The 187490-nt window shown below is 61.0% G+C and carries 187 protein-coding genes, 2 tRNA genes, 1 pseudogene and 1 riboswitch (1 of these 191 cut by a window edge); of the genes and pseudogenes, 87 read left to right on the forward strand and 103 right to left on the reverse strand.

Annotated elements, in window-relative coordinates:
• Window positions 1-456, forward strand: the 3' end of a protein-coding gene (locus M5G18_RS18320; protein WP_273896606.1) for an HlyD family type I secretion periplasmic adaptor subunit. It extends 906 nt beyond the left edge of the window; only the last 456 of its 1362 coding nucleotides appear in the window; its start codon lies beyond the left edge, outside the window; it ends in the stop codon at window positions 454-456.
• Window positions 457-600: 144 nt separating this feature from the next.
• Here the strand turns inward: M5G18_RS18320 and M5G18_RS18325 are convergent, their stop codons facing one another.
• Both M5G18_RS18325 and M5G18_RS18330 read right to left on the reverse strand, forming a co-directional pair.
• Window positions 601-1197 (reverse strand): tRNA-uridine aminocarboxypropyltransferase, encoded by a 597-nt coding sequence (locus M5G18_RS18325; RefSeq protein ID WP_273896605.1) that lies wholly within the window; start codon window positions 1195-1197, stop codon window positions 601-603.
• 3 nt (window positions 1198-1200) lie between these two features.
• A complete protein-coding gene (locus tag M5G18_RS18330) occupies window positions 1201-2094 on the reverse strand; it encodes a LysR family transcriptional regulator (RefSeq protein WP_007956593.1) in 894 nt (297 codons plus the stop codon).
• A gap of 429 nt (window positions 2095-2523) precedes the next feature.
• Between M5G18_RS18330 and speB the strand changes: the two genes are divergently transcribed.
• From speB to M5G18_RS18360, 6 genes are all read left to right on the forward strand, one after another.
• Window positions 2524-3474 (forward strand): agmatinase, encoded by a 951-nt coding sequence (gene speB, locus M5G18_RS18335; protein WP_003222717.1) that lies wholly within the window; start codon window positions 2524-2526, stop codon window positions 3472-3474.
• A 10-nt stretch (window positions 3475-3484) separates the two neighbouring features.
• The gene (locus M5G18_RS18340; protein ID WP_007956584.1) at window positions 3485-3907 is read left to right on the forward strand and encodes a YybH family protein; all 423 of its coding nucleotides are present in this window, start codon (window positions 3485-3487) and stop codon (window positions 3905-3907) included.
• A gap of 55 nt (window positions 3908-3962) precedes the next feature.
• Complete coding sequence (locus M5G18_RS18345) at window positions 3963-5474, forward strand: purine-cytosine permease family protein (RefSeq protein WP_007956582.1); 1512 nt, start codon at window positions 3963-3965, stop codon at window positions 5472-5474.
• A gap of 79 nt (window positions 5475-5553) precedes the next feature.
• Window positions 5554-6933, forward strand: coding sequence for a sodium:solute symporter family protein (locus M5G18_RS18350; RefSeq protein WP_273896604.1), 1380 nt, complete (start codon window positions 5554-5556; stop codon window positions 6931-6933).
• A gap of 83 nt (window positions 6934-7016) precedes the next feature.
• Window positions 7017-7742, forward strand: coding sequence for an MBL fold metallo-hydrolase (locus tag M5G18_RS18355; protein ID WP_273896603.1), 726 nt, complete (start codon window positions 7017-7019; stop codon window positions 7740-7742).
• Window positions 7743-7786: 44 nt separating this feature from the next.
• On the forward strand, window positions 7787-8035 hold the full coding sequence (locus M5G18_RS18360) for a hypothetical protein (RefSeq protein ID WP_007956577.1): 249 nt from the start codon (window positions 7787-7789) through the stop codon (window positions 8033-8035).
• Between the two features lie 94 nt (window positions 8036-8129).
• On the opposite strand, the gene M5G18_RS18365 is transcribed toward M5G18_RS18360, so the two are convergent.
• The gene (locus M5G18_RS18365) at window positions 8130-8258 is read right to left on the reverse strand and encodes a PA1414 family protein (protein WP_003184145.1); all 129 of its coding nucleotides are present in this window, start codon (window positions 8256-8258) and stop codon (window positions 8130-8132) included.
• Between the two features lie 142 nt (window positions 8259-8400).
• Window positions 8401-9294, reverse strand: a complete 894-nt coding sequence (gene ptrR, locus M5G18_RS18370) for a putrescine utilization regulator PtrR (RefSeq protein WP_007956575.1) — start codon at window positions 9292-9294, stop codon at window positions 8401-8403.
• A 104-nt stretch (window positions 9295-9398) separates the two neighbouring features.
• Here ptrR and M5G18_RS18375 point away from each other — a divergent pair, with 104 nt between their 5' ends.
• Entirely contained in the window at window positions 9399-10580 is a 1182-nt protein-coding gene (locus tag M5G18_RS18375; protein ID WP_273896602.1) for an MFS transporter, read from the forward strand.
• On the opposite strand, the gene M5G18_RS18380 is transcribed toward M5G18_RS18375, so the two are convergent.
• From M5G18_RS18380 to M5G18_RS18390, 3 genes are all read right to left on the reverse strand, one after another.
• Window positions 10525-11457, reverse strand: a complete 933-nt coding sequence (locus tag M5G18_RS18380; protein ID WP_273896601.1) for a DMT family transporter — start codon at window positions 11455-11457, stop codon at window positions 10525-10527. The genes M5G18_RS18375 and M5G18_RS18380 overlap by 56 nt on opposite strands.
• 163 nt (window positions 11458-11620) lie before the next feature.
• Entirely contained in the window at window positions 11621-12010 is a 390-nt protein-coding gene (locus tag M5G18_RS18385) for a DUF2177 family protein (RefSeq protein ID WP_273896600.1), read from the reverse strand.
• Window positions 12011-12055: 45 nt separating this feature from the next.
• On the reverse strand, window positions 12056-12892 hold the full coding sequence (locus M5G18_RS18390) for a CvfB family protein (protein WP_273896599.1): 837 nt from the start codon (window positions 12890-12892) through the stop codon (window positions 12056-12058).
• A gap of 351 nt (window positions 12893-13243) precedes the next feature.
• Here M5G18_RS18390 and M5G18_RS18395 point away from each other — a divergent pair, with 351 nt between their 5' ends.
• From M5G18_RS18395 to M5G18_RS18405, 3 genes are all read left to right on the forward strand, one after another.
• A complete protein-coding gene (locus M5G18_RS18395) occupies window positions 13244-13432 on the forward strand; it encodes a hypothetical protein (RefSeq protein WP_016985943.1) in 189 nt (62 codons plus the stop codon).
• A 216-nt stretch (window positions 13433-13648) separates the two neighbouring features.
• On the forward strand, window positions 13649-14365 hold the full coding sequence (locus M5G18_RS18400) for a TorF family putative porin (RefSeq protein WP_273896598.1): 717 nt from the start codon (window positions 13649-13651) through the stop codon (window positions 14363-14365).
• Between the two features lie 77 nt (window positions 14366-14442).
• The gene (locus tag M5G18_RS18405) at window positions 14443-15312 is read left to right on the forward strand and encodes a DUF6279 family lipoprotein (protein WP_273896597.1); all 870 of its coding nucleotides are present in this window, start codon (window positions 14443-14445) and stop codon (window positions 15310-15312) included.
• Between the two features lie 62 nt (window positions 15313-15374).
• Here the strand turns inward: M5G18_RS18405 and M5G18_RS18410 are convergent, their stop codons facing one another.
• Entirely contained in the window at window positions 15375-15767 is a 393-nt protein-coding gene (locus tag M5G18_RS18410) for a transcriptional regulator (protein ID WP_127797239.1), read from the reverse strand.
• A 177-nt stretch (window positions 15768-15944) separates the two neighbouring features.
• On the opposite strand from M5G18_RS18410, the gene M5G18_RS18415 reads away from it, so the two are divergent.
• The 4 genes from M5G18_RS18415 to M5G18_RS18430 all read left to right on the forward strand — a co-directional run bounded on the left by M5G18_RS18415 (window position 15945) and on the right by M5G18_RS18430 (window position 18481).
• Window positions 15945-16679: a DUF899 domain-containing protein gene (locus M5G18_RS18415; RefSeq protein WP_273896596.1), complete on the forward strand. Its 735-nt coding sequence runs from the start codon at window positions 15945-15947 to the stop codon at window positions 16677-16679.
• Between the two features lie 80 nt (window positions 16680-16759).
• Complete coding sequence (locus M5G18_RS18420) at window positions 16760-17035, forward strand: hypothetical protein (protein ID WP_007956561.1); 276 nt, start codon at window positions 16760-16762, stop codon at window positions 17033-17035.
• 249 nt (window positions 17036-17284) lie between these two features.
• Window positions 17285-17869, forward strand: coding sequence for a papain-like cysteine protease family protein (locus M5G18_RS18425; RefSeq protein ID WP_273896595.1), 585 nt, complete (start codon window positions 17285-17287; stop codon window positions 17867-17869).
• A 12-nt stretch (window positions 17870-17881) separates the two neighbouring features.
• Window positions 17882-18481 (forward strand): hypothetical protein, encoded by a 600-nt coding sequence (locus M5G18_RS18430; RefSeq protein ID WP_273896594.1) that lies wholly within the window; start codon window positions 17882-17884, stop codon window positions 18479-18481.
• Between the two features lie 65 nt (window positions 18482-18546).
• Here the strand turns inward: M5G18_RS18430 and M5G18_RS18435 are convergent, their stop codons facing one another.
• Window positions 18547-19887, reverse strand: coding sequence for a DEAD/DEAH box helicase (locus tag M5G18_RS18435; RefSeq protein WP_273896593.1), 1341 nt, complete (start codon window positions 19885-19887; stop codon window positions 18547-18549).
• Window positions 19888-20078: 191 nt separating this feature from the next.
• Here M5G18_RS18435 and M5G18_RS18440 point away from each other — a divergent pair, with 191 nt between their 5' ends.
• Window positions 20079-21380: a mechanosensitive ion channel family protein gene (locus tag M5G18_RS18440; RefSeq protein ID WP_273896592.1), complete on the forward strand. Its 1302-nt coding sequence runs from the start codon at window positions 20079-20081 to the stop codon at window positions 21378-21380.
• Window positions 21381-21444: 64 nt separating this feature from the next.
• On the opposite strand, the gene M5G18_RS18445 is transcribed toward M5G18_RS18440, so the two are convergent.
• Together M5G18_RS18445 and M5G18_RS18450 are read right to left on the reverse strand one after the other, a co-directional pair.
• Complete coding sequence (locus tag M5G18_RS18445) at window positions 21445-22923, reverse strand: S41 family peptidase (protein ID WP_273896591.1); 1479 nt, start codon at window positions 22921-22923, stop codon at window positions 21445-21447.
• Window positions 22924-23119: 196 nt separating this feature from the next.
• A complete protein-coding gene (locus tag M5G18_RS18450) occupies window positions 23120-23764 on the reverse strand; it encodes a hydrolase (protein WP_273896590.1) in 645 nt (214 codons plus the stop codon).
• 169 nt (window positions 23765-23933) lie between these two features.
• On the opposite strand from M5G18_RS18450, the gene M5G18_RS18455 reads away from it, so the two are divergent.
• Window positions 23934-24824 (forward strand): LysR family transcriptional regulator, encoded by an 891-nt coding sequence (locus M5G18_RS18455; RefSeq protein ID WP_273896589.1) that lies wholly within the window; start codon window positions 23934-23936, stop codon window positions 24822-24824.
• Here M5G18_RS18455 and M5G18_RS18460 read toward each other — a convergent pair.
• From M5G18_RS18460 to M5G18_RS18490, 7 genes are all read right to left on the reverse strand, one after another.
• Entirely contained in the window at window positions 24784-26358 is a 1575-nt protein-coding gene (locus M5G18_RS18460; protein WP_273896588.1) for a bacteriocin immunity protein, read from the reverse strand. The two genes, M5G18_RS18455 and M5G18_RS18460, sit on opposite strands and share 41 nt — an antisense overlap.
• A gap of 83 nt (window positions 26359-26441) precedes the next feature.
• Entirely contained in the window at window positions 26442-26717 is a 276-nt protein-coding gene (locus M5G18_RS18465; RefSeq protein ID WP_273896587.1) for a bacteriocin immunity protein, read from the reverse strand.
• Entirely contained in the window at window positions 26714-26989 is a 276-nt protein-coding gene (locus M5G18_RS18470; protein ID WP_273896586.1) for a bacteriocin immunity protein, read from the reverse strand. Before M5G18_RS18470 ends, M5G18_RS18465 begins: the two co-directional genes overlap by 4 nt.
• Entirely contained in the window at window positions 26986-29568 is a 2583-nt protein-coding gene (locus M5G18_RS18475) for an S-type pyocin domain-containing protein (RefSeq protein ID WP_273896585.1), read from the reverse strand. Before M5G18_RS18475 ends, M5G18_RS18470 begins: the two co-directional genes overlap by 4 nt.
• Before the next feature lie 98 nt (window positions 29569-29666).
• Entirely contained in the window at window positions 29667-30533 is an 867-nt protein-coding gene (locus tag M5G18_RS18480; RefSeq protein ID WP_273896584.1) for a carboxylate/amino acid/amine transporter, read from the reverse strand.
• A gap of 212 nt (window positions 30534-30745) precedes the next feature.
• Complete coding sequence (locus M5G18_RS18485) at window positions 30746-31345, reverse strand: FMN-dependent NADH-azoreductase (protein ID WP_007956545.1); 600 nt, start codon at window positions 31343-31345, stop codon at window positions 30746-30748.
• A 159-nt stretch (window positions 31346-31504) separates the two neighbouring features.
• On the reverse strand, window positions 31505-31819 hold the full coding sequence (locus M5G18_RS18490) for a hypothetical protein (protein WP_011332961.1): 315 nt from the start codon (window positions 31817-31819) through the stop codon (window positions 31505-31507).
• Window positions 31820-31868: 49 nt separating this feature from the next.
• Here M5G18_RS18490 and M5G18_RS18495 point away from each other — a divergent pair, with 49 nt between their 5' ends.
• From M5G18_RS18495 to aqpZ, 5 genes are all read left to right on the forward strand, one after another.
• Complete coding sequence (locus M5G18_RS18495; protein WP_007956543.1) at window positions 31869-32792, forward strand: PA3225 family LysR-type transcriptional regulator; 924 nt, start codon at window positions 31869-31871, stop codon at window positions 32790-32792.
• 14 nt (window positions 32793-32806) lie between these two features.
• On the forward strand, window positions 32807-33610 hold the full coding sequence (locus M5G18_RS18500) for an alpha/beta fold hydrolase (RefSeq protein ID WP_262161366.1): 804 nt from the start codon (window positions 32807-32809) through the stop codon (window positions 33608-33610).
• A 3-nt stretch (window positions 33611-33613) separates the two neighbouring features.
• Window positions 33614-34177: a peptidylprolyl isomerase gene (locus M5G18_RS18505; RefSeq protein ID WP_093103676.1), complete on the forward strand. Its 564-nt coding sequence runs from the start codon at window positions 33614-33616 to the stop codon at window positions 34175-34177.
• Between the two features lie 88 nt (window positions 34178-34265).
• Window positions 34266-36098, forward strand: coding sequence for an ABC transporter ATP-binding protein (locus M5G18_RS18510; RefSeq protein WP_115076924.1), 1833 nt, complete (start codon window positions 34266-34268; stop codon window positions 36096-36098).
• A gap of 188 nt (window positions 36099-36286) precedes the next feature.
• Window positions 36287-36982, forward strand: coding sequence for an aquaporin Z (gene aqpZ, locus M5G18_RS18515; protein ID WP_273896583.1), 696 nt, complete (start codon window positions 36287-36289; stop codon window positions 36980-36982).
• Between the two features lie 15 nt (window positions 36983-36997).
• Here the strand turns inward: aqpZ and M5G18_RS18520 are convergent, their stop codons facing one another.
• On the reverse strand, window positions 36998-38122 hold the full coding sequence (locus tag M5G18_RS18520) for a GNAT family N-acetyltransferase (protein ID WP_273896582.1): 1125 nt from the start codon (window positions 38120-38122) through the stop codon (window positions 36998-37000).
• 281 nt (window positions 38123-38403) lie between these two features.
• Between M5G18_RS18520 and M5G18_RS18525 the strand changes: the two genes are divergently transcribed.
• On the forward strand, window positions 38404-39726 hold the full coding sequence (locus M5G18_RS18525) for a putative porin (RefSeq protein ID WP_273896580.1): 1323 nt from the start codon (window positions 38404-38406) through the stop codon (window positions 39724-39726).
• A gap of 129 nt (window positions 39727-39855) precedes the next feature.
• Here the strand turns inward: M5G18_RS18525 and M5G18_RS18530 are convergent, their stop codons facing one another.
• The 5 genes from M5G18_RS18530 to aceK all read right to left on the reverse strand — a co-directional run bounded on the left by M5G18_RS18530 (window position 39856) and on the right by aceK (window position 48073).
• Entirely contained in the window at window positions 39856-40092 is a 237-nt protein-coding gene (locus M5G18_RS18530; protein ID WP_085747188.1) for an anti-sigma factor family protein, read from the reverse strand.
• Window positions 40086-40697 carry an RNA polymerase sigma factor gene (locus M5G18_RS18535; protein ID WP_085747189.1) on the reverse strand — a complete coding sequence of 204 codons (612 nt, stop codon included), beginning with the start codon at window positions 40695-40697 and terminating at the stop codon, window positions 40086-40088. Before M5G18_RS18535 ends, M5G18_RS18530 begins: the two co-directional genes overlap by 7 nt.
• A 135-nt stretch (window positions 40698-40832) precedes the next feature.
• Complete coding sequence (locus M5G18_RS18540) at window positions 40833-41954, reverse strand: beta-ketoacyl-ACP synthase III (protein ID WP_127797227.1); 1122 nt, start codon at window positions 41952-41954, stop codon at window positions 40833-40835.
• A 212-nt stretch (window positions 41955-42166) separates the two neighbouring features.
• Window positions 42167-46078: an ATP-dependent RNA helicase HrpA gene (gene hrpA, locus M5G18_RS18545; RefSeq protein ID WP_273896577.1), complete on the reverse strand. Its 3912-nt coding sequence runs from the start codon at window positions 46076-46078 to the stop codon at window positions 42167-42169.
• A gap of 273 nt (window positions 46079-46351) precedes the next feature.
• Window positions 46352-48073: a bifunctional isocitrate dehydrogenase kinase/phosphatase gene (gene aceK / locus M5G18_RS18550; RefSeq protein ID WP_273896575.1), complete on the reverse strand. Its 1722-nt coding sequence runs from the start codon at window positions 48071-48073 to the stop codon at window positions 46352-46354.
• A 407-nt stretch (window positions 48074-48480) separates the two neighbouring features.
• Between aceK and M5G18_RS18555 the strand changes: the two genes are divergently transcribed.
• Entirely contained in the window at window positions 48481-50106 is a 1626-nt protein-coding gene (locus tag M5G18_RS18555; protein ID WP_273896573.1) for a methyl-accepting chemotaxis protein, read from the forward strand.
• Window positions 50107-50190: 84 nt separating this feature from the next.
• Complete coding sequence (locus M5G18_RS18560; RefSeq protein WP_273896571.1) at window positions 50191-51099, forward strand: DMT family transporter; 909 nt, start codon at window positions 50191-50193, stop codon at window positions 51097-51099.
• Between the two features lie 57 nt (window positions 51100-51156).
• On the opposite strand, the gene M5G18_RS18565 is transcribed toward M5G18_RS18560, so the two are convergent.
• The gene (locus M5G18_RS18565) at window positions 51157-52020 is read right to left on the reverse strand and encodes a DMT family transporter (protein WP_273896569.1); all 864 of its coding nucleotides are present in this window, start codon (window positions 52018-52020) and stop codon (window positions 51157-51159) included.
• 452 nt (window positions 52021-52472) lie between these two features.
• On the opposite strand from M5G18_RS18565, the gene M5G18_RS18570 reads away from it, so the two are divergent.
• Window positions 52473-53018: a hypothetical protein gene (locus M5G18_RS18570; RefSeq protein WP_273896567.1), complete on the forward strand. Its 546-nt coding sequence runs from the start codon at window positions 52473-52475 to the stop codon at window positions 53016-53018.
• Window positions 53015-53215 (forward strand): hypothetical protein, encoded by a 201-nt coding sequence (locus M5G18_RS18575; protein ID WP_085605617.1) that lies wholly within the window; start codon window positions 53015-53017, stop codon window positions 53213-53215. Before M5G18_RS18570 ends, M5G18_RS18575 begins: the two co-directional genes overlap by 4 nt.
• 54 nt (window positions 53216-53269) lie before the next feature.
• On the opposite strand, the gene M5G18_RS18580 is transcribed toward M5G18_RS18575, so the two are convergent.
• Together M5G18_RS18580 and cysK are read right to left on the reverse strand one after the other, a co-directional pair.
• Complete coding sequence (locus M5G18_RS18580; protein WP_273896566.1) at window positions 53270-54208, reverse strand: aspartyl/asparaginyl beta-hydroxylase domain-containing protein; 939 nt, start codon at window positions 54206-54208, stop codon at window positions 53270-53272.
• A gap of 187 nt (window positions 54209-54395) precedes the next feature.
• A complete protein-coding gene (gene cysK, locus M5G18_RS18585; RefSeq protein WP_007956517.1) occupies window positions 54396-55370 on the reverse strand; it encodes a cysteine synthase A in 975 nt (324 codons plus the stop codon).
• A gap of 128 nt (window positions 55371-55498) precedes the next feature.
• Between cysK and M5G18_RS18590 the strand changes: the two genes are divergently transcribed.
• Complete coding sequence (locus M5G18_RS18590; protein WP_273896565.1) at window positions 55499-56575, forward strand: DUF748 domain-containing protein; 1077 nt, start codon at window positions 55499-55501, stop codon at window positions 56573-56575.
• Here M5G18_RS18590 and M5G18_RS18595 read toward each other — a convergent pair.
• A pseudogene (locus tag M5G18_RS18595) lies at window positions 56571-56837 on the reverse strand (DUF2442 domain-containing protein); the annotation flags it as partial. The gene M5G18_RS18590 and the pseudogene M5G18_RS18595 sit on opposite strands and share 5 nt — an antisense overlap.
• Before the next feature lie 226 nt (window positions 56838-57063).
• Between M5G18_RS18595 and M5G18_RS18600 the strand changes: the two are divergent.
• Window positions 57064-57909, forward strand: coding sequence for an AAA family ATPase (locus M5G18_RS18600; protein WP_007911294.1), 846 nt, complete (start codon window positions 57064-57066; stop codon window positions 57907-57909).
• 12 nt (window positions 57910-57921) lie between these two features.
• On the forward strand, window positions 57922-59100 hold the full coding sequence (locus tag M5G18_RS18605; RefSeq protein ID WP_016771218.1) for a vWA domain-containing protein: 1179 nt from the start codon (window positions 57922-57924) through the stop codon (window positions 59098-59100).
• A gap of 38 nt (window positions 59101-59138) precedes the next feature.
• Here M5G18_RS18605 and M5G18_RS18610 read toward each other — a convergent pair whose 3' ends face one another.
• The 4 genes from M5G18_RS18610 to M5G18_RS18625 all read right to left on the reverse strand — a co-directional run bounded on the left by M5G18_RS18610 (window position 59139) and on the right by M5G18_RS18625 (window position 62851).
• Window positions 59139-60053: a 5-oxoprolinase subunit C family protein gene (locus tag M5G18_RS18610; RefSeq protein WP_273896564.1), complete on the reverse strand. Its 915-nt coding sequence runs from the start codon at window positions 60051-60053 to the stop codon at window positions 59139-59141.
• The gene (locus tag M5G18_RS18615; protein ID WP_273896563.1) at window positions 60050-60754 is read right to left on the reverse strand and encodes a 5-oxoprolinase subunit B family protein; all 705 of its coding nucleotides are present in this window, start codon (window positions 60752-60754) and stop codon (window positions 60050-60052) included. The genes M5G18_RS18610 and M5G18_RS18615 overlap by 4 nt, the downstream gene beginning before the upstream one ends.
• Window positions 60751-61503, reverse strand: a complete 753-nt coding sequence (locus M5G18_RS18620) for a 5-oxoprolinase subunit PxpA (RefSeq protein WP_273896562.1) — start codon at window positions 61501-61503, stop codon at window positions 60751-60753. Before M5G18_RS18620 ends, M5G18_RS18615 begins: the two co-directional genes overlap by 4 nt.
• A 61-nt stretch (window positions 61504-61564) precedes the next feature.
• Entirely contained in the window at window positions 61565-62851 is a 1287-nt protein-coding gene (locus M5G18_RS18625) for an MFS transporter (protein WP_085605604.1), read from the reverse strand.
• A gap of 146 nt (window positions 62852-62997) precedes the next feature.
• Here M5G18_RS18625 and M5G18_RS18630 point away from each other — a divergent pair, with 146 nt between their 5' ends.
• On the forward strand, window positions 62998-63909 hold the full coding sequence (locus M5G18_RS18630; RefSeq protein WP_179692341.1) for a LysR family transcriptional regulator: 912 nt from the start codon (window positions 62998-63000) through the stop codon (window positions 63907-63909).
• Between the two features lie 34 nt (window positions 63910-63943).
• Here the strand turns inward: M5G18_RS18630 and M5G18_RS18635 are convergent, their stop codons facing one another.
• From M5G18_RS18635 to M5G18_RS18645, 3 genes are read right to left on the reverse strand one after another with little or no spacing between them, the layout of a single operon-like run.
• A complete protein-coding gene (locus M5G18_RS18635) occupies window positions 63944-64486 on the reverse strand; it encodes a DUF2937 family protein (RefSeq protein WP_007956487.1) in 543 nt (180 codons plus the stop codon).
• A gap of 13 nt (window positions 64487-64499) precedes the next feature.
• On the reverse strand, window positions 64500-65276 hold the full coding sequence (locus tag M5G18_RS18640) for a class II glutamine amidotransferase (RefSeq protein WP_007956486.1): 777 nt from the start codon (window positions 65274-65276) through the stop codon (window positions 64500-64502).
• 16 nt (window positions 65277-65292) lie between these two features.
• Window positions 65293-65793 carry a hypothetical protein gene (locus tag M5G18_RS18645; protein WP_039772625.1) on the reverse strand — a complete coding sequence of 167 codons (501 nt, stop codon included), beginning with the start codon at window positions 65791-65793 and terminating at the stop codon, window positions 65293-65295.
• 99 nt (window positions 65794-65892) lie between these two features.
• On the opposite strand from M5G18_RS18645, the gene M5G18_RS18650 reads away from it, so the two are divergent.
• Window positions 65893-67947, forward strand: a complete 2055-nt coding sequence (locus tag M5G18_RS18650) for a S9 family peptidase (protein ID WP_273896561.1) — start codon at window positions 65893-65895, stop codon at window positions 67945-67947.
• A gap of 108 nt (window positions 67948-68055) precedes the next feature.
• Window positions 68056-68529 (forward strand): cyclic nucleotide-binding domain-containing protein, encoded by a 474-nt coding sequence (locus tag M5G18_RS18655; RefSeq protein WP_007956482.1) that lies wholly within the window; start codon window positions 68056-68058, stop codon window positions 68527-68529.
• Here M5G18_RS18655 and M5G18_RS18660 read toward each other — a convergent pair.
• Window positions 68526-68810 (reverse strand): hypothetical protein, encoded by a 285-nt coding sequence (locus M5G18_RS18660; RefSeq protein ID WP_273896560.1) that lies wholly within the window; start codon window positions 68808-68810, stop codon window positions 68526-68528. The genes M5G18_RS18655 and M5G18_RS18660 overlap by 4 nt on opposite strands.
• A gap of 79 nt (window positions 68811-68889) precedes the next feature.
• On the opposite strand from M5G18_RS18660, the gene M5G18_RS18665 reads away from it, so the two are divergent.
• The 4 genes from M5G18_RS18665 to M5G18_RS18680 all read left to right on the forward strand — a co-directional run bounded on the left by M5G18_RS18665 (window position 68890) and on the right by M5G18_RS18680 (window position 71135).
• Window positions 68890-69576 (forward strand): spermine/spermidine synthase domain-containing protein, encoded by a 687-nt coding sequence (locus M5G18_RS18665; protein ID WP_273896559.1) that lies wholly within the window; start codon window positions 68890-68892, stop codon window positions 69574-69576.
• A gap of 49 nt (window positions 69577-69625) precedes the next feature.
• Window positions 69626-69997, forward strand: coding sequence for a YajD family HNH nuclease (locus M5G18_RS18670; protein WP_007944009.1), 372 nt, complete (start codon window positions 69626-69628; stop codon window positions 69995-69997).
• 208 nt (window positions 69998-70205) lie between these two features.
• Entirely contained in the window at window positions 70206-70676 is a 471-nt protein-coding gene (locus tag M5G18_RS18675; protein ID WP_007958066.1) for an RNA methyltransferase, read from the forward strand.
• Window positions 70677-70757: 81 nt separating this feature from the next.
• The gene (locus M5G18_RS18680; RefSeq protein ID WP_007958064.1) at window positions 70758-71135 is read left to right on the forward strand and encodes a YgaP family membrane protein; all 378 of its coding nucleotides are present in this window, start codon (window positions 70758-70760) and stop codon (window positions 71133-71135) included.
• A 3-nt stretch (window positions 71136-71138) separates the two neighbouring features.
• Here M5G18_RS18680 and M5G18_RS18685 read toward each other — a convergent pair whose 3' ends face one another.
• Both M5G18_RS18685 and M5G18_RS18690 read right to left on the reverse strand, forming a co-directional pair.
• Window positions 71139-72368, reverse strand: a complete 1230-nt coding sequence (locus tag M5G18_RS18685; RefSeq protein WP_273896552.1) for a hypothetical protein — start codon at window positions 72366-72368, stop codon at window positions 71139-71141.
• Window positions 72369-72388: 20 nt separating this feature from the next.
• Window positions 72389-72838 (reverse strand): YcgN family cysteine cluster protein, encoded by a 450-nt coding sequence (locus M5G18_RS18690; protein WP_007958058.1) that lies wholly within the window; start codon window positions 72836-72838, stop codon window positions 72389-72391.
• A gap of 279 nt (window positions 72839-73117) precedes the next feature.
• On the opposite strand from M5G18_RS18690, the gene M5G18_RS18695 reads away from it, so the two are divergent.
• On the forward strand, window positions 73118-73711 hold the full coding sequence (locus tag M5G18_RS18695; protein WP_007958056.1) for a nitroreductase family protein: 594 nt from the start codon (window positions 73118-73120) through the stop codon (window positions 73709-73711).
• Window positions 73712-73772: 61 nt separating this feature from the next.
• Here M5G18_RS18695 and M5G18_RS18700 read toward each other — a convergent pair whose 3' ends face one another.
• The 4 genes from M5G18_RS18700 to M5G18_RS18715 all read right to left on the reverse strand — a co-directional run bounded on the left by M5G18_RS18700 (window position 73773) and on the right by M5G18_RS18715 (window position 78015).
• On the reverse strand, window positions 73773-74705 hold the full coding sequence (locus M5G18_RS18700; protein ID WP_085605590.1) for a D-2-hydroxyacid dehydrogenase: 933 nt from the start codon (window positions 74703-74705) through the stop codon (window positions 73773-73775).
• A gap of 106 nt (window positions 74706-74811) precedes the next feature.
• Entirely contained in the window at window positions 74812-75105 is a 294-nt protein-coding gene (locus M5G18_RS18705) for a YcgL domain-containing protein (RefSeq protein ID WP_007958052.1), read from the reverse strand.
• Window positions 75102-76235 carry a ribonuclease D gene (rnd, locus tag M5G18_RS18710; protein WP_273896551.1) on the reverse strand — a complete coding sequence of 378 codons (1134 nt, stop codon included), beginning with the start codon at window positions 76233-76235 and terminating at the stop codon, window positions 75102-75104. Before rnd ends, M5G18_RS18705 begins: the two co-directional genes overlap by 4 nt.
• A 130-nt stretch (window positions 76236-76365) precedes the next feature.
• Window positions 76366-78015 carry a phosphoethanolamine transferase gene (locus M5G18_RS18715; protein WP_273896550.1) on the reverse strand — a complete coding sequence of 550 codons (1650 nt, stop codon included), beginning with the start codon at window positions 78013-78015 and terminating at the stop codon, window positions 76366-76368.
• 451 nt (window positions 78016-78466) lie between these two features.
• Between M5G18_RS18715 and M5G18_RS18720 the strand changes: the two genes are divergently transcribed.
• The gene (locus M5G18_RS18720; RefSeq protein ID WP_085605584.1) at window positions 78467-79402 is read left to right on the forward strand and encodes a LysR family transcriptional regulator; all 936 of its coding nucleotides are present in this window, start codon (window positions 78467-78469) and stop codon (window positions 79400-79402) included.
• Window positions 79403-79405: 3 nt separating this feature from the next.
• Here M5G18_RS18720 and M5G18_RS18725 read toward each other — a convergent pair whose 3' ends face one another.
• From M5G18_RS18725 to M5G18_RS18750, 6 genes are all read right to left on the reverse strand, one after another.
• Window positions 79406-79771: a 5-carboxymethyl-2-hydroxymuconate Delta-isomerase gene (locus M5G18_RS18725; protein WP_273896549.1), complete on the reverse strand. Its 366-nt coding sequence runs from the start codon at window positions 79769-79771 to the stop codon at window positions 79406-79408.
• A gap of 57 nt (window positions 79772-79828) precedes the next feature.
• On the reverse strand, window positions 79829-80755 hold the full coding sequence (locus M5G18_RS18730; RefSeq protein WP_045121852.1) for a LysR substrate-binding domain-containing protein: 927 nt from the start codon (window positions 80753-80755) through the stop codon (window positions 79829-79831).
• Window positions 80756-80826: 71 nt separating this feature from the next.
• Window positions 80827-82935: a DUF6311 domain-containing protein gene (locus M5G18_RS18735; RefSeq protein ID WP_273896548.1), complete on the reverse strand. Its 2109-nt coding sequence runs from the start codon at window positions 82933-82935 to the stop codon at window positions 80827-80829.
• Window positions 82932-83318, reverse strand: coding sequence for a GtrA family protein (locus M5G18_RS18740; protein WP_273896547.1), 387 nt, complete (start codon window positions 83316-83318; stop codon window positions 82932-82934). The genes M5G18_RS18735 and M5G18_RS18740 overlap by 4 nt, the downstream gene beginning before the upstream one ends.
• On the reverse strand, window positions 83315-84025 hold the full coding sequence (locus tag M5G18_RS18745; RefSeq protein WP_273896546.1) for a class I SAM-dependent methyltransferase: 711 nt from the start codon (window positions 84023-84025) through the stop codon (window positions 83315-83317). Before M5G18_RS18745 ends, M5G18_RS18740 begins: the two co-directional genes overlap by 4 nt.
• Window positions 84026-84028: 3 nt before the next feature.
• Window positions 84029-84997 carry a glycosyltransferase family 2 protein gene (locus M5G18_RS18750; protein ID WP_273896545.1) on the reverse strand — a complete coding sequence of 323 codons (969 nt, stop codon included), beginning with the start codon at window positions 84995-84997 and terminating at the stop codon, window positions 84029-84031.
• Window positions 84998-85273: 276 nt separating this feature from the next.
• Here M5G18_RS18750 and M5G18_RS18755 point away from each other — a divergent pair, with 276 nt between their 5' ends.
• A complete protein-coding gene (locus tag M5G18_RS18755) occupies window positions 85274-85465 on the forward strand; it encodes a YegP family protein (RefSeq protein WP_007958030.1) in 192 nt (63 codons plus the stop codon).
• A 59-nt stretch (window positions 85466-85524) separates the two neighbouring features.
• Here the strand turns inward: M5G18_RS18755 and ppk2 are convergent, their stop codons facing one another.
• On the reverse strand, window positions 85525-86349 hold the full coding sequence (gene ppk2, locus M5G18_RS18760; protein WP_007958028.1) for a polyphosphate kinase 2: 825 nt from the start codon (window positions 86347-86349) through the stop codon (window positions 85525-85527).
• A gap of 257 nt (window positions 86350-86606) precedes the next feature.
• Here ppk2 and M5G18_RS18765 point away from each other — a divergent pair, with 257 nt between their 5' ends.
• Window positions 86607-88007 carry a DUF3300 domain-containing protein gene (locus tag M5G18_RS18765; protein WP_273896544.1) on the forward strand — a complete coding sequence of 467 codons (1401 nt, stop codon included), beginning with the start codon at window positions 86607-86609 and terminating at the stop codon, window positions 88005-88007.
• On the forward strand, window positions 88004-88900 hold the full coding sequence (locus M5G18_RS18770) for a DUF2950 domain-containing protein (RefSeq protein ID WP_273896543.1): 897 nt from the start codon (window positions 88004-88006) through the stop codon (window positions 88898-88900). Before M5G18_RS18765 ends, M5G18_RS18770 begins: the two co-directional genes overlap by 4 nt.
• Before the next feature lie 75 nt (window positions 88901-88975).
• Here M5G18_RS18770 and M5G18_RS18775 read toward each other — a convergent pair.
• The 5 genes from M5G18_RS18775 to dapA all read right to left on the reverse strand — a co-directional run bounded on the left by M5G18_RS18775 (window position 88976) and on the right by dapA (window position 92665).
• Window positions 88976-89065, reverse strand: a tRNA-Ser gene (locus tag M5G18_RS18775).
• Window positions 89066-89148: 83 nt separating this feature from the next.
• Complete coding sequence (gene purC / locus M5G18_RS18780) at window positions 89149-89862, reverse strand: phosphoribosylaminoimidazolesuccinocarboxamide synthase (RefSeq protein WP_007958019.1); 714 nt, start codon at window positions 89860-89862, stop codon at window positions 89149-89151.
• Between the two features lie 28 nt (window positions 89863-89890).
• Window positions 89891-90649 carry an MBL fold metallo-hydrolase gene (locus M5G18_RS18785; protein ID WP_007958017.1) on the reverse strand — a complete coding sequence of 253 codons (759 nt, stop codon included), beginning with the start codon at window positions 90647-90649 and terminating at the stop codon, window positions 89891-89893.
• A 4-nt stretch (window positions 90650-90653) separates the two neighbouring features.
• Window positions 90654-91769 (reverse strand): outer membrane protein assembly factor BamC, encoded by a 1116-nt coding sequence (bamC, locus tag M5G18_RS18790; RefSeq protein WP_273896542.1) that lies wholly within the window; start codon window positions 91767-91769, stop codon window positions 90654-90656.
• A gap of 17 nt (window positions 91770-91786) precedes the next feature.
• Window positions 91787-92665 (reverse strand): 4-hydroxy-tetrahydrodipicolinate synthase, encoded by an 879-nt coding sequence (gene dapA / locus M5G18_RS18795; protein WP_007958015.1) that lies wholly within the window; start codon window positions 92663-92665, stop codon window positions 91787-91789.
• A 313-nt stretch (window positions 92666-92978) separates the two neighbouring features.
• On the opposite strand from dapA, the gene M5G18_RS18800 reads away from it, so the two are divergent.
• Window positions 92979-93539 carry a glycine cleavage system transcriptional repressor gene (locus M5G18_RS18800; protein ID WP_007958014.1) on the forward strand — a complete coding sequence of 187 codons (561 nt, stop codon included), beginning with the start codon at window positions 92979-92981 and terminating at the stop codon, window positions 93537-93539.
• A gap of 10 nt (window positions 93540-93549) precedes the next feature.
• Window positions 93550-94023: a peroxiredoxin gene (locus M5G18_RS18805; RefSeq protein ID WP_273896541.1), complete on the forward strand. Its 474-nt coding sequence runs from the start codon at window positions 93550-93552 to the stop codon at window positions 94021-94023.
• A 34-nt stretch (window positions 94024-94057) separates the two neighbouring features.
• Here M5G18_RS18805 and M5G18_RS18810 read toward each other — a convergent pair whose 3' ends face one another.
• Together M5G18_RS18810 and M5G18_RS18815 are read right to left on the reverse strand one after the other, a co-directional pair.
• Entirely contained in the window at window positions 94058-95128 is a 1071-nt protein-coding gene (locus M5G18_RS18810) for an AI-2E family transporter (protein WP_007958012.1), read from the reverse strand.
• A 32-nt stretch (window positions 95129-95160) separates the two neighbouring features.
• Window positions 95161-95400 carry a sulfurtransferase TusA family protein gene (locus M5G18_RS18815; RefSeq protein ID WP_007958011.1) on the reverse strand — a complete coding sequence of 80 codons (240 nt, stop codon included), beginning with the start codon at window positions 95398-95400 and terminating at the stop codon, window positions 95161-95163.
• Between the two features lie 97 nt (window positions 95401-95497).
• On the opposite strand from M5G18_RS18815, the gene M5G18_RS18820 reads away from it, so the two are divergent.
• Entirely contained in the window at window positions 95498-96931 is a 1434-nt protein-coding gene (locus M5G18_RS18820) for a M48 family metalloprotease (RefSeq protein WP_273896540.1), read from the forward strand.
• Window positions 96932-97009: 78 nt separating this feature from the next.
• On the opposite strand, the gene M5G18_RS18825 is transcribed toward M5G18_RS18820, so the two are convergent.
• The 4 genes from M5G18_RS18825 to rpoE form a co-directional block, all read right to left on the reverse strand.
• Window positions 97010-98458 carry a DegQ family serine endoprotease gene (locus M5G18_RS18825; protein WP_273896539.1) on the reverse strand — a complete coding sequence of 483 codons (1449 nt, stop codon included), beginning with the start codon at window positions 98456-98458 and terminating at the stop codon, window positions 97010-97012.
• 206 nt (window positions 98459-98664) lie between these two features.
• On the reverse strand, window positions 98665-99627 hold the full coding sequence (locus tag M5G18_RS18830; RefSeq protein WP_007958001.1) for a MucB/RseB C-terminal domain-containing protein: 963 nt from the start codon (window positions 99625-99627) through the stop codon (window positions 98665-98667).
• 8 nt (window positions 99628-99635) lie between these two features.
• Window positions 99636-100223, reverse strand: a complete 588-nt coding sequence (locus tag M5G18_RS18835; protein WP_011332903.1) for a sigma-E factor negative regulatory protein — start codon at window positions 100221-100223, stop codon at window positions 99636-99638.
• A gap of 31 nt (window positions 100224-100254) precedes the next feature.
• Window positions 100255-100836, reverse strand: a complete 582-nt coding sequence (rpoE, locus tag M5G18_RS18840; RefSeq protein WP_003172477.1) for an RNA polymerase sigma factor RpoE/AlgU — start codon at window positions 100834-100836, stop codon at window positions 100255-100257.
• Between the two features lie 558 nt (window positions 100837-101394).
• Here rpoE and nadB point away from each other — a divergent pair.
• Complete coding sequence (gene nadB, locus M5G18_RS18845; protein ID WP_007957994.1) at window positions 101395-103011, forward strand: L-aspartate oxidase; 1617 nt, start codon at window positions 101395-101397, stop codon at window positions 103009-103011.
• On the opposite strand, the gene M5G18_RS18850 is transcribed toward nadB, so the two are convergent.
• Together M5G18_RS18850 and M5G18_RS18855 are read right to left on the reverse strand one after the other, a co-directional pair.
• Window positions 102980-103432, reverse strand: a complete 453-nt coding sequence (locus tag M5G18_RS18850) for a protein YgfX (RefSeq protein ID WP_273896538.1) — start codon at window positions 103430-103432, stop codon at window positions 102980-102982. The two genes, nadB and M5G18_RS18850, sit on opposite strands and share 32 nt — an antisense overlap.
• A complete protein-coding gene (locus M5G18_RS18855; protein ID WP_007957989.1) occupies window positions 103416-103670 on the reverse strand; it encodes an FAD assembly factor SdhE in 255 nt (84 codons plus the stop codon). The genes M5G18_RS18850 and M5G18_RS18855 overlap by 17 nt, the downstream gene beginning before the upstream one ends.
• Window positions 103671-103819: 149 nt before the next feature.
• On the opposite strand from M5G18_RS18855, the gene ygfZ reads away from it, so the two are divergent.
• Both ygfZ and M5G18_RS18865 read left to right on the forward strand, forming a co-directional pair.
• Entirely contained in the window at window positions 103820-104761 is a 942-nt protein-coding gene (gene ygfZ / locus M5G18_RS18860; protein WP_273896537.1) for a CAF17-like 4Fe-4S cluster assembly/insertion protein YgfZ, read from the forward strand.
• 35 nt (window positions 104762-104796) lie between these two features.
• Window positions 104797-105618 (forward strand): HDOD domain-containing protein, encoded by an 822-nt coding sequence (locus M5G18_RS18865; RefSeq protein WP_085605533.1) that lies wholly within the window; start codon window positions 104797-104799, stop codon window positions 105616-105618.
• On the opposite strand, the gene M5G18_RS18870 is transcribed toward M5G18_RS18865, so the two are convergent.
• Window positions 105619-107004: a sensor histidine kinase gene (locus M5G18_RS18870; RefSeq protein WP_273896536.1), complete on the reverse strand. Its 1386-nt coding sequence runs from the start codon at window positions 107002-107004 to the stop codon at window positions 105619-105621. It lies immediately after the preceding gene.
• On the reverse strand, window positions 106997-107668 hold the full coding sequence (locus M5G18_RS18875; RefSeq protein WP_007957980.1) for a response regulator: 672 nt from the start codon (window positions 107666-107668) through the stop codon (window positions 106997-106999). Before M5G18_RS18875 ends, M5G18_RS18870 begins: the two co-directional genes overlap by 8 nt.
• Before the next feature lie 238 nt (window positions 107669-107906).
• Between M5G18_RS18875 and M5G18_RS18880 the strand changes: the two genes are divergently transcribed.
• From M5G18_RS18880 to M5G18_RS18900, 5 genes are read left to right on the forward strand one after another with little or no spacing between them, the layout of a single operon-like run.
• A complete protein-coding gene (locus M5G18_RS18880) occupies window positions 107907-109199 on the forward strand; it encodes an OprD family porin (RefSeq protein ID WP_179692370.1) in 1293 nt (430 codons plus the stop codon).
• A gap of 39 nt (window positions 109200-109238) precedes the next feature.
• Window positions 109239-110216 (forward strand): Bug family tripartite tricarboxylate transporter substrate binding protein, encoded by a 978-nt coding sequence (locus M5G18_RS18885; protein ID WP_273896535.1) that lies wholly within the window; start codon window positions 109239-109241, stop codon window positions 110214-110216.
• 58 nt (window positions 110217-110274) lie between these two features.
• Window positions 110275-110733 (forward strand): tripartite tricarboxylate transporter TctB family protein, encoded by a 459-nt coding sequence (locus tag M5G18_RS18890; protein WP_273896534.1) that lies wholly within the window; start codon window positions 110275-110277, stop codon window positions 110731-110733.
• Between the two features lies 1 nt (window position 110734).
• Window positions 110735-112249 carry a tripartite tricarboxylate transporter permease gene (locus tag M5G18_RS18895; protein WP_007957974.1) on the forward strand — a complete coding sequence of 505 codons (1515 nt, stop codon included), beginning with the start codon at window positions 110735-110737 and terminating at the stop codon, window positions 112247-112249.
• Window positions 112242-113279 (forward strand): AbrB family transcriptional regulator, encoded by a 1038-nt coding sequence (locus tag M5G18_RS18900; RefSeq protein WP_273896532.1) that lies wholly within the window; start codon window positions 112242-112244, stop codon window positions 113277-113279. Before M5G18_RS18895 ends, M5G18_RS18900 begins: the two co-directional genes overlap by 8 nt.
• A gap of 76 nt (window positions 113280-113355) precedes the next feature.
• On the opposite strand, the gene ung is transcribed toward M5G18_RS18900, so the two are convergent.
• The gene (gene ung, locus M5G18_RS18905) at window positions 113356-114051 is read right to left on the reverse strand and encodes a uracil-DNA glycosylase (protein WP_273896530.1); all 696 of its coding nucleotides are present in this window, start codon (window positions 114049-114051) and stop codon (window positions 113356-113358) included.
• Between the two features lie 132 nt (window positions 114052-114183).
• Here ung and M5G18_RS18910 point away from each other — a divergent pair, with 132 nt between their 5' ends.
• Window positions 114184-115296: an enoyl-CoA hydratase/isomerase family protein gene (locus M5G18_RS18910; protein WP_129972865.1), complete on the forward strand. Its 1113-nt coding sequence runs from the start codon at window positions 114184-114186 to the stop codon at window positions 115294-115296.
• A gap of 51 nt (window positions 115297-115347) precedes the next feature.
• Here M5G18_RS18910 and M5G18_RS18915 read toward each other — a convergent pair whose 3' ends face one another.
• Together M5G18_RS18915 and M5G18_RS18920 are read right to left on the reverse strand one after the other, a co-directional pair.
• Window positions 115348-115752 carry a hypothetical protein gene (locus M5G18_RS18915; RefSeq protein ID WP_273896526.1) on the reverse strand — a complete coding sequence of 135 codons (405 nt, stop codon included), beginning with the start codon at window positions 115750-115752 and terminating at the stop codon, window positions 115348-115350.
• Window positions 115753-115930: 178 nt separating this feature from the next.
• A complete protein-coding gene (locus M5G18_RS18920) occupies window positions 115931-116194 on the reverse strand; it encodes a hypothetical protein (protein WP_007957968.1) in 264 nt (87 codons plus the stop codon).
• Between the two features lie 283 nt (window positions 116195-116477).
• Window positions 116478-116578: riboswitch (guanidine-I (ykkC/yxkD leader) on the forward strand.
• A gap of 63 nt (window positions 116579-116641) precedes the next feature.
• Here M5G18_RS18920 and M5G18_RS18925 point away from each other — a divergent pair.
• The 13 genes from M5G18_RS18925 (at window position 116642) to M5G18_RS18985 (ending at window position 131067) form a co-directional block, all read left to right on the forward strand.
• Window positions 116642-117709 carry a putative urea ABC transporter substrate-binding protein gene (locus M5G18_RS18925; RefSeq protein ID WP_273896525.1) on the forward strand — a complete coding sequence of 356 codons (1068 nt, stop codon included), beginning with the start codon at window positions 116642-116644 and terminating at the stop codon, window positions 117707-117709.
• An 18-nt stretch (window positions 117710-117727) separates the two neighbouring features.
• Complete coding sequence (locus M5G18_RS18930; RefSeq protein ID WP_273896524.1) at window positions 117728-118543, forward strand: ABC transporter permease; 816 nt, start codon at window positions 117728-117730, stop codon at window positions 118541-118543.
• A complete protein-coding gene (locus tag M5G18_RS18935; RefSeq protein WP_273896523.1) occupies window positions 118540-119328 on the forward strand; it encodes an ABC transporter ATP-binding protein in 789 nt (262 codons plus the stop codon). Before M5G18_RS18930 ends, M5G18_RS18935 begins: the two co-directional genes overlap by 4 nt.
• 12 nt (window positions 119329-119340) lie before the next feature.
• Window positions 119341-120066 (forward strand): urea amidolyase associated protein UAAP1, encoded by a 726-nt coding sequence (locus M5G18_RS18940; protein WP_273896522.1) that lies wholly within the window; start codon window positions 119341-119343, stop codon window positions 120064-120066.
• An 11-nt stretch (window positions 120067-120077) separates the two neighbouring features.
• Window positions 120078-120719, forward strand: a complete 642-nt coding sequence (locus M5G18_RS18945) for an urea amidolyase associated protein UAAP2 (protein WP_007957962.1) — start codon at window positions 120078-120080, stop codon at window positions 120717-120719.
• A gap of 175 nt (window positions 120720-120894) precedes the next feature.
• Window positions 120895-124527, forward strand: coding sequence for an urea carboxylase (gene uca, locus M5G18_RS18950; RefSeq protein WP_273896521.1), 3633 nt, complete (start codon window positions 120895-120897; stop codon window positions 124525-124527).
• Between the two features lie 25 nt (window positions 124528-124552).
• Window positions 124553-126325 (forward strand): allophanate hydrolase, encoded by a 1773-nt coding sequence (gene atzF / locus M5G18_RS18955; RefSeq protein ID WP_273896519.1) that lies wholly within the window; start codon window positions 124553-124555, stop codon window positions 126323-126325.
• Between the two features lie 157 nt (window positions 126326-126482).
• Window positions 126483-127970 (forward strand): sensor domain-containing diguanylate cyclase, encoded by a 1488-nt coding sequence (locus tag M5G18_RS18960; protein WP_273896518.1) that lies wholly within the window; start codon window positions 126483-126485, stop codon window positions 127968-127970.
• Between the two features lie 5 nt (window positions 127971-127975).
• Window positions 127976-128194: a cysteine-rich CWC family protein gene (locus M5G18_RS18965; RefSeq protein ID WP_192560013.1), complete on the forward strand. Its 219-nt coding sequence runs from the start codon at window positions 127976-127978 to the stop codon at window positions 128192-128194.
• A gap of 33 nt (window positions 128195-128227) precedes the next feature.
• Window positions 128228-128920, forward strand: a complete 693-nt coding sequence (locus M5G18_RS18970) for a pseudouridine synthase (RefSeq protein ID WP_273896514.1) — start codon at window positions 128228-128230, stop codon at window positions 128918-128920.
• Between the two features lie 317 nt (window positions 128921-129237).
• A complete protein-coding gene (locus tag M5G18_RS18975) occupies window positions 129238-130122 on the forward strand; it encodes an alpha/beta fold hydrolase (protein WP_273896513.1) in 885 nt (294 codons plus the stop codon).
• 171 nt (window positions 130123-130293) lie between these two features.
• Window positions 130294-130367 (forward strand) — tRNA-Gly (locus M5G18_RS18980).
• Window positions 130368-130656: 289 nt separating this feature from the next.
• On the forward strand, window positions 130657-131067 hold the full coding sequence (locus M5G18_RS18985; RefSeq protein WP_039772722.1) for a PaaI family thioesterase: 411 nt from the start codon (window positions 130657-130659) through the stop codon (window positions 131065-131067).
• 255 nt (window positions 131068-131322) lie between these two features.
• On the opposite strand, the gene M5G18_RS18990 is transcribed toward M5G18_RS18985, so the two are convergent.
• Both M5G18_RS18990 and M5G18_RS18995 read right to left on the reverse strand, forming a co-directional pair.
• Complete coding sequence (locus M5G18_RS18990; protein ID WP_273896512.1) at window positions 131323-132486, reverse strand: ATP-binding protein; 1164 nt, start codon at window positions 132484-132486, stop codon at window positions 131323-131325.
• A gap of 260 nt (window positions 132487-132746) precedes the next feature.
• Window positions 132747-133115, reverse strand: a complete 369-nt coding sequence (locus tag M5G18_RS18995) for a DUF6124 family protein (protein WP_273896510.1) — start codon at window positions 133113-133115, stop codon at window positions 132747-132749.
• Between the two features lie 530 nt (window positions 133116-133645).
• Here M5G18_RS18995 and M5G18_RS19000 point away from each other — a divergent pair.
• On the forward strand, window positions 133646-134374 hold the full coding sequence (locus M5G18_RS19000; RefSeq protein WP_273896509.1) for a class I SAM-dependent methyltransferase: 729 nt from the start codon (window positions 133646-133648) through the stop codon (window positions 134372-134374).
• A gap of 39 nt (window positions 134375-134413) precedes the next feature.
• Here M5G18_RS19000 and tam read toward each other — a convergent pair whose 3' ends face one another.
• Complete coding sequence (tam, locus tag M5G18_RS19005) at window positions 134414-135184, reverse strand: trans-aconitate 2-methyltransferase (RefSeq protein ID WP_273896508.1); 771 nt, start codon at window positions 135182-135184, stop codon at window positions 134414-134416.
• A gap of 217 nt (window positions 135185-135401) precedes the next feature.
• Here tam and M5G18_RS19010 point away from each other — a divergent pair, with 217 nt between their 5' ends.
• Window positions 135402-135812, forward strand: a complete 411-nt coding sequence (locus M5G18_RS19010; RefSeq protein ID WP_273896507.1) for a low affinity iron permease family protein — start codon at window positions 135402-135404, stop codon at window positions 135810-135812.
• Between the two features lie 50 nt (window positions 135813-135862).
• On the opposite strand, the gene M5G18_RS19015 is transcribed toward M5G18_RS19010, so the two are convergent.
• From M5G18_RS19015 to M5G18_RS19045, 7 genes are all read right to left on the reverse strand, one after another.
• Window positions 135863-136366, reverse strand: coding sequence for a DUF4142 domain-containing protein (locus M5G18_RS19015; RefSeq protein WP_039772728.1), 504 nt, complete (start codon window positions 136364-136366; stop codon window positions 135863-135865).
• Between the two features lie 75 nt (window positions 136367-136441).
• Window positions 136442-136597 (reverse strand): KGG domain-containing protein, encoded by a 156-nt coding sequence (locus tag M5G18_RS19020; RefSeq protein ID WP_077045875.1) that lies wholly within the window; start codon window positions 136595-136597, stop codon window positions 136442-136444.
• 118 nt (window positions 136598-136715) lie between these two features.
• The gene (locus tag M5G18_RS19025; RefSeq protein WP_273896502.1) at window positions 136716-138065 is read right to left on the reverse strand and encodes a sensor domain-containing protein; all 1350 of its coding nucleotides are present in this window, start codon (window positions 138063-138065) and stop codon (window positions 136716-136718) included.
• A gap of 77 nt (window positions 138066-138142) precedes the next feature.
• Window positions 138143-138781: a LysE family translocator gene (locus M5G18_RS19030; RefSeq protein WP_039772730.1), complete on the reverse strand. Its 639-nt coding sequence runs from the start codon at window positions 138779-138781 to the stop codon at window positions 138143-138145.
• 60 nt (window positions 138782-138841) lie between these two features.
• Entirely contained in the window at window positions 138842-139258 is a 417-nt protein-coding gene (gene fos, locus M5G18_RS19035) for a fosfomycin resistance glutathione transferase (RefSeq protein WP_273896500.1), read from the reverse strand.
• Window positions 139259-139262: 4 nt separating this feature from the next.
• Window positions 139263-139979 carry a PA3715 family protein gene (locus M5G18_RS19040; RefSeq protein ID WP_273896499.1) on the reverse strand — a complete coding sequence of 239 codons (717 nt, stop codon included), beginning with the start codon at window positions 139977-139979 and terminating at the stop codon, window positions 139263-139265.
• Window positions 139980-140132: 153 nt separating this feature from the next.
• Window positions 140133-141044 (reverse strand): LysR family transcriptional regulator, encoded by a 912-nt coding sequence (locus tag M5G18_RS19045; protein WP_273896498.1) that lies wholly within the window; start codon window positions 141042-141044, stop codon window positions 140133-140135.
• Between the two features lie 78 nt (window positions 141045-141122).
• Here M5G18_RS19045 and M5G18_RS19050 point away from each other — a divergent pair, with 78 nt between their 5' ends.
• Entirely contained in the window at window positions 141123-141611 is a 489-nt protein-coding gene (locus tag M5G18_RS19050) for a DMT family transporter (RefSeq protein WP_273896497.1), read from the forward strand.
• A 57-nt stretch (window positions 141612-141668) separates the two neighbouring features.
• On the opposite strand, the gene yiaY is transcribed toward M5G18_RS19050, so the two are convergent.
• Window positions 141669-142817 (reverse strand): L-threonine dehydrogenase, encoded by a 1149-nt coding sequence (gene yiaY, locus M5G18_RS19055; protein ID WP_273896496.1) that lies wholly within the window; start codon window positions 142815-142817, stop codon window positions 141669-141671.
• Between the two features lie 154 nt (window positions 142818-142971).
• On the opposite strand from yiaY, the gene M5G18_RS19060 reads away from it, so the two are divergent.
• A complete protein-coding gene (locus M5G18_RS19060; protein ID WP_273896495.1) occupies window positions 142972-143991 on the forward strand; it encodes a DUF4917 family protein in 1020 nt (339 codons plus the stop codon).
• Here the strand turns inward: M5G18_RS19060 and M5G18_RS19065 are convergent, their stop codons facing one another.
• The gene (locus M5G18_RS19065) at window positions 143992-144534 is read right to left on the reverse strand and encodes a helix-turn-helix domain-containing protein (protein WP_007957913.1); all 543 of its coding nucleotides are present in this window, start codon (window positions 144532-144534) and stop codon (window positions 143992-143994) included.
• A gap of 108 nt (window positions 144535-144642) precedes the next feature.
• Here M5G18_RS19065 and M5G18_RS19070 point away from each other — a divergent pair, with 108 nt between their 5' ends.
• A complete protein-coding gene (locus M5G18_RS19070) occupies window positions 144643-145425 on the forward strand; it encodes an aldolase (protein WP_007957912.1) in 783 nt (260 codons plus the stop codon).
• Window positions 145426-145451: 26 nt separating this feature from the next.
• Window positions 145452-146333, forward strand: coding sequence for a dihydrodipicolinate synthase family protein (locus tag M5G18_RS19075; RefSeq protein ID WP_273896494.1), 882 nt, complete (start codon window positions 145452-145454; stop codon window positions 146331-146333).
• A gap of 73 nt (window positions 146334-146406) precedes the next feature.
• Here M5G18_RS19075 and M5G18_RS19080 read toward each other — a convergent pair whose 3' ends face one another.
• A complete protein-coding gene (locus M5G18_RS19080) occupies window positions 146407-146751 on the reverse strand; it encodes a YegP family protein (protein ID WP_273896493.1) in 345 nt (114 codons plus the stop codon).
• 22 nt (window positions 146752-146773) lie between these two features.
• On the reverse strand, window positions 146774-147355 hold the full coding sequence (locus M5G18_RS19085) for a DJ-1/PfpI family protein (RefSeq protein ID WP_273896492.1): 582 nt from the start codon (window positions 147353-147355) through the stop codon (window positions 146774-146776).
• A 168-nt stretch (window positions 147356-147523) separates the two neighbouring features.
• On the opposite strand from M5G18_RS19085, the gene M5G18_RS19090 reads away from it, so the two are divergent.
• A complete protein-coding gene (locus M5G18_RS19090; RefSeq protein WP_273926166.1) occupies window positions 147524-148438 on the forward strand; it encodes a DMT family transporter in 915 nt (304 codons plus the stop codon).
• Here M5G18_RS19090 and M5G18_RS19095 read toward each other — a convergent pair.
• From M5G18_RS19095 to M5G18_RS19110, 4 genes are all read right to left on the reverse strand, one after another.
• Window positions 148428-149660 carry a class I SAM-dependent methyltransferase gene (locus tag M5G18_RS19095; RefSeq protein ID WP_273896491.1) on the reverse strand — a complete coding sequence of 411 codons (1233 nt, stop codon included), beginning with the start codon at window positions 149658-149660 and terminating at the stop codon, window positions 148428-148430. The genes M5G18_RS19090 and M5G18_RS19095 overlap by 11 nt on opposite strands.
• 310 nt (window positions 149661-149970) lie before the next feature.
• On the reverse strand, window positions 149971-150588 hold the full coding sequence (locus M5G18_RS19100) for a TPM domain-containing protein (protein ID WP_085605448.1): 618 nt from the start codon (window positions 150586-150588) through the stop codon (window positions 149971-149973).
• 28 nt (window positions 150589-150616) lie between these two features.
• Window positions 150617-151369, reverse strand: a complete 753-nt coding sequence (locus M5G18_RS19105) for a TPM domain-containing protein (protein ID WP_007957900.1) — start codon at window positions 151367-151369, stop codon at window positions 150617-150619.
• A gap of 13 nt (window positions 151370-151382) precedes the next feature.
• Window positions 151383-151991, reverse strand: coding sequence for a LemA family protein (locus M5G18_RS19110; RefSeq protein WP_007957897.1), 609 nt, complete (start codon window positions 151989-151991; stop codon window positions 151383-151385).
• Between the two features lie 259 nt (window positions 151992-152250).
• Here M5G18_RS19110 and bglX point away from each other — a divergent pair, with 259 nt between their 5' ends.
• Window positions 152251-154542 (forward strand): beta-glucosidase BglX, encoded by a 2292-nt coding sequence (gene bglX, locus M5G18_RS19115; RefSeq protein ID WP_273896490.1) that lies wholly within the window; start codon window positions 152251-152253, stop codon window positions 154540-154542.
• Window positions 154543-154681: 139 nt separating this feature from the next.
• On the opposite strand, the gene M5G18_RS19120 is transcribed toward bglX, so the two are convergent.
• From M5G18_RS19120 to M5G18_RS19140, 5 genes are all read right to left on the reverse strand, one after another.
• Window positions 154682-155839, reverse strand: coding sequence for a phospholipase D-like domain-containing protein (locus M5G18_RS19120; protein WP_007957893.1), 1158 nt, complete (start codon window positions 155837-155839; stop codon window positions 154682-154684).
• Between the two features lies 1 nt (window position 155840).
• Window positions 155841-156431 (reverse strand): YceI family protein, encoded by a 591-nt coding sequence (locus M5G18_RS19125; RefSeq protein WP_085605441.1) that lies wholly within the window; start codon window positions 156429-156431, stop codon window positions 155841-155843.
• Window positions 156432-156550: 119 nt separating this feature from the next.
• The gene (locus M5G18_RS19130; protein ID WP_273896489.1) at window positions 156551-156856 is read right to left on the reverse strand and encodes an amidase; all 306 of its coding nucleotides are present in this window, start codon (window positions 156854-156856) and stop codon (window positions 156551-156553) included.
• Entirely contained in the window at window positions 156853-157932 is a 1080-nt protein-coding gene (locus tag M5G18_RS19135) for a serine hydrolase domain-containing protein (protein WP_273896488.1), read from the reverse strand. Before M5G18_RS19135 ends, M5G18_RS19130 begins: the two co-directional genes overlap by 4 nt.
• Before the next feature lie 180 nt (window positions 157933-158112).
• Window positions 158113-158991, reverse strand: coding sequence for an acyl-CoA dehydrogenase middle domain-containing protein (locus tag M5G18_RS19140; protein WP_273896487.1), 879 nt, complete (start codon window positions 158989-158991; stop codon window positions 158113-158115).
• Window positions 158992-159144: 153 nt separating this feature from the next.
• Here M5G18_RS19140 and olsB point away from each other — a divergent pair, with 153 nt between their 5' ends.
• Both olsB and M5G18_RS19150 read left to right on the forward strand, forming a co-directional pair.
• Window positions 159145-159900: an L-ornithine N(alpha)-acyltransferase gene (gene olsB / locus M5G18_RS19145; protein ID WP_007957877.1), complete on the forward strand. Its 756-nt coding sequence runs from the start codon at window positions 159145-159147 to the stop codon at window positions 159898-159900.
• A complete protein-coding gene (locus M5G18_RS19150) occupies window positions 159900-160694 on the forward strand; it encodes a lysophospholipid acyltransferase family protein (protein WP_179692410.1) in 795 nt (264 codons plus the stop codon). The genes olsB and M5G18_RS19150 overlap by 1 nt, the downstream gene beginning before the upstream one ends.
• A gap of 14 nt (window positions 160695-160708) precedes the next feature.
• On the opposite strand, the gene M5G18_RS19155 is transcribed toward M5G18_RS19150, so the two are convergent.
• Window positions 160709-161281 carry an acyl carrier protein phosphodiesterase gene (locus M5G18_RS19155; RefSeq protein ID WP_273896486.1) on the reverse strand — a complete coding sequence of 191 codons (573 nt, stop codon included), beginning with the start codon at window positions 161279-161281 and terminating at the stop codon, window positions 160709-160711.
• 171 nt (window positions 161282-161452) lie between these two features.
• On the opposite strand from M5G18_RS19155, the gene M5G18_RS19160 reads away from it, so the two are divergent.
• From M5G18_RS19160 to M5G18_RS19170, 3 genes are read left to right on the forward strand one after another with little or no spacing between them, the layout of a single operon-like run.
• Window positions 161453-161755, forward strand: coding sequence for an ArsR/SmtB family transcription factor (locus tag M5G18_RS19160; RefSeq protein ID WP_007957866.1), 303 nt, complete (start codon window positions 161453-161455; stop codon window positions 161753-161755).
• Between the two features lie 33 nt (window positions 161756-161788).
• Window positions 161789-162952 carry an MFS transporter gene (locus M5G18_RS19165; protein WP_011332833.1) on the forward strand — a complete coding sequence of 388 codons (1164 nt, stop codon included), beginning with the start codon at window positions 161789-161791 and terminating at the stop codon, window positions 162950-162952.
• 32 nt (window positions 162953-162984) lie between these two features.
• Window positions 162985-164034: an alkene reductase gene (locus M5G18_RS19170; protein ID WP_273896485.1), complete on the forward strand. Its 1050-nt coding sequence runs from the start codon at window positions 162985-162987 to the stop codon at window positions 164032-164034.
• Between the two features lie 249 nt (window positions 164035-164283).
• Here the strand turns inward: M5G18_RS19170 and emhR are convergent, their stop codons facing one another.
• Entirely contained in the window at window positions 164284-164916 is a 633-nt protein-coding gene (gene emhR, locus M5G18_RS19175; RefSeq protein WP_007957850.1) for an efflux system transcriptional repressor EmhR, read from the reverse strand.
• A 266-nt stretch (window positions 164917-165182) separates the two neighbouring features.
• Here emhR and emhA point away from each other — a divergent pair, with 266 nt between their 5' ends.
• The 5 genes from emhA to M5G18_RS19200 all read left to right on the forward strand — a co-directional run bounded on the left by emhA (window position 165183) and on the right by M5G18_RS19200 (window position 173497).
• Window positions 165183-166340 carry an efflux RND transporter periplasmic adaptor subunit EmhA gene (gene emhA / locus M5G18_RS19180; RefSeq protein WP_085748207.1) on the forward strand — a complete coding sequence of 386 codons (1158 nt, stop codon included), beginning with the start codon at window positions 165183-165185 and terminating at the stop codon, window positions 166338-166340.
• Window positions 166341-166343: 3 nt separating this feature from the next.
• Window positions 166344-169508 (forward strand): efflux RND transporter permease subunit EmhB, encoded by a 3165-nt coding sequence (gene emhB / locus M5G18_RS19185; protein ID WP_273896484.1) that lies wholly within the window; start codon window positions 166344-166346, stop codon window positions 169506-169508.
• Window positions 169505-170965 carry an efflux RND transporter outer membrane subunit EmhC gene (gene emhC, locus M5G18_RS19190; protein WP_221532849.1) on the forward strand — a complete coding sequence of 487 codons (1461 nt, stop codon included), beginning with the start codon at window positions 169505-169507 and terminating at the stop codon, window positions 170963-170965. Before emhB ends, emhC begins: the two co-directional genes overlap by 4 nt.
• Before the next feature lie 288 nt (window positions 170966-171253).
• Window positions 171254-172513, forward strand: coding sequence for an OprD family porin (locus tag M5G18_RS19195; protein ID WP_273896483.1), 1260 nt, complete (start codon window positions 171254-171256; stop codon window positions 172511-172513).
• A 168-nt stretch (window positions 172514-172681) separates the two neighbouring features.
• The gene (locus tag M5G18_RS19200; RefSeq protein ID WP_273896482.1) at window positions 172682-173497 is read left to right on the forward strand and encodes a methyltransferase domain-containing protein; all 816 of its coding nucleotides are present in this window, start codon (window positions 172682-172684) and stop codon (window positions 173495-173497) included.
• A gap of 50 nt (window positions 173498-173547) precedes the next feature.
• Here the strand turns inward: M5G18_RS19200 and pcaC are convergent, their stop codons facing one another.
• The 11 genes from pcaC to pcaR form a co-directional block, all read right to left on the reverse strand.
• Window positions 173548-173940: a 4-carboxymuconolactone decarboxylase gene (gene pcaC / locus M5G18_RS19205; RefSeq protein WP_011332825.1), complete on the reverse strand. Its 393-nt coding sequence runs from the start codon at window positions 173938-173940 to the stop codon at window positions 173548-173550.
• 10 nt (window positions 173941-173950) lie between these two features.
• Entirely contained in the window at window positions 173951-174742 is a 792-nt protein-coding gene (gene pcaD / locus M5G18_RS19210) for a 3-oxoadipate enol-lactonase (protein WP_273896481.1), read from the reverse strand.
• Between the two features lie 12 nt (window positions 174743-174754).
• Entirely contained in the window at window positions 174755-176119 is a 1365-nt protein-coding gene (locus M5G18_RS19215) for a 3-carboxy-cis,cis-muconate cycloisomerase (RefSeq protein WP_273896480.1), read from the reverse strand.
• A 46-nt stretch (window positions 176120-176165) separates the two neighbouring features.
• The gene (locus tag M5G18_RS19220) at window positions 176166-177461 is read right to left on the reverse strand and encodes an MFS family transporter (protein WP_273896479.1); all 1296 of its coding nucleotides are present in this window, start codon (window positions 177459-177461) and stop codon (window positions 176166-176168) included.
• A gap of 192 nt (window positions 177462-177653) precedes the next feature.
• Window positions 177654-178220, reverse strand: coding sequence for a protocatechuate 3,4-dioxygenase subunit alpha (gene pcaG, locus M5G18_RS19225; protein ID WP_064593979.1), 567 nt, complete (start codon window positions 178218-178220; stop codon window positions 177654-177656).
• Window position 178221: 1 nt separating this feature from the next.
• Entirely contained in the window at window positions 178222-178926 is a 705-nt protein-coding gene (gene pcaH, locus M5G18_RS19230) for a protocatechuate 3,4-dioxygenase subunit beta (protein ID WP_007957831.1), read from the reverse strand.
• A gap of 36 nt (window positions 178927-178962) precedes the next feature.
• Window positions 178963-180168: a 3-oxoadipyl-CoA thiolase gene (gene pcaF / locus M5G18_RS19235; protein ID WP_273896478.1), complete on the reverse strand. Its 1206-nt coding sequence runs from the start codon at window positions 180166-180168 to the stop codon at window positions 178963-178965.
• Complete coding sequence (locus M5G18_RS19240; protein ID WP_248742786.1) at window positions 180165-180944, reverse strand: CoA-transferase subunit beta; 780 nt, start codon at window positions 180942-180944, stop codon at window positions 180165-180167. The genes pcaF and M5G18_RS19240 overlap by 4 nt, the downstream gene beginning before the upstream one ends.
• On the reverse strand, window positions 180944-181801 hold the full coding sequence (locus M5G18_RS19245) for a CoA transferase subunit A (RefSeq protein WP_273896477.1): 858 nt from the start codon (window positions 181799-181801) through the stop codon (window positions 180944-180946). Before M5G18_RS19245 ends, M5G18_RS19240 begins: the two co-directional genes overlap by 1 nt.
• A 194-nt stretch (window positions 181802-181995) precedes the next feature.
• Window positions 181996-183342, reverse strand: a complete 1347-nt coding sequence (gene pcaK / locus M5G18_RS19250; protein WP_007957828.1) for a 4-hydroxybenzoate transporter PcaK — start codon at window positions 183340-183342, stop codon at window positions 181996-181998.
• 295 nt (window positions 183343-183637) lie between these two features.
• Window positions 183638-184480 (reverse strand): pca regulon transcriptional regulator PcaR, encoded by an 843-nt coding sequence (gene pcaR / locus M5G18_RS19255; RefSeq protein WP_007917109.1) that lies wholly within the window; start codon window positions 184478-184480, stop codon window positions 183638-183640.
• Window positions 184481-185122: 642 nt separating this feature from the next.
• On the opposite strand from pcaR, the gene M5G18_RS19260 reads away from it, so the two are divergent.
• Window positions 185123-185323 carry a hypothetical protein gene (locus M5G18_RS19260; RefSeq protein WP_007957826.1) on the forward strand — a complete coding sequence of 67 codons (201 nt, stop codon included), beginning with the start codon at window positions 185123-185125 and terminating at the stop codon, window positions 185321-185323.
• 375 nt (window positions 185324-185698) lie between these two features.
• Window positions 185699-187174, forward strand: a complete 1476-nt coding sequence (locus M5G18_RS19265) for an inorganic phosphate transporter (protein ID WP_007957824.1) — start codon at window positions 185699-185701, stop codon at window positions 187172-187174.
• The last annotated feature ends 316 nt before the right edge of the window (window positions 187175-187490 follow it).

The raw sequence follows: 187490 nt of genomic DNA on the forward strand, positions 1-187490 counted from the left end.
ACCACCGTGACTTCGCCGGTGCGCGGGGTGATCAAGCAGATGAAGGTCAACACCATCGGCGGCGTGGTGCAGCCGGGCAGCGACATGGTGGAAATCGTGCCGCTGGAAGACAACCTGCTGATCGAAGCCAAGGTGCGGCCGCAGGACGTGGCGTTCCTGCATCCGGGCCAGAAAGCCATGGTCAAGTTCAGCGCCTACGACTACACGATCTACGGCGGGCTGAGCGCCAAACTTGAGCTGATCGGCGCCGACACCATCACCGACGACAAGGGCAACAGCTTCTACCTGATCCAGGTGCGTACCGACAAAAACCATTTGGGCGGGGATGTGAAACCGCTGCTGATCATTCCGGGGATGGTGGCGACGGTGGACATCATCACCGGGGAGAAAAGCGTGCTGGATTACCTGCTCAAACCGGTGCTGAAGGCCCGGACCGAAGCGATGCGCGAACGCTAGTGATGATCCGGACTTTGCGGTGAATGATCTGGCCTCTTCGCGGGCAAGCCCGCTCCCACAGTGTCCGTGTCGTACACAAAGTTTGTGACCACTACAAAATCTGTGGGAGCGGGCTTGCCCGCGAAGAGGCCAGTGAGAGCACCCTTATTTTCCAGCATGATTACGCAGGAAAGTCTCCTCCCCCATCGCCGCAATCTGTCCTTCGATCAGCGCCTCGAACGGCTTGAGCAACGGCTCGAACGACGCCGGCGCCTCCAGCGTCTGCAACGCCTGAACAATCGCCTCGATCGTCGACAACGCCCCCGGCCCCGGTGCCTTGCGCAGCCGATACCGGGAAACCCCACCCTCCGCCAATGTCACCCGAGGCAACGCCGCCAGCAGCGGATTGAGGTGCAACATCTTGCGCGCCTTGCGCCACGTGCCGTCCGGCACCACCAGTAACAGCGGCTCATCGGACGTGCCGTAAGCCTGCATCGGCTGCGCATCCTCCGCCGGGAACAGCAATCGCGCCCGATACCCTGGCCGGTTCAGCAGCGCGGGTAAATCCTCGAACACTTCACCGACAATCAGCTCGGCATTGTTCAAACCGAGCGCCGCCAGCCGTGCAGTGTTGAGTGCGTGATTGACCTCGCTCGGGTGCTGCAACAGCAACACCCGGGTGCGGCTGTCGAGGCTGGGGATCAGCGGGCAAAGGCAGTGGGTTTGTGGGCGCAGGCAGCGCGGGCATTGGGGTCTGGACATTGTCTATGCCTGATTGAGCTGCGCTTTGAGCAGATCGCGGAAGGTCTGGATCAGCGGCTCGCGGCTGCGGCCCCGGCGCATGATCATGGAAAACGGTGCCTGATAACCGAAGGTCGCCGGCAGCAGCACCCGCAAATCGCCCTTGTCGGCCCAGGCCTGGGCGTAGTGCTCCGGCAGGTAACCGATGTAGGCGCCGGACAGCACCAGAATCAGCTGCGCTTCCATACTTTCCACGGTCGCGGCGCTGTGCTTGAAACCGTGGCGCGCCAGTTCCGCCTGGCTCCAATAGCCCCGACCGACCATGCGCTGCTGGGTAATGACCTGCTCGGGAATCCGCCGCTCGTTGAACAACGGGTGACGGCTGCTGCAATACAGCCAGTGCTGCTCGCGGTACAGCGGCATGTACACCAGACCGCTCATGCGCGTGGAGAATGCACCGATGGCCAGATCGAGGCGGTTGTCCTGCACGCCGAGTTGCAGCTCATACGGGCTCATCACCGACAGGTGCAAATGCACCGCCGGGTGTTCCTGGCTGTAGGCGCCGATGGCTTCGGCAAATGGCAGGGCCTTGTCGCTGACCGTGGAGTCGATCACCCCCAGATTGAGCGTGCCGCGCAGTTCACCCTTGAGTGCTGCGGCGTATTGCTCGAAGCCTTCGAGCTCGGCCAGCAGGCGCAGGGTTTCCTGATGGAACAGCTCACCCTTGCTGGTCAGGCTGAAACCGCCACGCCCGCGATGGCACAGCACCAGACCGAGCGCGGCTTCGAGCTGGCTCATGTAGGTGCTGATCGCCGAGGTCGACAGGTTGAGTTCCTGCTGCGCGTTGGCAAACCCCTGATGGCGCACGACGCTGACGAAGATGCGCAAAAGTTTCAGGTCGGGTAAAGCGTTGGCCATGTCTACTCCGGGGTTGAGAACTGTGTCGTCTGGTCAATCCACCCCTCACCCCAGCCCTCTCCCCAGGGGGGAGAGGGGGAAAGGGAGCCGATCTCCATGGCCTTCAAATCCTGCGTCTGTCTCACGACTCTCCTGAGTTCGGCTCGATATTTCAGGTCGATGAAGCTCCTGAGAACAACTCCGTCGGCTCCCTCTCCCTCCGGGAGAGGGCTGGGGTGAGGGCTACGATCCCGAGCCGAACGAACATCCAGAGAAGCGCAAAGTCTATCCCGCCCCTCTCCATTAGTTTAGAAATTTCTGAACTAAGTATTTGCCCGTAGCGATTCTTCCGCCGCACTACATTTCGCAGAATCGGCCCACAGCGGTGCCCGTGACCTTGCGAATGCGGTGCGCCGACATAAATAAAACAAAGACGATGAGGCCCTACCCGTGGACAAGATTCTTCACCAACCACTGGGCGGCAACGAAATGCCGCGCTTCGGCGGCATCGCCACCATGCTCCGACTCCCCCATGTACCGACCGCTGCCGGCCTGGACGCTGCCTTCGTTGGCGTGCCACTGGACATCGGTACTTCGCTGCGCCCCGGCACCCGCTTCGGGCCGCGCGACATCCGCACCGAATCGGTGATGATCCGCCCGTACAACATGGCCACCGGCGCTGCGCCGTTCGACTCGCTGTCGGTTGCCGACATCGGTGACGTGGCGATCAACACCTTCAACCTGCTCGACGCCGTGCGCATCATCGAAGAAGCCTACGACAACATCCTCGAGCACAACGTGATCCCGATGACCCTGGGTGGCGACCACACCATCACCCTGCCGATTCTGCGTGCGATCCACAAAAAGCACGGCAAGGTCGGTCTGGTACACATCGATGCTCACGCTGACGTCAACGATCACATGTTCGGCGAGAAGATCGCCCACGGTACGACCTTCCGTCGCGCCGTCGAAGAAGGTCTTCTGGACTGCGACCGCGTGGTGCAGATTGGTCTGCGTGCGCAGGGTTACACCGCTGACGACTTCAACTGGAGCCGCGATCAGGGCTTCCGCGTGGTGCAGGCCGAAGAGTGCTGGCACAAGTCGCTGGCACCGCTGATGGCCGAAGTGCGCGAGAAAGTCGGTGGCGGCCCGGTATACCTGAGCTTCGACATCGACGGCATCGACCCGGCCTGGGCGCCGGGCACCGGCACCCCGGAAATCGGTGGTCTGACGACCATTCAGGCGATTGAAATCGTTCGCGGCTGCCAGGGCCTCGACCTGATCGGCTGCGATCTGGTAGAAGTCTCGCCCGCTTATGACACCACCGGCAACACCTCGCTGCTGGCCGCCAACCTGCTGTACGAAATGCTCTGCGTACTGCCGGGCGTCGTCCACCGCTGAGGGTCGGGTCATGAACGAACGTGATCAGGTTCTGAAAGCGGCCGCCGATCTGGTGTCCGCCTTCGCCCGCAACGATCGCGAAGCCTACTTCGGCGCGTTCAGCGCCGATGCCAGCTTCGTGTTCTACACCCTCGAACAGCCCCTGCTGTCGCGCGATGCCTATCAGGCGTTGTGGGACAGCTGGCGCGCCGAGGATGGCTTCGAGGTGCTGTCCTGCACCTCGAGCAACGCCTTCGTCAGCCTGCAGGGTGACGTGGCGATTTTCATCCATGACGTGGCCACCGAGCTGCGCATGCAAGGGGAGCAACACTTCAGCCAGGAGCGCGAGACGATTGTTTTCAGAAAACAAGCGTCGAGCCTAGAACAACAAGGCCATTGGCTGGCCTGCCACGAACATTTGTCCGCAATGCCGGAAGGGCTGCCATCCCCTTAGCCAAGACAGGTGACGCTCACGCACGATGAGCGCGCCTTTATGATCGGAGCAGATCATGAATAACAACAACAAAGACCAAAGCCTTACGCAGATTGAAACCCACGGGGTCGAACAGATCCCGGACAACGAACGCACCGCCGGTCCCGTGGACTTGTTCCGCATGATCTTCGGCGGCGCGAATACTTTTGCCACCGCCGTGCTCGGCAGTTTCCCGGTGCTGTTCGGCCTGTCCTTTCAGGCGGGCGTCTGGGCGATTGTCTCGGGCGTGCTGCTTGGCTCGCTGATCCTCGCACCGATGGGCCTGTTCGGCCCGCTCAACGGCACCAACAATGCAGTGTCGTCCGGTGCGCATTTCGGCGTGCACGGGCGGATCGTCGGTTCGTTCCTGTCACTGCTGACCGCCATCGCCTTCTTCTCGCTCTCGGTGTGGAGTTCGGGAGATGCGCTGATCGGTGGTGCGAAACGCCTGATCGGCCTGCCGGAAACCGACCTGACCCTGGGCCTGGCCTACGGTCTGTTCGCGATTCTGGTGTTGACCGTGTGCATCTACGGCTTCCGCTTCCTGTTGTGGGTGAACAAGGTTGCCGTGTGGAGCGCGAGCCTGTTGTTCCTGCTGGGCATCTTTGCCTTCGCCGGTCCGTTCGATTCGCACTACGCCGGCACCGTCAGCCTCGGCCAGCCAGGCTTCTGGGCCGCGTTCATCGGCGCCGCGCTGGTAGCGATGAGCAACCCGATTTCCTTCGGTGCGTTCCTCGGCGACTGGGCTCGCTACATCCCGCGTGAAACCTCGCGTCAGCGGATCATGGCGGCGGTGGTGCTCTCGCAGATCGCCACCTTCATCCCGTTCCTGTTCGGCCTGACCACCGCGACCATCGTGGCGATCCAGGCGCCGGACTACATCGCGGCCAACAACTACGTCGGCGGTCTGCTGGCGGTGTCGCCGAGCTGGTTCTTCCTGCCGGTGTGCCTGATTGCGGTGATCGGCGGCATGTCCACCGGCACCACGTCGCTTTATGGCACCGGGCTGGACATGTCCAGCGTGTTCCCGCGCCTGCTGTCGCGAGTCAAGGCGACGCTTCTGATTGGCGTGCTGTCGATTGCCTTCATCTTCATCGGGCGCTTCGCGGCGAACCTGGTGCAGAGCGTGTCGACCTTCGCCGTGCTGATCATCACCTGCACCACCCCGTGGATGGTGATCATGATCATCGGCCTGGTGGTGCGTCGCGGCTTCTACTGCCCGGACGATCTGCAGGTGTTCACGCGCGGCGAGCAAGGTGGACGCTACTGGTTCAGCCACGGCTGGAACTGGCGCGGCCTGGGCGCGTGGATCCCGAGCGCGGCGGTCGGCCTGTGCTTCGTCAACCTGCCGGGGCAGTTCGTTGGCCCGCTCGGTGAGTTGGCCGGCGGCATCGACATCAGCCTGCTCGTGACCCTCGGTCTGGCCTCGGTGATGTACCTGATGTTGCTGAGCCTGTTCCCGGAACCGGCGCTGGTCTACGGCCCGAAGGATCCCCGGAGCAAAGGCGCGCATGCGCCGGCTGAAGCGGCGCTGCGTCAGGCTGCCTGAATAAACGAATCGCCTGTGGGGGTCAGCCTTCTCCCACAGTGTTCCACCCCATAAAAAAGACAATCGGAGACACGCCATCATGGCTTTGGATTTATTCGTCGTCCTCATCTACGCCGCCGGCATGCTCTTGCTCGGCTACTTCGGCATGCGCAAGGCCAAGACCAACGAGGACTTCCTGGTCGCCGGGCGTAACCTCGGCCCGAGCCTGTACATGGGCACCATGGCCGCGACCGTTCTCGGTGGTGCGTCCACCGTCGGCACCGTCCGCCTGGGCTACGTGCACGGCATCTCCGGTTTCTGGCTGTGCGCGGCACTGGGTTGCGGCATCGTGGCGCTGAACCTGTTCCTGGCCAAGCCGCTGCTGAAACTGAAGATCTACACCGTTACCCAGGTGCTGGAAAAACGCTACAACCCGATGGCCCGCTCGGCGAGCGCGGCGATCATGCTGGCCTATGCGCTGATGATCGGCGTGACCTCGATCCTCGCCATCGGCACCGTGCTGCAAGTGCTGTTCGGCCTGCCGTTCTGGATCTCGGTACTGCTCGGCGGTGGCGTGGTCGTGGTGTATTCGGCCATCGGCGGCATGTGGTCGCTGACCCTGACCGACATCGTCCAGTTCATCATCAAGACCGTCGGTCTGATGTTCATCCTGTTGCCAATCTGCCTGTACCGCGTCGGCGGCTGGGACGAGCTGGTGCTGAAACTGCCGGCCACCGCCTTCAGCTTCACCACTATCGGCTGGGACACGATCATCACCTACTTCATGATCTACTTCTTCGGCATCCTGATCGGTCAGGACATCTGGCAACGGGTGTTCACCGTCAAGACCGCCAAAGTCGCTCAGTACGCCGGTAGCATCGCGGGCATCTACTGCATCCTTTACGGTCTGGCCTGTGCCCTGATCGGTATGGCGGCGCACGTTCTGATCCCGGATCTGGACAACGTCAACAACGCCTTCGCCGCGATCGTCAAACTGTCGCTGCCGGACGGCATCCGTGGTCTGGTGATCGCCGCCGCCCTGGCCGCGATGATGTCCACCGCCAGCGCCGGCCTGCTCGCCGCTGCCACCACCCTGACCGAAGACCTGCTGCCGAAACTGCGTGGCGGCAAACAGTCGAGCCTGGCGATCAACCGCCTGTTCACTCTGCTGACCGGCGTCGTGGTGCTGGGTATTGCTCTGGTAGTGAACGACGTGATCAGCGCCCTGACCCTCGCTTACAACCTGTTGGTGGGCGGCATGCTGATCCCGCTGATCGGTGCGATCTTCTGGAAACGCGCGACCACCGCCGGCGCCATCGCCAGCATGGGCCTGGGTTTCGCCACTGCCCTGCTGTTCATGTTCAAGGACGGTCTGGATGCCAACACGCCGATCTACTACAGCCTGGCTGTGGGTCTGGTGAGTTTTGTGGTGGTCAGCCTGTTTTCCCGTCGCCCGGCGACCGTGGCGAGCGCGATCTAAGCTTAAGCAGTAGCAACAACTTTCTTCGACGGGTGTGGCGTCGGTTGCCACACCCGTTTTTTTTCGTCTGGAGAAAATGCTTGATGAAGATTGTTTCTCGCGATCAGTGGTTCGAAGTGCAGCACCTGAGCGACGGCATTCGGCTGATTCACGAGCCGTTCATCCGCCCGTTCTATCGCTGCAACCTGTGGCACGTTCAGGGGCGGGACAAGGATCTGCTGCTCGACAGCGGTTCAGGGCTCGTGAGCCTGCGCGAGCAACTGCCGTGGCTGACCGAACGGCCACTGGTGGCGGTGGCCAGTCATTGCCATTTCGACCATATCGCCGGGCATCACGAATTTGCCGAACGGCTGGTGCATCCCGCCGAGGCGGACATTCTGGCAGCGCCGGATGGCGAGAACGATCTGAGCCGGGCCTTCGTCGGCGACGACATGTTCGAAGCGCACCCGGACTGCCCGTTGTGCTACGCCGAATACCGGGTCAAGGCAGCGCCGGCCACCGGGTTTGTCGAGGATGGCGATGTGCTGGACCTGGGCAATCGCACGTTGCAGGTGCTGCACACGCCGGGGCATTCACCGGGGGGGATCAGCCTCTACGAAGCGGCCAGCGAAACCCTGTTCAGCGGCGACATCATCTACGACGGGCCGTTGATCGAAGACGCCTACCATTCCAACCTTGATGACTACGCCACCAGCCTGCGTCGTTTGCAGGGGTTGAAGATCCGCACGGTGCATGGCGGGCACTTCGGCAGTTTTTCCGGGGCGCATCTGCGCGGGATGATTGACGAATGGTTGCGCCGGCACGCCTGAGGCCTGCTGTACTCCAGTCAGACCAACAACCATAAAGATCTGCCATGAGAAGAGCTGCCGTGCGTGCTGCCGTGCACCGGTTCATCCTGCGCCTGCTGGAAAATCGTGAATTCGACGACAACACCAGCCTCGCGCAACTGGGGCTGGAAAAAGCGGATATCGAGGATCTGATCTTCCATCTGGAAGATGAATTCGGACTGACGGCCTTCACCGCCGAAGAGGACCGGATGCTCAAGACCGCGAAAACCGCGAATGACCTGAGCCGGTTTCTGATGGAAATCGGGCGTCACTGAAAACAAAAGACCGCCCCCGCCCGCCACTCCAATGGAGCGACGGCCGGGTGCGATCTTTTGTCGTTTAAATCCTTTGATCCTTCAAAGCGGGGCATTACCGCCGACGTGGCTGACGCCGACGCTGTTCGTCATCGGTGCGAATCGGGACCGGTTGCAGAGGCGGTTCGATCAAGCCGAGGGCAACACCCAAATCGTGCAGCCAGTTTTGAATTTTCTCTTTCATCGTCATGCCCCCTTCAGGGTGGTGCTGAGCGTCCGGAATTCTGAGGCCGCTTCGCACTGATAATAGTCCGAAGTCCTACGCAATGCTCGGCCAAATCCGCAATGATCTGTTACTGAATTGATCCAAATCCCTGACCGTTCGTTCAAGCCGTTTCCCGCACGTCTTCGCCAGCCACGGGATAGAGCGCCTGCTGCTGTTCGATCCACGCATTGAGGTTGGCACCGACCATGCCCCGCCGCCACATGAGCCATGTTGTCGCACTGGCAAAAGGCTCGGCCAGCGGATGCACCGCGACACTTTCGCGGCCCGGCAGGCTGGCGAGCATCGACTCCGACATCAGCGCCACACCGCTGCCGGCAATCACGCAGGCGAGCATGCCCTGATAGGACTCGATCTCCATCGCCCGGCCCATCGCCGCCTGATAATGCGCGAACCACGCTTCCAGCCGCGCGCGATAGGCGCAGCCATGACGGAAGGTGAATACCGCCCGACCTTCGACATCCCTGGCGCTGCGTATCGGCGGGTGATCGGCCTCGCTGATCAGCACCAGCCGCTCGTTGCACAACGGCACCCCGTCGATCCCGGCCAGTTGCGGCGGGCCGTCCACCAGCGCGGCGTCGAGGCGCCCGGTGAGCAGGCCTTCGAGCAGTTCACCGCTGGGCCCGGACTGCACCTGAAGATTCACCGCCGGATATTGCTTGTGATACCGCGCCAGCAGCGCCGGCAAATGGATCGCCGCCGTGCTGTACAGCGTGCCGAGCACGAAATCCCCCGCCGGTTGCCCGCCCATCACCGCTGCACTGGCCTGATCGCGCAGGGCGAACAGTTTGCCGGTGTAGTCCAGCAGGACTTTTCCCGCAGGCGACAACTGCAAACGCTGACGCTCGCGGACGAAAAGTTCGACGCCCAGTTGCTCCTCCAGCTGTTTGAGCCGGGTCGACAGGTTTGAAGGCACGCGGTGCAAACGTTCGGCGGCGCGGGTGATCGAGCCCTCCTCCGCCACGGCCTGGAAGATCCGCAATTGGCTGAACTCCACAACCTTTCTCCTGAACAGAACAAGTTACTCACTATTATTCAATTTTAAAGAAAGTCAATCAGTCCTAGCCTGACGGTCATTGAACCTCCAACGGAATTCAGACCATGTCACCGCTGATTCGCTTATCCGCCAGTTTCATTGCCCTGATGATGGCCATGGGCATCGGGCGTTTCGCCCTCACGCCACAACTTCCACATTTGATCAGCGAAGGGCAGATCGACCTGACCGCCGCCGGTCTGATTGCGGCGGCCAACTACCTCGGTTACCTGCTTGGCGCGGTGGATGCGATGTTTTCCCGCCGGCCGGATCAGGTGCAGCGGCGCCTGCACGGCGGCCTGTGGTTGTGTGTATTGCTGACGCTGGCGTCGTTCTGGGCCAATGGTTTCTGGTCGCACCTGTTGCTGCGTTTCGGCACCGGTGTGGCGAGCGCCTGGGTGCTGGTGATGATTACTGCGCTGAGTCAGCCACTGGCTGCGGCGGCGGGTCGGCCACGGCTGGGGGCGCTGGCGTTTGCCGGGCCGGGGCTGGGGATTTTTCTGACGGGGCTGCTGGCGCTGTTCTCACATCTGGCGCAGCAGACTTCCGCGACTCTGTGGCTGATCTATGCCGCCGTGGCGCTGGTGATGTTGCTGGGGATCGTGCGGATCCTGCCGCAACCGGGCGTCGGCGCAACCGTCGCGCCTGCTGCCGTCAATCATTCGAACCGAGGCATTGGGCGTTTAGCGATTGTTTATGCGTTATACGGCGTGGGCTACATCATCCCGGCCACGTTTCTGTCGCAGATGGCCAACGCGCAATTTCACGGGCAATGGCAGGCCGATCTATTCTGGCCGTGCTTCGGCCTCGGCGCCGCAATTGGCGTGTTGCTGGTGAGTTTGCGTCGGCACGATCCGGACACCACCCGGCACTGGTTGATGGCGACGTTATGGCTGCAGGCTGCCGGAGTGTTCGCTTGCCTGTTGGGCAGCGGCCTCGGCCTGGCATTGGGCGTGATCCTCTGCGGCACGCCGTTCCTGGCCTGCATGCAACTGGTGATGCAACGCTCCCGGGAACTGGCGCCCCACGCCACCCAGCGCAACGCCGGCCTGCTCACCGCGTGCTTCGCCGTCGGTCAACTCAGCGGGCCGTTGCTGGCGGCGGTCAGCAGCCATTTCAGCGGCGGCCTGCAACCGGCGCTGGTGATCGCCGGCAGCGGCCTGCTGATTGCCGGCGGTCTGGCGTGCAAATCGGTTACGGCTGACCGAGGGCTTTGCGCAAACGCCGACGCACCCACTGTTCCGCGCTGACGAAAGTGATGCCGAGCAACACCAGCACGGCACCGATGATGAAGTTCAGGCTCAGTTCTTCGCCGAGCAGCACCACGCCAAAGGTCACGCCGAACAACGGCGTCATGAAGGAAAACACGGCGAGGTTGGCCGCCAGATAACGGCGCAGCAGCCAGAACCAGGTCAGGTAACTGAAGAACGACACCACCAGCCCTTGGAACAGTACGCTGCCCACGGCAACGACGGTCAGGCTGACGTGGGTGATCTGGCCGCTGAGCAGCGCGATCAACAGCAGTCCAACGAAGCCGACGATCAGTTGATAGAACAGGGTCAGGGTCACCGGCGCTTCCGACAGGCGCGAGGCGCGCACCACCACGGTGGTCGCGCCCCAACTGGCGCCGGCCAGCACGCCGAGGGCATCGCCCATCAATATCCGGCGGTCGAGGTTGTCCCAGGACACGCCGCCGGCAAACGCCACGGCAATGCCGACGAACGCGAGGAAAATCCCCAGCCATTGCACCGGCCGCAGACGCTCGCTCGGCAACAGGAAATGCACGCCCAGCGCGGTGAAGATCGGCGCAGTGTAGAGAAACACCGACATGTGCGCCGCCGTGGTCAACTGCAAGCCTTCGGAGATGAACAGGAATTCCAGACCGAACAAGGCGCCGGCCAGCAAACCGCCGCGCCAGGTAGCGCCAACCTGATCCCAGCCGCCCTTCCAGCAGATCAGCAGTCCGACCAGCAGCGCGGAAATCCCCGACCGCCCCGCCGCCTGCATCACCGGCGCAATGTCGGTCGCCGCCCACTTGATCATCACCTGCTGCACGCCCCAGATCAGGCACAGGCCGACCATCACTTGCAGGGCAAAACCGTCGGCAGTACGCCGACTGACGCTCACCGCAACACCTCGAACACACACAACATGGCAGTTTTTCCAATGGTCAAACAAAGCCCCGGCTCTTTGTCCGGGCCGAAAAAGGATGGCAGGGATTATCAACCAGTCGGACAGAAATTGCCGCCCGGCAAAGACATGGAGTTGCTCTGCTGCGTCATGCACACCCTCAACTTCGGCGAGCGGCCCAAAACCCGACCGTACAGGCCAGCGCCGTGGCAAATGTGCCCCAGGCCCAATCCATCAGCGACACCTGCGCCGACCAGCCACGCAGCGTCGCCCAATTGGTCAGGTCATAAGTGCCATAAGCCACCAGCCCGAGCAGCGCGCCCATGCGGGCGGCTCGTTGCCAGGTCAGCGACGGCAAGACCACAAACACCACACAGCCGAAAACGTACAGGCAATAAAAAACCGCTGCTGGCACCAGCAACGGATTTTCGAGCATCAACGAACCGAGCAGTTCGCGATAGGTCGGTGCCATCAACACACCGAGCCAGAGCCCGTCGAGCAGAAGAAACGTCAGCAACGTGGCGACGTAGGCAATCAGTGCTTTTTTCATCTGCCCGACCTCGAGTGAGCCCATGCAACATGGGCCACGCGAGACTCAGGTTAGTTCAATGCGATCAGCATGAATGACGATCTTGCCTTCCTTGTACAACGAACCGATGGCCTTCTTGAAGTTGCCCTTGCTGACACCGAACAGGCTGCTGATCAGCGCCGGATCGCTCTTGTCGCTGACGGCCAGGGTGCCATCGTTTTCGCGCAACCTGGCAAGGATCTTCGAGTTCAGGCTGCTGGCTGCTTCCTGCCCTACCGGTTGCAGGCTCAGGCTGATTTTGCCGTCGGCGCGCACTTCCTTGATGAAGCCTTTCTCGCGCATGCCGGAACGCATGAACTTGAAGATTTCATTCTTGTGGATCAGACCCCAGTGCTTGTTGTTGATGACGGCCTTGAAACCCATGTCGGTGGATTCGGCCACCAGCAGATCAACTTCCTGGCCCACGCTGTAGTTGGCCGGGGTCTTGTCCAGATAACGATCCAGGCGCGCGGTCGCGGTGATGCGGCGGGTGTGTTTGTCGAGGTAGACGTGCACCACGCAGTACTCGCCGGCGGTCATCTGGCGTTTTTCTTCGGAGTAAGGCAGCAGCAGGTCCTTCGGCAGGCCCCAATCGAGGAACACGCCGATGCTGTTGACTTCAACAACTTTCAAACTGGCAAATTCACCGACCTGAACTTTTGGTTTTTCAGTGGTGGCAATAAGTTTGTCATCGCTGTCCAGATAAATGAAAACATTGAGCCAGTCTTCATCTTCGCTGGGAATATCTTTAGGGATATAACGGTTGGGCAAAAGAATTTCGCCGTCGGCACCGCCGTCCAGATATAAACCGAAGTTAGTGTGTTTAACCACTTGCAAACTGTTGTAACGCCCGACTAAAGCCATTTCCAATACCCTCATTGCGTGGGCGGCATTCTACCCGGTTTTGCCGGGTTCGTCGGTCGCCAGATCGGACGGCCAAGTAAAAAGCTGTGGGAGGCCTTGATTTTCCTGGATTTCGCGCCGAACGCGCGCCACTCGTCAGGCCAGCGTGACGGCTTTCGTCTGATCCCGACGCAGCCCTCCATCCTCAAATCCAATAAATGTTGTTATTTAAAACAGCAGGTTAGCGGGATATTTCGAATAATTAATCGAGAATAATCCACCTGCACGCTGGGTTATTCCGGGGGATATTTACCAAGCAATTGTCAAGTTATTCCTGTACGATGCCTGGCCGAGTTACTTTTCTACAGGTTAATGGCCGCCATGCGTGTAAAAGCATCCACCAGCAAAGCAAAGCCAGCTCCAGCCGTTGAAACCAGCGAATCGATCAACGATCAGATCGCGGCATTCCTCAAGTCCGGCGGCGAGATCCAGCAAATTGCCAAGGGCGTCAGCGGCCAGACGTTCGGCCCGTCCAAGCAGATCAGCCTGGGCAAGAAGTAACACCCCGCAGCACACCTGTCCAAAGGCGCTTTGAGCTTCGAAGCGTCTGGACCGGATCCCTCGCAAGACCTCTCTTACGTTTAATCAAACATTCAAAACAGCAGAAATCGACGAACGGCCCTCAATGCCGATCATTCGCCGGTATCCTTGCACGCGTCTGGATCAAGCGTTTCAGCAGGTTTGTCGCACCTGCGCTCGCTGCTCAAGGAGTGACGCATGCTCAAATTGTCCTGTTTATTGCTTGTAGGCCTGCTGGCGAGCCCGGCGGCGCACGCGCAGATTTTCCAGCGTGAACTCGGCGATTTCGACCTCAAGCTCGGCACCACGCCTAGCCGCAGCATGGCCCAGGGGCTGGTCAAACCTTCGGCGGTCGGCTCGTTCCACGGCGGCCTGGACCTGAGCCACGACAGCGGCCTCTATGTCGGCCAATACGCACCGAGCATGGGCCTCACGCCGGGGAAGAATCTCGAAATCGATTCCTACGTCGGCTTTAAACAACCTTTCGATCAGACCCTCGGCTACGAAGTCGGGATGATCCATTACAGCTATCCCAAGGTCGATACCCTCGACAGCCAGGAACTGTTCGGTGGCCTGACCCTGCTGGGCAGCCGGATCGGCATCGCCCTGAGCAACGATCCGGATAAACAGAACAACACCCTGTTTGCCGACCTGGGTGGCAATCAGCCGTTCGGCATCGGGATCAGCATGAAATACACCACCCATCAGCTCAACACGCCGGTCTCGGTGGACGGGGGTTATGTCAGCAGTTTTACCGATTGGTCGGTGAAATTTTCCCGGCCGTTCATGGGCATCGACCTCGACCTGATCTACAGCAATTCGAGCCTCAGCGGCAGCGATTGCTCAGCCTATTCCGGGCATAACAGTCAGTGCGACGGGCTGGTCACGCTCAAGGCCGAACGCGCGTTCTATTGATTGGCTGAACTGCCGGGTCCATCCTGCGTTCACATAAGAATCAGACCCTCAAGGCTGGCTTTCGCAAGGACTCGCCCATGTCTAGCTGGTTCAAACGCCTCGCCGTTCTACTGATCCTGACCCTCGCCATCGGCGCCTGCAGCCGTGTCGGCCTGGCCTATCGCAATCTCGACGTGATCATTCCGTGGACGCTCAGCGACTACCTGGACATGAACGGCGAGCAGAAAGGCTGGTTCAACGAGCGCCTCAAGGAACACCTGAGCTGGCACTGCACCACGCAGTTGCCGGGTTATCTCGACTGGCTCGATCGCCTGCAAACCATGGTCGAGACCAATCAGGTCACTGACGCCGCGCTCCAGGCCCGCACCGCAGAAGCCAAGCAGGCGATCGCCGAAACCGCTCGGGAAATCACCCCGTCGGCGATTGAATTGCTGCAAGGGCTGGATGACAAACAGGTCGCCGAAATGAACGACGCCTTTGCCAAAGACCTGCAAAAGCGCCAGCAGGAATACCTCAAGCCGCCGCTGTCACAGCAGATTGCCGAACGCGGTGCGCGTATGGACAAGCGTCTCAACGACTGGCTCGGCCCGTTGAGCGCCAAGCAGGAACAGCGGGTGATGGCCTGGTCGACTGCCCTGGGCGATCAGAACACCCAATGGATCGCCAACCGCGCCCACTGGCAGAAGCAGTTCAGCGCGGCGGTGGCGCAACGCAAAAGTCCCGAATTCCCACAACGGATCGAGACGCTTCTGGTCAATCGCGAGCGGTTATGGACAGCGGATTACCAAAAGGCCTACGCCAATACCGAGGCGCAGGCCCGTTCGCTGTTCGTCGATCTGATGGCCGACAGCACGCCGCAGCAGCGCCAGCGCCTGTTGAAAAAGATCGAGGGGGTGCGCAAGGACTTCAATGATTTGAAGTGCCTGAAGGCTGCACAAAAAAGCTGAGATCACTATAAAACCCATGTGGGAGCGAGCACGTTCGCTCCCACATTTTTTTGTGCAAAGCCTCAGGCGATCTGGGCCTTGGAGGCCACCTCATCGAACGTCAGTTCATCCAGCGCATCTTCCTGATCATCCAGCACTTCGCGCGGATGATCATTGCCGGGAATGCTGCTGTCGATCAGGCTCAACAGGCTGGAACCGCGCGGGGTCAGGCTGAAGTTGTTGCCGGTGCTGCCCTCGTCTTCACCACGGGGCTGGATGTAACCGCGCAACAGCAGCAATTGCTCATAGTCGCAAGCGAGCGTTTTCAGGTGATCCAGATTCTCGATCGGCTCGCCCGCCGCCGCTTTCTCCGCCGCATAAACTTCAGCAACAGACCGTGGCGCAAAGCTTTGTCCCGCGCCGTTCTGCACTTCATGCAGCAGGCGCTCAATCAAATCCCAGTTATAAGTCGTCATCCTGATTCAACCTCCGGTGCGCGTGATTTTTTGGCGCGTTCACAGGTTGTGACCGGAGCGTTGCGCCACCGTTCAGGATTATTCGGCGCCCCGACCGACCGGCGGTCTGTCGATTTCCCGGCTTGTTGAACGACTAGTCTGAGACAGACGGTTTCAACCCCCGCAGGAGAAATCATCATGAACGTTGAGAATCATCCGGTGGTGTCGCGCGAAGAATGGCTCGACGCCCGCAAGCAGCATCTGGCCGATGAAAAAGTCTTCACCAAGGAACGCGACCGCCTCAGCGCCAAACGCCGCGCCCTGCCCTGGGTAAAGGTCGACAAGGATTACCGCTTCATGGGGCCGAACGGCGAATTGAAACTTGCCGACCTGTTCGGCAGCCACAGCCAGCTCGTTGTTTACCACTTCATGTTCGCCAAGGGCTGGGAGGAAGGCTGCCCGGGCTGTTCATTCCTGAGCGACCACATCGACGGCGCCAACCTGCACCTGGCCCATCACGACATTGCGCTGGTGGCGGTGTCCCACGCACCGTTCGCCGAATTCCAGGCCTTCAAGCGGCGGATGGGCTGGACGTTCGACTGGGTATCGTCGGACGGCTGCGATTTCAACTACGACTTTGGCGTGTGTGCCCGCGCTGACGATGTAGAGGCAGGCAAGGCTACGTACAACTACGAAAAGACCGACAGTGCCGAGGAAGAAATGCCAGGGCTCAGCGTGTTTTATCGCGCCGACAACGGCGACATTTTCCACACCTACTCAACCTATGCCCGCGGCCTCGACCTGCTGGTCGGCGCCTACAACTACCTCGACCTCACGCCCAAGGGCCGGAACGAGGACGAGATCATGGAATGGGTGCGGCACCATGACCGCTACGACGGCGCCGCAAAATCCAGTTGCTGCCATGGAGACTGAGCCCCAAACACACTGAACTTTTCACGGTTGAAAGCCCTCAACCGGTTAACCCGCCTTAACCGGAACTGAGGCCTGCCCCCATGAAAACCCTGCTCAAGCTCACCCTCGCCGCCACGCTCGCCTGCGCCCTGCCCGTCTGGGCCTGTACGCCGGAAGAAGCCACCGCCAAACGCGAGCAACTGGCCAAGGAAGTCGCGAAGCTCACCGAGCAAAACCCGACCAAGGCCAAGGAGATCAACGCCGAGTTGCAGAAAATGGACCTGGGCACCGCCTCCGCCGATCTGCCGGACAAATGCCAGTTGATCGATCAGCGCTTGAAAGAGCTGGGTTCGGCCGAGAAGAAAACCGAGGGATAACACTCGCTCAGACAACGGCAGGCTTTGGCATCGATCAGGCTGGATCGATACCAAAGCCTGCTTCCTTTTGTCCGGAAATTTGCATTGGTGCATTATTTTATTTGCACAAATGCATATTCACACCTAGGGTTACCCCGAGCCTGATCGGAACCGGCCATCGGAGATGGCAACCCTTGAACACCGATCGCTCGGCAATACCGTTATCCCGCAAACGCGGAACGTTTGTTTTCATTCATGGAGGATTGAAAAATGTTAACCACTGAAACCACGGCATTCACCGGCAACCCCCTGCCCGAATGTCTGATCGGCCATCTGCTCGACCCGCAATTGGTCGAGGTCGAGGCGGCTGTACAACAAAGTGCCCTGGCGGCCGCCAGCCTGAACTTCACGATGCAGCAACAGACCCAGACCAACTGGTGCTGGGCCGCCGCTTCCGCCTCGGTCGGCAATTATTACGGCACCGGGTCCTGGACCCAATGCGCCGTTGCCAGCGCCGCGCTGGACCGCAACTGCTGCAATCAACCGGGGCCGTGCAACGTCTACGGCTATCTGGACGTTGCGCTGAAGATCACCCGCAGTTTCAACGGCATGAATTCGGGCTCGCTACAGATGTCGGCCATCCAGAACCAGATCAACATGAGCCGCCCGATCGGCCTGCGTTGCGCCTGGTACGGCGGCGGTGCGCACTTTCTGGCGATCTACGGCACCAACGGCAATTACGTGCTGGTCGCGGATTCAATCTACGGCTATTCGACCCGCGCGCTGAGTTCCTTCCCCGGTTCCTACAATGGCGGCGGCAACTGGACCCACACTTACTTCACGGCAAAAAACTAGGAGGGCGACATCATGCAACTGATTTATCCAAAGGCGCCTTCCAACGGCGTACAGACCTTGCGCCCGGCCCTGCAGGCCGCGTTGCAAACCCAGGGTTTCGGCGTGAATCGCCAGTTCGCCAGTGCTGCGCCCGCCGGGATCAGCCTCAGCGAGGCCTATCGCGGTTACTCACTCAGTCTGGACGACCTGAGCCAGGGCAAAGGCCTGAAGAATGCCCGAGTGGGCGACTGGCATTACCTGGTGTTCTCCGGCGGTGTGTCGATTGCCGACGCGCAATTGGCCGAAGTACGCGGTCACGTCGAGTTTGCCTCGTTGAACCACGGCAACCTGGCGGCCGCCACGGTCGATGCGCTGAAACTGGCGGAGCAATCGCCGCAACTGAAGGGCAAAACCGTTGAGCTGCGGATGCTGTTTGTGTCGGCGCTGCACCTTGTGGCGATCTGGCTGCACGCGGCGGGCGAAGACGTGCTGATCCCGATCGAGCCAACGCCAAAAGAGCTGGCGCTGACCGGGCTGTACAGCGAGGCCGCCCTGCTCGCACAGCTCAAACCGGCAGCCGATCAGGCCAAGCGGCGTTTTGACGCCGACACCACTGGCCTGCTGGGCAGTTGATAAACACTGGCAATAAAAAAAAACCCGGACCATGTCCGGGTTTTTCTTTGCCTGCCTGAAACGACTTACTCAGCCGCCGGCGCTTCCGGCTTGCGGCGCTTGAGCGGAGCCATGCCGTCGCTGCTCACCAGAGAGTCTGGTTTCGGACGGTTGGCGCTCTTGCGTTTGGTCGGGGTCTTGGCGCCGGTTTTCTTCTTGTCGCCCTTGGCGTCGGTCTTTTTCTTCTTCACGCCGACGGCCTTGCCCGAGGCCTTGACCTTTTTCGGTCCGCCGTAGGTGCCTTTGACTTCCTTGATCGTGCGGCGCTCGAAGCTCTGCTTCAGATAACGCTCGATGCTCGACATCAGGTTCCAGTCGCCGTGGCAGATCAGCGAGATCGCCAGACCGTCGTTGCCGGCACGGCCGGTACGACCGATGCGGTGTACGTATTCGTCGCCGCTGCGAGGCATGTCGAAGTTGATCACCAGATCCAGGCCATCAACGTCCAGACCACGGGCCGCTACGTCGGTAGCTACCAGGATCTTCACGCCACCCTGCTTCAGACGGTCGATCGCCAGTTTGCGATCCTTCTGGTCTTTCTCGCCGTGCAGCACGAATGCCTTGTATTCCTGAGCGACGAGGCGACCGTAGATGCGGTCGGCCATGGCCCGGGTGTTGGTGAAGACGATGGCCTTCTGATAGGTCTCGTTGGCCAGCAGCCAGTTCACGATCTGTTCTTTGTGCTGGTTGTGGTCGGCGGTGATGATCTGCTGACGGGTGGTCGAATTCAGCTGGCTGACCGCGTTGAGCTGCAGGTGCTCAGGGTTGTTCAGCACCTTGGCGATCATCTCGCGCAGGCCGGAACCGCCGGTGGTGGCGGAGAACAGCATGGTCTGCTGACGGTTCGGGCATTCGTCGACCAGACGCTGCACGTCTTCGGCGAAACCCATGTCGAGCATGCGGTCGGCTTCGTCGAGCACCAGCACTTCGACTTCTTTCAGGTCGAGGTTGCCGGCGTTCAGTTGCTCGATCATCCGGCCCGGGGTGCCGATCAGGATGTCCGGCACTTTGCGCAGCATGGCGGCCTGAACCTTGAAGTCTTCACCGCCGGTGATCAGGCCGGACTTGATGAAAGTGAACTGCGAAAAGCGCTCGACTTCCTTCAGGGTCTGCTGGGCCAGCTCGCGGGTCGGCAGCAGGATCAGGGTCTTGATGCTGACGCGGATCTTGGCCGGGCCGATCAGGCGGTTGAGGATCGGCAGGACGAAAGCGGCGGTCTTGCCGCTACCGGTTTGCGCCGTCACCCGCAGGTCACGCCCCTGAAGCGCCAGCGGAATGGCCGCGGCTTGCACAGGCGTTGGCTCGACAAATTTCAGCTCGGCCACGGCTTTGAGCAGGCGTTCGTGCAGGGCGAATTGGGAAAACACGGGTGCTACCTCGAAGATATGCAAAAAATCAGCTGCATAGGTTACCGGTTTCGAGCGCTCAGGCCGAGTTTCTTTGTGAAATCCGCCGTAATCAGTGGCTTTTTTGTTGCTCGATTTGTCTCCAACGGTAATACACAGCGTCTTAAATGCTCTAATCGCCCGTCGCGTCTTACAGAAGAATCGTCTCTCTCATGGATTTCAAACAGCTCTGGCTCAACGCCCAAGACCTCTGGGGTGCCCTCGAACAGCACCCGCTCCTGCACGCCGGCCTGGCTTTGGTCCTGCTGCTGGTGATCGCGCTGGTCCTCGGACGAGTGGCGCGTTACCTGATCCTGCATGCCAGCCGCATGCTCGGTCGCCAACCGGCGCTGCACTGGATCAATGACTTTCGGCATAACAAGGTGTTTCAGCGTCTGGCGCAGATGACGCCGTCGCTGGTGATCCAGTTCGGCCTGCACCTGGTGCCGGAGCTGAGCAAGACCGCCACGGTGTTCCTCGGCAACGTGGCGCTGGCGTTCACCATTCTGTTCCTGCTGCTGTCGGTCAGCGCCCTGCTCAACGCGCTGCTGGACATCTACGCCCGCACCGAACACGCCCGCACCCGCTCGATCAAGGGTTACGTGCAACTGGCGAAAATGGTTCTGTACGTGTTCGGCGCGATCATCATCGTCGCCACCCTGATCGACCGATCGCCGCTGTTGCTGCTGTCCGGTCTGGGTGCGATGTCGGCGGTGATCCTGTTGGTCTACAAGGACACCCTGCTGTCGTTCGTCGCCAGCGTGCAACTGACCAGCAACGACATGCTGCGGGTCGGCGACTGGATCGAAATGCCGCAGGTCGGCGCCGATGGCGACGTGGTCGACATCACCCTGCACACGGTCAAGGTACAGAATTTCGACAAGACCATCGTCTCGATCCCTACCTGGCGCCTGATGTCCGAGTCGTTCAGAAACTGGCGCGGCATGCAGCAGTCCGGCGGACGGCGGATCAAGCGCAGCCTGTTCATCGACGCCAGCGGTGTGCGCTTCATCCGCGACGATGAAGAAGAGAAACTCTCCCAGGTGCACCTGCTGACCGCCTACATGGGCCGCAAGAAAGCCGAGCTCAAGGCCTGGAACGAAGCGCAGGGCAATGTCGCGGCGATGTCGGCCAACCGCCGGCGCATGACCAACATCGGCACCTTCCGCGCTTACGCCTTGGCTTACTTGAAGAGCCATCCGGAAATCCAGCCGAACATGACCTGTATGGTCCGCCAGATGCAGACCACGGCTCAGGGCATTCCGCTGGAAATCTACTGCTTTACCACCACCACGGTGTGGGCCGATTACGAGCGGATCCAGGGGGATATTTTCGATTACCTGCTGGCGGTGCTGCCGGAGTTCGGGTTGAGTCTGTATCAGCAGCCGAGTGGTGGGGATTTGCGTTCCGGGATATTGCCGGCAGTCCTTGGCGCGAGCCACATCCCCGACGCCGGGAAACACGTCCTGCAGTGACACAACACCACAGGTAACGCTCGGCAAAATGCTTCGAGTGACCGGAGGTTTGGAGCAGGCCTGTTCAAAAGTGACCAAGCACCCACTTTTGAACAGCGGGCGTGTCATTTATGTCACCATCGAAAACATACCGCGGTTCATAACTCTGATTGTTTCCCCGCACCCGGCCCCTCCAGACTTTCAATGGCAACCAGAACCGGGCCCCGCTCGGTAATACCTGAGCGCCAATATCGATATATACGGTGTCAGCACTCGTCGGTAACCCGAACTGGATCGCTCCTGGAACGGCCAGAACGGCGTCTGCAAAATCCAGACAGGCACTCGCACAGAACGAATCGGTCACCAGCACGAGTTGACCCTTGAAAACTTTCTGCTTCAGGTCTTTCGAGTGATCTTGATCGAGCGAAGATGTATCGGGCTGTCGCAACCAGTCGGTCTTCTCCTTCAGTGCAGCGTTCATTGACTCGCGCAAGACTGAAACAAAGGTATACGCATCGCTGCCTTTTCCGTAATTACGTTCAGTACTGGTCATAGCGTTATCAAGCGTTGAAAGCGCAAGAGGAGACACTCGCCACATGGCATACGAGCGAGAGGACCGATCCAGACTTTCTACAAACTTTTCACCCAACAACGCAGACAGAATTCTCGCTCCGACCAGGCTGTTACCACCACGATTGCCGCGTGTATCGAGTACAACCAGACTCGCATCATCGATACTTTCGAGAACATCGAGCATCTTCTCGAGGGACGCATTTTCGGATGCCGAAGGTGCGAAATTCGACGCATGAACCCAATACCTTCCGTGGCCGAGATTCAGGACTGTCTGAGGTGGTTGAGGTTGATGCAGAAAACCCGTTAATTGCTCGCCACCCTCCTGCCACAACAGATCGTAGTTTTGCGTCACTCCATTCGACAGAACAACCTGGCACTTGCCCGCCCGTTTTCGGGCCAGCACGGGATAGTCCGCATCATCAACAGTCAAATGCTTCGCAAGGTGATTCCAGGTGGATTGCAAATCCAGTCGGCGATCTATGTAGGGTGATATCTCATTGCTCACTATCTCGCGAACTGTTTTACCGTCACATGAAATGACGCTGGAACCGATTGGCGGCAAGGGTACCGGCCAGTCCTTCGCAACACGACTGACAACAAAATCCTCCCCTCTCTTATCCAGAATGAAACCGACCCACGAAGACCTGTCCTTTTCGGATTGGTAAGTACCTACATGGCCATCCTTGAAGCCTGAAATATAGAAACCCAGAACAGCCTGGGCATCTCTCCTGGAACCGACCAACAGAGACAGTTGCCTTGCTTCCAGATAGCCCCGTTCGACCCAGTCAGTGAAGTCTTTATTCTCTTTGTCTATGGCCCCCGGATGAGAGCTGACTATCAGTTGATGAGCCGCAGCCAGATCTTTGACAGCCAGGTCTACAAACCCGGTCTGGCGAGAATCCTCGGCCAATACGGAACCGACAACACTGATACCCGGCAGACAACCCAAAAGGGACGCAGCCAAAATCACTTTGCAGCGCGCAGATTTCACACAAATAATCCTTCAGTTCCAGCAATCCCACCGGCACGTGCAAGTTGTTCAAACAAGTAGATAGCCCTGGTCGCCTCGATTTCGACTGGCGGCGACGATAGCGGCTTTTACTTCAGACTACGAATCCTCAGACGACAGCAGACCCTGTGGGAGTGGCTCCCACAGGGTCTGCTGTCTTCAGTTTCGAAATGTCGGGCTACTTGGCCTGCCGCTGCGGTGCCTTGTGCACCATGGTGTAGGCGTAATCGACGCCCATGCCGTAAGCGCCGCTGTGTTCCAGCACCAGGTCCATCACTGCCTGATACGTGTCTTTGTGCGCCCAGTCACGCTGGTATTCGAGCAGCACTTGCTGCCAGGTCACCGGTACTGCGCCCGCCTGAATCATCCGCTGTATCGACATGTCGTGGGCTTCTTTGGTGGTGCCGCCGGATGCGTCGGTGACGATGTACACCTCGTAGCCTTCGGCCAGGGCTTCCAGGGCCGGGAAGGTCAGGCAGACCTCGGTCCACAGCGCGGCGATGATCAGTTTCTTGCGCCCGGTGGCCTTCACGGCGTCAACCAGCGCCTTGTCTTCCCAGGAGTTCATCGAAGTGCGTTCGATCGGCTTCTGCTCCGGGTGTACCGCCAGCAGTTCCGGCCAGATGTAGCCGCTGAAGCTTTCGGTTTCCACCGAGGTGTAGATGGTCGGCACGTTGAAGATCTTGGCAGCCTTGGCCAGGCCGACGGTGTTGTTCTTCAGGGTCTGACGGTCGATCGACTGCACGCCGAAAGCCATTTGCGGCTGGTGGTCGATCAGGATCAGGGCGGAGTTGGTTGGGTTCAGCAGTTCACGGATAGACATGGCGCGTTCCTTTTGATGTCGATTCAGCGTTTCGATTGGGTAATGGGTGAGTCGAGTGGCTGGCCGTCTTCGGCGTTGTTGTCTCGGCTTGGATGTCACTTTAGGGGCTAGCCGATAAAGGGACAATTCCCTAAAATCGAGAATCATTGATTCTAAAAAAGGGACAATCATGGATCGCATCGAATGCATGCGCGCCTTCGTGGTGACGGTCGGCGAGAACGGCTTCGCAGCCGCCGCCCGGGCCATGGACGTGCCCCGCTCGAAAGTCAGCAAACAGATTCAGGCGCTGGAAGAAGCCATCGGTGTGCAACTGCTGCAACGCACCACCCGCAGCCTGCACCTGACCGAGGCCGGTGCCGAGTATTTCGAAGCAGCTCGGGAAGTGATTGCGGCACTGGACGAGGCCGAGCAGCGAGCGCGGGACGGGGTGGGCGAATTGCGCGGGGTGTTGCGGGTCAACGCGCCGATGTCATTCGGCTTGCGGCGCTTGGGCAAGTTGATTCCGCTGTTCCACGAGCAGCACCCGAACATCGAGCTGCAACTGGTACTCAGCGACCAGCAGGTCGATCCGGTGCGCGGCGGGTTCGACGTGACCATCCGCATCGCCAGCCTGCCCGACTCGACCATGATCGCCCGACAACTGGCGCCAGCGCCGCGCATCATGGTCGCCTCCCCCGCTTACCTCGAACGCGCGGGCACGCCGCAGACCCCGCAGGATCTGCGCTCACATCAATGCTTGAACTACGGCTATCTACAGAGCGGGGTCAGCCTGCAACTGTGCAACGGCAAGGAGACGCAGCGGGTCAACGTCACTGGCCCGCTGCACGCCAACAACGGCGACTTGCTGGCGCAAGCGGCCGAGGCCGGCATGGGCATTGCGCTGCTGCCGGACTTCATCGTCGAAGAGGCATTGGCGGCCGGGCGACTGGTGCCGGTGCTGTGCGAATGGCAAGCCCCGGCGATCACCATCAACGCGGTCTATTCGTCAGCGCGGCGCGTGCCGCAGAAGACCCGGGCGTTTATCGAGTTTCTGGTGGGGCAACTGGCGCCTCAGGTATGAGCGACTGCCCGGCTGCATCACGCGGATCCCTGAACATCAAGTACAGCGGTGCGAGCCCGGATCCCTCGGGAAAAACCACGACATAGTCGTCGAAGCTAACCGTTGAGAGATCCTCGAAGTTTTCGAGCGAAGGCACGGCGCTGGATTGAACGAATTCCAACTGGTTTTCAACATCAGGAGCAAACGACATTGTGGTGTCCAAAGGGGTGGGAGTACTCCAGCTCACCGAAACCGCTGAAACACCATCTGCGGTGAAATCGTAAGTCTGTGAGTGCTCATTCCAGGCAACAGATCGCACCCTGACACCCGGCGATATCGCGGAGCCATTTGTCGGTGTAATGAGCGCCTGCTGCAGCGTTTTGATTTCTCGCAGACTTCGCGACAGTCTTCCTGTTGGCACCGAACAGGTTCCGCTGCTCATTCGAAATGGCAAGTCTTTCTCTGCCCGAGTCGCAGACAGGTATTGCCAATCCACGCCTTCAACCGGAATAAATTCGGACACTGGAAGACAAATCCCATAGAGCCCCGATTCGGCACGGCTGAAAAAGTCGAACTCCAGTATCGCGGCATATTGACCTTGATGGACTGCGTCGCCCGAGGTGACTTGCCAGGTGAACTCAGCCACCGCCGAACGAATGGCTTTTTGCAGATCGACACGATGGTTTTCCAATGACGGCGAAAGTGCATCCTCGACAAGGATCGCCGGGCGCGCGTCGACAAAAGCAAGCGGCGCATAGAGTCGCGCAGGGGCACCACCCGTGTGACGACGCAAATCGACAAGTCGATTGTGAGCCGTTGCCAGCAATGATTCGCTCTGCACGTTTGCAAGACGCTGATTGAAGAGGTTCACCTTCGCGATGGAACTGTCGTAGATCGTCGAGAGTTGCTGGGCGATACCTTGCCATTGCGCATGCAGGGTTTGAGCGTGCACCACATCACTGCGGGCGCCATCCCTTGCAAACCTGATGCGTAGTTGCAGGGTAACAAAGCGGCGAACGGCAGACCTCGCACCGAATTCGGCCGCCTCCAGCGCTCGGATAGACGCTGCACTTTCATCTACGCCAGATTGAGAACCTTGTTGTTCAAGCAAATGCTTGATGCGTTGCTCCAGCACCGCAAGGGCTGTTTGTACTTGTTGTTCCGCGATGGATATATCAGTAGAAAACGTCTTGATGTCCGCAAGGTTTTGCGCGATGCGCTGCTGTGTGATCTGTGTCCAATCGAACGGGGCATTCGAGCGGGCGTGAGACAGGTTGGCAGCAGGCATCGCTTGTCCCTTGAACGCGGCGCGGCCCTGTTGCAGGTGCCAGTCCTTGACGAAATACACCACCGTGTCGGTCTGATAAACGTTGTTGAACTCATCCCGTGACGGATAAAACAGCAGGTCGGCACCTTGGGGATGACCCGCTATCTGGTCGAAATGATTGATCAATCGGTCGTGATCCGCTTTGGGCACATCGACGGCCCAGATCCGCTCGACCAGCGCCTGGAACTCCGGTTCGGTGTAATCGCCGAGGGTTGATTTGAGTTTCATGGTTTTTAACTTCCTTGTTTGTCCGCACGACGCCAGAGGGCACTCAAGTGAATGCCCTCCATCCTTGGTCACTTGCTTCAAAGTTACTCAGGTTTAAAACCCGGTTTGTTATTGAGTGCGCGCCACTCTTTCACTTCTTTCAGGATGCCTTCGGGGCTGTCTTCACGTCCCTCCTTGGGGTAGAAGATGACGTCCGAGCGGTCGGGGTGTTCGGTGATTAGCTCGAAATGATCGACTAGTCTGTCCAGATGGACCTCTAACGCCGCCCCCTCTAACTCACTGGGAAAGTGCACGAATCCTTGTAGAAAAGATAAAAACTCAGCTTCGGTGTAGTGCTCGAACTTCTCTTTAAAAATCATTTCGACTTAAATCCCCGTTTACCGCTGAGCGCGATCCACTCTTTCACGACACGCAGAACACCTTCAGGCGAACTCTCCTGCCCCTCTTTCGGGTAAAAAATCACATCCGAGCGATCAGGATGCTGCGTCACCCGCTCGAAATGCTCTACTCCCTTGAGTATGAAGGCGTCGTAATTGTCAGCAGACATATCATCTCTTTCTTCATAAAGAGCGCGTAAAAACTCTAAAAACTCCACCTCGGTGTAGTCTTCAAGGCTGTCTTTAAGAATCACAACACATCCCCTCTTTTATGCAGATCAATATGCTGCCTTGGCGGCATCACTACTAAATTATCCATATCGTAAACTGCCCCTCCTTTAGCAACTTCTTCGACGTGATGAATTTCTAGCTTCACTCGACCTCCATTTCTATCACCGGCTAATGCGAAAGGCGCTTTGCCTTTTCTCATCAATTGCACGTCAATTGGAGTGAACTGTTTACTTAATTCAAAATCAGCAGCGACAGACCTCCAGAATGCGCGTCGAAAGCCATGAAAACTACTGAACTCTTGTCCTCTCAATTGATTGGCGATATGTATTGGGATGGGGGCAGCGTCGCGTTGTGAAAAATCTAGCCACACATCAGACGCAGAGCTCCCCCTTCCCGTCGCACCCCCCGGATCATCCCTTCGATCCAGAAACAGAACATCCGGTGAAGGCAGCTCCATATCCCCCGGGAACCCCGGAATACTCGCACCCGCCTGCCCTTCATCAACAGCCGGAAACGTCTCGTTTGCCGGTAGGATCGGGATGAGCGGGTTGCCGGGATAAGCCGTGGGTGTCGAGGGGGAAATCGGTGTGGTGGTCGGTCCGAGGTGTTCGCTGCCTGGTGGCACCAGAGGGGTCCAGGTTCCAATCCCCACCGGGGGAATCGGCCATGGCTGGACGGCGGGTAGAACGCCACGTCGTCCGTGAGTACTTTGCGGCGCGACGATGCTGACCCGGTCGAGATTGAACGGGTTCTCGCCGACTGATGCATCGTCCTGAAAGCGCAGTTCGAACTCGCGGCGTTCGCCCACCCAGGTGCTTTTCGGCGCATAGGGGGCGAAGCCTTGCTCGACGCGTTTTTTGTTGACCTCGTCGAACTGGCTGGTGAGTGCAGATTGCTCACCCAATGTCCGCCACAGCGCGTCGCCAAATGCGCCGAAAGACTGAATTTCGCGTCCACGCAACTGGTCGCCGATCTGACTCGGAATCGCCGCCCCGACGCTCCGGCTAGCCGTGTTCCACCAGTCAGCCTTGGCGGGTTGACCCTTGCCGGTGACGACGCCCGCGCCCAACGGTGGCAGGTTGAAGGACAGGTACATCGGCGCCGAGCCCGGCACGCAGATGATGCAGTCCTGAATGCGCAGGTCGACGCCCTTCGGCAAATCCTGAACAACCGGTGGCAGCAGCGCTATCCGGCCCTGGCTCGGAACCTCTTTGGTGATGCTCGCATCGGGCGTGAACTGCAGATGTCGGGGTGGTGAACCGGGGACTTCTGCGGTGTAGTTGCCCGTCAGCGGATCAAGTACCGCGTTGATGACCCGCACACTGGCGCTGATCTCATTGCCGGTGGTGACGGCAATGACGGCGGTGCCTTGCGCAACGGCCTCAGGCTTGAGCCGATAAGGCATGTCCACCGAGCCGCCGGAATCGGCGATTGAGAGCAGCGCCTGGTCATCGGAAAGTCCCAGCGCCTGGGCAGGCACGGCGACAGACTGAAACAATCGTCGTCGCTGCTCCGGCGTCAGCTCTCCATCGCCCAGCGTTGGCGAATACACCAACCCGCCGATCAACACCGTGGACGGATGGGGAACCAGCATGGCGAGGGGAAGGTGTTTGACCGCTTGCCGTACACCTGCCTCGATGAGTGCACCCGCTTGTTGGGCGACGAGTGCCCCGGTACGCGTCAACACCATCGCGCCGTGCGTCATCGACGACATCGGAACAGTCAGCGTATTGGCCTGCCGGGTTCGACTGACCCGCGCATCTTCATCGGCCTGTTGCTTGAATCGAATCCGTGCCTCGCGCTGCGCAGCGTATTGGCGCTGAGCCTCCCAAACCGCTTCCCTTGCACGCCAGACCACTGTCTGCTCGGCATGATGCCTGGCCACTGCTGCGGATTTTCCCCGCAGAGCCTGGATTTGCGAGGTGAGTAATCGCGCTTCATGGGCGGCGGTGTAAGCGCTCTCCCAGATCCGATGCCCATCGTCGTGCGCTTCGCCGAACTGGCCGAGTCGCGCCACATAATCTTGGGAGGTGCGCCTCAGCGGATCATGGCCATCGAAGGATGAAGCCAGCGCCGTGTTCGCATTGAGGTCTGCAGATTTGCGGGCGATCAGCCCGTCGATTTCGCTTTTCTGCTTGCTGATCTGGTAGAGCTGCCAGCGCTCGCTGTGATTGGGGTCGGATAAGGTGCTCGCCGCCCGAATTTCCTGCTCCAGTGCAGGTGCGAACTGCTCGGCCTTTTCGGCAAAACGACGATCGACCTCGGCCCTGATGGCGTCATATCGCTGAACCAGCCCCGCCACAAACTGCCTGTGCGCCAGTTGGCGGGCCTGTTCCTGAGCCTGTGCGGCGGCGGCCTGTGCCTGGTTTGCAGCTTCCTGTGCCTGAGCCGCCGCTTGGGCTTGCTCTTGCTGTTGTTTTTGCCGGTGCGCCGCCTTGGCCCGCGCCCGAGCCTTTTGTTTGCTCTTGCTGACCTTGCCGAAGCCGCCCGAAACCCCGCCACCGCCACCAAAACCACCACCCGAGCCGCCACCCGAAGCGGGCGGCCCGGCTCGGATGACGACGCTTCCCGACGTTCCATCGTTGAAATTGTTCTGTGCCATACAGTCACTCCTTGTCTGTAGGGCACAGCGTGTCGATCAAGCGGTAGTCAGGTGCGGTACATAGTTATCGCGATGGAAATCAGGGGTTGATTGACGTTTCAGCCAATGGTCTGCGGCCTGCGAATCCCCAACCGGCTGATCCATACCGCCGCCAGAATCACGCTGCCACCGAGGAACAACCGCCCGAGCTCTTCGTGCTGATTCCAGATCAGCAGGTTCAGCAGCAGTCCCACCGGCACGTGCAGGTTGTTCATCACCGCCAGGGTGCCGCCGTTGACCAGGCACGCGCCCTTGTTCCACCAGTACAGACCGAGTGCGGTCGAGACCAGGCCAAGGAACACCAGCACGCCCCATTGCAGCGGTGCTTCGGGCAGGAAGTTGGATTTTCCGAACAGCAGGAACGCCGGCAACGCCACCGCCAGTGCGCCGAAGTAGAAGAAGCCGAAGCGCCGGTAGTGCGGCAGATCGCTCGGGTGTTTCGCCACCAGATGTTTGTACAGCACCTGCCCGGCGGCGTAGGTGAAGTTGGCCAGTTGCAGCAGCAAAAAGCCCATGAAGAAGTCCGGGTTGATCCGGTCGTAGCGAATCACCGCCGCGCCTGCGACCGCCACCAGTGCCGCGATCAGCGCCCACGGGTTGAAGCGTCGGTTGAGCGCGTCTTCGATCAGCGTCACATGCAACGGCGTGAGGATGGTGAACAGCAACACTTCCGGCACCGTCAGCACGCGGAAGCTCAGATACAGGCAGACGTAGGTCACGCCGAACTGCAACGCGCCGATCAACAGCATGCCGCGCATGAACGTCGGCTCCACCGAGCGCCAGCGGGTCAGCGGGATGAACACCAGCCCGGCCAGCACCACCCGCACCAGCACCGCGAAGTAGCTGTCGACATGACCGGCCAGGTATTCGCCGATCAGACTGAAGGAAAACGCCTGGATCAGCGTGACAAAAAGTAGATAGCCCATGCTCGCCTCGATTTCGAATGGCGGCGACGATAGCGGTTTTTGCCGGCCATCGCTAAATCCCGGGCAAAAAAAAGCCCGATCTCGCTAAAGCGTTCAATCGGGCTACAGCACTCAGGAGCAACAAGTGCAAAGGGAGGTTCGATGCGCGTAGAGCCTTGAAGGGGTTGCGCCAGGTCACTAGAACAATCGGCGATTATCTGGCGATTAACATATCAAGCGACCTGGGACAGTTTGGCGTTGGCCTGGTTGAGGCCCTTCTCCTGGAAGTCGCCGCCCAGGTTCATGCCCTCGGCGTGGATGAAGGTCACGTCGTGGATGCCGATGAAACCCATCACCTGACGCAGGTACGGTTCCTGATGATCCGCCGGGCCACCGGCGTAGATCCCGCCGCGAGCGGTCAGCACGTAGGCACGCTTGCCGCTGAGCAGACCTTGCGGGCCGGTTTCGGTGTATTTGAAGGTCACGCCGGCACGCAGTACGTGGTCGAGCCAGGCTTTCAGGGTGCTCGGGATGGCGAAGTTGTACATCGGCGCAGCCATCACCAGCACGTCGGCGGCGAGCAATTCATCGGTCAATTCGTTGGAGCGGTCCAGCGAGGATTGCTCGCTGTCGTTGCGCTGCTCGGCGGATTTCATCCAGCCGCCCAGCAGGTTGATGTCCAGGTGCGGCACCGGGTTCACGGCGAGGTCACGTACGGTGATCTGATCGGCCGGATGCGCCGCTTTCCACTGGCTGATGAAGGTCTGGGTCAGTTGACGGGAAACCGAGTCTTGCTGGCGGGCGCTGCTTTCGATGATCAGAACGCGGGACATGTTGTGTAGCCTCCATCCGAGAATGTTGTAAGTCGATGGAGTGAAGGTTAAACAGAGTCTTATCGATGAAAAAGCGCAAATAATTGCTGCAAAGCATCGAAAAATTCGTTTAGATGCAAGCCATACCCTGTGGGAGCCCGCCCCCACAGGGCCGTGACGCTATTTCGGGGTGCAGCTCAGCTTGATGCGCAGCTTGATGATGGTCCGGGTGAACTTGGCCGTAGCGTTCTTATGCTTGCCCGCAGCCACTTCGATGTTGCGGGTACGCGGCGCTTCCGGGCCGTTGGTGAACACCACCTTGCAGGTCGCGTCGACGTCGCCGTAGTTGTTGACCTGGATGGAGCCGATGTCGTTATCGGTGTCGAACGCGTTGTAGTCGATCTTCAGGCCGTTGAGGTCCTTTTCCACATCGATCGGGTACGCGAACGCAGTCAGCGGAAGCAGCGCCAGCAACACACAACAGAATTTTTTCATTCGGCAGTCTCCATGAGGGACCGCCAGCTTAGGACAAGAGGAGCTATTGATGAAAGCGCCCCGCGTGACCCTTGATCAATGGCGAACGTTGCAGGCCGTGGTCGACCACGGCGGATTCGCCCAGGCCGCCGAGGCCCTGCACCGCTCGCAATCGTCGGTGAGCTACACCGTCGCCCGCATGCAGGATCAGCTCGGCGTGCCGCTGTTGCGCATCGATGGCCGCAAGGCTGTGCTGACCGAAGCCGGCGGCGTGTTGCTGCGCCGCTCGCGACAACTGGTTAAACAGGCCAGCCAACTGGAAGACCTCGCCCATCATATGGAGCAGGGTTGGGAAGCCGAAGTGCGGCTGGTGGTCGACGCCGCCTACCCGAGCGCCCGCCTCGTCCGCGCCCTGACCGCGTTCATGCCGCAAAGCCGTGGCTGCCGCGTGCGTCTGCGGGAGGAAGTTTTGTCGGGCGTCGAAGAAGTGCTGCTCGAAGGCGTGGCCGACCTGGCCATTACCGGCCTGAGCATTCCCGGTTACCTCGGCGCGGAGTTGAGCGACGTGGAGTTCGTCGCCGTCGCCCACCCCGAACACGCGCTGCACCGGTTGAACCGCGAGCTGAATTTCCAGGACCTGGAAACCCAGATGCAAGTGGTGATCCGCGACTCCGGCCGCCAGCAACCCCGGGATGTCGGCTGGCTCGGCGCCGAGCAGCGCTGGACCGTGGGCAGCCTCGCCACCGCCGCCAATTTTGTCTCCAGCGGTCTGGGCTTCGCCTGGCTGCCACGGCACATGATCGAACGGGAATTGAAGGAAGGCCTGCTCAAGCTGCTACCGTTGGATCAGGGCGGCAGCCGCAATCCGAGCTTCTATCTGTACTCGAACAAGGACAAACCATTGGGCCCGGCCTCGCAGATCCTCGTCGAACTGCTGCGCACCTTCGACACCCTGCCGCTGGACGCACCGTTTGCCGCCCCCGAACAAGCCTGACACGGAGTTCACCGATGGCGTATTTCGAGCATGAAGGTTGCAACCTGCACTACGAGGAATATGGCCACGGCGATCCATTGCTGCTGGTTCACGGTCTCGGCTCCAGCACCCTGGACTGGGAAATGCAGATTCCGGCGCTGGCCGCGCATTACCGGGTGATCGTCCCGGACGTGCGCGGTCACGGCCGCTCCGACAAGCCCCGCGAGCGCTACAGCATCGCCGGGTTCAGCGCCGACATCGTTGCCCTGATCGAGCATTTGAAACTCGGCCCGGTGCACTATGCCGGGCTGTCCATGGGCGGCATGATCGGTTTCCAGTTCGCCGTCGATCAGCCGCGGATGCTCAAGAGCCTGACCATCGTCAACAGCGCGCCCGAGGTCAAGGTGCGCAGCCGCGACGATTACTGGCAGTGGTTCAAGCGCTGGAGCCTGATGCGCCTGCTCAGCCTCGCCACCATCGGCAAGGCCCTTGGCGCCAAGCTGTTCCCCAAACCGGAGCAGGCGGATTTGCGTCAGAAAATGGCGGAGCGCTGGGCAAAAAACGACAAACGTGCTTATCTCGCCAGCTTCGATGCGATTGTTGGCTGGGGGGTTCAGGAACGACTTTCCCGGGTCACCTGTCCAACCCTCGTCGTCAGCGCCGACCGGGACTACACCCCGGTTTCGCTGAAAGAAACCTATGTCAGACTGCTGCCCGATGCGCGGCTGGTGGTGATCGCCGATTCGCGCCACGCCACCCCGCTCGATCAGCCCGAACGCTTCAATCAAACGCTGCTGGAGTTCCTCGCCACAGCCGATAATCACCCTCAGGATCACTGACCCATGCTGAAAAAACTCGCCCTCGCCGCCGGCACCGTGCTGTTCGCTGCCAACCTGATGGCTGCCACGCCGGCAAAAGCGCCGCACGTGCTGCTGGACACCACCAACGGCCAGATCGAAATCGAACTGGACCCGGTCAAGGCGCCGATCAGTACCAAGAACTTCCTCGAGTACGTCGACAGCGGTTTCTACACCAACACCATTTTCCACCGCGTGATTCCGGGCTTCATGGCCCAGGGCGGCGGCTTCACCCAGCAGATGCAGCAGAAAGACACCAAGGCCCCGATCAAGAACGAAGCCAGCAACGGCCTGCATAACGTTCGTGGCACCCTGTCGATGGCCCGTACTTCCAACCCGGATTCGGCCACCAGCCAGTTCTTCATCAACGTCGCCGACAACGCCTTCCTCGATCCGGGCCGCGACGCCGGTTACGCGGTGTTCGCCAAAGTGGTCAAGGGCATGGACGTGGTCGACATCATCGTCAACTCCCAGACCACCACCAAACAGGGCATGCAAAACGTGCCGGTCGACCCTGTGATCATCAAGTCGGCCAAGCGCATCGACTAAGCTTTACAGGGCATATCGAGCGGCGCCGATTACCCATCGCGCCGCTCACACTGATAAAAGGAGAGCCCGTGCTCCGGGCGGTTATCTGATGCTCTATCGCCGTTTCGAACAACTGATCGACATATTCCGCGATGCCCCGACGGCATCCCCGCCGGACCGCGTTCTGCCCTTCTATACCTATTACCTGAAGCAGGTCTGGCCGAGTTTCGCCGCCCTGCTGATCGTCGGCCTGTTCGGTGCACTGATCGAAGTGGCGCTGTTCAGTTACCTCAGCCGCATCATCGACCTCGCCCAGGGCACGCCGAACGTCGACTTCTTCAAAGTGCATGGTGCCGAACTGGCGTGGATGGCGGTGGTGGCATTGCTGCTGCGTCCCCTGTTCCTGGCGCTGCACGACATGCTGGTGCACCAGACCCTGAGCCCGAGCATGACCAGCATGATTCGCTGGCAGAACCACAGTTACGTGCTCAAGCAGAGCCTGAATTTCTTCCAGAACGACTTCGCCGGGCGCATTGCCCAGCGCATCATGCAGACCGGCAACTCGCTGCGCGATTCCGCCGTGCAAGCGGTGGATGCGTTGTGGCATGTGCTGATCTACGCGATCAGTTCGCTGGTGCTGTTCGCCGAGGCCGACTGGCGCCTGATGATCCCGCTGCTGACGTGGATCGCCGCCTACATCGGCGCGCTCTATTACTTCGTACCACGGGTCAAGGACCGCTCGGTGGAAGCCTCCGATGCGCGCTCGAAACTCATGGGCCGGATCGTCGATGGCTACACCAACATCGCCACCCTGAAGCTGTTCGCCCACACCAACTTCGAACAGCACTACGCCCGCGAGGCGATCCAGGAACAGACCGAAAAAGCCCAGCTGGCGGGCCGCGTGGTCACCAGCATGGACGTGGCGATCACCACCATGAACGGCCTGCTGATCGTCGGCACCACGGCGCTGGCCCTGTGGCTGTGGACGCAGTCGCTGATCAGCGTCGGCGCGATCGCCCTGGCCACCGGCCTGGTGATCCGCATCGTCAACATGTCCGGCTGGATCATGTGGGTGGTCACCGGCATCTTCGAAAACATCGGCATGGTCCAGGACGGTCTGCAGACCATCTCGCAACCGGTCAGCGTCACCGACCGGGAGCAGGCCAAACCGCTGGCCGTGGCCCGTGGCGAAGTGCGTTTCGAGCACGTGGATTTTCACTACGGCAAGAAGAAAGGCATCATCGGCGACCTCAACCTGACCATCAAACCGGGCGAGAAAATCGGCCTGATCGGCCCGTCCGGCGCCGGCAAGTCGACTCTGGTGAACCTGCTGCTGCGCCTGTACGACGTCGAGGGTGGGCGGATCCTCATCGACGGCCAGAACATCGCCGAAGTCGGCCAGGAAAGCCTGCGCGCACGGATCGGCATGATCACTCAGGACACCTCGCTGCTGCACCGCTCGATCCGCGACAACTTGCTGTACGGCAAGCCCGACGCCACCGACGCCGAACTCTGGGAAGCGGTGCGCAAGGCCCGTGCCGATGAGTTCATCCCGCTGCTGTCGGACGCCGAGGGGCGCACCGGATTTGATGCGCATGTCGGCGAACGCGGGGTGAAACTGTCCGGTGGTCAGCGTCAGCGGATCGCCATTGCGCGGGTGCTGCTCAAGGACGCACCGATCCTGATCATGGACGAAGCGACCTCGGCGCTGGACTCGGAAGTCGAAGCGGCGATTCAGGAAAGCCTGGAAACCCTGATGCAGGGCAAGACCGTGATCGCCATTGCCCACCGCCTCTCGACCATTGCCCGCATGGACCGGCTGGTGGTGCTTGAGAACGGCAAGATCGCCGAAAGCGGCAACCATGCCGAACTGCTGGCCCATGGCGGATTGTATGCGCGGTTGTGGGCGCACCAGACCGGAGGGTTTGTCGGCATCGACTGATCCTGCGTCAAAACACAAAAACCGCCAAAGCCCTTTACCCACGGGCTCTGGCGGTTTTTTATCGCCTGCTGGAAATCCACAAAATCCCTGCTGTACTGATCCAAGGCTCCGGAACGGAACCTGTCGTAAATCTGCAGGGACGCACCACTCGATGCAGTCTCGATAGCACGCCTATCAAGGACTCTCTCATGTCTCTGTTCAAACGTTCAGTCACTGAGTTGCTGGGTACGTTCTGGTTGGTTTTGGGCGGTTGCGGCAGTGCGGTCATCGCCGCGTCTTCACCTTTGGGAATCGGCGTGCTGGGGGTGGCGCTGGCGTTTGGTCTGACGGTGCTGACCATGGCGTTTGCCATCGGCCACATCAGCGGCTGTCACCTCAACCCGGCCGTGTCGGTCGGTCTGGTCGTCGGCGGTCGGTTCCCGGCCAAGGAGCTGCCTGCCTACGTCATCGCCCAGGTGATCGGCGGGATTCTGGCAGCGGCACTGCTTTACCACATCGCCAGCGGCAAGGAAGGCTTCGACATCGCTGCCGGCCTGGCCTCAAACGGTTATGGCGAGCACTCGCCGGGCAAATACTCGATGGCATCCGACTTCGTCACCGAGCTGGTGATGACCGCCATGTTCGTGGTGATCATCCTCGGCGCCACCGACAAGCGCGCCCCGGCAGGACTGGCACCGATCGCCATCGGCCTGGCCCTGACGCTGATCCACCTGATCTCGATCCCGGTCACCAACACCTCGGTCAACCCGGCCCGCAGCACGGGCCCGGCGCTGATGGTCGGCGGCTGGGCCATCGCCCAGTTGTGGATGTTCTGGGTCGCGCCACTGCTCGGTGCGGTAGTTGGCGGCGTGCTCTATCGCTGGCTGGGCAAGGAAGACAGCTGAGGGTGCCGGCGAGGATCAGGCTTGCCGATACGGCAAGGCGCTCCTCGCCTCTTCGGCATAGGCCAGTACACCGGCGCGCTCCTGGTGCAGGAAGTCTTTGACCGCGGCTTTTAGACCGGGATGGCGCAGGTAATGCCAGGAATGGGTGATCACCGGTTCGAAGCCGCGAATCAGTTTGTGCTCGCCCTGGGCACCGGCATCGAAACGCTGAAATCCATTGGCAATCGCATAGTCCACGCCCTGATAGAAACAGGTCTCGAAGTGCAGCCGGTCAAACTCGGCCAGGCATCCCCAATAGCGTCCGTAAAAACTGTCGCCGCCCACCAGACTGAACGCCATCGCCACCGGCCTTGAGCCCTGCCGAGCCAGTACCACGCGGATCGATTCCGGCATGCGCTCGGCCAGCAGGCTGAAGAATTCCCGGGTCAGATATGGCGCCTGCCGGCGTACCGCGTAGGTGTTGGCGTAACAGGCATAGACGAAATCCCACTGCGCTTCGTCCAGCTCCCGGCCTTCCAGCCATTCGAACTCGAAGCCCTGCCCTGCCACCTGCTCGCGCTCCTTGCGCATCTGCTTGCGCTTGCGCGAGGCGAGGACGTCGAGGAAGTCCTGAAAGTCGCGGTAACCGCGATTCTGCCAGTGGTACTGACAGCCGATGCGTTGCAGCCAGCCCGGCTGCTCGGCCATGGCGGCATCGGTGAACGCGTCGGTGAAGTTGATGTGGGCGCTGGAAAGGTCTTCGATTTCCAGATACCCCGGCAGGCTCTTGAGTAGTTCGAATCCGTCCTCGACATTCGCTGCCAGCAACCGTGGGCCGCTGACCGGGCTGAACGGCACGGCGCTGAGGAATTTGGGGTAGTAATCGATGCCGGCCCGGGCGCAGGCATCGGCCCAGCCGTGGTCGAACACGTATTCGCCGTAGGAATGCCACTTGCGATAACCGGGCAACGCGGCGATCACGCGCCCCGCTTCGACATGCAGCAAATGCTCCGCTTGCCAGCCCGTGTGCGGGCCGACGCTGCCGCTGTCCTCCAGCGAAGCCAGGAAGGCGTGGCGCAGAAACGGCTGGTTTTGCGGGACCAGAACATCCCAGTCGGACGCTGGAATTTCCGACAGTTTATGCAGACGTTGCAGCGGCATTTTCCTCTCCACTTTCGGGCGTGAACGCCCGGCGAGTATCGCTGATCGGCCGGGCGTTGCCCACGCCCGAATGCGCGACAGCGCTCTAGATCAATAGTTCACGGCAGTTTTGTATCGTCATCAACCTGCCATCATCGTGCCACTGCTCTGTCATAAACCATCGCGATACTGGCGCCTGTTTTTAGAGCGCCGGGTTCTACCCCGGACACTGTTTTCCGACCGTCAAACCGTCGGTTGTGCCCAGGATGGTTCAGCCATCCCCTTCATCTTCGGAGATTGCTATGCGTCTTGCTTCCACGAAAACTGCGGCGGCCCTGTGCGGTGGCCTGTTGCTGGCCATGAGTGTACCGGCCAGTGCCGCAGTCGACGCCAAACTGCTCGACATGCTCAAGGCTAACGGTTCGATTTCCCAGGCGCAGTACGTAGAACTGCAAACTGAACTGGCCAAGGATCAGAAGGCCCAGCAAATCGCGCAGCAGGCGCAGCAAGAGACCAACGAGCAAATCGCGGCGACCGCGAAGAAAACCAACGAGCTCAGCAGTTTCGACCAGAAACTGGCCTGGGCCGCCAAGACCCAGTTCAAGGGCGACGTACGTATCCGTCAGGAAACCATCAAGATCGACGGCGAACCGAACAACGGCGGCCGCGACAAGGATCGCCAGCGTATCCGTGCCCGTCTGGGTGCGTACACCGAGATCAACCCGCAAGTCGACACCGGCATCCGTATCGCCACCGGCGGCGGCGACGACGCCCGTTCGACCAACCAGGATCAGGACAACTACTTCGACAAGAAGCAGATCTGGCTCGACCTGGGCTACATCGACTACCACCCGGACCAGATCAAGAACCTGCACATCATCGGCGGCAAGATGCTGCAACCGTGGGTGAGCATGGGCGATGTGATCTGGGACAGCGACATCAACCCGGAAGGTCTGGCCGTTACCTACAAATATCCATTGGGCAGCAGCGTCGAACTGTTCGGCAGCCTGGGTAACTACAACCTCAAGGACAACGTCGACGGCGACGGCGTGCAGTTCCGTCACGACCTGCGCCTGACGTCCGGTCAGCTGGGCAGCCGCTTCGCCATCACCGACAACCTGAAACTGACCGTGGGCGGCAGCGTCTACGCCTACCAGAACGACGAAGACAGCCGTTGCACCGGCACCTCCACGCCGTGCGCCCTGGCCGTCAACGGCAACTCGGCGAACAACGAATTCCGTCTGTACGAAGGCTTCAGCCAGGTCGACATCGGCGGCCTGCCAATGCCGCTGTCGTTCTACGGTCAGTACGTGAAGAACAACGATGCAGTGACCGATCAGGACACCGCCTGGCTGGTGGGTGCCAAGTCGAAAGTCTTCGGCCTGAACCTCGACTACAACTATCGTGACGTGCAGCGCAACGCTGTGGTCGGCGCCTTCACCGACTCGGACTTCGCCAACGGCACCACCGGTTCCCGTGGTCACAAGTTCAAGGTCGGTTACGACATCGACAAGAACTTCGCCCTCGGTGCGACTTACTTCCTGACCAAGGCCGACTTCTCCAGCCGTACCCAGCGCGATGCAGACACCAACACCCTGCAGCTGGATGCGGAAGCGAAGTTCTAAGCAACCCGGCAACAGACTTCAAACGATGGGTTGTACATCCGGTTCCATCGTTTGAAGAGGCTTCAACAGACTGGCGCGGCCGCAGCGATCCCCATCATCCGTTCGCTGCGACCGCGCCAGTCTGTATTTTCAGGGACTATCCTCGCGACGCAGCTGTGCCAACTGTTCGGCCAACGCGTCCACGCCCTCTTCAGGCTTTTGCGGCATCGCCCGCAACGTCGCCTGCATCAAACGCATCTGGCGAATGAAACGCCGGCAATTGCGGCAGAACATCAGGTGATGACGCACCATCAGTTTCTCGCGAAAGCTCAACTGGCCATCGAGATAATCGCTGGATCGCGCCACTTGCTCCTTGCAGGTCAACATTCTCCCGTCTCCTCAAAATGCTCCACGGTCGCAAAGACCTTCAAACGTGCCCGATGCAGCAGCACGCGGACATTGGAGAGCGAGATCTCCAGAAGATTACAGATCTCCTCCAGCTCCAGACCCTGGCGTTCGCGCAGCAACAGCACGCTGCTTTGCAGCTCCGACAGGCTCAACAACGTGTGCTCGAGGCATTCACGCAGCTCGCCTTCTGTCAGCAACGCTTCGGGCGTGTCCTGGTGCCAGGCGAACGGTGCGACCAGCCAGTGGCCGTCGCCGGGAGAAAAACGATCGTCGTCGATGGTCCCGTGGGGGGACGGCAGATCATCCAGCAACACTTCGCGACGATTGAGTTTGTAGCGGCTCTTGGCCGAATTGGCGGTGATGGTCAGCAACCAGGTCTTGAGACTGGAGCGCCCCTCGAAACGGCCGATATTGCGCACCACCGACAGCCAGGCATCCTGCACCACTTCTTCGACATGGCGCTGGCCGACAATCGCGTAGGCCACCGCGCGCATGGGGCTTTGATAGGTACTGACCAGCTCCTTGAAAGCCTTCTGCTCACCGGCGAGCAGCCGCTCAAGCAATCGGGTGTCGTCAACTGCCATCCATCAATCCCCTGTTCCTGACTTCGAAAATGATAGCGGCAGGACTTCGCCTGCCGCCACTTTCGAAAATTACAGCGTTCGCGCCGATTCGGATGTAGGAAACGTCAGCGCGATTAAGAGGAAATGAACCCGATTTTAGCGTTTACGCAGAATCACACTACCAATCGAGTAACCAGCACCAAACGAACTCAGCACCGCCAGCGAACCGGCCGCCAGATCGTCCTGATATTTGTGGAACGCGATCACCGAACCTGCGGAGCTGGTGTTGGCGTAGGTGTCGAGAATCACCGGGGCTTCTTCTTCGGTGGCTTCGCGGCCCAGCAACTTGCGCACGATCAGGTGGTTCATGCTCAGGTTGGCCTGGTGCAGCCAGAAGCGCTTCACGTCACCGACGTTGAGCTTGTTCTCTTCCAGGTGTTCGCCGATCAGCTCGGCCACCATCGGGCAGACGTCCTTGAACACCTTGCGGCCTTCCTGCACGAACAGTTTGTCGCGGGCGCCGATGCCCTCTTCCGCTGCGCGGTTGAGGAAGCCGAAGTTGTTGCGGATGTTGTTGGAGAACTTGGTCAGCAGTTTGGTGCTGACCACGTCGAACTGGTGTTTCGACGTCGCCGTATCGGCACGCTCGATGATCACCGCAGTAGCCGCGTCACCGAAAATGAAGTGGCTGTCGCGGTCACGGAAGTTCAGGTGACCGGTGCAGACTTCCGGGTTGACCATCAGGATCGCCCGGGCCTGGCCCAGTTGCACGGTGTTGGCGGCTTGCTGGATGCCGAAGGTCGCCGACGAGCAGGCAACGTTCATGTCGAAACCGAAACCCTGGATGCCCAGTGCTTCCTGGACTTCGATGGCGATGGCCGGATAGGCGCGCTGCAGGTTGGAGCAGGCGACGATTACACCGTCGATGTCGGCGGCGGTCTTGCCGGCACGCTGCAGGGCTTGCTCGGCAGCGCCTATGGCCATCTGGCAGAGCACCGACCATTCGTCGTTGGAACGCTCCGGCAGGCGTGGCGCCATGCGCGCAGGGTCGAGGATGCCGTCCTTGTCCATGACAAAGCGGCTCTTGATGCCGGAAGCTTTTTCGATGAACGCGGCGCTGGACTCGGTCAGGGCCTGGACTTCGCCGCTGGCGATGGCTTCGGCATTGTCCGCATTGAACTGGGCGACGTAGGTATTGAAAGACTGCACCAGCTCTTCGTTGGAGATGCTGTTGGCCGGGGTGTACAGGCCGGTGCCGCTGATGACGACGTTATGCATGGTCGTTTCTCTAATCTGTTCAGGCAGAAAGTGCTGGCACCGACGTGCCAACACGCAAAGGGTCCATTCCCGTATAAGGGACGCAAAAACCTGGCATCGCTTTATTCCGACCTCGCCCGCGGTTGAGAAGGCTCAAAACCGCGGGGCCGGCGTTTATAGGCGCGAAGTTTGCCATAAACCTTGGCTTTTGGCGCCTTTTGCAGGATCGGAGGTCAGGCCTCGACCTGCGTCCACTGTTTGTTCAGGCGCTTGTCGGAGATCGGCACTTTCGTCCCCAACTGCTGGGCGAACAGCGAAACCCGATACTCCTCCAGCCACCAGCGATACAGCTCGAGCTGCGGATCGCGTTTGCCTTCCTGGGCATGTTTGGCGGCGCGGGTCTGGTATTGCGTCCAGAGGCCGGCGAGTTCGCCGCTCCACACCCGATCCTTCTGCACCTGCGCGCCCAGTTTCTCGAAACGCTGCTCGACCGCTTTCAGGTAACGCGGCAACTCCTTGAGCCAGAGCATCGGCGTTTCGCGGACGAAGCCCGGATACACCAGATGACTGAGCTGCTGCTTGATGTCGTTGAGCGCCACCGCCTGAGCCAGGTCGATCTTGCCCTTGAAGCGTTTTTGCAGGCCGTGCCAGAGCTTGAGGATTTCCAGGGTCAGACGCGCTACCCGCTCGGCGTGCTCGGTCCAGCTGCCGCGCTTGCGCTCGGCCAGTGCCGCCAGACCTGCGCCGTCACGCGGCAACGGGTCTTCGCCCTCGAGTATGCAGCTGTCGAGGCTGGCCAGCAGAATGTCTTCGACCAGTGCATCGACCCGACCCAGTTCGCGGTACAGCAACCCCATTTCGGTCAGGCCCGGCAACTTGCCGCGCAGGAACTTGGCCGGTTCCGCCAGTTGCTGCATCAGCAGGCGTTGCAAGGCGCGGCGGTGCTGGAACTCGGCTTCGGCGGGGGTCGAGAAGCGACCTTCCTTGACCGTGCCGCCCTCTTCCACCAGCGCCGGATAGACCGTCATCGACAGCCCGGCGATCTTCTGCTGAGTCTTTTCCGCCACCGGCGCGAAGACCTTGGCCTCCACCGGTTGCTGGCTTTTCGCACTCTGCGGTACGGCCAACGCAGCCTGGCTGGCTTCGGCGAAACGTGCGGTCAGTTCCGCCAGATCCCGCCCTTCGCCAAGGAACTTGCCCTGGCCGTCGACGATTTCCAGGTTCATCCGCAGGTGGCTTTCAACCTGCTGCGTCGCTTCGGCCCAGGCTTCATCGCTGACCCGCGCACCGGTCATGCGCAGCAGTTCCCGGCCCAGCGCTTGCGGCAACGAGCCTTCGGCAAAGGTCATGCGCTGCAGCGCGGCCTTGATGAAGTCCGGCACCGGCACGAAGTTCTTGCGCAGGGCCTTGGGCAGGTTGCGCACCAGCGCAATGCACTTGGCCTCGATCAGCCCCGGCACCAGCCACTCCAGACGCTCCGGCGGCAGCATCGGCAACAGCGGCGCCGGCACACGCAGGGTCACGCCGTCGCGCGGGTGATTCGGTTCGAAGTGGTAACTCAGGGCCAGTTCCAGATCGCCGATGTGCAGCGTGTCCGGGTAATGCTGGGCGGTGACTTCGCTGGCCTCGCGGGCCAGTACATCTTCCTCGCGCATGATCAGCAGTTGCGGGTCTTTCTGGCTGTTGACGCGATACCAGCTGTCGAACGTCGCGGTCTGATGAATTTCCGCCGGCAGCCGCGCATCGTAGAACGCGTAGAGGGTTTCCTCGTCGGCCAGAATGTCTCGGCGACGGGCCTTGGCCTCCAGTTCGTCGAGCTGTTCGAGCAATTGCTTGTTGGCGGTCAGGCATTTGGCCCGGGACTGAATCTCGCCCCGCACCAGGCCTTCGCGGATAAACAACTCCCGCGAAACCACCGGGTCCACCGGGCCGTAATGCACCGGTCGACGACCGACCACGATCAGACCGAACAGGGTGATCTGTTCGAACGCGACGACCTGGCCGCGCTTCTTCTCCCAGTGCGGTTCGAAGTGGTTCTTCTTGATCAGGTGCCCGGCCAGTGGTTCGATCCAGTCGGCGTCGATCTTCGCCACCATCCGCGCATAGAGCTTGGTGGTTTCCACCAGTTCGGCGGTCATCACCCACTGCGGGCGCTTCTTGCCGATGCCCGACGACGGGTGAATCCAGAACCGCCGCTGGCGGGCGCCCAGGTAATCGCCGTCCTCGGTTTTCTGACCGATCTGGCTGAGCAAGCCGACCAGCACCGCTTTGTGCAGCTTCGGATAATCCGCCGGCTCTTTGTTCAGGCTCAGCTGCAAGTCGCGGCAGATCAGGCTCAACTGCCGATGGGAATCGCGCCACTCGCGCAACCGCAGGTAGTTGAGGAAGTTCTTGCGGCACCAGTTACGCAGCGGGCTCGCGGTCAGCGCCTGGCGCTGCTCTTCAAAACCGCGCCACAGATTGACCAGCCCGGCGAAGTCGGAGTCGGCGTCCTTCCATTGCGCGTGAGCCTGGTCAGCGGCTTGCTGACGCTCCGGCGGACGCTCGCGCGGGTCCTGAATCGACATGGCGCTGGCGACGATCAGCACTTCCTGCAGGCTGCCGAGTTTTGCCGCTTCGAGCAGCATACGGCCCATGCGCGGGTCCACCGGCAGGCGCGCCAACTGGCGGCCGAGCGGCGTGAGCTGACTGTTGCGATCCACCGCCGAGAGTTCTTGCAGCAGGTTGAAACCGTCGCTGATCGCCTTGCCGTCCGGCGGCTCGATAAACGGGAAATCGGTGATTTCGCCCAGGCGCAGATGGAGCATCTGCAGGATTACCGCCGCAAGGTTGGTGCGCAGGATTTCCGGATCGGTGAATTCCGGGCGACCGAGGAAATCCTCTTCGCTGTACAAACGCACGCAGATACCCGGCTCGACCCGGCCGCAGCGACCTTTACGCTGGTTGGCGCTGGCCTGGGAAATCGCTTCGATCGGCAGCCGCTGGACCTTGGCGCGGTAGCTGTAGCGGCTGATGCGTGCGGTGCCGCTGTCGATCACGTAACGGATGCCCGGCACGGTCAGCGAAGTTTCGGCAACGTTGGTCGCCAGCACCACACGACGGCCCGGATGCGACTGGAAAATCCGCTGCTGCTCGGCCGGCGACAGGCGCGCATACAACGGCAGGATTTCGGTGTGTTTGAGCTGGGCCTTGCGCAGCATGTCGGCGGCGTCGCGAATCTCGCGTTCGCCGGGCAGGAACACCAGCACATCGCCGGGACTGCGGCGTTCGCTGCGCTCGTAAGCGGCGATTTCGTCGAGGGTGGCGAGGATCGCCTGATCGACGGTCAGGTCGTCTTCGACGCGGTTGCCCTCTTCGTCCTGCTCAAGGGTCAGCGGGCGATACCAGGTTTCCACCGGGAAGGTGCGGCCGGACACTTCGACAATCGGCGCATCGTCGAAATGCTTGGAGAAACGCTCCAGATCGATGGTCGCCGACGTGATGATGACTTTCAGGTCCGGACGACGCGGCAGCAGGGTTTTCAGGTAACCGAGCAGGAAGTCGATGTTGAGGCTGCGTTCGTGGGCTTCGTCGACGATGATCGTGTCGTAGCGTTCGAGGTAGCGATCATTCTGGGTTTCCGCCAGCAGAATGCCGTCGGTCATCAGTTTGATCAGGGTGTTGGAATCGCTCTGATCCTCAAACCGTACCTGATAGCCGACCAGTGCGCCCAGCGGCGTGCCGAGTTCTTCGGCAACCCGACTGGCCACGCTGCGCGCCGCAATTCGCCGAGGCTGGGTGTGGCCGATCAGACCATGTTGGCCGCGACCGATTTCCAGACAGATTTTCGGCAACTGGGTGGTTTTACCCGATCCGGTTTCGCCGGCGATGATCAGCACCTGGTGCTTTTCCAGGGCCTTCTTGATTTCGTCACGCTTGGCCGCAATCGGCAGGCTGTCGTCGTAACGGATCACCGGCAGGCTGGCCTTGCGCGCCAGCACCTGATCGCAGGACGCCTGCATCCGCGCCACCCACTGGGCCAGCTTGGCCTCGTCGGGTTTCTTGCGCAGCTCAAGCAACTGCCGCCGCAGCCGGTGGCGGTCGGCGAGCATGGCGTGATCGAGGTTTTTCAGCAGTTTGTCGATGGAGGGCGATTCGTCGGTCATCGGGTACGCAATTCGGTCGTCTAGTGGCGCAAGGACGCGATTGTCGCAGATTTGCGGGATTTGTGGCGTGTCTGGGGGATTGCATGCCCTCACCCTAGCCCTCTCCCGGAGGGAGAGGGGACCGATTGGGGGTTGCTTTAGAGCCTCATCGACCTGAACGAGCTATACCGAATCCATAATCGCCAAGATCTTTCAGGTCGATGTATAACGCAAAACACTTCGGTCGGCTCCCTCTCCCTCCGGGAGAGGGCTGGGGTGAGGGGGCTTTTGGGACTATTCGTTATCAAGGCCCTTGCGCCGATACGGAAAGACGTCGATCACCTTTCCCGCCCGAATCGCCTCCTGTAACCCCTTCCAGTAATCCGCGTTGTACAACTCGCCATGCAACTGATCGAACAATTTGCGCTGCGCCGAATCGGCAAACAAAAACGGCGGAAATTCTTCGGGGAACACATCCAGCGGCCCGATCGAATACCAAGGCTCAGAGGCCATTTCATCCTCCGGAGTGCGCGGTGCCGGGATGTGGCGGAAGTTGGCTTCGGTGAGGAAACAGATCTCGTCATAGTCGTAGAACACCACCCGGCCATGGCGGGTGACGCCGAAGTTCTTCAGCAGCATGTCGCCGGGGAAGATGTTGGCTGCCGCCAGTTGCTTGATCGCCAGCCCGTAATCCTCCAACGCTTCGCGCACCTGGGCCTCGTTGGCGTTATCCAGATAGAGGTTGAGCGGCGTCATCCGGCGTTCGGTCCAGCAGTGGCGGATCAGTACGGTTTCGCCTTCCAGCGACACCGTGGACGGCGCAACTTCCAGCAATTCCGCCAGGCACGCCGGCTCGAATTTGCTCAGGGGAAAACGGAAATCGGCGAACTCCTGGGTATCGGCCATGCGCCCGACGCGGTCGACGCTTTTCACCAACCGGTACTTCTCGATCACCGTGGCGCGGTCGACGTTTTTCGACGGGGAGAACCGGTCCTTGATGATCTTGAATACGGTGTTGAAGCCCGGCAGCGTGAACACGCTCATGACCATGCCGCGCACGCCCGGCGCCATGATGAACTGGTCGTCGGTGTTGGCCAGGTGATTGATCAGCGCGCGGTAGAACTCGGATTTACCGTGCTTGTAGAAACCGATCGAGGTGTACAGCTCGGCGATGTGCTTGCCGGGCAGGATGCGTTTGAGGAAGCCGATAAACTCGGCCGGCACCGGCACATCCACCATGAAATACGAACGGGTGAACGAGAAGATGATCGACACGTCGGCTTCGTCGGTGATCAGCGCGTCGATCTGAATCCCCCGCCCCTCGCGGTGCAGCAGCGGAATCACCAGCGGCCATTGATCGTCGTTGGTGTAGATGCGCCCGACCAGGTACGCGCCCTTGTTGCGGTACAGCACCGAGGAAAACAGCTCGACGCTAAGCTCCGGGTCTTTGCACACCCAGTCCGGCAGGTTTTCGCGCAGTTGCGCTTCCAGGCGATGCAAGTCGCCGGGCAGATCGGCGTAGGCCTCGTTGAACCGGTAATCGGCAAAGATGCTCGCGAGCATGGCCGATATCTGCCCTTGCGGTTTATAGGTGCGGGTCTGCGCGGCGCGGGCCCGACGCAGGCTCGGGCGGGTGGTGTGGATGAACATGCAGCCGTCGCTGATCAGGTCGTGGCTGAACAGGCCGCAGAAAATCGAGTTGTACCAGGTCTCGGACAGTTCATCGTCGAAGCGCAGGTCGATGATGCTGATGTAGGCACTTTTCACCAGTGGCCAGCAGGTGACGTCCATCAAGGTGTCCGACTCGAAATACTCGCGCAGGCGGGCGACGGTTTCACCGACCTTTTCTTCATAGAGGTTGATCCGCGCCGCCGACGCGGTTTGCGTGTCCTGCCAGCGGGCCTGCTCGAAACGCTCCCGGGCGCCGTCGGTGATCCGCCGGAAATGCTCGCGGTAATCGTCAAAGCCATCGAGGATCAGGCGGGCGATGTCGGTGGCTGGCCATTGCTGCGGCATAGATGAGACCTCTGCGGGAATTGGAGAATCTGTGCTCGAAGGCCTGAGCTTAGCCACGGAAGCGGGCGCAGGAGAAGCGCAATTTCTGCCAAATCCTCTTGCGGCTTGTACAGCGACACAGTTTTTATCAAAGTTTTTTTAATCGACCGTTCGGTCAATAAACGTCCACTTCGGTTCTCCCCACCACTGGGCGCCAGCCCGCGTCTTCTGTGGGTTTCGGATCCAATTCAGCGGCGACATCTCTAGCCTGCGCTTTTGCCCGAGTTGTTCATGCCTGTCCATTCTCGTCAGCGACTGGTCTTACCAAGATAGTGGCACTTTGATATACAGCCCGCCATCACCCGCCTCACAACAAGATCCTCGGACCACGAGGACGACCTCTCCCCAAACGCCCAAGGAGCACATTGATGTCTATCCGGAATCTGCGCATCGGTTTGCGCGCCAGTTTGTGTTTTGCCGTTCTGGCCAGTCTGCTGGTGGTGGTCGGCCTGTTCGGTCTGGGCCAGATGAAAACCCTGCGCGAGAGCGCGGCGGTGATCGAGGAATCGTGGATGCCCAGCATCGAAAGCATCCATGACGCAGCGGCCAACATCGCCAGCATCCGCCTCGAATCCCTGCGCCTGATCACCAGCACCCAGGCTGCCATTCGCGAGCGGAGCAAAGGCCTTCTCACCGCGCAACGCCAGGAGTTGCTCAAGCGCCTCGACGACCACAAAGCCCTGATCGCCAATGACCAGGAGCGGGCAATGCTGGAAGGCCTGAGCGCCGACACCGCCAAGTACCTGAGCATCCTCGACCAGATCATCAAACAGATCGACGCCGGACAAAACGATCAGGCCTACGCGCGCCTGACCACCGAACTGGCGCCCCAAGGCACGGTGCTCGACAAGACCCTGGAGCAAATGATCAGCCTCAACCAGCAAGGCGCGGATGTCGCGGCCAGGTCCGCAGCGGCGATGTACCAGCAGGCGCTGTGGATCGTCGCCACAATCATCGTCATCGCCCTGATTGCCACGTTGCTGCTGGCCTGGTTGCTGACCCGCAGCATCACTGCGCCGATCAATCAAGCACTGAACGTGGCGCGGCGGATTGCTTCGGGAGACCTCAGCGGTCGCATCGACAGTGAGGGTCGCGATGAAGCGGCGCAGTTGCTCACGGCGCTGGCCGAGATGCAGGGCAACCTTCGCTCGACCATTCGCGGCATCAGCGAGTCGGCCCAGCAACTGGCCTCCGCTGCCGAGGAAATGAGTTCGGTGATGGAACAGAGCACCCGTGGCCTGCAACAGCAGAATGACCAGATCGAACAGGCTGCCACGGCGGTTACCGAGATGAGCACAGCAGTCGACGAAGTGGCCGCCAATGCGGTGTCCAGCGCCGAGGCGTCCGAAGCCTCGAACGAGGACAGCAAGCACGGGCATGTGCAGGTCAGCGAAACCATCAGTTCGATTCAGGAACTGGTCAGCGCGGTGCTCGGTGCGTCCGAACAGGCCGAGGGCCTTGCGACTCAGGCCCAGGACATCAGCAAGGTGCTGGAAGTGATTCGCGGCATCGCCGGGCAGACCAACCTGCTGGCCCTGAACGCTGCGATTGAAGCCGCGCGGGCCGGCGAGGCCGGACGTGGGTTTGCGGTGGTCGCCGATGAAGTCCGCTCGCTGGCCCAGCGCACACAGAACTCCACCGAAGAAATCGAGCTGATGATCAGCAGCATCCAGCAAGGCACCGGAGCCACCGTCGACGCGTTGCAAAGCAGCGCCGAACAGGCCAGCCATACCCTGCGTCGGGCCAACAGCGCCGGCCATGCGCTGGAGAAAATCACCGCATCGATTTCGCAGATCAACCAGCGCAACCTGGTGATCGCCAGCGCCGCCGAGCAACAGGCGCTGGTGGCCCGGGAAGTCGACGAAAACCTGGTGACCATTCGCGATCTGTCGACCCAGACCGCTGCCGGCGCCACCCAGACGTCTGCCGCCAGTCAGGAACTGTCGCGACTGGCGGTCGACCTGAACGGGCTGGTGACGCGCTTCGTGATCTGATCAGAAAATTAAATGCCCGATTAGCGGTTGCCATCGCCGGGGCCCTCGGCAACACTCTCGTCCCGATCAAGGAAGGAGTGGCCCGTGAGCCCTGTCGATATTTTCCGCATGTTGTCGCTGGCTGCCATCTGGGGCGCGAGCTTCCTGTTCATGCGCATCATCGCCCCCGCGATCGGTACGGTTCCGACCGGATTCTTCCGCGTTTCGATTGCCGCCGTCGGCCTGCTGGTAATTCTCGGGCTGATGCGCATCAGCTGGGATTTCAAAGGCAAGCTCAAGACCGTGATGATGCTCGGCGTGATCAACTCCGGCGTGCCGGCGACGCTGTATTCGGTCGCCGCCCAGGTGTTGCCGGCCGGTTATTCGGCAATCTTCAATGCCACCACGCCGTTGATGGGCGTGTTGATCGGCGGGTTGTTCTTCAGTGAAAAACTGACGCTGGCCAAACTCGCCGGGGTGTTCCTCGGCCTGCTCGGAGTGGGTGTGCTGACCCGCGCCGGCCCGGTCGCGTTCGATCTGCAGCTGCTGATGGGCGCCGTTGCCTGCCTGCTCGCAACCACTTGCTATGGCTTCGCCGGGTTCCTCGCCCGACGCTGGCTGGATCAGGCCGGTGGGCTCGACAGTCGTCTGTCGGCGCTGGGCAGCATGCTCGGTGCGACCCTGTTTCTGTTGCCGCTGTTCGGTTACAGCGTCATCACTCAGCCGCCCGTGAGCTGGGGTGGCTGGAATGTCTGGCTGTCGCTGCTGGGCCTGGGTCTGGGCTGCACCGCGTTTGCCTACATCATTTACTTCCGCCTGCTGAGCTCCATCGGGCCGGTGAAGTCGATGACCGTGACCTTCATGATTCCGCCGTTCGGCGTGTTGTGGGGGGCGCTGTTTCTCGATGAGCCGCTATCGATGGCGCACGTGTATGGCGGGGTGTTGATCGCGATTGCGCTGTGGCTGGTGTTGAAACCCGCGGCAGTGAAGCCGGCAGAAATCACCGCCCGCTGATTCGCAGATGCACAAAGGCCCGGGAGTTTCCTCCCGGGCCTTTTTCATGCGCGGCTGTTATGCCGATTTACGGAACACGAACACCAGACCGACGATGATCAACAGCATTCCCAGCACGCTTAACGCGGCCAGGCGATTGCCGAAGATCAGATAGTCCATCACCGCCGTCACGGCCGGCACCAGATAGAACAGACTGGTGACATTCACCAGATTGCCCCGGGCGATCAGTCGATACAGCAACAACGTCGCCAGCACGGAAACCACCAGCCCCATCCACAACACCGGCACGATGAAACCGGCGCCGTGCTCGAAATGGAACGGCTGGAACGGCACGAAAATCCCGCACAGCAACAGACCGGCCAGATATTGCACCGGCAGCGTGCCGAGGGGATTGTCGGTGATGCGCTTCTGCATGATCGAGCCGAAGGTCATGCTCGCCAGCGCCAGCAGCCCGAACAACATTCCCGCCAGCGACATTCCGGCCAGACCGATGCCCTGGTAAACCACCATGATCAGACCGGCCAATCCCAACGCCAGCCCAAAGATTCGGCTCGCCGAGCGCTGCCGCTCCATGATCACCACCGTGAGGATCGGCTGCACGCCCATGATGGTCGCCATCACCCCGGGCGTGACCTTCAGGTCCAGCGCCAGCAGATAAAAGATCTGATAGGCCCCCAGCAGCACCACGCCGGTGGCCATCGCGTACAGCATCGGCTTGCCGCCCTTGGGCAGTTTCAACTTGAGCAACGGCACCAGCAGCACCAGCCCGCACAGGGCAATCACAAAACGGATCAGCAGAAAGGCAAAGGGCGAAGCGTGGGCCAGCCCCCACTTGGAGAAGATCGCCCCGCTGCTCCACAGCAGAACGAACAGGCTCGTGGACGCCGCCGCGAGCGCGGACTTTTTCGAAAGGACAAACATGAATACCACCTGTAGTCAGGCAAATAGCCAACTCAGCCGAAGCTGAAATTCAGTAGGTTTTTTCAGGCGGGCACAGGGGTCAGCAGAAAACGCTGATCAGCCCGAAACACCAACGCCCGGCGGTGATACGACTGCGCACACCGGCGTGCTACGGACAGGTGGAGGGTAATGACTGATCTGCACAGGCTGCTGTTTCCCGCACGGCACGACGCCAGCGTTGACCGCTGAATCGACTACCGCGTTGATGAGGGATGCAGGCATCTGGGCTGATCTTTTTTGAAGGGTTGAAAGGTGAGAGTCGTGGGACTTACGAGCGCCGACTATAACCAGCCCGCGACATGGATTGCAACGACTTGGACAAAGGGCCAGTAGCGACAGGCAGGAGGCAGGCGCATAGGCTCGTTTGCAATTGCAACGACCATCGATGGGGGACATGGAATGCGCGAGATCATATGCCAAGGGAACGGAATCATCTGCGGTATCAGTTGTACAAATCGCAAGCCAGGAAGCTTGCCCGCCTTGCCACGACTCAACTCCAGATTGACCTGGAGATGGCTGGTCCCACAACGCTTGACCTTTCGAAAGTACGTTTCGAAACCATCGACTCGTTGGCGCTGAGTGCTTTTGAGTGTTGGGAGAGCCCGCATTTTTCATGGGAAGAAGTCATTGGATGGAAAGCGCGCGAACCTCTCGCTCTCGACATCGCAATCTGGTTTGAATCTGAACTGTGCGGACTTTGCTTTGCCAACCCGAATAAAAGTCGACAACGCATCCGAATCGTACGACTGGAGGGGCGGCCAAGAGAAACACATCCATTGAAGAACCGTGTTGTACCGCTATCCGTTCTGGCAATTGAGCAATACGCCCGCATCATTGGCAGTAGCTTGATCGAGGCTCAAGAACCATTCCAGGGAGCAATACCAATTTACGAACAACTCGGCTTCGGATTGGATAACGAGGGTCGCCTTGTCAAAACAGTAGGGAGCCTAGTATTGTGAAAAACGCTCAAATATTGATCAACCAAGGTGGGAATATGCGCAAAGAAATAAAAAAATCCCCCAGAAAGAAAAAAGCGCATGCAATAAGGGGTGAATCTGATCCGACAGTTCTGACAGCCAGTCAACGACGGCTCTTACAGATCATTGCAACCGGCACCGCTATCGATGAACCAAGCTTACTTGCTGGCCGTCCCTGATTCCGAAAACAAAAAACCGCTCAAACGAGCGGTTTTTTGCATCTGCATCCAGCCTCAACCAAACAGCCAATACCCAAGCAACGTCAACACCACCACCGCCAGTACCGGCCGCATCACACGGTAGGCCTTTGGATTGCGGCGTTTCCACTGTTTGACCGCACCGCTGAACTTGTCGCTGAAGTTCTTGCTCCACGCGTAAGCCTGGTTGATCCCGCCGACGCGCTCGTCGTCAAGGTTCTGCGGTGCCGTGGCACGGCCCAGCCAGGCGCTGATGAAGCGGTTGATGCGGGTCATCAGACGATTGCTCAGCGGGCGCTCGATGTCGCAGAACAGGATGACACGGGTCTTGTCGGTTTCGTTCTTGACCCAGTGCACGTAGGTTTCGTCGAACATCACGTCTTCACCGTCGCGCCAGGCGTAGACCTGACCGTCGACGAAAATCCGGCAATCGTCGGAGTTCGGCGTCGACAGGCCGAGGTGATAACGCAGGGAACCGGCAAACGGATCGCGGTGCGGGTTCAAATGGCTGCCGCCCGGCAACAGGGCGAACATTGCGCCTTTGACGTTGGGGATGGCACTGACCAGCGCCACGGTTTTCGGGCACAGGGTTTCGGCCGATGGCAGCGGTTTGTCGTACCACTTGAGGTAGAAACGCTTCCAGCCCTTCTTGAAGAACGAGCCGAAACCGGCATCGTTGTTCTTCTCGGCGGCGCGGATGTAGCCCTCGTCGAACAGGTGCATAGCCTCGTCGCGAATGATTTCCCAGTTATCACGCAACACGTCCAGTTCCGGAAACTTGCTGCGATCCAGATACGGCTTGGACGGCACGCCGGAGAACAGGTACATCAAGGCGTTATACGGGGCGAACAGCGCCGAGTGGTTGACGAACTGACGCAGCACCGGCAAACGCGCCTTGCCGCGCAAATGCACATAGAGCGTGCTGCCCAGAAACAGCAACAACACCAACGCCTTGGCGGCAAACGGAAAGGTCATCAACAACTCCTTGAAAAAAGACAACACTGCGCAATGTCATTTACCCGACATGGCGGCCGGCCATGATAAACACTACCGGCTCCGGGAAAAACCCGCCCGATTCAGGATTCAGTGTTAAAAATTGCGCAACAAAGCACTTCTTAACATAGCGATCCTGAACCTTGGCTGACCTGAATCAACACGCCACTTACTGCTGGTTCTCCTGATCGGTGAACAGATCGCTGAACAGCATGCTCGACAGGTAACGCTCACCGGAATCCGGCAATACCACGACGATGGTCTTGCCCTGCATTTCCGGGGTTTCCGCCAAGCGCACCGCCACCGACATGGCCGCACCACAGGAAATGCCGCACAGGATCCCCTCCTCCTGCATCAGGCGCAGCGCCATGGCCTTGGACTCGTCATCCGTCACCAGCTCGACCCGGTCAACCATCGACAGATCAAGGTTCTTCGGCACAAAACCGGCACCGATGCCCTGAATCTTGTGTGGGCTCGGCTTGATCTCTTCGCCCGCCAGCGCCTGGGTAATCACCGGCGAGGACACCGGTTCCACCGCCACCGACAGAATCGGTTTGCCCGCCGTATTCTTGATATACCGCGACACGCCGGTAATGGTTCCGCCGGTGCCGACGCCTGCGACCAGCACATCGATGGCGCCATCGGTGTCGTTCCAGATTTCCGGGCCGGTGGTTTTTTCGTGGATGGCCGGGTTGGCCGGATTATCGAACTGGGCCGGCATGAAGTATTTGCCTGCGTCGCTGGCGACGATCTCTGCGGCCTTTTCGATCGCGCCCTTCATGCCCTTGGCCGGCTCGGTCAGCACCAGCTCGGCGCCCAGTGCCTTGAGCACCTTGCGCCGCTCGATGCTCATCGAGGCCGGCATGGTCAGCAGCAGTTTGTAACCGCGAGCGGCAGCGACAAATGCCAGGCCGATGCCGGTGTTGCCGGAGGTCGGCTCGACGATGGTCATGCCCGGCTTGAGTTTGCCGCTGCTTTCGGCGTCCCAGATCATGTTGGCGCCAATCCGGCACTTGACCGAGTAGCCCGGGTTGCGACCTTCGATCTTGGCCAGAATGGTCACGCCACGGGGCGCGATGCGGTTGATCTGCACCAGCGGCGTGTTGCCGATGGAGTGGGCGTTGTCAGCAAAAATGCGGCTCATGGCTGGGTCCTTATGCAGCGTTGAATTCAGCTCTCCAAGGTAAGCCTGTTGCCCTTCTCAGTCCAGTCGGGCCGAACGTCTGCGGCAGGCGGCAGTCAATCGCTTTACACCGTTCGGGATTTGCTGCCATGAAGCGTCGCTACCGCTGGCCGTTGTGGATTCTCGCCACCCTCGTTGTGTTGCTGGTCGCCCTGCACATCGCCCTGCCCTACATCGTGCGCGACTATCTGAATGACAAACTGGCCAACATGGGCGACTACCGCGGCCAGATCACCGACGTTGATCTGGCGCTCTGGCGCGGGGCCTACAAGATCAACGGCCTGAAGATCGTCAAGGTCGACGGCAAGGTGCCGGTGCCGTTCGTCGATGCGCCGCTGATCGACCTGTCCGTCAGCTGGCACTCGCTGTGGTACGACCATGCGGTGGTGGCGCAGGTGAAATTCTTCAAACCGCAGGTGAACTTCGTCGATGGCGGGGCCAACAAGCAGAACTCCCAGACCGGTCAAGGCACCGACTGGCGCGCGCAGCTGGGCAAATTGCTGCCGATCACCCTCGACGAGGTACAGATCAACGATGGCCGCATCAGCTTTCGCAACTTCAACTCAAAACCGCCGGTGAACATGAATGCGACGAATGTCGACGCGAGCATCTACAACCTGACCAACGTGGTCGACACCAAGGGCAAACGCGACGCCCGCTTCGAAGGCAAAGCCCTGCTGCTGGGCCATGCGCCGCTGGAAACCAGCGCCACCTTCGACCCGTTGAGCAACTTCGAAGACTTCGAATTTCGCCTGCGGGCCCGGGACATCGAACTCAAGCGCATGAACGACTTCGCCTCGGCCTACGGCAAGTTCGACTTCAATGCCGGCCACGGCGACGTGGTCATCGAAGCCGCCGCCAACAAGGGCCAGCTCAAGGGCTACATCAAACCGCTGCTGCGCGACGTCGACGTATTCAACTGGCAGCAGGATGTCGAGAACAAGAACAAGGGCATCTTCCGCTCGATCTGGGAAGCACTGGTCGGCGGCACTGAAACCGTGCTGAAAAACCAGGGCAAAAACCAGTTCGCCACCCGGGTTGAACTCAGCGGCAGCGTGCACCAGCAAGATATCAGCGCGTTCGAAGCGTTTTTGCAGATTTTGCGCAACGGATTCATCCAGGCATTCAATGCCCGGTACGAACGGCCGAAGCCGGATGCGGGCTAGCGCACTGCGCGAGCGCATCCAGATACAAGGTGTCTGCGCCGATCTGAATATCCGGATCCGGCCAATCCACACTCCAGCCATCAACTCCGATGATTGCAGCGCCGAATACCTCCGGATCAAGCAATGGCTTGAGGCCTGGATACCTTTCCAGGTCCTGGCTCAAATCGACAATCAATTGCTGCCCCTCAATAAAGGTCAGCGCCAGGCGAAAATCTGCCAAAGGCTGTACAGCCGATAAACGAGGGCGTTTCTTGGGCGACATCGGTTCCGATCCTCTAATCAGACAGGTTCAGCAGGCTACTTCCAAACCGATGCTCGCTGAATGCTGGCTTTGCGCCGAAACTGAGTCAACATGTGACGCCCCATTCAGAGACTGAATAAGCCGTCTGCGTTCACAGTCGACCGGGCCGCGCGTTATAGTCGGGCATCCGATTATTTCGCCCCCGCCCTGCCCGTTCAGGTCGGCGTTACCGTTCGAGGATTAGCAGATGAAGTTCGAAGGCACCCAGGCCTACGTCGCCACCGATGACCTGAAGCTGGCGGTCAACGCCGCCATCACCCTGGAGCGGCCGCTGCTGGTCAAGGGCGAACCGGGCACCGGCAAGACCATGCTCGCCGAGCAACTGGCCGAATCGTTCGGCGCCAAGCTGATCACCTGGCACATCAAGTCCACCACCAAGGCCCATCAGGGCCTGTACGAGTACGATGCGGTCAGCCGTCTGCGCGACTCGCAACTGGGCAATGAAAAAGTCCACGACGTGCGCAACTACCTGAAGAAGGGCAAGCTCTGGGAAGCGTTCGAGTCTGAAGAACGGGTCATCCTGCTGATCGACGAAATCGACAAGGCCGACATCGAGTTCCCCAACGACCTGTTGCAAGAACTCGACAAGATGGAGTTCTACGTTTACGAAATCGACGAGACCATCAAGGCCAAGAAGCGTCCGATCATCATCATTACCTCCAACAACGAGAAAGAGCTGCCGGACGCGTTCCTGCGTCGCTGCTTCTTCCACTACATCGCCTTCCCCGACCGCACCACCCTGCAGAAAATCGTCGACGTTCACTACCCGGACATCAAGAAGGATCTGGTCAGCGAAGCGCTGGACGTGTTCTTCGACGTGCGCAAGGTGCCGGGCCTGAAGAAGAAGCCTTCGACCTCCGAACTGGTCGATTGGCTGAAACTGCTGATGGCCGACAACATCGGCGAAGCCGTGCTGCGCGAACGCGATCCGACCAAAGCCATCCCGCCGCTGGCCGGTGCTCTGGTGAAGAACGAACAGGACGTGCAACTGCTTGAGCGCCTGGCGTTCATGAGCCGTCGCGGCACCCGCTAAGAGGCTGATGCCATGTTGCTCAACCTGTTCAATGAAATGCGTGCAGCCAAGGTGCCGGTGTCGGTGCGCGAGCTGCTCGACCTGATCAACGCGCTGAAACAGCGCGTGACCTTCGCCGACATGGACGAGTTCTACTACTTGTCGCGGGCGATTCTGGTGAAGGACGAACGGCATTTCGACAAGTTCGACCGTGCGTTCGGTGCCTACTTCAATGGCCTGGAAAAGCTCGACGATCACTTGCAGGCGCTGATCCCCGAAGACTGGCTGCGCAAGGAATTCGAGCGCTCGCTGAGCGACGAGGAACGCGCGCAGATCCAGTCCCTCGGCGGTCTGGACAAGCTGATCGAAGAGTTCAAGAAACGCCTGGAAGAACAGAAGGAACGCCACGCCGGCGGCAACAAATGGATCGGCACCGGCGGCACCAGCCCGTTCGGCTCCGGCGGTTTCAACCCGGAAGGCATCCGGGTCGGCGACGCCGGCAAGCGCCAGGGCAAAGCGGTGAAAGTCTGGGATCAGCGCGAGTACAAGAACCTCGACGACTCCGTGGAGCTGGGCACCCGCAACATCAAGGTCGCCCTGCGCCGCCTGCGTAAATTCGCTCGTCAGGGCGCGGCGGAAGAGCTGGACATCGACGGCACCATCGACCACACCGCCAAGGATGCCGGGCTGCTGAACATCCAGATGCGCCCGGAACGGCGCAATACGGTGAAGCTGTTGCTGCTGTTCGACATCGGCGGCTCGATGGACGCCCACGTGAAGATCTGCGAGGAACTGTTCTCGGCCTGCAAGACCGAGTTCAAGCATCTGGAGTACTTCTACTTCCACAACTTCATTTATGAATCGGTGTGGAAGAACAACATGCGCCGCACTTCCGAGCGCACGTCGACCCAGGACCTGCTGCACAAGTACGGCGCCGACTACAAAGTGATCTTCATCGGTGACGCCGCGATGGCGCCTTATGAAATCACCCAGGCCGGTGGCAGCGTCGAGCACTGGAACGAAGAGCCGGGTTACGTGTGGATGCAGCGCTTCATGGAGAAGTACAAGAAGCTCATCTGGATCAACCCGTACCCAAAAGATACGTGGGGCTACACCTCGTCGACCAATATCGTGCGGGATTTGATCGAGGACCAGATGTATCCGCTGACGTTGCGCGGGCTGGAAGAAGGGATGCGGTTTCTGTCCAAGTAATCCAGGATTACTCCCCCGCCAGCGGCGGGGGGGAACGATCAAAAGCGCTGCAGATATTCGACATGCTCCCGGTGTGCCACTTCCTGCACCACCGGACGCAATCTGACCTTCGCTCCCGGCAGACACTGTGCCAGACGCGCCAGTGCCAACGGCGTCAACGCTCCCAATCGCGGATAACCGCCAATCGTCTGCCGATCATTGAGCAACACGATTGGCTGCCCGTCCGGCGGCACCTGCACCGCGCCCAGCGGGATGCCCTCGGAAATCATCGGTTTGCCCTGATACTGCAACGCCGTCCCCAGCAACCGAATACCCATGCGATCGGCGCGACTGTCCAGCGTCCAGGCGCTGTTGAATGCATCGAACAGGCTCTGCCCGCTGAACTGGCCGATCTGCGCGCCGAGCACCAGATCGAGTGGCGCGTCGAGGCGCAGATCCGGTCGATGCTCCGCCGGGACCTCACGCACCAACAGGGTTTCGCCCTGATAACTCAGCGAAGCGCCCTTGGCCAACGGCAAGCCAAAACCATCGAGGCCACCGAGTTCCTCACGTACCACCGTGGCACTGCTGCCCAGCACTTTCGGCGCGTTGAAACCGCCGGGCGCCGCCAGATAGGCCCGCGCCCCCAGCAACGGCTGGGTGAACGTCAAAGTCTGCCCTTTGCGCAGTTTGAAACTGCGCCACGGTGCCAGCGCCTCACCGTCGATCTGCGCGCCAAGATCGGCGCCCGCCAATGCCAGCAAGCAATCTTCTTCAGCCACCACCGTAAACCCGCCGAGGGTGATTTCGATCACTGGCAAGTCCAGGCCATTGCCCAGCAGCCAGTTGGCCCAAGCCATCGACCGCCAGTCCGCCGCGCCGCCCTGAGTCACGCCCAGATGGCGCATGCCAAACCGTCCGGCGTCCTGCAACAGGCACAGCGGCGTGCTTGCTTCAATCGTCAGTCGGCTCATGCGAAGGCCTCCAGAGGCGTGTCGTCACCGCCGAGGCGGATGAATTCGGCATGGCTCACCGCTTCGAAACGCACGGTATCGCCGGGCTGCATGAGGCTGTAGCCATCGCGTTCACGGTCGAACAGTTTTGCTGGCGTGCGACCGATCAGGTTCCAGCCACCGGGGGACACCACCGGATACGCGGCCGTTTGCCGCTCGGCGATGCCGACGCTGCCAGCCGCGACTTTCTTGCGTGGTGTATTCAGACGCGGTGCCGCCAGGACTTCTTCCACCAAACCCATGAAGGCAAACCCCGGTGCGAATCCGAGCGCGAACACCTGATATTCCCGAGCGCTGTGACGGCGGATCACTTCTTCCACCGACAAACCGCTGCGTTGTGACAGCAGACTCAATTCCGGTCCGACGCTCAGGTCGTACCACACCGGCAGCACATGACACTGGCCGCCGGTGCGCGCATTCGGCGACAGGTCGATCAGCGCTTCGGCGATCAACTCCCGGGCCTGATTCGGGCTCAACGCGGTCAGGTCGTAATGCACCATCAACGTGGTGTACGACGGCACCAGATCGATCAGATATGCGCCGAACACCGCGCGCAGCCGCTCGCTGGCGGCGAGCATCCACGGCATGTTGGCTTCGGCGATTTCATCGAACAGGCGCAGCATCAGGCAATCCAGCGCTACCACTTCCACCCGCGGATTCATGGCGCGCTCTGCTCGTTCAGGGCCTGACGAATGCGTTGCACGGCGGCCACCGAACTGGCGTTGTCACCGTGCACGCACAGCGTGTTGGCTTGCAGGTGCAGCGCGCTGCCGTCGCTGGCGGTGAGGTTGTCGCTACGGGCGATGGTCAGCGCTTGCCCGATGATGGTTTCGGAATCGTGGTGTACCGCGCCCGGCAGTTGTCGCGAGACCAGTCGGCCGGCGCTGTCGTAGGCGCGGTCGGCGAAGGCTTCGAACCACAGGGTCACGCCGTATTCGTCACCGAGTTGCTGGGCTGCCGAGTTGTCGCGGGTGGCCATCAGCATCAGCGGCAAGCTCCGGTCGTAAGCCGCAACTGCCTGAATCACCGCCCGCAACTGTGCCGGGTTGGCCATCATGTCGTTGTACATCGCGCCGTGGGGTTTGACGTAACTGACTTTGCCACCCTGGGCACGGCAAATGCCGTCGAGAGCGCCGATCTGGTAATGCAGGATGTCTTGCAGTTCCTGGGCAGTGTAAGCCATGGAGCGTCGGCCGAACCCCACCAGATCCTGATAGGCCGGATGCGCGCCGATCTGCACGCCGTGGCTCAGGGCCAGGCTGACGGTCTTGCGCATGATGCTCGGGTCGCCGGCGTGAAAACCGCAGGCAATGTTGGCGCAATCGATGAAAGGCATGACTTCCGCGTCCAGACCCATGGTCCAGCTGCCGAAGCTCTCGCCGATGTCACAGTTCAATAGCAGGCGGCTCACGGTGAACACTCCTGTAGCTGTTATCTTTTTATGCTGTAGGACAGTTGTCGCAGGTTATCAGTTACTGCGCGTCCAGTTGCTTGCCACGGGTTTCCGGCAGGCTCAGCGCCGCGAGAATCACCACGCCGTAGGACACCGCCGCAAAGGCACCGATGCCTACGCTCAGCGGTACTTTCTGGCTGAGCAGGCCGATCAGCAGCGGGAACAATGCCGCCAGTGCCCGACCGATGTTGTAGCAGAAGCCCTGCCCCGAACCGCGAATCCGCGTTGGAAACAGCTCGGTGAGAAACGCCCCCATGCCACTGAAAATCCCCGAGGCGAAGAAGCCCAGCGGGAAGCCCAGCCACAGCATCACGCCGTTGCTGACCGGCAATTGGGTGTAGAGCAGAACGATGGTGAACGAGCCGACCGCGAACAGGATGAAGTTCTTCTTGCGGCCCAACAGGTCAGTCAAATAGGCGCTGATCACATAACCGACGTAGGACCCGACGATCACCATCGCCAGATAACCGCCGGTGCCGAGTACGCTCAAGCCACGCTCGTTCTTCAGAAAAGTCGGCAGCCAGGAGGTGATCGCGTAGTAACCGCCGAGGGCGCCGGTGGTCAGCAGCGAGGCGCGAATCGTGGTGAAGAGCATGCCGGGGGCGAAGATCTCGTAGAACTTCGAAGGGCTCTCCGGGGTTTGTTTGGCCTTGGCTTCGCGGTAGATCTCTGGATCTTTCACCAGACGGCGGACAAAAATCACGAACACCGCCGGCACGATGCCGAGGATGAACAGTGCGCGCCAGGCGTCTTCCGGTGGCAACACCGAGAACAGCAGCGCATACAGAATCGCCGTCAGGCCCCAACCCAAAGCCCAGCCGGATTGCACCATGCCGACTGCTTTGCCGCGATCCTTGGCGCGGATCACTTCACCGATCAGCACCGCGCCGGCGGTCCATTCACCACCGAAACCGAAGCCCATCAGGGTGCGGGCGATCAGCAGTTGCTCGTAGTTCTGGGCGAAGCCGCAAAGGAAAGTGAAGAAGGCAAACCACAGCACCGTCAGTTGCAGGGTACGCACGCGGCCGATGCGGTCGGAGAGAATTCCCGCCACCCAACCGCCGATGGCCGAGGCGATCAGGGTGCTGGTGTGGATCAGGCCGGCTTCTCCGGTGGTGATGCCCCACATCGCGATCAGGGTCGGCACCACGAAGCTGAGCATCTGGGTGTCCATGCCGTCCAGACCGTAGCCGATCTTGCAGCTCCAGAAGGTGCGGCGCTCTTGCTGATTGATGTTGCGATACCAGTCGAACGGGCCGGGACGGGCCGCAGTCTTGGGGAGGTCGAGGGTGTCGGGCGCACTCATGGCATGTCTCCGCAGGCTTTTATTGGTCTTGTTCGAAGCTCCGACGACGCCTATCGTGGGAACCGGATGCGTCGATTCTTGGGTGCGTCACCCGGTCGCGTCCAACGAATAAAAACCCGCCCAAGACATAAGAAAAATTTGTTGCCATGAACCTGAAGTTTCTCGAAACCTTCGTCTGGGTCGCCCGGCTGAAAAGTTTTCGCCTGACCGCCGACAAGCTGTTCACCACCCAGGCCTCGATCTCCAGCCGGATCGCGGTGCTCGAAGGCGAGCTCGGGGTGAAGCTGTTCCTGCGTGATTCACGCGGCGTCAGCCTGACGCCCGAAGGTTTGAAAGTGCTGGACTATGCCGAGCAGATGCTCGACACGATGCAGGCGCTGAAGCAGTCGATCGAGACCCGATCGAGCAAGGTCGGCCGAGTGCGCATCGGGGTGATGGACACGGTGATTCACACCTGGCTCAGCCCGTTGGTGGCGCAAATGACCGATCTGTACCCACGGGTGGAAATCGAGTTGGTGGCGGATACCTCGCTGAACCTCTGCGATCAGCTGCAAAAAGGCTTTCTCGACCTGATCCTGCAAACCGATCTGGTGCGCCAGGAAAGCGTGCGCAGCCTGGAACTGGCCAGCCACCCCATCGGCTGGATCGTCGCCAGCAATTCGATCTACAACCGCGACTATCAAAGCCTCGCCGACCTGGCCCAGGAACGGATCATCACTTACTCGAAAAACTCCCGGCCGCATCAGGACATTCTCGCGCTGATGCAGGCCCAGGGCGTGCTGGCGCCACGGTTGAACTGTGTGAATTCGGTGTCGGCGATCACCCGGCTGTTGCGCGACGGGTTCGGCATTGGCGCGTTGCCGCCGGTGCTGGTAGCCGAGGAGCTGGCGCGGGGGGAATTGACTTTGCTCGACATCGAACAGCGTCCGCCGAACCTGCAGGTCGTGGTGTCGTGGCGGGTCGGTGTGGAATGGGTCGAGGAGATCGTGACGCTGTGTCAGCAGGTGCTGGAGGGGTATGCGCGCAAGGTGGGCAAGGATTACATCGCTTTAAGTTGATCGTTCCCACTGCGTGGGAACGATGCATCGAAGCTTACAACCCTCGCACATCCCGGTCTTCAATCGGCCGGCTCTGGCGCAGGCGCTTGCCGCCCAGCACCACCCAGTCGATCAGACGGAACAGGCATTCAAGACCGAACGACAGCAGCAGCGCGCCGCTCATGCCCCAGATCATCGCTTCCGGCGTCAGCAGGATCTGGTAGCTGTAGCCGTTCCAGGTTTCCTTGCGGATATCCGGGTCGGCGGCCAGCACCACTTGCAGGAAGCGGATGTACCACGGGCCCTGCATCGCCTGGAATTGCTTGTCCAGCGCCAGCTGACGGTTGAGCAAGGTGCTCAGGCTGTCGGCATCGCTGCGAAACACCGGGTCTTCGCTGGCACGGTAATGGGCGACCAGCGCCTGGATATCACCCTTGAAGAACTGCTCGGCGGTGCCCTGGAAGCCGCGCAGACCGGTCTGCGCCTCGATCAGGTGCGCTTCGACCCGCTTGGCGTAATCGTTGATGAAGCCCGGCACCTGGACACCGATCAACAGGCCCGCCGCAAACAACACCAGCCGTAGATAACTGAGCAACATGGGGGTGCAATCCTTATTCGGTCGTGCCTTGGCTTACGCATTCGCCGCGTCGCCACAGGCTCCATTGGCCCGGTTCGTAGCGGGTCCAGGTTTCGTTTTCAGTCAAAGGTTCGGTGGCAATCACCGTGACCACGTCGTTGGGCGTGGTTTCGGCCTGGAAGTCGACGATCACATCGACATCCTTGAGCCGCGCCGGGCCAAACGGTGCGCGTCGGGTGATCTGCGCCAGTTTGGTCGAGCAATAGCAGAACAGCCAGTCGCCGTCGCTGAGCAGGCAGTTGAACACGCCTTTGCTGCGATATTCAGCGCAGGCTGCGACCAGATCCGGCAGCAGCACCTCTATATCGACCGGTTCCGGAAACGCTGCACGTACGCGGTTGAGCAAATCGCAGAACGCCGCTTCGCTGTCGGTATCGCCGACCGGGCGGTAGAAACTCTTGATCGGCGAGAAATCGGCGAGCTGGCCGTTGTGTGCAAAGCACCAGTTGCGCCCCCACAGTTCACGGACGAACGGATGGGTGTTGGACAGGCAGACCTTGCCGACGTTGGCCTGACGGATATGACCGATGACCACTTCGCTCTTGATCGGATAGCGCTGCACCAGATTGGCCACTTCCGACTCGCTGCTGGCCGCCGGGTCCTGGAACAGGCGCAAGCCGCGCCCTTCGTAGAAACCGATGCCCCAGCCGTCGCGGTGCGGACCGGTGCGACCACCGCGCTGCATCAGCCCGGTGAAGCTGAACACGATGTCGGTCGGCACGTTGGCACTCATGCCCAGTAATTCACACATGTGCGGACTCTCGTGATTACAGACGCGGCTCGACCCGCATGCGCTGCGGATTGCTCGGCACTGGCGGGCGACCATAGCGGTCATCGCCGGCGCCGCCGAACGGTTGATCGGCGTCCCGCTCGTCATCGGCTCGGGCGGCTGCGCGAGCGGCTTCAGCCTGCTCCCGGCGGGCCTTGGAGGCGCGTTCGATCGGCAGGCGGATCAGCACGAAAATCAGGTACAGGCCGAACGCGATCATGGCGTACATGAGCAGTTCGGAAATCGCGCGCCAGGCGTTGTTGCCGACCTTGAACGCCAGATCCAGCGCGGTGATGGCGATGGCCGGGGCGAATTTTTCCTTCACCGGGTCAATGATGGTCGGGCTGAACAGCAACACCGCCATCAATACACGCAGCGGCTCGCGCAGCCAGCGCCACATCCAGCGGGTCATGCGCATCCACACCAGCAGGCAGCCCACGGCGGCAAAGGCGTAAAGGCCCCAGGCGATCAGATAGTCGTTCTCGGTCATGGTGTCCATGGCAAGGCAGGCAAAGAGGCGCTTATAGTAACGACTTTTCGCACGTCAGGCTTCCCCGCCGTCCGTGCGGCCCTTATTTGTCATGTCCGAGAGCTTTCCATGCCCGTATCCGCCAACGTCATCAGCGCCCCGATTGCCCACAAGGCCGCCGGTCACGACCCGTACGCCTGGCTGCAGGAACGCGACACCGACGCGGTGCTCGACTACCTCAAGGCTGAAAACGACTATCAGCAGGCGCAGACCGCCGATCAGGCCGAACTGCGCGAAACCCTGTTCGAAGAGATCAAGGGCCGGATCCTCGAAACCGACCTGTCCCTCCCCTCGCCATGGGGCCCGTACCTGTATTACACCCGCACCACAGCAGGTGACGAATACGCCCGTCACTACCGCTGCCCGCGCCCGGCCGACGACAGCCTGACCCTCGACGAAAGCCGCGAACAGCTGCTGCTCGACCCTAACGCCCTGGCCAACGGCGGCTTTTTCTCCCTCGGCGCCTTCAGCATCAGCCCGGATCACCAGCGTCTGGCCTACAGCGTCGATGCCTCGGGCGACGAGATTTACACGCTGTTTGTGAAGGAACTATCCAGCGAGCGCGTCAGCGAACTGGAATTCCAGGACTGCGACGGCAGCATGACCTGGGCCAATGACAGCCTCACGCTGTTCTTCGGCGTGCTCGACGACACCCATCGTCCGCACAAACTGTTCCGCTATCGTCTGGACGGCACCGCCGCCGAAGAGGTCTTCCACGAGCCGGACGGGCGTTTCTTCCTGCATTGCTACCGCGCCAGCTCCGAGCAGCAATTGTTGTTGTCCCTGGGTAGCAAGACCACCAGTGAAGTCTGGGCGCTGGACGCCAATCAGCCGCAGCAGCCGTTCACTTGCCTGGCGCCACGGGTCGAGGATCACGAATACGACGTCGATCACGGCAAGCTCGATGGCGAGTGGACCTGGTTCATCCGCACCAACCGCGACGGCATCAACTTCGCCCTGTATCAGGCGCCGGACACCGGCATCGCACCGAGCGAAGCCGACTGGCAGAACCTGATCCCGCACAACGATTCGGTGATGCTCGATGGCGTGACCCTCAACGCCGAAGCCCTGACCCTGAGCCTGCGCGAAGGTGGTCTGCCGATCATCGAAGTTCGCCCACACGGTCTGGCGCCTTATCGCGTGCAATTGCCGGACGCGGCCTACAGCCTCTATGTGCAAAACAGCCTTGAATTCGAAAGCGACCGCATTCGCCTGCGCTATGAAGCGCTGAATCGTCCGGCTCAGGTTCGGCAACTGATCCTCGCCACCGGCGAACAGACCGTCCTCAAGGAAACCCCGGTGCTCGGCCCGTTCGACGCCGACGCCTACGTCAGCCAGCGCCTGTGGGCGACTGCGCCGGACGGCACCCAGGTGCCGATCAGCCTGGTGATGAAACGTGAAATGGTCGGCAAAGCGGTGCCGCTGTACCTGTACGGTTACGGCGCCTACGGTTCGAGCCTCGACCCATGGTTCTCCCACGCTCGCCTGAGCCTGCTGGATCGCGGCATGGCGTTCGCCATCGCCCACGTGCGCGGTGGTGGTGAATTGGGTGAAGCCTGGTACCGCGGCGGCAAGCAGGAGCACAAGCACAACACCTTCAGCGACTTCATTGCCTGTGCCGAATTCCTGATCCTCAACGGCATCACCACCGCGCCACAACTGGCGATCAGCGGTGGCAGCGCCGGTGGCTTGCTGATCGGCGCGGTGCTCAACCAGCGTCCGGACCTGTTCGGCGTGGCGATTGCCGAAGTGCCGTTCGTCGATGTGCTCAACACCATGCTCGACCCGGATCTGCCGCTGACCGTCACTGAATACGACGAGTGGGGTAATCCCGAAGAGCCGGACGTTTACGAGCGGATCAAGGCCTACGCGCCGTACGAAAACGTCACCGCGCAGGCGTATCCCGCAACGCTGGTGATCGCCGGCTACAACGACAGCCGCGTGCAGTATTGGGAAGCGGCCAAGTGGGTGGCGAAGTTGCGCGCGACCAAGACCGACGACAATCCATTGCTGCTCAAGACCGAACTGGGCGCCGGCCACGGCGGCATGAGCGGGCGTTATCAGGGATTACGTGACGTAGCGCTCGAATATGCATTTGTTTTCAAGGTTCTGGGCATTGCCTGAGGAACTCCGCCGGTCAGTCAGGTCTTAATTCCGGGCACCGGGAGCCGATAAGCAGATCGGCCCCCGGTGGCGAGCCTGCCACCCGACACAACAAAAAGACCGCACGACATGTCAGAACCCACTCTACTGAACAACGAAATCCGCGACTGGCTGATGGACTGCGGCCTGTTCGATCAATTGCAGCTGGCGGATTTTGCCGCTGCCTCGGGCTACTTCAGCATCAGCACCGTGGCTGAAGGCGAAGCGATCTTTCGCGAAGGCGATGCCGGCAGTTTCATGTGCATCATCCACACCGGCCAGGTGGCCGTGCAGAAAACCGGCGGCGACGGCCAGGTCGTGACCATGGCCACCCTGCGCAGCGGCCGGGCGTTCGGTGAAATGGCTGTGCTCGACGGCGAACGCCGCTCGGCGACGTGCGTCGCGGCGAGCAACTGTCAGTTGCTCAACCTCGGCAAGGATTCGCTGGAAAAAATGCTCAACGACGCGCCGAAGATCGCCGCCAAGATCATCCGCGCCCTCGCCGTCTCCCTGTCCAAACGCCTGCGCATGGCCGACGGCCAGCTCGCCGCCCAGCAGATCTAGCCTCCCGGGGATTTCGGTTTGCTGTCGTTCTGTTCCAGGCCCGGCAATGGCTGATCCTTGATCGGCGGGCTGGGCATTTCGATCGGCACCAGCGGCGGGCCGCCACTGCCGGGGCCGGCCTTGGGAATCGGCACCGGGCTGATCTGCGGATACGGGGTTGGCGTCGCCGTGCCGGGCGAGCCCGGTTGCGGTGTCGGGCTGACGGGAATCGTCTGTTGCGCCTGTACGGCAGTTATCGAGAGCGCGGCCAGGGTAATGACCGTTAGAATGGTGCGCTTCATCAAGGGCTCCGTTGGCCTGAAGTCTGCCTTCAGGCTACTCCCAACGCGCCGGCTTGCCTTCCCCCCTGTAGAGATTTCCATGAAACGTTTCGTTCTGCTCGACACCACGCCGATCCCTGACAACGGTGGCGCCCTGTGCCTGTTCGAGTATGGCGAGGATTTCGTCATCAAGATCCAGGGCGGCGACGGCGGCCAATTGATGAACACCCGCATGCACGGTTCCGAAGACGCGCTGGCCGAGATCCCGTGCCGCAAGGTCGCCGGCCGGCCGAACTCGCGGGTGCTGATCGGCGGTCTGGGCATGGGGTTTACCCTCGCCTCCGCGCTCAAGCACCTGGGCAAGAGCGCCGAAGTGGTGGTCGCCGAACTCGTGCCCGGCGTGGTCGAGTGGAACCGCGGCCCGCTCGGTGAAAAGTCCGGGCGCCCGCTGCTCGACCCGCGCACGGTGATCCGTCAGGAAGACGTGGCCAAGGTGCTGCAAAGCGAGCCAAACGGTTTCGACGCAATCATGCTCGACGTCGACAACGGCCCCGAAGGCCTGACCCAGAAGGCCAACAGCTGGCTGTATTCCGCCGCAGGCCTGGCCGCGTGCGCCAATGCGATGCGGCCCAAAGGCGTGCTGGCGGTGTGGTCGGCCAGCGCCGACCGGCAGTTTTCCGACAAATTGAAGAAGGCCGGTTTCAAGGCCGAGGAAGTCCAGGTCTTCGCCCACGGCAACAAGGGCACGCGCCACACGATCTGGATTGCCGAGAAGCTCAAGGGCTGAGCTAAACTTGCCTCATAACCGTCATTAGTCTTTTTACAAAGGTGAACCCATGAGTTCGTCCACCCCGACCAACACTTCGAAGCTGGATCGCATCCTCGCCGACAACCAGCGCGACAAGGAAATGGGCTACCGCGACAAGGCCCTGAAGATGTACCCGCACGTGTGCGGCCGCTGCGCCCGTGAATTTTCCGGCAAGCGCCTGAGCGAGCTGACCGTGCACCACCGCGACCACAACCACGACAACAACCCGCAGGACGGTTCCAACTGGGAACTGCTGTGCCTGTACTGCCACGACAACGAACACTCGCGCTACACCGACCAGCAGTATTTCGGCGAAGGCTCGCTGAGTACGCCGAAAATCGCCAAGGCGACGCACAATCCGTTTGCGGCGCTGGCAGGGCTGATGAAGAAAGAAGACTGACGATCTTCATTGGCCACACCGGCCTCTTCGCGGGCAAGCCCGCTCCCACAGTGATCTCGGCCGCTCACAAATGCTGAGTACACCAGAGAAAACTGTGGGAGCGGGCTTGCCCGCGAATGGGCCGGGACAGACACCGCAAGTCCTGAATCTGCCCGCCCTCCCCCAATCCCCGTATAATCGCCCTCTTTTTCCCGAAGGCACCCCGCTCGTGGCAGACAAACGGTACAGCTGCATTGGTTTGTATAACCCCAAATCACCGGAAAACGTCGGTTCGGTGATGCGCGCCGCAGGCTGCTACGGCGTGTCGACCGTGTTCTACACCGGCAAGCGCTATGAGCGCGCCGCCGATTTCGTCACCGACACCAAGCGCGTGCACTACGACATCCCGCTGATCGGCATCGACGACCTGAAAAAGATCCTGCCGCTCAACTGCGTCCCGGTCGCCGTGGAACTGGTCGACGGCGCCCGCCCGCTGCCGGAATACACTCACCCGGATCGCGCCCTGTACATCTTCGGCCCTGAAGACGGTTCGCTGGATCAAGAGATCCGCGACTGGTGCGAAGACGTCGTGTACATCCCGACCACCGGCTGCATGAACCTCGCCGCCACGGTCAACGTCGTGCTTTACGACCGCATGGCCAAAGGCCTGAACACCCGCTCCGGGCCGAAATTCCGCTGAAACGCCGCACATCCGATGGAACGAGCTGACCGCCTGCGCAGTCAGCTTGTTTATCGATTACTCATTGCCTGGAGAAAGATCATGACCGAGCTCAAACGCGTCGAGCGTATCGAATCCACCCCGTTCCAGAGCCGTTCCGAGCAGAACGTCGAAGGCTGGGAGCGCATCGGCTCACTGGCCGGCGGCGTGATCATGGTCGGCAAGGGCCTGCGTCGTGGCGGGGTGTTCGGGCTGATTCAGGTGGCGATTGGCGGCGTGGCCATGGCCCGCGGCATCACCGGTCATAGCTCGGTGAAAAGCCTGCTGGAGAAAAGCCGTCAGGACATGAACAACGTGCGGGCTAAGATCGAGCGGGCCGGTGAAGAACTGAGCAAGCTCAAAGCCAATGCCGAAGCGGCGACCAAAACCGCCACCGTGACCGGCAATGACTCGGTGAAATCGCCGAAAGCCGGGGTCTGACCGCTACCGAAGCAACCCGGTATCAAGGACTTTGGACGACTCGCCGAGAATGCTTTCGGCGAGTTGCACGAACTCCTTGGTATCCACCGTCCCCAGGTGCATCGCCCCGCGCAGCACGTCATCCAGCGAGCGCTTGTTGCGGGTCTTCAGGCGAATCTCGCCGTCCAGCTCCTGTAACAACAGCACCGCTTTCGACAGCTGCGCCGGGCTGATCTGCTCGCCGCGCAGCGTCGTGACCTTCTGGCTGTCCTTGGCCAGCTTCGCCTGCAACGCCTGATAACGCTCGTCGCTCATGCCCCCGGCACGGCGCACCAGTTCGATGGCGTAATACTCGGCAAAACCCTCGCTGATCCAGTCGCTGCGCTGCTCGTCGTTGATCCGTCCGAACACCTGCGCCAGCTCGCGCACCAGGGCGCTGCTGCCGCTTTCGCTGACCAGCGGCAACCGCGTGTTGAGGTAGATCGACTCCCGTGCCGCCAGGCTGCCGCGCCACATCGGGTCGTTGGCACCGACAATCAACAGTTTGCTCGGATGGCGCGGAAACACTGCCTGCACTTGCGGCCAGACGAACGTCAGCAGCGTCAGCACATCCATCCGGCGCATGCCCTGCCCTTGCGGCGAGGCCACGGTGACTTCGGTTTCCCCTAACCGCGTGCGGCGGCTGCCAAGGTGGCCGGCGAGCATCCAGCCAGTGGGCCGGTCGAACAGGCGTGACGGATTGTCGATGCGGAATTTGTTCTTGCCGATGCGCGGCCAGGCGGTTTCGACGCTTTTCCAGCCGTCGGGCAATTCGAAGTGCAGGCGTGCGACAAGCTCAATGCCGTCCTGCTGATCGAGCCTGGCTGGCGGCACCAGTTCATCGCCGCGCATCAACGCCCAGGTCGGGGTCATGCGCGTGTCGAAGCTGCCGTTCTTGCGGCCGTGGCTGATGCGCACGCGGTAGGTCAGGCTGGCCTTGTCCGCCGCCGGGCGCCAAACCCCGCGCGCCGGTTTGCCCGGCGTCAGTTGCCATTGTCCGTCGGCTTTGAAGTCGCTGTAGTGGCTACCATCGCCAAGGTCGAAATCCAGGCTGCGCACCGCTTCGCCCTTGGCGAGGGTCAGGCGCACTTCGGCCTGGTCGCTCTGCGGCAGCAGGCGTACCTGATAATCCAGATCGACTTTCTTCGCCGCCCACACCGGCGCACTCAGCGCCAGCAACGTGACGATCAGCGCCCGGCGCAATCCCGTCGCCATACCTGCTCCTTGGTCAATCGTTAACCTGCGCGGAAAATCAGGTGATCTTCCCAGTCGTCTTCCGGCACGCTGCCTTCGGCGAGCATGCGCCCGGACTGGGAAATCCGTTCGTGGTGCACCGCGTCGCGATCACCACAGACCAGGTGATGCCACAGCGGCAGATCCTTGCCTTCGCTGACCAGCCGATAACCGCAGGTCGGCGGCAGCCATTTGAATTCTTCGGCCTGGCCCGGGGTGAGCTGGATGCAGTCCGGGACAAACTTCATGCGGTTCGGGTAATCGCTGCACTGACAGGTTTTCAGGTCCAGCAGTTTGCAGGCGATGCGCGTGTAATAGACGCTGTTGTCTTCTTCATCCTCGAGCTTCTGCAGGCAGCACAGGCCGCAACCGTCGCACAGCGATTCCCATTCCTCGTGATCGAGTTGATCGAGGGTTTTGCGTATCCAGAACGGTTCGACTTTGGCGGCCATGGCTCAAGCATCAACATCAGGTGGTGAAAAGGCCGCCAGTCTAGTGCCCAAGGCCCCGTGATCCAAGCGCTGGCGACTGCCGGTTGTGCGGGGCTTGTCAGTTTTTGCGCGGCCAAGTAGCTTTGCCGGTCACACCAGGCCTTTGCCGGATGCCATAAACGCTCGACCGCGTTGCGTCCCGTGAACTGCAGGCTTGCGCCACGACCCCATCGTTCAGCCCAACTGATCCCGCCGGGTTTCGCTTCCAACCTGTCCTCAAACGTAGCAAGGAATCTCTCGATGAGTGCCAACCCTCGCGTTGCCGAATACGCCATTCACCCGCAGTTCACCGATCGCTGGTCGCCCCGCGCCTTTACCGGCGAAGCGATTTCCGAAGAAACCCTGCTGAGCTTCTTCGAAGCCGCGCGCTGGGCGCCGTCGGCGTACAACTCGCAGCCGTGGCGTTTTCTCTACGCCCGTCGCGACACGCCGAACTGGGAGCGTTACCTGGGTCTGCTCAATGAATTCAACCGCAGCTGGGCGCAGCACGCGTCGGCGCTGGTGATCGTGATTTCGAAAACCACCTTCACCGCACCGGGCGCGACCGAGGAAACGCCAGCGCTGTGGCACACCTTCGACACCGGTTCCGCCTGGGGTCACCTGGCGCTGCAAGCGAGCCTGAGCGGCTGGCACACCCACGGCATGGCCGGCTTCGATCAGGAGCTGACCCGCAAGGAGCTGAACATTCCGCAAGGTTATGCGCTGCACGCCGCCGTTGCGGTGGGCAAGCTGGGTGACAAGGCCACCCTGGCGGATTACCTGCAAGCACGGGAAACACCGAGCCCGCGTCGTCCGCTGAGCGAACTGGCGGCTGAAGGCGATTTCACCCTCTAAGCCACACTGCAAAAAAACGGCGGGAGCAAGCTTGCTCCCGCCGTTTTTTTATCGCGCTAAATCAGTAACCGCGTGCGAAATCCACTTCCCCACGCAACGCCTCTCCCGCCTGATACGCCCGCAAGTTATCCAGAAACAACTGCACCATCATCGGCGGCGAGGTCGGCGCCGAGCTGTGCCCGGTCAGCAGCAAGCCCCACGCGGTCCAGAACGGATGCCGTTGCGGCAGCGGTTCCTGGCGGCAAACGTCGATCACCGCGCCGGCCAGATGGCCTTCCTTCAACGCTTCGACCAGATCTGCATCGACCACCGCCACACCGCGCCCGGCGTTGATGAACAACCCGGTCGGTTTGAATTGCTTGAACAGCGCAGCGTCGTAGATATCGTGGGTGTGCTCAGTGTTGGGCAGCAGGTTGACCACATAATCCACCTCGCCCACCAGCCGTGGCAGATCCGCCATCGAACCGACCTCGACAAACGGCGCCTGTTCGCGTGCGCTGCTGGCGATGCCGTACAACTCGACGCCGAACGGCAGCAGGAATTGCGCCACGCTCTGGCCAATGTCACCGGTGCCGACGATCAACACCTTGCGTCCGACCAGACTCTGGCCGGTGCGGTTGTCCCACTTGCGCTCGACCTGGCTGACCAGCCGCGCCAGTACTTCGCGCTCGTGGCCGAGCATGTAGGTCAGCACGTATTCAGCCATGACCTGGCCGAAAATGCCGACCGCCCGGGTCAGGCGGTAATCCCGGCGCAGGCCGTCGGCCAGCAGCGGCGTGATCCCGGCCCAGGTCGATTGCAGCCATTGTGGCTGGTGGCCCTGACGCAGCAGGGTCGCCAGCAGATCCGGCTGGCCCAGCCACACCGGGCAATCGACGGCCTGGCGGGCCAGTTCGGCGGAGTCGCCGCTGGTCAGCACTTCAAGCTCCGGAGCCGCCTGACGCAGCAGTCGGGCGTATATCGCGTGGTCGTGTTCAGCAATCAGAACGCGCATCTTCAAACCTTTCGCAAACCGTGCAGGCGGCCGTCCACTTCGTGGCAGCCGTCGCCGTAAAAATCGTTCCAGGGGTTACAAAAGGCCCAGGACAGGGCCTCGCAGGTCAGACCGGGTCGTTGCGTCGCAGCAACTCTTCGGGCAAGTGCTCGATGTACTCTTCCTCGGCCGGTGGCATTTGCAGGTGATAGCCCTGCTTTTCGAGGTTTTCCAGGACCACGGCGATGTCTTCGCTGGCCAGCTTGCGCTCGGGGGTCAGCACTAGATCGAAGGAATGCTTCGCCTTGCCGAACGCCGCCATCAGGCCTTCCGGCACGCGCTCCAGCGCATCGCTCTTGAGCACGTACAGGTACATGCCGCTTTTCTTCGAACTTTGATAAATGGAACAAATACGTTTCAAGGCTGTTCTCCGGCGGTGGCCAGGCTGTCGAGCAGCTTCTGGCCCATCAATTCGCGGCGCCAGCCACGCAGCGAATCAGGCAATTGGTAAGGGCCCTCGGGGAAGCCGCTTTTGACCAGCGCTTCGAGGGTTTTCTTGCGCAGCATCAGTTCCGGCGCGATGCCCAGACGTTCAGCTTCGGCCTGACCGAGCGCCCGCAGCTGTTTGATCAGCGCGGCAGCTTCGATCGGCAGCGGCTCCGGCACGGCTGGCGGCCATTGATCAGGCCCCACACTGCCAGAGCGCTTGATCAGATCAAGCAGAAACTCGCCGTCCTGACGCACGGTACGAGGGTGCATGTCTTCAATCTTGCCCAGCGCGCTGAGGTTGTCCGGTTGGGTTCGGGCCAGCGGCCACAGCGAATGCTCACGCACGATGCGGTTGCGCGGCAGATCGCGGGCGCGGGCTTCGCGTTCACGCCAGGCACACAGCTCACGCAGCACGGCCAGTTGGGCGCGGGACAGTTTCCACGCCAGCTTGGCCTCGCGATACACCTCGTACGGATCGGTTTCGCGGCGCAGGTTGGCGACCAGTTCGGCGCCGTCCTCCAGCACCCAGGCGAATTTGTCGTCGGACAGTTTCGGACGCAGTTGTACGAAAACCTCCGCCAGATGCACGGCATCTTCGGCGGCGTAGCTGATTTGCGTGTCGGACAACGGACGCTGCAACCAGTCGGAACGGGTTTCGCCCTTCGGCAGTTCGATGCCGAGCACTTCCTGCACCAGACGCGAATAGCCCATCGAGAACCCGAGGTTCAGGTAGGCGGCGGCCAGTTGGGTATCGAACAGCGGCGCCGGCAGGCTGCCGGTCAGGCGCAGCAAGACTTCGAGGTCTTCGCTGCAGGCGTGCAGGACTTTGAGCACCTCCGGGTTTTCCAGCAACGCGGCCAAGGGTTGCCAGGCGTTGATGGTCAGCGGGTCGATCAGGTAGGCGCGTTTGCCGTCGCCAACCTGCAACAGGCCGGCAATCGGGTAGAAGGTGTCGACCCGCATGAATTCGGTGTCGAGGGCAACGAACGGCAGCTGCTGCCACTCGGCGCAAAACTGCGCGAGGCTATCGTTGTCGCGAATCCAGTGAATATCGATGGCCACACGGCTCTCCCTTCAAGAATGGCGCGCAGTATATATCGCCACCGGCGCTTTCCGCGCCTCTACAGGGCAAGAGCTTGATGAAATCTCCTGCCTGAAGGAAAGAATAGTCTTACAGAGTGAGTCTGCCGGCTCAGTCCTTGGCCAACACCCCGTCGATCACCGCGCCCCGGCAGCCGGCAAACATGTCCAGATCCGGCTGGTAGACCTTGCTCTGCACTTCCAGCAGACCAAGCATCGAGTGGAACAGGTTGTCCTGGCTCAGCGGCTTGTCGCGGCTCATTTGCAGGCAATGGGTGTCGACCGAGTAGGACTTCTGATAGCTGTCGGAGAACCACGCCAGCATCGCCACGTGTTTCTGCTGCTCCGGCGCCAGCATGTACGGCGTGCCGTGGAGGAACAGGTTGTACTCGCCCAGGGATTCGCCGTGATCGGACAGGTACAGCATGGCGGTATCGACCTTGTCCTGATTGCTGCGCAGCACATCGATCAGGCTCGACAGCACATGGTCGGTGTACACCAGCGTATTGTCGTAGCCGTTGACGATGCTTTCGCGGCTGCAATTGTTCAGCGCGTTGCTTTCACACACCGGGGTGAAGCGCTCGTATTCCTTCGGATAGCGTTTGAAGTATTCCGGGCCGTGGCTGCCCATCTGGTGCAGGACCAGCACAGTGTCCTTGTCCAGGTGATCGATAAAGCTTTGCAGGCCCTGCAACAGGATTTCGTCGCGGCATTCGCTGTTGGCGCACAGTGCCGGGTCTTTCAGATTGCTGACATCCTGCAAGGTAACGCGATCGCAGGTGCCCTTGCAGCCGGACTGGTTGTCGCGCCAGATCACGTCGATCCCGGCACGCTTGAGCACGTCCAGCAGCCCTTCCTCATTCTTCGCCTTGCTGGCGTCGTAGTCCTTGCGGCCCATGTTGGAGAACATGCATGGCACCGATACGGCGGTTTCCGTGCCGCAGGAATGCACGTCGGTGAAGGCGATCAGGCCGGCTTCCTTGTCCAGTTTCGGTGTGGTGTCGCGGTCATAACCGAGGATGCCGAAGTTTTCCGCCCGGGCACTTTCCCCGACCACCAGCACCGTCAGGGATTTGCGCGGATGAGTCTGCACGGCGGCATTACGCTGGGCGTCTTCGCCGATCGTGACAAACGGTTGCTGCGCCGAAGCCACCTGCTCACGCAGATAACCGGCCGAGGCGCCGATGTAGTTGCTCGGCACCAGCATCAGGCGAATTTCGTGGTGATTGCGAAACAGCGACGACAACCCTTGATAATTGGCCAGCGCAACGCCGCCAATGACCGCGACCGACGCGACACCCACAACAACTTTGCTTAATAACTCGCGATGCCAGCTACGATAGTTGACTGGAACTTTCCACAACAACCAGGACGGCAAGACACCCAGAAAAACGATATAAGCGAGCAACTTCAAAGACAGCAGATCGCGCACTTCAGTGGCATTGGTTTCGGCAAAGTTGCGAAACATGCCGGCATCGATCATTACACCGTATTGGCTCATGAAATAAGCCACGCCGGCGCTGACCATAAACAATAACGTCAACACGGGTTTCAACACGGGTCGAAACGCCAGCAACGTCAGCACGATGTTATACGCCGCGAAGATCATCACCCCGAACGCAATGCGCATGGCAATACCCTTGCCGTCCGCAGCGGTGATATCGAACAGGTGTTGCCAGAGAACGAAATTGAATCCGGTCAAAAGAAAGGCGCTGGCAAACAACGTCACCCATTCCGGGCGCACGGCTTTTAACTTGAACATGGCGAGGGGCTATTTCCTTGAAAGAAGTGCCGTCGTCAATTGTGAAAATTTCATTGACTCAGACAACACAAACTTTAAGCAGGCAACCATCAATTTTTTGTGAAAAAGAAGCCAACGATTAGTTGGCCCATGAAATAACCATGAAACTTTCGGTGTATTTGAGAATGGTTCAGCTGTGGTTCAGTCGCGGGCGACGAGGTCGCCGTATCGACCACCCCGGTTCCAAGGTCTGAAGAGGGAAAACGCTCGCGCCACTGCTCGACCCGTCTGGATAAAGGCTTCTGGCCAGCTTTTCCGGGTTTGATTGTGTACGTCGTGTTACTAAAACTTTCTGTCCCACAACTGACCGTGAAAAGTCCTACAGGGCTTTCTCCTGGCACCATCGTTCCGTTACGATCATGCGCACACGTTTGCGCGGATTCGGCGCAAGGAGCACAGCGAGACAGAACGGATGCTGAACAGTAACTTGCTTAGAAAGCTCGACATGCAGGATCTCATGGTGTTTGTCGCCGTGTATGAGCAAAGCAGCGTCACCGACGTGTCGGAGGCGCTGTTTGTCAGCCAGTCCACCGTCAGTTACTGCCTGAAAAAACTGCGCACCAGCTTCGAAGACGATTTGTTCGTCAACACCCGCACGGGCATGCGCCCGACCTACAAGGCCAGCAGCATGTACGGCCATGTGCAGAAAATCCTCGAAAGCATCAACCTCTGCCACGCCGGCGCCCCGACTTTCGATCCGATGGCGCAACCGGTGACCTTCAACATCTGCGCCCCGGAATACTTCGAGCAACTGATCCTGCCGCGGATGTTGAAGCGCTTTGACTTCGATGACTTGCCGGTGATGGTCAACATGCACAAGTTCGAAACCGACGTGCCGGTCGAAGAGTTGCGTGATGGCAGCCTCGATCTGGTGATCTGTTTCGGCCCGCACTTCCATCGCAGCCACGCCGACCTGAAATCACGCATGCTGCTGGAAGATGACCTGGTCTGCGTCTTCGACAAACGCGCCACGCCGCTGGAGCCGCGCCTGAGCCTGCAAGCCTTCACCGAACGCCGGCATGTGTTTCCGACGCCGTGGACGTCGACCACCAACATGGTCGATGGCTGGCTGGCGCGGCAGGCGCAGAAACGCCAGATCGTCGCCCGTTCCAACAGCTACAGCGCGGCGTTGAAGATGATCACCGGCACCGATTTCATTCTCACCCTGCCCCGGCGCATTCAGCGTTTGCTGACCAACGACGCAGTGTTCAACCACTGCGAGGCGCCGAACGGCTTGCCGGGGTTCACCCTCGACATGCAATGGAGCCACAACGTCGACCAGGACAGCGCCAACCTCTGGCTGCGCGAGCAGGTCATCAAGACCTGCGCGGAGCTGGAAGCGGCCTGAGTCTTACACGCCGATGGCGGTCTTGTTGTAGGACTCGCGGTCGATGTCGAGCAGTTCCACACTCAACTGCACCTCGACACCGGCCGGCCATTCGCACAGATCCTGAAGCACCGCCAACAGGCTCTGCGACAGCTGCTTCTTGATCTCCGGAGAACGACCGCTGAGCAACGCCAGCCTCACCGCGACAAAGGCGCGCTCGTTCATGGCGGTGCCGACCTTGAAGGTTTCAACCTTGAGCGCACGGCTCTTGATATCGAACTCCGCCCCGAACTGACCGGAACCCACCAGTGTGTTGTTGAGCCGGATCAACGCCACATCGGCGTTCAGTTGCGGCAGGTTGGCGGTGTATTCCAGGTGCAGGTGTGGCATCTCGATGCTCCAGTGGTTCGGCGGAAAGGTCGTACATATAACACAGCAACGCCTGACTCACGCCAACGACGACATCACCGGGCGCTCGCTCATGAACTGCTCCAGCCGCGAACGCAGCCAGCGCTCGGCCGGGTCGCTGTCAACGTGGCTGAGCCAGACCATCGACAGGTCGAGGGTCGGGGTCTTGAACGGAAACGGCTCCTTGAACAGAAATCCGGAAGCGGCCATGGCGTCGGCGGTGTAGTCCGGCAGGCTGGCGATCAGATCGGTGCCGGCCAGCAGCGCCGGCAACGAACTGTACTGCGGCACCGACAACACCACCTGACGGGTACGACCGATGTCAGCCAGCCACTCATCGGCGTAGCCACTGACATTGGCGGTGTGGGAAACCAGCACGTGGGGTCGTGCGCAATATTCGTCGAGGGTCAGCGGCGTGTCGGACTTGTCGGCACGCAGGATGCTCGGCTGAATATGCCGCAGCAGTTTGCGTTTGGCGTTGGCCGGCAGGCCGCGGGTCTGGCTGATGCCGACAGTGATGTCGCCCGCCGCCAGCAGATCGGGAATCCGCCAGTAATCGACGTGCTGCACTACGAACACCACGCTCGGTGCTTCCTGGCGCAAGGCACGCAACAACGGTGGCAGCAGACCGAATTCGACGTCATCCGACAGACCGATGCGAAAGGTCATGGTGCTGACGGCGGGGTCGAAATCCCGGGTCAGGCTCAGCGCCACCGACAGCGAGTCGAGCGCGGGCTTTAGATGACGGTAGATATCTTCGGCGCGGGCGGTCGGCTCCATGCGATGGCCGACGCGGATGAACAACGGATCGTTAAGCATGGTACGCAGACGGTTGAGCGCCGAACTGATGGTCGGCTGGCCGAGAAACAGCTTCTCGGCAGCCCGGGTCACGTTGCGTTCGAGCATCAAGGTCTCGAACACCACCATCAGGTTGATGTCGGCCTTGCGAAGTTCATTGCGGTTCATCCATTGCCCCCCGATCCCCAGATTGCGGGCAGTGTAGAAAGCCCCGGCGTTATCGTCTATGCGCCCATGGATCAGTTGACGGTCAGTGTCTTCAAGCCCATGGCCAGTTTTCGGGGGTCCTGTCCCATTCCCAACTGCTGGGGACTGATCGCGTCGGCGAACTGCAACTGCAACCGGAGCAGACCGTCAGCCTTGATCCGCTGGCGGATCGCCGGGGTCAGGCTGACTTCGAGCGTGTTGCCATCAGCCTTGTCCAGTGAAGCCGTCAAAGCCTCGAGGCCATTGAGCCTGACCACCACCCCCTGCCGGACATGGGAGGGCGCAAGGAACGCGGTGGTTTCAAGGCGCAGCCTCCGGGCCGAATCCGGGATGCGCATCACGAGCTCCGCGTTCGGACCACTGGACCATACGCCCCACGGTTCTGGCACCGACCAGCCCTGTGCCAGAAACACGTTGCCCGCAGCACCGAAGCCAAACGGTGTCGTCTGACCGGCCGCGAGCTCGGTAATCAATTGCTGCGGTGCTTTTTCAGCAGGTAACTGCAGACATTCGCGGCACTGCTTCCATCCCGGCGCCAGCAAGGTGAAGCCGTCGATCTCGGTCAAGAGATCGGTGCGGGTGTCGGCAGTCTGAACGGCTTGCAGCAGCGCACGGTCACTGAGCAGGTACAACGAGTCGGCGTCGTACTGACCGGAAGCGAACATCTCGGACGTGTGCTGATCGGCGCGAACGCGTTGCTCGCTGCTCATGCGTCCGAGGTAGACCGCATCCGTCGACAAGCCATGGTTCGCGGCAAAAGCGGCGATGTCGAGCCACTGCGGTGAATAGTTCTGCGGCAGGATCCATCGAATCTTCGGATAATGGGCAGCGGCGCTTTTCCAGAACGGATCGACAAAAGGGCTGGCCCATTGAGCGGATGGCTCGACCATTAAACGCTTGCGTACCACCGACCAGCCACTGCGCGTGTCCGAGACCTGGATCACCAGGGCCAATGCCAGCAGACAAACGGCCGCCCGAGTCTGATTGGCACGAATCACCAGAAAAATGATGAGCAGGATGATTGCGTAGTAAACCGGCCAGAACATGCGCCCGGACGCCCGGAAAATATTGGCGATCGCGAGGACTTTTTCCGGTAGCGGATAAGAGAAATTCAACGGTCCGAGTGCGATATTGTTGGACACCGCAAAGACTGTCAGCCCGGCCATGGCCAGCAGTAGAAAATGATAGCGGCGCAATCTCGCGCCCACGCCGGTCTGTCCCTGCAACCCACCGACAAAGCCACAGATGGCCAACAGCAAAAGCCCCAGCCCGAGATACCCGAAGCCTTCCGAATCACCCAATCCGTTCGGTATGTCTTTGAGGGTGTAAGACCATGCATTGGCACTGAACAGAGTCAGGATATTGGCCCGGTACAAACCAAAACCATCGGACGCCGCATCGGCGCCACTCACTGAAAAATACCCGGCCTGCCAGCAGCAGAGGCTGACCAGCGCAAACAGTACAACCAGTTCGACCGTCGCTTTGCGCACTGTCAGTTTTCTTTTGAAGCATCGGGCAGCAAGATCCGCCAGCCAGATGAGCGCAACCATCGCCAGCAGATAGGCGTGAATCAGCGCTGTACATCCCAGCAAGGCTCCCCAGGCCAGACGCCGTCGCTCATCGCCCGGGCGCAGCGCCAGATAAAGCGCGGCCAGAATCACGAAGTGCCCGGCCAGTGACAGATGCACCGGTATGCGCATGATCATCGGTGGCGCAAACAGAAACAGCGCAGCGCCCAAGGCCCGCAAGGTCACGTGTGGCGTGATCAGCCCCAGCAGTTTCCAGGCGAACCACGACTGCAGCATGAAGCAGCCGAGAAACCACAACCCGAAATACTGGAACGTCTCGGGCAGCAATCCGGTAAAAGGCTTGAACAGCAGGGCCAGCAGCGGATTGGAGTCGGAAAAGATCAGGCCATTGCCCAGCTCAAGCCCGTAAGTCGGGTTCAGGCCCAGCGGGAAGGTCCAGGGCGATTGCCGGAAGAATACCCACCCCAGATAGTGCGTTGCAGGATCGCCCTGGCCCAGCCATGCAATATTCTGCGGATTGAGCGCACGCGGGCCAACCACGATGAAGAAAGCCAGAACGCCGATCATCAACGGCAAGAGAGTGACAACCAGGCGCTTTGCGGAATCCTTCATCGATACGTCCAGAAATTGTGCAGTACAAAGGTGAATGCCGGAATCGTCAGCGCCACGGCAACGATACCCGCCAGATAGTGCAGCCCGGCCATCTGTGCCGCCCAGGCCACGAACATCGCCAACAAAAAGCCCCCCGCCGAAACCAGCATGAAACGCAGCAGGGTTTTACCGTGCAGTCGGGCTGAAAAACTCCAGGTGGTGTTGATCACGTAGGACACAACCGTCGCCACGGCAAAGGCCACGCCGTTGGCCAGAGGCGGCTGGGGACTGACGAAATTGATGAACAGCACCGCCACCAGCGCATGCAATGCGGTGACGAACAGACCGGTCACCGCGAATCGCAGACCGCGCTGAATCAACGGGGATTTTTCGGCGACCGTCACGGCTTGCGCGCCAGCACGAACACACTCAGACCGGCCAGGCGGTTGATGCCCATCAACGGCAGTTCAAGATTGCACAGGGTTTTCAGCAGCGCATTGACCAGCGGATGATGCTTTTTCAGCTGCGAACGCGGTGCCGAACCCCTAGCGCCGCCGGGTATCAGGCGCGACGCCAGCGCAAGCGGGAACACCGCTGCGAAGTAATAGGCGCCCCGCTCCACCGTCAATCCGGCGTTACCCGCCAGAGCCTCGAATTGCCCCAGGGTGTAGCGACGTTTGTGTTCGAGGAAATCATCGTGCCCGCTCCACATGAACTGAAATGCCGGCACGGTCATCAGGAAGCGACTGCCGGACGGCACCTTGTCGACGTAGGACTTGAGCAGGCCGAGGTCGTCATCGACGTGCTCCAGCACATCCATCAGCAACACCAGATCAGCGTCGACGTTGTCGATCGAGCGACGGTAATGCACCGGTTTGCCGGCGGTGGTGGCGCTCGAGTCGGCCGGGTAGCTGATGTCCACGCACCACGCTTCACGCGCCGCCGTGTGGGTCAACAAATGATGGGAGAAGAATCCTGAACCGGCACCGACGTCGAGAATTCGCTTGATCGGCGCCTCACCCAGCAATCGCCGGGTCGCTGCCGCTTTGGAGCAGTAGTACCAATGCTCGCCGATGCTGTCGCCGAGGATGTCGGTTTCCTTGAGGTCCATGCTTCAGTCCTTGGATTCGTAGATGCGGCGCACCAGGAAAACCGGCCGGCGCTTCGCTTCGATATAAGTGCGGCCCAGATACTCGCCGAGCACGCCGATGCCGATCAACTGCAAGCCACCGAGAAACGTCACGGCAACCATCAGCGAGGCGTAGCCGGGCATGTCAACGCCATGGATCAGCGTGCGCACCACAATGAACATCGCAAAAGCGAACGACACCAGAGACACCAGCGCTCCCAGATACGTCCAGATCCGCAACGGTTCGGTGCTGAAACTGGTGATGCCTTCGAGGGCGAAATTCCACAGCCGCCAGCCATTGAACTTGCTCTGCCCCGCTGCCCGTTCCGGGCGTTCGTACTCGACCTGGGTGGTGCGAAAACCGACCCAGGCGAACAGGCCTTTCATGAAGCGCCGGGATTCGGGCAGCGTCAGCAGCGCGTCGACCACACAGCGATCCATCAGCCGGAAATCACCGACGTTTTCCGGTAATGCCTGTTCGGCAATTTTGTTGTGCAGGCGATAGAACCAACTGGCAGAGGTCTGCTTGGCCCAAGAGTCGTTGCGCCGGCTGATTCGGTGGCCGAGCACCACTTCAAAACCTTCGCGCCAGCGCTCGATCATTTGCAGGATGACCTCGGGCGGGTCCTGCAGATCGACATCGATCGGCACCACGACTTGCCCGGTGGCCGTCTGCAAACCGGCGGACAGCGCCGCCTCCTTGCCGAAATTGCGGCTCAGATCGACGATGCGGATGCGCGAATCGCTCTGCTGGCAATGCAGCAAGCGCTCCAGCGTCGTATCGGAACTGCCGTCATTGACGAACACCAGTTCCAGCTCGACCAGCGCCTCTTGCTCGAAAACCTGACGAATGCGCAGGAGAAAACCGTCGAGGCTGTCCTCTTCATTGAATACGGGCACTACCAGCGACAACGTCACCGGGCCCGCGTGTTGCGTTCCATGCGGATGGGTCAATGGACTGCTCTTTCTTATAGTGATTGTCGGTCGCCGAACGCTGTTCGACGCCATGAGCCGCCCCGTATTAAGCAGCAGCCCGGAATGTCATGCAAGGGTGAAACGAGGGCGTTCCGGCCAATCCGGAGGACGATCCCTGCGCTCTGGCCCGCGCCTTCCAGAAACATTCACGAACGATTGGAAACAAATCCCCGATAGCCAAAAATCCGCGCTCCGCTAGGCTTGCGTCGAGGCGTCACACAGGTTGTCGCACATAAATCGCATGGAGCGAACTGAATGTATTTCGAGATTTACAGGCAATCCAAAGGCACCCCGAGCACCGGCAAGGGCCAATGGCGCTGGCGGCTACGCGCGGGCAACCACGAGACGGTCGCCAGTGGCGAATCGTATGTGAACAAGGCGGATTGTCTGCATGTGATCGAGTTGATCAAGGGTGTGCAGGGAGAGACCCCGGTCAAGGAGATCTGAGGACCACCCAAGACGCCGGGCTGCCTGTGTTGGCAGCTCCGGCGACTTCTGAAGTTGCTTCAGAACCTTTCGGGAATGTTCCGGAACGGATAATCCGATTCTTTGTACCCCCCCGGTTTCTGCCGCTTGGGCAATGTCACCTTCTCTCGCGGCACCTCTTTGTAAGGGATGCGACTGAGCAGGTCGGAGATGATATTGAGCCGCGCCCGACGCTTGTCGTTCGAGTTGGCCACCAGCCACGGTGCGTAATCGGTGTCGGTCGCTTCGATCATGTCGTCCCGTGCCCGGGAGTAGTCATACCAGCGGCTGTAGGACTTGAGGTCCATCGGCGACAGTTTCCAGATCTTGCGTCCGTCGACAATGCGCGCCTCCAGGCGTCGGGTCTGTTCTTCCTGACTGACATTCAACCAGTACTTGAGCAGGATCACGCCGGAACCGACAACTGCGCGCTCCACCAGCGGCACGGCTTTGAGGAACTTGTCGACCTCCTTGTCCGTGCAAAAACCCATCACCCGCTCGACGCCGGCGCGGTTGTACCAACTGCGATCGAAGATCACCACTTCGCCGGCCGCCGGCAAATGTGGCAAGTAGCGCTGCATGTACATCTGACTCTTTTCACGGTCAGTCGGCGCCGGTAACGCGATGACGCGAAACACCCGCGGGCTGACCCGCTCGGTCAGCGCCTTGATGGTGCCGCCCTTGCCCGCACCGTCACGGCCTTCAAAGATGATGCAGATCTTGATGCCTTCGGCCTTCACCCATTCCTGCATTTTCACCAGTTCGATATGCAGGCGGCGCAACTCGGCAAGGTAGTCCTTGTTTGACAGTTTTGTATGTTCGTCAGGTTTTTCTCGGGGCGAGTCTTTCTTCTTTCCCTTTGCCATGACCAGACCTCTCGGGTTGGAACGACAGCCAGGCTCGTTGGCACTGCATGACCTGGAACCGGAAAGTTTAGTCATTTATCGCAAAGCGCAAGCAAACGGGCGGTAACGCTCAGGCAACGTGCTTATTGCGAAAAAACCTGTGCAGTTTTTGACGGAACGCCAATCGCCAACCATTCTCCATCACGGCGTAGCGTCCGATGTCGGCCGTTGATGCCTCGCGTGTTGCAAACCTGCCATCTGGATGTGGGGAAGAGGTCATGCACAGTTCGCTCTTGCGTGCCGCGTCGCTCCTGCTCGCCTTGAGCGCTGCACCGCTCTGGTTGCAGGCTGCCGATGCGCCTGCGGCCCCGGCAGCTGCCACCGCGCCGGCCAAAGATGCCGTGTTTACCACGGAGCAGCTCGACCAGATGCTCGCGTCGATTGCGCTGTATCCCGATCCCCTGCTTGCTCAAGTGCTGATGGCCGCCACGTATCCGGGAGAAGTCGCCGAAGCCGCGACCTGGTCCAAGGCTCATCCGGACGCCAAGGGCGATGACGCGGTCAAGCAAGTGGCCAGCCAGACGTGGGATCCGAGCGTGCAGGCGTTGGTGGCGTTTCCGCAGGTCTTGGCGACACTGGGGCAGGATCCGGTCTGGGTGCAACGTCTGGGGGACGCCTTTCTGGCCCAGCCTGACGAACTCATGGCCGGCGTTCAGCGCTTGCGGCGTCAGGCCCAGGCGGCAGGCAATCTGCAGAGCAATCAATATCAGAATGTGACAGTGCAGAACGTAACCCCACCCATCTCTGCCGGGACAACCAAGTCTGCCGACAACACGACCATCATCATTCAGCCCGCCGATCCGCAGGTGGTCTACGTCCCGAGCTATAACCCGACCACCACTTACGGCACCTGGCCTTATCCGGCCTCGCCGCCGGTGTATTACCCGCCGCCGCCCGCTTACTACCCGGGTCAGGCACTGGTGGCCGGGCTGGCCTTCGGTACGGGCGTGGCGGTCGTTGCGTCGTTGTGGGGTAACTGCGATTGGGGCCATAACGACATCGACATCGATGTGAACCGTTACAACAACATCAACGCCAACAACCGGATCACCAACAACCAGAACAAGTGGCAGCACAACACCGTGCATCGCGATGGCGTGCCCTATCGTGACAACCGCAGCCGCGCGCAGTATGGCCGGCAGCTGGACGGCGCGGCTCAGCGTGACGCTTATCGCGGGGACAACGCGCAGCGGGCACAGGCTCGGGAACGGGCGCGCAGTTCGATGGACAGGGCCGGTTTCGAACGCCCCGCCACCAGCAATCGGGAAGCCCGCAATCAAGTCCGCGAAGCGCAATCCGCCAATGCCGGCAATCGCATGCAAGGTGGTGCGGACAGACCCAGAGCCGCCGACCGTGCTCAAAGCAACACGCGGGAGGCGCGCCAGCCCGGCGTCAATCAACGTGACAACCGTGCGTCCCAAGCCCGACCCGCAGCGGGCAGCGCGCGCAACAACGCCTTCGCCGGCGCGCGCTCTCCGTCACAGACCCGCGTCCAGGCTGATCGCGGCCGGGCCAGCCAGATTTCCGCGCAACGTCCCAACACCTCACGCGCCGCCGGACAGCAGATCAGCAGGCCATCCGGCGGGGGCATGCGTCAGAGAGGAGGTGGCCGTCGATGAACATTCATTCTCTCGTCAAAGGCTGTCTAGCCCTCACGGCCGGCCTCGCATTGTCGAGCTTCGCCGCGGCCCAGCAGGTATTTCCAACCCCGGAAAAAGCCGCTGACGCCTTCGTCGAAGCCCTCGGTACGCAACACGCCGACCAAAAACGCCTGACCCAACTGCTGGGCGAGGAATGGCACAGCTTCATTCCCCGTGAAGGCGTGCAGCGCAGCGATGTCGATGCCTTCCTGCAGCAATACCGCGAACAGCACACCCTGGAAAAGACCGGCGACAGCAAGGCCGTGCTCTCCGTCGGGCCCGATCACTGGACGCTGCCCATCCCGCTGATCAAAGACAAAACCGGCTGGCGCTTCGACATGAAAGCCGCCCAGGTCGAAATCCGCGCCCGTCGCATCGGCCGCAACGAACTGGCGGCAGTGCAATCGGCGCTGGCCTACCACGACGCCCAAATGGACTACGCCTCGGAAGACCGCGACGGCGACGGTGCCCTCGAATACGCACAGAAAATCTTCAGCTCCCCCGGCAAACACGACGGCCTCTACTGGCCAGAAGACGACACCAACCAGATTAGCCCCCTCGGCCCCGCCTTCGGCCAGGCCATCAACGACGAAGACTGGCACGGCTACCACTTCCGCATCCTCGACGCCCAAGGCCCGTCAGCCCCGGGCGGCGCTTACAGCTATCTGATTGGAGACAAGATGAGTCGCGGGTTCGCCTTGATCGCCTGGCCAGCGAAGTATGACGACACCGGGGTGATGAGCTTCATGATCAGCCATGAGGGCCAGGTGTTTCAGAAGGACCTCGGGCCGGATGGGGAGAAGGTGGCGAAGGCGATGACGCGGTTTGATCCGGATGATAGTTGGGAAGTGGTGGATTTGAGGCAGAAGTAGTTGGGGTAGCGAATTGCGTTGGATCGGAAACGAAAAAGCCCCGTAGATTTTCATCTACGGGGCTTTATCTATGTATGGCGGAGAGATAGGGATTCGAACCCTAGGTACCGGTGAAGGTACAACGGATTTCGAATCCGTCCCATTCGGCCACTCTGGCATCTCTCCAACGGCGCGCATCATAACAACACTTTTATCGAAAGCAAACCCTCTTTCGAAAATTTCTCCGTGCTATCAGATGCTTGCGTCGATTAAAGCGGTACGCCCAGACGGTTGGCGACTTCTTCGTAGGCTTCGATGACGTCACCGAGGCCCTGGCGGAAGCGGTCCTTGTCCATCTTCTTCTTGGTGTCCTTGTCCCACAGACGGCAGCCGTCCGGGCTGAACTCGTCGCCCAGCACGATGGAGCCGTCGCTGAACACGCCAAATTCAAGCTTGAAGTCCACCAGCAAGAGGCCTGCGTCGTCGAACAGTTTGCTCAGGACTTCGTTGACCTTGAGCGACAGTTCTTTCATGCGCGCCAGTTGCTCGGCAGTGCCCCAGCCGAACGCCACGACGTGGGATTCGTTGATGAACGGGTCGCCCTTGGCGTCGTCCTTCAGGAACAGTTCGAAGGTGTACGGGTTGAGCTTCATGCCCTCCTCGACGCCCAGACGCTTGACCAGGCTGCCGGCGGCGTAGTTACGCACGACGCACTCGACCGGGATCATGTCGAGTTTTTTCACCAGCACTTCGTTGTCGGCCAGCAGCTTGTCGAATTGGGTCGGAATGCCGGCCGCTTCGAGTTTCTGCATGATGAAGGCGTTGAACTTGTTGTTCACCATGCCTTTGCGGTCGAGCTGCTCGATGCGCTTGCCGTCGAACGCCGAAGTGTCGTTGCGAAACAGCAGGATCAAGCGGTCAGCGTCGTCGGTCTTGTAAACCGATTTGGCTTTGCCGCGGTAGAGTTCTTCACGTTTTTCCATGATGGGCTCCGCTTGCTAAGTAGATGGGCTAGGCGATGTGGCGCCAGTCGAGCCCTGAATCTTGATCGGCCAGTTGCAGCCAGTCCGGGTCGCACCCGAGGGTGTCGACAAAACATTGCCGGGCCAGCTGCGGCAGGTTGTTCTTGCTGCTCAGATGGGCCAGGACCAGGTGTTGCAGGCCTTGCCAGCCCAACTCGGCCACCAGGAATGCCGCCTGATGGTTATTCAAATGTCCCAGCTCGCCGCCCACCCGCTGCTTGAGAAAGTACGGGTAATGACCACGGGCCAGCATGTCGCGACAATGGTTGGACTCGATCATCAACGCATCGAGGTCCCGATAGCCGTCCAGCACCCGCTCGCAGTAAGAGCCCAGGTCAGTCAGCAGGCCGAAGCGCCGCTCGCCGTCACTGAATACGTACTGAGTCGGTTCCTGCGCATCATGGGCCACGGCAATGACCCCGATGTTCAGAGCACCGATCTGCAGTTGCTCGCCACCGGTCACGAAACCGGCAGGTTCAATCGGTTTGCGCATCCCGCGCAGTGTGCCGCGACTGAGGTAGACAGGCAGATTGTAGCGCCGAGACAGCAAACCCACGCCATGCACGTGGTCGGCATGTTCGTGGGTTACGAGTATCGCGCTCAGTTGCGCCGGGTTCACACCCAGTCGCAACAGGCGTTTTTCGGTTTCCCGCAGGGAAAAACCACAATCCACCAGCACATACGTATCAGCACTGGCGATCAGCGTGCCGTTCCCTTGGCTACCGCTGCCGAGAACGGCAAAACGCATTGGATCAGCCCAGATTGTCCTGAATCACGCTCAACACTTTGCGGGCCACATCGGCCGGCGCAACGGTGTTGATGTTTTTCTCGACGGTCACCTGAACGTTCTCGCCGACCTTGCTCAGGCGAACCTGATAACGCTCGGCACGGGCTTCAACTTCTTCCTTGGTCGGCGCGCTGCCGAACAGGGTGCTGAAGAAACCAGGCTTCTCGTCTTTCTTCTCGGCCTTTTCGGACAAGTTGATGTAGTAGAGACCCAGGCTGCGGTTGATGTCTTCAACGCGCCATTCGCCCTGCTCCAGCGCACGACCGACGCTCGACCAGGCACGATCCAGGTCCGTACCGACGTTCAGTACCGGGTTGCCGCTGCCGTCTTCGCTCAGGCTGACACGGCTCGGGGTATCGAAATCACGCGAAGCCAGCATCGACACCGAACCACCCTTCTCGGACGTACGGCTCATGCTCGCGAGCATGTCGTCGACCAGCGCAGCGTCGAGGCCGGTGTTGACCGAACGGTTGGTGAAGGCCACGTCGGCGGTGCTGCCGGCAGGACGCTCGGCGCTGACCACATAGACTTCACTGGTGTTGCGCTGCACGCCCGGCTCGATGCGTACCCGCACGCGGGTTTCGCTGTCGGTGCTGACGCCGGCGGCGCTCAGGCGCTTGGCCATGGCGGCGGACAGTTCGTCGGAATGCTGCCAGGTGGTGGTGAATTCGCCGGTTTGCGGGCGCTGTTCATCCAGACGGAAACCGTTGTCCTGGAAGTACTGCACCGCCACTGGCCAGACTTCGGCCGGTGGGTGCTGGGCCATGACCCAACGCGAATCACCGCTCTTCTGCAGCGAGTAGTCGCTGGCGTCGGCAACGGCCGACAGCGGTTGAGGACGCGGAACGATGTATTCACCCTTGGCGGTGTCGTCGGCCACGTTGCGCGGGATCGGCAGCAGCGGATCCAGGCGCTTGGAGGTGCTGACGTCCGGTGGCAGTTGCATCGGTGCAGTCTGTTGCGCTTCCAGGTAATCGCTACCACGGTCACGGAAATAACCTTCCGGGCCCCAGATCCATCCGCAGCCACTGGTGCTGGAGATAATCAAGGCAAGTGCGGAAAGTCCGGCCATTCGCTTCATGCGTTGTACTTCCTCAATTAAACCAGGACGTTGCACTGGCGCAGGGCCGAGCGCAGCGTTTCATGACAAGGAGCGCTCAGCCAGGTCAGCGGCAGGCGGATGCCTTGGTGCATCAGGCCCATTTCGACCAAAGCCCACTTCACCGGAATCGGGTTGGCTTCGATGAACAGGTCCTTGTGCAGCGGCATCAGTTTTTCGTTGATGGCCCGTGCGGTCTCGGCATCGCCCTTCAGCGCGGCCTCGCACAGGTCGGCCATTTCGCGTGGCGCGACGTTGGCGGTAACAGAGATGTTGCCCTTGCCGCCCAGCAGGATCAGCTCGACGGCGGTCGGATCATCGCCGGACAGCACGATGAAGTCCTTGCTCACGCCGTCGATGATCGCCTTGGCGCGTTTCAGGTCGCCGGTCGCTTCCTTGATGCCGATGATGTTCGGCACGGTGGACAGGCGGATCACGGTCTCGGCCTGCATGTCGCAGGAAGTGCGACCAGGAACGTTGTAGAGAATCTGTGGGATGTCGACCGCTTCGGCAATGTGCTTGAAGTGCTGGTACAGGCCTTCCTGGGTCGGCTTGTTGTAGTACGGAACTACCAGCAGGCAGGCATCGGCGCCGGCTTCCTTGGCGTTGCGGGTCAGCTCGACAGCTTCGCGGGTCGAGTTGGCGCCGGTACCGGCGATCACCGGAATGCGACCGGCAACCTGTTTGACCACGGCTTTGATGACGGCGATGTGTTCTTCTACATCAAGGGTTGCCGACTCGCCGGTGGTGCCGACCGCGACAATGGCATGGGTGCCGTTCTTGAGATGGAAGTCCACGAGTTTGCTGAGGCTGTCCCAGTCAAGACGCCCTTGTGCATCCATGGGTGTGACCAGTGCCACCATACTGCCCGCAATCATGAAACCGCTCCTGCCGGAAAAAGAGAGCGGTAATGGTACTGGCGCCAAGATGCTTGCACAAGCGAAGTACTGTGCCGCCATTCCCCTTGGCGCCGCTTTTCGCTACCCTTCAGACTTTGATCGGTACTGATCAGCTTGTACGCCGGGTTCCAGTCTCCCGTTTCGGCCTCCCGGGCCCCGTTCCAGTGTCGTTGCCGTACGCTTCCTTGTTCATGGAGCCGTAGCGCCACACGAATCGGGCCTTCCGGACAGTCATTGCCCCGGCAATCAACGCCCTCTCCCTACCGACCGCTCATCGCTTTAGGAATGCTGCATGTCCACCCCCACAGTTCGCGAACAATTCCTTGTCATCAGTGCCCTCGGCGCCAATCCCATGGAGCTGACCAACGTCCTGTGCCGCGCCAGCCATGAAAACCGCTGCGCGGTCGTCACCTCGCGCCTGACCCGCCACGGCGAGTGCAGCGCGCTGGTGCTCGAAGTCTCCGGCAGCTGGGACGCCCTGGCTCGCCTTGAAGGCAGCCTGCCGGTGCTGGCCAAGCGTCATGCGTTCACCGTCAACGTGGTGCGCAGCGCCGCCCTGGAAAATCGTCCGCAAGCCCTGCCGTATGTGGCTTACGTGTCTTCGGCGTACCGCCCGGACATCATCAACGAGCTGTGCCAGTTCTTCATGGATCACAACGTCGAGCTGGAAAACCTGACGTGCGATACCTATCAGGCACCGCAGACCGGCGGCACCATGCTCAACGCCACGTTCACCGTGACCCTGCCCGCCGGCACCCAGATCAGCTGGCTGCGCGACCAGTTCCTGGATTTCGCCGACGCCATGAACCTGGATGCACTGATCGAACCCTGGCGCCCACAGAACCCAATGTAAGGAAGCTTTCATGGCCGTTGTCATCGACCAACCGGTTACGGATTTCGAAGCACCTGCCACCAGCGGGCAGACTGTTAGCCTGTCCGCCCTCAAGGGCAAGCAAGTGGTGATCTACTTCTATCCGAAGGACAGCACCCCGGGCTGCACGACCGAAGGTCAGGGCTTTCGCGATCAGTACGCAGCGTTCAAGGCTGCCAACACGGAAATCTTCGGCATCTCTCGCGACAGCCTGAAGTCCCACGAGAACTTCAAGTGCAAGCAGGAGTTTCCGTTCGAGCTGATCAGCGACAAGGACGAAGCCGTCTGCCAGCTGTTCGACGTGATCAAGCTGAAAAAACTTTACGGCAAGGAATACCTGGGCGTTGATCGCAGCACCTTCCTGATCGACAAGGACGGTGTACTGCGTCAGGAATGGCGCGGCGTGAAGGTGCCAGGACATGTGGATGCAGTGCTGGCTGCTGCTCAGGCGCTGAACAAGGCCTGATGCTGTCGGCGCCCTTGCGGGCGCCGCTTCATTTTCAAAGCAGCGGCGCCACCACCGGCTCCTTGCGCGGCCATGCATCAAGCACAGCCTTGAACAGCGTCGCCAGCGGAATCGCGAAGAACACTCCCCAGAATCCCCACAACCCGCCGAACAACAGCACCGCGCAGATGATCGCCACCGGGTGCAGGTTGACCGCTTCGGAAAACAGCAACGGCACCAGAACGTTGCCGTCCAGGGTCTGAATGATCCCGTAGACCGCCATCAAATAGATGAACTGATCGCTCCAGCCCCACTGGAACAGCGCAATCAGCAGCACCGGCACGGTCACCACCACCGCCCCGACATACGGCACCACCACCGACACGCCGACCAACAGGGCCAGCAGCGCCGCGTAGTTCAGTCCCAGTGCGACGAATGCGATGTAAGTCACGCCACCACAAATCACGATCTCGATGACCTTGCCGCGAATGTAGTTGGCGATCTGCCGGTTCATTTCTTCGGCGACCCGGGTGATCAGCGCCCGCTCACGCGGCAAATAGCCGCGCACCCACTCGCCGATCATTGCCCGATCCTTGAGGAAGAAGAACACCAGGATCGGCACCAGCACCAGGTAGATCATGATGTTCACCAGCAGCGGCAGGCTCGACAACGAGAACGTCAGCGCCCACTGGCCGAATTTGCCGATCTCGCCCCGCGCCGCTTCGATCGCTTGCAGCACCTGCTCGTCGGAGACCAGATGCGGATAGCGCTCCGGCAGCAACAACAGCAGCGATTGCCACTTGGCGAGCATGCCCGGCAGCTCGTTGAACAGGGTGATCAACTGATGCCAGAGCAACGGCAGCACCACGACGATGAACACCATCAGCACGCCCATGAACAGCGCAAACACCAGACCGACCGCCGCTCCACCGGGCACGCGCAAACGTTCGAGCGTGACCACCAGCCCCTGCATCAGGTACGCCAGCACCATCCCGGCCAGCACCGGCGCGAGCATTCCGCCCAGCGTCAGCACCGCGGTGAAGGCGAGAAACAGCAAAACCGCCAGCACCACCGCTTCCTCATCGGAGAAGTAGCGCTGAATCCAGTCGCGCAACACTTTGAACATCAATTTTCCTTAGGTCATTTACGCGGTCGGTTTCAGGCTTTTTTCAGCCAGTAACGGTAGACACCCGCCTCGTCTTCTTCACGCAGCAGCGTATGACCGGCCAATTTGGCAAAGGTGCGAAAGTCGCGTTGCGAGCCGGCATCCGTGGCAATCACCTTGAGTACCGCGCCACTGGGCAGCTTGTTCAGCTCCATCTTGGCCTTGAGCAACGGCAACGGACAATTCAGGCCACTGGCGTCCAGTTCACAGTCATGGGCTACAGCGTCGGTCATGCGTCACTCCGGATCAGGTGGTCAGGCTGCCTAGAATATCTGGTCGCAAGCCCGGTGTCCGGCTACAGTAAGGTCTTTGTCGACTAAGGCTTTGTGCATGACATTTCTGCGCCCTACCCTGCTGACGCTCGCTTGCCTGCTCGCCTCACCGGGCTTCGCCGACGACCTGCCGTCACTCGGTGACGCCAGCTCTGCCATCGTCTCGCCGCAACAGGAATATCAATTGGGTCGCGCCTGGCTGGCGTTGCTGCGTAGCCAGGTTTCGCAGCTCAACGATCCACAGCTCAAGGACTACGTCGAGTCCAGCGTCTACAAGCTGGTGGAAACCAGCCAGGTCAATGACCGACGCCTGGAATTCATCCTGATCAACAGCCCGCAGCTCAACGCCTTCGCGGCACCGGGCGGGATTGTCGGGGTCAACGGCGGTCTGTTCCTCAACGCCCAGACCGAAGGCGAATATGCCTCGGTACTGGCTCACGAACTGGCTCACTTGTCCCAACGCCACTTCGCCCGCGGCGTCGAGGCTTCGCAGCGGATGCAGGTGCCGATGATGGCGGCGCTGCTGGCCGGTATCGTGATCGCTGCGGCAGGCGCAGGCGATGCCGGGATTGCTGCGATTGCCGGCACCCAGGCGGCGGCGATCCAGGAACAACGGCGCTTCTCGCGCCAGAACGAGCAGGAAGCCGACCGCATCGGCATCCTCAACCTGGAAAAGGCCGGCTACGATCCTCGCTCGATGCCGACCATGTTCGAGCGTTTGATGCGCCAGTATCGTTTTGACGCCAAGCCGCCGGAATTCCTGCTGACTCACCCGGTCACCGAATCGCGGATCGCCGACACCCGCAACCGCGCCGAACAGGCTAAACCCGGCGGCATCGAAGACAGCAAGCGCTATCAACTGATCCGCGCGCGGGTCCAGTTGACCTACGAAGAAACGCCGGGCCTTGGCGCCAAGCGTTTCCGCGCTCAACTGGACGATAATCCGAACAACGATGTGGCCCGTTATGGACTGGCGATCGCCCAGATCAAGGGCGGTCAGTTGAATGAAGCACGGGAGAATCTCAAGCAACTGCTGGCCAAATCGCCGAACGAGATCATCTACAACCTGGCGCAGATCGATCTGGACATCACCAACAACAAGCTGGCCGATGCCCAGTCCCGGGTTGACCGGATGCTCGGTCAGTATCCAGGCAATTACCCGCTGAATCAGGTACGCGTCGATCTGTTGCTGAAACAGAACCGCACCGCTGATGCGGAGAAGGCGCTGGAAGGTTTGTTGAAATCGCGTCCGGACGATCCGGACGTCTGGTATCAGGTTGCAGAAACACGCGGACTGTCCGGCAACATCATTGGCCTGCATCAGGCCCGTGCCGAGTATTTCGCACTGGTCGGCGATTACCGTCAGGCGATCCAGCAACTGGATTTTGCCAAGCGCAAGGCTGGCAGCAACTTCCCGCTGTCCTCGCGCATCGATGCACGCCAGCGCGAGCTGATGGAGCAGGAGCGCATGGTCAAGGACATGATGGGTTAAGCCCGCGCCGAGACAAATTCCGGACACAAAAAAACCGCCTCTTTCGAGGCGGTTTCTTTTACTTCTTAGACAACTGGATCATTCAGCCAGTTTGAAGGTGATGAAGCTGGCACGACCCTGACGCAGAACGCGCATCGACACCGAACGGTTCTTCGGCAGCGCCTTGGCGATCTCGGCGAACTCCTTCGAAGAGCCAATGGCCTGATTGTTCAGGTGGGTGATGATGTCGCCCGGTTGCAGACCGATCAGGGCCGCAGGACCGTCCTGCACTTCCTTGATCACCACACCGCCCTTCAGGTCGTAGGTTTTCTTCTGATCGGCGCTCAGCTCGGCGACCGAAACACCCAGACGATTGCTGTTGGTCTCGGCACCGGATTTCGGCAGGGCATCCAGTTCCTTGTCTTCGTCCGGAATGGCGCCGACAGTCAGCTCGACATTCTTGCGCTTGCCGTCACGAATCACTTCGAGGTTGGCCTTGGCGCCGGCCTTCAAAGCGCCCACCAGATGTGGCAGGTCAGCGGACATGACGATCGGTTGACCGTTCATGCTCAGGATCACGTCACCCACTTGCAGGCCGCCCTTGGCAGCCGGGCCGTCATCCTGAATCTGTGCAACCAGCGCACCTGCCGGTTTGTCCAGACCGAACGACTCGGCCAGATCCTTGTTCACTTCCTGGATGACGACGCCCAGCCAGCCACGGCTGACTTTGCCGCCGCTTTTCAGCTGATTGGAAACGTCCATCGCCACGTCGATCGGAATGGCGAACGACACACCCATGAAGCCACCGGAACGGGTGTAGATCTGCGAGTTGATCCCGACCACTTCACCGTTCAGGTTGAAAAGCGGGCCACCGGAGTTACCCGGGTTGATCGGCACGTCGGTCTGGATGAATGGCACGTAATTTTCGTTCGGCAGGCTGCGGCCGACGGCACTGACGATGCCTTGGGTCACGGTGTGGTCAAAGCCGAATGGCGAACCGATTGCGACCACCCACTGACCGGCTTTCAGGTCCTGGGATTTGCCAAGCTTCAGCACTGGCAGATCCTTGCCTTCGATTTTCAGCAGCGCCACGTCGGAACGTGGGTCGGTGCCGATCAGCTTGGCTTTCATTTCACTGCGATCAGCCAGACGAACGAGGATTTCGTCGGCATCGGCGATCACGTGGTTGTTGGTCAGGATGTAGCCATCCGGCGAAATGATGAAGCCCGAACCCAAAGACTGCGCTTCACGCTGGCGATCACCGCGCGGAGAGCGCTGTTGCGGCGGCATGCCGCGTTCGAAGAACTCGCGCAGCATCGGCGGCAAGCCTTCCAGATCAGGCATCTGCTGGTTCACTTTGCGATCCGGCAGCTTTTGCGTGGTACTGATGTTCACCACCGCAGGCGAGGCCTGTTCGACCAGTTGGGTGAAATCAGGCAGGCTGGCCGGGCTGGCCGCTTCAGCCGCCTGGACTGCAGGAACAGCCTGACCGAGCACCAGCACAGTGGCGAAAATGGAGAGATAAGACTTCAAGCTTGGTATCGACATACAGCTCCCGTTACGACGAGCAGGGTTAAGCGATATGGAGCAAGGAACACCGGAAACCACAGGCCGGCATTTTTGTTCCGGGAACAACAAACAAGGCCAGAGCCGAGAGGCTCTGACCTATAAAAAATTTTTGGGTGTTTTGCAAATGAAAATGCTCAGCAAACATTTCACGTCTCGACGACGAAGTGGAGATAGCTGGAATCAGCTCACTGCTTGCTGGTTGCAGCGCCATCATTGCGCATCGACAGGGCAATCCGTTCGGCGGTCCCGATTGGAATTTCGCCAACCACCGTCACCATCATTTCACCTTGAGGTGTAGTCAGGCGGCGGGATACGGCAACGGTAGGGCCCAGTTGAGTCCGGGTATCGGTGACGGTTGCGCCGTTCAGCGGCTCCAAAAAGACAGAGAATCGGGCAAGACCATCGTCATACATCAAGCTGTTGACCTGGGTCTTGGTTTCCGGATCCTTGTGCGAGGAACTGCTGGTCAGTTCGAAGCCAGGAGGCAGCCAGTCGGAACGCCAGACCTGTGCGGTCTTGACCGCAGACGCCTTGTCGCTGTCGAGGGTGACTGTCTTGCAATCGGAGTTGGCTTGCAGATCCTTGTCGGATGGAACTTCAGAGGTATCCAACCGAGTGAACTGGAATCTCTCAAGCAACTGCCCCTTGTCGTTCAACAGCAGCGACTTGAGCGGCAGACCCGTTTCCTTATCCAGATGCAGTTCGAAACCGTAGCGGTGCTGATCTCGCGGCGTCAGCGATACAATCACCGCCTCACGCCCGGCCACGCGCGACTTGCCAATGACGGCAAGCTCATACCAGTTCTTCAGCTTTTGAGGATCGAGAGGGCGAGCGGCGGAATTGGGAGAATCCCCAAGCCCCGCAATCAGGGTGCCGCTGACGCATTGAGTATGTCCATCAATGCGCACGACTTCCTGAGCCGAACCGTCGAGCTGAAGCAAACGCTCGCGGACCTGGCCATTCTGGACACGATGCCAGATGTTGTGGGTAGAAAAGCTACCGTTACGCTCGTAAACGAATGTGCCGTGAAAGCTTTGCTGCTGCTCGGCCTGGCCCAGGCGGGTCAACCAGTCCTGAGCCTCGTCGGCGTGGGCTGGAACAATGAACCAGCCGCTGAGCAGAAGCGAAAGTAGAGGTATGGCGCGCATGATCCCCCTTAACGGTTTTCCAGGCTTGCTGCACGTGCATATGGCAGCGCGCTCTCGGTGCCTTTCAAGGCAGCCTGTTGAGCGTGTTGACGCAGGTAACCTGGCAGACGCTGATCGTGCCAGCCTGGCTGACCTTGCAGTACGCCATTGGCCATTGGACCAGTAGCTTCCGAACTCTCATTATAGCCTGCCAATACCGCCGGGCCTTTGACCTGAGGAGTGGCCAACACTGGCTGGTTGGATTGCTGAGCGAGTTCGACGCCGGCAATTTCGTCCTGGTTGTACAGACGAACACCTGCGAGAACGGCAACGGTCACCGAAGCAGCTACGGCCAGACGACCGAGACTGCGCCATGGACCGCGGGATACTTTGGCTGGGGTTGCTTCGTCTTCCAGCGCAGCAGAAACGGCCGCAGCGAGATCCAGACGTGGAAGCAACAGATCCTTGTGCATGGCTGCCCGAGCGATCTGGTAACGAGCCCAGGTTTCACGGGTTTCAACATCGTCCAGTGCATTGAGCACTCGACGCAATTCCAGTTCGTCCGCTTCGTTATCCATCACTGCGGACAGCGATTCCTGCAGGGCTTCACGACTCATGGCGTTCCTCTCTTGGCTGTCGCCGCTGTCTTTAGTTTTCCTGCAACAACGGCTGCAGGGCTTTATCGATGGCCTCCCGGGCGCGGAAAATCCGGGAGCGCACGGTACCAACCGGACATTGCATGACGCTCGCGATGTCCTCGTAACTCAGACCATCGAATTCGCGCAAAGTTAACGCCGTGCGCAAATCCTCTGGCAGTTGCTGAATGGTTCGATGGACGGTGCCTTCGATCTCATCCCGCAGCAATGCACGTTCAGGAGACTCGAGATCTTTCAGGCCGTGATCGCCGTCATAGAACTCTGCATCCTCGGAACTTACATCGCTATCCGGCGGCCGACGGCCGCGTGAAACCAGATAGTTCTTCGCCGTGTTGATGGCGATGCGGTACAGCCACGTATAAAACGCACTGTCGCCGCGGAAATTTCCAAGCGCTCGATACGCCTTGATAAAGGCTTCTTGTGCGACGTCCTGGGCTTCATGGGTGTCGTGCACAAAACGCACGATCAACCCGAGAATTTTGTGCTGATACTTCAGCACCAGCAGATCGAAAGCTCGCTTGTCGCCACGCTGAACGCGTTCGACCAGCTGCTGATCCTCTTCCTGGGTTAGCATGAACACTCCTCGATAAACTCGGAGGAGGCTTGCATGACCAAACGACCGGACTTGCAAACATAGACTCGGGCTTTTCGCAAAAGTTCTCCCCCTCCAAGCAAGTTTCCTGCGGGCTCTGATTTGGCACGCACGAAAAACGCAGCGCGGGATGAACCGGCTGCGCGAATAATCTTGTCATCGGCTCACCGGCAAGAACCCAACCGCAGGTTCCGCATTGAAGCCGACACTGTCCCTTGTTTCGGGCAACTGTCTATTGATCTTGAGCCTCTGGCAAAAGTTCCAAATATTTATAGACGTGCCGCGCCGACATTGTGCAACCGTGAGCGGAAAAAGCGTGTTTCATCTGCGATACAGTCGCTTTTTCCCAAAACCAGTAAAAAAAACTTCCGACAAAGCGTCGGTATTTTTCCGTCACGGTAGTTTCACAATGCCATATCGGCCCGGCTATTGTGCCGCCCCACCCCTCTATATACTAGTGGGCTGTGTGGCTGTCTCGACTCGCCCATCCGCCTGTCCTGCGCCAACCCCGACCCGGGTCGCTTTGAGCGGAATCCTGAAATGAGCCAACAGTTTCAACACGATGTCCTGGTGATTGGCAGCGGCGCTGCCGGTTTGAGTCTCGCGCTGACCCTGCCCGGTCACTTGCGCATCGCCGTACTGAGCAAAGGCGACCTCGCCAACGGCTCGACCTATTGGGCACAAGGTGGCGTCGCGGCCGTACTGGACGACACCGATACCGTCGAATCCCACGTCGATGACACCCTCAATGCCGGCGGCGGCCTGTGCCATGAAGACGCGGTGCGTTTCACCGTCGAGCACAGCAAAGAGGCGATCCAGTGGCTGATCGACCAGGGCGTGCCGTTCACCCGCGACGAACAGTCCGGCACGGAAGACGGCGGCTTCGAATTCCACCTGACCCGCGAAGGCGGCCACAGCCACCGACGGATAATCCACGCCGCCGATGCCACTGGCGCCGCGATTTTCACGACCCTGCTGGCCCAGGCCAAAGAACGCCCGAACATCGAATTGCTCGAACAGCGGGTAGCGGTCGATCTGATCACCGAGCGCCGGTTGGGTCTGGAAGGTGAACGCTGCCTCGGCGCCTACGTACTCAACCGCAAAACCGGGGAAGTCGATACCTTCGGTGCACGCTTCGTGATCCTGGCGTCCGGCGGTGCAGCGAAAGTCTATCTATATACAAGCAACCCTGACGGTGCCTGCGGTGATGGCATCGCCATGGCCTGGCGTTCGGGCTGCCGGGTGGCGAACCTGGAGTTCAACCAGTTCCACCCCACCTGCCTCTATCACCCGCAAGCCAAGAGCTTTCTGGTAACCGAGGCCCTGCGCGGTGAAGGCGCCCATTTGAAGCTGCCGAACGGCGAACGTTTCATGCAGCGCTTCGACTCACGTGCCGAACTGGCGCCACGGGACATCGTCGCCCGCGCTATCGACCATGAAATGAAGCGTCTGGGCGTCGACTGCGTCTACCTCGACATCAGCCACAAACCCGAAGCCTTCATCAAATCGCACTTCCCGACCGTCTACGAGCGCTGCCTCGGATTCGGCATCGACATCACCAAACAACCGATCCCGGTCGTACCCGCCGCGCACTACACCTGCGGCGGCGTGATGGTCGATCAACAGGGCCGCACCGACGTGCCCGGCCTGTACGCCATCGGCGAAACCAGCTTCACCGGCCTGCACGGTGCCAACCGCATGGCCAGCAACTCGCTGCTCGAATGCTTCGTCTACGCCCGTTCGGCAGCGGCGGACATCCTTGAGCAACTGCCCGACGTTGCGATCCCGCGCGCCCTGCCCGCCTGGGACGCCAGCCAGGTGACCGACTCCGATGAAGACGTGATCATCGCCCACAACTGGGACGAATTGCGGCGATTCATGTGGGACTACGTCGGTATCGTGCGCACCAACAAGCGCCTGCAGCGGGCCCAACATCGCGTGCGTCTGCTGCTGGATGAAATCGACGAGTTCTACAGCAACTATAAAGTCAGCCGTGACCTGATCGAGTTGCGCAACCTGGCGCAGGTAGCGGAACTGATGATCCGCTCGGCCATGGAGCGCAAGGAGAGCCGAGGCCTGCATTACACCCTCGACTATCCGGACCTGCTGCCCGAAGCACTCGACACTATTCTAGTGCCGCCCACCTACGTCGGCTGAACTTGAGGCGTACCCGCAGGCGTCGGTGCAGATCCGCCGCCTGCGCATCCCGGGGCACGCAGATCGACCTGACCCGCCGCTCACCACCCAAGCGAAAGCGCAGCACCACGATCAGTGGCAGCGCCAGGCTGTCAGGGCGCAACTGCACCGCTTGCCAGCCATCGGTCTTGTTCCACAGCTGCCAGCCATCCGCATCCCGACGCAATCCGCAAAATGCCTTGGGATGACTCAGCAGGATCTGCCGTGGCAACACCCAGGCAGCATGGCCGAGACACGCGAAAGCCCCAAGCAAACCGGCCCAGAAAGAAATCGACAATAGAAACAAAGACCCCAGCGCGAATGCCTGGGCCAGAAGATACGCCGCCAGCAACTGCCGTGAGGCATGCCAGCGGCATTCGAACGTGTTACTTGGGCTGGACACGATCCAGAATCATGCGAACCATGCGTTGCAGCTCGGGATCTTCCGATTCGCTGCGCTCCATGAACCAGCCAAACATGTCCTGATCCTCGCACTCGAGCAGGCGGACATACAGCGCGCGATCCACCTCGTTCAGATTGGCGTAGACCTCTTTCACGAACGGCACCAGCAACACGTCGAGTTCCAGCATGCCGCGACGGCTGTGCCAAAAGAGGCGATTCAGTTCAACTTGTTCGACCATGGAGCCCTCCTCAAATAGGCCGCAAGTATACAGGCCCGAAGCGGGTCGAACAGTCGGCTTTGGTCGGGCACCACCGATCCTTTATCAACTACCCATTTCAACACCACCCCCTTATGATGTGCCCCAGTCTATTTACCCTGCGATGACCCATGGCCGATTCTGCTTTTTTCTGCACACTTTCTCATGAAGGCGTTCTCGCGGTTCGCGGCGCGGATGCCGGCAAATTCCTGCAAGGCCAGCTGACCTGCAACATCAATTACCTGAGTGATACCCAGGCCAGCCTTGGTGCCCGCTGCACGCAGAAAGGCCGGATGCAGTCGAGTTTCCGCATCGTGCTGGAAGGCGACGGCGTGCTGCTGGCGATGGCCGACGAGCTGCTGGAGCCGCAACTGGCGGATCTGAAGAAGTACGCGGTGTTCTCCAAATCGAAACTGACCGATGAAAGCGCCTCCTGGGTGCGCTTCGGTCTGGATCATGGCGATGCTGCCCTGAGCAGCCTGGGTCTGGAACTGCCGGCGGATACCGACAGCGTGGCTCGCCACGAAGGGCTGATCGCGATTCGCGTCTCACCGAATCGTGCCGAACTCTGGGTGCCCGCCGATCAGGCCGACTCCGTCAAAGGCAAGCTGTCCGCGCAGTTGAGCGAAGCCGAACTCAATCAATGGCTGCTGGGCCAGATCCGCGCCGGTATCGGTCAGGTCATGCCGAGCACCCGTGAGCTGTTCATCCCGCAGATGCTCAATCTGCAGGCCGTCGGCGGCGTGAGTTTCAAGAAAGGCTGCTACACCGGTCAGGAAATCGTCGCGCGCATGCAGTATCTGGGCAAACTCAAGCGTCGCCTGTACCGCGTGCAACTGGACGCCAGCGAGTTGCCGGAGCCGGGCACCCCGCTGTTCGCCCCGAGCCACGGCAGTTCCATCGGCGAAGTGGTGCTGGCCGCCCGTGCCGAAAAGAATATTGAACTGCTGGCCGTGTTGCAGGCCGAAGCTGCCGACGCAGGCGATTTGCATCTGGGCACGGCCGAAGGTCCGGCGCTGCACTTGCTCGACCTGCCTTACGAACTGGATCGCGACCGCGAAATCCAGCGTTGATCGCAGCATTTGTTGCAACACCCTAGAGAAACGACATGAGTGAGCTGGCGGATAAGGTCCAACAGGATTTGGTTGAGGCCATCGATAACGATGACCTGGTTCTGCCAACGTTACCGGAAGTGGCCCTGCAGATTCGCAAGGCCGCCGAAGACCCGGATATCAGCGTCAGCGACCTGAGCAAAGTGATCGGCCGTGACACGGCGCTGTCGGCGCGCCTGATCAAAGTGGTCAACAGCCCGCTGCTGCGCGCCACTCAGGAAGTCACCGACCTGCACACCGCCATTACCCGGCTCGGCGTCAATTACAGCAGCAACCTGGCGATCGGCCTGGTGATGGAGCAGATCTTCCACGCCCGCTCCGACGTGGTCGAACAGAAGATGCGCGAAGTCTGGCGCAAGAGTCTGGAGATCGCCGGCGTCAGCTACGCCCTGTGCCGCCGTTACACGCAGCTCAAGCCCGATCAGGCCGCGCTCGGTGGACTGGTTCATCAGATCGGCGTGCTGCCGATCCTGACCTATGCCGAAGACCACTACGAATTGCTGTCCGATCCGGTGAGCCTCAACCATGTGATCGACCACATTCACCCATTGCTCGGCGACAAGCTGCTGCGGGTCTGGGAGTTTCCGGAGCGTCTGGTGGAGTTGCCGGGGCTGTATCAGGATCTCAAGCGCGAATCGCAGCAGATCGATTACGTCGACATCGTGCAAGTGGCCAGCCTGTATTGCCACAAGGACACCGACCACCCGATGGCCCGCATCGATCCGTTCAGCGTGCCGGCATTCCGCAAGCTCGGTATCGACCCGGAGAACAAGGCGCTGTGCGCCGATCTGGAAGAATCGCGGTCGATGTTCTACTGATCAACCGGCGACAAAACTCACCCGCACCTTCAAACCCGCCTGCTCGCCATCGTGCAGACTGATCTGCGCCAGATGCGCGCGGCAGATTTCCCCGACAATCGCCAACCCCAGCCCGGAACCGGCCACCTGCTGGTTGCGTCGGTAAAAGCGTTCGAACACCCGATCCCGCTCCTCCAGCGGAATGCCCGGCCCATCGTCTTCAACCTCCAGCACCGCCGGCGACGTGACCCGCAAAATTACGTTGCCGCCCGGCGGCGTGTGCGCCAGCGCGTTATCCACCAGATTGCTCAGCAACTCGTTGAGCAACGTCGGCTCGCCGCGCAGCCAGACCGGTTCATCCGCTTCCAACGCCAGCGCGACACCCCGCGCGTGGGCCAGCGGCGCCATGGCCATGCCCAGTTCCCGCGCCAACTGACTCAGATCGAGCAACTGCGCACCGCCCTCGGCAATCGCCCGGGCACCGTTTTCCACTCGTGCCAGCGACAGCAACTGGTTGGCCAGATGGGTCAGGCGATCCGTGCTTTGCGCCGAAGATTCCAACGTGTCGCGCCAGGTCTGCGGCTCGTTTGAGCGCAAGCCCAGTTCAAGTCGGGCCTTGAGCGCCGCCAATGGCGTGCGCAGTTCATGGGCCGCATCGGCGATGAATTGCGCCTGCCGCTCGAATTGCCCGCGCAGGCGTTCGGTAAAGTGATTGAGCGCCCGCACCAGCGGCCACAACTCATGTTGCACCTCGACCAGCGGCAACGGCCGCAGGTCGTCGGGCTGACGCTCTTCCACTGCCGTGCGCAAACGCTCGATCGGCCGCAGCGCAGCACTCACCGCAAACCACACCAGCAACAACGCGCCAATCGCCAGCATGCCCAATCGCAGCAAAGTATCGGCCGCCAGGCTGCGAGCCATGCTGACGCGCGCCTCGTCGGTTTCGGCGACGCGAATTTCCGCCATGCCGTTCATGTTCGGCTCGCTGACCGCCTTGAGCAGACTCACCACACGAACGTTCTGCCCCTGATATGTAGCGTCGTAAAAGCGCGCCAGGGCGGGATAGCTGTCGGTTCTCGGCGTGCCCGGTGGCGGACCCGGCAGGTTTTCGTAGCCGGAAATCAACTTCTGGTTGATGTCGTTGACCTGGTAATAGATGCGCCCGGCGCTGTCGTACGCGAAGGTGTCGAGCGCCACGTAAGGCACATCGGCACTGAGACTGCCATCGCGTTGCGACAGACCGGCAGCAATAGTCCGCGCCGAGGCCAGCAGCGTGCGGTCGTAGGCGGTGTCGGCGGCTTCGCGACCGTTCCAGTACGCGCTCAATCCGCTGGCGAGCATCAACACCACCAGCAGCAGCGCGAGGTTCCACAGCAACCGCCAGCGCAGGCTGCTGGGCTTATGCATCGCGGCTTTCCAGCAGATAGCCCAGGCCTCGGAAGGTCACGATGGCCACTGAATGGCCGTCGAGTTTCTTGCGCAGGCGGTGCACGTAGATTTCGATGGCGTCCGGGCTCGCCTCTTCGTCGAGACCGAACACCTGCGCAGCCAGTTGCTCCTTGCTCATCACTCGACCCGGACGGGCGATCAGCGCTTCGAGCACCGCCTGTTCGCGGGAGGTCAGCGTCAGCAATTCATCGCCGAGAGTGAAGCGTCGGGTGTCGAGGTCATAGGCCAGCACACCGCAACGCTGCTGGCGTTCACCGCCGAGCACGCTGCGGCGCAACAGGGCTTTGACCCGCGCTTCGAGTTCGGTGAGTTCGAACGGCTTGGCGAGGTAATCGTCAGCACCGAGATTGAGTCCATGGACCCGATCCTTGACGTCGCTGCGAGCGGTCAGCATCAGCACCGGCAGGTTCTTGCCCCGGGCCCGCAGACGCGCCAGCACTTCAAAACCGTCCATGCGCGGCAGGCCGACATCGAGGATCGCCACCGCGTATTCCTCGCTGCCCAGGGCCAGATCGGCAGCCACGCCATCGTGCAAGACGTCCACGGTCAGACCGGTGCTCTTGAGCGCCTGGGCGACGCTTTCGGCCAGCGGCAAATGGTCTTCGACGAGCAGGACACGCATGGATCTCTACCTCATTCAGGGATGGCCGACGCCATTCTTTGCGGCGGAGTTTACAGCCGCAACCGCCACTGTGAAGCCCGAAAACGCGTTAAAGCCTGCTGAAAGGTTAGCGAAAGGTTGGGCCGATAGAGTCAAGTTACGGAATGTTTCGACTTCCGTCGCTGATGCCACACAGCGATAAGAAAAACGCCTCGAAGCGTTTTCGACCAATAAGAACAATAAACGGAGTACACCTCGCATGCCGTCCTTGCAGACCAAGGCTTCCACGCCTGTCCGTCCTTCCCGTTTCAGCCACGCCACCCTCGCCAGTGCCGCTGCCCTCGCCGGTTTCACGCCGATGAGCTACGCCGACTTCATCGAAGACAGCACCGCCACCTTCGAAACCCGCAACATGTATTTCAACCGCGACTTTCGCGACGGCACCAGCGCCCAGCAGTCCAAACGCGACGAGTGGGCCCAGGGTTTCATGCTCAATCTGCAATCGGGCTACACCGACGGCACCGTGGGGTTCGGTGTCGACGCGTTGGGGATGTTGGGGGTCAAGCTCGATTCGAGCCCGGACCGCACCGGCACCGGCCTGCTGCCGACTCACGATGACGGGCGCGCGGCGGACGAATACTCCAAGGTCGGCCTGACCGGCAAGGTCAAGATCTCCGCCACCGAACTGAAGATCGGCAGCCTGATCCCGGAACTGCCGATCCTCAAGCCGAACGACGGTCGAATCCTGCCGCAGACCTTCGAAGGTGGTTTGCTGACCTCCAAAGAGATCAAGAACCTGACCTTCACCGGCGGACGCCTGGACAAGGCCAAGGACCGCGACAGCACCGATTTCGAGGACATTGCCCTCAACAACAAGAACAGCCGATTCGCCGGCACCGCCGCCGGCAAGCATTTCGACTTTGCAGGCGTGGACTACAAGTTCACCGACAAGATCACCGGCAGTTACCACTTCGCCCAACTCGACGAAGTCTATAACCAGCACTTCTTCGGTCTGGTCGCTTCGCGGCCTATGGGCCCGGGCACCTTCGCCACCGACCTGCGCTTCGCCGTCAGTGACGATCAGGGCGCCGCCCGTGGCGGCGAGATCGACAACCGCTCCCTCAACGGTCTGGTCAGTTATGCCCTGAGCGGTCACAAGTTCACCGCCGGTTATCAGCACATGTCCGGCGACAGCGCGTTCCCGTATGTCGATGGCAGCGATCCGTATCTGGTCAACTTCGTGCAGATCAACGACTTCGCCGGCGCCGAAGAACGCTCCTGGCAGGCGCGTTACGACTTCGACTTCGCCAAGCTCGGCATCCCCGGTCTGAGCTTCATGAGCCGCTACTTGAGCGGTGACAACATCAAGCTCAAGAACGGTGACGAAGGCAAAGAGTGGGAGCGCAACACCGAGATCAAATATGTAGTACAAAGCGGCGCCCTGAAGGACGTTGCCGTGCGTTTGCGTAATGCCACTTACCGTTCCAACTACTCCGCTCGCGATGCCGATGAAGTGCGTCTGCTGGTGAGCTATAGCGTTGCCCTTTGGTAATTCAGTACGTCAATAACAACAACTCCCAAGGAGACATAGATGAACTTATCACTGCGTAAAGTTGCTCTAGCCGCCGGCGTCATGCTGTTTGCCGGCCAACTGATGGCCGAACCGAAACGTCCGGAATGTATCGCCCCGGCCTCCCCCGGCGGCGGTTTCGACCTGACCTGCAAACTGGCGCAAAGCGCGCTGGTCAACGAGAAACTGCTGACCAAGCCGATGCGCGTGACCTACATGCCCGGCGGCGTCGGCGCGGTGGCGTACAACGCCGTTGTGGCGCAGCGTCCCGCCGATGCGGGCACTTTGGTGGCGTGGTCCAGCGGTTCGCTGCTGAACCTGGCGCAAGGCAAGTTCGGCCGGTTCGATGAAACCAACGTGCGCTGGCTGGCTGCAGTCGGCACCAGCTACGGTGCCATCGCGGTGAAAAGCGATTCGCCCTACAAGAGCCTCGACGATCTGGTCAAAGCCCTGAAGAAAGATCCGAGCGCTGTGGTCATCGGTTCCGGCGGCACCGTCGGCAGCCAGGACTGGATGCAGACCGCACTGATCGCCAAAGCCGCCGGGATCAACCCGCGCGACCTGCGTTACGTCGCCCTCGAAGGTGGCGGCGAAATCGCCACCGCTCTGCTCGGCGGCCACATCCAGGTCGGCAGTACCGACATCTCCGACTCCATGCCGCACATCCTGAGCGGTGACATGCGCCTGTTGGCCGTGTTTGCCGAAAAACGCCTGGACGAGCCGGAAATGAAGGACATCCCGACCGCTCGCGAACAGGGCTACGACATCGTCTGGCCGGTGGTGCGCGGTTTCTACCTCGGGCCGAAAGTCAGCGACGAAGACTACGCCTGGTGGAAAGACTCCTTCGACAAACTGCTGGCCTCGGAAGATTTCGCCAAGCTGCGCGATCAGCGTGAGCTCTTCCCGTTTGCCATGACCGGTCCCGAGCTGGACACCTACGTCAAGAAACAAGTGGCGGACTACAAGGTGCTGGCCAAAGAGTTCGGCCTGATTCAGTGATCGTCTCTGTCTAGCGCTCACGGCCCTGCCTCGCAGGGTCGTGGCCCAGGAGCTCCCCATGCTTATTCAACGCATTTTTGCCTCGGTGCTGTTGCTGGTCTGCGCCAGCCTGGCACTGATGGCCTGGCCGTATCAGGCGGCTTTTTCCTACGAACCGGTCGGCCCTCGGGCATTCCCACTGCTGATGCTGGGCCTGATGGGCCTGGCGCTGCTGTACATGGTGTTTCGCCCGGCGCCCATCAAACACAGTGAGGACGAACCGCCGCTGGATCGCGAAACCCTGACCAAGATATCGATCTGCGTCGCCCTGCTGCTGGTGTTCGCCGGCTTGTTCGAACCGCTGGGCTTCATCCTCAGCAGCATTCTGATCGGCATCCCGATGGCGCGCCTGTATGGCGGGCGCTGGGTGCCGAGCGTCATTGTGACGACGCTGATGGCGATCGCTTTGTACGTGCTGTTCGACCGCGTCATGGACGTACCGCTGCCCCTCGGCCTGCTCGACGTTCTGGAGAACTGATATGGATACTCTCGGTTATTTGGGTCAGGGCTTCGGCGTCGCGCTGAGTCCGTACAACCTGGTCACGGCCCTGACCGGCACGTTGATCGGCACCGTGGTCGGATTGTTGCCGGGCCTGGGCCCGATCAATGGCGTGGCGTTGCTGATCCCGATTGCATTCGCCCTCGGGCTGCCGCCGGAATCGGCACTTATCCTGCTGGCGGCGGTTTATCTGGGTTGCGAATACGGCGGCCGGATCAGCTCGATCCTGCTGAACATTCCGGGCGAAGCCTCTACCGTGATGACCACCCTCGACGGTTACCCGATGGCCCGCAAAGGCCTGGCCGGTGTGGCGCTGTCGTTGTCGGCGTGGAGCTCGTTCATCGGCGCCTTCATCGCCACCTGCGGCATGGTGCTGTTCGCGCCGCTGCTGGCGAAATGGGCGATTGCCTTCGGGCCGGCGGAATACTTCGTGCTGATGGTATTCGCGATTGTCTGCCTGGGCGGCATGGCCGGTGATCGACCGTTGAAAACCTTCATCGCGGCGTTGATCGGCCTGTTCCTGTCCAGCGTCGGCATCGACGCCAACAGTGGTGTTTACCGCTTCACCGGCGACAACATTCACCTGACTGACGGCATTCAGTTCGTGGTGCTGGTGCTGGGCCTGTTCTCGATCAGCGAAATCCTTCTGCTGCTGGAGAAAACCCATCGCGGCCAGGAAGCGGTGAAAGCCACCGGGCGGATGATGTTCAACTTCAAGGAAGCGGCGTCGGTGTTCGTGGTGAACATCCGTTGCGGCCTGCTCGGTTTCATCATGGGCGTGTTGCCGGGTGCCGGTGCGACCCTCGCCAGTGCTGTGGCCTACATGACCGAGAAACGCATCGCCGGTGCCAGCGGCAAGTTTGGCCAGGGCGACGCCCGCGGCCTCGCGGCACCGGAAACCGCCATCGGCGCCTCCGCTTGCGGCGCGCTGGTGCCGATGCTGACCCTCGGTGTTCCCGGTTCGGGCACCACAGCAGTGATGATCGGCGCTCTGTCGCTGTACAACATCACCCCCGGCCCGCTGCTGTTCCAGCAACAGCCGGACATCGTCTGGGGCCTGATCGCCTCGCTGTTCATCGCCAACATCATGCTGGTGATCCTGAACATCCCGATGATCCGCATCTTCACCCGCATCCTCGCCGTGCCGAACTGGGCATTGGTGCCGGTGATCGCGATCATTACCGGGATCGGCGTCTACGCCGTGCACGCGACCACGTTCGACCTGTTCCTGATGGTCGGCATCGGCATCTTCGGCTACATCCTGCGCAAACTGGATTTCCCGCTGTCGCCAGTCCTGCTGGGCTTCATCCTCGGCGGCCTGATGGAGCAGAACCTGCGCCGGGCGCTGTCGATTTCCAACGGTGCGCTGGACATCCTCTGGTCGAGCCCGATCACCTTCGGTGTCTGGGTGTTGACCGCACTGATGCTGGCGTTCCCGCTGCTGCGCATCTGGCGCCGTCGCTCCGCTGCCCGGAACGCGATTGCCGATGTTTGATCGCTCTTCGTTGAAACAATGGTGGGGAACCCCGCTGGTCGGTCTGCTTGGCGGTTACATCGCCAGCCAGATCGGCTGGCCGCTGCCGTGGATGGTCGGCTCGTTGCTGGCGATCATCCTGGTGCGCTGCCTGACCCCGTGGCAGTTGGCTGAAATCCCTGGCGGCCGCAAGTGCGGCCAGTGGATCGTCGGGATCGGTATCGGCCTGCACTTCACCCCACTGGTGATGGAGCAGGTGCTCAGCCACTTCGGCCTGATCTTCTTCGGCGCGCTGGTCACCAGCCTGTCGGCGGTGGTCGGCGTGTGGCTGATGCGCCGCACCGGTGAGGATCGCGCCACGGCGTTTTTCTCCAGCATGCCCGGCGGCTCCGGCGAGATGGTCAACCTCGGCGCCCGCAACGGCGCGATGCTCAGCCACGTCGCGGCCGGGCAGAGTCTGCGGGTGCTGGTGGTGGTGTTGTGTGTACCGGCGGCGTTCAAATATCTGCTGGGTGACGGCACCCCGATTTCACACGCTGGCAGCGTCGACTGGCGCTGGCTGGCGATTCTTTTTCCGGCGGGCGGCCTGCTCGCCTGGCTCTGGCAACGTCTGCGTCAACCCAACCCATGGCTGTTTGGCCCGCTGCTGGTCAGCGCGGCAGTGAGCATCGGCTGGGATCTGCACATCGGCTTGCCCAACGGTGGCAGTCAGATTGGCCAGTGGCTGATCGGCAGCGGGCTCGGCTGTCACTTCAACCGGCAGTTCTTCCGCCGCGCACCATCGTTCATGGGACGCACGTTGATCGGCACGGCACTGACCATGTTGATCGCGACCCTGGCGGCATTGGGACTGAGTGCAATGACCCATCTGGATTTGCGTTCGCTGACCCTGGGCATGATGCCCGGCGGGATCGCCGAGATGAGCCTGACGGCGGAAACCCTGCAACTGTCGGTGCCGCTGGTGACGGCGATGCAGGTGATGCGGTTGTTGTTCGTGTTGTTTCTGGCGGAACCGTTGTTCAAATACTGGAACCGTAATCCCGAAGCTTGATCCAGTTATTGATCATTCCCACGCGGACGGTTCGACGCCTCGACGTGGGAACGAGATTAGCCGCCAGCCCTGAGCATCAGACCACCGACGGCAAACGCCACTCGATCGGCGCTTCGCCGTTCTGCTCAAGGAATTTGTTGGTGCGGCTGAAATGCCCGCAACCAAGGAAACCGCGATAAGCCGACAGCGGCGACGGATGCACCGAGGTCAGCACCAGATGCTTGGTGGCGTCGATCAGCTTCTGTTTGCTCTGCGCATGTGCGCCCCAAAGCATGAACACCAGATGCGGTTGCTGCTGGCTGACCACCTCAATGATCCGGTCCGTAAAGAACTGCCAACCCTTGTCCTTGTGCGCATTGGCGTTGGCGCGTTCGACGGTCATGGTGGTGTTGAGCATCAACACGCCCTGATCCGCCCAGCTCTGCAGATAGCCGTGGTTGGGGATGTCGATGTTCAGATCGCGTTTCAACTCTTTATAGATGTTGACCAGCGAAGGTGGCGCCGGCACGCCCGGTTGCACCGAGAAGCACAAGCCGTGGGCCTGGCCCGGGCCGTGGTACGGGTCCTGACCGAGGATGACCACTTTCACCTTTTCCAGCGGTGTCGAATTCAGCGCATTGAAGATCATCGGGCCCGGCGGATAGATTTCCTTGCCGGCCGCCCGCTCCTGCTGCAGAAAAGTGCGCAACTCTGCCATGTAGGGCTGGTCGAATTCGGCACGCAGTGCCTCCTTCCAGCTCGGTTCGAGTTTGATACGGTCGTCAGCAGTCATGGTCATACCCGGCAAAAACAATGGGGCGAACCCTAGGAAAGCCGACCACGCTTGTCAATTGATCTGACGCAGATCCGGCACTTTCCCACACAGCGATCATACTGATCGTTCAAATTCCCGATCGAGGTCACGATGAATCTGCACTTCGAAGAACTCACCGGCACCGACGGCGCACGCATCGGCGTGGCCACGCTGGATGCCGAAAAGTCGCTCAATGCGCTGTCCCTGCCGATGATCCACGCCCTGAGCGACAAACTGAATGCCTGGGCCAAGGATCCGCAAATCGTCTGCGTGCTGCTGCGCGGCAACGGCGCCAAGGCCTTCTGTGCCGGTGGCGAGGTGCGCAGTCTGGTGGAGGCCTGCCGAGCCCATCCCGGCGAAGTGCCGCCGCTGGCCGCACAGTTTTTTAACGCTGAATACCGTCTGGACTACAGTCTGCACACCTACCCGAAACCGTTGATCTGCTGGGGCCATGGATATGTGCTCGGCGGCGGAATGGGCCTGCTGCAAGGTGCAAGCATCCGGATCGTCACGCCGAGCAGTCGACTGGCGATGCCGGAAATCAGCATCGGCCTGTACCCGGATGTCGGCGCCAGTTGGTTCCTGTCGCGATTGCCGGGCAAGCTCGGTCTGTTCCTTGGTTTGACCGGCGCGCACATGAACGGTCGTGATGCGATCGATCTGGACCTGGCAGACCGCTTCCTGCTCGACGAACAGCAGCAGGAACTGATCGACGGCTTGTTGCAGTTGAACTGGCAGGAGCAGACTGCCATGCAGCTCAACAGCCTGCTCAAGGCGTTGCAGCAGGAAGCCGTGGCGCAGATGCCTGAGGCGCAATGGCTGCCGCGTCGACAGCAGATCGATGAATGGCTGGATGTCAGCGACGTGACCTGCGCCTGGAAAGCCATCAGCCTGCATCGGGACAGCAGCGACCTGTTGATTGCCCGTGCGGCGAAAACCATGAGTGAAGGCTCGCCACTGACGGCGCATCTGGTCTGGGAACAGATCATTCGTGCCCGCCACTTGTCGCTGGCCGAAGTCTTTCAGATGGAATACACCCTGAGCCTCAATTGCTGCCGGCATCCGGAATTCAGCGAAGGGGTTCGGGCGCGACTGATCGACAAGGATCACAAACCGCACTGGCACTGGCCGGACATCGCCCGGGTACCGGACGCGGTGGTCGAGGCGCACTTTCACAAGGTGTGGGAGGGGCGGCATCCGTTGGCGGATCTCTCCAGCTACTGAAATCCGGGCACAAAAAAAGCGGCGCTCAATGCGCCGCTTTTTTGCGGGGGGTTACCAGCGGTTGCCGTGCCGGTTGTAATCGCCGCGCCCGCTGTGACGGTCGTAATTGCCACGACCCCGGCGATCATCCCAGCCACCGCGACGGTGGTCATCCCAGCGTCCGCGATCATGACCGTGCCAGCGACGGTTCTCGTAGTAACGCGGGGCCGGTTGGTAGTAACGAGGCGCCGAGTAATAGCGTGGAGCCGGTTGGTAATAACGTGGTGCTGGCTGGTAATAGCGCGGCGCCGAATAATACGTGCTGCCGCCGCTGTAATAAGTGCCACCGCTGTTGTAGTAGGAAGGAGACTGGGAGGTGTAGACCTCTGAGGTGTAGTAGCCATCTCCGTAGGAATAAGGGACGCATCCGCCAAGGGAAAAAAGCATCACGGTAAACAGAAGAATTCGGCGATACATGGCGGCCTCCTGGACCGCGGGTAGCCACACCAGCGACGCTGGCAGGCGTCAGTCTTTCATTGGGTGACTGACGAAATATCTGACAGCGTTTTCGGCATCCGGTGCGTTTCTGCAACAACTTGAAACAAGTGATTCATGAAACCTTGTTCATGCAGAACCGCCGTCATTCAGCCGCTGATTAGTGGTGCCCACCGTGGTATCCGCCGCCGTGATAACCCCGTCCGTAGCCGCCGCGATAGCCATAGCCGCCGTAGTAATAGCGGGCACCGCCGTAGTAGCGCGGACCGTAATAACCACCGTAGTAATAGGGCGAGTAATAGCCGGGAGAGTAATAAGGCGTGGAGTAAACATCGTAGCCGCCGGCGTAGTAGTAACAACCGGACAGCCCCAGACCGAACACCGCAGCGAACAGTGCTCGACGCAGCATTTTCTTGAGCAGCATGGCGGCCTCCTGAAAGACCTGTGACAGCAGTCGGCACAGACCGGCTGACATCAGGTTTGACTGGCGAACCGCTACCGAGTGCCCACGCCGAACGAGCATCGGATCAGCGGCCATCGCGCTGCATCACGGTGCAAGCGCGCACCAACACAAAGCGCTGCCCGAACCCGCCAACTGAGCCCTTCTACCCGCAAGCCACGTGGCAGACGGCTCGCCGCGACTTGGCACGCCTCTCGCTTTAGCAAACCTGTGCAGGAGTCATCACAGGTTCGCGGCACCACAATTTGCAATGGCTGACTAGGGTTCCGGCTCGCATCTGCGAGTGGCTGGTCCGAGAGTTGGCGACCTCCAGTTGAGGTTACACGGCGGGACAAAAGCCCGGGAGACAAGCCACCGTTCGCGGTGCCGCGTTGCCTTCCTGTCCGCCCACGATCAACTGGAGAATCCGCCATGTCACGACTACGTTTCCCCGCCCTGCTCGCCGCCGCCTTCGCCGCCCTCCTCAGCAGCCAGACCCAGGCTGCCCAGAAAGACCATTTCAGCGTGTGCTGGACGATCTACGCCGGCTGGATGCCATGGGAATACGCCGGCAGCCAGGGCATCGTCGATAAATGGGCGAAGAAATATGGGATCAAGATCGACGTGGTCCAGCTCAACGACTACGTCGAATCGATCAATCAATACACCGCCGGTCAGTTCGATGGCTGCACCATGACCAACATGGATGCGCTGACCATCCCGGCCGCCGGTGGCGTCGACAGCACTGCGCTGATCGTCAGCGATTTCTCCAACGGCAACGACGGCATCGTCCTCAAGGGTGACGGCAAGAAAGTCGCCGACCTGAAGGGCATGGACGTCAACCTGGTCGAACTGTCGGTCTCGCATTACCTGCTGGCCCGCGCGCTGGACTCGGTCGACCTCACCGAGAAAGACCTGAAAGTGGTCAACACCTCCGACGCCGACATTTCCGCCGCCTTCAACACCGAGCAGGTCAACGCCGTTACCACCTGGAACCCGATGCTCTCGGATATCAAAGCCAAACCCGGCGTGACCGAAGTCTTCAACTCCAGCCAGATCCCCGGCGAAATCATGGACATGATGGTGGTCAACAGCGCCACCCTCAAAGACAACCCGGCGCTGGGCAAGGCGTTGACCGGCGCGTGGTTCGAAGTGGTCGACTTGATGAACGCCAGAAACGCCGCCAGCAAAGCCGCGCTTGAGCACATGGCCAAAGCTTCGGGCACCGACCTGGCCGGATTCCAGGCGCAACTGGACACCACCAAACTGTTCGCCACGCCGAAAGAAGCCCTGGCGTTCGCCACCAGCAAACAACTGCCGGAAACCATGCGCAAAGTTGCCGAGTTCTCGTTCCAGCACGGTTTGCTCGGCGAAGGCGCCAAGGACACCAGCGCCGTCGGCATGTCCTTCGCCAACGGCGTGACCAGCGGCGACACAGGCAATCTCAAGCTGCGTTTCGATCCGACTTACGTGCAGCTGGCCGCCGACGCCAAGCTGTAAGCCACGGAGGATTTGGCCATGCGCCTGATCAATCGTCACCCGGATCGACCGAGTCGCCTGCTGCTGGTGATCCTGCCTTTCGCCCTGGTGCTGTTCGCCTACTTCATGGGCTCGGCCGGGCGCCTGGCAGACAACCCCAACGACAAACTGCTGCCCAGTGCGGTGCAGATGAGCGATGCGGTCAAACGCCTGGCATTCAATGCCGACAGTCGCACCGGCGAATATCTGCTCTGGCAGGACACCGCGTCGAGCCTCGGACGCCTGGCCATCGGCCTCGGCATCGCGGCGCTGGCCGGGTTGTGCCTGGGCATGGCGGCCGGCACCCTGCCGCTGTTCGGCGCACCGTTGTCGCCGATGCTGACGGTGTTATCGATGGTGCCGCCGCTGGCGATCCTGCCGATTCTGTTCATCGTCTTCGGCCTCGGCGAGCTGTCGAAAGTGATGCTGATCGTGATCGGTATCACCCCGGCACTCGCCCGTGATCTGGAACAGCGCGCGCGGGACATTCCGGTCGAACTGCTGATCAAGGCGCAGACCCTCGGCGCTTCGACCTGGACCCTGATGCTGCGCGTGGTTCTGCCACAACTGTTGCCGCGCCTGCTGATTTCACTGCGGCTGATGCTCGGTTCGGCGTGGCTGTTCCTGATCGCCGCCGAAGCTATCGCTTCCACCGACGGTCTGGGCTACCGGATTTTCCTCGTGCGCCGTTACCTGGCGATGGATGTGATCCTGCCGTACGTGGTGTGGATCACCCTGCTTGCCTGGCTGATGGATTGGGGCCTCAAGCGTCTGACCCGGCGCGCATTCCCCTGGTATGAGGGGGCGGCCAAATGAGCTTCATCACGGTGAAAAACGTCTGGCAGCAATACGCCGACCAAGTGGTGCTCGAAGGCTTGAACCTCAACGTCAACGAGGGCGAGTTCTGCACGCTGGTCGGTGCCTCGGGCTGCGGCAAGTCGACCTTCCTGCGCCTGCTGCTCGGTCAGGAAACCGCCAGTCGCGGCGAGATTCTGCTCGACGGCCAGCCACTGGCCCGCGAGCCGGATGCCAGCCGTGGCGTGGTGTTCCAGCGCTACTCGGTGTTCCCGCACCTGAGCGTGCTGGACAACGTCGCCCTCGGCCTCGAACTGCCCCGGGCGCCACTGCTCGGGCGTCTGTTCGGCAGCGCCAAACGGGACGCCCGCGAGCAGGCCTCGACGCTACTGCAAAAAGTCGGCCTCGGCCATGCGCTGGACAAGTACCCGGCGCAACTGTCCGGCGGCATGCAACAGCGGTTGGCGATCGCCCAGGCGTTGATCATGAAACCTCGCGTGTTGCTGCTCGACGAACCGTTCGGCGCGCTCGATCCGGGCATTCGCAAGGACATGCACGCGCTGCTGCTGGAACTATGGCGCGAGACGCAACTGACCGTGTTCATGGTCACCCATGACCTGTCCGAAGGTTTCAGCCTCGGCACCCGCCTGCTGGTGTTCGACAAGGTCCGCCTCGACCCGCACGCCCCCGGTGCATACGGCGCACGCATCACCTACGACATCCCTTTGAACAGCGACCGCCGCGCCGAACGCGCCGCCGTCGACGCCCTGCCGGTGCAACTGGCGAGCGCCCTTCGAACCGCTTGAGAGGAATTTCCCATGACTGATTCAACCCGAATTTTTCCACCTTTCGCCGAAGAAACCCTGCCCGGCGGCGGCCACCGCTCCTTCGTCTTGAAGCGCGGACAACTGCTGCGCCTGACCGACCTGCGCGGTGGGGCCAACGTCAGCCTGACCTTGCTCAACGCCCACGAAAAAACCGAACGCCTGAACCTGCCCGACAGCCTCAAATGCCAACACACTGCCAAGCTGACCGCCGGCCATTGCCTGTACTCGGACATGGGCCGCGTGCTGGCGGCGATCACGGCGGATACCTGCGGCTGGAGCGACAGCCTCGGCGGTGTGCTGTGCGCCGAGGAAGTCACGGAAAAATACGGTCAGGGCCGCTATCAGGAACTGCGCAACGGCTTCTTTCGCAACGGCACCGACAACCTGCTGGTAGAGCTCGGCAAGTGGGGGCTGGGCCTGTCCGACCTGCTGATGACCCTCAACCTGTTCAGCCGGGTCAACGTCGACGACGCCGGGCGTTTGCACTTCGTCGAAGGCCACTCGCAGGCCGGTGACTACATCGAACTGTATGCACCGATGGACACCCTGGTTGTATTGACCGCCCTGCAACACCCGCTGGATCCGTCGCCGCAATACGCACCCAAACCGCTGAAGCTGAGCTGGATGAACGCCGACCCGAGCGTCGCCGAGCACTGCCGTACCTCGCGCCCGGAGAACGAGCGCGGCTTTATCAACACCGACCGTTTGTTCGCCTGAGGATCGTCGCCATGTCAGTTGCTATCGCCACTTCGCAAAAACAACCCGACGCTGCGGTGTACCGCGCCACCATTCCCGCCGGCGAACCCTGGCTGATGGAGGTCAAGGCCGGCCAGACCCTGCGCATCCTCGATCTGGAAGGCAATCAGGCGGTCGACACCTTGTTCTACAGCGCCGCCAATCCCCGTGAGCGCTACGACGTGCAACGCACATTGCGCCGACAAAACAACGTCTACCTGAGCACCGGCAGCGTTTTGTATTCCAACCTTGGCAAACCGATGCTGACTCTGATTGCCGACACCTGCGGCCGCCACGACACTCTCGGCGGCGCCTGTGCGCAAGAGAGCAACACCGTGCGCTACGCCCTGGAAAAACGCTACATGCACAGCTGCCGCGACAACTACCTGCGCGCCTGCGCCCACGACGGGCGCCTGGGCAAAGGTGACATCGGGCCGAACATCAATTTCTTCATGAACGTGCCGGTGACTGCCGAGGGCGGCCTGACCTTCGAAGACGGGATTTCCGCCCCCGGCAAATACGTCGACCTGCGCGCGGAGATGGACGTGATCGTGCTGATTTCCAACTGCCCGCAACTGAACAACCCGTGCAACGCCTACAACCCGACACCTGCGGAGCTACTGGTATGGAACTGAAATTCGTCAGTCTGCGCCGCTGGTTGTTTGCCCTGTGCCAGGCGCGCTCAGGCCAGTGCCTGAAAAAGTGAAGTGATTTCGCCGTCGGGGACGACCCTGGCGCCTGAACAAAAACGGCGGGACGGCCCGCCTCCCAGTCGAGCCCGCACCCTGCGCGGACTCCGGGGGTTTCTCCATGTTCGAAAAAGTCCTGATTGCCAACCGTGGCGCGATTGCCTGCCGCATTCTGCGCACCTTGCGTGAACTGCACGTCGAAGGCGTCGCGGTGTACTCCGAAGCCGATGCCGCCAGCCTGCACATCCTGCAAGCCGAGCAAGCCCACAGTCTCGGCGAAGGCGCAGCGGCCGGCACCTATCTGGCCGTGGACAAGATTCTCGCCATCGCCAAAGCCACTGGCGCCACTGCGATCCACCCCGGCTACGGCTTCCTCTCGGAAAACGCCGCGTTCGCCGAAGCCTGCGCAAACCATGGCATTGCCTTCATCGGCCCGACACCGGAGCAACTGCGGGTGTTCGGCCTCAAGCACACCGCACGGGCCCTGGCCAAACAGCACGGCGTGCCGATGCTCGAAGGTACCGAACTGCTCGACAGCCTCGATGCTGCACTGATTGCCGGCGCGCAGGTCGGTTATCCGGTAATGCTCAAAAGCACCGCCGGTGGCGGTGGCATCGGCATGCGCGTGTGCCGTAACGCCAGCGAACTGAGCGAGTCGTTCGAGATAGTGAAGCGCCTCGGGCAGAACAACTTCAGCGACGCCGGGGTGTTCATCGAGAAGTACATCCAGCGTGCGCGGCATCTGGAAGTCCAGGTGTTCGGCGACGGCCACGGCGCGGTGATCGCCCTCGGCGTGCGCGACTGCTCGGTGCAGCGGCGCAATCAGAAAGTCCTCGAAGAAACCCCGGCACCGAACCTGCCCGAAGGCATGGCGGATGAGCTGTGCGCGGCGGCGATCAAACTGGCCAAGGCGGTGAATTACCGCAGCGCCGGCACCGTCGAATTCGTTTTCGACAGCGATGCGCAGCGCTTCTATTTTCTGGAAGTGAACACCCGGTTGCAGGTCGAACACGGCGTTACCGAACAGGTGTGGGGCGTCGATCTGGTGCGCTGGATGGTCGAGTTGGCGGCCGGTGACTTGCCACCGCTGGCCGAATTGTTCGCAGGCCTGCAACCGCAGGGGCATGCGATTCAGGCGCGGCTGTATGCCGAGGATCCGGGGCGCGATTTCCAGCCCAGCCCCGGCTTGCTGACGGCGGTCGATTTCCCCGTCGCCGATGGTCGGCATCTGCGCATCGACACCTGGGTCGAGGCCGGTTGTGAGATCCCGCCCTACTTCGATCCGATGATCGCCAAGCTCATCAGTTGGGCGCCGACCCGCGAACAGGCGCGTGCCGATCTGCATCAGGCCCTTGGCGACAGCCTGCTGTACGGCGTGGAAACCAACCGCGACTACCTGCGGCAGATTCTGCTCGATACGCCGTTCGCCAGCGGTCAGCCCTGGACCCGTTGCCTGGAAAGCCTGGTGTACCGGGCCAACACGTTTGAAGTGCTGAGCGCCGGCACACAGACCAGCGTCCAGGACTACCCCGGTCGCCTCGGCTACTGGGCGGTCGGCGTGCCACCCTCGGGGCCGATGGACAGCCGCGCGTTGCGTCTGGGCAATCGTTTACTGGGCAACGATGAAGGCCTGGCGGCGCTGGAAATCACCATGAGCGGGCCGTTGCTGCGCTTCAATTGCGATGCAGTGGTGGCCGTGACCGGCGCACCGATTGCCCTGACACTCGACGGCCAGCCGCAGGCGATGAACACTGCCCTGCTGATCCCGACCGGCAGTCAATTGCATCTGGGCAATCTGCCGGGCGCCGGGGCCCGCAGCTACCTGTGCCTGCGCGGCGGCGTGCAAGTGCCGGATTATCTGGGCAGCAAAAGCACCTTCACGCTCGGCCAGTTCGGTGGCCATGGCGGACGGGCCTTGCGCGCCGGTGACGTGCTGCATGTGCCGGCGTTGAGTGAGCGCAGCACCGGGCAGACATTGGCGCCCCATCACGTCAGCGAATTACCTGCCGTGCGCCGGATCCGCGTCATCTACGGCCCCCATGGCGCGCCTGAATATTTCACTGAAAACTACATCGACACCTTTTTCGCCACGCAATGGGAAGTACATTTCAACTCCAGCCGCACCGGCGTGCGCCTGATCGGGCCGAAACCAGAGTGGGTGCGCGCCGACGGCGGCGAGGCCGGGCTGCATCCGTCGAACATTCACGACAACCCCTACGCCATTGGCGCCGTGGACTTCACCGGTGACATGCCGGTGATCCTCGGCCCGGATGGCCCGAGCCTTGGCGGGTTTGTCTGCCCGGTGACGGTGATCGAGGCGGATCTCTGGCAACTGGGTCAGCTCAAGGCCGGGGACAAAGTGCAGTTCGTGCCGGTCGATCTCAAGACCGCACGCGATCTCGCCCTGAGATGGGAGACCTGTGGGAGCTGGCCTGCCAGCGATGAAGTTGACGCGGTGTCTGCTCGGGCCTCATCGCTGGCAAGCCAGCTCCCACAGGGTCTGGTTTCACCTGTGGTTCTGGAGTTGGGTCAAGACGACAAGCGGCTGGTCGGGCGTGTGTCCGGCGATACCCATCTGCTGCTGGAAATCGGCGCGCCGGAACTGGATCTGGTCCTGCGCTTTCGCGCCCACGCACTGATGCAGGCGCTGCAAGCCAAAGCCCTGCACGGCGTGATCGACCTGACCCCGGGCATCCGCTCGCTGCAGGTGCACTACCAGCCCGAGCAACTGCCGCTGGCCGATCTGCTCGGCATTGTCGCCGGCGAGTGGAACGCCGTGTGCAGCGCCACTGACCTGCAAGTGCCGTCGCGAATCGTCCACTTGCCCCTGTCGTGGGACGACCCGGCCTGCCAGTTGGCGATCGAGAAATACATGACCACGGTGCGCAAGGACGCGCCGTGGTGCCCGAGCAATCTGGAGTTCATCCGCCGCATCAACGACCTGCCCAACCTCGACGAGGTGCAACGCACGGTGTTCGATGCGAGCTATCTGGTGATGGGCCTCGGTGACGTCTACCTCGGTGCGCCGGTCGCCACGCCGCTCGACCCGCGCCATCGGCTGGTGACCACCAAGTACAACCCGGCGCGCACCTGGACCGCCGAGAACTCGGTGGGCATCGGCGGCGCCTACATGTGCGTCTACGGCATGGAAGGCCCGGGCGGTTATCAGTTCGTCGGGCGTACCTTGCAGATGTGGAACCGCTATCGCGAAGTCGCCGCGTTCGAAGGCAAACCTTGGCTGCTGCGTTTCTTCGACCAGATCCGCTTCTACCCGGTCAGCGCCGACGAACTGCTGCGCATCCGCCGGGATTTTCCCCTCGGGCGTTTCGACCTCAACATCGAACAGAGCCAGCTCAACCTCGGCGACTATAAAGAGTTTCTCAACCGCGAAGCCGAGAGCATCCACGCCTTTCGCCTGCAACAACAAGCCGCGTTCAACGCCGAGCGCGAACGCTGGATCGCCAGCGGCCAGGCGCACTTCGACAGCGAAGAGGCCGTGCCGCAAAGCCACGAAGAAACACCGCTGGCCAGCGGTCAGCAGAGTGTCGACAGCCACATTGCCGGCAACCTGTGGCAGGTCCAGGTCGAGGTCGGGAGTCGCGTCGCGGCCGGTGATGCACTGGTGATTCTGGAGTCGATGAAGATGGAAATCCCCGTGCTCGCGCCGCTGCCCGGTGTGGTCCGGGAGATTCGCGTGCAACCCGGTTCGGCGGTGCGCGCCGGTCAACGGGTCGTGGTGCTGGAACTCGACTGAACCCATTTTTGCAAAGGATGACCTCATGAATCTGCAACTCGATGCCCTGCGCCAGGCCTACCGCGACGGTCAGACCACACCGCGCAAATTGCTGTTGGCCCTGCGGGAAAAAGCCGCTGCGCTCAATCCCGACTATCACCTGTTTATTCATCTGCTCAGCGTCGAGGAACTGGAGCCGTACCTTGCCAGCCTCGACGGCCGTGATCCAGAGAGCCTGCCGCTGTATGGCGTGCCGTTCGCGATCAAGGACAACATCGATCTGGCGGGTGTCCCGACCACAGCCGCGTGCCCCGCATTCGCCTACCTTCCCGAGCGTTCGGCAACCATCGTCGAACAGTTGCTGGCGCTGGGCGCGATTCCGTTGGGCAAAACCAACCTCGACCAGTTCGCCACCGGCCTCAATGGCAGCCGCTCACCGTATGGCGCCTGCCCGAACAGCGTGTTGCCGGAATATCCCTCCGGTGGTTCCAGCGCCGGCTCGTCGCTGGCGGTGGCGCTCGGCGTCGCCAGTTTTGCCTTGGGCACCGACACCGCAGGCTCGGGACGGGTGCCGGCAGCGCTGAACAATCTGCTGGGACTCAAAGCCACCAAAGGCCTGATCTCCACGGCGGGCGTGGTGCCGGCCTGCCGCACGCTGGACTGCGTCACGACCTTCACCGCGACCGCACGCGAGGCGAGCCAGTTGCTGGCACTGACCGCCCGCTTCGACCCTCGGGATGAATACAGCCGCAGCAATCCGGCGTGGAATGACGGCTCGGCATTCGGTGCTCCCAAACCCTTCCGGTTTGGCGTGCCGCGGGCGCAGGATCTTGAGTTTTTCGGTTGCCCCGAAGGTCCGCTGCTGTTCGGCGATGCCATCGACCGTCTGAAGGCTCTGGGCGGCGAAGCGGTCGAACTGGATCTGTCACCGTTCCTCGAAGCCGCGCGGTTGCTGTACGAAGGGCCATGGGTCGCCGAGCGTTACAGCGTCGCCGGCGAGCTGATGGAACAGCATCCCGAAGCAGTGCTGCCGGTGATCCGCACGGTGCTGGCCAAGGCCCCGGCGGTGACGGGCGTGCAAGCGTTCCGTGCGCAGTATCGACTGCAAGCGCTCAAAGCCGTTTGTGATCAGGCCCTCGACGGACTCGACTGCGTGCTCACGCCCACCATCGGCCGCCCGGTGACTCTGGCCGAACTGGACGCCGAGCCGGTGCTGCGCAACGCCGAACTGGGTTACTACACCAATTTCATGAACCTGCTGGATTACGCGGCCGTCGCCGTGCCCAGTGCGGTCATGGACAACGGTTTGCCGTGGGGCGTGACGCTGTTTGGCCGGGCGTTCACCGACCAGTATCTGCTGGGCCTGGCGGACGCCTTGCAGCGCCAGCAGAATCCGGCGCTGCCGACACCGGCGAGTCCGGCACGCAATGACCGGGCGCGGCTGGTGGTCTGCGGCGCGCACCTTGATGGACTGGCCCTGAACTGGCAGTTGCAACAACGCGGCGCACGCCTGATCGAAGCCACCCACAGCTCGAAGGACTACAAACTCTACGCGTTGGCCGGCGGTCCACCGCAGCGTCCGGGCATGCTGCGCGTGGCGGAAGGCGGCGTGGCAATCGAGGTGGAAGTCTGGGAGTTGCCAAGCCGCGAGCTCGGTTCATTCCTGACCGGCATCCCGGCCCCCCTCGGGCTGGGCAAGGTTCAACTGGCGGACGGCCGCTGGGAGAGCGGATTCATCTGCGAACCCTACGGGCTGGCCGGAGCGCTCGACATCAGCCATCTGGGTGGCTGGCGCGCCTACCTCGCCAGCCGCGACTGACCCGAAAACCCGGCAAATCGCCGACCCTCTCCCTGCTGGAGAGGGTCGGTGAGCGAGCGGCGTCTGATTACCCGTCATTTCAGGCACAAATCCCGCAGTTTTTTCCCGGCCATCTCACTAGAATGCTGCCATCGGGCCACCGTCGACGGAACTGCCAATGCCGCTCAGATCTGCGTTTTACTCCCAACGTTCGCTGGTACTGACTCTGGTCGCCCTCCTCGGCGCAGGTTTCCTCGCCACCTCGCTGCTCAGCTACTACGCCTCGCGGGCGTCGATCCGCGACAACATCGTCAACACCGAACTGCCGCTGACGTCCGACACGGTGTACTCGGAAATCCAGAAAGACCTCGTCAGACCGATCCTGATTTCATCGATGATGTCCCGCGACACCTTCATGCGCGACTGGGTGGTGAACGGCGAGAAAGACAGCGACCAGATGACCCGCTACCTCGACGAGGTCATGACCCACTACGGCGCCTACACCGCGTTCTTCATTTCCAACAGCACCCACACCTACTACCACGCCAAGGGCGTGCTCAAGCAAGTGAAAATCGACGAGCCACGCGACGCGTGGTACTTCCGCGTACGCGACATGAAGGATCCGTACGAGATCAACGTCGACCCGGACCTGGCCAACAAAGACAACATGACCTTCTTCATCAACTACAAGGTCTACGACTACAACGATCGCTTCATCGGCGCCGCCGGCGTAGGGCTGACGGTGGACGCAGTAATCAAGCTGATCGACAAGTACCAGCAGCGCTATCAACGCAGCGTTTACTTCGTCGACACCTTCGGCCGACTGGTCTTGACCGGCGCCGAGGGCGGACCGGAAGGGGCGCCAGTCGGGAAAAGCCTGAACGACCTCGAGAGCATGAAAAGCCTGGTCAGCCAGTTACCCAAACCCCACAGCGGCAGCTACGAATATTCCACCCACGGTCAGGGACATTTCCTCAACGTGCGGTTCATTCCGGAGTTGAACTGGTACCTGTTCGTCGACAAACGCGAAGACGGCGCGCTGAGCGAAATCCGCCAGTCGCTGTACCTCAACTTGCTGATCTGCCTGCTGGTGACGTTGATCGTGCTGGCGCTGGTCAACCGCTTGATCCGCCGTTATCAGGAAAAAATCCACGCCCAGGCCACCCTCGACAGCCTCACCGAACTGCCCAACCGTCGCGGCTTCGACCTGCTCGCCGTGCAAGCGCTGCACGAAGCTCATCGCGAACCGAAACCGCTGACAGCGTTGTTGCTGGATCTGGATCACTTCAAGGTGTTGAACGACACCTACGGACACATGGCCGGTGATCAGGTGCTGATCGGGTTCGCCCGGGATCTGCAAAGTTGCCTGCGGCATTCCGACATCGTTTGCCGTTGGGGCGGTGAGGAATTTATCGTGCTGCTGAAGGACACTGACGGCGAGACCGGTCAGAAGATTGCCGAGAAGATCCGTCAGCACGTCGAACAGCATGAATATGCCTACAACGGTCATACCCTGAATCTGACGGTCAGCATCGGCGCCACCACCCTGCAACGGGATGACACCTTGCACAGCCTGCTGTCACGGGCCGATCATGCGATGTACCGGGCCAAACAGACCGGCCGTAACCGCACCTGCGTGGAAATGCCTCACTCGACCTATGCCTGACACTCATGAACAAACCTGACCTCTGCCCGGCCTGCGGCGCGCGCAACGACTGCACCCTGGCCGACCCGCGCACCGCCGACCGCGCCTGCTGGTGCTACGGCGTATCCATCGATCCGGCAGTGCTCGAAGCCCTGCCGCCGGAACTGCGCGACCAATCCTGCCTGTGCCCGCGTTGCGCCCAGGTCGAGGCGCAACTGCAAGCGGCCAAGCCGTCGATCCCGTAAGATGCGCGCCCCGCTTCTTGCCGATTCCTGATCATGCGCGTCGACCGTTTCCTCAGTAACCTGCCCCGCTACAACCGCAAGCAGGTTCGCCTGTTGCTGGTGGAAAAGCGCGTGCGCATTGACGGAAAAGTCGTCAGCGATCCCCACAGCGAAGTCCTGGAATTCAACCGCGTCGAAGTCGACGACGAAGTGCTGCAAAGCGGCAAACCGGCGCGCTATTTCATGCTGTACAAACCGCAAGGCTGCGTCAGCGCCACCCGCGATCCCGAGCATCCGACCGTGCTCGACCTGATCCACGAGCCGGACAAGGACGACCTGCACATTGCCGGGCGCCTGGACTTCAACACCACCGGGCTGATGCTGATCACCAACGACGGCAGTTGGTCGCGGCGCCTGACCCAGCCGCAGACCAAACTGCCGAAGGTCTATTACGTCGAGACCGAACAGGAAATCGGCCCGGAATATGCGATCAAATTCGCCGAGGGGATCTATTTCGCCTTCGAGGACCTGACCACCCAACCGGCGCAGCTGGAAGTGCTCGGCCCACGGACGGCGCGGCTGAGCATCGTCGAGGGTCGTTACCATCAGGTGAAGCGCATGTTCGGCCATTTCAACAACAAAGTGCTGCGCCTGCACCGCGAATCCATGGGCCCGCTGCCGCTGGATCACGCGCTAAAACCGGGCGAGTACCGCGCCTTGCGCACCGAAGAGATTCATTTGTTCTAAGCAGCCGACCGCTCAGCAGAAGTTGTCGAACAATTTACCAACGGCACTTGCGCGATCCGGATCCCCCTGCTTGAATCAGGACGTCGGCCAAATTGTGACCGATGAGTCACACATAACTTCTAAGAAACCTTTTGCCGGTAGAGAGTCCTCAAGGGCTCCGCCTCAGCCGGCAAATTGCCCGCCAATAACAATACCCGTCGACCTGCCGTTCCGGATCGACATGGGCTCCAAAATTCCAGGCGTATGCCTACCTGTCACAAAGCTCGTGCAATCTCTATTTGCGCGCATACCCGCTTGCTTGCCAGGAGTCTTATGACATGAGGCCAGAAATCGCTGTGCTGGATATACAGGGTCAGTATCGGGTTTACACGGAGTTCTATCGCGCAGACGCCGCAGAAAAGACCATCATCCTGGTCAACGGCTCGATGGCCACGACTGCGTCGTTTGCACAAACCGTGAAAAATCTGCACCCGCAATTCAACGTGGTCTGCTACGACCAGCCCTACGCGGGCAAGTCGAAAGTCCACAACCGCCACGAGAAACATCTGACGAAAGAAGTCGAAGGTCTGATCCTGCTGGAGCTGATCGACCACTTCGCGGCCGAACACGTGCTGTCGTTCTCCTGGGGTGGCGCCGCGACCATGGTCGCTCTTGCGCACCAACCCCGGCGAATCGAAAAAGCCGTGATCAGCTCGTTCTCCCCGGTGATCAACGCGCACATGCTTGATTACCTCGAACGCGGCGTCGAATGCCTCGGCCAACGTGACGGCGACCGGGTCGGCCACCTCGTCAACAACACCATCGGCAAACACCTGCCGTCGCTGTTCAAGCGCTTCAACTATCGCCACGTCAGCAGCCTGGCCGAGCACGAATACGGGCAGATGCATTTCCACATCAGCGACGTGCTGCACAGCGACCGTCAGTGCTATCTGAACGCGGCGAAGAAAATCAACGTACCGGTGCTGTTCCTGAACGGCGAATGGGACGAATACACCGCCGCCGAAGATGCGCGCCTGTTCGGCAGCCACGTGGCGCAGAGCACCTTCACCACCCTGCAGGCCACCGGGCACTTCCTCGACATGGAACACAAATCCGCCTGCCGGGACAGCCAGAACGCCCTGCTCGGTTTCCTGAAACCGGCGCAACAGGCCAGCCGAACGCGTTACCAGCTCGTCCAGGATCACCATGCATTGGCCATTTGAAACAGTGTCGTCGCGAGCAAGCCTGCGAGGCTGAGATTCAGCCGTCCTCCAGCCCCGCAGCGCTTGCCCGCGATTGACCGATTTCGGCTCTGTTTCAGGACTTTCCGTAGTTCGCGTGCAAAGAAAACTTCAAATCCGTGGCCGAGTCTGGTACAAAGTCAGCCGCTCTGAGCGGGTGTCGTATAATGGCATTACTCCAGCTTCCCAAGCTGATAACGAGGGTTCGATTCCCTTCACCCGCTCCAATCGAATTTATGTCCTGCGTCGTGGTTTGACGGGGGATGCGGAAACAGAAAAAACCGGCCTTGATGGCCGGTTTTTTTGTGTCTGGGATTTGAGTTTTCATTGGCAAATCCAAAGATCGCTACCGTCGAAACACCCTGCCCCCTACTGCTCCATCGTGATCAGCTTATCGCTGCAAATTCCGCATACGTATGATCCTTCTCCGACGGCGAAATCAGGATTAAACCCTCATAAGCAACGCTCCGTATCCAGGCTAAATAAGCTGGTAACCAACCGGAAGAGGGATCGACCATGAACGACACAGCTATTCCCGAGGGCTTCACTCCGCTGACCCGCAGCAGTCCGCTGCTCGACTTGCTTGGCCCGATCTATACCAGAGGCAGTGGCTTGCAACTTGAAATCGGTCTGCGGACAGACTCACGACATGCCAATGGACGGGGCACGTTGCATGGCGGTGTATTGGCGACATTGGCGGATGTCGGCATGGGTTACGCCATGGCATTCTCCAGCGACCCTCCCCTGCCATTGATCACGGCGAGTATGACCCTGGACTACCTCAGCGCGGTGCAGATCAATGAGTGGCTCGAGGTACGCGTTGAGCACTCCAAAAAAGGACGGCAGCTGGCGTTTGCCACTGTCGGGTTGCATGTCGGTGATCGAATGGTTGCCCGTGCCAGCGCAGTGTTCGCTGTGCCGCAGTAGTCCCCCAGACGAATCCAAGCGGGTCTTGATGACCGGTTTTTTGTGTCTGGGATTTGGAGCAAACCGTATGAATCAGAACACACTCAACAACGGTGCACGCGTATCCTCAACTGCAGCTAACTCCATTTAATTGTGAGTTATCACGACTAAACCGAGATAAGACCCAAACTGTTGGAGTTAGAAGCAGCCAGCGGTTTCCACTTTCACACGGGATCAGTCGCGCGTTCTGGCCTCAGTCTCGCGTCTGAGACCGGTTCATCCTTGGCGACGCATATATTCAGCAAAAAGCGGGACGGTGAAATTCAAGTAGCCGTGATCTGTGCTGTAGATCATTCCTTTGGAGATTATGTTGGCCCGAGTCGGACCCAGCGATGACTGTGTACGCCCCATCGCTTTCGCAATATCGGCCATTGCATAGGGGCCATCCCCGAGCTCCGACATCGTCTTCACGAACTGCACTTCCGACTTTGTCAGTCGATCAATACGCACCCTGAAAAAGCCCGCATCAAGAGAAGCCAACGTCTCCGCGTATGAATGGTCCACATCTTCGACTGTGATTTCAGGCCCTTCAGCGTTGTTCCAAGCAGTGGATGCCCACTCCTGAAGGAAGAAAGGATACCCTCTCGTCCGATCAACAATATTGCCAAGTGCTGCGAGTTCGATCGAAGCCTCCTCATCCGCGATTGGCTTCTGAACTGCTTGAATTGCAGATACTTGGTCGAGCGCATCAACCGCAGGGTATAGAAAAAGCCGCTCTGCATAGGATTTTGCCTCGCCTGCCAAACGAGCAACCTGGGGAAGACCAGCACCGACAAGAAGTACCGGCAGCCCTTCTTGAGACATGTGATGGATCGACACAATAAGCGCAGATAAATCTGCTTCGGAAAGGTACTGAACTTCATCAATCAGAAGAATCCAGCCTTTGCCTGCAGCTTGCGCAGCTTGACCTATCACGGCAAAAAGATCTGGAAGATCGTATTGAAGATCCCCGCTGTCAGCGAATCCTGGCTCCGGTTCGACACCAATCTCCACGCCTGCGATATCGATCTTGAAAATAGAGGCGAAACCGCGCAAACCATTCAGTCCACGGGCCGCAATTTGCTTGGCAGCTTCTACAGCAGAAAGTGAGCGCATGACTTTCCGCATTTCAGGAAAGAGAAGGCGTGCAAGACTTTCACGCTCCGGAGCCTCTACCTTTGAAACGAGAAGCCCCTCTTCCCTCGCAATTTTTCCAATCTCGTTCAGCAGTACCGTCTTACCTGTGCCTCTCAATCCAAGAAGCATGATGGATCGGGCGCTTCGTCCGTTGATGGCTCGCCCACATGAGATCCTGGCTGCCTCTAGGATTGTGTCGCGTCCTGCCAATTCAGGCGGTCTGCTTCCTGCGCCTGGAGCAAATGGATTACGGTATGGATCCATGAAAGCCTCACAAATGCGTGTCTCTACACGAATATATCGATGTATAGCAGATATCCCTATACACCCTTAGATTTCACTATATTTTGCTACTTATTGGGCCGAACTCTGTCAACCTCACGAGCATTGCGCCTGAAATACTGATTCGAATACTCGCCCGATACGGACTTCGACAACACTCGACGCTTTGCAGCCAGGTTGAAATGAAACTAAAAACCGGTCGTGATGACCGGTTTTTTTATGCCTGCCCGAACAGGTGCAATTCAGTCCTTCACCTCAACATGATCCAGCGCCTGATTCACCGCCAACTCCCCCAGCATCACCAGTTGCGCAATGCCTATCGCGGTTCTGCGGTGGGTGGGGTCGAGGGTGGCAGCGAAGTTGTTGAGCATTTCGCTGGCCGAGCCAAGGGATTCGCTGGCGTTAGCGAGCAAGGATTCGGTGTCGTAGGCCGGGTTGGCGAAGTACATGGGGTCGGGCTGGTTGTTTGTGCCCATGACATGGGCGCCTGGGCAGAGGTAATGGTCGAGGGCGCGGTTGGCGGCGTCGTTGAGTTTTCTGGAGTCGATTGAGCTGTAGGGGGACGTTGGGTCGGTTTCGACTTCGGGGGGATTAGGGGTTGGCTTCTTCATAATGGCTTCTTTCTGATCGATAGGTGGAGCTGACCTACTCGGTTCCAATCGAAGAGGTGGCAGCTGTACGCGAGTTGGAACCCGGGCGAAAAAAGCCAAAAACCCGACAGACTCGAAGTCTCTCGCGCACAGCCGCCATAACAAGAGTGCACACCATGAAGGCGGGCAAGCATACGTCATGAAAGCTGCTTTTGCTTTTTCGGGAAGTCGCCGGGGTTCCAATCCCGATCGCCGATTCATCAGCGACCCTCAAAGGCTAGAGCCCGCACTTCCGACGGACAACCTGAAAACCTTGTGGGAAGGTTCAGTAAACGGAACCCACTCTTTAAACATCCCGAATCGAAAAACCACGTTTACAGATCCCCAACACTCCCTCAGTTCTCACACTCGCCACGACCCGCTAGCATTTCCCCATCGCCCACCACCCTCCCCCTGCGCGGCCATCGACGAATACGCGCCTTCACGTTTCGAGGGATTCAAGACCGTGGCCTCCGAGCCACCCAAATCAAATTCAAAAGAGCAGCAAACCCATGACCCAGAACATCTACGACGATCCCGAATTTTTCCAGGGCTACAGCCAGATGAACCGCTCCATCGGCGGCCTTGATGCCGCGCCGGAATGGCCGGCGCTGAAAGCCTTGTTGCCCTCCCTGCACGGTTTGCAGGTGGTGGATCTGGGCTGCGGCTACGGCTGGTTCTGCCGCTGGGCCAGCGAACAAGGCGCTGCCGAAGTGCTGGGGTTGGATGTCTCGGAGAAAATGCTCGAACGTGCGAAGGAAACCACCTCGGCCGCGAACATCCGCTACGAACGTGCCGACCTGGAACAGCTCGATTTGCCTGCGTGCACTTACGATCTGGCTTACAGCTCACTGGCCCTGCACTACATCAAGGATCTCTCGGGGCTGTTTGCCAAGCTGCATGCAGCGCTTAAACCGGGTGCGCATTTTGTGTTTTCCATCGAGCACCCGATCTTCATGGCGCCGCGCAATCCGGGCTGGCTGATCGACAGCGAAGGCAACAAGCGCTGGCCGCTGGACAGTTATCAGATGGAAGGCGAGCGGGTGACCAACTGGCTGGCCGACGGTGTGATCAAGCAGCATCGTACGGTCGGCACGCTACTCAACGCGTTGATCGGCGCCGGGTTCACGATTCAACACGTCAATGAATGGGGCCCGAGCAATGCCGAAGTGGCCGCGCAACCGGCGCTCGCTGAAGAGCGTGAGCGACCGATGATGATGCTGGTCGCCGTACAGCGCTGACCACAAAAAAAGGGCCGATCAAATCGGCCCTTTTTCATTTCAACGTGTGGCGACAATGAACAGCCGTGGAAACGGCAATAACACCGAACCATCCGCCAGCGCCGGATACGCCTTCGCGACATCCGCCAGATATTGCGCCAGATATTCCGCCCGCTCGGCCTCAGTCAGCGGACTGAGAAACGGAATCAAACCACTGCCCTTGAACCACTCAACGATACCCGAGGCCCCGCCCGCCAACTGATGGTGATACGTGGTGCGCCAAACATCGACCCGCGCGCAATGCGGCCGCAGCATCGAGAAATAAGCACTGGCGTCCGCCATCTCGGTCCGCTGCCCCGCCGCGCCCGCCAGTTTGCTGGCCCACGGCCCGTTGGCAGCCACTTCACGCATCAACCGATGGGACGGCTCATTGAGGTTGTCCGGCATCTGAATCGCCAGACTGCCACCCTGCGCCAACTTGCCCGCCAGCGCTGGCAGCAACGTCGCATGTTCCGGCACCCACTGCAAAACCGCGTTGGCGAAGATCACATCGAACGGCCCTTCATCGGCCCATTTATCGATGTCCGCCACCTCGAACTGCAACTGCGGCAGACGCTTGCGCGCGGCGTCGATCATGTCCGGCGAACTGTCGAGCCCCTGCACTTTCGCCCCCGGAAAACGCTCCACCAACAACTCGGTCGAGTTGCCGGGACCACACCCGATATCGACTACGGACCGCGCCTCGACCGTGGGAATCACCGCCAGCAAGTCGCGGGCCGGGCGGGTGCGTTCATCTTCGAAAGTGACGTATTGCTTGGCGGACCAGGTCATTGCGTTCTCCTGTCTTGGACGTTTTCGGCGAAACGTGGAAAAGCGGCTGCCGTCACGATACAGCGATCGTGTTTATCTGCCTTCCCCTACGTAGGTCCGATATCGCCGGGAACGCTGTCTTCGGCCGTGCCCACAGGGATTCAGAAAAACTGTAAGTAGAATTTTCCGCATCCCCCCGATGTCTGAATTTCAAGCTCCCCCAACAAGGAACACGGCCATGAAATTCGCAAAGGTTTCGCAAACGCTGGCGCTCTGGGCCGGCAGCCCCAAGACGTTCATGGGGGCTTTGATTCTGATCGGGCTCTGGGGGTTGAGCGGGCCGATTTTCGATTACAACGACACTTGGCAACTGATCATCAACACCTCGACCACGATCATCACGTTCCTGATGGTGTTCCTTATCCAGAACACCCAGAACCGCGACACCGACATCCTGCATCTGAAACTCGATGAGTTGCTGCGGGTGAACAAGGAGGCGCAGAACGCGATGCTCGGGCTGGAGTCACTGGATCTCAAGCAGCTGGAGGCGCTGCGTAGGCATTACCGGGCGATGGGTGAGAATGAGGTGTTTGACCTGGAAGGTCTGGGGGACAAAAGCAAGCCGAAGCAGGATCTGAATGAATGCTGACAGGCAAAAAAAAACGGCGCTAAAAAAGCGCCGTTTTCATTGCCATGGATTCAGCGACTGGCCTGAAGAGCCCGCGCCATTTCCAGATGGCTCTGGAGTTTCGGCAGGGTCTCGTCGGCAAACGCCTTGATCTCCGGCACGTCGGTGGTCTGGGCTTCCTGCTGGATCTGTTCGATGGCTTCTTCCGTGGCTTTGACCTGGCTGGCGGCGTAGGCCTGATCGAAGCTCGCGCCTTCTTTGACTTCCGGCATCAACGCCTTGGCCTTGTCGGCGACCTCTTCGCGGGGCGCCACCGGCAGGTCCAGTTTCTTGGCGATTTTCGCCAGGTGCTGGTTGGCGGTGGTGCGGTCGTTGATGACGACGATGGTGTAATCCTTGACCTCTTTGGACTCGGCCTTGCTGTGCGCCAGACGACTGGCCTCGATGTCGGCCATGCCTTTGGCCGAGGCTTCGTTTATGAAGTCGGCGGGCGACTGGGCAAACGCGCTGCTGGCAAACAACCCCAGCAGGCTGACAAAACTGATGTGGCGTACTCGGGTGGCCATCCGGCTCATGGTCGCGCCCTCCTTCTCTCGAAATTCAAGCGGGAGCTTGCGCCCCCGCCTCTCAATCAAAACAACCTTCGCCGACTACTTCGATTTCTGAGCAGGCTTGCGGCCCATGTCGGTTTTAGGCTCTTTGTCGACAGTCGTGGTGGTGGTTTTCCCACCTTTGCGACCGGCTTCAGACGCCTTCGTTCGATCGTTGGCGAAGTTTCCCGAGTTCGAGTTTCTTGAGTTAGGCATGATTCTCTACCTCTTGGCATTGATCGTTAGCGAGCAGGTGCCCGCCTAGATTGAGAATTTCCTGACCGCCAAAGGTTTAGAAAAGTTGCCGTCGCCGCGACGAACGGTGGCCCGCCGATCAGCTGTCGAGTGCCCGATGATTCAGGCGTTTGGCGGCGTACATGGCCTGATCGGCGTGGCGGAACAGTTGCTGTTCCTCATCGCCATGCTCGGGATAACGGGCCACGCCGATGCTCGGTTCGATGTGCAGGTTGTGCCCGTCCAGGCGCATGGGTTGCACCAGGACCTGTCGGATTTTTTCCGCCACGCTGTCGGCATCGTCGGCGGCGTGGACGCTGTGCAGCAGTACCACGAACTCGTCGCCGCCGATCCGCGCCACGGTGTCGGTTTCGCGCACGCAGCCTTTGAGCCGGTTGGCCACCGTCTGCAACAGCATGTCGCCAACCCCATGGCCAAAGGTGTCGTTGACCTGCTTGAAGCGATCCAGATCGACATATAGCAGCGCCATGTGCCCGGACTGATCACGCGCATGGCTCAGTGCAGCCTTGAGCCGGTCGCGCAGCAGTTCGCGGTTGGGCAACTGGGTCAGTTGATCGTATTGCGCCATGCGTCGCAGGCGGGCGTGCAGTTGCTGGCGTTCGATGGCGGTGGCGACCTGGGCGCAGACGTATTGCAGCAGTTCCTTGTCGCGCTCAGTGTAGCGTTCGCCGCCGGGCAGGCTTTTGACGATCAGCGCGCCGATGGTGCGGTCTTTCGAACTCAGCGGTACCCCGAGCCAGCACGGCGATTGCTGCCCGGCCACCAGCGCGGCGAACTCCGGCGGCGCGTGGGGGCAATCCGGGGTCAGCAGGATCGGCTGACCGCTGCGGATCACTTCCGCACACAGGCGCCCGGTGACGGTGCCGGGTTGCTCCGGTTGCAACTCGTCATCGTCGACGTGATAGGGAAAATTCAGCTGCGCGCAGTGTTCGTCGTACAGCGCCACGGAGAAATTCAGCGCCGGCAGCCACTCGCCAATGATCAGGTGGATGCGCTTGAACAGCGCCAGCAGATCTTCCGCCGCATGGGCCGCTTCGGAGATCGCGTAAAGCGCCGCCTGACGGGATTCGGCGAGTTTGCGCTCGGTGATGTCCCGGGCCACGGCGATGCGCAGTTGGTCGACCTCCGACCAGCGCGCCGACCACAGGATATGCACGAGGCTGCCATCCTTGCGCACGTAGCGGTTTTCGAAATTGTGCTTGGGCTCGCCGCCCATGATGTCGCTCGCGGCGGCCAGGGTGCGCTCACGGTCGGCCGGGTAGACGTAGTCGATCATCGACTGGCCGATCAGTTCGTCAGGCGTGTAGCCGAGAATCCGCTCGCAGGCCGCGCTGACAAAAACGAAACGACCTTGCTTGTCGACCGCGCAAACGGCGTCCAGCAACAGATCGATGTAACTCGCCAGCGGCGCGGAATTTCGGCTTTCCATGGTTCAGCGTGGGTGTCCGGGCAATGCAGCACTGTTCAACCATCCGTGACCTCGACCTCGCATCCCAGCGACTGTTTTCAAGCCTTGTTCGGCATCAACCCCGGCAGCGCATGCACCAGCGCGTTGATGGCAAAACCGATGAACATGATCCCGCACAACCGGGTGATCGCCAGTTCGTGGCGCTGGTACAACGTACGCACCTGGCGCGCCCCGACGATGCCAATGAGGATAGCGTAGGCGAGCAATCCGCCGAGGAAACTCAAGGCGATCAGCATTGGCAGCATCGACCAGTTGAGCAGTTCGGCGCGGCTCGACAGCAGCGCAGTGAATGTCGCCACCGCCACCGGGTAGGCCTTGGGGTTGGTCAGGCCGAACAGAATGCCGTGCCAGAAAGGCTGACGCGCCGCGCCCTGCGGCTGATCGCCATTGCTGCGCTTGGCCCGCACCGCGCGCCAGCCGAGCCAGAACAGGTACAGGCCGCTGAGCACGCCGAGCACATCGAACGCGGTGCTGCCGATTTCCCGGGCGCCGACAATCGCGATCAGCGCGGTGCTGCACCAGATCACATCGCCCAGCAGATGCCCGCACAGGAACCCCGCCCCGGCCCGCCGCCCACGTGCGGCGCCGATGCCGAACACCGCCAGCACACCCGGCCCCGGCGTGATGCCGTAGATGAAACCCGAGGCCAGCACGGCCATTAGCAACGATGGAGTCATGGAAAACCTGCAAGTCCCGGAAAACGTGGCCGCCAGTCTATCCCAGCGGTTTGTGAATATTCACGACTCGTTGAAAAAACGCATGCCTGCGTAGGGCTTTTGCCGACACGCGGCCAGTCGCGAGGCCAGATCGCCGACGTGGACTTCGAGTTTGTGCCCGTCCGGGTCGAGGAAGTAGAACGACGCGCCTTCGCTGCGGTTATCGCGCCATTCCCGCACGTTGGCGGCGCGAAGCTGTTGCACGAACAGCGGGAAATCCGCCGCACCAAGGCTGAAGGCGTAGTGGGTGTAGTCGGCGGCGGGCTCGGGATGGCGCTTCGGGTCGAGGGACAGGCACAACCACAGGCCCGGGAGCGACAGATAGGCACCGGCGTCCCAGGTGGCTTCGACCCGCAGCTTCAGCACGTCGCGGTAGAACGCGAGGCTGCGATCAAGGTCGGTGACGGCGAGGGTCAGGTGGTTGAGGCCGGTGAGCATCGGGTCAGTAACCTCTGAGGTCTTCGGGAATGGTGTATTGCTTGCCGTCGTAGGTCAGGGTGATTTGGGTTTTCTTCAGCGGGGAATCCTGGGAAACGCATTCCTTGCCGGCCTTGACGGTTTTCATCGCCGTGCCGCTTGAGGTGACGATCAGGTCGGAATAGCCGTTGTGGCTGGACGGGCCGATTTCCACGGTTCGGCGAATTTGCTGACCTTCACCTTCGCATTCATCCATCCACTCACCATGGTTCTTGTAGACCACGAGACCTTCCAGCACCGGGCGCAGCTTGCCGCCTTCACGCACATACAGCGCCAGATCGGTTTTTTCGTATGGATTGGCGCGGGAGCTGTGCTCGAACTTCGAACGCAAACCAAAGGCACGGACGTCCGGAGCCAGCCTGTAGCGGGCCGTATCGATCACCAGGTCGTCGAACCGGATGGCATCGGAGTTGTAAGCGCCGGGTTTGGTGTAAGTGGCAATCGGCCTGGCATTGGTGCTGTTCAGCACCGCCAGATCCAGATCAAACACGCCCGCATCGTCATTACCCGCATCCGGTACATAAGTGGACTTGAGGGCAATCACCTGCTCCTTGAACGCCGGCCATGGTTTGCAGCGTGAGAGCGATTGGTCGTCATGCTTCTTTGTTACGCAGGCCGGTTGCGCCTGGGCGGTGATCGCGAAAAAGCTGAGGGCGATGAAAAGTCGGGTTGGGGGGAGCATTGTTCTTCCTTGAAATAAGTCGCGTTGGCTCTGTATCACTCGATGGCTTTGAAACCTTTAGGCAAGACGTAGGATTTTCCGTCGTAGCGAAGGGTGGTCAACACCATCCCACCACACCAGACTTCACTGTCACGCCCCGCTCCTTGATGTTTTTCAGCCGCGCACTATCCCCTGCTCAATCCGTCGATTCAACCAGTTCAACGCCTGATCCCCGCCCCGCCGCTTGTGCCACGCCGATACAAACGTGAACGGCGCAATTTCAAACGGTGGCGGCACAACGATCAGCGACTCTTCATCCACCTCATTCAACGCCCGCGAAGCCACGGTCAGGATCAAGTCCGTGCCGCTGATAAACCGTGGCGCAACGCTCCAATGCGGCAGGCTGATGGCGACGCGGCGGCGTTCGCGCAGGGCGGTCAGGGTGCGTTCGATTTCCGGAGTGCCGCTGCCGCGCATTTCCAGCAAGACATGGGGACGGGAGAGATAGGTTGGCAGGTCGAGAACACGTCCGGGGGGAAGGCTCTGGCGATCCAGGAGGCACACGTAGCGCTCCTCGAACAGTGGCGTGCTGCGCAGTTCGCCGGGCAATTCGGGAAGTACGCCGGCGGCGAGGTCGATGTCGCCGTTGAGCAGGCCTTCAACCATGCCTTCGCGGCTGGCGTGGCTGATTTGCAGGTCAATGCCCGGCGCTTCCGCGCGCAAGGTGCGAATCAGCCCGGGCAGGATGATCGCCGCGCCGTAATCCGACATTGCGAGGCGAAAGCTCCGACGGGCGCTGGCAGGATCAAAGGTGTTCGGCGCCAGCAGTGATTGCACCTGAGCCAGAGTTTCCGCCAGCGGTGCCGCCAGCTCCAGCGCCCGCGCGGTGGGCACCAGCCCCGAACCGGCCCGCACCAGCAATGGATCACCGAGCAAGTCGCGCAGACGCGCCAACGCGTGGCTGACTGCCGGTTGGCTCAGGTGAAGGCGCTCGGCGGCGCGGGTCACGCCTTGCTCGCCGAGCAAGGCGTCGAGGATCACCAGCAGGTTGAGGTCGATGCGGCGCAGATCATTCATTCGATGCATGTTCCGGATACCAAAACAGAATTTAAATCTGCGCGACGAATACCCTAGAGTCCAGCAAAACCTTGCCGGAGAACGATCATGGGAACGATGCAGTGGGTCGGACTGCTGCTGTTGGCGGTATTCGCCGGGGCGGTGGTGCCGTTTCAGAGTGCGATCAACATCAATCTGGCGCGGGGATTGGGGCATCCGCTGTGGGCGACACTCACCTCACTGGTAGTGAGCGTGCTGGTGCTGTTGCCGGTGATTGTCGCCCTGCGCCTGCCGTTGCCGTCGTTGGCCCTCGCCAGCAAGCTGCCGTTGTGGATGTGGACCGGCGGCGCGTTCGGGGTGTGCTTCGTGGCATTGGCGGTGGTGTTGCTGCCGAAGCTGGGGGCTTCGGGTTTTCTGGCGTTGGCTTTGGCCGGGCAAATGATCACGTCAATCGTGCTGGATCATTTCGGCCTGTTCGGGCTGGTAGAGAAGCAACTGACGTTGCCGCGCCTGTTCGGCGCGGTGTTGTTGATGGCGGGGGTGGTGCTGATTCAGTTTGGTGATACCGCCGCCAAGTCCTTGGCACCGGCGAACTGATCGTTCCCGATTTCGAAACGACCAGCCCGTGACCTCAGTCCTGTCGAGCGTAATGTCTCAAAAGGCACTGCGGAAAATCTCCTCGATCTGCCGCTGATCCGCCGCCCGTGGATTGGTAAAGCCGCAGGCGTCCTTCAGGGCGTTGGCGGCGAGCACCGGGATGTCGGTGCACTTGGCGCCCAGATCACGCAGGCCGCCGGGAATCTCGACGTCTTTGGCCAAGCAACGGATCGCGGCAATCGCGGCTTGCGCGCCCTCCTCCGGACTAAACCCGCGAATATCGGCGCCCATGGCGTGGGCCACGTCGGTGAGGCGATCGGCACAGACCAGCGCATTGAACGTCTGCACATGCGGCAACAACACCGCATTGCACACCCCGTGAGGCAGATCGTAGAAACCGCCCAACTGGTGCGCCATCGCATGCACATAACCGAGGGAGGCATTGTTGAACGCCATGCCCGCGAGGAACTGCGCGTACGCCATGTTTTCCCGCGCGGCCAGATCGCTGCCGTCGCGCACGGCCAAGCGCAGGTTGTTGCTGATCAGGGTCATGGCCTTCAGTGCGCAGGCGTCGGTGATCGGGTTGGCGGCGGTGGAAACGTAGGCTTCGATCGCGTGGGTCAGTGCGTCCATGCCGGTGGCGGCAGTCAGGCCCTTCGGCATGGCGACCATCAGCGCCGGGTCGTTGACCGACAGCAGCGGCGTGACGTTGCGGTCGACGATGGCCATTTTCACGTGGCGGGTTTCGTCGGTGATGATGCAGAACCGGGTCATCTCGCTGGCCGTGCCGGCGGTGGTGTTGATGGCGATCAGTGGCAGTTGCGGCTTGGCCGATTGATCGACGCCTTCGTAGTCGCGGATCTGCCCGCCGTTGGTGGCGCACAACGCGATGCCCTTGGCGCAGTCGTGGGGCGAGCCGCCGCCGAGGGACACCACAAAATCGCAGCAACTGTCCTTGAGCAGCGCCAGCCCGGCCTCGACGTTGGCGATGCTCGGGTTGGGTTTGGCGCCGTCGAAGATCACTGAATCGATGTCCTGCATTGCCAGTTTTTCGGCAATCATCGTCGCCACGCCGGCCTTGGCCAGCCCGGCGTCGGTGACGATCAGCGCCTTGCGAAAACCGTAGTTGCGGATCGCGTTCATGGCGTCGTCGAGGCAGCCGCTGCCCATGATGTTGACTGCTGGAATGAAAAAGGTGCTGCTCATGGCGCGTCTCCTGACTGGGGCCGAATCGACTCCTGCGATCCGGCGGATACGCACAGGATCGACCGATCGGTCACGGCGGATGTTGATCTGGCTCAATGCCCGCTCGTGATAAAGTCGCCGCCCATCTGCCCTTTGTTTTGAGACGTGCCCTGCAATGACCGATTTTCTGGATGTCGACGCCACACTCGAAGACTGGAACGCGTTGCGCGCCACCACCGACTTCAGCGGTCTGTTGCTGGGCAACGGCGCCAGTCGCGCGGTATGGGACGATTTCGGCTACGACTCGCTGTTCGAAAACGCCCGCACGGTGGAAGAAAAGCCCCTGAGCCCGTCGGAACTGAGCGTGTTCGACGCGATGCAGACGCGCAGCTTCGAGCAGGTGCTCGGCGCGCTGAAAACCACCAGCCGGGTCAACAAGGCGTTGGCCGTCAGCTCGGCGGCGCCGCGCAACCGCTACTACGCGATCAAGGAAGCGCTGATCAACACCGTCCACGCGGTGCACATCCCGTGGCGGCTGATCGAAGCCTCGACCCTGGCGACCCTGAACAGCGAACTGGCGCGTTATCGCACGGTGTTCACCACCAATTACGACCTGCTCAATTACTGGGCGCTGCAACATCAGGGCGAGGCGATCGACGACTTGTTCAACGGCCCCGACGCCAGTTTCGATCTGTGCGAAAGCAGCACTGAAAAACCGCGTCTGCTGTACCTGCACGGCGGCCTGCACCTGGTGCGCAATCAGGACGGCACCGCCCGCAAACTGACCGCCACCGAGGGCACGCTGCTTGGCAGTTTCGCGATCAACAACACGATCAAGACGCTGGACGACGTGCCGCTGTTCGTCAACGAAGGGCCGAGCGCCGACAAGCTCAAGACCATCCGCAGCTCGGATTACCTGTCGTTCTGCTACGACCAGTTACTCGGTCACGGCGACAACCTGTGCATCTTCGGTCACGCTCTGGGCGAACAGGATAGCCACCTCGTGCGCGCCCTGCGTCTGGCGAAACTGCAGACCGTGGCGATCTCGATCTACCCGCGCAGCGCGGCGTTCATCCAGCACCAGAAGCGCCACTACGCCAAGTTGTTCGAAGGCACGGGCGTCGTGTTGCGGTTCTTTGATTCCAAGAGCCATGCGCTGGGCCATCCGAAGCTGTCGGTGCCGGTCGAGGTCTGATCACTCCTCGCTGCTGTGCACCACCACCAGCAACTGCGCCTGCACCTCGCCTACTGAGCGGATGCGATGCGGCTTCTGCGCATTGAAGTGCAGCGCATCGCCCCGCTCCAGCAGCACCCGTTCGTTCACGAAGTCCACTTCGACCTGGCCTTCGTGGACGAACAGAAACTCCTCGCCCAAATGTTCCTTGAAGGTTTTGTCAGTGAATTCGCTCGGCGGGTAAATGATGAACGGCAGCAGGCTGCGTTCGCTGACCTGATGAGCCAGCACCGCGTAGCCGGGGCTGTGGTCGTTGGCCGCCAGCGACTGGCGCTCGTGGCTACGCACCAGGCTGTAGCTGTCGAGGCTGACGTTGTCTTCGGAGAACAGCTCCTCGACTTTCACGTTCAGCGCCTTGGCCAGTTTCAATGCGGCGGCAATCGACGGCGTGTTCAACCCCCGCTCGACTTTCGACAGATAACTCTTGGTCATGCCGGATTTCTCGGCCAGTGCCTCAAGGGTTACGCCAAGTTTTTTTCTCAATAATTTCAAACGGATAGACATGCGAAGCGATTAATCCAGCAAAGGAAAGACGATTTGTCCTTGCCAATGACACAAAGTGTCATATAGCCTCTTAAGTGTCATCCATGGCAACCACCACAGGACACGGATATGGCGAAGACATTAGCACTACCCAAAGACGAACTGGTCAAGCAAGCGCTGACCCAGATGCAAAAAAGCCTGGCGGATAATACGTGGACAGACCGGCAAAAGCTGGCCCTGACCTGCCGGATCCTGTTCGAGAACGGCCACGATTCGGGCCTCGCCGGACAGATCACCGCCCGTGGCCCGCAGCCGGGCACTTACTACACTCAGCAACTGGGCCTGGGTTTCGATGAAATCACCGCGAGCAATCTGCTGCTGGTCAACGAAGACCTGGAAGTGCTCGAAGGCCACGGCATGGCCAACCCGGCCAACCGTTTCCACAGCTGGGTGTACCGCGCCCGGCCGGACGTGAACTGCATCATCCACACTCACCCGACGCACATTGCAGCGCTGTCGATGCTGGAAGTACCGCTGCAGATTTCCCACATGGACCTGTGCCCGCTGTACGACGATTGCGCGTTCCTTGAAGGTTGGCCGGGTGTGCCGGTGGGCAACGAAGAAGGCGAGTTGATTGCCGGGGCGTTGGGCGACAAACGGGCGATCCTGCTTTCCCATCACGGGCAGCTGTCGACCGGGACGACCATCGAGGAAGCCTGTGTCATCGCGCAACTGATCGAGCGCGCCGCCAAACTGCAATTGCTGGCAATGGCCGCCGGGACGATCAAGCCGATCATCCCCGAGCTGGGTCGCGAGGCCCATGACTGGGTGTCGAAACCCAAGCGCCACGCCGCAGCCTTCAACTACTACGCCCGGCAGAACCTGCGTCAGCACGCCGATTGCCTGAACTGAACACCTCATCCTTGCGGAGCACTCTCATGTCCAACATTCACGGCATCATCGGCTACACCATCACCCCGTTCGGTGCGAACGGCGAAGGCGTTGACCTGCCGGCCCTCGGCCGCTCCATCGACCGTCTGATCGCCGGCGGCGTCCACGCCATTGCGCCACTGGGCAGCACCGGCGAAGGCGCCTACCTGAGCGATGCGGAGTGGGATCAGGTCGCAGAGTTCAGCATCAAGCACGTCGCCAAACGCGTGCCGACCGTAGTCAGCGTGTCCGACCTGACCACCACCAAAGCCGTACGCCGCGCCCGTTTCGCCGAAGCCCATGGCGCCGACGTGGTGATGGTGCTGCCAGCCTCCTACTGGAAGCTCACCGAAGCGGAAATCCTCGCCCACTACCGCGCCATCGGCGACAACATCGGCGTGCCGATCATGCTCTACAACAACCCGGCCACCAGCGGCACCGACATGTCGGTGGAACTGATCCTGCGCATCGTCAACGGCGTGGAAAACGTGACCATGGTCAAGGAGAGCACCGGCGACATTCAGCGCATGCACAAGCTGCAACTGCTCGGCGAGGGCCGGGTGCCGTTCTACAACGGCTGCAACCCGCTGGCGCTGGAAGCGTTCGCCGCCGGGGCCAAAGGCTGGTGCACGGCAGCACCGAACCTGATTCCGCAACTCAATCTGGATTTGTACGAAGCCACGCTGGCGGGGGATCTCGGCAAGGCGCGGGAGCTGTTCTACCGCCAGTTGCCGCTGCTGGATTTCATCCTCAAGGGCGGCTTGCCGGCGACGATCAAGGCCGGTCTGCGACTGACCGATCTGGAAGTCGGCGATCCGCGTTTGCCGGTGTTCCCGCTGAGCGAAGCCGGGTGTAATCAGTTGCAGGCCATTCTCAAAAGCCTGAGCTGATCTTCAAGCGCGACAAAAACCCTGTGGGATCGGCGCACTGCCAGTCCCACGGGGTTTTGTGTTGAAAATGGATTCAAAGCACCGGCAGGGTTTTATCCTTGATCACCTTGGACGGCCCGTTGGCCTTGACGCTGGCGATGCCTTTGGCACACGCCGTGTCCGATGAATAGGATTCGCTGCTGCCGATGATCTGGTGATTGGCCGCCTTGAGGTTGAAGTACGGATGGCCGTCCTTCGTCGATTTTTTCTCGTAGCGTTCGTCCAGCGGGCTGTTGACCTGCACCGAGGCGATGCCGTTTTCGGCGGCCGTGCGGCTGGTGTACAGCTCGCTGGTCAGAATGGTTTCGGCATTCGCCGCTTTCAGTACGAACTTGTACTGGCCGTTGCTGCTTTTGCTCAACTCATACCATCCGGACATGGTGTTTCTCCTTATCGATGTGTCACAGGGTGATTTTGGTTCCAAGCAACCCCAGGAAACCCGCTAGCCATTTCGGGTGAGCCGGCCAGGCAGGCGCGGTGGCCAGGTTGCCCTGGACATGGCCGTCCGTGACCGGGATGTCGATGTAGGTGCCGCCGGCCAGCCGAACTTCCGGGGCACAGGCCGGATACGCGCTGCACTCGCGGCCTTCGAGAATCCCCGCTGCCGCCAGCAGTTGCGCGCCGTGACAGACGGCGGCAATCGGCTTGCCGGCCTTGTCGAAAGCTCTTACCAGTTCCAGGACTTTTTCATTCAGCCGCAGGTATTCCGGCGCACGACCGCCGGGCACCAGCAGTGCGTCATAATCGTTGGCATCGACCTTGGCGAAGTCGAAGTTCAGGGCGAACTGGTGACCGGGTTTTTCGCTGTAGGTTTGATCGCCTTCGAAGTCGTGTATCGCGGTGCGCACGGTCTTGCCGGCAGCTTTATCCGGGCACACGGCGTGGACGGTGTGACCGACCATTTGCAGGGCCTGGAACGGCACCATCACTTCGTAGTCTTCGACGTAATCGCCGACCAGCATCAGAATTTTTTTCGCGGCCATGGACAGGACTCCTCTGGTGAATGCGCAGGAATATTCACAGTAGTCCAAGGATCGCGATGGCGTCGCAAACTGTATGGATAACTCTGCGCCCAGCTGTAACAGCCCGATTGCCGTGGTTTGTGGCTAGATGAAGACACCTCCCTGCCACCCTCGAATCTGGTTGCCCTCATGTCTTCGCGCGAAAACACCGGCATGGCCCTCGGCCTGCTCGGCGTGGTGATTTTCAGCCTTACCCTGCCCTTCACCCGCATCGTGGTGCAGGAACTGCACCCGCTGCTCAATGGCCTGGGCCGCGCGTTGTTCGCGGCGATTCCGGCAGCGGCGCTGCTGTTGTGGCGACGGGAAAAGTGGCCGACCTGGAAGCAAGTCAAAGGCCTGAGTCTGGTGATCGCCGGGGTGATTCTCGGTTTCCCGGTGCTGTCGGCGTGGGCCATGCAGACGTTGCCGGCGTCCCACGGTGCGCTGGTCAACGGTTTGCAGCCGCTGTGCGTGGCGCTGTACGCCGCGTGGCTGTCCCATGAAAGACCGTCGAAAGCCTTCTGGGCCTGCGCCGCGTTGGGCAGTGCGCTGGTGCTGGGTTATGCGTTGTACACCGGCGCCGGCAGCATTCAGGCCGGGGATTTGTTGATGTTGGGTGCGATTGCAGTAGGCGGCCTGGGGTATGCCGAGGGCGGGCGTCTGGCCCGGGAGATGGGCGGCTGGCAGGTGATCTGCTGGGCGCTGGTGTTGTCGACGCCACTGCTGATCGGCCCGGTGCTGTATCTGGCTTTCCAGCATCAGGGCGCGGTGTCGACGAAAACCTGGTGGGCCTTCGGTTACGTCGCGCTGTTTTCGCAGTTTCTGGGGTTCTTCGCCTGGTACGCCGGGCTGGCCATGGGTGGCATCGCCCGGGTCAGTCAGATCCAGTTGCTGCAAATCTTCTTCACCATCGCGTTTTCCGCGCTGTTCTTTGGGGAACACGTGGAGCCGATCACCTGGCTGTTCGCCTGCGGGGTGATCGCGACGGTGATGCTCGGGCGCAAGACCGCGGTGCGCCCGGCTCAACCGGGCACGTTACCGGCGGGGGGTCAGCTCAAGCCTTGAGCTTCAGCAAGCCGTCGGCGAGCAGCAGGGTTTCGAGGCAGTGCTCGCTGATCTGGTAGAACGCTTTCAATTCCTGGATTTTCACCAGCAGCTGAGTCGGGTCCACCGGCTCGGCGCGCTTCACGGCGAGGATCATCTTGTTCTTGTTGGTGTGGTCCAGAGAGATGAACTCGAACACCTTGGTCTCGTAACCGCAGGCTTCAAGGAACAGCGCACGCAAGCTGTCGGTGACCATTTCCGCCTGCTGGCCCAGATGCAGACCGTATTGCAGCATCGGCTTGAGCAGCGCCGGGCTCTGGATCTGCAAGCGGATCTGTTTGTGGCAGCACGGCGAGCACATGATGATCGCGGCGCCGGAGCGGATGCCGGTGTGGATCGCGTAGTCGGTGGCGATGTCGCAGGCATGCAGGGCGATCATCACGTCCAGCTCGCTCGGCGCGACGCTGCGCACATCACCGCATTTGAACACCAGCCCCGGATGTTCCAGCTTCGCGGCGGCGGTGTTGCACAGGTTGACCATTTCTTCGCGCAGTTCGACACCGGTGACTTCGCCCTCGGCCTTCAACGTGTTGCGCAGATAGTCATGGATGGCGAACGTCAGATAACCCTTGCCCGAACCGAAATCCGCCACCCGCACCGGTTTATCCAGGGCCAGCGGCGACGAGGTCAGCGCGTGGCTGAAGACTTCGATGAACTTGTTGATCTGCTTCCACTTGCGCGACATCGCCGGAATCAGCTCGTGTTGCGCGTTGGTCACGCCCAGGTCCTTGAGGAACGGCCGGTTCAGATCGAGGAAGCGGTTTTTCTCGCGGTTGTGCTCGGCGGATGGCACTTCGCGCAATTGCTGGGGTTTGCTCATGAACAGCGAGCTCTTGCCCTTTTTGCTGTATTCGAGCTGGGCTTCGTCGGTCAGAGCCAGCAAATGCGCATTTTTGAACGCCGCCGGCAGCAGCCCGGCAATCGTCGCTACCGCTTCGTCCAGCGGCAGGTTCTTGGTGATGTCGCGGGTCTTGTAGCGATACACGAACGACAGGCACGGCTGCGCCTTGACCGTCACCGGTTTGATGATGATCCGCTGCAGGTCCGCTTCTTCGCCGACGTACTTGGCCAGCACCAGTTTGATGAAGCCGTTCTGTTCGAGGCTGGTTTGCAGCAGCTCGATGAACCGGGCGTGGTGATCGGGCGCCGGTTTGGCAGATGCGGTGGGAGCGGTAACGGACATGGGAAAAAGCGGCCTCGGACGGGCAAAACGGGAATGGCCACTAGTTTAGGGGGGATGGGGGTTGGGGACACGCTCTTATTTACCGAACGGCTTTTAAAAGCGGCCCTCACCCCAGCCCTCTCCCGGGGGGAGAGGGAGCCGACCGAGATGTCTTTCGCTATCCATCGACCTGAAATATCGAGTCGATTATGGATTCAAAGCCAATCGTTCAAGTCGGTGTATCTCCTCAATATCCCCCAATCGGCTCCCTCTCCCCCTGGGAGAGGGCTGGGGTGAGGGGTGACTTTCAAGCTGAACGCAAAAATCAAAGCTACCCCAACACCACCAACCGATTCGGCAACTCATTCCTCACCTGCGTCACCGGCACATGCACCTTGAGCAACTCGCCGCACGCCTCGATACAAGTGACAAACCCCTGCAACGTCTGCCCCTGCCGTACCTGCTCGGTAAACGCCGCGACAATCGAATCCCAGCTCTTGTTATCCAGCTTTTTGGAAATCCCTTCATCCACCAGAATCTCCACATACCGCTCCGCCTCGCAGACAAAAATCAGCATGCCGGTGCTGCCCACCGTGTGATGCAGGTTCTGTTCGAGAAACTGCCGCCGCGCCAGGTTCGAGGCGCGCCAGTGGCGGACGTGGCGCGGGATCAGATGGGTAGTGACCTTTGGCAGGCGAAACACCAGGCACAGCACGACAAAACTGACCCACTGCACCAGCAACAGGCTGTGCATCGTCAGCCAGCCGGTCAGGTAATGCACGATCCCCGGCACCACCAGTGCCAGCAGGCTGGCCCACAGCAGCGGGATGTAGGCGTAGTCGTCGGCGCGGGCCGCGAGCACCGTCACCAGTTCGGCGTCGGTGTCGCGCTCGACCCGGGCGATAGCCTCGGCGACCTTGCGTTGTTCGTGTTCAGTCAGTAATGCCATGTCGTGAAGTGCCTGCTCATTATTGTTATCACCAGCCGCCGGAGGACCCGCCCCCACCGAAACTGCCACCGCCGCCGCTGAAGCCCCCGCCTCCACCGCCGCCGCCAAAACCACCGCCACCAAAGCCGCCCCCTCCTCCGGAGCCGCCCCGGCCGGCGGGAAGGATACCGAGCATCTGGCAGACAAAAACAGTCAGGATGAACAACATCACCAGAAATACGAACAACGCCGGGTGCCGCGAGACGAAATCATCGGCGGGATCGCCAGCCGATTCATACACCGTGGACGGTTCGTCCAGCGGATTGCCGCCCAGCACCACCAGCATCGCCGCCACGCCGTCGCTGATGCCCTTACTGAAATTACCGGCCTTGAACGACGGCGTGATCACCTGATGGATGATCACCGAACTCTGCGCATCGGTCAGGCGATCCTCCAGCCCGTAACCGACCTCGATGCGCAATTTGCGCTCGTCCCGGGCGACGATCAACAGCGCACCGTTGTTCTTGTCCTTCTGGCCGATACCCCAGTGCCGGCCGAGTTCGACGCCGTAGTCCTCGATGGTGGCGCCTTGCAGGTTCGGCAACGTCACCACCACCAGTTGCTCGCCGGTCGCCTGTTCGTGGGCCTGCAATTGCTGGCTCAGTTGCGCGCGCACTGACGGTTCGATCATCTGCGCGTCGTCCACCACCCGCCCGGTCAGCGCCGGAAAGGTCAACTCGGCCCGGGCGCTGACGGCGAACAGCCACAGCATCAGCACCAGGCCCATCTTCAACACACGCATGGGCATCCCCGGCTCAGAACTTCACTTCCGGGGCCTTGTCCGCGCCGGGGCTGGTGGCTTCGAAGGTCTCGCGGATCGGCAGGTCGCTGTACATCACGCTGTGCCACAGGCGACCGGGAAAGGTGCGGATCTCGGTGTTGTATTTCTGCACCGCCAGAATGAAATCCCGGCGGGCCACGGCGATGCGGTTTTCCGTGCCCTCAAGTTGCGATTGCAGGGCGAGGAAGTTCTGGTTGGCCTTGAGGTCCGGATAGCGTTCGGACACCACCATCAACCGGCTCAAGGCGCCGGTCAGTTGATCCTGGGCCTGCTGGAACTGCTTGAGCTTTTCCGGGTTGTCGAGGGTGCTGGCATCGACCTGGATCGACGTCGCCTTGGCCCGGGCCTCGATAACCGCCGTCAGAGTTTCCTCTTCATGCTTGGCATAGCCCTTCACGGTTTCCACCAGATTGGGGATCAGGTCGGCGCGCCGCTGGTACTGGTTCTGCACCTGGCCCCAGGCGGCCTTGGCCTGTTCGTCGAGGGTCGGAATGTTGTTGATGCCGCAAGCGGTCAACAACGTGGCCAGCACCAGCAAGGTGGCGACCTGCAAACGCGAGCGGTAGACAGGACTGACATTCATCGGACGGGTGCTCCCTTGCACATTTCATGAAAATTCGAGCGCGAAACCTTCTCGGTCGGCTCTTGGGGCATAATCGCCCGCGCCACTGGATTGCGGCGGGCCGATGGGCTAAAAAGAGGCCCTGCGCGATCACGCTGCTCAATCCGGCAGCGTTTATTCGGCGTCGTTTTTTGCGTCAACACCCGAACAACAATAGTCGCTCCCTAAATTTTGGCTGGCCGGCGTTGTAACGCCGTTTGCGCCCTTGAGAAAACTATTCATGAAGAAGCTGTGTTTGCTGGGCCTGTTCGTCAGCCTGGCCAGTCATCAAGTACTGGCCGCCACGACCCCGGTACCCCTGGAAAACAAGGACGCGTTCATCAGCAACCTGATGAAGCAAATGACCCTCGACGAAAAGATCGGCCAGTTGCGCCTGATCAGCATCGGCCCGGAAATGCCCCGCGAGCTGATCCGCAAAGAGATCGCCGCCGGCAACATCGGCGGCACGTTCAACTCGATCACCCGCCCGGAAAACCGTCCGATGCAGGACGCTGCCATGCGCAGCCGCCTGAAGATCCCGATGTTTTTCGCGTACGACGTGATCCACGGTCACCGTACGATTTTCCCGATTCCGCTGGCCCTGGCATCGAGCTGGGACATGGACGCCATCGGCCAGTCCGGGCGCGTTGCCGCCAAGGAAGCTGCCGCCGACAGCCTCGACATCACCTTCGCGCCGATGGTCGATATCTCCCGCGACCCGCGCTGGGGCCGCAGCTCCGAAGGTTTCGGTGAAGACACCTACCTGACCTCGCGCATCGCCAAAGTCATGGTCAAGGCCTATCAGGGCGAGACCCCGAGCGCGGCCGACAGCATCATGGCCAGCGTCAAGCACTTCGCCCTGTACGGCGCGGTCGAGGGCGGTCGCGACTACAACACCGTCGACATGAGCCCGGTGAAGATGTACCAGGACTATCTGCCACCGTACCGCGCTGCGATTGATGCCGGTGCCGGCGGCGTGATGGTGGCGTTGAACTCGATCAACGGCATCCCGGCCACCGCCAATACCTGGCTGATGAACGACCTGCTGCGCAAGGACTGGGGCTTCAAGGGCCTGGCGGTCAGCGACCACGGCGCGATCTTCGAGCTGATCAAGCACGGCGTGGCCCGCGACGGTCGTGAAGCGGCGAAGCTGGCGATCAAGGCCGGCATCGACATGAGCATGAACGACACCCTGTACGGCAAAGAGCTGCCGGGGCTGCTCAAGTCCGGCGAGATCGAACAGAAAGACATCGACAACGCCGTACGTGAAGTCCTCGCGGCCAAGTACGACATGGGCCTGTTCAAGGACCCGTACCTGCGTATCGGCAAGGCCGAAGACGATCCGGCCGACACCTACGCCGACAGCCGCCTGCACCGCGCCGACGCCCGTGAAGTGGCGCGTCGCAGTCTGGTGCTGCTGAAGAACCAGAACGAAACCCTGCCGCTGAAGAAAACCGCCAAAGTCGCGCTGGTCGGCCCGCTGGCCAAAGCCCCGATCGACATGATGGGCAGTTGGGCTGCCGCCGGTCGTCCGGCGCAATCGGTGACGCTGTTCGACGGCATGAGCAATGTGATCGGCGACAAGGCGAACCTGATCTACGCCCGTGGCGCCAACATCACCAGCGACAAGAAGGTTCTCGACTACCTGAACTTCCTCAACTTCGATGCGCCGGAAGTGGTCGATGACCCGCGTCCCGCCAACGTGCTGATCGACGAAGCGGTAAAAGCCGCCAAGGACGCCGACATTGTGGTTGCAGCCGTGGGCGAGTCCCGTGGCATGTCCCACGAATCGTCGAGCCGCACCGACCTGAACATCCCGGAAAACCAGCGCGAGCTGATCCGTGCCCTGAAAGCCACCGGCAAGCCATTGGTGCTGGTGCTGATGAACGGCCGTCCGCTGACCATCCTCGAAGAGAAAGAACAGGCCGACGCGATTCTGGAAACCTGGTTCAGCGGCACCGAGGGCGGCAACGCCATCGCCGACGTGCTGTTCGGCGACTACAACCCGTCGGGCAAACTGCCGGTGACCTTCCCGCGTTCCGTGGGCCAGATCCCGACCTACTACAACCACCTGAGCATTGGCCGGCCGTTCACGCCGGGCAAACCGGGCAACTACACCTCGCAGTATTTCGATGACACCACAGGTCCCCTGTTCCCGTTCGGTTACGGCCTGAGCTACACCAACTTCAGTCTGACTGACATGGCGCTGTCCTCGACCACCCTGAACGCCACCGGCAAGCTCGACGCCAGCGTCATGGTCAAGAACACCGGAAAGCGTGACGGCGAAACCGTGGTGCAGCTGTACATCCAGGACGTCACCGGTTCGATGATCCGTCCGGTCAAGGAACTGAAGAACTTCCAGAAAATCATGCTTAAGGCCGGCGAGCAGAAGGTCGTGCACTTCACCATCACCGAAGATGACCTGAAGTTCTACAACGCCCAGCTCAAGTACGCGGCCGAGCCTGGCAAGTTCAACGTGCAGATCGGCCTGGATTCCCAGGACGTGACGCAGCAGAGCTTTGAGTTGCTGTAATTAGCCAAACGCCACAAAACCTGTGGGAGCTGGCTTGCCAGCGATAGCGGTCGGACAGTCAACTATAATGTTGAATTTGCCGGCCTCATCGCTGGCAAGCCAGCTCCCACAGGTTCTGCTACAAATCTGAAAACTGCGCTTAGCCGCGTCTGTCGAGCAGATTGACCACCACCCGATCCACCCAGCCCCAGATCCGCTGCTTCACCCGCCGCCACAGCGGCCGGCGCTGCCATTCCTCCAGACTCACCTGCTGACTCAGGCCGAAGTCCTTCTCGAAACTCGCCGCCACCGCTGCCGTCAATGACGGATCCAGCGCTTCCAGATTCGCCTCAAGATTGAAGCGCAGATTCCAGTGATCGAAATTGCACGAACCGATGCTCACCCAATCGTCCACCAGCACCATTTTCAGGTGCAGGAAACACGGCTGATATTCGTAGATTTTCACCCCGGCCTTGAGCAGGCGCGGGTAGTAGCGATGCCCGGCGTAACGCACTGACGGGTGATCGGTGCGCGGCCCGGTCAGCAGCAGGCGCACGTCGAGGCCACGGGCGGCGGCCTTGCGCAGGGAGCGGCGGATTTTCCAGGTCGGCAGGAAGTACGGCGTCGCCAGCCAGATCCGTTTTTGGCCGCTGTTCAGCGCGCGGAACAACGATTGCAGAATGTCCCGGTGCTGGCGGGCGTCGGCGTAAGCCACGCGGCCCATGCCCTCGCCCGTGTCCGGCACGCGGGGCAGCCTTGGCAGGCCGAAATGCGCGTTGGGCCGCCAGGCCCGGCGATGGCGGTTGGCGATCCATTGACGGTCGAACAGCAACTGCCAGTCGAGCACCAGCGGGCCGGTGATTTCCACCATGACCTCGTGCCATTCGCTGGTGTCGTGGCCCGGCGTCCAGAATTCGTCGGTGACCCCGGTGCCACCGACCACTGCCAGACGCTGGTCGACCAGCAACAGCTTGCGATGATCGCGATAGAAATTGCCGACCCAGCGCCGCCAGTTCAGCCGATTGTAAAAACGCAGCTCGACTCCGGCACCGGTCAGCCGCCGGCGCAGCGTTAGGGTGAAGGCGAGGCTGCCGTAATCGTCGAACAGGCAACGCACCCGCACGCCCCGTTCCGCCGCCAGCACCAGCGCCTGCACGATGGTTTCGGCACAGGCGCCGGCCTCCACCAGATACAGCTCCAGTTCGATCTGCTCGCGGGCGCGGGCAATCTCGTCGAGCATTCGCGGGAAGAATTGCGGGCCGTCGATCAACAGCTCGAAGCGGTTGCCATCACGCCACGGAAACACCGCGCCGCGCATGTCAGCGCGCCGTGAAGATCAGCACCGCACCCACCGGCACCGACAGACTGATGGCCGACAGGCCGGCCATGTTGCGCAGGCTTTCCAGGCCCGGCAGCAGATCGAAATCCTCGGCGCTGATCACCAGCGGCTCCAGGGTCACCACTTGAAAGCGCCGGTCATCGAGGCGCGTGGCGAGCAGTTCGGCGGGGTATTCGTGCTGTTTGCCGTGCAGATTGACGGTCAGCGGAAGGCGCAATTCAAGCTGCGCGCCGGGGGCCAGATCGTTGATCGGGCGCAGGTCGATCTGGGTGGTGATGGTCGCTTCGGGGAATTGCTCGATCTGGAACAGTTCCTTGCGCATGCGCTCGTCGCGCAGCGGGATGCCGCTGTTGATCGAGTCCAGCTCGACTTCGACCACGGCGCGGCCATCGGGATCGACCTTGCCGTGCAGCACCAGAAAGCGCTGCACTTCGGACACGTTGGCGTTTTTCGTGCTGACGAACGACAGCCGCGACGACTCGCCGTCCAGATACCAGTTGGCCTGGGCCGGCAGCGCAGCGGCGCCCAGCAGCAGGCCGGCGAAGGCGTTGCACAGAGAACGGTTGAACATTGAAGACTCGTGGGGCCGATAAACCTGCACGAACCTTAACTGGCCTGAGCCACATTGCAAACTGGCAGTTCCTGCAATGCACACTCCTGTGGCGAGGGCGCTTGCCTCCTCGCCGCAGATCACGGCTGCAGGCGACAGCCCTGGCGTTGGCCCATCCAGTGCGCACTGTTGCGGCGGCCCATGCCGCTGACAGTGATGGTCTTGCTGGCAGGGTCATCGCTGAAATGGCTGGTCGGCAACCACTGTTTCACGTAACCCCGGCAATATTCAGCGTCGTTGCTCATCACGTAACGGCACGAGCAATATTCCTTGGCAGTGTAGGCGCTGATGATGTCGGGGAAGGCCCACAGGTTTTCGCGCTCGAGCCAACCCCAGCCCAGCAGCAGGACCAACAGCACCAGCAGGATTCGTCTGAGCAGCTTCATGGCCGCACCGCCCCGAGCACGCGCTTGAGCAATTCGTTGTGGCGATAGCTGCCGTCGCGGTCATCGGCGTAGCGCACGATCACCAGTTTTTCGCTCGGGATCACGTACAGCGCCTGGCCCCAGTGGCCGAGGGCGGCGAAGGTGTCGGGCGGTGCGTCGGGCCACGGCGAAGGCGCTCCATCCGCCGGGCGATTGAGCCACCACTGGCCGCCGGGCACGGCTTCGTCCTGATGGGCCTTGTAGCCGGCGAAGGGTTGTCGATTGAAGGCGACCCAATCCTTGGGCAACAACTGCCGGTCGTTCCAGCGTCCGTCCCGTTCCATCAGCAGACCGATTCGCGCCAGATCCCGGGCCGTCATATAGGCGTAGGAAGAGGCTACGAAGGTGCCCGTCGCGTCGGTTTCCCAGGTGGCATGGCGGATGCCCAAGGGATCGAAAAGCGCTGTCCACGGATAGTTCGGATAACGCTGCGGGCCGACGATGGTTTTCAATGCGGCGGCCAACAGATTGCTGTCGCCGCTGGAATAACGGAACGCCTGCCCCGCTGGCGCGTAGCTGTCGTGATCGGCGGTGAAGGCGGCCATGTCGCGGTGGCCACGGGTGTAGAGCATCGCCACCACCGAGGATTTCAGCGGGGCGTATTCGTAGTCTTCCTGCCAGTCGATGCCCGAGGCCCAGTGCAGCAGATCCTGGATCGTGATGGCCGGGTGTTTTTCCAGCGCCGGGTAGAACGTTGCCGCCGGGTCATCGAGCTTGAACAGGCCTTCGCCGTACGCCACGCCGAGCACCGTGGCCATCAGGCTTTTGCTGATCGACCAGGTCAGGTGCGGGGTGTCGGCGCTGGTCGCGGCGGCGTAGCGTTCGTAGATGAGCTGGCCGTCGCGGATCACCAGCAAGGCGTCGGTGCGGATGCCTTTGCGGGTGGTGTCATCGCGGATCGGGAAGGCGTAGGCCTCCAATGCCTCGACGGCCGGGCCGGTGAGTTTCGGGCCCGTCGGCCATTGTTCGCCCGGCCATTGCTCGGCCTGAACCGTGAAGCTGATCAGCAGCAGAAACAGGGACAGGCCTTTGAACATGGTGAGGGCTCTTGGGGAGAACCTGCTGAGGGTAGTCAGGATTGATGACAAATTTGAGATTTTGGCTGCCCATGAGATCGCCATCGCTGGCAAGCCAGCTCCCACAGGGTCCGTGGTATGTAGACAACTTGTGGCAATCCTCTAACCCTGTGGGAGCGGGCTTGCCCGCGAAGGGGCCGGTCAATTCACCGCTAAAGCCTTGGCCAGGCGTTTGCCCCGCGCACCCGCCGCCAGCTGCATGACCGATTGATCACGCTGCCACATCGCCGCCCACTCAGAATTGCCGTCACGCAACGCCTGATCGACTTCCGCTTTGAGCCCGTCGAATTGCGCAAACAAACCGCCGAGCAACACATGCCCCGCCGGATTGTTCGGCGGCTGGCGACTGACTTCCGCGCAACCGGCCAACAGCGCCAGCAAGCGCAATTGCAGCGGCTGCGGCCAGCCGCTGTCCTGACCGACGCCGTACAACCATGCGGTCATCGCGCTCAGCACATAGACATCTTCAAGGGTGCGGAACGGTTTGACGTAAGCATCCCAACCGTCCCCGGCGAGCAGTTCGCACAGAGCCTCGTCGAGGTACAAGCGGCCATGGCTGATGTCCGGCATCAACGGCAGCGCCGGGAGCTTTTCCACGCGCACGCCGGATTCGCCGGGATACACCACCGCCAGACTCAGGCGCGGTGATTCGCCGGGTTGTTCGCTGCGCGCAGCGATCAGCAGCCAGTCCGCCGCATCGCCGGCGGTGACGAAATCCTTTTGCCCGGTGAGGCGCAGATCCGTGAGCCGGGTCTGCATGTCCGCCGGGCGCAGGCTGCGCTGCTCGGTCGCACACAACGCACCGAGGCTCGGCGGCGCGCTCGGCCAAAGCATGCGCAATGCCGCCTGATACCCCACCAGAAACGCCAGCCCCGGCGTCGCCATCCGCCGCCCTCCCGCTACCGCCAGTTCGAACGGCGTCACGCTGCCCAGTTGATGCAGCAACGTGGCGAAGCCCTCCGCCAGATCGGCAACGGCGGGCAGGCGTTCGCGGCATTCAAGCAGGGTCGACCAGGTCATCAGAGGCTCCTCGTGGGCTGTCATATAAGCATCACCAAACATTCATGGCGATGACACCGGGGCTACATAGCCTGACTTTGCACAACACGGCTGCATAAAGAAAGTCGATCGGCTGCAACCCATGACGGGTTCAAGGCCCGTACGGAGATTCACATGACTCAGATCGCCCGCATCAGCGACACCGGCAATGAACGCCGCCTGCAAGCCGAACGCCTGATCGGCGCCGAGGCCTTGCAGCAAGCCCAGGCCTTGCGCTTCAACGTGTTCAGCGGCGAGTTCAACGCCAAGCTGAACGGCGCGGAGCTGGGTCTGGACATGGATGACTATGATGTTCACTGCAGCCACATCGGCGTGCGTGACCTGAACACCGGCCGCCTGGTGGCGACCACCCGTTTGCTCGATCACACCGCCGCCAGCAGCCTGGGCAAGTTCTACAGCGAAGAAGAATTCAGCCTGCACGGCCTCGCCGGTCTGCAAGGCCCGATCCTGGAAATCGGCCGCACCTGCGTCGACCCGGCCTACCGCAACGGCGGCACCATCGCCGTACTCTGGGGCGAACTGGCCGAAGTATTGAATCAGGGCGGCTACAGCTACCTGATGGGTTGCGCGAGCATCCCGATGCAGGACGGCGGCGTACAGGCCCACGCGATCATGCAGCGCCTGCGAGAACGTTATCTGTGCACCGAACACCTGCGCGCCGAGCCGAAAAATCCGCTGCCAAGCCTCGACATTCCGTCGAACGTGATCGCCGAAATGCCACCGCTGCTCAAGGCCTACATGCGCCTGGGCGCGAAGATCTGCGGCGAGCCGTGCTGGGACGAAGACTTCCAGGTCGCCGACGTGTTCATCCTGCTCAAGCGCGACGAACTCTGCCCGCGCTACGCCAAGCACTTCAAGGCGGCGGTGTAATGAGCCGGCTGCGGGTGTACGCGCGGATCGCGCGAGTGCTGCTGGTGGTGACGCTGGGGTTGAGCATGGCCAGTGTCTTCGGAGTATTCGAACGTCTGGGTCTGGCCCATTCGATGGAGCGCCGGCAGCGCTGGTCGCGGTTTTTCATGGCGCGTTTGAGCAACGCCCTGCCCTTTCGCGTGACCGTGCATGGTGAGCTGCCGAAGCAGCCGATGCTGTGGGTCAGCAACCATGTGTCGTGGACCGACATTCCACTGCTCGGCATGCTCACGCCGCTGTCGTTTCTATCCAAGGCCGAAGTGCGCACCTGGCCGGTGGCCGGCTGGCTGGCGGCGAAGGCCGGCAGCCTGTTCATCCGTCGCGGTTCGGGCGACAGCCAGTTGATCCGCAAGCAGATGACCCGTCATCTGCAAACCGATCATCCGCTGCTGATGTTCCCGGAAGGCACCACCACCGATGGCCGTTCGCTGCGCACCTTTCATGGTCGTCTGCTGTCGGCGGCGATTGATTCCGAGGTGAAGCTGCAACCGGTGGCGATCCGTTATCTGCGCGACGGCAAGATCGATTCACTGGCACCGTTCATTGGTGACGATGATCTGCTGTCGCACCTGATGCGCCTGTTCAGCAACGACTGCGGCGATGTGGAAGTTCATCTGCTCAAGCCGATTGCCTGTCAGGGCCGGGAACGCGCGGCACTGGCGTTCGAGGCGCAGCAGGCGGTGCAGAAAGCCTTGTTCGGCGATGTGCTCAAACCGGTCGAAGCACAACATGCCCGCGATCTGATCGCAGCCTGATCGGCGACGTCTATCTACAGCTGCCGGCCGGCAAAGTCCTGCAGCTGTGGGTAGAACAAACGAAAGTCCTCGCTCAACGATTCATACAACCGCCGCAATTCCTCCATCGCCCCCGCCAGTTCCTCAGGCCGGGTCAGGCGCCGGGAGATCCCGCGCAACACCTGCTCCAGCACTTCGAATTCCTGATACGAACCCAACCAGTCATTGGCGACCATGTGCGGGGCGATCTTCGCCAGGCGTTCGGGCAATTGCCGCTCGCTGGACAACACGCGGTAAACGTCGGTGGTGAATTGGCCGAGCGGCCGGTCGGCGTACTGCGTCCAGTCCCGGGCCAGGCAATGGTCGAAAAACACGTCAAGGACGATGCCCGCGTAACGGCGGCGAGTCGTGGAAAACCGCGCCAGTGAAGCATCCACCAATGGATGGCGATCAGTGAACACGTCGATTCGCCGATGCAGGACAATCGCCGCTTCGATCTCCGGGTCGAACTGCCCTTGCAGCCGCCCTTTGACGAAATCGCCATACAGACTGCCGAGCAGTTGACCGGGGCGCTGGCCACCGAGGTGTAAATGTGCGAGATAGTTCATGGGCGCAGCTTAGCACCGCGCCCGCGTTTGTTTACACCTCACATATCGTTATAACCCGATATACCGATTTATGCGGTCATCAGATCAAATTCATATTGGTATATCGCGAAGTACCGATTTAAAGTTCGCCTCATCGCGATATAGCGCTACACACATCACGAGCACCCGGCCATGAACATTGACCTCGACGAAATAATAAAAGCCCTGGCACACCCAGTACGGCGAGACATCCTCAACTGGCTGAAAGACCCGAAAGCCCAGTTTCCGGAACAGATCCACAACCACGAGTACGGCATCTGCGCCGGGCAGATCGATCAACGTTGCGGCCTGTCGCAGTCGACCGTCTCCGCCCACCTGGCGACCCTGCAACGGGCAGGACTGATCAGCAGCCAGAAAGCCGGCCAGTGGCACTTTTTCAAACGCAACGAGGACGTAATCCAGGCGTTCCTCAGCACCCTCAGCAAAGAGCTCTGACCCTTAACGTCAGCCAGCCAAAAGGATCAAACGATGCCCCTCTCGCTACTCATACTCGCCTTGAGCGCCTTCGCCATCGGCACCACCGAGTTCGTCATCATGGGCCTGCTGCCCAATGTCGCGGCTGACCTCGGTGTGTCGATCCCCGGCGCCGGCTGGCTGGTGACCGGCTACGCCCTGGGCGTGGCGATTGGTGCACCGTTCATGGCAATGGCCACTGCAAAACTGCCGCGCAAGGCTGCACTGGTAACGCTGATGGGCATCTTCATTATCGGCAACCTGCTCTGCGCCATCGCCACTGATTACAACGTGTTGATGTTCGCCCGTGTCGTTACAGCCCTCTGCCACGGTGCGTTCTTTGGCATCGGTTCGGTGGTCGCGGCCAACCTGGTGGCGCCGAACAAACGTGCTTCGGCCGTAGCCCTGATGTTCACCGGCCTGACCCTGGCCAACGTACTGGGCGTACCGCTGGGCACCGCGCTCGGTCAGGAAGCCGGCTGGCGCTCGACCTTCTGGGCAGTGACCGTGATCGGTGTGATCGCGCTGATCGGCCTGATCCGCTTCCTGCCGGCCAAGCGTGACGAAGAAAAACTCGACATGCGCGCCGAACTGGCCGCACTCAAGGGCGCCGGGATCTGGCTGTCCCTGAGCATGACCGCACTGTTCGCTGCGTCGGTGTTCACCCTGTTCACTTACGTTGCGCCGCTGCTGGGCGATGTCACCGGCGTCTCGCCCCGTGGCGTGACCTGGACGCTGATGCTCATCGGCCTGGGCCTGACCGTCGGCAACATCATCGGCGGCAAACTGGCCGACAAGGGCCTGGCCGCGACGCTGATCGGCGTGTTCATCGCCATGGCCGTGACCTCCACCGTCCTGACCTGGACCAGCATCGCGCTGATTCCGACCGAAATCACCCTGTTCCTCTGGGCTACCGCGTGTTTCGCCGCCGTGCCGGCCCTGCAAGTGAACGTCGTGACCTACGGCCAGGCCGCACCGAATCTGGTGTCGACCCTGAACATTGGCGCCTTCAACGTCGGCAACGCCCTCGGCGCCTGGGTCGGCGGCAGCGTCATCGCTCACGGCTACGGCCTGACCAGCGTGCCTCTCGCCGCTGCAGCGCTGGCGGTACTCGCGCTGCTGGTGACCCTGATCACATTCCGCCAGAACGGCAATCCCGAGCTGGCCACCGCTAACTGATTCACTTACTTACCTCACGAGGGTTGTATCTCATGGCAACAATTTTCGATCCGATCAAACTGGGCGATCTCGAACTGTCCAACCGCATCATCATGGCGCCGCTGACCCGCTGCCGCGCCGACGAAGGCCGCGTGCCGAACGCGCTGATGGCCGAGTACTACGTACAACGCGCCTCGGCCGGCCTGATCCTCAGCGAAGCCACGTCGGTGACCCCGATGGGCGTCGGCTACCCGGACACCCCGGGCATCTGGTCCAACGACCAGGTGCGCGGCTGGACCAACGTGACCAAGGCCGTTCACGCGGCCGGCGGCAAGATCGTCCTGCAACTGTGGCACGTCGGCCGGGTCTCCCACCCGTCGTACCTGAACGGCGAAGCGCCGGTTGCCCCAAGCGCCATCCAGCCTAAAGGCCACGTCAGCCTGGTTCGCCCACTGGCCGACTTCCCGACGCCACGCGCGCTGGAAACCGCTGAAATCGCCGACATCGTCGACGCCTACCGCGTGGGTGCGGAAAACGCCAAGGCGGCCGGTTTCGACGGCGTGGAAATCCACGGCGCCAACGGTTACCTGCTCGACCAGTTCCTGCAAAGCAGCACCAACCAGCGCACCGACATTTACGGCGGCTCCCTGGAAAACCGTGCCCGCCTGCTGCTGGAAGTGACAGATGCTGCGATCGAAGTCTGGGGCGCCGGCCGTGTCGGCGTGCATCTGGCACCACGCGCCGACTCCCATGACATGGGCGACGACAACCTGGCCGAGACCTTCACCTACGTCGCTCGCGAGCTGGGCAAGCGTGGCATCGCCTTCATCTGCTCCCGCGAGAAAGAAGGCGCCGACAGCCTCGGCCCACAACTGAAAGAAGCCTTCGGCGGCGCGTACATCGCCAACGAACGCTTCACCAAGGACAGCGCCAACGCGTGGCTGGCCGAGGGTAAGGCTGACGCCGTGGCATTCGGCATTCCGTTCATTGCCAACCCGGATCTGCCGGCGCGTTTGAAGGCCGATGCGCCGCTGAACGAACCGCACCCGGAAACCTTCTACGGCAAAGGCGCAGTCGGCTACCTCGACTACCCGACGCTGTAAGCCACACCGCAGAAACACAAAAGCCCCCGACTCGTGAGAGTCGGGGGCTTTTTATTGGTCGCCGGGTGGGTCAGGCGCTCACATTCGTTCACAGGCTCGACACAAAATCCCTACAAAATACGTAGCTCGCTACGTATCAACCCGCGCTGCAGAGGTATATAAAAGCATCCCATTGCAGCGGGGCGAGTGAACAGGGATCTTCACCCTCCTCCGTCATTGACACAAACTGATCCAACAGCGAGTTTTGTTTCATTTGCGCAGGCTGGGGCTCAGGCGCAGCATGTCCAGCCCGGTATCGACCCAGCGCTCGGCCTCGGCGTACAGTTCGAAGCTGTCCGGCGCCAACAGCCATCCATAAAGGAGGCCGTCGATATAGGCGTGAATGCTGATGGCTGCCCGGGCAGTGTCGAGGTCTGCCGGCAATTGCCCACGATTGACCGCATTACTCAATGTCAGCGCGATCCGCACATTGCAATCGAGGCTGGCGGTCCGGCGCTGCTGGCGCAGATCGCACATTTCATCGGTGAACTCGCACTTATGAAACAGAATTTCGTTGATACGCCGGGTCTTCGGGTCCAGCGCAACTTGATGAAACAAATGAATCAGCAATTTGCGCATGCAGCCCAGCGGATCGGGTTCGTCCTCGCTTTCGCTGGCCTTGGCCAGTTCGTCCAGCGGCTCGTGCAGGGTATCGAGCATGGCTTGCAGCAGATCGGCCTTGTTGCTGAAGTGCCAGTAGATGGCACCGCGCGTCACCCCGGCCAGGGTGGCGATGTCCGACAGGGTCGTGCGGGCCACGCCCCGCTCATAGAAGGCTTTCTCGGCCGCTTCGAGAATCTGGCTGCGCGTTTCCTGAGCTTCCTCTTTGGTACGACGGACCATGGCAGTAAAACCTCAAACAGGATGTTTCAGGGATGGCTGAATATCCGCTGAATAAAAAAGGGTTGATCTCTCGCGGATCGGCTCCCCGGCCTACAATTTCAGACCTTGCGACGACTTTTGTAACAGGGTGGATACGACGCCAAGGTGTTTACAAACAACCATGAACGTAAGTATATTCCTTAGCAAGCTACTTATCCACCCGGTAACCCTTTTTTACCCTTCCACACTTCTTGTGCGCTTTTCGCGCGCCTGACCCGAGGATCTTCATGCAATTCAAGCCAGCTGTTACCGCTCTGGTCACTGCCGTCGCCCTGGCATCGCTGCTCAGCGGATGTAAAAAGGAAGAGGCGGCTCCCGCCGCACCACCTCCTCAGGTCGGCGTCGTCACCCTGCAACCACAAGCCTTTACCCTGACTTCCGAACTGCCGGGCCGCACCAGCGCGTTCCGCATCGCCGAAGTTCGTCCGCAGGTCAACGGCATCATTCTCAAGCGTCTGTTCAAGGAAGGCGGCGATGTCAAAGCCGGCCAGCAGCTGTATCAGATCGATCCGTCGGTCTATGAAGCGACCCTGAAAAGCGCCGAAGCCAACCTGCGTTCGACCAAGTCGATCTCCGATCGCTACAAGCAACTGGTCGACGAGCAGGCCGTCAGCCGTCAGGAATACGACACCGCCGTGGCCAACCGCCTGCAATCGGAAGCGTCGTTGCAGACCGCACAGATCAACGTGCGCTACACCAAGGTCTACGCACCGATCTCCGGTCGTATCGGCCGTTCCTCGGTGACCGAAGGCGCGCTGGTCAGCAGCGGCCAGACCGACGCGATGGCCGTGATCCAGCAACTGGACCCGATCTACGTCGACGTCACCCAGTCCTCGGTGGAACTGCTGGAACTGCGCCGTGAACTGGAAAGCGGCCGTTTGCAGAAAGCCGGCGACAACGCCGCTGCGGTCAAGCTGACCCTCGAAGACGGCAGCCAGTACAAGCTCGACGGTAAGCTGGAATTCTCCGAAGTGTCGGTCGATCAGACCACCGGTTCCGTGACCCTGCGCGCTGTGTTCCCGAACCCGGATCACACCCTGCTGCCGGGCATGTTCGTCCACGCGCAATTGCAGGCCGGTGTGAACAGCGCTGCGATCCTCGCACCTCAGCAAGGCGTGACCCGCGACCTCAAAGGCACCCCGACCGCGCTGGTCGTCGGCCCGGACAACAAAGTCGAACTGCGCCAGCTCAAGGCCAGCCGCACCGTTGGCAGCCAGTGGCTGATCGAAGACGGCCTGAAGGCCGGCGATCGTCTGATCACCGAAGGGCTGCAATTCGTCAAACCGGGTGTTGAGGTCAAACCGACCGAAGCCACCAACGTCGGCAACAAGAACCCGGCCCCCGCTCAGGCAGCTGACAAAGCCGCCGGCGGCAAAGGGGAGTAATCCATGTCAAAATTTTTCATCGACCGTCCGATTTTCGCCTGGGTAATTGCCCTGGTGATCATGCTGGTCGGGGCACTTTCGATCCTGAAACTGCCGATCAACCAGTACCCGAGCATTGCGCCACCGGCCATTGCGATCTCCGTGACCTACCCGGGTGCTTCGGCACAGACGGTTCAGGACACCGTGGTGCAAGTGATCGAGCAGCAACTCAACGGTATCGACAACCTGCGTTATGTGTCCTCGGAAAGTAACTCCGACGGCAGCATGACCATCACCGCGACCTTCGAGCAAGGCACCAACTCCGACACCGCGCAGGTCCAGGTCCAGAACAAGCTGAACCTGGCCACCCCGCTGCTGCCGCAGGAAGTGCAGCAACAGGGTATCCGTGTGACCAAGGCAGTGAAGAACTTCCTGCTGGTGATCGGTGTGGTGTCGCGTGACGGCAGCATGACCAAGGACGACCTGTCCAACTACATCGTGTCGAACATGCAGGATCCGATCTCGCGGACCGCCGGTGTCGGTGACTTCCAGGTCTTCGGTGCCCAGTACGCGATGCGCATCTGGCTCGACCCGGCCAAGCTGAACAACTTCAACCTGACCCCGGTCGACGTGAAAACCGCGATTGCGGCGCAGAACGTCCAGGTTTCGTCCGGTCAGCTTGGCGGCTTGCCTGCCGTGCAGGGCCAGCAGCTGAACGCCACGATCATCGGCAAGACCCGTCTGCAGACCGCCGAGCAGTTCAAAGAGATTCTGCTCAAGGTCAACAAGGACGGCTCGCAGGTTCGCTTGAAAGACGTCGCCGACGTCGGTCTGGGTGGTGAAAACTATGCGATCAGCGCCCAGTTCAACGGCAGCCCGGCTTCCGGTCTGGCAGTGAAACTGGCCAACGGCGCCAACGCCCTCGACACTGCAAAAGCACTGCGCACCACCATCGACAGCCTCAAGCCGTTCTTCCCGCAAGGGATGGAAGTGGTGTTCCCGTACGACACCACCCCGGTAGTGACCGAGTCGATCAAGGGTGTGGTTGAAACCCTGGTCGAAGCGATCGTGCTGGTGTTCCTGGTGATGTTCCTGTTCCTGCAGAACTTCCGCGCCACCGTCATCACCACGATGACTGTGCCGGTAGTATTGCTCGGCACATTCGGCATCCTCGCGGCGGCCGGTTTCAGCATCAACACCCTGACCATGTTCGGCATGGTGCTGGCGATCGGCTTGCTGGTGGACGATGCCATCGTCGTGGTGGAAAACGTCGAGCGGGTGATGGCCGAGGAAGGGCTGTCACCCAAGGAAGCGACCAAAAAGTCCATGGGCCAGATCCAGGGCGCACTGGTCGGTATTGCCCTGGTACTGTCGGCGGTTCTGCTGCCGATGGCGTTCTTCGGTGGTTCCACCGGCGTGATCTACAAACAGTTCTCGATCACCATCGTCTCGGCCATGGCGCTGTCGGTGCTGGTAGCGCTGATCTTCACCCCGGCCCTGTGCGCCACCATGCTCAAGGCGATTCCGCACGGCGAACATGGCACCCCGAAAAAAGGTTTCTTCGGCTGGTTCAATCGCAACTTCGACCGTAGCGTCAAAAGCTACGAGCGCGGTGTCGGTAACATTCTGCGTCAGAAAGTGCCGTACCTCCTGGCCTACGCGCTGATTCTGATCGGCATGATCTGGCTGTTCATGCGTATTCCATCGTCCTTCCTGCCGGAAGAAGACCAGGGCGTACTGTTCGCTCAGGTGCAGACCCCGGCCGGCTCCAGTGCCCAGCGCACTCAGGTGGTCGTGGATGAAATGCGTGAGTTCCTGCTGCGTCCGACCAAGGATGGCGGTGAAGGCGACGCCGTAGCGTCGGTGTTCACCGTGACCGGCTTCAACTTCGCCGGCCGTGGCCAGAGCTCGGGTATGGCGTTCATCATGCTCAAGCCATGGCACGAGCGGAACGCCGACAACAGCGTGTTCAAACTTGCCGCCCGCGCCCAGCAGCACTTCTTTACCTTCCGCGATGCGATGGTGTTTGCCTTCGCTCCCCCAGCGGTACTGGAGCTGGGTAACGCCACCGGTTTCGACGTGTTCCTGCAAGACCGTGCCGGTATCGGTCACGAGCAACTGATGGCCGCTCGTAACCAGTTCCTGGGCATGGCCGCGCAAAGCAAAGTGCTGTCGCAGGTGCGTCCGAACGGCCTGAACGACGAGCCGCAGTTCCAGCTGGAAATCGATGACGAGAAGGCCAGTGCCCTGGGCATTACCATCGCCGACATCAACAACACCCTGTCGATTGCGCTGGGCAGTAGCTACGTCAACGACTTCATCGACCGTGGTCGGGTGAAGAAGGTGTACGTACAGGGCCAGCCGGACTCGCGCATGAGCCCGGAAGACCTGAAGAAGTGGTATGTGCGTAACGCCAGCGGCACCATGGTTCCGTTCTCCGCGTTCGCCAAGGGTGAGTGGATCTACGGCTCGCCCAAGCTGTCGCGTTACAACGGTGTGGAAGCGGTCGAGATCCTCGGCGCCCCGGCGCCTGGCTACTCCACCGGTGAAGCCATGGCCGAGGTCGAGGCGATTGCCGCCAAGCTGCCGAAGGGTGTCGGTATCTCCTGGACAGGCCTGTCCTATGAAGAACGTCTGGCAGGTTCGCAGGCGCCGGCACTGTTCGCGCTGTCGCTGTTGATGGTGTTCCTGTGCCTGGCGGCCCTCTACGAGAGCTGGTCGATTCCGATCGCCGTCGTGCTCGTCGTACCGCTGGGGATCATCGGGGCATTGCTGGCGACCAGCCTGCGCGGTCTGTCCAACGACGTGTACTTCCTCGTAGGTCTGTTGACGACCATCGGTCTGGCGGCGAAAAACGCCATTCTGATCGTCGAATTCGCCAAGGAACTGCACGAACAGGGCAGCAGCCTGCGCGATGCCGCCATCGAAGCTTGCCGTATGCGTCTGCGTCCGATCATCATGACGTCCCTGGCGTTCATCCTCGGCGTGGTGCCTCTGGCGATTTCCACCGGGGCAGGCTCGGGCAGCCAGCACGCAATCGGCACCGTGGTGATTGGCGGTATGATCACTGCCACCGTTCTGGCGATATTCTGGGTTCCACTGTTCTTCGTCACTGTGTCGTCCATGGGTCAGCGCAAAAACGCCGGCAAGGATGACGCCATAGAAACTCCTAAAGAGGCTGGCCAATGAGCAAGTCGCTACTCTCCATCGCAGTCGCGGCCTTCGTGCTGAGCGGTTGCTCGCTGATACCGGATTATCAGCAGCCTGAAGCACCGGTGGCCGCGCAATTCCCGCAGGGCCCGGCGTACTCGCCGGCCCAGGCACCGGCGCAGGCCGCTGCCGAGCAGGGCTGGAAGCAGTTTTTCCATGACCCGGCCCTGCAACAGCTGATCCAGGTCGCCCTGGAAAACAACCGCGACCTGCGTGTCGCGGCGCTGAACATCGACGCCTACGCGGCTCAATACCGCATCCAGCGCGCCGACCTGTTCCCGGCCGTGTCGGCCAATGCCAGCGGCAGCCGTCAGCGGGTTCCGGCCCGTGCGTCGCAGACCGGTGAGTCGAGCATCACCAGCTCCTACTCCGCCACCGTCGGCATCAGCGCCTACGAACTCGACCTGTTCGGTCGGGTTCGCAGCCTGAGCGAACAAGCGCTGCAACAATACTTCGCCACCGAAGAAGCGCGCCGCAGCACCCAGATCAGCCTGGTGGCCAGCGTGGCCAACGCCTACCTGACCTGGCAGGCCGACAAGGAACTGCTGAAGCTGACTCAGGACACCCTCGGTGCCTTCGAGGAAAGCTACAAGCTGACCAGTCGCAGCAACGAAGTCGGTGTGGCTTCGGCGCTGGACCTGGCGCAGTCGCGCACCTCGGTGGAAAACGCCCGGGCACAACTGGCGCGTTACACCCGCCAGGTCGCTCAAGACGAAAACAGCCTGACCCTGCTGCTCGGCACCGGCGTACCGGCCAACCTGCAAGCGGCCAAGCCGCTGTCGGATGACCTGCTGGCCGACGTGCCGGCCGGCCTGCCGTCGGATCTGCTGCAACGTCGTCCGGACATCCTTCAGGCCGAGTACAACCTGAAGGCCGCCAACGCCAACATCGGCGCGGCCCGTGCAGCGTTCTTCCCGAGCATCAGCCTGACCGCCAACGCGGGCAGCCTGAGCCCGGACCTGTCCGGCCTGTTCAAGGGCGGTTCGGGCACGTGGCTGTTCCAGCCGCAGATCAACCTGCCGATCTTCAACGCCGGCAGCCTGCGCGCCAGCCTCGACTACGCCAAGATCCAGAAGGACATTGGCGTGGCGAACTACGAGAAGTCCATTCAAACGGCCTTCCAGGAAGTCGCCGATGGCCTGGCCGCCCGCCAGACCTACACCGAGCAGTTGCAGGCCCAGCGTGACTTCGTTCAGGCCAACCAGGATTACTACCGCCTGGCCGAGCGTCGCTATCGCATTGGCGTCGACAGCAACCTGACCTTCCTCGATGCCCAGCGTCAGCTGTTCAGCGCGCAACAATCGCTGATCACCGACCGCCTCGCGCAGCTGACCAGTGCGGTCAACCTGTACAAGGCCCTGGGCGGTGGCTGGAATGCGCAGACCGCGCAGAACGAGCCGCTCAAAGAAGAAGCACCGAAGATGAAGTTGTTCTGATCATCCGGTGAACACAAGAAGCCCGCCGATTGGCGGGCTTTTTGTTGCCTGCCAATCTTGCGTTCGATAATCGCCCAAATTCCACTTTCGCCGATTGAATCACCTCGCCCGCGCCCCGCACCATTCGAGCCACAAAACCAATAACAACAGGTTCGACACCATGCTCCCGCGCCCTGCTCCCTCCGGCTGATCGCCGCCGCTTCGCCCCCTGATTCCATTGAATTTCTGCGCCTCAGAAACGGCCGCAGCGCCCCCGTTCGCCCAAAAAAACAAGAGAGACCCGAGCCCATGACAACGTCCCCTGCGCCCTACGCACTTCCCGGTCTGATCGCCCTCGCCCTGGCCGGCGTCGCGCTGCCCGCTGCGGCTGAAGAAGCCGGTTTCATCGAAGGGGCCAAGGTCAACCTGAACCTGCGCAACTTCTACATCAACCGCAACTTCACCAACCCGACCAAGACTCAGGGCAAGGCTGAAGAATGGACGCAGAACTTCATCCTCGACGCCAAGTCCGGTTTCACCCAGGGCACCGTCGGGTTCGGCATGGATGTGCTGGGGCTGTATTCGGTGAAGCTCGATGGCGGCAAAGGCACCGGCGGCACCCAGGCGTTGCCGCTGGATCATGACGGTCGCCCGGCGGACACCTTCGGCCGCACCAACGTGGCGTTCAAGGCCAGGCTGTCGCAGACCGAAGTGAAGGTCGGCGAGTGGATGCCGGTGCTGCCGATCCTGCGTTCGGACGACGGTCGCTCGCTGCCGCAGACCTTTCGCGGCGGCCAGATCACCTCGAAGGAGATCGACGGCCTGACCCTCTACGGCGGCCAGTTCCGCGCCAACAGCCCCCGTGACGACAGCAGCATGAGCGACATGTCGATGTTCGGCAAAGCGGCGTTCACCTCGGATCGCTTCAACTTCCAGGGCGGCGAATACATGTTCAACGACAAGCGCACCCAGATCGGCCTGTGGAACGCCGAACTCAAGGACATCTACAGCCAGCAGTACGTCAACCTGATCCACAGCCAGCCAATCGGCGACTGGACCCTGGGCGCCAACCTCGGTTTCTTCTACGGCAAGGACGACGGCAGCGCCCGCGCCGGCGACCTCGACAACAAGACCTGGTCGGGCATGTTCTCCGCCCGATACGGCGGCAACACCTTCTACGTCGGCCTGCAAAAACTCACCGGCGACAGCGCCTGGATGCGGGTCAACGGCACCAGCGGCGGAACGCTCGCCAACGACAGCTACAACTCAAGCTACGACAACGCGCAGGAACGTTCCTGGCAACTGCGCCACGACTACAACTTCGCCGCCCTCGGCGTGCCCGGCCTGACCCTGATGAACCGCTACATCAGCGGCGACAACGTGCACACCGGGACCATCACCGACGGCAAGGAGTGGGGCCGCGAATCGGAACTGGGCTACACCGTGCAAAGCGGCGCGCTTAAGGATCTGAACGTCAGGTGGCGCAACTCGACCATGCGTCGTGACTTCAGCAACAACGAGTTCGACGAGAACCGCCTGATCGTCAGCTATCCGATCAGCCTGCTCTAAGCCGCCTGTCAGAATGGCTGGCGTTGCGCCAGCCATCAATTAAAGTGGAAAAAACCTGAAGGACTCAGGTGCTCCACCCTCTTCGCTTCCGTTATCTGTTGATGTCGGTCTCCAGGACTTGGTCAGGTTGTCATCGGAAGACCCTGCTGATCACTGGAGGACCACCTCATGATCACCCGACTCAATCCCGCTCCCGTCGACAAAGACTGGGACGCCCGGGCGTACCAGCAGTTTTCCCGTCTCAGGCAACAACCGGTCGATGAACTGCTCGGTCGTGTCGACCTGCACAACCCTCAACGCATTTACGACCTCGGTTGCGGCACCGGCATTGCCACGAAGGTTCTGGCAGATCGCTGGCCGCAGGCAGATCTCAAGGGCATCGACAGTTCGAAAGACATGCTCCAGGTCGCCCGCTGCCTGCCGATCAAGGCGCGCTGGCAACACGCCGAGCTGCAACACTGGAAACCCCGCAAGCCGGCCGACCTGTTGTTCGCTGCGGCCGTGTTGCATTTCATCGACGACCATCGAACGCTGTTGCCGGCATTGCTTCGCCACCTCAACCCTGGCGGTTGTCTGGCCGCGCATATGCCGGACTGGCGCGATGCGCTGTGGTATCGGCTGATGCTCGACACCCTCGACGATGCCGGACCCTGCGGCCGCCCCATCGGCACTGCGCAATTGCGCCAGCGCATGGCGGCGCGGCCGTTGTTGTCGCTGGAGGATTACTACCGTTTGCTGGCGCCGCTGACCCGCTCGCTGGAGATCTGGGAAACCGAGCAGTTGCAGGTCGTGCACGGAAGCTCGCCGATTTATGACTGGGTGAAGGTGTCGGCACTGCGGCCGGTGATGCTGGGGCTGACGTCAGAGGAACAGGCGCGCTTCATTTATCACTACCTGATGCGGGTGCATGCGCATTATCCGCAGGAGGAAAACGGCCATACGTTGTTTGCGTTCAAGCGGATTTTCATTGTTGCCAAGGTGTGAAGTTCAAGGATCGCAGCCTGCAACAGGCTGCGATTCTTCAAACTCGACGATTACTCGCGAGATTCGGTACCCAGCTCATCCCACACCGATTCAGCCAGATGGAACGTCGCATTCGCCGCCGGAATCCCGCAGTAGATCGCGCTCTGCATGATCACTTCCTTGATCTCGCCGCGGCTCACGCCATTGTTGGCCGCTGCGCGCAGGTGCAACTTGAGTTCACCTTCGCGGTTCATGCCGATCAGCATGGCGATGGTGATCAGGCTGCGGGTGTGGCGTGGCAGGCCCGGGCGGGTCCAGATATCGCCCCAGGCGTGACGGGTGATCATCTCCTGGAATTCCGAATTGAACTCGGTCAGCGTGGTCAGGCTGCGATCGACGTGCGCATCGCCGAGCACCGCGCGGCGCACTTGCATGCCGTCGTCGTAACGTTGTTTCTCGTCCACGGAAATCCCCTCAATCGGCCAGCAAAAAGGTCAGCACGCGATCGCTGAACGCGTCGCCCGCCTGAACGTTGGAAAGGTGCGCCGCATAAAACTCGGCGTACTCGGCACCGCGCACATGTTCCTGAATGAAATGCCCGCCGGACGGTGGCGTCACCGCATCTTCACTGCCTGCGATCACCAGCAGCGGCGCCGTGATCGACGACAACTGCTCACGGAAATCCGCATCGCGCACCGCCGCGCAGTTGGCGGCGTAACCTTCAGGATTGGTCGCGGCCAGCATGTCGGTGATCTGCTTGGCCGCTGCCGGGTTGGCGGCAGAAAAGTCCGGGGTAAACCAGCGGGCAATCGATGCATCGCGCAACGCGACCATCGCCGCCGGGCCGTCGCGCAGCACGGTTTCGATGCGCGGATTCCACACCGACGGATCGCCGATTTTTGCCGCTGTGTTGCAGACGATCAGTTTGTTCAGACGCTGACCGGCGTTGATCCCCAGCCACTGGCCAATCAACCCGCCCATCGACAGACCGCAGAAATGCGCACGTTCGATATGCAGCGCATCCAGCAGCGCCAGCACGTCGCGACCCAGTTGTTCGATGCTGTAAGGGCCCGGTGTCACCAGCGACTGGCCGTGCCCGCGCGTATCAAAACGCAGCACGCGAAAATGCTCGGTGAAGGCCGGCATCTGCGCGTCCCACATGTGCAGGTCGGTGCCCAGCGAGTTCGACAGCACCAGCACCGGCGCATCGACCGGGCCTTCCAATGTGTAATGCAGTTCGCCATCGGCGAGTTGAACGAAAGCCACAGCCCTCTCCTTTCAGTCAGACAATGCGTTGTGTTCGGCCACTGCCCGCTCGACCCAGACCTGCGCCTGACCGAGGTAATGGGCGGGGTCGAGCAGATGATCCAGTTCGGTTGCGTTCAGTTCGGCGGTCACCCGCGGCTCGTCACCGAGTACTGCACGCAGGTGGCGCTGTTCGGCCACCGCTCGTTTGCAGCATTGTTCGAGCAGATGATGCGCAGTGTCGCGGCCGACCCGTTGCGCGAGCACGATGCTTACCGCTTCGGCCAGCACCAGGCCTTGAGTCAGTTCCAGGTTGCGGGCCATGCGCGCGGCATCGACCTCCAGACCGTCAGCCAGCAGCCGCGCCTGTTGCAGCGCGCCCGACACCAGGCAGCAGATCTCCGGCAGGGTTTCCCATTCGGCGTGCCACAAACCAAGGCTGCGTTCGTGTTCCTGGGGCATGGCGCTGAACAACGTCGAGACCAGCCCCGGGACGCGGGTCGCCGCGCCGATCAGTACCGCCGCGCCCACCGGATTGCGCTTGTGCGGCATGGTCGAAGAACCGCCCTTGCCCGGCGCCGACGGTTCGAAAACTTCCGCCGCTTCGGTCTGCATCAACAGACTGATGTCGCGGCCGAATTTGCCGAGGCTGCCGGCAATCAGTCCGAGCACCGCGCCGAACTCGACGATGCGATCACGCTGGGTGTGCCACGGTTGTTCCGGCAGGGTCAGTTGCAGTTCTTCGGCCAGCGCCTGGGCAATCGGCAATGCCTGTTCGCCGAGCGCCGCGAGGGTGCCGGACGCGCCGCCGAATTGCAGCACCAGCAGTCGCGGCTTGAGCTCGCGCAGGCGTTGACGGCTGCGAGTCACGGCACCGAGCCAACCGGCGATCTTCATGCCGAGCGTCACCGGCGTCGCGTGTTGCAGCCAGGTTCTTCCCGCCAGCGGTGTGGCGGCGTGGCGCTGTGCCTGAATGGCAAGGGCGTCGGCCAGTTGCGCCAGTTCCCCTTCAATCAACTCCAGCGCCTGGCGCAATTGCAGCACCAGTCCGGAATCCATCACGTCCTGGCTGGTAGCACCCAGATGCACATAGCGCTCGGCTTCGGCATCGGTCGCGGCGATCTGTTTACCCAACGCCTTGATCAGCGGAATCGCCGAATTGCCGGCCGTGGCAATCGCCTCGCCCAGCGCTGCGAAATCAAACAGCCCGGCGCGACAGGCGTTTTCAATCGACGCGACAGCACCCGCCGGAATCAACCCGACCCGCGCTTCGGCCCGGGCCAGCGCCGCTTCGAAGTCGAGCATCGCCTGCACCCGACCCTGATCGCAGAACACGTCGCGCATATCGCGGGCAGTAAAGTAGGCATCGAACAATTGATTGCCCGGTCGCTGAGTCATAAACAGTCCTTGCCGGCGCGGGCCGGTGTGGCCCGCGCGCATCGGTTTAAAGGTCGTGGTGCAAATACTTCGCTTCTTTGGGCAGGCGCAGGCTGAACAGGAACGCCACGGCCATCATGATGGTGACATACCAGTAGAACGCGTTTTCCATGCCGCCGGCCTTCAGGCTCAGGGCGACGTATTCGGCCGAGCCACCGAAGATCGCGTTAGCCACCGCATACGCCAGGCCGACGCCGAGGGCGCGGACTTCCGGCGGGAACATCTCGGCTTTCACCAGACCGCTGATCGAGGTGTAGAAACTGACGATCGCCAGCGCCACGGTGATCAGCACGAAGGCCAGGAACGGGCTGCCGACACTTTTCAGGCTGAGCAGGATCGGCACCGTGAACAGCGTGCCGAGGCCGCCGAACCAGAGCATCGAGTTACGTCGGCCGATCTTGTCGGCGAGCATGCCGAACAGCGGCTGCATGCACATGTACAGGAACAGCGCGCCGGTCATGATGTAGCTGGCGGTCTTGGCGTGCATGCCGGCAGTGTTCACCAGGTACTTCTGCATATACGTGGTGAAGGTGTAGAAAATCAGCGAGCCGCCGGCGGTGTAGCCGAGCACGGTGATGAACGCAGCCTTGTGGTCGCGGAACAGTGCGCGGATGCTGCCGGCGTCCTTGTTCTCGCGCATTTCCTTGCTGGTGGTTTCTTTCAGCGAACGGCGCAGGAACAGCGAAATCAGCGCGGCCCCCGCACCGACCACGAACGGAATCCGCCAGCCGTAGGCACGCAATTCTTCTTCGGTGAGGAACTGTTGCAGGATTACCACCAGCAGCACCGCCAGCAGTTGCCCGCCGATCAGGGTCACGTACTGGAACGAGGCGAAGAACCCGCGCTGGCCCTTGAGCGCGACTTCGCTCATGTAGGTCGCGGTGGTGCCGTACTCACCGCCCACCGACAGGCCTTGCAGCAGGCGCGCGAACAACAGCAGCAGCGGCGCCCAGACGCCGATGTCCTTGTAGGTCGGCAGACAGGCGATCAGCAACGAGCCGAAGCACATCATCAGGATCGAGATCAGCATCGAGTTCTTGCGCCCGTGCTTGTCCGCCACCCGGCCGAAAATCCAGCCGCCGATCGGTCGCATCAGGAACCCGGCGGCGAAGACGCCTGCCGTGTTGACCAGCTGCACCGTAGGGTTGTCGGAGGGGAAGAACGCCGGGGCGAAATAGATCGCGCAGAAGGCGTAGACGTAGAAGTCGAACCATTCGACGAGGTTGCCGGACGATGCGCCGACAATGGCAAAGATGCGCTTGCTGCGCTCTTCACCGGTGTAATGGGAGGTGAGGGTTGTCATTGTTTTTCACTCGATAGGGACAGTGAGAGTCTAGACACACTTTGCAACAGTCCCGTTCCACAGATACTCAAGCGCTGCAAATCCCTGTGGGAGCGGGCTTGCCCGCGAAAGCGGTGGGTCAGCCAACTCAATGGCGACTGACACACCCTCTTCGCGAGCAAGTCCGGTCCCACAAGGGATGTGTGGTGATCTTCAGTAATCGAAGAACACGGTTTCCGCATCAGTGCCCTGCAGAATCACATTCCACTGATAAACCCCCGCCGCATCCGGCTTCGCCAGCAACGTGGTGCGGCGCTCGGCCGGTACGCATTCGAGCAGCGGATCATTGACGTTCGCCGGATCGCCCTCGAAGTAGATCCGCGTCAGCAGGTGCTTCACCAGACCGCGCGCGAACACCAGCACCACCAGATGCGGCGCCTGGGTCGAGCCCTTCAGGCCTTCGACCGTGCCCGGCTTGATGGTGGTGAAACGGAAGCGCCCTTCGGCGTCCACCGGCACCCGGCCGAAGCCTTCGAAATTCGGGTCGAGCGGTTTGGCCTGCTCGTCTTCCGGATGATCGTATTTGCCGGCGGCGTTGGCCTGCCAGACTTCAAGCATGGCGTCGTTGACAACATCGCCGTTGCCGTCCACCACTTGCCCGGTGATCGCCACGCGCTGGCCGAGGGTCAGTTCGTTGGCGAGGTTTTCACGGTTCAGCCAGGTCAGGCCGATGTGGTAATACGGCCCGACGGTGTGGGACGTGGTCGCAGTCAGGGTCATCTCATTTCTCCATCGGCGTGGCTTCGCGGCCGCGCAGCACGATGTCCCAGCGATAAGCGAGGGCGTAGGACGGAATGGTTTTTTCCAGATCGAAAGCGGCGATCAGGCGTTCCTTGGCCGAGGTGTCCGGCACGCAGTTGTAGATCGGGTCGTATGGCAGCAGCGGATCGCCCGGGAAATACATTTGCGTGACCAGACGCGTCAGGATGCTCGGCCCGAACAGCGAGAAATGCACGTGCGCCGGGCGCCAGGCGTTGTGGTGGTTGCCCCACGGATAGGCGCCAGGCTTGATGGTCTGGAACTGATACCAGCCGTCGGCGTCGGTCACGGTGCGGCCGGTGCCGGTGAAGTTCGGGTCAAGCGGTGCGTCGTGCAGGTCGCGAGCGTGGTTGTAGCGACCGGCGGCGTTGGCCTGCCAGATCTCCACCAGAATCCCCGGCACCGGCAGACCGTCTTCGTCGAGCACACGCCCGTGAATGATGATCCGCTCGCCGAGCGGTTCACCCTGGTGCTGGGCGGTCAGATCGTTATCGGTGTCGGCCACACGCTCGGCGCCGATGGTCGGGCCGGTGATTTCCGACAGCGAGTGCGGCAGAAACACCAACGGCTTGGACGGCGAGCGCAGATTGGTGGATTGATAATTCGGGTGCAGGTACGGCGGCTGGGTGCCTTCCTGCGGGCGGCGGTAACCAGGCTTGTCAGTCATTTCGCTTTCCTCTGTTCTTGTTCGTCACGGCTTGCGTCAGACGCGTTCGATCGCCAGGGCCAGACCCTGGCCCACACCTACGCACATGGTCGCCAGACCTTTCTTGCCACCGGTCTTTTCCAGCTGATGCAGCGCGGTCAGCACCAGACGTGCGCCGCTCATGCCCAACGGGTGACCGAGGGCAATCGCGCCGCCGTTCGGGTTGACCTGGGCCGCGTCGTCCGCCAGCCCCAGCTCGCGCAATACCGCCAGACCCTGGCTGGCAAACGCCTCGTTGAGTTCGATCACATCGAAATCGCTGACCGCCACGCCGAGGCGTTCGGTGAGCTTGCGCACCGCCGGCACCGGGCCGATGCCCATCACCCGTGGCGCGACCCCGGCACTGGCCATGCCCAGCACTTTGGCCCGGGCAGTCAAACCGTGTTTTTTCACCGCTTCCGCCGAGGCCAGAATCAGCGCAGCAGCACCGTCGTTGACGCCCGAAGCGTTGCCGGCGGTGACGGTCTTGTCCGGGCCGTTGACCGGTTTCAGTCTGGTCAGGGCTTCAAGCGTGGTGTCGGCGCGAGGGTGTTCGTCCTGGCTGACCACGGTTTCGCCTTTCTTGTGGGCGATCCGTACTTCGACGATTTCCTCGGCGAAGTAGCCGGCAACCTGTGCAGCGGCAGTACGTTGCTGACTGCGCAGGGCGAAAGCGTCCTGATCCTCGCGGGAAATTTCGTAATCGTCGGCGACGTTGTCGGCGGTCTGCGGCATCGCGTCGACGCCGTACTGCGCCTTCATCAACGGGTTGATGAAACGCCAGCCGATGGTGGTGTCTTCCAGCTTCATGTTGCGCGAGAACGCCGCATCAGCCTTGCCCATCACGAACGGCGCGCGGGACATCGACTCGACGCCGCCGGCAATCGCCAGCTCCATTTCGCCGCTGGCAATGGCGCGGAACGCCGTGCCGATGGCGTCCATCCCCGACGCGCAAAGGCGATTGAGGGTGACGCCCGGAACGCTCTCCGGCAGACCGGCCAGCAGCAACGCCATGCGCGCGACGTTGCGGTTGTCTTCGCCGGCCTGGTTGGCGCAGCCGAGGAACACCTCGTCGATGGCGCTCCAGTCCACCGACGGATTGCGTTCCATCAGGGCCTTGATCGGCACGGCGGCCAGGTCGTCGGCGCGAACCGCCGCCAGACCGCCACCGAAACGACCGATGGGGGTACGGATCGCATCGCAGATATAAACGTCGCGCATCATGCTTCTCCCGGTGCCTGGCCGTGGGCCGCTGCGGTACGGGCTTCGAGATCGCGCAGGGCGCTCAGCTCGACCTCGGTCGGTTCGGCTGTGGTGGCCACGCTGTCGGCAAAACGGATCGCCCAACCGGTGGCGGCGACCACTTGCTCGCGGGTCACGCCCGGGTGCAAAGCAGTAACGACGAATTCGTGGGTGCCTTCTTCCGGCTCCATGATGCACAGGTCGGTGATGATCCCGACCGGGCCGGCGCCCGGCAGGCCCAGACGTTTGCGCGAATCGCCGCCCTCGCCATGGCCGACCGAGGTGATGAAATCGAGCTTGTCGACAAACGAGCGCGCCGACTGTTTAAGGATGATCAGCACGCTTTTCGCGGAGCCGGCGATCTCCGGCGCGCCACCGGCACCCGGCAAGCGCACTTTCGGCTGGTGATAGTCGCCGACCACGGTGGTGTTGATGTTGCCGAAACGGTCGACTTGCGCTGCGCCGAGGAAACCGACGTCGATGCGTCCGCCCTGCAGCCAGTAGCGAAAAATCTCACCAGTCGGCACGACAGTGTCTGCGGTTTCCGCCAGTTCGCCGTCACCGATCGACAGTGGCAATACGCTGGGTTTGGCGCCAATCGGGCCCGACTCGTAGATCAGCACCACGTCCGGCGACGAGGTCAGGCGCGCCAGGTTGGCGGCTTTCGACGGCAGGCCGATGCCGACGAAGCACACCGAGCCGTTCTTCAGGCGACGGGCGGCGGCGACGGTCATCATTTCATTGGTGGTGTAAGTCATTACTTGGCCTCCGAAGCAGCGGCCAACTTGGCCTGGAACTCGCTGAAGTCAGCGCAGCCATGGATGTATTCGTTGATCCACGTGGTAAACGTCTCACGGTCGCGGGCGATCGGATCCCACGCCTGATAGAAGCGATTGTCACGCTCGGTGTAACCGTGGGCGTAGGACGGATGCGCGCCACCGGGCACATGGCAGACCGCGCTCAAGGCCCAGGTCGGCAGCACGCAGGCGTTCATCGGGGCATTGAGGTTGTCGACGATTTCTTCGACGGTGACGATGCAACGCTTGGCGGCCAGTGCAGCTTCTTTCTGCACACCGAGGATGCCCCACAACAGCACATTGCCTTGACGGTCAGCCTTCTGGGCGTGGATCACCGTCACGTCCGGACGCACCGAAGGCACCGCCGCCAGCACTTCACCGGTGAACGGGCACGTTACAGATTTGATCAGCGGGTTGACCTTCGGCAGGTCGGAACCGGCGTAGGCCCGCAGTACCGCGAATGGCAGGCCGGAGGCGCCGGCGACGTAGGCATTGGCCAGGTCGGCGTGGCTGTGTTCTTCGATTTCCAGCGCATGCGGCCATTGCTTCTCGACCGCGTCGCGCAGACGGTGCAGCGAACCCACACCAGGGTTGCCGCCCCAGGAGAAGATCAGCTTGCGTGCACAGCCGGCGCCGATCAGTTGGTCGTAGATCAGGTCAGGCGTCATCCGCACCAGGGTCAGATCTTTCTTGCCCTGACGAATGATTTCATGACCCGCCGCCGTAGGGATCAGGTGAGTGAAGCCTTCGAGCGCGACGGTGTCGCCGTCGTTGACGAATTGCTTCACCGCGTCGTGCAGCGAAAGGATCTCAGCCATGGAGCGGGCTCCTGTTTTTGTAATGAATCGCCAGTGATAAAAAGGCGCGAGGTTCTGCGCCGGAGTCACTGAAGATTAAGCCGCTGATTTTCGCCAAACAATCCGATAATCGACTGAGTGTTCGTTTATCGAACAGATTGTTATCTGCCTAATGATCACTCCCGCACCGCGTGCGGGAGTGAAGGAAGTGGATATCACGTCGCGTCCGCGTGACTGACCAGACCCTTGATCACCACCGCTGCCGTGGCCAGCCCCGCAGGGATCACCAGCGCCGTCAGCACCTGTTCGAAATTCCAGCCCAACCCCAGCAGGGTCGCGCCCATCCACGCCCCGAGAATCGCGCCGAACCGGCCAATCCCGAGCATCCATGACACACCGGTCGCCCGGCCCTGCGTCGGATAAAACCGCGCCGCCAGTGACGGCATCGCCGATTGCGCGCCGTTGACGCACATACCCGCCACCAGCACCAGCGTCGCCAGCAGCGTGATATTGCCCAGGCTCTGCCCCACCGCGTAGGCAAACACCCCGGCCAGCAGGTAGAAAATGCCGATGACCTTGTGCGGATTGAAGCGGTCCATCGCCCAGCCTACGCCGACCGCGCTCAACACCCCGCCGAACTGGAACAGCGCGCCGATGAACGCCGCCTGCTCCATGCTCGCGCCACTGTCGCGCATCAGGGTCGGCAGCCAGCTGGTCAGCAGGTAAACAATCACCAGCCCCATGAAGTAGGTCAGCCACAGCAGCAACGTGCCGACGCTGTAGGTACCGGAGAAAATCACCGCGAACACATTGCGCGCTTTCACGGTTTTCTGTTCCGGCACGCTGAAACTCGCGGCCTGAGCGACGGTGGCGGGATCAATAGGCGCGAGGGTCTTGCGCACTTTGTCGGTGCCGCGATTGCGCACCACCAGATAACGCGCCGATTCCGGCAGCCAGAGCAGCAAGACCACGGTGAGGATCAGCGGCAGGATCCCGCCGATCAGCAGCAGGCTGTGCCAGCCGAATGCCGGGATCAGCTTGGCCGAGATGAATCCACCGCCGGCCATACCGAGGTTGAAGCCGCAGAACATGCTGGTCACCAGCAACGACTTCTTGCGCTCCGGGGTGTATTCCGACAGCAGCGTGGTGGCGTTCGGCATGCCGGCGCCCAGCCCCAGACCGGTGAGGAAGCGCAGCACCAGCAGTTGATCGACGTTGGTGGCGTAGGCCGAAGCCAGGCTGAAAGCACCGAACAGAAATACCGCGCCGACCAGTACGACTTTTCGCCCGAAGCGGTCAGCCAGCGGACCGGAGCCCAGCGCACCGAAGACCATACCGATCAGCGCGGCACTCATCACCGGGCCGAGGCTGGCGCGGTCGATGCCCCAGTCCTGGGACAGGGCCGGCGCGATAAAACCCATGGCCGCGGTGTCGAGGCCATCGAGGAACACAATCAGGAAACACAGGATCACCACTCGCCACTGATAGCGCGAGATCGGTTGGGCGTTGATGAAGGACTGCACGTCGAGGCAGTGACCTACAGCGGACTGAGGCTGGTTCATTATTTTTATTCCACGCAAAAAAACGCAGTCGAACGGCGGCCGGCCAGAGAGCGGCACGGTCACAACTATATAAGGAAGGAATCAGGCGTTGCGCTAATACCGGCAACAGGAACGGGAGCGGCGACAGTCGGGGAACGTGCGCATGGGAAGTTGCCTCTTGTCATTATTATGGGAGTCGACAATCCGGCGGGCTCATTCACATTCGCGCCGGATGACGCTGCCGCGACATTAATGATCCGGGGGTTTTAGCGTCAATTCGATAAACGCAACTCTGTGCGTTTATCGAACAGCTTCATCAGGCAAACAACTGCGCACTGAGGTCGCGACTGGCGCTCAACAGGCCGGGCAGAAAGCGCTGCTCAAGCTCAGTGCGGCTGACGCGACCGGCGTGGGTGCTGACGTTGAGCGCGGCCACCACCTGGCCGGAAGCGTCGTAGACCGGCACGGCAATCGAGCGCAGGCCCTGCTCCAGTTCCTGATCGACGATGCACCAGCCTTGCTGCCGCACTTCCTGCAAACATTCGAGCAAGGCGTCGGGGGTGTGAATCGTGCGGCTGGTCTTGGCGACCAGTTCAGCGTGGTCGAGGTATTCGCGCAGCGAGGTGTCGTCCAGCGCTGCCAACAGGATCCGCCCCATGGACGTGCAATACGCCGGCAAACGCCCGCCCACCGAGAGGTCCACCGAAATCAGACGCTGAGTGGTGGCCGAACGGGCGATATAGAGAATGTCGTCGCCTTCCAGCGTGGCCATGTTGCAGGCCTCGTGCAGTTGCTCGCTCATGCGGTCGAGGTAAGGCTGGGCCGAGACCGCCAGCGGCGTCGAAGACAGATAAGCGTGACCGAGGGTCAGCACTTTGGGCAGCAGCGAATAAGTGCGCCCGTCGGTGGTGGCGTAGCCGAGCTTGATCAGTGTGTGCAGGCAACGGCGCACGGCGGCGCGAGGAATTTCCGTGCGATGGCTGATCTGGGCGATGGTCAGGTGACGCTTGCGCTCCTGAAACGCCTGCACCACCGCCAGGCCACGGGCCAGGGAGGTCATGAAATCCGGATCACCGGTCAGGGCCTGGATACGCTTGGCCGGCGAAGCGACGATCGGCGGCGCTACCGAGGTGAAGGAATTGCGCATTTGATCGTTCATGTCAGGTCCTTTTTTTCTTGTTCGGATCAACGGCTATACAAGCGGCTCGCCGGCGGATACACAAGCGACAGACCGCCAACACCGGGCGATTATCGAACCGTCGACCGATAATCGCAATCGCCCTCTCCTCCTCGGCCGGGCTGTGCAGAGCGGATTTGAACTTGGAACGCCGGTGCGATTTAACCGCCTTAGTTGTTCGACTAAATGGCGCCAGAAACCAAACACTGCGCAACAACGATGCAACTATTGCCGGAAGTTGCACGTCACAAAACAATCACACATCCGGAACCGTTTTTAACTTGGCAAAGATAGTCAATCCCGATTCGGCCGCTATAATGCACCTCAGTGACACCGCGCTTTTATTTGCCGACGGTGCCACCCGCTGGCGCGATGTCCATCGCCGCCGGCCCCGGCCAGCGCCTGATGCTCATTACTCATGCACCGCCAGCGCGCTCGCTGAAACAGGAAACTGATGCTGCGTCAGTTTTAATCTGGTGCCGTAGCCGCCTGCAACATGGAAGTCCTGACCGTCTTCCCGACAACACCGCTGCCTGTCCGGGCGAGCGCTTGTTGGTGAACCGGTTAAATGATTCGTTGCAGTGCGTTCACCAGACATTTATCTCAACTCATACAGGTAGCACTGTGACGAAAGACGAACTGCGCGCGGAACTTGAGCGCCAGGAACAACGTTACAAGGAAGTTTACGGCGGGGAAGTCACCACCTACGCCGCCCAGCCCGAACCCGAACGCAAAGCCTGGCGTAAACGCCCTACCGTTCAGGATCAGGTCTTCCAGCAAGAACTGAAAAAAATGGAAGAGGAACTCAAAGCCGAAGAGCCTTGAAGCCGTCCTTTGCATCTTCCGAGGGTAAGCGTACTCACCGGGTTACAAGCACGGTGGACTGACGATGCCTTGCGCGCCCGCTACCCGCGGGCAGCGGCCAACTCCCCTGTATTGCGCAGGTCTGGAATATGTCAGACGCGTTTCTCAGATATTTCATACAGGCTTCTGCCCCCTCCCGACAACCGGTCAATCCGCCGGCTCTTCGCATTTTTATCAATTGAATCAACACCTTGCAAAACCCTGCAAAAAGCTTGGGTAATGCCCCCTGATACAAATTAATTCGTTGAAGAATGTTACCGATGAGCAGGTAGGGGATCGATTTCCAGTCTTTTCTGGCATAATCGCGCCCCCTTATGACCGGGTCAGAAAACCTTCATGATCGATTTATTCAGCGGACTGGATGCCTGGGTGCTTGTGAGCCTCCTGCTCGCCCTGACATTTGTCCTCGCCTTCGAGTTCATCAATGGATTTCATGACACCGCTAACGCGGTAGCCACTGTTATCTACACCAAAGCGATGCCGCCTCACCTGGCGGTGTTCTTCTCGGGCGTGTTCAACTTCCTCGGCGTACTGCTGGGCGGCGTTGGCGTGGCGTATGCCATCGTGCACCTGCTGCCGGTAGAACTGTTGATCAACGTAAACACCGGCCATGGTCTGGCAATGGTGTTCTCGCTGCTCGCCGCCGCGATCGCCTGGAACCTGGGCACCTGGTACTTCGGTATCCCGGCCTCCAGTTCGCACACGCTGATCGGTTCGATCCTCGGTGTCGGCCTGGCCAACGCCCTGATCAACGAAATTCCACTGGCTGACGGCGTCAACTGGCAGAAGGCGATCGATATCGGCGCCTCGCTGGTGTTCTCGCCGATGGCCGGCTTCCTGATCGCCGCGCTGGTGCTGATCGGCCTGAAATGGTGGCGCCCGCTGTCGAAGATGCACAAGACGCCGGAACAGCGCCGCAAGATCGACGACAAGAAGCACCCACCGTTCTGGAACCGTCTGGTCCTGGTGATCTCGGCCATGGCCGTGAGCTTCGTGCACGGCTCCAACGACGGCCAGAAAGGTATCGGCCTGATCATGCTGGTACTGATCGGTATCGTGCCTGCGCAGTTCGTACTCGACCTGAACAGCACCACCTACCAGATCGAACGTACTCGCGACGCGACCCTGCACCTGAGCCAGTTCTACAAGCGCAACGCCGACACCCTGGGCGAATTCCTGGCCCTGGGCAAAAGCGTGGAAGGCGACCTGCCGGAGAAATTCCGTTGCAACCCGCAACAGACCGAACCGACCATCGCCGCCCTGCTCGACACCCTCAAAGGTGTAGCGGACTACCACTCGCTGTCCTCGGAAAGCCGCATCGAAGTGCGTCGCTACCTGCTCTGCCTGGACGACACCGCGAAGAAAGTCAGCAAACTGCCAGGCCTGGCGCCTCGTGAGAAGGCTGACCTGGACAAGCTGCGCAAAGACCTGACCACCACCACCGAATACGCCCCGTTCTGGGTGATTCTGGCGGTCGCACTGGCCCTGGGCCTGGGCACCATGGTCGGCTGGAAACGCGTGGTACTGACCATCGGCGAGAAGATCGGCAAACAAGGCATGACCTACTCGCAAGGCATGTCGGCCCAGATCACCACCGCCAGCCTGATCGGCATGGCCAACATCTTCAGCCTGCCAGTGTCCACCACCCACGTCCTCTCCTCGGGCGTGGCCGGCACCATGGTCGCCAACAAAAGCGGCCTGCAAGGCGGCACGGTGAAAACCATCCTGCTGGCCTGGGTCCTGACCCTGCCAGCCACCGTGGCCCTGTCGGCCGGCCTGTTCTGGCTGGCGTCGAAGGCGCTGGGTAGCTGATAGATTGATGTAGTGAAGAAGGCGTGATTCGAAAGGATCACGCCTTTTTTGTTGCCTGTGGTAAAGAGGCGCGGAAGATCAAGAGCGCCCTCACCCTAACCCTCTCCCGGAGGGAGAGGGGACTGACCGAGTTGTTTGGGAGAGGTACGCCGACGTGATATACCGAGGTGAACTCAGGTCTTAAAAAGCAAACATCTCAAGCCTGCCTTTGCCTTTGCTTTGGCTTTGGCTTTGGCTTCCCACCACTCAACACGATGAGCGTTAGCTCGAGTACCGCTTTTGACGTGCCGGCCCCTTCGGAAGGCTGAGTGGAGGG

It is taken from the genome of Pseudomonas aphyarum (assembly GCF_028657055.1).
Classification (GTDB): domain Bacteria; phylum Pseudomonadota; class Gammaproteobacteria; order Pseudomonadales; family Pseudomonadaceae; genus Aquipseudomonas; species Aquipseudomonas aphyarum.

Bases quoted from the DNA above. Each gene is read 5' to 3' on its own strand.
- M5G18_RS18820 (WP_273896540.1), top strand. From the start codon at position 95,498: ATGACATTTCTGCGCCCTACCCTGCTGACGCTCGCTTGCCTGCTCGCC.
- M5G18_RS19160 (WP_007957866.1), top strand. From the start codon at position 161,453: ATGAACATTGACCTCGACGAAATAATAAAAGCCCTGGCACACCCAGTA.
- M5G18_RS19195 (WP_273896483.1), top strand. From the start codon at position 171,254: ATGACAACGTCCCCTGCGCCCTACGCACTTCCCGGTCTGATCGCCCTC.
- M5G18_RS18410 (WP_127797239.1), bottom strand. From the start codon at position 15,767: ATGACGACTTATAACTGGGATTTGATTGAGCGCCTGCTGCATGAAGTG.
- M5G18_RS18720 (WP_085605584.1), top strand. From the start codon at position 78,467: ATGCTGAACAGTAACTTGCTTAGAAAGCTCGACATGCAGGATCTCATG.
- M5G18_RS19000 (WP_273896509.1), top strand. From the start codon at position 133,646: ATGACCCAGAACATCTACGACGATCCCGAATTTTTCCAGGGCTACAGC.
- M5G18_RS19200 (WP_273896482.1), top strand. From the start codon at position 172,682: ATGATCACCCGACTCAATCCCGCTCCCGTCGACAAAGACTGGGACGCC.
- M5G18_RS19070 (WP_007957912.1), top strand. From the start codon at position 144,643: ATGGCGAAGACATTAGCACTACCCAAAGACGAACTGGTCAAGCAAGCG.
- emhR (WP_007957850.1), bottom strand. From the start codon at position 164,916: ATGGTCCGTCGTACCAAAGAGGAAGCTCAGGAAACGCGCAGCCAGATT.
- M5G18_RS19080 (WP_273896493.1), bottom strand. From the start codon at position 146,751: ATGTCCGGATGGTATGAGTTGAGCAAAAGCAGCAACGGCCAGTACAAG.
- M5G18_RS18830 (WP_007958001.1), bottom strand. From the start codon at position 99,627: ATGCGCGCCATACCTCTACTTTCGCTTCTGCTCAGCGGCTGGTTCATT.
- M5G18_RS18650 (WP_273896561.1), top strand. From the start codon at position 65,893: ATGCCCGTATCCGCCAACGTCATCAGCGCCCCGATTGCCCACAAGGCC.
- M5G18_RS19100 (WP_085605448.1), bottom strand. From the start codon at position 150,588: ATGGCATTACTGACTGAACACGAACAACGCAAGGTCGCCGAGGCTATC.
- M5G18_RS18480 (WP_273896584.1), bottom strand. From the start codon at position 30,533: ATGGGCTATCTACTTTTTGTCACGCTGATCCAGGCGTTTTCCTTCAGT.
- M5G18_RS19015 (WP_039772728.1), bottom strand. From the start codon at position 136,366: ATGAGCCGGATGGCCACCCGAGTACGCCACATCAGTTTTGTCAGCCTG.
- fos (WP_273896500.1), bottom strand. From the start codon at position 139,258: ATGCTCACCGGCCTCAACCACCTGACCCTCGCCGTCACCGACCTTGAT.
- M5G18_RS18425 (WP_273896595.1), top strand. From the start codon at position 17,285: ATGTTAACCACTGAAACCACGGCATTCACCGGCAACCCCCTGCCCGAA.
- M5G18_RS18865 (WP_085605533.1), top strand. From the start codon at position 104,797: ATGAGTGAGCTGGCGGATAAGGTCCAACAGGATTTGGTTGAGGCCATC.
- uca (WP_273896521.1), top strand. From the start codon at position 120,895: ATGTTCGAAAAAGTCCTGATTGCCAACCGTGGCGCGATTGCCTGCCGC.
- M5G18_RS18500 (WP_262161366.1), top strand. From the start codon at position 32,807: ATGGCGTATTTCGAGCATGAAGGTTGCAACCTGCACTACGAGGAATAT.
- M5G18_RS19075 (WP_273896494.1), top strand. From the start codon at position 145,452: ATGTCCAACATTCACGGCATCATCGGCTACACCATCACCCCGTTCGGT.
- M5G18_RS18360 (WP_007956577.1), top strand. From the start codon at position 7,787: ATGAGAAGAGCTGCCGTGCGTGCTGCCGTGCACCGGTTCATCCTGCGC.
- ygfZ (WP_273896537.1), top strand. From the start codon at position 103,820: ATGGCCGATTCTGCTTTTTTCTGCACACTTTCTCATGAAGGCGTTCTC.
- M5G18_RS18330 (WP_007956593.1), bottom strand. From the start codon at position 2,094: ATGGCCAACGCTTTACCCGACCTGAAACTTTTGCGCATCTTCGTCAGC.
- M5G18_RS18610 (WP_273896564.1), bottom strand. From the start codon at position 60,053: ATGAGCCGACTGACGATTGAAGCAAGCACGCCGCTGTGCCTGTTGCAG.
- emhA (WP_085748207.1), top strand. From the start codon at position 165,183: ATGCAATTCAAGCCAGCTGTTACCGCTCTGGTCACTGCCGTCGCCCTG.
- M5G18_RS18455 (WP_273896589.1), top strand. From the start codon at position 23,934: ATGGATCGCATCGAATGCATGCGCGCCTTCGTGGTGACGGTCGGCGAG.
- M5G18_RS18810 (WP_007958012.1), bottom strand. From the start codon at position 95,128: ATGTTCAAAGTGTTGCGCGACTGGATTCAGCGCTACTTCTCCGATGAG.
- M5G18_RS18700 (WP_085605590.1), bottom strand. From the start codon at position 74,705: ATGCGCGTTCTGATTGCTGAACACGACCACGCGATATACGCCCGACTG.
- tam (WP_273896508.1), bottom strand. From the start codon at position 135,184: ATGACCTGGTCCGCCAAGCAATACGTCACTTTCGAAGATGAACGCACC.
- M5G18_RS18490 (WP_011332961.1), bottom strand. From the start codon at position 31,819: ATGAAAAAATTCTGTTGTGTGTTGCTGGCGCTGCTTCCGCTGACTGCG.
- M5G18_RS18475 (WP_273896585.1), bottom strand. From the start codon at position 29,568: ATGGCACAGAACAATTTCAACGATGGAACGTCGGGAAGCGTCGTCATC.
- pcaG (WP_064593979.1), bottom strand. From the start codon at position 178,220: ATGACCCTGACTGCGACCACGTCCCACACCGTCGGGCCGTATTACCAC.
- M5G18_RS18430 (WP_273896594.1), top strand. From the start codon at position 17,882: ATGCAACTGATTTATCCAAAGGCGCCTTCCAACGGCGTACAGACCTTG.
- M5G18_RS19105 (WP_007957900.1), bottom strand. From the start codon at position 151,369: ATGCGTGTGTTGAAGATGGGCCTGGTGCTGATGCTGTGGCTGTTCGCC.
- M5G18_RS18665 (WP_273896559.1), top strand. From the start codon at position 68,890: ATGAAACGTTTCGTTCTGCTCGACACCACGCCGATCCCTGACAACGGT.
- M5G18_RS18390 (WP_273896599.1), bottom strand. From the start codon at position 12,892: ATGGCTTTAGTCGGGCGTTACAACAGTTTGCAAGTGGTTAAACACACT.
- M5G18_RS19030 (WP_039772730.1), bottom strand. From the start codon at position 138,781: ATGACTCCATCGTTGCTAATGGCCGTGCTGGCCTCGGGTTTCATCTAC.
- M5G18_RS18900 (WP_273896532.1), top strand. From the start codon at position 112,242: ATGTTTGATCGCTCTTCGTTGAAACAATGGTGGGGAACCCCGCTGGTC.
- pcaF (WP_273896478.1), bottom strand. From the start codon at position 180,168: ATGATGCGCGACGTTTATATCTGCGATGCGATCCGTACCCCCATCGGT.
- M5G18_RS18580 (WP_273896566.1), bottom strand. From the start codon at position 54,208: ATGACCTTTCCGTTTGCCGCCAAGGCGTTGGTGTTGTTGCTGTTTCTG.
- M5G18_RS18420 (WP_007956561.1), top strand. From the start codon at position 16,760: ATGAAAACCCTGCTCAAGCTCACCCTCGCCGCCACGCTCGCCTGCGCC.
- M5G18_RS18530 (WP_085747188.1), bottom strand. From the start codon at position 40,092: ATGTTGACCTGCAAGGAGCAAGTGGCGCGATCCAGCGATTATCTCGAT.
- M5G18_RS18660 (WP_273896560.1), bottom strand. From the start codon at position 68,810: ATGAAGCGCACCATTCTAACGGTCATTACCCTGGCCGCGCTCTCGATA.
- M5G18_RS18990 (WP_273896512.1), bottom strand. From the start codon at position 132,486: ATGGATCCATACCGTAATCCATTTGCTCCAGGCGCAGGAAGCAGACCG.
- M5G18_RS18385 (WP_273896600.1), bottom strand. From the start codon at position 12,010: ATGAAAAAAGCACTGATTGCCTACGTCGCCACGTTGCTGACGTTTCTT.
- M5G18_RS18345 (WP_007956582.1), top strand. From the start codon at position 3,963: ATGAATAACAACAACAAAGACCAAAGCCTTACGCAGATTGAAACCCAC.
- aceK (WP_273896575.1), bottom strand. From the start codon at position 48,073: ATGCCGCAGCAATGGCCAGCCACCGACATCGCCCGCCTGATCCTCGAT.
- M5G18_RS18680 (WP_007958064.1), top strand. From the start codon at position 70,758: ATGACCGAGCTCAAACGCGTCGAGCGTATCGAATCCACCCCGTTCCAG.
- M5G18_RS18645 (WP_039772625.1), bottom strand. From the start codon at position 65,793: ATGGACACCATGACCGAGAACGACTATCTGATCGCCTGGGGCCTTTAC.
- M5G18_RS18535 (WP_085747189.1), bottom strand. From the start codon at position 40,697: ATGGCAGTTGACGACACCCGATTGCTTGAGCGGCTGCTCGCCGGTGAG.
- M5G18_RS19135 (WP_273896488.1), bottom strand. From the start codon at position 157,932: ATGTTCAAAGGCCTGTCCCTGTTTCTGCTGCTGATCAGCTTCACGGTT.
- M5G18_RS18890 (WP_273896534.1), top strand. From the start codon at position 110,275: ATGCTTATTCAACGCATTTTTGCCTCGGTGCTGTTGCTGGTCTGCGCC.
- M5G18_RS19025 (WP_273896502.1), bottom strand. From the start codon at position 138,065: ATGGAAAGCCGAAATTCCGCGCCGCTGGCGAGTTACATCGATCTGTTG.
- M5G18_RS18715 (WP_273896550.1), bottom strand. From the start codon at position 78,015: ATGTTCAAGTTAAAAGCCGTGCGCCCGGAATGGGTGACGTTGTTTGCC.
- M5G18_RS18995 (WP_273896510.1), bottom strand. From the start codon at position 133,115: ATGAAGAAGCCAACCCCTAATCCCCCCGAAGTCGAAACCGACCCAACG.
- M5G18_RS19060 (WP_273896495.1), top strand. From the start codon at position 142,972: ATGACCGATTTTCTGGATGTCGACGCCACACTCGAAGACTGGAACGCG.
- pcaR (WP_007917109.1), bottom strand. From the start codon at position 184,480: ATGAACGATCAAATGCGCAATTCCTTCACCTCGGTAGCGCCGCCGATC.
- M5G18_RS18635 (WP_007956487.1), bottom strand. From the start codon at position 64,486: ATGTTGCTCAGTTATCTACGGCTGGTGTTGTTTGCGGCGGGCCTGTTG.
- M5G18_RS18965 (WP_192560013.1), top strand. From the start codon at position 127,976: ATGAACAAACCTGACCTCTGCCCGGCCTGCGGCGCGCGCAACGACTGC.
- hrpA (WP_273896577.1), bottom strand. From the start codon at position 46,078: ATGACCGACGAATCGCCCTCCATCGACAAACTGCTGAAAAACCTCGAT.
- rpoE (WP_003172477.1), bottom strand. From the start codon at position 100,836: ATGCTAACCCAGGAAGAGGATCAGCAGCTGGTCGAACGCGTTCAGCGT.
- M5G18_RS18855 (WP_007957989.1), bottom strand. From the start codon at position 103,670: ATGGTCGAACAAGTTGAACTGAATCGCCTCTTTTGGCACAGCCGTCGC.
- M5G18_RS18495 (WP_007956543.1), top strand. From the start codon at position 31,869: ATGAAAGCGCCCCGCGTGACCCTTGATCAATGGCGAACGTTGCAGGCC.
- M5G18_RS19125 (WP_085605441.1), bottom strand. From the start codon at position 156,431: ATGTTCAACCGTTCTCTGTGCAACGCCTTCGCCGGCCTGCTGCTGGGC.
- M5G18_RS18940 (WP_273896522.1), top strand. From the start codon at position 119,341: ATGACTGATTCAACCCGAATTTTTCCACCTTTCGCCGAAGAAACCCTG.
- M5G18_RS18695 (WP_007958056.1), top strand. From the start codon at position 73,118: ATGAGTGCCAACCCTCGCGTTGCCGAATACGCCATTCACCCGCAGTTC.
- M5G18_RS18465 (WP_273896587.1), bottom strand. From the start codon at position 26,717: ATGATTTTTAAAGAGAAGTTCGAGCACTACACCGAAGCTGAGTTTTTA.
- M5G18_RS18770 (WP_273896543.1), top strand. From the start codon at position 88,004: ATGAACATTCATTCTCTCGTCAAAGGCTGTCTAGCCCTCACGGCCGGC.
- M5G18_RS18870 (WP_273896536.1), bottom strand. From the start codon at position 107,004: ATGCATAAGCCCAGCAGCCTGCGCTGGCGGTTGCTGTGGAACCTCGCG.
- M5G18_RS18540 (WP_127797227.1), bottom strand. From the start codon at position 41,954: ATGCATAACGTCGTCATCAGCGGCACCGGCCTGTACACCCCGGCCAAC.
- M5G18_RS18920 (WP_007957968.1), bottom strand. From the start codon at position 116,194: ATGCTGCTCAAGAAAATGCTGCGTCGAGCACTGTTCGCTGCGGTGTTC.
- yiaY (WP_273896496.1), bottom strand. From the start codon at position 142,817: ATGAGCAGCACCTTTTTCATTCCAGCAGTCAACATCATGGGCAGCGGC.
- M5G18_RS18745 (WP_273896546.1), bottom strand. From the start codon at position 84,025: ATGGACCTCAAGGAAACCGACATCCTCGGCGACAGCATCGGCGAGCAT.
- M5G18_RS18930 (WP_273896524.1), top strand. From the start codon at position 117,728: ATGCGCCTGATCAATCGTCACCCGGATCGACCGAGTCGCCTGCTGCTG.
- M5G18_RS19220 (WP_273896479.1), bottom strand. From the start codon at position 177,461: ATGACAACCCTCACCTCCCATTACACCGGTGAAGAGCGCAGCAAGCGC.
- aqpZ (WP_273896583.1), top strand. From the start codon at position 36,287: ATGTCTCTGTTCAAACGTTCAGTCACTGAGTTGCTGGGTACGTTCTGG.
- M5G18_RS19215 (WP_273896480.1), bottom strand. From the start codon at position 176,119: ATGACTCAGCGACCGGGCAATCAATTGTTCGATGCCTACTTTACTGCC.
- bglX (WP_273896490.1), top strand. From the start codon at position 152,251: ATGAAGAAGCTGTGTTTGCTGGGCCTGTTCGTCAGCCTGGCCAGTCAT.
- M5G18_RS18340 (WP_007956584.1), top strand. From the start codon at position 3,485: ATGAACGAACGTGATCAGGTTCTGAAAGCGGCCGCCGATCTGGTGTCC.
- nadB (WP_007957994.1), top strand. From the start codon at position 101,395: ATGAGCCAACAGTTTCAACACGATGTCCTGGTGATTGGCAGCGGCGCT.
- M5G18_RS18910 (WP_129972865.1), top strand. From the start codon at position 114,184: ATGAATCTGCACTTCGAAGAACTCACCGGCACCGACGGCGCACGCATC.
- M5G18_RS18735 (WP_273896548.1), bottom strand. From the start codon at position 82,935: ATGAAGGATTCCGCAAAGCGCCTGGTTGTCACTCTCTTGCCGTTGATG.
- M5G18_RS18755 (WP_007958030.1), top strand. From the start codon at position 85,274: ATGTATTTCGAGATTTACAGGCAATCCAAAGGCACCCCGAGCACCGGC.
- M5G18_RS18970 (WP_273896514.1), top strand. From the start codon at position 128,228: ATGCGCGTCGACCGTTTCCTCAGTAACCTGCCCCGCTACAACCGCAAG.
- M5G18_RS19155 (WP_273896486.1), bottom strand. From the start codon at position 161,281: ATGAACTATCTCGCACATTTACACCTCGGTGGCCAGCGCCCCGGTCAA.
- M5G18_RS19020 (WP_077045875.1), bottom strand. From the start codon at position 136,597: ATGCCTAACTCAAGAAACTCGAACTCGGGAAACTTCGCCAACGATCGA.
- M5G18_RS19090 (WP_273926166.1), top strand. From the start codon at position 147,524: ATGTCTTCGCGCGAAAACACCGGCATGGCCCTCGGCCTGCTCGGCGTG.
- M5G18_RS18670 (WP_007944009.1), top strand. From the start codon at position 69,626: ATGAGTTCGTCCACCCCGACCAACACTTCGAAGCTGGATCGCATCCTC.
- M5G18_RS18355 (WP_273896603.1), top strand. From the start codon at position 7,017: ATGAAGATTGTTTCTCGCGATCAGTGGTTCGAAGTGCAGCACCTGAGC.
- M5G18_RS18400 (WP_273896598.1), top strand. From the start codon at position 13,649: ATGCTCAAATTGTCCTGTTTATTGCTTGTAGGCCTGCTGGCGAGCCCG.
- M5G18_RS18350 (WP_273896604.1), top strand. From the start codon at position 5,554: ATGGCTTTGGATTTATTCGTCGTCCTCATCTACGCCGCCGGCATGCTC.
- M5G18_RS18825 (WP_273896539.1), bottom strand. From the start codon at position 98,458: ATGTCGATACCAAGCTTGAAGTCTTATCTCTCCATTTTCGCCACTGTG.
- M5G18_RS18365 (WP_003184145.1), bottom strand. From the start codon at position 8,258: ATGAAAGAGAAAATTCAAAACTGGCTGCACGATTTGGGTGTTGCCCTC.
- M5G18_RS18805 (WP_273896541.1), top strand. From the start codon at position 93,550: ATGGCCGTTGTCATCGACCAACCGGTTACGGATTTCGAAGCACCTGCC.
- ung (WP_273896530.1), bottom strand. From the start codon at position 114,051: ATGACTGCTGACGACCGTATCAAACTCGAACCGAGCTGGAAGGAGGCA.
- M5G18_RS18685 (WP_273896552.1), bottom strand. From the start codon at position 72,368: ATGGCGACGGGATTGCGCCGGGCGCTGATCGTCACGTTGCTGGCGCTG.
- M5G18_RS18875 (WP_007957980.1), bottom strand. From the start codon at position 107,668: ATGCGTGTCCTGCTCGTCGAAGACCATTTGCCGCTGGCCGAAAGCGTC.
- M5G18_RS19010 (WP_273896507.1), top strand. From the start codon at position 135,402: ATGAAATTCGCAAAGGTTTCGCAAACGCTGGCGCTCTGGGCCGGCAGC.
- M5G18_RS18375 (WP_273896602.1), top strand. From the start codon at position 9,399: ATGTCACCGCTGATTCGCTTATCCGCCAGTTTCATTGCCCTGATGATG.
- M5G18_RS18510 (WP_115076924.1), top strand. From the start codon at position 34,266: ATGCTCTATCGCCGTTTCGAACAACTGATCGACATATTCCGCGATGCC.
- M5G18_RS19045 (WP_273896498.1), bottom strand. From the start codon at position 141,044: ATGCATCGAATGAATGATCTGCGCCGCATCGACCTCAACCTGCTGGTG.
- M5G18_RS18785 (WP_007958017.1), bottom strand. From the start codon at position 90,649: ATGCGTTTTGCCGTTCTCGGCAGCGGTAGCCAAGGGAACGGCACGCTG.
- M5G18_RS18570 (WP_273896567.1), top strand. From the start codon at position 52,473: ATGCCAAGGGAACGGAATCATCTGCGGTATCAGTTGTACAAATCGCAA.
- M5G18_RS18925 (WP_273896525.1), top strand. From the start codon at position 116,642: ATGTCACGACTACGTTTCCCCGCCCTGCTCGCCGCCGCCTTCGCCGCC.
- M5G18_RS19150 (WP_179692410.1), top strand. From the start codon at position 159,900: ATGAGCCGGCTGCGGGTGTACGCGCGGATCGCGCGAGTGCTGCTGGTG.
- M5G18_RS18395 (WP_016985943.1), top strand. From the start codon at position 13,244: ATGGCCGCCATGCGTGTAAAAGCATCCACCAGCAAAGCAAAGCCAGCT.
- M5G18_RS19065 (WP_007957913.1), bottom strand. From the start codon at position 144,534: ATGTCTATCCGTTTGAAATTATTGAGAAAAAAACTTGGCGTAACCCTT.
- M5G18_RS18935 (WP_273896523.1), top strand. From the start codon at position 118,540: ATGAGCTTCATCACGGTGAAAAACGTCTGGCAGCAATACGCCGACCAA.
- purC (WP_007958019.1), bottom strand. From the start codon at position 89,862: ATGGAAAAACGTGAAGAACTCTACCGCGGCAAAGCCAAATCGGTTTAC.
- M5G18_RS18960 (WP_273896518.1), top strand. From the start codon at position 126,483: ATGCCGCTCAGATCTGCGTTTTACTCCCAACGTTCGCTGGTACTGACT.
- M5G18_RS18640 (WP_007956486.1), bottom strand. From the start codon at position 65,276: ATGTGTGAATTACTGGGCATGAGTGCCAACGTGCCGACCGACATCGTG.
- M5G18_RS18975 (WP_273896513.1), top strand. From the start codon at position 129,238: ATGAGGCCAGAAATCGCTGTGCTGGATATACAGGGTCAGTATCGGGTT.
- pcaK (WP_007957828.1), bottom strand. From the start codon at position 183,342: ATGAACCAGCCTCAGTCCGCTGTAGGTCACTGCCTCGACGTGCAGTCC.
- M5G18_RS18460 (WP_273896588.1), bottom strand. From the start codon at position 26,358: ATGAAACTCAAATCAACCCTCGGCGATTACACCGAACCGGAGTTCCAG.
- M5G18_RS19240 (WP_248742786.1), bottom strand. From the start codon at position 180,944: ATGACTTACACCACCAATGAAATGATGACCGTCGCCGCCGCCCGTCGC.
- M5G18_RS18325 (WP_273896605.1), bottom strand. From the start codon at position 1,197: ATGTCCAGACCCCAATGCCCGCGCTGCCTGCGCCCACAAACCCACTGC.
- cysK (WP_007956517.1), bottom strand. From the start codon at position 55,370: ATGAGCCGCATTTTTGCTGACAACGCCCACTCCATCGGCAACACGCCG.
- emhB (WP_273896484.1), top strand. From the start codon at position 166,344: ATGTCAAAATTTTTCATCGACCGTCCGATTTTCGCCTGGGTAATTGCC.
- M5G18_RS18630 (WP_179692341.1), top strand. From the start codon at position 62,998: ATGAACCTGAAGTTTCTCGAAACCTTCGTCTGGGTCGCCCGGCTGAAA.
- M5G18_RS18590 (WP_273896565.1), top strand. From the start codon at position 55,499: ATGAAGCGTCGCTACCGCTGGCCGTTGTGGATTCTCGCCACCCTCGTT.
- dapA (WP_007958015.1), bottom strand. From the start codon at position 92,665: ATGATTGCGGGCAGTATGGTGGCACTGGTCACACCCATGGATGCACAA.
- M5G18_RS18835 (WP_011332903.1), bottom strand. From the start codon at position 100,223: ATGAGTCGTGAAGCCCTGCAGGAATCGCTGTCCGCAGTGATGGATAAC.
- M5G18_RS19110 (WP_007957897.1), bottom strand. From the start codon at position 151,991: ATGAATGTCAGTCCTGTCTACCGCTCGCGTTTGCAGGTCGCCACCTTG.
- M5G18_RS18565 (WP_273896569.1), bottom strand. From the start codon at position 52,020: ATGTTTGTCCTTTCGAAAAAGTCCGCGCTCGCGGCGGCGTCCACGAGC.
- M5G18_RS18895 (WP_007957974.1), top strand. From the start codon at position 110,735: ATGGATACTCTCGGTTATTTGGGTCAGGGCTTCGGCGTCGCGCTGAGT.
- M5G18_RS18800 (WP_007958014.1), top strand. From the start codon at position 92,979: ATGTCCACCCCCACAGTTCGCGAACAATTCCTTGTCATCAGTGCCCTC.
- M5G18_RS19265 (WP_007957824.1), top strand. From the start codon at position 185,699: ATGATCGATTTATTCAGCGGACTGGATGCCTGGGTGCTTGTGAGCCTC.
- M5G18_RS18625 (WP_085605604.1), bottom strand. From the start codon at position 62,851: ATGAGTGCGCCCGACACCCTCGACCTCCCCAAGACTGCGGCCCGTCCC.
- M5G18_RS18485 (WP_007956545.1), bottom strand. From the start codon at position 31,345: ATGTCCCGCGTTCTGATCATCGAAAGCAGCGCCCGCCAGCAAGACTCG.
- M5G18_RS18440 (WP_273896592.1), top strand. From the start codon at position 20,079: ATGGATTTCAAACAGCTCTGGCTCAACGCCCAAGACCTCTGGGGTGCC.
- M5G18_RS19130 (WP_273896489.1), bottom strand. From the start codon at position 156,856: ATGAAGCTGCTCAGACGAATCCTGCTGGTGCTGTTGGTCCTGCTGCTG.
- M5G18_RS18885 (WP_273896535.1), top strand. From the start codon at position 109,239: ATGAACTTATCACTGCGTAAAGTTGCTCTAGCCGCCGGCGTCATGCTG.
- M5G18_RS18505 (WP_093103676.1), top strand. From the start codon at position 33,614: ATGCTGAAAAAACTCGCCCTCGCCGCCGGCACCGTGCTGTTCGCTGCC.
- M5G18_RS19050 (WP_273896497.1), top strand. From the start codon at position 141,123: ATGGGAACGATGCAGTGGGTCGGACTGCTGCTGTTGGCGGTATTCGCC.
- emhC (WP_221532849.1), top strand. From the start codon at position 169,505: ATGAGCAAGTCGCTACTCTCCATCGCAGTCGCGGCCTTCGTGCTGAGC.
- M5G18_RS18600 (WP_007911294.1), top strand. From the start codon at position 57,064: ATGAAGTTCGAAGGCACCCAGGCCTACGTCGCCACCGATGACCTGAAG.
- M5G18_RS18725 (WP_273896549.1), bottom strand. From the start codon at position 79,771: ATGCCACACCTGCACCTGGAATACACCGCCAACCTGCCGCAACTGAAC.
- M5G18_RS18945 (WP_007957962.1), top strand. From the start codon at position 120,078: ATGTCAGTTGCTATCGCCACTTCGCAAAAACAACCCGACGCTGCGGTG.
- M5G18_RS19165 (WP_011332833.1), top strand. From the start codon at position 161,789: ATGCCCCTCTCGCTACTCATACTCGCCTTGAGCGCCTTCGCCATCGGC.
- ppk2 (WP_007958028.1), bottom strand. From the start codon at position 86,349: ATGGCAAAGGGAAAGAAGAAAGACTCGCCCCGAGAAAAACCTGACGAA.
- M5G18_RS18615 (WP_273896563.1), bottom strand. From the start codon at position 60,754: ATGAATCCGCGGGTGGAAGTGGTAGCGCTGGATTGCCTGATGCTGCGC.
- M5G18_RS19170 (WP_273896485.1), top strand. From the start codon at position 162,985: ATGGCAACAATTTTCGATCCGATCAAACTGGGCGATCTCGAACTGTCC.
- M5G18_RS18525 (WP_273896580.1), top strand. From the start codon at position 38,404: ATGCGTCTTGCTTCCACGAAAACTGCGGCGGCCCTGTGCGGTGGCCTG.
- M5G18_RS18915 (WP_273896526.1), bottom strand. From the start codon at position 115,752: ATGTATCGCCGAATTCTTCTGTTTACCGTGATGCTTTTTTCCCTTGGC.
- M5G18_RS19120 (WP_007957893.1), bottom strand. From the start codon at position 155,839: ATGCGCGGCGCGGTGTTTCCGTGGCGTGATGGCAACCGCTTCGAGCTG.
- bamC (WP_273896542.1), bottom strand. From the start codon at position 91,769: ATGAAGCGAATGGCCGGACTTTCCGCACTTGCCTTGATTATCTCCAGC.
- M5G18_RS18520 (WP_273896582.1), bottom strand. From the start codon at position 38,122: ATGCCGCTGCAACGTCTGCATAAACTGTCGGAAATTCCAGCGTCCGAC.
- M5G18_RS18555 (WP_273896573.1), top strand. From the start codon at position 48,481: ATGTCTATCCGGAATCTGCGCATCGGTTTGCGCGCCAGTTTGTGTTTT.
- M5G18_RS18405 (WP_273896597.1), top strand. From the start codon at position 14,443: ATGTCTAGCTGGTTCAAACGCCTCGCCGTTCTACTGATCCTGACCCTC.
- M5G18_RS19245 (WP_273896477.1), bottom strand. From the start codon at position 181,801: ATGGCTGAGATCCTTTCGCTGCACGACGCGGTGAAGCAATTCGTCAAC.
- M5G18_RS18815 (WP_007958011.1), bottom strand. From the start codon at position 95,400: ATGACCGACGCTGTAGCCCATGACTGTGAACTGGACGCCAGTGGCCTG.
- M5G18_RS18655 (WP_007956482.1), top strand. From the start codon at position 68,056: ATGTCAGAACCCACTCTACTGAACAACGAAATCCGCGACTGGCTGATG.
- M5G18_RS18985 (WP_039772722.1), top strand. From the start codon at position 130,657: ATGAACGACACAGCTATTCCCGAGGGCTTCACTCCGCTGACCCGCAGC.
- atzF (WP_273896519.1), top strand. From the start codon at position 124,553: ATGAATCTGCAACTCGATGCCCTGCGCCAGGCCTACCGCGACGGTCAG.
- M5G18_RS19140 (WP_273896487.1), bottom strand. From the start codon at position 158,991: ATGACCTGGTCGACCCTGCTTGAATGCCGCGAACGCCTGCCCGCCGTT.
- olsB (WP_007957877.1), top strand. From the start codon at position 159,145: ATGACTCAGATCGCCCGCATCAGCGACACCGGCAATGAACGCCGCCTG.
- M5G18_RS19085 (WP_273896492.1), bottom strand. From the start codon at position 147,355: ATGGCCGCGAAAAAAATTCTGATGCTGGTCGGCGATTACGTCGAAGAC.
- M5G18_RS18880 (WP_179692370.1), top strand. From the start codon at position 107,907: ATGCCGTCCTTGCAGACCAAGGCTTCCACGCCTGTCCGTCCTTCCCGT.
- M5G18_RS18690 (WP_007958058.1), bottom strand. From the start codon at position 72,838: ATGGCCGCCAAAGTCGAACCGTTCTGGATACGCAAAACCCTCGATCAA.
- M5G18_RS18450 (WP_273896590.1), bottom strand. From the start codon at position 23,764: ATGTCTATCCGTGAACTGCTGAACCCAACCAACTCCGCCCTGATCCTG.
- pcaH (WP_007957831.1), bottom strand. From the start codon at position 178,926: ATGACTGACAAGCCTGGTTACCGCCGCCCGCAGGAAGGCACCCAGCCG.
- M5G18_RS19095 (WP_273896491.1), bottom strand. From the start codon at position 149,660: ATGTCCGTTACCGCTCCCACCGCATCTGCCAAACCGGCGCCCGATCAC.
- M5G18_RS18765 (WP_273896544.1), top strand. From the start codon at position 86,607: ATGCACAGTTCGCTCTTGCGTGCCGCGTCGCTCCTGCTCGCCTTGAGC.
- M5G18_RS18605 (WP_016771218.1), top strand. From the start codon at position 57,922: ATGTTGCTCAACCTGTTCAATGAAATGCGTGCAGCCAAGGTGCCGGTG.
- M5G18_RS18415 (WP_273896596.1), top strand. From the start codon at position 15,945: ATGAACGTTGAGAATCATCCGGTGGTGTCGCGCGAAGAATGGCTCGAC.
- M5G18_RS19040 (WP_273896499.1), bottom strand. From the start codon at position 139,979: ATGCTCCCCCCAACCCGACTTTTCATCGCCCTCAGCTTTTTCGCGATC.
- M5G18_RS18730 (WP_045121852.1), bottom strand. From the start codon at position 80,755: ATGAACCGCAATGAACTTCGCAAGGCCGACATCAACCTGATGGTGGTG.